The organism is Megalodesulfovibrio paquesii (assembly GCF_054653055.1).
In genome coordinates, this window is sequence record NZ_BAAIGQ010000005.1 from 897199 (window position 1) to 1126366 (window position 229168).

General features: G+C 62.7%; 196 protein-coding genes, 6 tRNA genes, 1 other RNA gene, 2 pseudogenes and 1 riboswitch (2 of these 206 running past the window's edge). Of the genes and pseudogenes, 103 read left to right on the top strand and 102 right to left on the bottom strand.

Annotation, left to right across the window (positions count from 1 at the left end; translation table 11 throughout):
• From rnpB to ACYQ00_RS10785, 31 genes are all read right to left on the bottom strand, one after another.
• Positions 1–314: RNase P RNA component class A (gene rnpB, locus ACYQ00_RS10635), an RNA gene on the bottom strand; it reaches 71 nt to the left of the window's first position.
• Positions 315–356: 42 nt separating this feature from the next.
• Complete coding sequence (locus ACYQ00_RS10640) at positions 357–1133, bottom strand: zinc ribbon domain-containing protein (protein WP_460032098.1); 777 nt, start codon at positions 1131–1133, stop codon at positions 357–359.
• Positions 1134–1161: 28 nt separating this feature from the next.
• Positions 1162–1977, bottom strand: coding sequence for a Nif3-like dinuclear metal center hexameric protein (locus ACYQ00_RS10645; RefSeq protein WP_460032099.1), 816 nt, complete (start codon positions 1975–1977; stop codon positions 1162–1164).
• Between the two features lie 187 nt (positions 1978–2164).
• Positions 2165–2240: transfer RNA gene (locus ACYQ00_RS10650), tRNA-Ile, on the bottom strand.
• Between the two features lie 142 nt (positions 2241–2382).
• On the bottom strand, positions 2383–3321 hold the full coding sequence (locus ACYQ00_RS10655; protein ID WP_460032100.1) for an NAD(P)/FAD-dependent oxidoreductase: 939 nt from the start codon (positions 3319–3321) through the stop codon (positions 2383–2385).
• A 54-nt stretch (positions 3322–3375) separates the two neighbouring features.
• Positions 3376–4125 carry a protein phosphatase CheZ gene (locus tag ACYQ00_RS10660; RefSeq protein ID WP_460032101.1) on the bottom strand — a complete coding sequence of 250 codons (750 nt, stop codon included), beginning with the start codon at positions 4123–4125 and terminating at the stop codon, positions 3376–3378.
• Between the two features lie 14 nt (positions 4126–4139).
• Complete coding sequence (locus tag ACYQ00_RS10665; RefSeq protein ID WP_460032102.1) at positions 4140–4712, bottom strand: PilZ domain-containing protein; 573 nt, start codon at positions 4710–4712, stop codon at positions 4140–4142.
• A gap of 46 nt (positions 4713–4758) precedes the next feature.
• Entirely contained in the window at positions 4759–5202 is a 444-nt protein-coding gene (locus ACYQ00_RS10670; RefSeq protein WP_460032513.1) for an NIL domain-containing protein, read from the bottom strand.
• Between the two features lie 55 nt (positions 5203–5257).
• Positions 5258–6100, bottom strand: coding sequence for a tol-pal system protein YbgF (gene ybgF, locus ACYQ00_RS10675; protein ID WP_460032103.1), 843 nt, complete (start codon positions 6098–6100; stop codon positions 5258–5260).
• Positions 6101–6128: 28 nt separating this feature from the next.
• The gene (locus tag ACYQ00_RS10680; RefSeq protein ID WP_460032104.1) at positions 6129–6428 is read right to left on the bottom strand and encodes a PLDc N-terminal domain-containing protein; all 300 of its coding nucleotides are present in this window, start codon (positions 6426–6428) and stop codon (positions 6129–6131) included.
• Positions 6425–6961, bottom strand: a complete 537-nt coding sequence (gene lspA, locus ACYQ00_RS10685; RefSeq protein WP_460032105.1) for a signal peptidase II — start codon at positions 6959–6961, stop codon at positions 6425–6427. Before lspA ends, ACYQ00_RS10680 begins: the two co-directional genes overlap by 4 nt.
• A gap of 4 nt (positions 6962–6965) precedes the next feature.
• Positions 6966–9773: an isoleucine--tRNA ligase gene (gene ileS / locus ACYQ00_RS10690; protein ID WP_460032106.1), complete on the bottom strand. Its 2808-nt coding sequence runs from the start codon at positions 9771–9773 to the stop codon at positions 6966–6968.
• A 102-nt stretch (positions 9774–9875) separates the two neighbouring features.
• Positions 9876–10403, bottom strand: a complete 528-nt coding sequence (locus ACYQ00_RS10695) for a gamma-glutamylcyclotransferase (protein WP_460032107.1) — start codon at positions 10401–10403, stop codon at positions 9876–9878.
• A 15-nt stretch (positions 10404–10418) separates the two neighbouring features.
• A complete protein-coding gene (locus ACYQ00_RS10700) occupies positions 10419–10667 on the bottom strand; it encodes a HypC/HybG/HupF family hydrogenase formation chaperone (RefSeq protein ID WP_460032108.1) in 249 nt (82 codons plus the stop codon).
• A gap of 27 nt (positions 10668–10694) precedes the next feature.
• Positions 10695–11189, bottom strand: coding sequence for a HyaD/HybD family hydrogenase maturation endopeptidase (locus tag ACYQ00_RS10705; RefSeq protein ID WP_460032109.1), 495 nt, complete (start codon positions 11187–11189; stop codon positions 10695–10697).
• Between the two features lie 72 nt (positions 11190–11261).
• Positions 11262–12917 (bottom strand): nickel-dependent hydrogenase large subunit, encoded by a 1656-nt coding sequence (locus ACYQ00_RS10710; RefSeq protein WP_460032110.1) that lies wholly within the window; start codon positions 12915–12917, stop codon positions 11262–11264.
• A gap of 64 nt (positions 12918–12981) precedes the next feature.
• Entirely contained in the window at positions 12982–13926 is a 945-nt protein-coding gene (locus ACYQ00_RS10715; RefSeq protein ID WP_460032111.1) for a hydrogenase small subunit, read from the bottom strand.
• Positions 13927–14464: 538 nt separating this feature from the next.
• Positions 14465–15517, bottom strand: a complete 1053-nt coding sequence (locus ACYQ00_RS10720) for an IS5 family transposase (RefSeq protein ID WP_460030289.1) — start codon at positions 15515–15517, stop codon at positions 14465–14467.
• 283 nt (positions 15518–15800) lie between these two features.
• Complete coding sequence (gene rho, locus ACYQ00_RS10725) at positions 15801–17048, bottom strand: transcription termination factor Rho (protein WP_460032514.1); 1248 nt, start codon at positions 17046–17048, stop codon at positions 15801–15803.
• A 1134-nt stretch (positions 17049–18182) separates the two neighbouring features.
• A complete protein-coding gene (locus ACYQ00_RS10730) occupies positions 18183–18707 on the bottom strand; it encodes a CarD family transcriptional regulator (protein WP_460032112.1) in 525 nt (174 codons plus the stop codon).
• 175 nt (positions 18708–18882) lie between these two features.
• On the bottom strand, positions 18883–19494 hold the full coding sequence (gene pth / locus ACYQ00_RS10735) for an aminoacyl-tRNA hydrolase (RefSeq protein ID WP_460032113.1): 612 nt from the start codon (positions 19492–19494) through the stop codon (positions 18883–18885).
• 114 nt (positions 19495–19608) lie between these two features.
• On the bottom strand, positions 19609–20196 hold the full coding sequence (locus tag ACYQ00_RS10740) for a 50S ribosomal protein L25 (RefSeq protein WP_460032114.1): 588 nt from the start codon (positions 20194–20196) through the stop codon (positions 19609–19611).
• Positions 20197–20234: 38 nt separating this feature from the next.
• On the bottom strand, positions 20235–21173 hold the full coding sequence (locus tag ACYQ00_RS10745) for a ribose-phosphate diphosphokinase (protein ID WP_460032115.1): 939 nt from the start codon (positions 21171–21173) through the stop codon (positions 20235–20237).
• Between the two features lie 166 nt (positions 21174–21339).
• A tRNA-Gln gene (locus ACYQ00_RS10750) sits at positions 21340–21415 on the bottom strand.
• 3 nt (positions 21416–21418) lie between these two features.
• The gene (gene ispE, locus ACYQ00_RS10755) at positions 21419–22327 is read right to left on the bottom strand and encodes a 4-(cytidine 5'-diphospho)-2-C-methyl-D-erythritol kinase (protein WP_460032116.1); all 909 of its coding nucleotides are present in this window, start codon (positions 22325–22327) and stop codon (positions 21419–21421) included.
• Positions 22324–22896: an ATP-dependent protease subunit HslV gene (gene hslV, locus ACYQ00_RS10760; RefSeq protein WP_460032117.1), complete on the bottom strand. Its 573-nt coding sequence runs from the start codon at positions 22894–22896 to the stop codon at positions 22324–22326. The genes ispE and hslV overlap by 4 nt, the downstream gene beginning before the upstream one ends.
• Complete coding sequence (locus ACYQ00_RS10765) at positions 22893–23483, bottom strand: O-acetyl-ADP-ribose deacetylase (protein ID WP_460032118.1); 591 nt, start codon at positions 23481–23483, stop codon at positions 22893–22895. The genes hslV and ACYQ00_RS10765 overlap by 4 nt, the downstream gene beginning before the upstream one ends.
• A gap of 85 nt (positions 23484–23568) precedes the next feature.
• The gene (locus ACYQ00_RS10770) at positions 23569–25029 is read right to left on the bottom strand and encodes a beta-barrel assembly-enhancing protease (RefSeq protein ID WP_460032119.1); all 1461 of its coding nucleotides are present in this window, start codon (positions 25027–25029) and stop codon (positions 23569–23571) included.
• A 44-nt stretch (positions 25030–25073) separates the two neighbouring features.
• The gene (gene cysS / locus ACYQ00_RS10775) at positions 25074–26531 is read right to left on the bottom strand and encodes a cysteine--tRNA ligase (protein ID WP_460032120.1); all 1458 of its coding nucleotides are present in this window, start codon (positions 26529–26531) and stop codon (positions 25074–25076) included.
• 19 nt (positions 26532–26550) lie between these two features.
• A complete protein-coding gene (locus ACYQ00_RS10780; RefSeq protein WP_460032121.1) occupies positions 26551–27477 on the bottom strand; it encodes an exopolyphosphatase in 927 nt (308 codons plus the stop codon).
• A 150-nt stretch (positions 27478–27627) separates the two neighbouring features.
• Positions 27628–28815 (bottom strand): HD domain-containing protein, encoded by a 1188-nt coding sequence (locus ACYQ00_RS10785; protein ID WP_460032122.1) that lies wholly within the window; start codon positions 28813–28815, stop codon positions 27628–27630.
• Between the two features lie 373 nt (positions 28816–29188).
• Here ACYQ00_RS10785 and ACYQ00_RS10790 point away from each other — a divergent pair, with 373 nt between their 5' ends.
• Positions 29189–29854, top strand: coding sequence for a biotin--[acetyl-CoA-carboxylase] ligase (locus ACYQ00_RS10790; protein WP_460032123.1), 666 nt, complete (start codon positions 29189–29191; stop codon positions 29852–29854).
• Entirely contained in the window at positions 29851–33648 is a 3798-nt protein-coding gene (locus ACYQ00_RS10795) for a pyruvate carboxylase (RefSeq protein ID WP_460032124.1), read from the top strand. The genes ACYQ00_RS10790 and ACYQ00_RS10795 overlap by 4 nt, the downstream gene beginning before the upstream one ends.
• Before the next feature lie 126 nt (positions 33649–33774).
• Here ACYQ00_RS10795 and ACYQ00_RS10800 read toward each other — a convergent pair whose 3' ends face one another.
• Positions 33775–35304, bottom strand: a complete 1530-nt coding sequence (locus tag ACYQ00_RS10800; RefSeq protein ID WP_460032125.1) for a GGDEF domain-containing protein — start codon at positions 35302–35304, stop codon at positions 33775–33777.
• A gap of 125 nt (positions 35305–35429) precedes the next feature.
• Between ACYQ00_RS10800 and ACYQ00_RS10805 the strand changes: the two genes are divergently transcribed.
• Positions 35430–37163: a glycosyltransferase family 4 protein gene (locus ACYQ00_RS10805; protein ID WP_460032126.1), complete on the top strand. Its 1734-nt coding sequence runs from the start codon at positions 35430–35432 to the stop codon at positions 37161–37163.
• Here ACYQ00_RS10805 and ACYQ00_RS10810 read toward each other — a convergent pair.
• Positions 37142–38026, bottom strand: a complete 885-nt coding sequence (locus ACYQ00_RS10810) for an esterase/lipase family protein (RefSeq protein ID WP_460032127.1) — start codon at positions 38024–38026, stop codon at positions 37142–37144. The two genes, ACYQ00_RS10805 and ACYQ00_RS10810, sit on opposite strands and share 22 nt — an antisense overlap.
• Positions 38027–38107: 81 nt before the next feature.
• On the opposite strand from ACYQ00_RS10810, the gene ACYQ00_RS10815 reads away from it, so the two are divergent.
• Positions 38108–38617: a nitroreductase family protein gene (locus ACYQ00_RS10815; protein WP_460032128.1), complete on the top strand. Its 510-nt coding sequence runs from the start codon at positions 38108–38110 to the stop codon at positions 38615–38617.
• A gap of 160 nt (positions 38618–38777) precedes the next feature.
• Positions 38778–39083 (top strand): flagellar biosynthesis anti-sigma factor FlgM, encoded by a 306-nt coding sequence (locus ACYQ00_RS10820; RefSeq protein ID WP_460032129.1) that lies wholly within the window; start codon positions 38778–38780, stop codon positions 39081–39083.
• 4 nt (positions 39084–39087) lie between these two features.
• On the opposite strand, the gene ACYQ00_RS10825 is transcribed toward ACYQ00_RS10820, so the two are convergent.
• Positions 39088–40026, bottom strand: coding sequence for a lytic transglycosylase domain-containing protein (locus ACYQ00_RS10825; protein ID WP_460032130.1), 939 nt, complete (start codon positions 40024–40026; stop codon positions 39088–39090).
• 192 nt (positions 40027–40218) lie between these two features.
• Between ACYQ00_RS10825 and ACYQ00_RS10830 the strand changes: the two genes are divergently transcribed.
• The 5 genes from ACYQ00_RS10830 (at position 40219) to ACYQ00_RS10850 (ending at position 52403) form a co-directional block, all read left to right on the top strand.
• A complete protein-coding gene (locus ACYQ00_RS10830; RefSeq protein ID WP_460032131.1) occupies positions 40219–45774 on the top strand; it encodes an alpha-2-macroglobulin family protein in 5556 nt (1851 codons plus the stop codon).
• Positions 45734–48139, top strand: a complete 2406-nt coding sequence (pbpC, locus tag ACYQ00_RS10835) for a penicillin-binding protein 1C (protein ID WP_460032132.1) — start codon at positions 45734–45736, stop codon at positions 48137–48139. Before ACYQ00_RS10830 ends, pbpC begins: the two co-directional genes overlap by 41 nt.
• A 163-nt stretch (positions 48140–48302) precedes the next feature.
• The gene (locus ACYQ00_RS10840; protein WP_460032133.1) at positions 48303–49811 is read left to right on the top strand and encodes a catalase; all 1509 of its coding nucleotides are present in this window, start codon (positions 48303–48305) and stop codon (positions 49809–49811) included.
• Between the two features lie 128 nt (positions 49812–49939).
• Entirely contained in the window at positions 49940–50482 is a 543-nt protein-coding gene (locus tag ACYQ00_RS10845; protein WP_460032134.1) for a ferritin-like domain-containing protein, read from the top strand.
• Between the two features lie 262 nt (positions 50483–50744).
• Positions 50745–52403 (top strand): sensor histidine kinase, encoded by a 1659-nt coding sequence (locus ACYQ00_RS10850; RefSeq protein ID WP_460032135.1) that lies wholly within the window; start codon positions 50745–50747, stop codon positions 52401–52403.
• Between the two features lie 128 nt (positions 52404–52531).
• Here the strand turns inward: ACYQ00_RS10850 and ACYQ00_RS10855 are convergent, their stop codons facing one another.
• From ACYQ00_RS10855 to ACYQ00_RS10875, 5 genes and pseudogenes are all read right to left on the bottom strand, one after another.
• Positions 52532–54259, bottom strand: a complete 1728-nt coding sequence (locus ACYQ00_RS10855; protein WP_460032136.1) for a GspE/PulE family protein — start codon at positions 54257–54259, stop codon at positions 52532–52534.
• A gap of 60 nt (positions 54260–54319) precedes the next feature.
• A pseudogene (locus ACYQ00_RS10860) lies at positions 54320–54832 on the bottom strand (response regulator transcription factor); the annotation flags it as partial.
• Positions 54815–55315 (bottom strand): annotated as a pseudogene (locus ACYQ00_RS10865) (tetratricopeptide repeat protein); the annotation flags it as partial. The pseudogenes ACYQ00_RS10860 and ACYQ00_RS10865, both read right to left, overlap by 18 nt.
• A gap of 38 nt (positions 55316–55353) precedes the next feature.
• Positions 55354–56220 (bottom strand): GAF domain-containing protein, encoded by an 867-nt coding sequence (locus ACYQ00_RS10870; RefSeq protein WP_460032137.1) that lies wholly within the window; start codon positions 56218–56220, stop codon positions 55354–55356.
• Positions 56221–56228: 8 nt separating this feature from the next.
• Positions 56229–58316 (bottom strand): ATP-binding protein, encoded by a 2088-nt coding sequence (locus tag ACYQ00_RS10875; RefSeq protein WP_460032138.1) that lies wholly within the window; start codon positions 58314–58316, stop codon positions 56229–56231.
• A 252-nt stretch (positions 58317–58568) separates the two neighbouring features.
• Between ACYQ00_RS10875 and argF the strand changes: the two genes are divergently transcribed.
• The 5 genes from argF to ACYQ00_RS10900 all read left to right on the top strand — a co-directional run bounded on the left by argF (position 58569) and on the right by ACYQ00_RS10900 (position 65286).
• Positions 58569–59474 carry an ornithine carbamoyltransferase gene (gene argF, locus ACYQ00_RS10880; RefSeq protein ID WP_460032139.1) on the top strand — a complete coding sequence of 302 codons (906 nt, stop codon included), beginning with the start codon at positions 58569–58571 and terminating at the stop codon, positions 59472–59474.
• 12 nt (positions 59475–59486) lie between these two features.
• On the top strand, positions 59487–60698 hold the full coding sequence (locus tag ACYQ00_RS10885; RefSeq protein ID WP_460032140.1) for an argininosuccinate synthase: 1212 nt from the start codon (positions 59487–59489) through the stop codon (positions 60696–60698).
• An 11-nt stretch (positions 60699–60709) separates the two neighbouring features.
• A complete protein-coding gene (gene argH / locus ACYQ00_RS10890) occupies positions 60710–62122 on the top strand; it encodes an argininosuccinate lyase (protein ID WP_460032515.1) in 1413 nt (470 codons plus the stop codon).
• A 329-nt stretch (positions 62123–62451) separates the two neighbouring features.
• Entirely contained in the window at positions 62452–63957 is a 1506-nt protein-coding gene (locus ACYQ00_RS10895) for an OmpA family protein (protein ID WP_460032141.1), read from the top strand.
• A gap of 75 nt (positions 63958–64032) precedes the next feature.
• On the top strand, positions 64033–65286 hold the full coding sequence (locus ACYQ00_RS10900; RefSeq protein WP_460032142.1) for a glycosyltransferase: 1254 nt from the start codon (positions 64033–64035) through the stop codon (positions 65284–65286).
• Here the strand turns inward: ACYQ00_RS10900 and ACYQ00_RS10905 are convergent.
• Both ACYQ00_RS10905 and ACYQ00_RS10910 read right to left on the bottom strand, forming a co-directional pair.
• On the bottom strand, positions 65264–65917 hold the full coding sequence (locus ACYQ00_RS10905; RefSeq protein WP_460032143.1) for an LOG family protein: 654 nt from the start codon (positions 65915–65917) through the stop codon (positions 65264–65266). The two genes, ACYQ00_RS10900 and ACYQ00_RS10905, sit on opposite strands and share 23 nt — an antisense overlap.
• Before the next feature lie 121 nt (positions 65918–66038).
• Complete coding sequence (locus ACYQ00_RS10910; protein ID WP_460032144.1) at positions 66039–66152, bottom strand: desulfoferrodoxin FeS4 iron-binding domain-containing protein; 114 nt, start codon at positions 66150–66152, stop codon at positions 66039–66041.
• 163 nt (positions 66153–66315) lie between these two features.
• On the opposite strand from ACYQ00_RS10910, the gene ACYQ00_RS10915 reads away from it, so the two are divergent.
• The 4 genes from ACYQ00_RS10915 (at position 66316) to ACYQ00_RS10930 (ending at position 69358) form a co-directional block, all read left to right on the top strand.
• A complete protein-coding gene (locus tag ACYQ00_RS10915) occupies positions 66316–66612 on the top strand; it encodes a hypothetical protein (protein WP_460032145.1) in 297 nt (98 codons plus the stop codon).
• 297 nt (positions 66613–66909) lie between these two features.
• Positions 66910–68616, top strand: coding sequence for an acetolactate synthase large subunit (ilvB, locus tag ACYQ00_RS10920; RefSeq protein WP_460032146.1), 1707 nt, complete (start codon positions 66910–66912; stop codon positions 68614–68616).
• Positions 68606–68947 (top strand): ACT domain-containing protein, encoded by a 342-nt coding sequence (locus ACYQ00_RS10925; RefSeq protein ID WP_460032147.1) that lies wholly within the window; start codon positions 68606–68608, stop codon positions 68945–68947. The genes ilvB and ACYQ00_RS10925 overlap by 11 nt, the downstream gene beginning before the upstream one ends.
• Positions 68948–69073: 126 nt before the next feature.
• Positions 69074–69358 carry an amphi-Trp domain-containing protein gene (locus tag ACYQ00_RS10930; protein WP_460032148.1) on the top strand — a complete coding sequence of 95 codons (285 nt, stop codon included), beginning with the start codon at positions 69074–69076 and terminating at the stop codon, positions 69356–69358.
• Positions 69359–69462: 104 nt separating this feature from the next.
• Here ACYQ00_RS10930 and ACYQ00_RS10935 read toward each other — a convergent pair whose 3' ends face one another.
• On the bottom strand, positions 69463–70089 hold the full coding sequence (locus ACYQ00_RS10935; RefSeq protein WP_460032149.1) for a flavin reductase family protein: 627 nt from the start codon (positions 70087–70089) through the stop codon (positions 69463–69465).
• A 165-nt stretch (positions 70090–70254) separates the two neighbouring features.
• Here ACYQ00_RS10935 and ACYQ00_RS10940 point away from each other — a divergent pair, with 165 nt between their 5' ends.
• The 5 genes from ACYQ00_RS10940 to miaA all read left to right on the top strand — a co-directional run bounded on the left by ACYQ00_RS10940 (position 70255) and on the right by miaA (position 74272).
• On the top strand, positions 70255–70461 hold the full coding sequence (locus ACYQ00_RS10940) for a hypothetical protein (protein ID WP_460032150.1): 207 nt from the start codon (positions 70255–70257) through the stop codon (positions 70459–70461).
• A gap of 151 nt (positions 70462–70612) precedes the next feature.
• On the top strand, positions 70613–72235 hold the full coding sequence (locus ACYQ00_RS10945) for an MBL fold metallo-hydrolase RNA specificity domain-containing protein (RefSeq protein ID WP_460032151.1): 1623 nt from the start codon (positions 70613–70615) through the stop codon (positions 72233–72235).
• Positions 72236–72238: 3 nt separating this feature from the next.
• Positions 72239–72868 (top strand): 16S rRNA (guanine(966)-N(2))-methyltransferase RsmD, encoded by a 630-nt coding sequence (gene rsmD / locus ACYQ00_RS10950; RefSeq protein ID WP_460032152.1) that lies wholly within the window; start codon positions 72239–72241, stop codon positions 72866–72868.
• Positions 72781–73326: a pantetheine-phosphate adenylyltransferase gene (gene coaD / locus ACYQ00_RS10955; protein ID WP_460032153.1), complete on the top strand. Its 546-nt coding sequence runs from the start codon at positions 72781–72783 to the stop codon at positions 73324–73326. The genes rsmD and coaD overlap by 88 nt, the downstream gene beginning before the upstream one ends.
• A 7-nt stretch (positions 73327–73333) precedes the next feature.
• Entirely contained in the window at positions 73334–74272 is a 939-nt protein-coding gene (miaA, locus tag ACYQ00_RS10960; protein WP_460032516.1) for a tRNA (adenosine(37)-N6)-dimethylallyltransferase MiaA, read from the top strand.
• An 82-nt stretch (positions 74273–74354) separates the two neighbouring features.
• Here miaA and ACYQ00_RS10965 read toward each other — a convergent pair whose 3' ends face one another.
• The 6 genes from ACYQ00_RS10965 to ACYQ00_RS10990 are packed head-to-tail and all read right to left on the bottom strand — an operon-like array spanning position 74355 to position 79483.
• A complete protein-coding gene (locus ACYQ00_RS10965) occupies positions 74355–74726 on the bottom strand; it encodes a 4Fe-4S binding protein (RefSeq protein ID WP_460032154.1) in 372 nt (123 codons plus the stop codon).
• Positions 74727–74736: 10 nt separating this feature from the next.
• Positions 74737–75813, bottom strand: a complete 1077-nt coding sequence (locus ACYQ00_RS10970; RefSeq protein WP_460032155.1) for a hydrogenase large subunit — start codon at positions 75811–75813, stop codon at positions 74737–74739.
• A gap of 26 nt (positions 75814–75839) precedes the next feature.
• The gene (locus ACYQ00_RS10975) at positions 75840–76217 is read right to left on the bottom strand and encodes an NADH-quinone oxidoreductase subunit C (protein ID WP_460032156.1); all 378 of its coding nucleotides are present in this window, start codon (positions 76215–76217) and stop codon (positions 75840–75842) included.
• A gap of 10 nt (positions 76218–76227) precedes the next feature.
• A complete protein-coding gene (locus ACYQ00_RS10980) occupies positions 76228–76671 on the bottom strand; it encodes an NADH-quinone oxidoreductase subunit B family protein (protein WP_460032157.1) in 444 nt (147 codons plus the stop codon).
• 11 nt (positions 76672–76682) lie between these two features.
• Positions 76683–77537, bottom strand: a complete 855-nt coding sequence (locus tag ACYQ00_RS10985; protein ID WP_460032158.1) for a respiratory chain complex I subunit 1 family protein — start codon at positions 77535–77537, stop codon at positions 76683–76685.
• A gap of 2 nt (positions 77538–77539) precedes the next feature.
• Positions 77540–79483: an NADH-quinone oxidoreductase subunit 5 family protein gene (locus tag ACYQ00_RS10990; protein ID WP_460032159.1), complete on the bottom strand. Its 1944-nt coding sequence runs from the start codon at positions 79481–79483 to the stop codon at positions 77540–77542.
• A gap of 404 nt (positions 79484–79887) precedes the next feature.
• Between ACYQ00_RS10990 and ACYQ00_RS10995 the strand changes: the two genes are divergently transcribed.
• The 13 genes from ACYQ00_RS10995 (at position 79888) to ACYQ00_RS11055 (ending at position 91291) form a co-directional block, all read left to right on the top strand.
• A complete protein-coding gene (locus ACYQ00_RS10995) occupies positions 79888–80784 on the top strand; it encodes an alpha/beta fold hydrolase (RefSeq protein ID WP_460032160.1) in 897 nt (298 codons plus the stop codon).
• 148 nt (positions 80785–80932) lie between these two features.
• Positions 80933–81991: a glycerophosphodiester phosphodiesterase gene (locus tag ACYQ00_RS11000; RefSeq protein ID WP_460032161.1), complete on the top strand. Its 1059-nt coding sequence runs from the start codon at positions 80933–80935 to the stop codon at positions 81989–81991.
• 219 nt (positions 81992–82210) lie between these two features.
• On the top strand, positions 82211–83278 hold the full coding sequence (gene corA, locus ACYQ00_RS11005) for a magnesium/cobalt transporter CorA (RefSeq protein WP_460032162.1): 1068 nt from the start codon (positions 82211–82213) through the stop codon (positions 83276–83278).
• Between the two features lie 20 nt (positions 83279–83298).
• Positions 83299–83715 carry an alternative ribosome rescue aminoacyl-tRNA hydrolase ArfB gene (arfB, locus tag ACYQ00_RS11010; RefSeq protein WP_460032163.1) on the top strand — a complete coding sequence of 139 codons (417 nt, stop codon included), beginning with the start codon at positions 83299–83301 and terminating at the stop codon, positions 83713–83715.
• 29 nt (positions 83716–83744) lie between these two features.
• Entirely contained in the window at positions 83745–84536 is a 792-nt protein-coding gene (locus ACYQ00_RS11015) for a sterol desaturase family protein (RefSeq protein WP_460032164.1), read from the top strand.
• Between the two features lie 130 nt (positions 84537–84666).
• On the top strand, positions 84667–85299 hold the full coding sequence (locus ACYQ00_RS11020; protein ID WP_460032165.1) for a hypothetical protein: 633 nt from the start codon (positions 84667–84669) through the stop codon (positions 85297–85299).
• A gap of 141 nt (positions 85300–85440) precedes the next feature.
• Positions 85441–85611: a hypothetical protein gene (locus tag ACYQ00_RS11025; RefSeq protein WP_460032166.1), complete on the top strand. Its 171-nt coding sequence runs from the start codon at positions 85441–85443 to the stop codon at positions 85609–85611.
• On the top strand, positions 85608–86621 hold the full coding sequence (locus ACYQ00_RS11030; RefSeq protein WP_460032167.1) for a substrate-binding domain-containing protein: 1014 nt from the start codon (positions 85608–85610) through the stop codon (positions 86619–86621). The genes ACYQ00_RS11025 and ACYQ00_RS11030 overlap by 4 nt, the downstream gene beginning before the upstream one ends.
• Positions 86622–86694: 73 nt before the next feature.
• Positions 86695–87711 (top strand): ABC transporter substrate-binding protein, encoded by a 1017-nt coding sequence (locus ACYQ00_RS11035; protein WP_460032168.1) that lies wholly within the window; start codon positions 86695–86697, stop codon positions 87709–87711.
• A gap of 8 nt (positions 87712–87719) precedes the next feature.
• Entirely contained in the window at positions 87720–88589 is an 870-nt protein-coding gene (locus ACYQ00_RS11040; RefSeq protein ID WP_460032169.1) for an ABC transporter permease, read from the top strand.
• Positions 88586–89383 carry an ABC transporter permease gene (locus tag ACYQ00_RS11045; protein ID WP_460032170.1) on the top strand — a complete coding sequence of 266 codons (798 nt, stop codon included), beginning with the start codon at positions 88586–88588 and terminating at the stop codon, positions 89381–89383. The genes ACYQ00_RS11040 and ACYQ00_RS11045 overlap by 4 nt, the downstream gene beginning before the upstream one ends.
• On the top strand, positions 89370–90449 hold the full coding sequence (locus ACYQ00_RS11050; protein ID WP_460032171.1) for an ABC transporter ATP-binding protein: 1080 nt from the start codon (positions 89370–89372) through the stop codon (positions 90447–90449). Before ACYQ00_RS11045 ends, ACYQ00_RS11050 begins: the two co-directional genes overlap by 14 nt.
• Entirely contained in the window at positions 90446–91291 is an 846-nt protein-coding gene (locus ACYQ00_RS11055; protein WP_460032172.1) for a phosphodiesterase, read from the top strand. Before ACYQ00_RS11050 ends, ACYQ00_RS11055 begins: the two co-directional genes overlap by 4 nt.
• Here ACYQ00_RS11055 and ACYQ00_RS11060 read toward each other — a convergent pair.
• The 3 genes from ACYQ00_RS11060 to ACYQ00_RS11070 all read right to left on the bottom strand — a co-directional run bounded on the left by ACYQ00_RS11060 (position 91278) and on the right by ACYQ00_RS11070 (position 95325).
• On the bottom strand, positions 91278–91460 hold the full coding sequence (locus tag ACYQ00_RS11060) for a hypothetical protein (protein WP_460032173.1): 183 nt from the start codon (positions 91458–91460) through the stop codon (positions 91278–91280). The two genes, ACYQ00_RS11055 and ACYQ00_RS11060, sit on opposite strands and share 14 nt — an antisense overlap.
• Positions 91461–91550: 90 nt before the next feature.
• Positions 91551–92594 (bottom strand): sirohydrochlorin cobaltochelatase, encoded by a 1044-nt coding sequence (locus tag ACYQ00_RS11065; protein WP_460032174.1) that lies wholly within the window; start codon positions 92592–92594, stop codon positions 91551–91553.
• Positions 92595–92709: 115 nt separating this feature from the next.
• Positions 92710–92909: riboswitch (cobalamin riboswitch) on the bottom strand.
• A gap of 238 nt (positions 92910–93147) precedes the next feature.
• Entirely contained in the window at positions 93148–95325 is a 2178-nt protein-coding gene (locus ACYQ00_RS11070) for a heavy metal translocating P-type ATPase (protein ID WP_460032175.1), read from the bottom strand.
• A gap of 475 nt (positions 95326–95800) precedes the next feature.
• Here ACYQ00_RS11070 and ACYQ00_RS11075 point away from each other — a divergent pair, with 475 nt between their 5' ends.
• The 4 genes from ACYQ00_RS11075 to ACYQ00_RS11090 all read left to right on the top strand — a co-directional run bounded on the left by ACYQ00_RS11075 (position 95801) and on the right by ACYQ00_RS11090 (position 99462).
• On the top strand, positions 95801–96493 hold the full coding sequence (locus ACYQ00_RS11075) for a hypothetical protein (protein WP_460032176.1): 693 nt from the start codon (positions 95801–95803) through the stop codon (positions 96491–96493).
• Between the two features lie 28 nt (positions 96494–96521).
• Positions 96522–97256: a hypothetical protein gene (locus tag ACYQ00_RS11080; RefSeq protein ID WP_460032177.1), complete on the top strand. Its 735-nt coding sequence runs from the start codon at positions 96522–96524 to the stop codon at positions 97254–97256.
• A gap of 9 nt (positions 97257–97265) precedes the next feature.
• Positions 97266–98294 carry a hypothetical protein gene (locus tag ACYQ00_RS11085; protein WP_460032178.1) on the top strand — a complete coding sequence of 343 codons (1029 nt, stop codon included), beginning with the start codon at positions 97266–97268 and terminating at the stop codon, positions 98292–98294.
• A gap of 82 nt (positions 98295–98376) precedes the next feature.
• Entirely contained in the window at positions 98377–99462 is a 1086-nt protein-coding gene (locus ACYQ00_RS11090; protein WP_460032179.1) for a hypothetical protein, read from the top strand.
• Positions 99463–100018: 556 nt separating this feature from the next.
• On the opposite strand, the gene ACYQ00_RS11095 is transcribed toward ACYQ00_RS11090, so the two are convergent.
• Positions 100019–101086, bottom strand: a complete 1068-nt coding sequence (locus tag ACYQ00_RS11095; RefSeq protein ID WP_460032180.1) for an AAA family ATPase — start codon at positions 101084–101086, stop codon at positions 100019–100021.
• 1642 nt (positions 101087–102728) lie between these two features.
• Here ACYQ00_RS11095 and ACYQ00_RS11100 point away from each other — a divergent pair.
• Positions 102729–103274, top strand: a complete 546-nt coding sequence (locus ACYQ00_RS11100) for a recombinase family protein (RefSeq protein ID WP_460032517.1) — start codon at positions 102729–102731, stop codon at positions 103272–103274.
• Between the two features lie 4 nt (positions 103275–103278).
• Positions 103279–103431, top strand: coding sequence for a hypothetical protein (locus ACYQ00_RS11105; RefSeq protein ID WP_460032181.1), 153 nt, complete (start codon positions 103279–103281; stop codon positions 103429–103431).
• A gap of 1043 nt (positions 103432–104474) precedes the next feature.
• Here the strand turns inward: ACYQ00_RS11105 and ACYQ00_RS11110 are convergent.
• From ACYQ00_RS11110 to ACYQ00_RS11125, 4 genes are all read right to left on the bottom strand, one after another.
• The gene (locus ACYQ00_RS11110; protein ID WP_460032182.1) at positions 104475–106250 is read right to left on the bottom strand and encodes a tyrosine-type recombinase/integrase; all 1776 of its coding nucleotides are present in this window, start codon (positions 106248–106250) and stop codon (positions 104475–104477) included.
• Positions 106251–106363: 113 nt separating this feature from the next.
• Positions 106364–106457 (bottom strand) — tRNA-Ser (locus tag ACYQ00_RS11115).
• Positions 106458–106501: 44 nt separating this feature from the next.
• A complete protein-coding gene (gene tadA / locus ACYQ00_RS11120) occupies positions 106502–107065 on the bottom strand; it encodes a tRNA adenosine(34) deaminase TadA (RefSeq protein WP_460032183.1) in 564 nt (187 codons plus the stop codon).
• Positions 107062–107883 (bottom strand): phosphoribosylformylglycinamidine synthase subunit PurQ, encoded by an 822-nt coding sequence (locus ACYQ00_RS11125; protein ID WP_460032184.1) that lies wholly within the window; start codon positions 107881–107883, stop codon positions 107062–107064. Before ACYQ00_RS11125 ends, tadA begins: the two co-directional genes overlap by 4 nt.
• 318 nt (positions 107884–108201) lie before the next feature.
• Here ACYQ00_RS11125 and pyrG point away from each other — a divergent pair, with 318 nt between their 5' ends.
• From pyrG to ACYQ00_RS11180, 11 genes are all read left to right on the top strand, one after another.
• Positions 108202–109860: a CTP synthase gene (pyrG, locus tag ACYQ00_RS11130; RefSeq protein ID WP_460032518.1), complete on the top strand. Its 1659-nt coding sequence runs from the start codon at positions 108202–108204 to the stop codon at positions 109858–109860.
• A gap of 44 nt (positions 109861–109904) precedes the next feature.
• Positions 109905–110444 carry a KdsC family phosphatase gene (locus ACYQ00_RS11135; protein WP_460032519.1) on the top strand — a complete coding sequence of 180 codons (540 nt, stop codon included), beginning with the start codon at positions 109905–109907 and terminating at the stop codon, positions 110442–110444.
• Positions 110445–110651: 207 nt separating this feature from the next.
• Complete coding sequence (rpoN, locus tag ACYQ00_RS11140; protein WP_460032185.1) at positions 110652–112082, top strand: RNA polymerase factor sigma-54; 1431 nt, start codon at positions 110652–110654, stop codon at positions 112080–112082.
• A gap of 58 nt (positions 112083–112140) precedes the next feature.
• Positions 112141–112701, top strand: coding sequence for a ribosome hibernation-promoting factor, HPF/YfiA family (gene hpf / locus ACYQ00_RS11145; RefSeq protein ID WP_460032186.1), 561 nt, complete (start codon positions 112141–112143; stop codon positions 112699–112701).
• Positions 112702–112719: 18 nt separating this feature from the next.
• Positions 112720–113169, top strand: coding sequence for a PTS sugar transporter subunit IIA (locus ACYQ00_RS11150; RefSeq protein WP_460032187.1), 450 nt, complete (start codon positions 112720–112722; stop codon positions 113167–113169).
• Positions 113166–114128 (top strand): RNase adapter RapZ, encoded by a 963-nt coding sequence (gene rapZ, locus ACYQ00_RS11155; RefSeq protein WP_460032520.1) that lies wholly within the window; start codon positions 113166–113168, stop codon positions 114126–114128. The genes ACYQ00_RS11150 and rapZ overlap by 4 nt, the downstream gene beginning before the upstream one ends.
• Positions 114129–114211: 83 nt before the next feature.
• Positions 114212–114661, top strand: a complete 450-nt coding sequence (locus ACYQ00_RS11160) for a PTS sugar transporter subunit IIA (protein ID WP_460032188.1) — start codon at positions 114212–114214, stop codon at positions 114659–114661.
• A gap of 11 nt (positions 114662–114672) precedes the next feature.
• Positions 114673–115143: a PTS sugar transporter subunit IIB gene (locus ACYQ00_RS11165; RefSeq protein ID WP_460032189.1), complete on the top strand. Its 471-nt coding sequence runs from the start codon at positions 114673–114675 to the stop codon at positions 115141–115143.
• Between the two features lie 138 nt (positions 115144–115281).
• Positions 115282–116001 (top strand): PTS sugar transporter subunit IIC, encoded by a 720-nt coding sequence (locus tag ACYQ00_RS11170; RefSeq protein ID WP_487247453.1) that lies wholly within the window; start codon positions 115282–115284, stop codon positions 115999–116001.
• Positions 116002–116095: 94 nt separating this feature from the next.
• Positions 116096–117013: a manganese-dependent inorganic pyrophosphatase gene (locus ACYQ00_RS11175; protein ID WP_460032190.1), complete on the top strand. Its 918-nt coding sequence runs from the start codon at positions 116096–116098 to the stop codon at positions 117011–117013.
• A gap of 169 nt (positions 117014–117182) precedes the next feature.
• Entirely contained in the window at positions 117183–117509 is a 327-nt protein-coding gene (locus ACYQ00_RS11180; protein WP_460032191.1) for a YnfA family protein, read from the top strand.
• Positions 117510–117666: 157 nt separating this feature from the next.
• On the opposite strand, the gene dapA is transcribed toward ACYQ00_RS11180, so the two are convergent.
• The 15 genes from dapA to ACYQ00_RS11255 form a co-directional block, all read right to left on the bottom strand.
• Positions 117667–118545: a 4-hydroxy-tetrahydrodipicolinate synthase gene (gene dapA / locus ACYQ00_RS11185; protein ID WP_460032192.1), complete on the bottom strand. Its 879-nt coding sequence runs from the start codon at positions 118543–118545 to the stop codon at positions 117667–117669.
• A gap of 96 nt (positions 118546–118641) precedes the next feature.
• The gene (gene dapF / locus ACYQ00_RS11190) at positions 118642–119508 is read right to left on the bottom strand and encodes a diaminopimelate epimerase (RefSeq protein WP_460032193.1); all 867 of its coding nucleotides are present in this window, start codon (positions 119506–119508) and stop codon (positions 118642–118644) included.
• A gap of 23 nt (positions 119509–119531) precedes the next feature.
• On the bottom strand, positions 119532–120470 hold the full coding sequence (locus ACYQ00_RS11195; protein WP_460032194.1) for a UshA-like (seleno)protein family 2: 939 nt from the start codon (positions 120468–120470) through the stop codon (positions 119532–119534).
• A gap of 14 nt (positions 120471–120484) precedes the next feature.
• The gene (locus ACYQ00_RS11200) at positions 120485–120760 is read right to left on the bottom strand and encodes an HU family DNA-binding protein (protein ID WP_460032195.1); all 276 of its coding nucleotides are present in this window, start codon (positions 120758–120760) and stop codon (positions 120485–120487) included.
• A gap of 102 nt (positions 120761–120862) precedes the next feature.
• Positions 120863–121726, bottom strand: a complete 864-nt coding sequence (locus tag ACYQ00_RS11205) for a MinD/ParA family protein (protein ID WP_460032196.1) — start codon at positions 121724–121726, stop codon at positions 120863–120865.
• Entirely contained in the window at positions 121723–122661 is a 939-nt protein-coding gene (locus tag ACYQ00_RS11210; protein ID WP_460032197.1) for a GGDEF domain-containing protein, read from the bottom strand. The genes ACYQ00_RS11205 and ACYQ00_RS11210 overlap by 4 nt, the downstream gene beginning before the upstream one ends.
• A protein-coding gene (prfB, locus tag ACYQ00_RS11215) for a peptide chain release factor 2 (protein ID WP_460032198.1) occupies positions 122642–123758 on the bottom strand; the annotation gives its coding sequence in 2 pieces (ribosomal slippage) (positions 122642–123682 and positions 123684–123758; 1116 coding nt in all). The genes ACYQ00_RS11210 and prfB overlap by 20 nt, the downstream gene beginning before the upstream one ends.
• A 52-nt stretch (positions 123759–123810) precedes the next feature.
• On the bottom strand, positions 123811–125370 hold the full coding sequence (gene lnt / locus ACYQ00_RS11220; RefSeq protein ID WP_460032199.1) for an apolipoprotein N-acyltransferase: 1560 nt from the start codon (positions 125368–125370) through the stop codon (positions 123811–123813).
• Between the two features lie 47 nt (positions 125371–125417).
• On the bottom strand, positions 125418–126320 hold the full coding sequence (locus ACYQ00_RS11225) for a hemolysin family protein (protein ID WP_460032200.1): 903 nt from the start codon (positions 126318–126320) through the stop codon (positions 125418–125420).
• Between the two features lie 243 nt (positions 126321–126563).
• Positions 126564–127628 carry a PilZ domain-containing protein gene (locus ACYQ00_RS11230; protein ID WP_460032201.1) on the bottom strand — a complete coding sequence of 355 codons (1065 nt, stop codon included), beginning with the start codon at positions 127626–127628 and terminating at the stop codon, positions 126564–126566.
• Positions 127629–127756: 128 nt separating this feature from the next.
• Positions 127757–129661: a tRNA uridine-5-carboxymethylaminomethyl(34) synthesis enzyme MnmG gene (gene mnmG, locus ACYQ00_RS11235; RefSeq protein ID WP_460032202.1), complete on the bottom strand. Its 1905-nt coding sequence runs from the start codon at positions 129659–129661 to the stop codon at positions 127757–127759.
• 22 nt (positions 129662–129683) lie between these two features.
• Entirely contained in the window at positions 129684–130913 is a 1230-nt protein-coding gene (locus tag ACYQ00_RS11240; protein ID WP_460032522.1) for a M20 family metallo-hydrolase, read from the bottom strand.
• A 68-nt stretch (positions 130914–130981) separates the two neighbouring features.
• Positions 130982–131263 carry a PxxKW family cysteine-rich protein gene (locus ACYQ00_RS11245; protein WP_460032203.1) on the bottom strand — a complete coding sequence of 94 codons (282 nt, stop codon included), beginning with the start codon at positions 131261–131263 and terminating at the stop codon, positions 130982–130984.
• Between the two features lie 65 nt (positions 131264–131328).
• On the bottom strand, positions 131329–132690 hold the full coding sequence (locus ACYQ00_RS11250; protein ID WP_460032204.1) for an amidohydrolase: 1362 nt from the start codon (positions 132688–132690) through the stop codon (positions 131329–131331).
• On the bottom strand, positions 132687–134036 hold the full coding sequence (locus tag ACYQ00_RS11255; RefSeq protein ID WP_460032205.1) for an amidohydrolase family protein: 1350 nt from the start codon (positions 134034–134036) through the stop codon (positions 132687–132689). Before ACYQ00_RS11255 ends, ACYQ00_RS11250 begins: the two co-directional genes overlap by 4 nt.
• Positions 134037–134222: 186 nt before the next feature.
• Between ACYQ00_RS11255 and ACYQ00_RS11260 the strand changes: the two genes are divergently transcribed.
• Complete coding sequence (locus ACYQ00_RS11260; RefSeq protein ID WP_460032523.1) at positions 134223–134741, top strand: adenine phosphoribosyltransferase; 519 nt, start codon at positions 134223–134225, stop codon at positions 134739–134741.
• 93 nt (positions 134742–134834) lie between these two features.
• Here ACYQ00_RS11260 and ACYQ00_RS11265 read toward each other — a convergent pair whose 3' ends face one another.
• The gene (locus ACYQ00_RS11265) at positions 134835–135110 is read right to left on the bottom strand and encodes a hypothetical protein (protein ID WP_460032206.1); all 276 of its coding nucleotides are present in this window, start codon (positions 135108–135110) and stop codon (positions 134835–134837) included.
• A 237-nt stretch (positions 135111–135347) separates the two neighbouring features.
• On the opposite strand from ACYQ00_RS11265, the gene mtnP reads away from it, so the two are divergent.
• The 9 genes from mtnP to secF all read left to right on the top strand — a co-directional run bounded on the left by mtnP (position 135348) and on the right by secF (position 145975).
• Positions 135348–136094, top strand: a complete 747-nt coding sequence (gene mtnP, locus ACYQ00_RS11270; RefSeq protein WP_460032207.1) for an S-methyl-5'-thioadenosine phosphorylase — start codon at positions 135348–135350, stop codon at positions 136092–136094.
• A gap of 149 nt (positions 136095–136243) precedes the next feature.
• Positions 136244–138274, top strand: coding sequence for a methyl-accepting chemotaxis protein (locus tag ACYQ00_RS11275; protein ID WP_460032208.1), 2031 nt, complete (start codon positions 136244–136246; stop codon positions 138272–138274).
• Positions 138275–138933: 659 nt separating this feature from the next.
• Positions 138934–140457, top strand: a complete 1524-nt coding sequence (locus tag ACYQ00_RS11280) for a glutamate synthase-related protein (protein WP_460032209.1) — start codon at positions 138934–138936, stop codon at positions 140455–140457.
• A 9-nt stretch (positions 140458–140466) separates the two neighbouring features.
• Positions 140467–140910 carry a 4Fe-4S dicluster domain-containing protein gene (locus ACYQ00_RS11285; RefSeq protein ID WP_460032210.1) on the top strand — a complete coding sequence of 148 codons (444 nt, stop codon included), beginning with the start codon at positions 140467–140469 and terminating at the stop codon, positions 140908–140910.
• A gap of 21 nt (positions 140911–140931) precedes the next feature.
• A complete protein-coding gene (locus ACYQ00_RS11290; protein WP_460032211.1) occupies positions 140932–142026 on the top strand; it encodes a class II glutamine amidotransferase in 1095 nt (364 codons plus the stop codon).
• Positions 142026–142793 (top strand): GltB/FmdC/FwdC-like GXGXG domain-containing protein, encoded by a 768-nt coding sequence (locus tag ACYQ00_RS11295; RefSeq protein ID WP_460032212.1) that lies wholly within the window; start codon positions 142026–142028, stop codon positions 142791–142793. Before ACYQ00_RS11290 ends, ACYQ00_RS11295 begins: the two co-directional genes overlap by 1 nt.
• Before the next feature lie 42 nt (positions 142794–142835).
• The gene (gene yajC / locus ACYQ00_RS11300) at positions 142836–143204 is read left to right on the top strand and encodes a preprotein translocase subunit YajC (protein WP_460032213.1); all 369 of its coding nucleotides are present in this window, start codon (positions 142836–142838) and stop codon (positions 143202–143204) included.
• Positions 143205–143303: 99 nt separating this feature from the next.
• Complete coding sequence (gene secD, locus ACYQ00_RS11305) at positions 143304–144902, top strand: protein translocase subunit SecD (protein ID WP_460032214.1); 1599 nt, start codon at positions 143304–143306, stop codon at positions 144900–144902.
• A gap of 11 nt (positions 144903–144913) precedes the next feature.
• Positions 144914–145975 carry a protein translocase subunit SecF gene (gene secF, locus ACYQ00_RS11310; RefSeq protein WP_460032215.1) on the top strand — a complete coding sequence of 354 codons (1062 nt, stop codon included), beginning with the start codon at positions 144914–144916 and terminating at the stop codon, positions 145973–145975.
• Positions 145976–146173: 198 nt separating this feature from the next.
• On the opposite strand, the gene ACYQ00_RS11315 is transcribed toward secF, so the two are convergent.
• A complete protein-coding gene (locus ACYQ00_RS11315) occupies positions 146174–149797 on the bottom strand; it encodes a PEP/pyruvate-binding domain-containing protein (protein WP_460032216.1) in 3624 nt (1207 codons plus the stop codon).
• Positions 149798–150016: 219 nt separating this feature from the next.
• A complete protein-coding gene (gene mgtE, locus ACYQ00_RS11320) occupies positions 150017–151384 on the bottom strand; it encodes a magnesium transporter (RefSeq protein WP_460032217.1) in 1368 nt (455 codons plus the stop codon).
• Positions 151385–151549: 165 nt separating this feature from the next.
• On the opposite strand from mgtE, the gene nadC reads away from it, so the two are divergent.
• Both nadC and ACYQ00_RS11330 read left to right on the top strand, forming a co-directional pair.
• Complete coding sequence (gene nadC, locus ACYQ00_RS11325) at positions 151550–152422, top strand: carboxylating nicotinate-nucleotide diphosphorylase (protein ID WP_460032218.1); 873 nt, start codon at positions 151550–151552, stop codon at positions 152420–152422.
• Between the two features lie 21 nt (positions 152423–152443).
• Positions 152444–153487: a quinolinate synthase gene (locus ACYQ00_RS11330; RefSeq protein WP_460032219.1), complete on the top strand. Its 1044-nt coding sequence runs from the start codon at positions 152444–152446 to the stop codon at positions 153485–153487.
• An 81-nt stretch (positions 153488–153568) separates the two neighbouring features.
• Here the strand turns inward: ACYQ00_RS11330 and ACYQ00_RS11335 are convergent, their stop codons facing one another.
• Positions 153569–154567 carry a rod shape-determining protein gene (locus ACYQ00_RS11335; RefSeq protein ID WP_460032220.1) on the bottom strand — a complete coding sequence of 333 codons (999 nt, stop codon included), beginning with the start codon at positions 154565–154567 and terminating at the stop codon, positions 153569–153571.
• A complete protein-coding gene (locus ACYQ00_RS11340; protein ID WP_460032221.1) occupies positions 154558–155205 on the bottom strand; it encodes a hypothetical protein in 648 nt (215 codons plus the stop codon). Before ACYQ00_RS11340 ends, ACYQ00_RS11335 begins: the two co-directional genes overlap by 10 nt.
• Before the next feature lie 204 nt (positions 155206–155409).
• Here ACYQ00_RS11340 and ACYQ00_RS11345 point away from each other — a divergent pair, with 204 nt between their 5' ends.
• The 3 genes from ACYQ00_RS11345 to ACYQ00_RS11355 all read left to right on the top strand — a co-directional run bounded on the left by ACYQ00_RS11345 (position 155410) and on the right by ACYQ00_RS11355 (position 159005).
• Positions 155410–157050 (top strand): glutamate synthase-related protein, encoded by a 1641-nt coding sequence (locus ACYQ00_RS11345; protein ID WP_460032222.1) that lies wholly within the window; start codon positions 155410–155412, stop codon positions 157048–157050.
• Between the two features lie 123 nt (positions 157051–157173).
• Complete coding sequence (locus ACYQ00_RS11350; RefSeq protein ID WP_460032223.1) at positions 157174–158307, top strand: sensor histidine kinase; 1134 nt, start codon at positions 157174–157176, stop codon at positions 158305–158307.
• Positions 158304–159005, top strand: a complete 702-nt coding sequence (locus ACYQ00_RS11355) for a response regulator (protein WP_460032224.1) — start codon at positions 158304–158306, stop codon at positions 159003–159005. Before ACYQ00_RS11350 ends, ACYQ00_RS11355 begins: the two co-directional genes overlap by 4 nt.
• Positions 159006–159037: 32 nt before the next feature.
• Here ACYQ00_RS11355 and ACYQ00_RS11360 read toward each other — a convergent pair whose 3' ends face one another.
• Entirely contained in the window at positions 159038–160687 is a 1650-nt protein-coding gene (locus ACYQ00_RS11360) for a methyl-accepting chemotaxis protein (RefSeq protein WP_460032225.1), read from the bottom strand.
• Positions 160688–161088: 401 nt separating this feature from the next.
• Here ACYQ00_RS11360 and ACYQ00_RS11365 point away from each other — a divergent pair, with 401 nt between their 5' ends.
• Positions 161089–162057: a hypothetical protein gene (locus ACYQ00_RS11365; RefSeq protein ID WP_460032226.1), complete on the top strand. Its 969-nt coding sequence runs from the start codon at positions 161089–161091 to the stop codon at positions 162055–162057.
• On the opposite strand, the gene ACYQ00_RS11370 is transcribed toward ACYQ00_RS11365, so the two are convergent.
• Together ACYQ00_RS11370 and ACYQ00_RS11375 are read right to left on the bottom strand one after the other, a co-directional pair.
• A complete protein-coding gene (locus ACYQ00_RS11370; protein ID WP_460032227.1) occupies positions 162014–163228 on the bottom strand; it encodes a bifunctional nucleoside/nucleotide kinase/histidine phosphatase family protein in 1215 nt (404 codons plus the stop codon). The genes ACYQ00_RS11365 and ACYQ00_RS11370 overlap by 44 nt on opposite strands.
• Positions 163229–163247: 19 nt before the next feature.
• Positions 163248–165062, bottom strand: coding sequence for a protein-disulfide reductase DsbD family protein (locus tag ACYQ00_RS11375; RefSeq protein WP_460032228.1), 1815 nt, complete (start codon positions 165060–165062; stop codon positions 163248–163250).
• A gap of 243 nt (positions 165063–165305) precedes the next feature.
• Between ACYQ00_RS11375 and ACYQ00_RS11380 the strand changes: the two genes are divergently transcribed.
• Positions 165306–165381: transfer RNA gene (locus ACYQ00_RS11380), tRNA-Lys, on the top strand.
• Positions 165382–165564: 183 nt separating this feature from the next.
• Positions 165565–165640 (top strand) — tRNA-Lys (locus ACYQ00_RS11385).
• Positions 165641–165762: 122 nt separating this feature from the next.
• Here ACYQ00_RS11385 and ACYQ00_RS11390 read toward each other — a convergent pair.
• Together ACYQ00_RS11390 and ACYQ00_RS11395 are read right to left on the bottom strand one after the other, a co-directional pair.
• Complete coding sequence (locus ACYQ00_RS11390; protein ID WP_460032229.1) at positions 165763–167982, bottom strand: sensor histidine kinase; 2220 nt, start codon at positions 167980–167982, stop codon at positions 165763–165765.
• On the bottom strand, positions 167979–168998 hold the full coding sequence (locus tag ACYQ00_RS11395) for an ABC transporter substrate-binding protein (RefSeq protein WP_460032230.1): 1020 nt from the start codon (positions 168996–168998) through the stop codon (positions 167979–167981). The genes ACYQ00_RS11390 and ACYQ00_RS11395 overlap by 4 nt, the downstream gene beginning before the upstream one ends.
• A gap of 281 nt (positions 168999–169279) precedes the next feature.
• On the opposite strand from ACYQ00_RS11395, the gene ACYQ00_RS11400 reads away from it, so the two are divergent.
• Positions 169280–169948: a D-glycero-alpha-D-manno-heptose-1,7-bisphosphate 7-phosphatase gene (locus tag ACYQ00_RS11400; protein WP_460032231.1), complete on the top strand. Its 669-nt coding sequence runs from the start codon at positions 169280–169282 to the stop codon at positions 169946–169948.
• A 7-nt stretch (positions 169949–169955) separates the two neighbouring features.
• On the opposite strand, the gene yedF is transcribed toward ACYQ00_RS11400, so the two are convergent.
• The 8 genes from yedF to ACYQ00_RS11440 all read right to left on the bottom strand — a co-directional run bounded on the left by yedF (position 169956) and on the right by ACYQ00_RS11440 (position 175441).
• On the bottom strand, positions 169956–170642 hold the full coding sequence (gene yedF / locus ACYQ00_RS11405) for a sulfurtransferase-like selenium metabolism protein YedF (RefSeq protein ID WP_460032232.1): 687 nt from the start codon (positions 170640–170642) through the stop codon (positions 169956–169958).
• Positions 170643–170848: 206 nt separating this feature from the next.
• Complete coding sequence (locus ACYQ00_RS11410) at positions 170849–171349, bottom strand: GNAT family N-acetyltransferase (protein WP_460032233.1); 501 nt, start codon at positions 171347–171349, stop codon at positions 170849–170851.
• Positions 171346–171906 (bottom strand): RNA methyltransferase, encoded by a 561-nt coding sequence (locus ACYQ00_RS11415; protein ID WP_460032234.1) that lies wholly within the window; start codon positions 171904–171906, stop codon positions 171346–171348. Before ACYQ00_RS11415 ends, ACYQ00_RS11410 begins: the two co-directional genes overlap by 4 nt.
• A gap of 3 nt (positions 171907–171909) precedes the next feature.
• Positions 171910–172566: a fructose-6-phosphate aldolase gene (fsa, locus tag ACYQ00_RS11420; protein ID WP_460032235.1), complete on the bottom strand. Its 657-nt coding sequence runs from the start codon at positions 172564–172566 to the stop codon at positions 171910–171912.
• A gap of 231 nt (positions 172567–172797) precedes the next feature.
• On the bottom strand, positions 172798–173109 hold the full coding sequence (locus ACYQ00_RS11425; protein ID WP_460032236.1) for a transcriptional regulator: 312 nt from the start codon (positions 173107–173109) through the stop codon (positions 172798–172800).
• Between the two features lie 35 nt (positions 173110–173144).
• Complete coding sequence (gene folK, locus ACYQ00_RS11430; protein WP_460032237.1) at positions 173145–173672, bottom strand: 2-amino-4-hydroxy-6-hydroxymethyldihydropteridine diphosphokinase; 528 nt, start codon at positions 173670–173672, stop codon at positions 173145–173147.
• 7 nt (positions 173673–173679) lie between these two features.
• Positions 173680–174852, bottom strand: a complete 1173-nt coding sequence (locus tag ACYQ00_RS11435) for an LL-diaminopimelate aminotransferase (RefSeq protein ID WP_460032238.1) — start codon at positions 174850–174852, stop codon at positions 173680–173682.
• A 160-nt stretch (positions 174853–175012) separates the two neighbouring features.
• The gene (locus ACYQ00_RS11440) at positions 175013–175441 is read right to left on the bottom strand and encodes a hypothetical protein (RefSeq protein ID WP_460032239.1); all 429 of its coding nucleotides are present in this window, start codon (positions 175439–175441) and stop codon (positions 175013–175015) included.
• Positions 175442–175621: 180 nt separating this feature from the next.
• Here ACYQ00_RS11440 and xerD point away from each other — a divergent pair, with 180 nt between their 5' ends.
• Together xerD and ACYQ00_RS11450 are read left to right on the top strand one after the other, a co-directional pair.
• Entirely contained in the window at positions 175622–176548 is a 927-nt protein-coding gene (gene xerD / locus ACYQ00_RS11445; RefSeq protein WP_460032240.1) for a site-specific tyrosine recombinase XerD, read from the top strand.
• Positions 176545–179307: a CBS domain-containing protein gene (locus tag ACYQ00_RS11450; RefSeq protein ID WP_460032241.1), complete on the top strand. Its 2763-nt coding sequence runs from the start codon at positions 176545–176547 to the stop codon at positions 179305–179307. The genes xerD and ACYQ00_RS11450 overlap by 4 nt, the downstream gene beginning before the upstream one ends.
• 147 nt (positions 179308–179454) lie before the next feature.
• On the opposite strand, the gene ACYQ00_RS11455 is transcribed toward ACYQ00_RS11450, so the two are convergent.
• Positions 179455–180228 carry a TSUP family transporter gene (locus ACYQ00_RS11455; RefSeq protein WP_460032242.1) on the bottom strand — a complete coding sequence of 258 codons (774 nt, stop codon included), beginning with the start codon at positions 180226–180228 and terminating at the stop codon, positions 179455–179457.
• A 215-nt stretch (positions 180229–180443) separates the two neighbouring features.
• On the opposite strand from ACYQ00_RS11455, the gene ACYQ00_RS11460 reads away from it, so the two are divergent.
• The 5 genes from ACYQ00_RS11460 to mutS all read left to right on the top strand — a co-directional run bounded on the left by ACYQ00_RS11460 (position 180444) and on the right by mutS (position 185949).
• Positions 180444–181019, top strand: a complete 576-nt coding sequence (locus tag ACYQ00_RS11460) for a TIGR00725 family protein (RefSeq protein ID WP_460032243.1) — start codon at positions 180444–180446, stop codon at positions 181017–181019.
• A gap of 20 nt (positions 181020–181039) precedes the next feature.
• A complete protein-coding gene (locus ACYQ00_RS11465; protein WP_460032524.1) occupies positions 181040–181576 on the top strand; it encodes an HIT family protein in 537 nt (178 codons plus the stop codon).
• A complete protein-coding gene (locus tag ACYQ00_RS11470) occupies positions 181549–181896 on the top strand; it encodes a lipopolysaccharide assembly protein LapA domain-containing protein (RefSeq protein WP_460032244.1) in 348 nt (115 codons plus the stop codon). Before ACYQ00_RS11465 ends, ACYQ00_RS11470 begins: the two co-directional genes overlap by 28 nt.
• 15 nt (positions 181897–181911) lie before the next feature.
• On the top strand, positions 181912–183168 hold the full coding sequence (locus tag ACYQ00_RS11475) for a tetratricopeptide repeat protein (protein ID WP_460032245.1): 1257 nt from the start codon (positions 181912–181914) through the stop codon (positions 183166–183168).
• Positions 183169–183291: 123 nt separating this feature from the next.
• Complete coding sequence (gene mutS / locus ACYQ00_RS11480) at positions 183292–185949, top strand: DNA mismatch repair protein MutS (RefSeq protein ID WP_460032246.1); 2658 nt, start codon at positions 183292–183294, stop codon at positions 185947–185949.
• Positions 185950–186075: 126 nt separating this feature from the next.
• On the opposite strand, the gene ACYQ00_RS11485 is transcribed toward mutS, so the two are convergent.
• From ACYQ00_RS11485 to ACYQ00_RS11500, 4 genes are all read right to left on the bottom strand, one after another.
• On the bottom strand, positions 186076–186870 hold the full coding sequence (locus ACYQ00_RS11485; protein ID WP_460032247.1) for a DedA family protein: 795 nt from the start codon (positions 186868–186870) through the stop codon (positions 186076–186078).
• Positions 186871–186963: 93 nt separating this feature from the next.
• The gene (locus ACYQ00_RS11490; protein ID WP_460032248.1) at positions 186964–187977 is read right to left on the bottom strand and encodes a glycosyltransferase family protein; all 1014 of its coding nucleotides are present in this window, start codon (positions 187975–187977) and stop codon (positions 186964–186966) included.
• Positions 187974–188537, bottom strand: coding sequence for a CatB-related O-acetyltransferase (locus ACYQ00_RS11495; protein ID WP_460032249.1), 564 nt, complete (start codon positions 188535–188537; stop codon positions 187974–187976). The genes ACYQ00_RS11490 and ACYQ00_RS11495 overlap by 4 nt, the downstream gene beginning before the upstream one ends.
• Positions 188538–188675: 138 nt before the next feature.
• Positions 188676–189452, bottom strand: coding sequence for a methyltransferase domain-containing protein (locus tag ACYQ00_RS11500; protein ID WP_460032250.1), 777 nt, complete (start codon positions 189450–189452; stop codon positions 188676–188678).
• A 126-nt stretch (positions 189453–189578) separates the two neighbouring features.
• On the opposite strand from ACYQ00_RS11500, the gene ACYQ00_RS11505 reads away from it, so the two are divergent.
• From ACYQ00_RS11505 to ACYQ00_RS11565, 13 genes are all read left to right on the top strand, one after another.
• Entirely contained in the window at positions 189579–190784 is a 1206-nt protein-coding gene (locus ACYQ00_RS11505; RefSeq protein WP_460032251.1) for a glycosyltransferase family protein, read from the top strand.
• 77 nt (positions 190785–190861) lie between these two features.
• The gene (locus tag ACYQ00_RS11510) at positions 190862–192202 is read left to right on the top strand and encodes a glycosyltransferase (RefSeq protein ID WP_460032525.1); all 1341 of its coding nucleotides are present in this window, start codon (positions 190862–190864) and stop codon (positions 192200–192202) included.
• A 22-nt stretch (positions 192203–192224) separates the two neighbouring features.
• Positions 192225–193358, top strand: coding sequence for a glycosyltransferase family 4 protein (locus ACYQ00_RS11515; RefSeq protein ID WP_460032252.1), 1134 nt, complete (start codon positions 192225–192227; stop codon positions 193356–193358).
• Positions 193355–193975 (top strand): histidine phosphatase family protein, encoded by a 621-nt coding sequence (locus ACYQ00_RS11520; RefSeq protein ID WP_460032253.1) that lies wholly within the window; start codon positions 193355–193357, stop codon positions 193973–193975. Before ACYQ00_RS11515 ends, ACYQ00_RS11520 begins: the two co-directional genes overlap by 4 nt.
• On the top strand, positions 193972–195264 hold the full coding sequence (locus tag ACYQ00_RS11525; protein WP_460032254.1) for a glycosyltransferase family protein: 1293 nt from the start codon (positions 193972–193974) through the stop codon (positions 195262–195264). Before ACYQ00_RS11520 ends, ACYQ00_RS11525 begins: the two co-directional genes overlap by 4 nt.
• Positions 195264–196103, top strand: coding sequence for a polysaccharide deacetylase family protein (locus tag ACYQ00_RS11530; RefSeq protein ID WP_460032255.1), 840 nt, complete (start codon positions 195264–195266; stop codon positions 196101–196103). Before ACYQ00_RS11525 ends, ACYQ00_RS11530 begins: the two co-directional genes overlap by 1 nt.
• 101 nt (positions 196104–196204) lie before the next feature.
• Positions 196205–196882 carry an ABC transporter permease gene (locus ACYQ00_RS11535; RefSeq protein ID WP_460032256.1) on the top strand — a complete coding sequence of 226 codons (678 nt, stop codon included), beginning with the start codon at positions 196205–196207 and terminating at the stop codon, positions 196880–196882.
• An 11-nt stretch (positions 196883–196893) separates the two neighbouring features.
• A complete protein-coding gene (locus ACYQ00_RS11540; RefSeq protein ID WP_460032257.1) occupies positions 196894–197754 on the top strand; it encodes an ABC transporter ATP-binding protein in 861 nt (286 codons plus the stop codon).
• 11 nt (positions 197755–197765) lie between these two features.
• Complete coding sequence (locus ACYQ00_RS11545) at positions 197766–202832, top strand: FtsX-like permease family protein (RefSeq protein WP_460032258.1); 5067 nt, start codon at positions 197766–197768, stop codon at positions 202830–202832.
• Positions 202829–204868, top strand: coding sequence for a DUF6785 family protein (locus ACYQ00_RS11550; protein ID WP_460032259.1), 2040 nt, complete (start codon positions 202829–202831; stop codon positions 204866–204868). Before ACYQ00_RS11545 ends, ACYQ00_RS11550 begins: the two co-directional genes overlap by 4 nt.
• Before the next feature lie 24 nt (positions 204869–204892).
• Positions 204893–206848: an OPT family oligopeptide transporter gene (locus ACYQ00_RS11555; RefSeq protein WP_460032260.1), complete on the top strand. Its 1956-nt coding sequence runs from the start codon at positions 204893–204895 to the stop codon at positions 206846–206848.
• A gap of 90 nt (positions 206849–206938) precedes the next feature.
• Positions 206939–207415: an ATP-binding protein gene (locus ACYQ00_RS11560; RefSeq protein WP_460032261.1), complete on the top strand. Its 477-nt coding sequence runs from the start codon at positions 206939–206941 to the stop codon at positions 207413–207415.
• On the top strand, positions 207387–207728 hold the full coding sequence (locus ACYQ00_RS11565) for an STAS domain-containing protein (RefSeq protein ID WP_460032262.1): 342 nt from the start codon (positions 207387–207389) through the stop codon (positions 207726–207728). Before ACYQ00_RS11560 ends, ACYQ00_RS11565 begins: the two co-directional genes overlap by 29 nt.
• Before the next feature lie 70 nt (positions 207729–207798).
• Here ACYQ00_RS11565 and ACYQ00_RS11570 read toward each other — a convergent pair whose 3' ends face one another.
• Positions 207799–208389 (bottom strand): DUF1847 domain-containing protein, encoded by a 591-nt coding sequence (locus ACYQ00_RS11570; RefSeq protein WP_460032263.1) that lies wholly within the window; start codon positions 208387–208389, stop codon positions 207799–207801.
• Between the two features lie 170 nt (positions 208390–208559).
• Between ACYQ00_RS11570 and ACYQ00_RS11575 the strand changes: the two genes are divergently transcribed.
• Positions 208560–209315, top strand: a complete 756-nt coding sequence (locus tag ACYQ00_RS11575; RefSeq protein WP_460032264.1) for a pseudouridine synthase — start codon at positions 208560–208562, stop codon at positions 209313–209315.
• Positions 209316–209423: 108 nt separating this feature from the next.
• Here the strand turns inward: ACYQ00_RS11575 and lolA are convergent, their stop codons facing one another.
• The 4 genes from lolA to ACYQ00_RS11595 all read right to left on the bottom strand — a co-directional run bounded on the left by lolA (position 209424) and on the right by ACYQ00_RS11595 (position 214205).
• Complete coding sequence (gene lolA, locus ACYQ00_RS11580) at positions 209424–210098, bottom strand: outer membrane lipoprotein periplasmic chaperone LolA (RefSeq protein ID WP_460032265.1); 675 nt, start codon at positions 210096–210098, stop codon at positions 209424–209426.
• 68 nt (positions 210099–210166) lie between these two features.
• On the bottom strand, positions 210167–213040 hold the full coding sequence (locus ACYQ00_RS11585) for a DNA translocase FtsK (RefSeq protein WP_460032266.1): 2874 nt from the start codon (positions 213038–213040) through the stop codon (positions 210167–210169).
• A 101-nt stretch (positions 213041–213141) separates the two neighbouring features.
• Entirely contained in the window at positions 213142–213699 is a 558-nt protein-coding gene (gene efp / locus ACYQ00_RS11590) for an elongation factor P (RefSeq protein WP_460032267.1), read from the bottom strand.
• Between the two features lie 32 nt (positions 213700–213731).
• Positions 213732–214205, bottom strand: a complete 474-nt coding sequence (locus tag ACYQ00_RS11595; protein ID WP_460032526.1) for a type II 3-dehydroquinate dehydratase — start codon at positions 214203–214205, stop codon at positions 213732–213734.
• Positions 214206–214257: 52 nt separating this feature from the next.
• On the opposite strand from ACYQ00_RS11595, the gene yihA reads away from it, so the two are divergent.
• Entirely contained in the window at positions 214258–214935 is a 678-nt protein-coding gene (yihA, locus tag ACYQ00_RS11600) for a ribosome biogenesis GTP-binding protein YihA/YsxC (protein ID WP_460032268.1), read from the top strand.
• Here yihA and ACYQ00_RS11605 read toward each other — a convergent pair.
• The gene (locus ACYQ00_RS11605; protein ID WP_460032269.1) at positions 214923–215192 is read right to left on the bottom strand and encodes a hypothetical protein; all 270 of its coding nucleotides are present in this window, start codon (positions 215190–215192) and stop codon (positions 214923–214925) included. The genes yihA and ACYQ00_RS11605 overlap by 13 nt on opposite strands.
• A gap of 221 nt (positions 215193–215413) precedes the next feature.
• Here ACYQ00_RS11605 and ACYQ00_RS11610 point away from each other — a divergent pair, with 221 nt between their 5' ends.
• The 7 genes from ACYQ00_RS11610 (at position 215414) to ACYQ00_RS11640 (ending at position 224610) form a co-directional block, all read left to right on the top strand.
• Positions 215414–216211, top strand: a complete 798-nt coding sequence (locus ACYQ00_RS11610) for an undecaprenyl-diphosphate phosphatase (RefSeq protein WP_460032270.1) — start codon at positions 215414–215416, stop codon at positions 216209–216211.
• Positions 216212–216314: 103 nt separating this feature from the next.
• Positions 216315–216391, top strand: a tRNA-Met gene (locus ACYQ00_RS11615).
• Between the two features lie 307 nt (positions 216392–216698).
• A complete protein-coding gene (locus ACYQ00_RS11620; RefSeq protein ID WP_460032271.1) occupies positions 216699–219785 on the top strand; it encodes a chemotaxis protein CheB in 3087 nt (1028 codons plus the stop codon).
• Entirely contained in the window at positions 219782–220183 is a 402-nt protein-coding gene (locus tag ACYQ00_RS11625; protein ID WP_460032272.1) for a response regulator, read from the top strand. The genes ACYQ00_RS11620 and ACYQ00_RS11625 overlap by 4 nt, the downstream gene beginning before the upstream one ends.
• A gap of 33 nt (positions 220184–220216) precedes the next feature.
• A complete protein-coding gene (locus ACYQ00_RS11630; RefSeq protein ID WP_460032273.1) occupies positions 220217–221362 on the top strand; it encodes a sensor histidine kinase in 1146 nt (381 codons plus the stop codon).
• Between the two features lie 42 nt (positions 221363–221404).
• Positions 221405–222856 (top strand): PAS domain-containing sensor histidine kinase, encoded by a 1452-nt coding sequence (locus ACYQ00_RS11635; protein WP_460032274.1) that lies wholly within the window; start codon positions 221405–221407, stop codon positions 222854–222856.
• Positions 222857–222876: 20 nt separating this feature from the next.
• Positions 222877–224610, top strand: a complete 1734-nt coding sequence (locus ACYQ00_RS11640) for a sensor histidine kinase (protein ID WP_460032275.1) — start codon at positions 222877–222879, stop codon at positions 224608–224610.
• Between the two features lie 37 nt (positions 224611–224647).
• Here ACYQ00_RS11640 and ACYQ00_RS11645 read toward each other — a convergent pair whose 3' ends face one another.
• Together ACYQ00_RS11645 and ACYQ00_RS11650 are read right to left on the bottom strand one after the other, a co-directional pair.
• The gene (locus ACYQ00_RS11645; RefSeq protein WP_460032276.1) at positions 224648–225376 is read right to left on the bottom strand and encodes a sulfite exporter TauE/SafE family protein; all 729 of its coding nucleotides are present in this window, start codon (positions 225374–225376) and stop codon (positions 224648–224650) included.
• Between the two features lie 60 nt (positions 225377–225436).
• The gene (locus ACYQ00_RS11650; protein WP_460032277.1) at positions 225437–228514 is read right to left on the bottom strand and encodes a PAS domain S-box protein; all 3078 of its coding nucleotides are present in this window, start codon (positions 228512–228514) and stop codon (positions 225437–225439) included.
• 591 nt (positions 228515–229105) lie between these two features.
• Between ACYQ00_RS11650 and ACYQ00_RS11655 the strand changes: the two genes are divergently transcribed.
• Positions 229106–229168, top strand: partial view of an omptin family outer membrane protease gene (locus ACYQ00_RS11655; RefSeq protein ID WP_460032278.1) — the 5' portion only. It continues 819 nt past the right edge of the window; the window shows 63 of its 882 coding nt (coding positions 1–63); its start codon is at positions 229106–229108; its stop codon lies off the right edge, out of view.

Consider the following 229168-nt stretch of genomic DNA (forward strand, 5'->3'; position numbering starts at 1 on the left):
CTCTAGGGCGCGCCTCACGACGCGTCTCAAGCAACCTACCCGGGGACTTCGGCCGGGCCAGCCTCAAGCGTCCCCCTATTTGGTCTTGCTCCGGACGGGGTATGCCGAGCACGCCGCGTCGCCGCGGCGTCTGGTGGGCTCTTACCCCACCGTTTCACCCTTACCCGCACGCGGCGGGCGGTTTGCTTTCTGTGGCGCTGTCCAGGGATCGCTCCCTCTGGGGGTTACCCAGCGTCCTGCCCTGCGGAGCCCGGACTTTCCTCCCCGGCAATGGGTCCGAGAACCCTTGCCGCGGCGACGACCCGTCCGACTCCCCAAGTATCAACATAATGTCGTCGTGGTGGCCCGCAACAGGGCTACACGTCGCGGCCTTCTTCCTCGGCAGCCGCGGCTGCGGCGGCTTCCTCTTCGGTCTGGAAGTGTTCGCACCAGTAGATGAGCCGCTGGCAGTTGGGGCAGGAAAGAATCTGAGTGCCCTTCTGCAACTCAATGAAGCTCTGGGGGGGGATCATGATATGGCAGCCCGAGCAGACCCCGGCAGCCACGGGCACGATAACCGGCGCGGAAAGCCGGGAGCGGATGAACTCATAGCGGGAAAGCACGGGCGGCGGCACGCTCTGGCCGGCTTGCTTGCGGTCCCGGGCCAGCTGGCCCAGCCGGAGCTGAGCGTCTTCGGTGCGGGCGTTCAGGCTGGCGGATTTTTCCTCCAGCTGGGCTTCGAATTTCTGGAGCTCTTCGTTGATGGCCGCCTCGGCGGTGCGCTGGCGGATCAGCTCTTCTTCCAGGGTGGCGCGCTCTTCCTCGCGCATGCGATTCTGCTTTTCCATGTTGTCCATCTCGCGCATCATGGCGTGGTATTCCTTGGTGTTGGATGCCATCATGAGCTTGTTCTTGGACTTTTTGATCTTCAGCGAATCGTCGGTAATCTCCACATCCAGCCGTTTGGCCTGCTCCAGCAGATACTGCATCTTCTCTTCGATCTGGCCCTTGGCGGCTTGCAACTTGGCGAATTCCTCGCGCAGCGCCTCCACCTCCAGAGGGGCTGCTTCCATGCCCTTTTTGATGGCGATGATTTCGGAATCCACCCGCTGCAGGGCGACAAGTTGTTCAATCTGTTTGAGATACAGGCTCATGGAGGGCTCTCCTTCACGTGGCGCGTCTTTAGGAAACGGCGCTGGGGCCGGGGTGAACAGTATGGAAAGGGTCTTGGCCAGGGAAAAACCGGACGGCCAACCCGGCTGCCGGCGGTACATGTTCCGCCAGCAGCAAGGCAAAGCGGCGCATCATTTCTTCTTCAATGGAAAAATGGCCTACATCCACCAGGCATCCGGCAGCCGAGGCGGCCGTGTCCAGGGCAGTGTGGTATTTCACGTCGCCGGTGATGAACACCTGTGCCCCACGGGCAAAGGCCAGATCGGCCAGCGAAGCGCCGGAACCACCGCAATACCCCACCCGGGTCACGGTTTCGGGTTCCGGGCCACACCTGCGGATGCAGGTCCGGGGAAGCAGGGCAGCCAGGCGGCCGAGGAATTCGGCCCAGGGCAGCGGCTGGGGCAGCTGGCCCAGGCAGCCAATGCCGGCACTGCCATCGGCCAGGGTGGGCTCTAGAATGGCCAGCTCGCGCAGGTCCAGTTCGCGGGCCAGCCAGCCGGCCGGGCCCTCGGGCCGGGCGTCCAGGCTGGTGTGGGCGGCATAGCACCAGCAATCCGCCTGCAGCAGGCTGCGGATAATGGAGAAATAAGCATCCGGGACGTTCAGAAAGCGGGGCTTGAGGGCCAGGGGATGATGGGCCAGGATGGCCTCGGCGCCCCAGGCCAGGGCGGTCTGCACCTGGGCCGGGGTGGCATCCAGCATCACCGCCAGACGGGAAACAGTGGTGCGGGGCGAGGTGACCTGCACGCCGCTGGTGTCCCAGGAGCAGGCCCCGGCCAGGGGGGCCACCGCCTCGATGCAGGCAATGAGATCAGCAACCAGCATGGCGTTCTCCTTCAGCGCAGCCCGGGGCGGAAAATGATGAGGGCGCTCCCGACACACGTGTGCCCGAAGCGCCCTTGCGCTCTGCTGCACCACCCCCGTGGCCTGCGGCCCGTGCGGTCCGCGTGGTCTTCCGGGGGGCGCAAACTGATTGGGAGAGGAACATGTTTGTATGCAACGCCTGTCCTGCTGGTGGGCCTACCAGGATTCGAACCTGGGACCAGCCGGTTATGAGCCGGCAGCTCTGCCAACTGAGCTATAGGCCCATCACCCGTTGTCTGTCATCCAATCCACCCCGCCGCGTTGAAGCATCGCAGCGGCGGGAGCCTGCCGAACTGTACTGCAACGTAGTAAAATACCCCAAGGCAGAGTGGTTGTCAAATCGCAAATGCGCTGCGGGCTGAGGCTTCAGGCGCCGCGTTTGGGGAGCAGGTGCGGGGTGTTGGCCTTGATATAGTCGATGGCGCTTTTGCCGGCCACGGCCCCTTCGCCCACAGACACGCTGATCTGCAAAAAGCCGCCCGTGCAGTCTCCCGCGGCGAACACGCCAGGGATATTGGTCTGGTACCTGGCATCCACTTCCACGAAGTTGTTCTGCACCGTCACGCCCAGGGCCCGGGCAAAGTCCAGGGAGGAGGCCTCGCCCATGGCCACGAAGAGCCCGTCCGCATCCAGGGTCTGGCCGTCGGCAAAGACCAGGCGGGAGAGGGCGTTGTCGCCCTCCAGGCGTTCGACTTTCTGTTCCAGCACCGTGATGCCGGCGGCGTTGAGCCGGTCCTGGAAATCCGGGGTGATGGCCAGGGGCTTGCCCTGGGTGATGATGCGCACGTCCGGCGTGTAGGTCAGCAGTTCCAGGGCCTGGTTGGCGGCGAAGATGCCCTCGCCCAGCACGGCCACGGGGCGGTTTTTGTAAAAGAAGCCATCGCAGCTGACGCACCAGGAGACGCCCTTGCCTTCGTAGTCGCCCAGGTTGCTGATGCCGGGCCGCATGCGGGAGACTCCCGTGGCCAGGATCACGGCGCAGCAGGTGCGGGTGGTGACGTTGGAGACCACCTCGAAGCAGCCTTCGGGCATGCTGTGGATTGCCAGGACTTTTTCGCAGGACATGACCGTCCCGAAGCGTTTGGCCTGTTCGATGCCGCGTTCGATGAGGGCCTGGCCAGAGATGGTTTCGGGGAAGCCGAAGTAATTGTCGATGTCATAGTCCCCGGCAATCTTGGGCTGGCAGCCGAGGACGATGGTCGGAATGGAGGCGCGGCTGGTATAGATGGCTGCGGAAAGTCCGGCCGGCCCTGCGCCGACGATGATCAGTGGCAGGTGCGGAACGGAATTGGCTTGGCTTTCCATGAAAACACCTCGTACGGGGCGACGGCTGGCACAGCTGCGTGCCGCGGCCCGGAGTTACAGGCCGAGTTGCTTGAGCAGATCGTCCACGCCGCTCTGGCTGGAGTCCATTTGCGGTCCCTTGAGCTGGCTGGCCTTGGCCTTGGATTCCTGCACAATGGTTTCCAGGTCCTTGGAAGGTGCTTCTTCCCTGGCCTTGATGGACATGCCCGTGGAGACGTACAGATCAAAGGTGGTGGATTCGATACGTTTGAGGGCCGAGATGATCCGCTTGATGCGCTGGCCGGTCAGGTCCTGGAAGGAGAGCGAGGTCATAATCTTGATCAGATTCTCGCCAAGCTCGTTGTTGATGTCAATGAGCTTCATGATGTCTTCGTTGGCCTTGCGGGTCTTGCGCAGCTTGGCCAGCATGTTCTTGGCCTCTTCCTGCAGGGTCATGTGTTTTTCCACCACGTCCATGATCTCTTCAGTGGCTTGTTCGGTGGTCTGCAGGATGTCGTCCAGCTGGCGGGAGGCTTCCATGAAGAGCTGCTCGGCCTGCTGGACGGGCTCGCCCTCCACGTGGCTTTCCGGCCGGGTGGCCCGGGAGATTTCCTGATAGATTTCCTGCAGGCCGCTGCGCATGTCCCGAGAGATGCGGCGATAGAATTCGCTTTCCACCAGGGACTGGGAGAGGCTGCGGGTCAGCTCCTGCTCCAGGGCTTCGGTCAGATTTTTTGTCAGCCCCTCCACCACCTGGCGGGTCAGGGAGTCCATGGCGCTTTGGAGCATGTCTTGTTGGGAGAGCGGATCAGCGGGGGTCATCATGCGCTCCTGCAGGTTCAGCGGTCGCGCGAGCGCTCGCGCAGCCGCTTGCGTTCTTCGTGGAACACAAATTGAACAATGGCCTCCAGGGCAGATTCCTGGATGCGGACAAATTCAATGGAATACACCTTGCCGTCTTCTGCCGCGTGCGGAGGGGCCGGTTCCTCGCGTACCACCCGGGCCACGGCGCCGGCCATTCGCACCGGGGCATGCTGCAGGAGGATGGCCACTTCCAGCAGTGTCCCAGAAGCCAGGGGCTGCGTGGATTGGGCCTGCACGCCGCTGCCGGAGAGCTCCAGGACCCGCAAGGTCCCGGAAAAGCTGCGCGCCAGCTTGTCGTGTAACAGAAAGCCCAGCAATGCGTCCAGCTTGGCATCCAGATGCAGCAGAAAGCCGGCCAGTCCTTCCGGCAGGCGGGCTTTTTCCAGGGCCTCCTGGGCCGGGATTTCCGGCCCCGCCAGGGCCCACTCTTCCTGGAGCCGCAGGGGAGAGTCTTCATGCTCCAGCGGACGGCACCAGGCGGTCATTTGCACCGGGGTGCGGGCGAACTCGCGGCGGTCCTGCTGGCTGGCGTCCGCATGAGGGGGCATGCGGGGCTCTGGTCGGGGTTCCATAGGCGTCCTGTTGGTTTGCTGTTCAGCGCAGCTGTTCCACATCCACCTCTGCGTGCATGGCCCGCACGGGACAGATACGGGTGCACATGCCGCAGGCGGTGCAGCGTTCAAGGTCGAACACCACGCGGCGGGTCAGCAGATCCAGGGTCAGGCTTTCGTTGGGGCAGATGGCCGTGCACATGCCGCAGTGGACGCAGGAATCGTCATCCCGGGAGATGGTTTCCGCGGCCGGAGTGATGCGCACCCCCTGTTCCTTCAGGTAGGCCATGGCCTCCTTGAAGTTGTCTTCGGGCCCGCAGAGCTCCAGGGTCATGTGCCCTTCCTTGCGTGGAGTGATCTGCGCCTGCAGGATGCTGAAGGAGATATCGAACTTTTTGGAAATGACGCACACCACAGGATTGCCCGACACCTCCGGAGGGAAGGTGAGGATGACGATCTTGCGGATGCCTTTCAAACAATCTGCCATCATAGTGGTGGTCCCGAACCGCCTGCCTGAGGCAGGCGGGGGTCTGGTGGGTTCTTTAGTTGGGGCTCTTCAAGTATTCCATGGCCCGCTTGGCTTCCGGGGTGTTGGGATACTTGTGGATGACGTGCTGCAGCTGCACCTGGCCGGCCTTGAGCTTGCCGATCTGAATAAAGGCAATGCCCTGCTTCAGGTAGGCCGAGGCCGCCTTGGCGCTGTCCGGGTATTTGCCAATGATTTCCTGATAGGCCAGAATGGCCTTGGGGTATTCCTTGAGCTGAAAGTAGGCCTCACCCTGCCAGAAGATGGCATTGGAGGTCAGTTCATGGTTGGGGTGCGTGTTGGCGAACTGTTCCCACATGGCCTGGGCGGCCTGGTAGTTGCGGGCATTGAACTGGGCGCGGGCCTCGTTGTACATGCTCTGCGCCGCATCGGCACCGGGAGCCGGGGCCGGTTCATCGCCTTCGGTCACCACCTGGTTGCGCGGCGGCACCGCGCCGGGCATGCCCGGCACAGGCGACATGCCCGACGCGGGCTGCATGCCGGGCGCCGTTGGCGGAACGCCGAGTTCCTGGGCCTGGGAAGGCGTGAGCAGGGGGGCTGTGGCGTTGGGCGGCGGAGCGTATGCCGGCAGCGTATCCAGCGGCGGGGCCTTGAAACGGCGGTCAAAGTCGTCCATTTTGCCGCGCAGGCTGTTCACGTCCGCGCGCAACACATCCAGCTCAGCGCTCAGGTTGGCCTGATTGGGGCGGATTTCCTCAATGTTATTCATACGCTGCTCAAGGGCGGCCACGCGCGCATTGAGGGCGTCGATTTCCTTGCCGGTGCAGGAAGCCAGGCTCAGACCAGCGAGGGCCAGAGCCGTCATGGTGGTCATGGTGCGACGCTTCGAATGGGACATGAGAAGTCACTCCATGGAGATGGATGAGTTAGTCGGGGGTGGGCGAACTGCCCGCGCTGCCGCCGGCGTCTCCGGGGGCGCCCGGCGTACAGGATTTCTTGCAGCCGCGCCAAGCCCCGATGAACCAGTATGGCAGGCCGCCGAGAAACGGCAGCAACAAGCCGATGCCGAGCCAGATGAGCTTTTCCAGCGGGGTGCTGAATCGCCTCTGGTACGCGTGCCAGATCGCCAGAAAATTCGCAAGCAGCGGAAGCGTCAGGACGGTGGCATAGAACAGTCGTTTTTCAGGCGGCAGAGTGGAAAACCATTCCAGCAGGGGAATGTTCATGCAGCATCCTTGGGGTTTCTGCCAGGCTTGGCAGGGTCGGGATTCGTGAAGCCCACCAGCAGGACCAGGCTTACCGCGCCGACGCTGATGGCGCTGTCGGCCACGTTGAAGGCCGGCCAGTGCCAGTTGTTGTAATAGACGTCCAGAAAATCCACCACCGCACCCAGGCGCAGGCGGTCCAGCAGGTTGCCCGCCGTGCCGCCCAGAATGAGGGCCAGCCCCAGGCGCACACGCAGGCCACCACCGGGGAACAACCCCTTTTCCCGCCAGATGCCAAAGCCAAGCAGGGCCAGGGCGGCCAGGGAGATGCAGGCGAACAGCACCGTGCCCCAGCCGCCTTCCGCATCATTCAAAAAGCCGAAGGCCGCGCCCTTGTTCAGGTAGTGGACCAGATCAAACCAGCCGGGGATGACCGGGATGCGGTCCGTCCACAACGCGAGCGTGCTGGAAATCCACCACTTGCTGAGCTGGTCCGCCACGAGCACGGCCATCGCCAGCAGAAAGCACAGCCGACGTTCCTGGACAATGGTCACGCGGTTAGGCTCCCTGGGGCGGGTTGTCAGCCACCACGCGGGCGCAGCGGGGGCACAGCTCGTTGGATGCCGACACTTCCGGCGTCACAATCCAGCAGCGCTCGCACTTGCCACCCGCGGCCGGCCCCACGGTGAGCTTCATGCCGCCCAGTTCCGTGGCCAGGGCTTCTGCCGGGGCCTGCTCCAGGGCAAGCACTTCCACGCGGGAGAGGATGCACAGCTCCCGCAGATCCGCGGAGGTTTCCCTGAGCGAGGTCTGCAGGTCTTCGTCAATGTAGATGACGGCCTGCCCCGAGAGAGAGTGCCCCACCTCGCCGGACTTGCGCAGGGGTTCCATGGCTGCCACGATGGCCGCACGCATGGCCAGCACCTGGCCCCAGCGTTCCCGCAGGGCCTCGTCCATGCCCGGCGCTTCCCGCTCCACGCCCAGGCAGAGCACGGAGGGCAGATCGGGCTTGAGGGCCGCGGGCAAATGGCCAAAGACCTCCTCGGCCGTAAAGGAGAGGATGGGGGCCATGTTCTGCAGCATGAGCATGAGCACGCGCCAGAGCACGGTCTGACAGGAGCGCCGCTCGCGGCTGGCCTTGCCTTCGACGTAGAGCCGGTCCTTGGCGATGTCCAGATACAGGGCCGAAAGGTCGGTCACGCAGTAGTTGTACAGGGCGTGGTAGACCTTGTGGAATTCATAGCGATCATAGGCTGCCTGGATTTCGGCGTGCAGGCGCAGGGCCTGATCCAGGGCGAAGCGGTCGTAGGGCAGCAGGTCGTCGTAGGCCAGGGCGTCTTCAGGCGTAAAGTCGAAGAGGTTGCCCAGCAGGAACCGGCAGGTATTGCGGATGCGGCGGTAGCCATCCACCACGCCGCTCAGGATGGCGTCGGAAATGCGGACATCTTCCGTATAATCCACGGAAGCGACCCACAGACGCAGGATTTCCGCGCCGAACTTGTCGATGATTTCCTGGGGCGCCACCACGTTGCCGATGCTTTTGCTCATCTTACGGCCTTCGCCATCCACCACGTACCCGTGGGTGAGCACGGCCTTGTAGGGCGGCGCACCCTCGTTGCCCACGGCGATGAGCAGGGAGGAGTGGAACCAGCCGCGGTGCTGGTCCGAGCCCTCCAGGTACAGATCCGCGGGCAGGCTGAGCTCCGGCCGTTCCTTGAGCACGGCGGCGAAACTGGAGCCCGAGTCGAACCAGACATCCAGGATGTCGGTTTCCTTTTTCCACTGCCCGCCGCAGCTGCAGGTGGCCTTGTGGGCCGGGATGATCTCCTCCAGGGGCGCTTCGAACCAGTCGTCGCAGCCGCGGGGGTGTTTGGCAAAGCGCTCGACCATCTTGTAGACCCAGTCCGCCTCGAACCAGGCCTCGTCACAGGCCGTGCAGCGCAGGGCCACAATGGGCACGCCCCACATGCGCTGGCGGGAGATGCACCAGTCCGGCCGGTTTTCGATCATGTTGAAGATGCGGTCCTCGCCCCAGGCGGGAATCCATTGCACGTCCTCGCGAATGGCCTTGAGGGCCTTCTCGCGCAGGGCATTGGCGGCCATGGAGACAAACCACTGGGTGGTGGCCCGGAAGATGACCGGCTCCTTGCAGCGCCAGCAGTGCGGGTAGCTGTGGGCAATTTTTTCGGAACCAAGCAGTCGGCCGTTCGCGGTCAGGATTTCGATGACCTTGGGATTGGCCTGAAAAACGGTCAGGCCGGCCATCTGGTCCACGGAATCCATGAAGCGCCCGGCATCGTCCAGGGGGGAGAGGATCTCCAGGCCGTACTTGAGGCCGGTTTCGTAGTCCTCGCGGCCGTGGCCCGGAGCGGTGTGCACGCAGCCGGTGCCGGCGTCCAGGGTCACGTAGTCGGCCAGAACGATGGGCGAGGGCCGGTCAAAGAAGGGATGCCGGGCAATCAGGCCTTCCAGGGAGGCCCCGGGAGTCTTGGCCAGGATCTTCCATTCCTTCCAGCCGAATTTGTCGGCCAGGCCGGGGACGAAATATTCCGCCAGGACAAACTGCCTGCCGTCGGCTTCCACCAGGGCGTATTCATGGTCCGGATGCAGGGCCACGGCCATGTTGTCCGGCAGGGTCCAGGGGGTGGTGGTCCAGATGACCACGTGGGCCCGGGCGGTGTCGGCCTGGGGGAAGATGGCGGCCAGTCTGGCGTCCGGCAGGGGAAAGGCCACGTAAATGGAGGGGGAGGTGTGGTCCTTGTATTCCACCTCGGCCTCGGCCAGGGCCGTCTGGCAGCTGCAGCACCAGTGCACGGGCTTTTTGCTGCGGAACACGGAATTCTTTTCCATGAACCGGCCCAGCTCGCGGGCCGTGGCGGCCTCATAGGCCGGGTCCATGGTCTGGTAGGGGTGGTCCCAGTCGCCAAGCACGCCCAGGCGCTTGAATTCCTTGCGCTGGGTGTTCAGCCATTTGGTGGCGTAATCCCGGCAGCGCTTGCGCACGGCCACGGGCGGCAGCTGGGCAAACTTCTCGCCAAGCTCCTGGGCCACCTTGTGTTCGATGGGCAGGCCGTGGCAGTCCCATCCGGGAACGTAACGGGCGGCAAATCCCTGCATGTTGCGGGACTTGACGATAATATCCTTCAGTATTTTATTCAGGGCCGTGCCCAGGTGAATATTGCCGTTGGCATAGGGGGGGCCGTCATGCAGGATGAAGGCGCCGCGGTCGGCATTGGTCTCCACCATGGTCTTGGCGATGGCTTCCTTTTCCCAGAAAGCGAGGGTTTGCGGCTCGCGCTGGGTGAGGTTGGCCTTCATGGGGAAGGAGGTCTGGGGCAGGTGGAGCGTCTTCTTGTAGTCGCTCATGGAACAGTGCGTCCTTTGCTTGGAGGGCGATCGGCAGGAACAGCCGTTGAACAGGGATTGATTGATCAGACGGGCGCGGAAGTCAAGTCCGCACGGCGCAAATTAGCCGCCGCCGGTCTGGCAGCCGTGATCCTGCTGGAACCTGGGAGAGTGGGGCGAGGCATACAACCATGCGGCGGAGACGGTTTTTCCGGTGATCACCGGAGCCAGCACACGGCAGTAGCAGCTTTTGTCATCAGGCAAAAAATCTTCGAATTCGTCGAATACGCGCAGGCGGGATTCAGGGTCCTTGAATTCCAGAACCTCCCCCAGCACAAATCGCCAGGGAGGCTCCAGGGCAGGAAACGAGGCGGCCTGTACCGGCTCGTACCGCCAGGGGAGCGCCAGATCCCGCAGGATATCCTCGCTGCCGATGGCCAGCACGTCTTCTGGCGGGATGAACAGGGTGGGGTAGCCCTCAGGCCGATCAACCACCCGGCCGCGGACCGCCGCCGGCTGCAGACTGCAGCAGCCCTGGCAGTACTGCTCAAACCCGTAGCAGCCGCGCTTGAGCGTGCCATAGACGAAGAGCCGCAGGGGCGCTGGGTCTGGCGGGGTGCGCGAGGGAATGAGCAGGGTGGAAAAGCGCATGCAGGACAGCTCCTGCTAGAAGTTCACCTCGCCACCATTCATGACTGCGGCCATGTCCCGCATGACCTGCAAGGATTCTTCGGCTTCCTTGACGTCCATCTTGCGCAGGGCAAAGCCCGCGTGGACAACCAAGTAGTCGCCGGTTTCCACCTGGCCGTCAAGCAGCAGGAGCGAGGCTTTGACAAAGGTATCGCTATCACCCACGCGGCAGGAGGCCACGCCGTTTTCAATGGTTTCGATACGGGCAGGAATGGCGAGGCACATGCGGATGCTCCTTGTTGGGACCGGGGGCTACGCTTTGGGCGTGTACTGGCCGCCCTGGACGACGAGTTCCTTGAGGGCCACCCCGGCCATGAGGGGCAGGCGCTCCTGGGCCAGGGGGGAGAGCTCGGGGTGCATGGTTTCGTAATCAAAGGGTTCCATGCCGATAACCAGGGCTTCGGGGCAGTGGCCGGTCAGTTTGCAGAGGATGAGCGTATCGACCAGATCCGTCTGGTGCATGGAATTCTTGAAGGCGAGGCTCTTGCGCAGGTCGTCGCCGGTCAGGCGGTAGATGGCGCCGGGTTCGTCGCCGCCAAGCACCGCGTCCAGGACGATGAGCACGTCGCTCTCCATGATCGGGCCCATCAGGCGCGTGCCGAGGGTGCCGCCATCCATGAGGGTGACGTTTTCGGAAAAGTCGTAGTGCGCCTCAAGGTGCTCCACCAGGCGCACACCCAGGCCTTCGTCGGTGTACAGGATGTTGCCGACGCCCAGAAGCAGGATGCGGGGAGAGTCGTTGGACATGCAGACCTTGATAAGACATCAGGAGCCCGGCGGGAAGACCGGGCTCCTGAGTTTTTGTGTGATGCCCCTGAATTACAGGACGCGGAACTTGTGCACCTGGTTGGACTCCGGATCGATCACATGCACGCCGCAGGCGATGCAGGGGTCGTAGGAGTGCACGGTGCGCAGGATTTCCACGGGGCGCTTGGGGTCGGCAATGGGCGTGCCGATGAGGGCCTGCTCCACGGCGGAGAGCTTGCCTTCGGCGCAACGGGGGCCGAGGTTCCAGGTGGAGGGCACCACGAGCTGGAAGTTCTCGATCTTGCCGCCCTTCTGGACGATCCAGTGGGAGAGCATGCCGCGGGGGGCGTTGACGAAGCCCACGCCCTGGGACTCGCTGGGGTACTGCCAGTCGGTGTACAGGTCGTCCTTGCCAGCCTTGACGTTGGCTTCCAGGGCGTCCACCCACTTTTCCACTTCCTGAGCGGCGGTGAGGCACTGGATGCCGCGGGCGGCGGTGCGGCCCAGGGTGGAGAACAGGGCTTCGGGGCCCACACCCAGGGTCTTGAGCACCAGATCCACAGCCTTGACCGTGGGTTCGTGCTTCTTGGCATAGGCCACCAGCACGGAGGCCAACGGGCCCACTTCGAAGGCTTCGCCCTTGTAGCGGGGGGCCTTCATCCAGGAGTAGCGATCTTCGCCGTGGAATTCCGTCCACTTGGGCTTGGTGACGCCCTTGTACGGGTGGTGCGCTTCCGCGCCTTCGTACCAGGAGTGCTTGACGTGTTCGGCGATGAGGTCGGGGTTGAAGTCATCCACCTTGCTGAGGTCGTTGCCCCAGATCACACCCTGCGGGGTGTAGCGCGAGTTCAGATCGTACTCGTCGGTGGGGAATTCGCCGCAAGTGAGGAAGTTGGACGTTTTGCCGATGCCGCCCCAGTTCTTGTAGAAGCCGGCCACGGCGAGCAGGTCGGTGATGTACACCTGTTCGATGAACTCGCGGACTTCCTTGTACAGCTTGCGGAACTCGGCGATGCGCTCGGGCTTGAGCGAATCGTAGTTGGTGCAACCACCGGCCACGGTGAACTGCGTGTGGGGGTTCTTGGCGCCAAAGATGGCCATGGCCCGGGCCGCCTTGACCTGCACCCGCAGGGCTTCCAGGTAGTGCGCCGTGGCAATCAGATCCACTTCGGGCGGCAGCACGTAGGCCGGATGGCCGCCAAGGAAGTAGGCGTTGGTGAAGATGCCCAGCTGGCCGCTTTCCACCAGGGCCTTGACCTTGTCCTGCACAGCCTTGAGGCTTTCCGTGGTGGTCTTGCGGGGGGAGAGATCACTGGCCAGACGGGCAGCCTTGGCCGGATCGGCATTCAGGGCGTTGGCAACGTTCACCCAGTCCAGCGCATGCAGGTGGTAGAAATGCACGAGGTGGTCATGCATGTACTGCGCGCCCATGACGATGTTGCGCATGAGCGAGGCGTTGGCAGGGATTTTCACGCCCACGGCGTTGTCCACCGCGCGGGTGGAGGCCAGGGCATGCACATAGGTGCACACGCCGCAGGCGCGCTGGGTGAAGTGCTGGGCGTCACGGGGGTCACGGCCCTTGAGGATCATTTCCAGCCCGCGGAACAGCGTGGACATGCTCCAGGCATTCTTGACTTTGCCGCCTTCCACTTCCACTTCAATGCGAAGATGGCCTTCGATCCGGGTAATGGGATCGACGACGATCTTGTTGCCTTGGATTTCAGACATCGGGTCTTCTCCTGTGCGAAACGAAGTTCCTGGCTAATGCTCGATGAGCTTGGCCGTCTGCCGACTAGGCGCTGTAGAACGGCGAGTACAGATCCCAGAAGTTGGGCTCGCTGCAGGCAATGCAGGGGTGCCCGGCCTGGACCGGCCAGCTGACCTGGTTGAAGAGCTGCTTGGGGCAGTTGTTGTACGTATCAGGACCCTTGCAGCCCAGCTCATAGAGGCAGAAACCCTTCTTGGCTTCAGGGGAGCCGAAGGAAGGCGCGAATTCACCGGCTTCGAAATGCTTGAGACGAGGGCAGTTGTCGTGCACGGTTTCACCAAAGAACATCACCGGCCGGCCCTGCTTGTCCAGCTCGGGCATGCCCTTGGTCAGCAGATGCACCACGGTGCCCACAAAGTTCATGGGGTTCGGCGGGCAGCCGGAAATGTTGATGGCTTTCACGCCCAGCTTGCCCAGGGCTTCGTTCACGCCCACGGTGCCCGTGGGGTTCGGCTTGGCCGCCTGCACGCCGCCGTAGGTGGCGCAGGTGCCAATGGCGATGACAGCCTTGGCCTTGGGGGCCACTTCCGCGCAGATGTCGTACATGTTGCGGCCGGCCACCTTGCCCCAGTAGCCGCCGTCGCCCATGGGAATGCCACCTTCGATAACGCAGACGAATTCGCCCTTGATGGCTTCGTGCAGCGCTTCTTCCACGGCATGGCCAGCGCCGGCCATGAGCGTTTCGTGGTAATCCATGGAGATGACGTCGAGAATCAGTTCGTCGATGTACGGATCGACGGTCCGCAGCACGGACTCGCTGCACCCGGTGCATTCAGCATTGTGCAGGTACACGACGCTGGGGCGCTTTTTGGCAGTCAGCGCCTCGGCAACCTTGGGGGCAAAGGCAGGACCCATGCCCATGGCGACGGCCACGGCCGTGCAGAACTTCATGAAGTCGCGGCGCGATACGCCCCGGCGCTCCAGCCGTTCCTCGACCTGGTCCTTGCCACGACCAATATAACACTTCATTTACGTACCCTCCGTCCTCTCTAGTTCTAAGGTCCGTTCGGACACACACACCCGCTGGTTAAGGTCAGTCAGGGCCTGCCTGCGCGGAGCGGAACATGCGACAGCAAAGACCGGAGTTCCGTACTCAGATGAAGACGCCGCGCATCGTCATTGGGGCACAGCCCAGCTGCATGAAGCGCAAGAAGAATGTTGAAAATGCATGTTCTCGTAACATGTTAGATTCTTCCTCTACGCCCTGCAATTTGCTGTGTCAATGTTTTTCAGCCAAAGCCCGGCTACTCTGCTTGTGAATGTCAGAACAAGAACCTTGCTGTATACAACAACTGAAAAAGTACATTGCAAGTGTTACCAATTCAAAAAGTGTGACACCAGTGCAGCAGTTCACCATGCCTTCGAGACCTCTGCACAACACCACCCGAACGACTCTTCGCCGAGGAAATGGCCCTCTCGGCCTCTGATTTTGGTCTAATCTGTCATCGTTTTCATCATTTTTCCCTCATTTTCATCATTCCTTCCAAATTTTGGACGCACCAGCCCCTCAAGTGCCCATCAACCGCACGGCTTTCTTCAAATTGAAGGCCATTCCCACCAGATACAGCTCGGCGCAGACCTTTTTCAGGCCCAGATAGCGCGCCCGGGCCAGGCCGTAGCCGCGTTTCCAGGTCCCGAACACCCGCTCCACGCCGCAGCGCACGCTGCTGATGAGCCGGTTGCGCAATCGTTCATAGGCCGTGAGCGGCGCGTGGCGGGTGGCCTTGTCCATGGTGGCGTCCTTGAGGCCGCGGGCCAGCAGCGCGTCGCGGTTGGCGCCGCTGGAATACCCCTTGTCGCCATAGACATAGGTCCCTGGAATAACATGGATTTCATCGAGCAGCGTTTCGAACTCGCGCATGTCTGACCGGTTGGCCGAGGTGGCGTGGCCGCCGAGGAAGAAGCCGTCGCGAGCATCGGTGGCGGCGTGGATTTTGTAGCCGTAATGACAGCGACGCCCCTTCTTGAGCCAGGCCGCGTCGGCATCGTCTGAAAAGCTGACCTTGACCGAACAGTCTGATTTCGCAGGGGATGCAGGTTGCTGTTCGGCCTCCTCCGCGCGATCCTCGGGCAGGATGTCGATGATTTTGCGCGGGCGGCGGGCAGATTCGACCACCGAGGCGTCGACCACGGTCCCCTCACGCACGAGCAGGCCCTTGGCTTCGAGCTGCTCGTTGAGGCGATCCAGAAGCTTATCGAGAATATTCAACTTGATCAGGCCGTTGCGAAATCGGCAGATGGTGGTTTCGTCGGGGACGTCACCCTCGAAGGACAGACCAACGAAGCGGATGAAGGAGAGGCGGTCGTAGAGGGCCTGCTCGGTGGCCGGGTCGCTGAGATTGTACCACCGTTGCAGGAGCAGAATCTTGAACATGGCCAGGGCCGGGTAGGCGGGGTTGCCCACGGCGTCGGCCTTGCGGGTAAGTTTCTTGTTCAAAAACGAACGGATAGGCCGCCAGTCGATGAGGGCGTCAATGTCGTCCAGGAAGGTGCGCTTGGTCTTGCGCCGGGCCATGAAGTAATCGCCAAGCAACGGGGCCTTGGGGCTGCGCTCTGCCATGTTATCCTCCTTGGGGTGAAGGAAGAATAGCAGATATCATGCTGGATTTGAAGAGAAAATATGCGGTGGCCGTGCAGAGGTCTCGCCTTCATTTTGCTCTTCATATCCTCATTTGCAACATTCGGATAGTCCTTTGAGGAGAATTCAGAGAGGGGCTGAGAGAACAGAAAGGGCAATGCGGCAAGGCACGCAGACGCAGGTTGATCCGGGCGAACTGACAGGACAAAAAAAGGAGCCTCCTTGCGGGGGCTCCTTTGGGTACTCGCGGCAGGCAGGCTGCAGTCTAGCGGTTCATCACATCCAAAAACTCGCGGTTGGTCTTGGTGCCGCGCATCTTGGAGAGCAGAAACTCCATGGAATCCATGGAATTCATGGGGGCAAGCACCTTGCGCAGGATCCAGACCCGGTTCAGCACCTCGTCGGGGAGCAGGAGTTCTTCCTTGCGGGTGCCGGAACGGTTGATGTCGATGGCCGGGAAAATACGCTTTTCGGCAATGTGGCGATCCAGATAGATTTCCATGTTGCCGGTGCCTTTGAATTCCTCGAAAATCACTTCATCCATTCGGGATCCCGTATCGATGAGTGCTGTGGCGATGATGGTCAGGCTGCCGCCTTCCTCAATGTTACGGGCGGCGCCAAAAAAGCGTTTGGGCCGCTGCAGGGCGTTGGCGTCCAGGCCGCCGGAGAGGACGCGGCCGGAGGAGGGGGTGACGGCGTTGTAAGCCCGGCCCAGGCGGGTGATGGAGTCCAGCAGGACCACCACGTCGCGCTTGCGTTCGGTGAGCCGCTTGGCCTTCTCCATGATCATCTCGGCCACCTGGACGTGGCGGGTGGGGGGCTCATCAAAGGTGGAGGAAACCACCTCGGCGCGCACATTGCGCTCCATGTCCGTCACTTCCTCGGGACGTTCGTCGATGAGCAGGACGATGAGGTAGACGTCGGGATGATTGGCGTTGATGGAGTTGGCGATGGACTGCAGCAGCATGGTCTTGCCGGTGCGGGGCGGGGCGACGATGAGCCCGCGCTGCCCGCAGCCAATGGGCGAGAGGAGATCCACGACCCGGCCGGAGTAGTTGCTCTCCGAGGTTTCCATGATGTAGCGGCGGTCGGGATAAATGGGGGTCAGGTTGTCAAACAGGACGATATTTTTAGCTTTTTCAGGCGCTTCCAGGCAGATTTCGCTTACTCGCAAGAGGGCGAAGTAGCGCTCGCCTTCCTTGGGGGGGCGAATCTGGCCGGAGACGATATCTCCCTTGCGGAGGGAGAAGCGGCGAATCTGCGAAGGGGAGACGTAGATATCGTCCGGGCCCGGCATGTAGCTGTACATGGGGGACCGCAGGAAGCCGAAACCGTCGGGGAGAATTTCCAGCACGCCGTCGCCGTAAATGGCGCCGTTCTGGGAGGCGCAGCTCTGGAGCAGGGCGAAGATAAGCTCCTGTTTGCGCATGGAGCTTGGGTTTTCGATATTGAACTGCTCGGCGAGGAGCATGAGGTCGGTCATGCTCTTGAGCTTGAGCTCGGAGAGGTGCAGGACGTTGTCGCTGTTGTTGTTCTGCTGCTGCTGGTGCTGGGCGCTGCGGTTGCGCTTGCGGCCGTGGCTTTTTCCCGGATGCCCTGCCGGGGTCTGGCCCGGCGCCTGATTGCCAGGCGAGGCGTTCTGGGCGTTGCCCTTGTCGTTGTTTCGCTCGTTGCCCTGGCCCTTCTCGTTGAATGGCGGTTTCTCGGCGTGTGGCGTCTTTTCCGCCTGCTGCGGCTTTTCGGGGGGGAGATTTTTTTCGGCAGGCCGGGGCTTTTCGGCTGGGTGCGCAGCCTCGGCGCGAGCGGCCTTTTCTGCAGACTGCCTTCTTTCTGCGGCCTTGGGTTTTTCCGCAGGAGCGGGGGCCGGCTGTGCCGGAGCGCCATCTCCCGAGGCGGCAACCGGTGCGGAGTCCGGCGCAGGCTGCACAGGAGCAGCTTGCGCGGCGAGGGGAGCGACGGATTGATCGGCGGATTGGGGAGCGGCGGCGGAAGAAGGGGTCTGCTGCATGTGAAAATTCTCACAAAAAGGTGCTGGGGGATGCTTCAAGAGAACAAGGCAGGCCTGAGCACAAGCAAGAGGCTATAGGGCACACTTGCATTAAATGTATGACGGAAGTGGTGCGCAAAGTGGTTGAGTCGAATCATGCAACGCGGAACTGCAACTCCGAGGAAAGATGCGGAGCACTGCCATTTCGGCGTATGAAACACACTTTTCGGGCAAAGTCATGATGCTGTACAGGATGATTCGCAACAGCGCAAGAGGCAAAGGTACACACAACATTCCGAGCCCAATGGGAATGCTGCCTCTCGAATCGCTCTGAAGTTGTTATGTGGTATGTCGCAAAAAAATGTCAGGCGCCGGCCCGGGCAGATTGCTGTGCGGCGTTACGCCAAACAGTCGCGGCAGACGCACGGCACGGGGCCGGGGCGGCCTAACACCGCTCACGGCTCTGGGCTACATGATATCAATGAAAAACCTGTCGGCATGACGCGAAGAAGCACGGAAGCAACAGGCGAGAAGCAGGCGAAAGGAGGCAACGCGATTCATAGGATGGTCGCCATTCCAAAAAACCATCGTCACATTACCCCGTATCCGGGCAGCTTGCAAGAAAAATATGGAAAACTGTCCGCTGGTTGGTTCGAAAGCCTATTTGTCGCCCGGTTTTTCCGCCTGAGGCTTGAGCACATCCTGGAACAAATCCTCAATATGCAGCCGCAGTTCTTCCTGATCTCTTCCCAGGGCGTAGGAAAGCTCCATGGTCAAAAGCCCCATGGCTTGTTCCAGGAGGCGGCGTTCACCAAAGGAAAGTTCTTTGTCCCGTCCAATGAGCAGCAGTTCCTTGAGCACGTATGCCACATCGGCCAGATTGCCACTCTTGAGCTTTTCCGAGTACTCACGATAGCGGCGGTTCCAGTTCTGCCCGGAATAGCCGGTGAACGTGGAGCGGTCTTTCAGGGATTCCAGTATGGCCGCGCCTTCATCGCCAGAGCACAAGGGGCGCAGGCCGACTGTTCCAGCGTTGCGCACGGGCACCATCAGCGTGATGTTGTTGGACAGGATGCGCACGATGTAAAACTCGGCTGCGGCGCCGCCGATTTCCTTGGTCTCAATGCGGTCCACCCTCCCCACACCTTGGGCAGGATAGACCACCAGTTCTTCCACTGCAAACACGTGCACCTCGTGCGAGCCTAGAGCCACTCGTTCGACACGTCGCCACACGGGACGTCACCGGCCGAACGAGAAAAAAAGCATATCGTAAAACTCGGACACCGTCCATGCTCGTCTCGTCACACGAGCTGGCTGCCAAGGGGGCAACGGTTGCAACGACTAATAAAAATCTTGTAAATCAGTCTGTTGCAGGACGATACTTGTTCAGCTGTTCCTGGGCTGCGCGACGGTCGCCCAGAAGAAACTGGCAGACCCCCGCGGCGGCCTCTGCAATGAGCGCCTCCAGAATGGGGCGTTCCTGCGGGGCGAAGCCAGTCAATACATACTCGCGCATTTCCCCGGGGGCCGGCCTTCCCACGCCCAGCCGCAGCCGGTGGAATTCCTGGCTGCCCAAGTGGCTGATAATGGAGCGGATGCCGTTGTGCCCGGCAGGGCCTCCGCCAAGCTTGAGCTTCATCCGGCCAAGGGGAAGGTCAAGCTCATCATGCAGCACCAGGACATCCTCGGGGGCAATCCGGTAATACCGCGCGATCTGGCCCACAGCCTCGCCAGAAAGATTCATGTAAGCCAGAGGCTTGACCGCAAGCCAGCGCTGGTCTGCCCCGCTAAGCTGCCACAGCTGGTGTTTGCCGGCCTTGTCCTGCAGCAGGCGCACCTGCCAGTCGCGGTCAGCCTCCAGCCGGCGCAAGACCTCGTCCAACACGAGGAAGCCGAAATTGTGCCGTGTCCCTTCGTATTGCCGGCCCGGATTGCCCAGACCGGCCACGAGGCCGGCAAACACATCTGCCATGAATACTGACTCCGCCGCGCGCAGCAGGAAATGCCGCGGGCCCAAAACAGTGAGAAACCCCGGCCCGAGACGGTCGCCTCAGGCCGGGGTCCGCATACTGGAAACAAGGCGAGGCTAGTCTTTGCCGCCGGGGCCGGGAGCCGCCTTGCGGGTGGCCACCACGCTCAGGAGCGCGTAATTCTGCTTGTATACGGCCATCACGTTTTCGGGCAGCACCACATCCTTGACGGTGAAGGCATCGCCCACCTGCATTTTGCTCACATCCAGATCCACCACGGCCGGGATGTCGCCGGGCAGGCAGGTCACGGTGATGGTGTCGTGGAAGGTTTCCATCATGCCGCCGAGCTTGAGGCCGGGAGCCTCGCCCACCTGACGCACGGGCACGTTCAGGGTCACCTTCTTGGCGTAGTCCACACCGTAGAGGTCCAGATGGACGACCTGGCGCTTGAAGGGGTGCTTCTGGACTTTCCAGACCAGGGTGGGGCGGCCTTCTTCGCCGTCAACCACCAGGGAAAAGAGCTTGCTGGTGCCGATCTGGCGGTAGGCCTTTTCAAAGGCCAGGGCGTCGATGGTCAGGGCGAGGTTGTCGCCAGACGCGGTGTAGTACACGGCGGGAATCTGGCCAGCCACGCGCAGACGACGGTTGGGGCCCTTGCCGCTGGAGTCGCGCCGGGTGGCGGCGAGAGAGATTTGCTCAGCCATGGTCAATGTGCTCCTTAACACATGCAGCGGCGGCGCGTTCAGACGAACAGGACGCTCACCGAGGATTCGGTATGAATATTATGGATGGCCTTGGCCAGGAGACCGGCTACGGACATCACCTCAATTTTGGGGCAGGCTTCTTTCTTTTCGCCAAGAGGGATGGTGTTGGTCACCAGGATCTTGGAAAACTTGGATTGCTGGAGCCGCTCGATGGCCGGGCCGGAGAGCACGGGGTGGGTGGCGCAGGCGATGACCTCCTCGGCACCGGCAGCCAGGAGCACGTCGGCCGCGGCCACAATGGTGCCGGCGGTGTCGATCATGTCATCCAGAACCACGGCACGTTTGCCTTTCACGTCGCCAATGACGTGCATGGCCTTGGCCTTGTTGGGCTCATCGCGGCGCTTGTCGATGATGGCCAGACCGGCGCCCAGGCGCTTGGCGTACGCGCGGGCGCGCTCGGTGCCGCCAGCGTCGGGGGAGACACAGACGATGTCGCCCTCAAGGCCGCGCATGTATTCAAGAAAGACCGGCAGGGCATAGAGGTTGTCCACAGGCAGGTCAAAGAAGCCCTGGATCTGCCCGGCGTGCAGGTCGATGGTGATCAGCCGATGCATCCCGGCCGCGGTCAGGAAGTCGGCCACCAGCTTGGCGCTGATGGGCGCGCGGGGAACGACCTTGCGATCCTGCCGGGCGTAGCCGTAGTAGGGAACCACGGCGGTGACGCGGCCGGCACTGGCGCGTTTGAGCGCGTCCAGGATCAGGCACAGCTGCATCAGATGGAAATTGACCGGGGCACATGTGGGCTGGACGACAAAGACGTCATTCCCGCGCACGTTGTCCTTGATCTCCACGCGGATTTCGCCGTCGCTGAAGGTCTCGGTCACGGCCGGGGTCAGCCGGCAGCCAAGGTGATCGCAAATTGCATACGCCAGTTCGGGGTTGGCGGTGCCGGTGACTATCTGCAGATCTCGACTCATGACGTTCACGCTAGCGCCGGCCCGGCTGGACCGACGGCCGCTGTGCGCAGTGACTGCGCGGCCTAATGGAAGCACCCGCGGGGGGACACTCCCGCCCGTAAGGCGCAACGAGCCGGGGACAGCAGCTCTTCGCACGTCTGGAGCATGCTGTTCCCGGACAAAAAATTGGCAGGGGCGGAAGGATTCGAACCCTCGAATGACGGGACCAAAACCCGTTGCCTTGCCAGCTTGGCGACACCCCTGCATCACATGTGGCTTGTAAACACCCTGCCCGGACCAATCCAGGCCACCGCTTCCGCCTGCCGGGCAAACGTCGCAGCATGGGCAGCGTCCCGGAACAGGGCGAACACGCCGGAGCCGCTGCCGGTGAGCATGGCCCCTGCAGCGCCAGCCTTGTAGGCCAGTTCCTTCAGGGTCGTCAACCGCGGCTCCAGAGGGAGCACCACATCTTCAAAACTATTAAAGAGCACCACAGCGTCGGTGAAAATGACGTCTTTACCCACCGGGAGCCTGCCTGTCAAGGCATTATTGCATCCGGCTGGTGATTTCCAGTGCCTGGCGTCCCAGGCGGCATAGGCCTTGGGGGTGGAAATGGCGATTTCCGGGCAGCAGAGCACCAGGCTGAAGCCGGCCAACGTCAGCTGCACCGGAGACAGCCGCTCGCCGATGCCCAGGGCCAGACAGGGGCCATCCTGCAGAAAGAACGGCACATCCGCGCCAAGTGTTGTGGCGATGCGGGCCAGTGTGGCGGCGGGGAGGGCCTTGTCCCCGGCCAGGGCGTTCATGGCCCGGAGCATGGCCGCGGCGTCGGCACTGCCGCCGCCAAGGCCCGCGCCCATGGGCACGCGCTTGTCCAGGTGCACAGCCAGATCCAGCTGCAGCTCCGCTGCCAGGGTGAAGGCGGCGTAGGCCCGGGCCACCAGATTCTCCGGGCCGGCGAGAGCCGGATCCGAGCAGCTGAACCGCAACCCCGCGCCGGCCTCGGCCGGCTCCACCCGCAGCGTGTCCGTGGGGGCGGCCAGGGGCCAGAAAACCGTGGACAGCTCGTGATACCCGTCTTCGCGGCGGCAGCGGATCTCCAGGAAGAGATTGATCTTGCAGCCGGGATGCAGAACCATGGCGCTGCCGGAGAGAGGGGGTGTGGCGGGCGTCATTTGGATGGCGGCGTGACGGACAGGGTTTCCAGCACAATGGAGTCATTGGTAAAAACGCAAAGCTCCGAGGCAATGCGCATGGACTCCAGGGCGACCTTGTCGCAGGGCAGGTGGGCGTGACGATTGAGGGCCCGCGCCGCAGCCAGGGCGTATGGCGCGCCGGAGCCGATGGCGGCAATGCCGTCGTCGGGCTCAATGACGTCGCCCGTGCCGGAGAGCATGAGGATGGAGGAGGCGTCCGCCACCAGGAGCATGGCTTCCAGGCGGCGCAGGAATTTGTCCTTGCGCCAGTCCTTGGCCAGTTCCACACTGGCCCGGACGAGCTGCCCGGAGTACTCCTCCAGCTTGGCCTCAAAGCGTTCAAAGAGGGTGAAGGCATCCGCCGTGGCGCCGGCAAAGCCGGCCAGGACGCGATCCTTGTACATTCGGCGGACCTTGCGCGCGGTGTGTTTGATGGCGATGCTCTGGCCCAGGGTCACTTGCCCGTCGCCAGCCATGGCCACGCCGGTGGAATCCTTGACTGCGATGACGGTGGTGCCGCGAAGGAAGGGGAAGGTGGATTCTGTCATGACAAGGGCGCTCCAAAAAGGGTGTTGGCCGCCTTGGCCCAGGTCCTGAAGGCGGATTCCGAATACAGCCACATGGCCGCCTCGTCCACAATACCCGGCGCAGCCTTGGCAAGCCCTTCGGCCAGGGCCGAGAGCGCCACGGTGGCAGCCTTGCTGAGGGGATAGCCATACACGCCGCAGCTCACGGCCGGAAAGGCCACGGTCCTCGCGCCATGTTCCCGGGCCAGACGGAGACTTTCCAGGTAACATGAACGCAGGGCCCGGGCCTCGCCCTGGTTGCCGCCGCGCCAGATGGGCCCCACGGTGTGGATGATCCATTTGGCCCTGAGCTGGAACCCGGGAGTGATGACGGCCTCGCCAGCCTGCAGCTCCCCGCGGGTCCGGATGATTTCCCGGCAGGCCTGCTGCAGGGCCTCGTGCCCGGCGGCCCGGTGGATGGCACCGTCCACCCCGCCTCCGCCGCGCAGGCCGGCATTGGCCGCGTTGACCACAGCGTCCACGGGCGCGGTGGTGATGTCACCACAGACCAGCCGCAGATGGCAGGGGGTACGCCCGGCAGCGTCGGGGAGGTGCCAACACAGGGTCATCAAGCGGACTCCTTCACCCTGCCCGGTGCGGGGAGGGCGGTGTCGGGGAAAAACACGGCGGCAGCACCGCGGGGTGCATCCAGGCTCAGAACAGCGAAGGCCTGAGCAGTTCCCTGCGTTCCTTTTGTTTTTGCTTGAATTTCTCGAATTCCTGCTTCTGTGCCGGAGTTTTGGCCAGTTCCTCGGCCTTTTTGGCGTAGAAGTCGGTCTTGCGCTCGTCATGTTGGTAGAAAAAGGCCCAGGTCAGGTGCATATGGGCCTCGAAGTACCGGCCGGACTGGCCCAGGGCGCGTCCGTAGGCTTCGTGGACCTCTGGGTCCTCGGGGAGCTGGCGGAGGATGCGTTGAAAGGAGTCCATGGCCTGGTCGATGCGGCCGGTATCGCCCATGATGCGGCCCAGGTAGAAGTGGGCCATGAGGTCGTCCCGGTTCTTGGCCAGGGCCCGCTGCATCAGAGAGGTACTGGCCTGGAAGTCGCCCTGATGGAACTTGAGGCGGCCGTACTCCCGCAGCATCAACGGATCTTCACCGCCACAGCGCAGGGCCTCCTGAAAGGTGGCGTCAGCGTCGTTGAAGCGGTTGGTCCGGGTGAGGACAATGGCCCGGCCCAGGGTGTCCAGACAGGGGGACTTGGAGTCCGGCTTCTGGAAGTAGGTCATGGCCACCTTGGGATCCGTGTACCGCGCCCGCACCAGGGTCTGGATGCGGCGGAAGCGGGTGTTGTCGTCCTTGCGGTCGCGCACGGCCTTGGGCAGGCGCTGGATGTTCTGGGACACGTAGCCGATGCGGTCAGAAAGCCCGGGGTGGGAGGAGAGGTAGGTCGGGATGGTGCCACCTGTGCTGCCCAGCCACTGATTTTTCTGCAAGGTTTCGAACGCCTTGTGCAGACCTTCGGGCGCGTAGCCGGCATTGATCAGGTAGTTGAGCCCCACTTCGTCCGCTTCCTGCTCGTTGTCGCGGCTGTAGGCGAGCATGGCGGTCTGCTGCAGGGCGCTGGTACCGACCAGCATGCCGTAGCCCTCCTTGCCGCCCAGGAACGCCCCGGCCAGCATGCCCAGCAGGGCCAGCAGGGAGGTGGCGCCGGCGGCCTCGATGCGTTTGGCGATGTGCCGCTGGGAAACATGGGCCAGTTCGTGGCCCAGAACGCCGGCCACCTCGGACTCATTCTCCATGTTCAGGAGCAGGCCGGAATACACAAAGATGTAGCCAGCCGGAGCGGCAAAGGCGTTCAGGGCGTTGCTGTTGATGACGCCGGGGGTGATGACGAAGGGCTGCGGGGGCATGGCGGCCTTGAGGCGGTCGATCATGTCCTTGACATAATCCGTGACCTCAGGGTCCTCGATCAACGGCATGCGCGAGCGCACCAGGACGTTGAACTTGTCCCCCAGCTCTTTTTCATCCTTGATGCCGAATTCGCCCAGGCCCAGAAAGGCCCGGGCCGGCGGCGCCCAGGCCGGACAAAGGACCTGGGCGCTCACGAGCACGGCCAGCAGGCTGGCCAGAAGCAGTGTGCGCAACAGCTGCGACAGGATGGATACAACCTTCATGACAGCCTCTATTCAGGAGCCTGCAGCCTGACGGGAGGGCTTCCTCAGCGCACGTCCCAGGCCGGGCCCTGCGGGGTATCCCGCACGTCCACGCCCATGGTGGTCAGCTCTTCGCGCACGGCGTCGGCTGCGGCAAAGTCCTTGGCTTTTTTGGCTTCCTGCCGTTTGACCAGCAGGGCGTCCACCCTGGCCGGATCGATGCCCGCACGGCGAACCCGCACGTCGCGCATGGCGTTCAGAAACCCGGCAGAGGGCTGCAGGAACACGCCCAGGATGTCACCCCAGGCGGCCAGGGCGTCCAGGGCCTCCTCAAAAAAGGCCTTGCCCTGTTCGCTCTTGCGCAGGGCCTTGTCCTCCAGGACGCGATTGGCCAGGCGGACAAGGCCAAAGACGTGCCCCAGGGCCGCAGCGGTGTTCAGGTCGTCGGCCATGGATTCGTCAAAGAGGGCCTTGATATCCGCAAATTCGCGCAGCACGTCGTCGGGCAGGGGCGTCTTGTTCCACTTCTGGTTGCCCAGGGCCTCTTCCATGGCCTGCCTTGCCGTGTAGATGCGGACGAGGTTCTTTTCCGCCTCCTCCATGGCCTGGGTGGTGAAGTCGATGGGGCTGCGGTACTGTTTGGTGATCAGGAAAAAGCGCAGCGTCTCGGGCAGATACTGGGCAATGATGTCCCGGATTGTCTTGAAGTTGCCCAGGGATTTGGACATCTTTTCCGAGTCGATCTGCACGAAGCCGTTGTGCATCCAGAAGCGGGCCAGGGCCGCGCCATGGGAGGCGCCGGTCTGGGCCATTTCGTTTTCGTGATGCGGGAAGATCAGATCCTGCCCGCCGCCGTGGATGTCCAGGGGCAGGGTGAAGTACTTCTCGCTCATGGCCGAGCACTCGGTGTGCCAGCCGGGCCGGCCAGGGCCCCAGGGGCTTTCCCAGGAGGGTTCGCCGGGCTTGGCGGCCTTCCAGAGGGCAAAGTCCAGGGGGTCTTCCTTTTCCTCACCCGGAGCCACACGCGCGCCGGCCTCCAGCTCTTCGATGTTGCGGCCGGAGAGCTCGCCATAAGCCTGATAGGCGCGGACGCGGAAGTACACGTCGCCCGAGGGGGTGGCATAGGCCGCGCCCTTGGCAATCAGATCCTCACAAAGCTGGATCATCTCGCCGATGTGTTCCGTGGCCTTGGGCTCCAGGGTGGCCCGGCGGACGTTCAGGGCGTCCATATCCTCGTAGAAGGCCTGGATGTAGCGTTCGGCCAGGGCTTTGGGGTCTTCGCCGAGTTCGTTGGCGCGGTTGATGATCTTGTCGTCCACGTCGGTGAAATTGCGGGCAAAGACCACGTCCAGCCCCTGGGCCGCCAGGTAGCGCACCAGGACGTCGAAGACCACGGCCGAGCGGGCGTGGCCCACGTGGCAAAGGTCATAAGCCGTGATGCCGCAGACATAGAGCCGGACCTTGCCGGGTTCGGCGGGGACGAAGGACTCCTTGCTGCGGGTGAGGGTGTTGTACAGGCGCATGCGATGTTCTTGTGTTCCTTTAAGAGGTTGGGCAGATATCCTGCAGGGCGGCCACCAGATGGGCGCGCACGGCGTCGGCCTGATCGTTGGGAACCTGGCAGGTGCCCACGGCCTTGTGGCCGCCGCCGCCGTACTTCAGCATCAGGCTGCCCACGTCCTTGTCGCAGGTACGATTGAGGATGGAATAGCCCACGGTGAAGACGGTGTTCTGCTGCTTGAGGCCCCAGATGATCTGGATGGAGACATTGGCCGTGGGGAAGAGGCTGTACAGCATGAACCGGTTGCCCACGTAAATCTCTTCCTGATTGCGCAGGTCCAGCACCAGGACGTTGCCTTCCTGCACGGCATGGTCCAGGAGCATCTGCTTGAATTTTTCCGACTGTTCAAGGTAGCGGTCCACGCGCTCCCTGACGTCCGGGTCCTGGAGGATGGCTTCCACGGGCATGGTCCGGCACATCTCGATGAGCTTTTCCATGAGCGCGTAGTTGGAAATGTGATAGTCGCGGTAGCGGCCAAGCCCGGTGCGCGGATCCATGAGAAAGCCCAGGAGCACCCAGCCGGTGGGGTGCAGGATGTCTTCCCTGGTCAGCTGGCCGGAGTCCACGCGGTCCACCTGCACGAGCATCTCGTCCAGGGCCGGGGAGAAGGTCTTGTGGCCGCCATAGTATTCCCAGATGACCCGCGCGCAGCTGGGCAGGGGCTCGGAGCGGCCGACAAAGCTGGTGCCGCTTTCCAGCCGTTCATGCTCGCTGGTGTGATGATCGAACCACATGCCGGCATCGGGATGGTAGGGGACGTTGGCCAGGATGTCGTCCTTGGTGATGTCCACCTTGCCGTCCTGAACATCCTTGGGATGCACGAACTTCCAGCTGTCCATGACGCCGGCTTCCTTGAGCAGCACGGCGCAGATGAGGCCATCGAAATCGGACCGGGTCAGCAGCCGCATGGGGCTCCTCCACAACTACGGTTCTGGCAGGGTTCTGACAGGGCAGGGCGCGGGCTTTCCAAAAGCAGCACCCGGCACGGGGTATCTCGAAATCGGTATGGTAGAGGTTTTTGCAGTGAATGTGAACCGCCTTTTTCGGTTATTCCTGCATCAATCCTCGCAGTCGGCACGGGCGCATCTGTCGCGTTTGCAGAGTGCCTGGCAACGCATCTCCCGCAGCAGCCGGCCGGATTCCGGGCCCTTGTTGCGCAGGTTGTCCGGCAGCCGCACGGCCTGCATGCGGCGCATATCCTCGCGGATGTGGTCCATGGCCTCGGCATAGCTCTCACCCAGGCCCACCTGGGAGCGGTCGGCCTGCGCCAGCAGCAGCATGGGCTCCAGCAGCCGGGTGGGCTGCAGGGCGGCCAGCAGGTCCACTCGCGTGCCCGGCCGCAGCTGGGCGTAGCCGCCAAGCTTCATGTGATGCAGGGAGGCGACCTCGGCGGCCTTGATGTGCCGGTTGGAAAGCCGCAGCCGTTCCGCCAGGGCCCGAGCCAGGGGCAGGCCATGCAGCTCGTGTCCATGGTGCCGCGGCAGACGCAGTTCCGGGGAGACGCATTTGCCCAGGTCATGACACATGGCCAGCCACACGGCCATGCCATCCCCGCCGGCGCGGTGCACGGCGTTCATGACGTTGATGGTATGCTGGAGCACGCTGTTGGCACCGTGATAGGCCGCCGGGCCGGCGGGGATGGTGGCGGCGCGGTCCAGGGGGGAGAACCAGGGAGCAAGGCAGCCGCCCAGGTCCAGCACTTCCAGAAAGCGGCCCGGGGTGGCCGGCGGCGGGGCGGCCAGGGCCTTTTGCACTTCCACGCCCACGCGCTCGGCATCCAGTGTGTCCAGCAGCCCCAGGGCGGCAACCTCGCGCATGGCTGCCACCGTGGCGGCGTGGATGCGGAAGTCCGGCAGCTGCACGGCAAAACGGGCCGCACGGAACACACGCAGGGGGTCATCGCGAAAGGCCGAGGGGCTGGCCGGGCGCAACCAGCGGTGGCGCAGGTCGTGCAGGGCCAGGGGATGCATGCGCAACTGGCCGGCCGTCTGGCCGTGCACGGCCAGGGCGATGGCGTTGATGGTCAGATCGCGGTCGGCCAGATCGGCATCAATATCCGGTCCGCGCCCCGGCGCATATTCCCGTCCATGGTGTAGGTAAATTGGAAACGTCTTGCCCACGGGCCGTGCCTCAGGCAACAAGGCCAGGAGATCGGCCGGCTCACCGAACCAGACGAAATCGCGGTCGCGCTCCGGCAATCCCAGGAGCATGTCACGCAGGGCCCCGCCCACCAGATAGATTTGCACGGTATTGTCAACTGCGGAAAAAGGATGGAGAGTCCAGATGCAGCTTTGCCACGGCTCGCACAGAGGCGCAAGACCCAGCCTGTGGTGCTGGATGGCCGGAGCGCCGGAACTGGCCGAGCCCCTTTCTCCGGCATTGGCCAGGGGTAAAAGTCAAGAAACACAGTCTGTTGGCTGGAGCCGCTGGGCCGGGGAGCTGGAGGCCTTGGGCCCCTGGGCCCAGGCGCCGAGCCCCTGGGATCCTCAATCTCCTGAACTGGTTGCGCCAGGGGACAAATGCCTGCCCCCGGTGCTGCTGGTCGGCCCGTGTTCCTCGGCATTTGATGTGGCCTGGAGACTGTTTCCACACTGGGAGCAGTGCCCGGAGTTCGCCACCGTGCTGGCCGTCACACAGTGGGCCGGCCGGGGGCAGGTGCGCAGGCCCTGGAGTTCGCCCCCGGAAAATCTGCATGCCGTGATCCGCTGGCCGGCCGAAGGCGTGCTGGCCGGCCAGCTGGCCTTCCTGGGAGCCGGGCTGGCCATTGCGGAAACGCTGGGCAGAATGAACGTCGATGTAAAAATCAAATGGCCGAACGATATTCTGTTGAATGGCCGGAAGGTGGCCGGATTGTTGGTTGAGGAGCGAGGCGGATCCATGGTTGTGGGCCTGGGGATAAATCTGGCCTGGGCGCCATCGCCGAAGGATCTTCGCGAAGGCCACGCTGTGGAGGCTGTGTCGCTTGGATGGAAATCCGGCCCGATTTCCTTCTGGACTACCTGTTTGCCGCACTATCTCGAGATATGCAACACCCTGAAACTACTGGAGCCGATCGAACTGTGTCAGATGGCGGAACGCCGGCTGGCCTGGCGGGGGGAGGCGGTGTCCCTGGTGGATGCCCAGACTGTGGACGGGCGCGTTTTTGACAAGTTGGTTGCAATTGTTGTAGGCTTGGGGGTTGACGGCAGCCTCCAGGGGCTTGTGGACGGTCGTCTTGAATCATTCAGCGCTGCTGCCGTTCGCCCTCTTTCCACTTCTACATTCCGGTTGGATCGCTCATCATGATTGACAACGAACAGCAGAACGACGGTCTCACGCTTCGCTCGGCCCACTGCGCGAGCAAAAGCTTCGAGGACGTCCTGGAAGAGGTCCGCGGCAAGCCAATCCTCGTGGCCAACCGCGGCATTCCCGCCCGGCGCATCCTGCGTTCCATCAAGGAACGGTTCAATGCCATCCCGGTGCTCACCGCTACGGACATCGACAAAACCGCCCCGGTGACCGCCGGCGCGCGCGAGCTGGTCCTCCTGGGCGAGGATCCGCGGGCGTATCTGGATATCGATCTGATTATCCGCAAGGCCAAGGCCCGCGGCATTATCGGTATCCACCCCGGCTGGGGCTTTGCCTCCGAGGATGACAGCTTCCCGGCCAAATGCGAGGAAGCCGGCATCACCTTCATCGGCTCCTGCGCCGATTCCATGCGCCGCCTGGGCAACAAGGTCGAGGCGCGCCGCATTGCCAAATCCCTCAATATCCCTGTGGTCCCCGGCTCCGAAGGGGCGGTGGACATTCCCGAAGCGCGGCGCATCGCCCTTGAGATCGGCTTCCCGGTCATGCTCAAGGCCGAGGGCGGCGGCGGCGGGCGCGGCATCTCCAAGGTCACCAATATGGAGGAACTGGAGAACGCCTTTGAGAAAGCCTCGGCCATGGCCAAAGCCTCCTTTGGCAACCCGCGGCTCTTTGTGGAAAAATATATGGATAACGTCCGCCACATTGAAATTCAGGTGGTTGCGGACAAATATGGAAATGTCTTTGCCTTTGACGAACGTGACTGCTCCGTGCAGCGCAATCATCAAAAACTCATTGAAATCACGCCTTCTCCCTGGTCCGGCATGACGCCGGAATTGCGCTGGTCCCTCAAGGAATACGCCCGCCGCCTCGTGCGCGCCGTGGACTATTACTCCCTGGCCACGGTCGAGTTCCTCGTTGGCCAGGATGGCCAGGCCTATCTCATCGAAGTCAACACCCGTCTGCAGGTCGAACACGGCATCACCGAATGCCGCTATGGCGTGGATCTGGTGGAAGAGCAGCTGGCCATTGCCTTTGGCGCCCGGCTGCGCTTTACCCCGGAAAACACCATCCCCCTGCAGCACGCCATGCAGGTGCGCATCAACTGCGAAGATCCCAAAAACGGCTTCAACCCCAGCAGCGGGACCATCAGCCGGTACATCTCCACCGGCGGCCCCGGCATCCGGCTGGATTCCTGCATCGCCGCGGGCTATGAGTTTCCCGCGCAGTACGACTCCGCCGGCAGCCTGCTCATCGCCTACGGCAAGAGCTGGGAAAAGGTCATCGCCATCATGGATCGCGCCCTTGGCGAGTACGTGGTGGGCGGCATCAAGACCACCATTCCCTTCTACCGGCAGATCCTCAAGAATCACGACTTCCGCACCGCGGATCTGGACACGAACTTCATCGCCCGCCACCCCGAGCTGATGGAGTACACGGACCTGGAGTCCGAATCCACCCGCCTGTCCCGTCTGGCCGCGGAAATCTCGGCCAAGGGCTGGAACACCCACGTGCAGCTGGGCAAGTACCGTACCCGGGAAACCCCGCGCATGAGCGCCTTTGAGCCGGTGCTGCCGAGCATCGATCAGAAGGCCTACAAGCCGGCCTATCCCCGCCGCGATGGTCAGGCCCTGGTGGATATGGTGCGCGACTCGGGCTACATCCACTTTGCCGACACCACCGCCCGCGACATCACCCAGTCCAACTCCGGCAACCGCTTCCGCCTGGCTGAGGACGCCCTCATGGGCCCCTACCTGGACAACTGCGGTTTCTTTGCCCTGGAAAACGGCGGTGGCGCGCACTTCCACGTGGCCATGCTGGCGAACATGACCTACCCGTTCACCGAGGCTGCAGCCTGGAACGGGTTTGCCCCCAAAACCAACAAGATGATCCTCATCCGGTCCACCAACGTCCTGGGCTACAAGCCCCAGCCCAGGAACCTGATGCGCCGCACCGGGGAGATGATCTGCGAGCATTACGACGTCATCCGCTGTTTTGATTTCCTGAACCACATCGAAAACATGCGGCCGTTTGCCGAGGTGGCGCTGAACAACAAGGAAGTGGTCTTCGAGCCTGCCCTCTCTCTCTCCTGGGCGCCGGGTTTTGACGTGCCGCACTACCTGGCCGTGACGGAAGAGATCCTGCGCGTGTGCGCCGCCGTGGCCGGCACAGGCAAGGAGGCCATCTCCAAGCGCATCATCCTGGGGCTGAAGGACATGGCCGGCGTCTGCCCGCCCCGGTTCATGACCGAGCTGATCACCGCCCTGCGCAAGACCTGGCCGCATCTGGTGCTGCACTCCCACCGGCACTTTACCGACGGGCTCTTTGTGCCGGCCATGGGCGCCGCTGCCCAGGCCGGGGCGCACATCGTGGACACGGCCATCGGCTCCTCCGTGCGCTGGTACGGCCAGGGCGATGTGCAGTCCACCGCGGCCTACATCGAGGAAGAACTGGGCCTGCCGATCAAACTGAACAAGGAAATGATCCGCACCACCAACTTCGTCCTCAAGCAGATCATGCCCTACTATGATCGCTACACCGCGCCGTACTTCCAGGGCGTGGATCACGATGTGGTGGAGCACGGCATGCCCGGCGGGGCCATCTCTTCCTCCCAGGAAGGGGCCATGAAGCAGGGCTACATCAAGCTGGTGCCGTACATGCTCAAGTTCCTGGCCGGCACGCGGCGCATCGTGCGCTACCACGACGTGACGCCCGGCTCGCAGATTACCTGGAATACCGCCTTCCAGGCCGTGACCCAGGCCTTCAAGCGCGGTGGGGAGAGCGAGGTGCAGTACCTGCTGGAAGTGCTGGACACCGTGGTCAAGGATCCGCAGCTGACCAGCAACCCCGAGTTCCGCCGCACGGCCTGCATGCTGTATCAGGATTCCAACGATGCCTTCCGCAACCTGCTCCTTGGGCAGTATGGCAAACTGCCCCTGGGCTTCCCGCCGGACTGGGTCTATGAATCCGCCTTTGGGCCGGACTACAAAAGGGCCCTGGAGACCCGCACCGAGGCCTCGCCCCTGGACTGCCTGTGCGACGTGAACATGTCTGCCGAGGAAGCCAAACTGGCCGAGCTGCTCCGCCGCACACCCACGGAAGAAGAGGTGGTCATGTACCTGAACCACCCCGGCGACGCCCTCAAGACCATCGAGTTCCAGTCCCAGTACGGCGACCCGAACCTGCTGCCCCTGCATGTGTGGTTCGAAGGTCTGGAGCCCGGGGAAGACATGCACTTCCGCGATTCCAACGGCATGCCCCACAACATGCACCTGATGAGCATTGCGCGCCCCGGCCCCGAGGGCAAGAGCGTGGTGCGCTATGTGCTGGATTCCGAAGTGCTGTCCCACGAGGTGCAGGTGGTGGAGCCCACCAAGGGCGGCGCCACCCGCGTGCCCATGGCCGATCCGCGCAATGAGTACCATGTGGGTGCGCCGTCCAACGGCGACCTCTGGGTCATGTACGTCTCCCCTGGCGATATGGTCCAGAAGGGCGAGGAGCTTTTCAACATCTCCATCATGAAGCAGGAAAAGGCCGTGCTCTCCCCGGTGGATGGCCGGGTCAAGCGCGTGCTCAAGTCCGCCCAGTATTCCGATGACAAGAAGATGATTCCGGTCAAGGAAGGGGAGCTTCTCGTGGAGCTGGAGCCCGCGCCTCACGTCTGCGCCGCCTGCAACAAGGCCGCGCCCATCGACGAATGCGCCTTCTGCCCGCACTGCGGCAAGCCCATGTGCTGCACCCTGGGCCCCGATGAGCTGGGCAATCGTCTGGAGGGTGATCCGGATCCGGCATAACTTGCCGTACCAGTCCACCCGCCCGGTGCCAGATGCTGGCCCGGGCGGAAAAAATTGCCGGCCCGGCGTATCCAGTGAGGAGACGCCGGGCCGGCTTGTTGTGATGTGGTGCGGCGCTGTCGGGTGTTACTGGATCATGGCCTGGGCGTGGCCGTCGATGGCCGAAGGACTCCAGCGGACCTGGTTGCGGCCGTTGCGTTTGGCGTCGTACAGGGCCTGATCGGCCTCGCGCAGCAGCTCCTCGGGGTGCGCGTTGCCCTCGGCCTGGCCGGCAGCGTAAGTCCCGATGCCCATGCTGGCGGTAATGCGGAACTTCTGGCCCTGATGGTTGAAGGTCATGGCCATGATCCGCTTGCGCAGCCGTTCCGCCAGCACCCAGGCCTGGGCGCCATCGGTCTGGGGCAGGAGGATGGCGAATTCCTCCCCGCCAAACCGGGCCGGATAGTCCGTGGAACGAACCACTTCCTTGAGCAGGGAGCCCAACTCGGCCAGCACGAGGTCGCCGGCCTGGTGCCCGAAGGAATCATTGATCTTCTTGAAATGATCCACATCCAGCATGAGGAGCGAAAGGGCATGCCCGTAGCGTTCGTGGCGGGTCAGTTCCTCGCGCAGGCGCAGGTCAAAGTGCTTGCGGTTGTGGATCATGGTCAGCCCGTCGTATTCGGCTTCGTTGCGGGCCTGGTCAAAGAGCAGGGCGTTGCGCAGGGCCAGGGACAGGTGACTGGCGGCGGTGTGCAGCAGTTCCACCTGATCGCGCCCCAGATTCAGCGCGCTGGCAGAGTGCAGGGCCAGACAGCCGAACTGCGTGCCCGCTGCAGAGGCCGGCAGCATCACCACCTGCCCGGTGGAAGGCGCGGGCGGGGGGATGGCGCGTTCGTAATCGCAGCTGGCCAGGGGCACGATGCGATAGCTGCGCACGGGCAGCCCGGTGGTACGGGTGGCGCTTTCCAGCAGCAGTTGCAGCCAAGCGTGTTGGGATTCCGAAGCACGGTCGGTTGTCAAAAAACAGACGGCATTCAGGCCGGCCGGGGTTCCCGGATTGGCGTCCCCCGGGCTGGCAGTCCGCTCCATGGTCCAGAACACGCCCTGGAGCAGGTCTGCCGGCAGCAGGCGCTTCAGATCCTGCCGGGCCCCCTCAAGCACGGCCACCGGTTCCAGACTCTGGGACGCGCGGGAAATGAACTGGTTGATGAAGGAAAGCTGCTCGTTCTTGCGGGCCAGCAGTTCGCGCTCCAGGTAGATTTCCTGCGTCATCTTGTAGATGTCGGAATACAGATGGGCAATCTCCTCGGCGCGGTCCAGGGATTCGCGGATCTGCTCGGCCTTGAGCGGCAGGCGCATGGTGGAAAAGCTGCTGCGGGCCAGAAGCTCCTCCACGCGGGAGAGCGAAACGTCATCCTGGAATAACAGAACCTTGGGCGAGCTTTCCAGCCGCTTGAAAAACTGATGCTCCTGGTGGGTCATGCGTTGCCAGGTCTCCCAGGCGATCCAGATCAGGCAGGGATTGTCCTGCGAGTAGACCGCCGGGGTGGGGATTTCCTCATGGGAAAACTGCCGCAGGGAGTATTGCTCTCCGGCGACGGCTTCGATAGTGGCGCAGACAGTCGGATCGATGCCAACGGCCCACATGCGTTCGGTGGTTTCCAGACGGGTCATGGCCCTCTCCTTGGCGATGGGCAAAAATGGTGCTTCGCCGAAGAAATGCAAAAATCAGTCCATGTCCATCTCTACTGATTTCAGGGGCTTGACAGTCCTGGCCAGACACGCCACACTGACAACCCATGAGCCAGCCGCGCATTTTTTTGACGCTTGATCCCTTTTTCGAGGGGGGAGGCGTCATGGGCCGCATCGCCGCCAACGCCGGCCTGCTGCGCGCTCTGCTTGTGGCAAAAGCCTTTGAGGGCTTTCACTTTTTTTTGCCGGATGAAAAGCAGATCCGCATTCTGACGGAGTTCCTGCAGCAGGAAGGCCTTGGGGACGGGATTACGGCCGGCAGGATCCGCCTCTTCACCCGTCAGGAGCTGCCACGGCAGCTGGCCACCCAGCCGTACCATTGCGCGCATCTCTCGGACTGTCTGACCAGCATGCCGGCCCTGGCCCGGCTGCGCGCCCTGCATGCCGCGCAGGCGTTCCCGGTCACCGGGGCCACGCATACCCTGAGCTACAGCCGTTTTGCCCCGCTGTTTCTGGCCCATCTCTGGCCCGGAGCCTCCGGGCGCGAGGCCATTGTGGCCACCTCCCGCGCGGCCCTGGCCATGCTTGCGGAAACCTTCGCCTGGTTGCGGCAAGGCTATGGCCTGCAGGAAGTCAGTCATCCCGGGCCGCGGCTGGCGCAGATTCCCCTTGGAGTCCCTCCCGACCTGTTCCCCGAGCCGGCCCCCGACCGCAAGGCCGAGGCCCGCGCGCGGCTGGGGCTGCCGCAGGATCGCTGGACCATGCTGTGCTTCGGCCGGCTCTCCCCGGCGCACAAATATGACGTGACCCCGCTCCTGCGGGCCTTGCAGCGCTGCCTGGCCCCTGGCCCGGATCTGCCGGCCGTACCCGCCGAAAGGCTCACGCTTGTGCTTGCCGGCTGGACCGACACCAAGGACCCCGGCCCGGCCGACACCTGGGCGGCCCTGGCCCGTAACCTCGGCCTGCACGTCACACTGCTCAAACGACCCCAGCCCGCGCAAAAGCAGGATTGCTTCCTGGCGGCGGACTGTTTCATCTCCCCGTCGGACAGTGTGCAGGAGACCTTCGGCATCACCATCCTGGAGGCCGGTCTGGCTGGCTTGCCCGTGGTGGCTTCGGACTTTGACGGCTATCGCGATCTGGTGGTGCACGGGGAAACGGGATTGCTGATCCCGACCATCGGCGCGCCCGAGTCGCCCGGGCTGGAAGCCCTGGGCCAACTGCTCATGGATGAGGTGCTGCATCTGCATCTGGCGCAGCAGACGGTGGTGGATGTTCCGGCCCTGGCCGAGGCGTTGCGGCAGCTGTATCATGCCCCCGACCGCGCCGCGGCCATGGGCCAGGCCGGTCGGCGTCGCGTGCTGGAACAGTACGGCTGGCCCGCCGTGGTGGCGCAACACTGCGCCCTGTGGGAGGACATGTGGAACGCGCCGGAGCCAGTCACCAGGGCCGCCGGGGTTGACAAGTCCGCCAGACACGTGCCGCATCCCCTGCATTTCCCTTATGCCCGGCTCTTTGCCGCGCATCCTTCAGACACGCTCTCGCCCCAGACCCGCCTGCGCCGGACCCGCCTGGGCGAAGCCATCTATCGCGGCCAGGACCATCCGCAGCGCTACCTGCTCATAGAGCCCATGTTGCCGGCCGAAGCGGTGCAGCGGCTCATCGTGCTCACCCGCAGCCCCCGGCCGGTGGGCGAATTGCTCAGACGGCTGGTGGATGAAGGCGGCCACGACGAGGAAACCGCCCGCTTCTGCCTGCACTGGGCGCTCAAGCAGGATATTCTGGAACGGGTGGTGGAAACGAGGGACGGCTCCGCACCTCAAGACCTGACGCAGGCCTGACGCAAAAAGGCAGCCACGCGCTTGGCCGTGGGGCGGTGGTAGAGCATCTCCACATGCGAAAGCGGCGCGCCGGCCTCCTGGATCCAGCCCGGCGCGGCAATGTCGCTGGCATGGGCAGGCAGGACGAAGTTGTCCAGCGGGGTGGTCAGGGCCAGGACCGGGCAGGCTGGCGGACCAGCCAGGGCCTCGCGGCGTTCCAGCTCCTGCACCAGTTCTCCTTCATACAGCAGGGACCGGGCCAGCCCGCCAATGCCCAGGGCTGCCAACCGGCTGCCGCGGTGCGGCGAGCCCAGCGTCACGGCGGCGGCCACCTTGCTCCTTCCATTTCGCAGGCTGCGCGGACTGGAGAGATAACCCCGGACCAGCAGGCCCCCCAGGCTGTGCCCCACCAGCAGCACGGGCGCCTCAGGGCTGGCGGCCTGCAGACGATCCACGGCATCGGCCAACTTATCCAGTATCTTGAAATAATTGGTGCCGAACGACCAGTACCCGAATGAGGCGCTGCATCCGAAGCCTTCGCCGGCCAGCCAGTGTCGGAAAAAAAGCCAGGCGCCGGGATTGTGGTACAGGCCATGGACATACAGGACGGTGGGCTGGCCGGGGTCGGACGAATCGCCGGAACATTGCCGGGCACAGGGCAGATAGCCCAGGGGGTAGAGCGTGAAGGCCAGCAGCTGGGCCTTGAGGCTGGAACGCACCAGCCGGGCCAGGGCGCGGCCCAGGGGGAGGCGCCATTCCTCGCGCAGTCTGGCGGCGTGGCCGGTGTTCACGGCCTCATACAGCCAGAACAGGAGCGTCAGCCCGGTCATCACCAGCATGTACAGGCCCAGCAGGCAGACCAGGATGGCGATGACAGTGCTCATGCAACAGGATATACCCAGGCTGAACAAGGCGTGTCAACACGATACCTGGTTGACAACAGATCATCAGCAAGGAGGGATCCCATGGACTGCCTGACAGCCATCCACGCCCGGCGCAGCATCCGGGATTTTTCGGACGAACCTGTGACCGAGACGCAGCTGGAAACCCTGCTCCGGGCGGCCATGGCCGCGCCTTCTGCCGGCAATGCCCAGCCCTGGGCCTTTGTGGTGGTCCGCGATGCGGCCCGACGCCAGGCTGTGGCCGAGGTGCATCCTTATGCCAAAATGGCGCCCAAGGCTCCCCTGGGCATTCTGGTGTGCGGAGACACAAGCCGGGAGAAATACCCTGGCTTCTGGCCGCAGGATTGCGCGGCGGCGGTGCAGAACCTGCTGCTGGCCGTCACGGCCCTGGGCTTGGGGGCAGTCTGGACCGGGGTGTACCCTGTGGCGGAACGTGAGGCGGATTTTCGAAAATTGTTCAATTTGCCTAGTCATTTGACGCCGTTTTGCTACATCCCGGTCGGGCATCCCAGGGAACACAAGGCACCGGCAGACCGCTTTGACGAATCCAAAGTTCATCTTGAGAGTTTGTAAAATTTAGTCAACGCGTGGTGGGGGTTGTTTGAGCAAAGCGCAGTGAGGTCACAGGCTTGTGCAACCGAACCCTAATAATCGTTCGCCTTGCGGTCGATATGTGGAGCAATGCGGTAACAGGCTTCACACGATGTGGGGCCTATTCGTCAGGGTGCGGCACATGGATGTGAAAAAGCTCATCTCCGGCGGGGAAGTCTCTCGTGAAGAGACGGCCTCGCCCGGCAAGCGCGACAGCAAGGTGCGCCGGGAGCAACGCGGAAGCAAAGATCGCGTCTCCCTGAGTGCCCGGCATTTGTCGCCCGAAGAAGCCGCCGAGCTGGCTGCATCCCAGGCTGCGGAACAGACCGCCAGGGCCAAAAAAGTGCAGCAACTTCGGGAAGCCGTACGCAGTGGTGCCTACAGCCCGGACATCCGGGAAGTGGCCCGCAACCTGCTCTTCAGCGATTTCAAACCCCTCGAAGACTGATTCCTTACGACCGGCCTGACCTGCCCGCCCTGGCGCCCAAGGCCTCGGGCTTTCGGGGCGTTGCCAGTGGTGGCAGATCCTTGAGATGCGCCATGCGGGCCAGGATGCGGGTGACGTAATCCCGCGTTTCCTGGAAGGGTGGGATGCCACCGTATTTTTCCACATTCTGCGGCCCGGCGTTGTAGGCGGCCAGGGCCAGGGCCGTCTCCTTGAAGGCGTTGAGCATCCAGCGCAGGTAGGTCGCGCCAGCCCGAATATTGGCGTCGGCGTCAAAGGGGCTGGCCAGGCCCAGGAGCTTCTGGGTATCCGGCATGATCTGCATGATGCCCTCCGCGCCTTTTGGCGAGACAGCCGAGGCCGAGAATCCACTTTCCTGTTCGATGACGCAATATACCAGCAGCGGATCCAACCGGTTGGCGGTGGCGTGGCGGGCGATGGCCGCGAGCAGGGTTTTGGAGGCCTGCGGGTGCGGGTAGGGGCGGGTGGCGGCCCATCGGGCCAGCTGCTCCGGGCTCCAGCCACTGGCGTCTTCAAACGGGCCGGCGGCGGGCGGCGGGGGCAGGTTGGTGAAGCCGGTCAGGGGGCCTTGCGGGGCGACGATGGCCTCGTTTTCCCGCAGCCGGCGGACAAGCTCTTCATGAGAGGGGCGATCCGCCGCTTTGGGGGAGGCAGGCGGCGCCTCCGCTCCGGTAGTCATTTTCCCGCCGCGGCGGGGCGGCGGCTTGTCGATGCTCCCTTCATACAGCGGCTTGTAGCGCTCGTCCTTTTTGGTTTTGGAAAGATGCAGCATGCCGAGGGGATCTTCATAGCCGTACACGGTATAGGCGTGGGCCGGCCCGATCCATCCCGGCATGAGCGAGACAACGCCCCCCAGGGCCAGCAGCAAAGCCGCCAGACCCGGATGGATTGTAAAATGAAGGGAAAATCGGAGAGTGCGGAGCATGCCGTCACTGTAAGGGAGAATGCAGACGAGTCAAGCCGGGACGGGCATTGACGAAGGAGGATGGAGGTCTCTTCATCTGCGCGAAGAGTCGGTGTAGTTATTTTTACGGATTGTTTTTATCCACTGCTCCGTGTATGGAAAAAAGCTAGAAATACTATCACTCCGCTGCACCGATTTTAAAGGAGCGCGTCCATGGGCCGGTTTCGCCACATCGAGGGCTTGCAAGATTTGACCAGTTTCCCTGCGCGTCTCATCCGCACGATGTGGCAGGCGGCAGGCTTCATGGCGCTGCTGGCCTGTCTGGCCGTGGCAGCGCCGGCGCAGGAGGCCATGGCGGCGGAAGGCGGCAAGGCCGACGCCGGGGTGCGCATTGCGGCCATGACCATGGACGGACAGGAGCGCAGCTTTGTGCTCATCGCCTTCGACCAGCCCGTGGCCCAGGGGCGGGTAGGTAAGATTACAGGCGGCGCGCCGGCGGTGCTGGACCCGCGCATCGACGGCAACTGGTCCTGGATCAGCCCGTTTGTGCTGCGGTTTGACGCCACCACCCCCCTCAAACAGTACGCTCGCTACAAAATCACCTTCAATCAGGCCCGCCTGCTGCCCAAGGGCAAGCAGCTCGCCGATGGCGATGTGGCCTACCTGAAGACCGGGACCTTCACGGTCCGGCGCATGGACATTAACCAGGAAGCGGACTTCAAAGACCCCACCAAGGTCATGCTGCGCGGGACCCTGGAACTCTCGGTCAGCGTGGAGCCCAAGGAACTGCTCAAGGCCCTGAGCCTCAAGGACGGCACCGGCAAGAGCTATGACGTGGCCCTGCAGACCACCTGGCGCTCCAGTTACATGAACTTCACCGCAGGCCCCTTCCCGAAAACCGCGGCCGGCGTCACCTACGCCTTCACCCTGGGCAAAGGGCTCAAACAGGCGGATGGGGATCTTGAACTGGAATCCCCGGTTGTCCGCAATGTGCTCGTGCAGCTGAATCCCAAACTGACCATCCGGGATGCCCAGGCCGAAAGCCGGCCCGGACAGGGGGTGGTGACCATTGCCTTCTCTTCCCCGATGGATCAGGCCGCCGTGCGCGAGGCCCTGCGCATTGAGCCCAATGTGGCCCATTCCGTGGTCGTGAATGGGAACGAGGTGCTCCTGAACGGCAAATTCGCCCCTGGCGAAAGCTATACCATCACCCTGGCCAAGGGCCTCAAGGCCCTGGATGGCGCCAGGCTCCAGGCCATGGAAACCGTCGAGGCCGACATGCCGGACCTCGAACCTGCCCTGGGCTTTTCCGGCAAAGGAATTTTCCTCTCCAAAGCTGGGTACAAGACCCTGGCCCTGACCTCGGTGAACACCGAATCCGCCACCCTCAAGGTGGATCGCGTGTACCGCAACAACCTCTTCCTGCTGCTGAATCAGTATTCCGACGGTACCCTGCTGGAAGACGAAAACTACGGTGGCGAAGTCTACGATTACCTGGGCGACCGGCTCCTGACCAAGGACCTGGAGTTGCCCATGGAGATGAACAAAGAGGCCGTGACCCCCCTGGCCCTGGAGACTCTTCTGCCAGCCGGGGAAAAGGGCCTCTTCCGCGTGTCGGCCGGACTGCCAGAACAGTACAGCGCCGCCCAGCGCTGGGTCCTGCTGACGGATATCGGTCTGGTGGCCAAGCTGGGGGTGGACGAGCTGGTGGTCAGCGCGGCGTCTGTCCAGAATCTGGAGGCCCTCGCCGGCGTTAAGCTGACGCTGCTCAGCTATCAGAATCAGGTCCTGGCCACGGGGGAAACAAACGATCAGGGCCTCTGGGAAGTGGCGCTGGACAAAAATACCCTCGAAAAGCAGCGCCCCTACCTGATATTGGCCGAAAAGGATGATGATTTCTCCTTTCTGCTCTTCGACCAGTTCCGCATCGACCAGACCGGCCAGGATGTGGGCGGCTTGCGTGTGGCCCAGGCCGGCTACACCGCCTACCTGTATGGCGAGCGCGACCTCTACCGCCCTGGCGAGACGGCCCATGGCGTGGTCCTGCTGCGCGATGCCGGGCTGGCCATCCCGGCGCCCATGCCCGTGAAGCTCATCTTCAAGGATCCCCGCGGCCAGGAGCTGGCCAGCCAGGTGGTCAAAAGCAACGAGCAGGGCGTGGCCACCTTTGATCTGGACATCCCGCCCTTTGCCCTCACTGGACGGTATCTGGCGGAATGCCAGGTGGCGGACAAGGTGATCGGCGAATATCGCTATCAGGTGGAGGAATTCCTGCCTGACCGCATCAAGGTCGATATCCAGGCCCCGGAGGACGAACCCAAGGCCGGCCAGCCTCTGCGCTTCACTGTGGACAGCCGCTTCTTCTTTGGCCCCCCCGCTTCGGGGCTGCCCATGGAGGCCGTGGTCCGGCTCAAGCCTGCCTCCTTTTCCAGCAAGGTCTTCCCCGGCTATCTCTTTGCCAATCCGGATCTGAAATTCGCGGACCAGGAGATCTTTGACAAGGAAGCCACCCTGGACGACGAAGGCCGCATTGCCATGGAAACGGTCATTCCCGATGGCGTCCGGCCGCCCGCGGCCCTGCAGGCCGAAATAACCGCCCGGGTGCGCGAGCGTGGCGGGCGCGGCGTGGCGGCCCGCATCGTCCGCACCGTGCATGCCTATCCGAGGTATGTGGGCGTGAAGCAGCTGGGCCGCACCGGCGTGACCCCCGGCGAGCCCATGACCTTTGACTATGTGCTGGTCACGCCGGACGGCCAGCTCACCAGCGCCCCGGCCTCCCTCAAGGCCGTGATCTGGAAGGACCAGTGGCAGACCGTGCTGCGCAAGACCCCTTCGGGCAGCTTCCGCTACGAATCCGAGCGCCAGAGCGTGGCGTTGGAGGAAATGACCCTGGCCGCCGCAGGCCAGGGCAACTTCACCTGGACCCCGCCGTCCTTTGGCAGCTACCGGGTGGAAATCAAGGACGAGCAGGGCGGGGCCGCCACCCAGGCCAGCTTCTACGCCGGCGGCTGGGGCTATTCGCCCTGGGCCGTGGAGAATCCGGCCTCCCTGGAGCTGGTGCCGGACAAGGCCGAGTACAAGCCAGGCGAGACAGCCACCATCCAGGTTCGCGCCCCCTTCTCGGGCCGGCTGCTCGTCACCGTGGAAAAGGACCGCGTGTTTGATCTGCAGCTCCATGCCATGGCCGGCAACACGGCCACGGTAACCTTCCCGGTTACGGAAGCCTATTCGCCCAACGTGTATGTGAGCGCCATCGTCGTTCGCAAGGCCGGGGATATTGAGCCCGGCATGGTTGGCCGGGCTGCGGGCTGGATTCCCCTGAACGTGGACCGCGAGGCCAACAAGCCGGCCGTGACGGTGACCGTACCCGCGGAAATGCGGCCCGAAGGGGCGCTGACCATTGAGGCCAGGACGGATCCCGGCGCAGTGGTGACCCTGGCGGCCGTGGACGAGGGCATTCTGCAGCTGATCAACCAGAAAACGCCCAATCCCTTTGCCCACTTCTACGCCAAACGCGCCCTGGAGCTGGAATCCTACGACACCTTTGCCATGCTTCTGCCTGAGGTGAACCCGGCGGAAGGCCGCTCCCCGGCTGGTGGTGACGACGGGCGCATCGGCCAGTTTGTCCGCGCGGAGTCCCTGCGCCGGGTCAAGCCCGTGCGCTTCTGGTCCGGACTCCTGACGGCCGATCAGCAAGGCAAGGTCAGCTGGACCATCGACGTGCCGGACTTCAACGGCGCCCTGCGGGTCATGGCCGTGGTTTCCAATGGCAAGCGCTTCGGCGCGGCCCAGGAGGAGGTCAAGGTCCGCGCGCCGGTCATCGTTTCGGCCACCTTCCCGCGCTTCCTGAGTTTTGGGGAAGAAATCAACATCCCGGTCTCCGTGCGCAATGATCTTGGCCAGGAGGCGTCCTTCCAGGTCGGGCTGGACGTGACCGGCCCGGCGGCGGCCAAGGGCGGCAACCAGACCGTCACCGTGCCCCAGGGTCGGGAATCCCTGGTGTACTTCACCCTGACCACCGGGGAGGCCGAGGGCATTGTTGGCGCCACGGCCATGGCCGAAGCCCAAAACGGCACTGAAACGGTGGCGGGCAAGGATGCGGTGGAGTTCATGGTCCGCGCGCCCCTGCCAGCCAGGACCATCGCCCAGGCAGGCACGCTGGAAGGCGGCTCTCTTCAGCTGGCCATCCCCGAAAGCGCCGGGTTCATCAACGGCACCGTGGCCCGCGAGGTGCATGTCAGCCGCTTCCCGCTCCTGCGTTATTCGGGCAGTTTGAAGGAATTGTTGCACTATCCGTACGGCTGCATGGAGCAGACCGTCTCTCAGGCCTTCCCGCTCCTGTACTTTGGGGATATGGCCGCCGCGCTGGAGCCCGAGCTGTTCAAGGGCCGCACGGCCCAGGCCATGGTCCAGAGCGCCATCCGCCGGGTGCAGACCATGCAGACCCCGGAAGGCGGCTTTGCCATGTGGCCCGGCAGCCGTGAGACCTGGCCCTGGGCCACGGTGCAGGGCACGCACTTCCTGGTGGAAGCCAAGACCGCCGGCTTCAAGGTCGGCGAGGCCATGCTCAACAAGGCCCTGGACGCCCTGGCCGAAATGCTGCATGAGCATGAGGACACCTCCCCCGCCGGACTGAAAACCCTGGCCTATGCCGCCTTTGTGCTGGCCAAGGCCGGCAAGACCGATCGCGGTTCCATGGACTACCTGCAGGAAGAAGAGGGCGAGCGTCTGGGCCCCGATGCCGCGGCGCTTCTCGGTGCGGCCTTTGCCCTGGCCGGCAATGCCAATGCCCTGGAACATCTCCTTGAAAACAAATGGGAAGTGCCGGATGTCCGGCGCAGCACCGGCGGGGCGCTGGATTCCCCCATCGGCAACCTGGCCATGCGGGTGCTGGTGCTGAACGAGGCCCTGCCCGGTGACCGTCGCGTGGCCGAGCTGGCCCGCCACCTCATCCGCTTCATGGATAACTCCCGCTACCGCACCACCCAGGAGAACAGCTTCGCCTTCCTGGCCCTGGGCAGCTACTTCCGTACCCAGCAGGCCAAGGGGCCTTTCACTGGCGCGGTGTATCTGGGGGATGAGAAGATTGCCTCCTTCAGCGACACCCAGCCCCTGGACCTGACCGGCGATCAGGCCATTCGAGATGACCGTCCCCTGACCCTGCGGCTGGATGCGGCGGACAACGCGACCGGAAACGTCTTCTACACGGTCTTCACCCGCGGGCTGCCCACGGCGGCCTCCCACAAACCCATGGCGGAAGGCCTGGAGATTGCCCGCGAGTTCCTGACCCGGGACGGCAAGCCTGCGAACATGCAGGCCCTCAAGCAGGGAGAACTGCTGGTGATGCGGACCAAGGTCCGCTCCAGCGTGGGACCGGTGGACAACGTGGCCGTCTCCACACTCCTGCCAGCCGGGCTGGAGGTGGAGAATCCCCGCCTGGAAACCACGGACCGCCTGCCCTGGGTGTCCAATGCCACCATGCCCGGCCATCAGGATATCCGGGATGATCGCGTCGTCAGTTTCGTGAACCTGCCTTCCAAAAATCAGGTCACCTTTTACTCCCTGTTGCGGGCCGTCACGCCCGGCACCTTCCTCATCCCGCCGGCCCAGGCCGAGGCCATGTACGACCCGGGCCTGATCGCCTCGGGCCCGCTTGCCTCCGCAGTGGTGGGAGTGGACCAGGGCGATGGCAAGACTGTGAAGAAGAAAAAGGCGGAAGAGGCGCCACATGATGAAACGGCACATGCGGTGGCTGCCATGGTTCAGTAGCGCCCGGAGTACCGGTGGCGCATGGCGGCTGCGGCACTGGCTGGGGGCAGGGCTCCTGGCCATTGCCCTGCCGGCGGCGCTGTTCCTGGCTCTGGACCTCCTGTTCCCCTTCCCCTGGGACGCCCTGCATCCCCAGCCGGCCGTGACGGTGATGGACCGTCACGGCCGGCCGTTGCGCGTGTTCCTGCCTCCCGACGGCCGCCGGCGGCAGCCTGTGTCCCTGGCCGAGGTATCGTCCACCTTTCGGGAAGTGCTGGTCACTTCTGAGGATCGGCATTTTTATCGCCATCCCGGCGTGAATCCTCTGGCCATCCTGCGTGCGGCCATCATGAACCTGCGTGCCGGCCGCGTCATTTCCGGCGGCTCCACCATCACCATGCAGCTGGCCCGGCTCTGTGAACCACGGGAGCGGACCTTCGGCGCCAAGGTCATCGAAGCCTTCCGCGCTCTGCAGCTGGAGCTTCGGCTTTCCAAGGACGAAATTCTCGAAGACTACATTAACATGACCCCTTACGGCGGCAACGTCGTGGGCGTGGCCGCGGCGGCGGAAAGCTATTTTGGCAAGGATCAGCAATACTTGTCCCTGGGTGAGGCCGCGCTGCTCACGGTGCTGCCTCGTGCACCGCAGGGGTATGACCCGGTCAGGAATCCCCGCGCCGCCCGCCGGGCCCGGGACAGGCTGCTGGCCGTGCTGGAACGCCGCGGACTGATCAGCCCGGACCAACGCAGTCAGGCCACTGCGCAGCAGCTGCCGGAATCCATCACCTCCCTGCCACGTCTGGCGCCGCACCTGACCGAGCTGGCCCGCAGCCTGGCCTCCCAGCGCCTGGACGCGGACGACCCCGGCCGGGTGGTGGTCCGCACCACCATCGACCGCTCCCTGCAGACTGCCGTGGAAGGCCGCCTGCGGGACAACGCCGAGTGGATCCGCCGCCAGCACCTGGAAAACGCGGCCGTGGTGGTCATCGAAAATGAAACACGCACCGTGCGCGCCATGGCCGGTTCCATCGAATACCTGGATTTTGAGCATCACGGCTTCATCAACGGCTGTCTCATCTCGCGGTCGCCCGGCTCGGCACTCAAGCCCTTCCTGTACGCCCTGGCCATGGACATGGGGCTGATAGTCCCGAAGTCGTATTTGCTGGATATTCCGACGGATATATCCGGCTACTCAGTCAAGAATTACGATGGGACTTTCCAGGGGCTGGTTACTGTGGAGGACGCCCTGGCCCAGTCCCGCAACGTGCCGGCCGTGCGGCTTCTGGCCCAGGTGGCCCCGCCGATGTTCCTGGATCTGCTTAGACAGGCCGGCATCTCCACATTGAGCAAGAACCCGTATGAATATGGCCTGCCCCTGGCCCTGGGGGCCTGCGAGGTGACCCTGCTGGATCTGACCAACGCCTACGCCACCCTGGGTGCGCTGGGGAGCTACCGGACGCCGGCGCTGCTGGCGGCGGACGAGGCCCAGCGGCCGCCGGCGGAGCAGATCCTCTCGCGGGAAGCCAGCTGGCTGACCCTGGACATGCTCACCCGCGTGGAGCGCACCGACCTGCCGCGCAGCTGGCAACAGGCCAAGGACGCCGCGGCCGTGGCCTGGAAGACCGGCACCAGTTTCGGGCATCGTGATGCCTGGGCCGTGGGCGTGACGGCCGGGCATACCGTTGGCGTCTGGGTGGGAAATCTGGATGGCCGGGCGGAAATGGGCATCTCCGGCGCCACGCACGCCGGTCCCTTGCTGTTCGATATCATCCGTGTGGTGGAAGGGGCCGGCAGTTCCCTGGCCCGGCCGCCGGATCTGGCTATCAGCCCGGTCACCGTCTGCGCCGGGGATCGCCTGCTTCCGGGCGCCATCTGCCCCGAGCGGATGGAGGTGCTGGGCATTGAGGGCCGGACGCACCTGCCACGCAGCGAGCTGTACCGGCGGATTTTTGTGCACCCGGACACGGGCGAGCGCGTGGAGGGCGATTGTCTGCTGCGTTTGCCGCACCAGTCGCGTCTGGTGAAGTCCTATTCCCTGGAGTTCGCCACCTGGCTGCGGACGCAGGGGGTGAGTGTCGATCCCATGCCGCCCATGCATCCGGACTGCACCACGGCAGATAGCGGCGACGGCCCGCAGGTTGTCTCCCCCGATCCGCGAACCCCATACCGCCTGCGCCGCGATGCGCCGGCGGAATTCCAGCGCATCGCCCTCAAGGCCTTCACCGAATCCGGGGTTCGCGAACTGTTCTGGTACCAGGACGGCGTGCTCAAAGGGTCCGGCGCTCCAGACTCGCGGCTGTTTCTCCCCCTGGAGCAGGGGCGCCACACCCTGGTGGTGGTGGATGACCGAGGCCGCAGCACGCAGTTGGAATATCGCGTGGAATAACGGTGTGTTAGTTTTTTTATTCTACAGGGAGACTTTTTTCTTGCAATGGAGAATGGTTTTCCATAAAGAATTAAAACTATCACGTGATTCTAGTCCAGGGCCCCGTCACCATCACCATCCAGCACCCTGCCCGGTGTATCCGCTGCAGTAACAGGAGCATGCCATGGCGAACGAGAAGAAGACCCTGACCACGGCCTTTGGCCAGCCTGTCGGCGATGATCTGAACAGCATGACCGCCGGCTCCCGTGGCCCCGTCCTCATGCAGGACGTGCATCTATTGGAAAAACTTGGTCATTTTGACCGCGAACGCATTCCCGAACGGGTGGTGCACGCCAAGGGCGCCGGCGCATACGGCTACTTTGAGTGCACTGCGGATGTTTCCAAATACACCAAGGCCAAATTTCTGACCAAGGGTAAAAAGACCGATGTCTTTGCCCGCTTTTCCACTGTGGGCGGGGAGAAGGGATCGGCCGATGCCGAGCGCGATCCTCGCGGGTTTGCCGTGAAGTTTTACACGGAAGAAGGCAACTACGACATGGTGGGCAACAACACCCCCGTGTTCTTCATCCGCGATCCGCTCAAGTTCCCGGACTTCATCCACACCCAGAAGCGCAACCCCGTGACCAACCTCAAGGATCCGGACATGTTCTGGGACTTCCTCTCCCTGACGCCGGAGTCCATTCATCAGGTCACGGTCCTGTTCTCGGACCGCGGCACCCCGGCCACGTACCGGAACATGAACGGCTACTCCAGTCACACGTATCTCTGGTACAACGCCCAGGGTGAGAAGTACTGGGTGCAGTACCATTTCAAGACCGACCAGGGCATCAAAAACCTGACCCGGCAGGAGGCCGCCGCGCTGCGCAGCTCGGACCCGGACCACGCCACCCGCGACCTGTATGACGCCATCGCACGCGGCGAATACCCCTCCTGGACCCTGGAAATGCAGATCATGGGCTATGAGGAAGGCCTGAAATACCGCTACGATATCATGGACATCACCAAGGTCTGGCCCCATGCCGATGTGCCACCCATCGTGGTCGGCAAGCTGGTCCTCAACCGTAACCCGCAGAACTACTTTGCCGAAGTGGAGCAGGCCGCCTTCAACCCCAGCAACTTCGTCCCCGGCATTGCCCCCTCCCCGGACAAGATGCTCCAGGGCCGGCTCTTTTCCTACCATGATACCCACATTCACCGCCTGGGCACAAACTATCACCTCATTCCCGTCAACTCGCCCAAGCACCGCCCCGAAGCCAGCAACCAGCGCGACGGCGCCATGCGCACGGACAACGGCGGCGGCAGCGGCCCCAACTACTGGCCCAACAGCTTTGGCGGCCCGGATCCGGATCCGGAGGCCATGCAACCCTCCTTCCCGGTGGAAGGGCTGGCGGCCTCGCAGCCGTATCCGCACCCCAACGACGATTTTGAACAGGCCGGCGTGCTGTATTCCAAGGTCATGACCGACGAGGACCGCGAACACCTGGTGGGCAACATCGTGGAGCACCTTGGCGGGGCCCAGCGGCGCATCCAGCTTCGCCAGTGCGCCATTTTCTACAAGGCGCATCCCGAATACGGCACCCGCGTGGCCCAGGGGCTGGGCCTGCCGGTGGAGGAAGTGGCGCGCCTGGCCGCCATGCCCAAGGAAGAACGGGCCAAATCAACCGCCGCATGATGTCTGGCACACGGCTTGACGTGCGGCACAAAGCGATTACAGTACGTTGCATATGACCATTCTCCGGACAGGCGCGGAAAGCAGTCTGCGCCTGTCTGGAATACCCTGGAACATACTGGAGGAGAAACATGGATACTGCTTTGAGCAAGGAACAGCGTCGGGAGAAAGTCATCGAAGTTCTGAACAAGGCCCGCAGCATGGAGTTGCATGCCATTACCCAATACATGAACCAGCATTACGCCCTGGATTCCATGGACTACGGTGAGCTGGCCCGCGACATGAAGCTCATCGCCATCGATGAAATGCGCCATGCCGAGCAGTTTGCCGAGCGCATCAAGGAACTGGGCGGCGAGCCGACCACCGAACTGGCCGACGTGGTCACCAAGGGCCAGGATGTCCGCGTGATTTTCCCCTTCGATGCCGGCCTGGAAGACAACACCATCGACGTGTACAACCAGTTCCTGGAAACCAGCCGGGCCATGGGCGACAACATCACCGTGAAGCTGTTCGAAGCCATCATTGACGAAGAACAGACCCACTTCAACCATTTTGATAATGTCGGCAACCACATCGCCAATCTGGGCGACGTGTACCTCTCCAAGATTGCCGGCACCTCCGCCTCCACCGGCGCCTCCACCAAGGGCTTTGTGCTCCAGGGCCAGGCAGGATAGCGCACCTGCTGCGGCCGCGCCTTCTGGAGGAAGTGCGGGAGAAGCGAACAAGAGCGGCCGCTGCGGCCGCTCTTATTTTGAGCGGAGCAATCCTGGGCCTCCCAGAATAATCCCGGAGGATTGCGTGCATGTTGGGAGAACAAGTTGAGCCCGCATCGGCATTGCCACTTGGAAAAATTGGTAAGGTATTGTATTACGAAAAGAGTTGTCACGAATACAGACAGTGCAAGTATGCGCAAGGGCAGAGTAGGGATATATCTGTATGTCTAAGCCGGACATTAATCGTTTCTTACACGACAAATTCCTCCGCGTTTCCGTATTGCCGGCCCTGGTGCTGGTCCTGATCTGGGTGGCGCATGACCTTACCTCGGATCATTCCCTGGTAGATCTGTCCAGTGCGCACGGGCTGTTTCTGGTCCTGCTGGCACTTTGCCTCTCACTGGCTGTTCCATATGTGCTGATGCGTTCCGCATTGGCTCGTGTGAAAAGCGATGTGGCCGGACTCTCCCGCCTGTTTGGAAGCCAGCTGGACGAGGCCGGGGCCGAGACCGCCCGCCAGCGCATGCACTGCCAGGATACCGCCGATATTGCCGCCAGCGCGATACGGATGCACCGCGAGAGCCGGCAGGCCACCCAGGCCCTGCAGCAAAGCGAGGAGCGCTTCCGTCTGGCCATGGAAGCCAGCCAGGACGGCTTGTGGGACTGGAATGTCGCCAGTGGCGAGGTCTACTTCAGTCCCGGGTATGCTGCCATGCTCGGCTTCAGCCCCGAAGAGGCGGCCAGTGCGGATCTCTGGCCCGGCAGGGTGCATCCGGACGACAAGGACGCCGTGCTGGCCGTGAATATGGACTGCATTGAAAACAGGGTGGATCATTTCAAGGTGCAGTTCCGCATGCTGACAAAAGAAGGTGAGTGGCGCTGGGTGATGGGCCGCGGCCGCGCCGTGACCCGGGATGCCGCAGGCCGCGCCACCCGCATGATCGGCACGCATTCTGACATTACGGATCGCAAGCGCGCGGAAGAAGCCTGCTCCTATGCCCGCGAGGAGCTGGAGGCCCTGGTGATTGACCGCACCCGGGAGCTGGCGCGGAAAGCCCTGGAGCTGGAACGGGCCAACCAGGAGCTGCGCGCCATGGATGAGCTCAAGTCCGGCCTCATGAGTGTGGTGTCCCACGAGCTGCGCACCCCCCTGACCTCCATATACGGCTTCGTCAGGCTCATCCGGCGAGATTTCTCAACCCGCTTCGACTCCTGCTGCCAGGGTGATCTGGAATTGCTCAAGCGTTGCAACAGGATTCGCGGCAACCTGGACATTATTGAAACCGAAGGACGCAGGCTGGGGAGAATCATCAATGATTTTCTGGATCTGTCCAAGATAGAATCCGGTCGGATTGCCTGGAACGACGGGCCGGTGGATGTCTCCTCGCTGCTGCATCGCGCAGCACGGCTGGTGCAACCAGCGTTTGAATCCAGACAGACAGTTCGCTTGCAGGTGGAGGCCTTGGCCCAGCAGCTCACGCTCTGTGTGGATGAGGACCGGCTGGTGCAGGTGCTTGTCAATCTGCTGGACAACGCCTGCAAATACACAGACCGCGGTGAGGTTCGCCTTGCCGCGCGCCAGGATGATGCCATGGTGGTCCTGACTGTGGCCGATACCGGCTGCGGCATTGCAAACGCAGAGCTGGAGCAGATTTTTGAAAAGTTCTACCAAAGCCCCCTGCATGCTTCGGGTGGCGAGGTGACCAGGGGCACCGGCCTGGGGCTGGCCATCTGCCGCCAGATTGTGGAGCATTACCAGGGCCGGATCTGGGCGGAGTCGGAGCCCGATCTGGGAACCGTCTTTCACGTGGCGCTGCCCCTCCATGCCTCGGCGTGCATGACGGCTGCGCAGCTGCCGGAAGCGACGGTTTCCTCTGGTTAAGCTAAAGGCTCAAGCGAAGCCCGCCATGATGCGGTGTGGCGCGAATGGCCCCGGAATTCCAGAAGTGCGGACCGTGCACGCCTGTCGCCGTCTTGCGTCTGCAGGAAGGCAAGGGGTGCGGCGCAGCGCTAATAGGCCACGCCCACGAACTCCTCGAAGCTGGTCAGCCCGGTCAGCACTTTTTCCGCAGCGTCCATCTTGAGGGTGCGCAGGGTGCCGGCAGCCACGCAGGCTTCCTTGATCTCGTAACTGGAGGCCTTGCGCAGGATGTGGTCCTGCACCAGGGAGTCCACCTGCAGCACCTCATACACGCCAAGCCGGCCGCGGAAGCCGGCGTTATCGCATTTCCAGCACCCCGCGCCCTTGAAGAAGTGCAGCACGTCGCCATTGGTGAGGGCGCAGAGGTGGCGGGCCTGCTCGGGCGGGGCCACAAAGGGCTCCAGGCAGTCCGGGCAGAGCCGCCGCACCAGCCGCTGGGCCACCACAGCCTGCAGGCAGGAACTGACGAGAAAGGGGTCGATGCCCATCTCGAACAGCCGGGTCAGCGCGCCGGGAGCGTCGTTGGTGTGCAGGGTGGAGATGACCTTGTGGCCGGTCATGGAGCTTTTGATGGCGATTTCCGCAGTCTCGTTGTCCCGGATTTCGCCGACCATGATCACGTCCGGATCCTGGCGCAGGATGGAGCGCAGGCCCGAGGCGAAGGTCATGCCGGCCTTGGTGTTCAGCTGAATCTGGGTGATGTCCTCCACCCGGGATTCCACGGGATCTTCCAGGGTGATGATGTTGATGCCCGGCCGCTTGATGCGCCGCAGCACGGCATAGAGCAGGGTGGTCTTGCCGCTGCCCGTGGGGCCGGTGGCCAGAATGATGCCGTGGGGTTTGAGGATGGCGTCTTCCAGGGCCTCGCGGGCCACGTCGGCCATGCCCAGGTCATCCAGTTCCAGGCCGCCCTGGTGTTGTTCGTGCAGGCGCATGACGATTTTTTCGCCGTAGATCGTCGGGATGGTCGAGGTGCGCACGCCGATTTCACGGCCCTGCACGGTGAAGGTGAAGCGACCGTCCTGCGGAATACGGCTGACGGAGATGTCCAGACTGGAAAGGAGCTTGAGCCGGGAGACCAGGGGCAGGAAAAACTTGGATTTGGGCGCGGGCACGTCCACCAGCTGGCCGTCGATGCGCAGCTTGAGGACGATGCGGTCCTGCTCCTTGGAAAGGTGAATGTCCGAGGCCTTCTTGGTGTGGGCCTGGACGAGGATGGCGTTGACCATCTTCACCACCGGCGCATCCTCGGCCATGGAGGTCAGGGAGTCGGCAGAAAAGGCGGCCATGGCGTCGTGGGCATCGCCGGTGCGGGAGGCCTCGCCTTCCACATCCAGATCTTCAATGTCGAACTGCATGGCGCTGGGCTGGGCCAGCTCGGCACCGTATTGCAGGCGGGCCAGGGCGGCCAGCTCGCGTTCGGTACAGATGGCCGGCTCCACATCCAGGCCGGTGGCGCGGACCACCTCATCCACGGCGTGCAGGTCTGTGGGGTCGCGCATGGCCACCCAGAGTATGCCCCCGCGGCGCTCCAGGGGGACGAGTCCGTGTCGGGTGGCCAGCTCCACCGGCACCCGGGCAGCCGCGGCCCGATCCGGCCGGAAGGAGGCTTCTGCATACCGGGTCACGCGCAGTTGCCGGGCCAGCACGTCCACGAGCTGCCCTTCCTTGACCAGTCCTTTTTGCAGCAAGAGCTGGCCGAGCTTGAGCTTGGAGCGTTCCTGCTCGACCAGGGCGCGGTCCAGGGTGGCTTTATCGAGACAGCCGGAGGCCAGGAGCAGTTCGCCCACGCGCTGGCGTTTACGAGAAGTATTCATACGGCAGAGTCCTTGAAAAACTCAGACAGAGGCCGGCAGGCCCAGGAACCGCCGGGCAATGGCCAGCACTTCCATGGGGCTGAAGGGTTTGGTCATGTACAAATCCGCCCCCACGGCCTCGCCCTTGATCTTGTCCACTTCCTGCCCCTTGGCCGAGAGCATGACGATGTGCATGCCGCGCAGATCCCGTTCCGCACGAATGCGTTCGCAGACCTGATAGCCATTCATGCGGGGCATCATCACATCCAGAAACACCAGCGAGGGCCGCTCGCGGCGGATGGTTTCCAGCCCTTCCTGCCCATCCCTGGCAAAGTAGATGCGCACCTCGTCCTCTTCCAGCACCTCCAGGGCTTCTTCCATGAGCATGCGGATGTGCGGCTCGTCATCCACCACCACCAGGGCAAAGGCGAGATCCGGAGGCGTTTCCTGCTCGGCGGCCAGTTCCTCGGCCGTGAGGGCAAAATCGTCGGGTTCAAGGACCACCTCATCCACAGCGTCGAGCATGTCCTGGTCACCCAGGGCGCTCCAGGGTTCGCCGGTGATGCGCTGGTACAGGGCCTCGGCGCGTTCCATGCATCTGCCCTGAAACAGCAGGGCCTCCACCAGGGAGGAGGCCTCGTGCTCCCGGCCCAGGTGGAGCAGGGCTTCGGCGTGGCCCAGGTCGCATTCCGGATCTTCGGGGGCAACCCTGCCGGCCTGTTCGAACAGTGCCACGGCGCGCTCCCAGCGCCGGGCGCGGGATGCCGCCTGGGCGGCCAGGAGAAACAGGTTCGGCGCGGCCGGGTAGATAGTCCGGATGGAGTCGAACAGCCGGACAGCCGGGTCCAGGCGGTCCAGGCGGATGTAATGCGCCGCGGCCTTGATGAGAAAGGCCACGGTCTGGGGCACGTCGCCCTGGGCGTAATGGCACATGGCCACGCCCCGGCAGGCGTCCGGATACAGCCCCTGGCGGGCGATGGCATCCTGAAACATGACGATGGCCGCATCATACTGGCGGGCCTTGAGCCGGGCCTTGCCAGCCAGAAACGACCGCGCGGCGTCCGCCCGGACGAGCATCTGGCCCGGCTGCCGGGGCGTCGTGGTGGCGGGGGCGCTCACGCGTCCTCCCCGGGATCATTGGTCCCGTCGGAGAGTGCCTGTTCCAGCGCCTGGGCCACGGCCAGCAGCCCCTGTCTGGACTGCTCCTGCCGGCGGCGCAGGCGGCGGTTTTCCATGACGGCGGCCACCTGAAAGCTCAGGGTGGACAGCAGGGACAGCTGCTCCGTGGTGTAGAGTCGCGGCGTGCACGACCCCACATGCACCAGGCCGAACACCTCGCCGGCGCACCGCAGGGGGACGCAGAGCATGGAGCTGAGGGCCGTGGCCCCGCCCGCGCGGGAATCCGTGGCCAGCTCGTTAATGATTTCCGCCCGGCCCGACTGACGCACCGCCGCATGGATGCCGGCCACCTCCCGGCAGACCGTCTCCAGAAAAGCGGTGTCCGGCAGGGGATGCAGCAGGCGGGGGGATTCACCGGTCCAGCAGAGGAGCACCCCGACATGGTCGCAGGGAATGGCGCCGCGAATGGCGCGGACCAGCTCCGCCGCGGCATCCTCCCCCTGCAGGGAGGCGGCGCGGGCGGCCATGTCGTACAGCAGGGTCAGTTCGTTGTACCGGCACAGGGTGTCGTGGGCCAGGGTACGCTTTTCCAGGTCCAGCATGCCCAGGGTGGCCACCAGCCGGCCGAGAATGGGCGCGTTCTCGTCCCCTTGTTCGTGCAGGACGTAGCCGGCAACATCGCCATCCACTTCAATGGGCTGGCGTTCCGTCAGGGGAGCGGCGCCTGGAGCGGGCGCCATCAGCACCGGCTTGCCCTGCGCATCCTGAATGCACAGGGGCAGGCCCAGCCGGGTGGCCAGGTCTTCCAGCAGGGACGCCACCCGGCGTTGCCCGAGCAGGCGTTTGAGTTTGATCTTGCTCATGCCATTGCTCATGCCGGCATCCCGTTGACTGCGGGCGAACGTGCAGCCCCACCCCCTTCAGGGGCCTTGTTGGACTCCCCGATGAGGATGAAATAGATGCCCTCCAGCTTCTTGCCAAAACGCAGGGTCCGCACCAGGTCGTGCCGCCGGGCAAAGAGGGCGTTGACGATGACAATGACCGGCCGTTCCTCCACTGCCAGACGGACACAGGCCTCCAGATCCATGGCTTCCAGCACCGTGCACCCCTGGCCGGAGAGCACCTGGGTGAAAGCCTGGACCTTGGCCGGACTTTCGTCCACCACCATGACTTTCTTGTTGGACGGCCGGGCGGCCACCAGTTCCGAGACTTCCTGCAAAAACACCTTTTGCATCACAGGCTTGGTGAAGTATCGGTCCACGCCGATCTTGTAGCCTTCCTCCATGTTGCCTTCCACGGAATGGATGACGATGGGGATGTGGGCCAGGGCGGGATCCTTTTTCATGGTCGCCGCCACGTCCAGACCGGTCATGTGCGGCATCTGCACATCCAGGATGGTCAGGGCCGGCCGCTTGGTGCGCAGCACCTCCAGGGCCTGCAGCCCGTCCGCCGCCTCGATGACCTGGTAGTCGTTCTCCTCCAGCAGCTGGCGCAAGTACTCGCGGATGCTTTCGTCATCGTCCACCACCAGAATCAGCCGGTCCTCACTTTGCTGGGCGCTGCCATCGGCCGCGCCCTGGCGGATGTGATCGTGAATGCGCTTGAGGACGTGATCCAGGTTGTATTTCTTGATTTTCGGCTTGTCCCGGCCTTCCAGGGGCAGGGTGAAGGAGAAGGTGGAACCTTTGCCTTGTTCGGATTCCACCCAGATGGTCCCGCCGTGGTGCTCCACAATCTGTTTGCAGATGGTCAGGCCCAGGCCGGTGCCGGTGGGCTTGTCGGTCAGGGTATCGCCCACTTGCTTGAACTTTTCGAAGACCTTGTCCCGGTCCTCGGGGCTGATGCCCATACCCGTATCCTGCACGTCCACACGGATCTGCCCCCGATCCATGGCGGCGCGCAGGCGGACGTGGCCGGCGTCGGTGAACTTCACGGCGTTGGAGAGCAGGTTGATGACCACCTGCACCAGCCGGTCCGGATCGCCGAGGATCTCCGGCAGATCGCGGCTCACTTCCAGACGCAGCTCCAGGTGCTTTCTGTTGAAGAGCGCCATGGTGGCATCCGCGGCCTGCTGGCAGATGTCCGGCACAATCACAGGCTGGCTCTTCCACTCGATCTTGCCGGCCTCCATCTTGGCAATGTCCAGCACGTCATTAATCAACGCGGTCAGCCGCTTGGATTCCTTGTGGATGATGGCCACGTTGCGGCTGACGGTGTTGATGGCCCGCTGGGCCTTCTTGTCTTCGGCATCGATCTTGGGAAAGATGATCTCCTCCAGCTTGAGCTGGACCATCTCCGCAAAGCCGAGCACGCTGGTCAGCGGGGTACGCAGCTCATGCGAGACGGTGGAGAGGAAGTCCGTCTTCATCTTGTCCACTTCCTGCAGCCGGTCGTAAGCCCTGGCCAGCTGCTGGTGCATGTATTCCGTGTCTTTTTTGGACTTGAGCAGAGCCTTTTCGGCCTTTTGCCGGTCGTCCACTTCCTTTTTGAGCTGATTGGTCATCTGCATCAGCTCCATGGTCCGCTTGTTCTGCATGGCGGCCAGGGTGAGCAGCATTTCCTGCACCGAAACGATGCCCGTGAGCAGTTCGCCCTCGGTGACGATGATGTGGTCGTAAATCTTGATCTTGTCCCGGCTCATGGCCATGCCGGCCACCATTTCCACAGGGCGCTCGCCGTCGATGATCAACGGCTCGGGATCCATGACATAGGAAACGGGTTTTTTATGGTATAAGGCCACGCCGTATTGCTGGGACAAGGCGCGGTCCAGATGCAGGCTCATCACCAGCCCCACGGGCCGGCGGTCCGTGGCCACCACCAGGCAGCTGATGGGCTCGTCATCCAGGCGGGCTTTCACATCGCGGATGGGCAGGTCGGGTGGCACCACTGTGGCCGGCTCGACCAGTTCGCGGATGGGAATGGAGGTCTTGCTTTTGGCTCCGGGACGGGTCTCTTGCATGAACATGGCTCCCAAAATGCGAGATGACGCGGGCGCGCAGCGCCTCACAGCCGCAACCTATACGAAGCCTTGGTGAACATCCTGTGACAAACCCCAAGTCCAGACCACAGAGCACGGGATTTTCCAGCAGCCCGAATCACACGGTCTGCCGGCAAATCTGCAGGGCAGAGGGCTCGCGCCTCTTTACAGCACCGAGTCTTTGTTTGTAATGAATATCTTTTCACCACCGCAGAACCTTGAGGCAGGACGAGCATGACCAAGCACTACCTCTCCATGCTGGACATGGATCCTGAAACCGCCATGGCCGTGCTTGATCGCGCCCTGGAAATGAAACGCACCAGATTCCGCGGCACCAGCATGCAGGGCATGGTCGCGGCGCTGCTGTTCGAAAAGGCCTCCACCCGCACCAGGCTTTCCTTTGAGGTGGCCGTGCGCCAGCTGGGCGGGCAGGGGCTCTTTCTCACGTCCAAGGATACCCAGCTCGGCCGCGATGAGCCCATCAAGGACTTTGCCCGCGTGGTTTCCCGCTATGTGGACTGCCTGATTGTGCGCACCTATTCCCAGCAGGTGCTTGACGAACTGGTGGCCTTTGCCTCCATTCCCGTGGTCAACGCCCTCTCGGACCAGTTCCACCCCTGCCAGACCCTCACCGACATCCTGACCATCTATGAACGCCGTCAGGATCTGCAGAACCTGGTCATCTCCTGGGTGGGCGACGGCAACAACATGGCCAACTCCTGGCTCAACGCCGCGGCGCTCTTTCCCTTCACCCTCAAGATGGCCACTCCGCGCGGTTTCGAGCCCTCGGCCGATGTCCTGGCCCGGGCCCAGAGCCTGGGGGCCAAGGTGGAAGTGGGGCACGATCCCGTGGCGGCCGTCCAGGGGGCGCACTTCATCAATACCGACGTCTGGGTCTCCATGGGCCAGAACGACCCCGACGGCTCCAAGCGCGCGGCCTTCGAGCCGTTCCAGGTCAACGAGGCGCTGATGGCCCACGCCGCGTCCGGGGCCATGTTCATGCACTGCCTGCCCGCCCATCGCGGCGAGGAAGTGACCGAGAACATTTTTGAAAGCAAGAGTTCCATTGTCTGGGATCAGGCCGAAAACCGGCTGCACACCCAAAAAGCCATCCTTGAGTGGATCTTCACTCAAGCGTAGGACGCTTCCGCCATGTCTACCATCAAGAAAGTCGTGCTCGCCTACTCTGGCGGGCTGGATACGTCCATCATCCTCAAATGGCTCACCATCCAGTACAACTGCGAGGTCGTTACCTGTACCGCGGACCTGGGGCAGGAGGAAGAGCTGGACGGTCTGGAGGCCAAGGCCCTCTCCACCGGCGCCTCCAAGGCCTATGTGGATGATCTGCAAGAAGAATTTGCCCGCGATTTCGTCTTCCCCATGCTGCGTTCCGGCGCGGTGTACGAAGGCCGCTACCTCCTGGGCACCTCCATTGCCCGGCCCTGCATCGCCAAGCGGCTGGTGGAAATCGCCCAGGCCGAAGGCGCCCAGGCCATTGCCCACGGCGCCACCGGCAAGGGCAACGACCAGGTCCGCTTTGAGCTGACGGCCATGGCCCTCGCGCCACAGCTGCAGGTCATCGCCCCCTGGCGCGAGTGGACCATGCAGTCGCGCACGGAGCTGCTCGCCTTTGCCCAGGAGCACGGCATCCCCATGGGCGCCAGCAAGGCCTCCCTCTATTCCATCGACCGCAACCTCCTGCACTGCTCCTTTGAGGGCGGCGAGCTGGAGGACCCCTGGAACGAGCCCGGCCCGCTCTCCCATTGCACCACCACCCCCATCGAACAGACCCCCGATGCGCCGGAAGTGGTGGAAATCGACTTCGAAAAGGGCGATGCCGTGGCCCTGAACGGCGTGCGCCTGACCCCGGCCGCCCTGATGAAGCAGCTGAACACCATCGCCGGAAAGCACGGCGTAGGCCGCATCAACATGGTGGAAAACCGCTTTGTGGGCATGAAGAGCCGCGGCGTGTACGAAACTCCCGCCGGCACCGTGCTGCATCTGGCCCGCCGAGATCTGGAAGGCCTGACCATGGACCGCGAGGTGATGCACCTGCGCGACTCCCTGGTCCAGCGCTACGCCGAATGCGTGTACTACGGCTTCTGGTACGCCCCCGAGCGTGAGGCGCTGCAGGCCCTGATGGACAAGGCCGCGGAAACCGTCACCGGCACCGTGCGGCTCTCCCTCTTCAAGGGCCATGTGCAGGCGTTGGGCCGCAAGTCCCCGTTCTCCTTGTACGATGCCAATCTGGCCACCTTTGAGAAGGATACGGTCTATAATCAGGCCGACGCCACCGGCTTCATCCGTCTGCAGGGCCTGCGCCTGAAGGCCTGGAAAAAGCAACGCGAGGCAGGCAGCAAGTGAGCGACCCCATGATGCGCGGACAGGCGAGCGGACAGGGGAGCGGCCAGGCAGGCAAGCTGTGGGGCGGCCGCTTTGAGGGTGAAAGCCTGAAGACCGTGGAAGCCTTCACGGAATCCGTCTCCTTTGATCAGGCCCTGGCCTTTCACGACATCCGCGGCTCCCAGGCCCATGCCCGCATGCTGGCCAAACAGGGCGTGATTTCCGCCGAAGACGCCGAGAAGATCGTGGCCGGTCTGGCCCAGATTCGCGGCGAGATCGAACGCGGCGAGTTCGTCTGGCGCGTGGAGCGTGAAGATGTTCACATGAATATCGAAGCCCGCCTGACCGAACTGGTGGGCGATGCCGGCAAGCGTCTGCACACCGGCCGCTCCCGCAACGATCAGGTGGCCCTGGATTTCCGGCTCTTTGTGGACGAGCGGCTGGCGGACTGGAGCCGAGGGCTCAAGGCCGTCATCCGGGCCTTTCTGCATCAGGCCCGGCAGCATGTGGAAACACTGGTTCCCGGCTGCACGCACTTCCAGCCGGCCCAGCCCGTGACCCTGGCCCAGCACCTCCTGGCCTATGCCTGGATGTTCTCCCGGGATCTGGAGCGCGTGGCCGACTGCCGCAAGCGTGTGCAGATCTCCCCCCTGGGCGCCGGAGCCCTGGCCGGGACCACCTACCCCCTGGACCCCCTGGCCGTGGCTAAGGACCTGGGCTGGGAACGGGCCTTTGCCAACTCCATGGACGCCGTTTCGGACCGGGATTTCGTGCTGGAGGCGCTGTTCACCGGCAGCGTGATCATGGCGCATCTCTCCCGGCTTTCGGAGGAAATCATCCTCTGGGCCGCGCCGCAGTTCGGCTTTGTGGCCCTGCCGGACGCCTACGCCACAGGCTCGTCCATCATGCCGCAGAAGAAAAACCCCGACGTGGCCGAACTGACCCGCGGCAAAACCGGCCGCGTCTACGGCGACCTGATGAGCCTGCTGACCACGGTCAAGGGCCTGCCCATGACCTACAACCGGGATCTGCAGGAAGACAAGGAACCCTTTATCGATTGTGACCGCACCGTGACCATGAGCCTGACCATGGCCGCCGGCATGGTCACGGCCCTGGAGTACAAGCCAGGCCCCATGACCGCGGCGTTGAAGAAGGGTTTTCTCAACGCCACAGAGCTGGCCGACTATCTCGTGACCAAGGGCCTGCCCTTCCGCGACGCCCACGAAGTGACGGGCAAGCTGGTCAGGATGGCCGAAGTGCGCGGCGTGGGCCTGGAAGATCTGCCCCTGGCCGAGATGCAGCTGCAGTCCGACCTGATCGAGGAAGACGTCTATCCCGTGCTGGACTGCCGCGCTGCCGTGGAGCGCCGCAAGATTCCCGGCGGCCCCGGCCGGGCCAGCGTGCTGGGCCAGATACAGGCCCTGGCCGCGTTGGCCGAGGAGTAGGGTAGGGAATACACATCACAAAATGCGCATCGTGAGAGGAAGGGACTTCGGTCCCTTCCTTTTTTTGAGCCCTTCTCCAGGCGCCTGCAAGACCATCCTGCTCCCGGCATTCAGAGCATTGCGGATTCAACCCCTTAGAAAATGTCTTGAATGATGATATACATTTTCTAGCAACTCCCTGTAAATCTTGCGAAAAATTTATCTTCGCGATATATCATATTCCCATAGGATTCTGTCCGGATGTCGCGCCGCCGGGCAGAGGTTGGCCGGATTCGGGATACGGCGTCGGGATACGGCCGGCCCATGGGGGAGCGCGTGGGGAGTGAGGGATGATTGCTATTCGCAGGGCTCGTCTGATGGCCATTCTCTGGCAGCTCGCACTGCTGGCGATGTGCCTGTTGGGCGTGGGGTTGCGCCTTGGCGATGCCGCCACGCTCGCTGGTACTGCCGGCGCCGCATCTGTGGGTGCTGCCGTGCGGTTTGAGACAATCTGGGACTTCGCCAACCCCAAACAGGCCGCCGCCGTGGCCCAAACCCTGCGCGACGTGCGCACGGTGCTCGAAAAGTCCCCATCATCCCGTCTGGAAATCATCGGCCACACCTGGGATCGCGGCGGAGAGATGCTCAACCGGCGCATTTCCCTGCGGCAGGCCGAGGATCTCAAGGCCCTGCTGGTCAAAGAGTATGGCCTCGACGCCGCGCGCATCGCCACCCGCGGCATGGGCGCAGAGGAACCATTGCCCGGCAGAAAGGGCCGCGATGCCGCCAATCGCCGGCTTGAACTGGTGGTGCAGGATCGACCGTCCTCTCCAGGGGCAGCGGGTGTATCGGTTCCCGCTTCTGCCAGGGCAGCCGCGCCCTTGTATCCCATGCAGGCCATGCCGCCGCCCGGCAACGCCACAGCACGCCAGACCCTTTATTTTGCCAACGGCCGCGACGCCATCCACCCGGATTCCCTGGAAGCCCTCAAGCAGACGGCCATGCTGCTCCTGGCCTGGCCCCAGTCCAGGGCCCGGCTGGTGGGCCATGCGGACAACCGCGGCGACGCGGCCCGCAACCTGATCCTCTCGCAAGCCCGGGCCGAAACCGTGCGCCAGGCCCTGCATGCCGCCTTTGGCATCGGCCTGGAGCGCATGTGCGTGGAAGGGGCAGGGGAAGCTGATCCCATTGCGGATAACGAAACCGCCGATGGCCGGGCCCGCAACCGCCGGGTGGAAGTGCTGCTGGAGGGCGTGGGCGCATCGGCCGGGATGACCGCGCTGCACGACCCGATTGGCGCTGCCACACCGGCTGCGGCCACGAATCAGACTGCCCCGACAGCTCCGACTGGCGCGCTTGTCCCGCCGGCGCCCAAGCTCTTTGTGGTGGATGGCGAAGTCATGGCCGCAGGTCCGGCGGCGGAAAAATATGTTATTGAAATCAGCCTCAAGCAGTGTGCGCTGTGGCTGTATGAGCGCACTCCCGAGGGCGGGCGCACCCTGGTCAGGGAATACAAGGTTGCCACGGCCAAGGATGGCATGGACCATCCCGAAGGCCTGGGCTATGTGACCAAAATCGATAAGAATCCCTGGTGGTATCCCACGCCGGACATGAAACGTCGCGCCGCAGCCAAGGGCCAGACCCTGGCCCCCGTGGCCCCGGGCAGAAAAGCCAATCCCATGGGATCCGTAAAGATCCACCTCTCCCACGGCCCCACCTACCGCATCCATGGCACCAACCGCCCGGACCAGATCGGCCGCCGCGTCTCCCTGGGCTGCATCCGCATGCGCAATCAGGATGCCCTGGAGCTGGCCAATCTCATCGACGTGGGCGCTGTAGTCAATGTTGCGTTTTAACCGTTGAGGCAAAGCCGCTTTTCCCGAGTGGGTCTACGGGTTCCCCTGCGGCATGCTTCCTGCTAGCAATTCGGGATGATGACGCATTTTCCTGGTGTTCTGCATCATAGCTTCGTGGAGCGGCGCGGCGGCGCGGCGCGGGTGGCCGACCTGCTGGCCCAGGCCATGGCCGCGGCGGGCATGCCCACGGCGCGTTCCTTTGAAGCCGTGCAAACCCAGGCCGGACAGGACTGGCTGGACGCCCGGCAGGGCGACTGGTTCCGGGCCATCGAAGCCGCCCTGGCCGCTGGCTGGGCTGTGCATCTCCACAGCAGCGGCAACATCCTTGGCCTGTTGGAACGGCTTGCGCCTCTGGTTCACTCCGCAACGCCCTCACCGCTATTGCTGACCTATCATGACATGCGTCTGGCCACGGGCGGCTGTGTGTTTCCCACGGATTGCCCCAAATTTGCCGAGGGCTGCCCGGATCCCTGCCCTCGCGGCCTGCAGGATACCGCAGCCCGACGCCGGCGGGCCGCGGAACTGTTGCTGGCCCTGCGCCCCCTGGGCATCTGCCCCTCGCAATGGGGCTGCCAGCTGTTGCGCGGGGCCATTCCCGGACTGAAGGTGCATCTGGTGCCCAACGGCATCCCCTGGCCGGCGCACTTCCCCGGCCCGCAGGACAAGCGCGCGGCCAAGGCCGCCGTGGGAGTGGCCGGGAGCGCACGGCTGGTGGTGTTCGTGGCCCATGGAGGTGAGGGGGCGGGCGTGAAGGCCGGGGAGGTCTGGCTGCCGCTCTGGGAACGCATCAAGCGGGCCGTGCCCCAGGCCGTGGGATACTTCATCGGCGGCAAGACCCATTGCCGGGAGGGCGATCTGGTCCGCTGGCCATATCTGGAGCCGGAGCGCCTGGCCGGGATGTTCACCGCGGCGGATTGCCTGGCCTATCCGTCCTGGGCGGACAATCATCCCCTGACCCTGCTGGAGGCCATGGCGCATGGCTGTCCCGTGGCGGCCTGGGGGGCGGGGGGCATCGACGAGATTGTGACCCCCGGCACCGGTGGCCATCCTGAAGACCACACCGGCGGCTGTACTGGCGGCCACGCTGACGGCCGTACCGGGTGCCACGCTGACGGCCGTACCGGGTGCCACGCTGACGGCCGTACCGGCCTGTTGCGGGCAACGGGCGATCTGGCCGGCCTGGGCGAGGACGTCATCACGCTCCTCACGCAGCCGAATCAGGGCCGGGTCATGGCCGCGGCCGCATACCGGGCCGGTGCGGCACGCTTTGCGCAATCCCTGATGGCCCGGCGGGTGTTGCGGCTGATTACAGAATCACGTGCCGCTTGATGTACTGCACCACCTGCTCGGGCGTGTCCATCACGGTGAATATGTCCAGCTCCTCCGCATTGACGAAGCCCCGGCTGCACATGGTTTCGCGGATCCAGTCCAGGAGCCCGTTCCAGAAGGAGCTTTGGTACAGAATGATGGGGAAGGGCTTGATGCGCTTGGTCTGGGAGAGCACGGCGGCCTCGAAGAGTTCGTCCAGGGTGCCGATGCCACCGGGCATGACGACGTAGGCCATGGCGTATTTGACGAACATGATCTTGCGCACGAAAAAGTAGTTGAAGCTGCAGCGGACGTTCTGGAAGGGGTTGGGGGCCTGTTCCAGGGGCAGTTCGATATTCAGGCCCACGCTCACGCCGCCGGCCTCGGCCGCGCCGCGGTTGCCAGCCTCCATGATGCCTGGCCCGCCGCCGGTGATCACGGCATAGCCCGCCTCGGCCAGTTTGCGGGAGAGGGTGCGGGTTTCCTCATACATGGCGTCGCCTTCCTGCACCCGGGCCGAGCCGAAGATGGACACGGCCGCGCCCAGCTCGCTCATGGTATCGAAGCCGTCCACTATTTCGGCCATGATTTTGAAGAGCCGCCAGGACTCATGCATGGACATGTTGTCGATGAGGTATTGGCTCTTCCGCATGCAGGGGCTCCTGTCTGGTGTGAGGTGAAACAAAGACAGGGGGGAAACAATTCCCCCCTGTGGTCACAAGGCGTCTGGCATGGTCCGGACGCAGGCCGGCCGGAACCGCCGAATGGTTTTACTATTGCTTGACCATGTCTTCGCCGCAGCAGACGAGGGTGCCGCCGCCGGCTTCCACAACTTTCACGACCTGGCCGCACAGTTCACACTTGTACACTTCACCTTCATTGGCCATGTTGCTCCTCCTTAGGGCTTGAGCGGGCAGGGCGCCCGCCACGGGCTGAGCGGGCAGGCTGCCCGCCGGGGATTGCGAGTGGTCTGCACCCGCTATACACTGGTTTTTTGATCTCGTGCAAGGGGCATGAGAAAAGACGTTTTTGCATGGAGCCATCTTACACATGAATCAGGAACCCGGCCCGCGGGCCTTTCTGCTGCTGTGCGACGCCTGCTGCGACCGCGCCGGCGTGCTCAAGGAATGTCTCAAGACCGGCGGCTGTACCTGCGATATCTGCGGCTGGAGCTGCAGCTGTGTGCTGGGCGGCCGACAGTTCGTCAATCACATCCCCGTGGGCTGCATCCCCCCCGAAGGCTGGGACTGGCTGCAGCGCAAGAACGAAGCCAGCCTGATGCCGCTGGATTGGGAGGCCCTCTTCACCGGCCTGCAGCCGCGGCCGGCTCCCTCCGGCAATGATTGAAAAAATCAGGTTGACATTTGCTCCTTTTTGGAGGACCAATACCCCATGCTTCGCCACGAACCCGCCATGAACCTTTCCGCCGCCCTAGCCGGCTGCAATTGCGTCGTCGTAGTACGCAAGGTTCTGGTGCGCGCCGTGGCGGTGGCGTTGTAAGGCTCTTTTGTAAGGAAAGGCTCACACGTCATAAACACCCCGCCGGCGCGCGACGCCGGCGGGGTGATTTCATGTGCAGCCCCTCCGGCAGACGCAGGCAAACAGGACATCGTCAATGCACGACCATGTCAGGAGGTTAGCGTCATGCCTGAGATGATGGGCGCACAAATCATCGTGGAACTTCTGGCCCGCCAGGGCGTGGAACTGGTCACCGGCATTCCCGGCGGCGCCAATCTGCCCCTGTACGACGCCCTGGCTGCAGACTGGCACACGCGCGGCCGTATCCGGCACGTCCTGGCCCGGCACGAGCAGGGCGCAGGCTTCATTGCCCAGGGCATGGCCCGCGTCAGCGGCCGGCCCGGGGTGGCCCTGGCCACCTCCGGCCCCGGAGCCATGAACCTGCTCACGGCCGTGGCCGACGCCAAGCTGGACTCCATCCCCCTGGTCTGCATCACCGGCCAGGTGCCTCGCGGCTGCATCGGCGCCGACGCGTTTCAGGAAGTGGACACCTACGGCCTCTCCATTCCCATCACCAAGCACAATTATCTTGTCCGCAGCGTGGAAGAGCTGTTCCGGGTCATCCCGGAAGCTTTCCGCATTGCAGCCTCCGGCCGGCCCGGCCCGGTGCTGATCGACGTGCCCAAGGACGTCCAGACTGCGGTCTGCTCCTTTGACGCCTGGCCCGAGCCCGGACAGCCCGAGCCCCCCCGGCAGCCGGATCCCGAGACCCTGCGTCGCGCCGCGGCCTGCATCAACGCTGCCCGGCGCCCGGTGCTGTACCTGGGCGGGGGCGTGGTGGCCGCCGGAGCCGGCGAGGCCGCCCGCGCCCTGGCCGAGCGGGCCGGCATCCCCGCAGCCATGACCCTCCTGGGCCTGGGCGCGCTGCCCAGCCGCCATCCTCTGGCTTTGGGCCTCCTGGGCATGCACGCCGCGCGTTCCACAAACCTGCTTCTGGAAGAGGCCGACCTGCTCATTGCCCTGGGCGCCCGCTTTGACGACCGGGCCACGGGCAAGCTGGCGGCCTTCTGCCCCGACGCTGCCCTGGTGCATGTGGATATCGACCCTGCAGAGTTGCACAAGCTCCGGCGGGCGCATGTGGGGCTGGCCGCGGATGTCCGGCTGACGCTGGAGGCGCTGCTGCCACTCGTCGAGCCCCGCGTCCGACGCGAATGGCGGGACCGCGTGGAGGCCTGCAAGGCCGAGCATGGCCTGCGCCTGCCCGGCGAAGATGACATCCGCCGTCCATATGGCCTCATCCGCGCCGTGGCCGAACTGGCCGGCCCGGACGCCGTGGTGGTGACTGACGTGGGCAAGCATCAGATGTGGACGGCCCAGGCCCATCCGTATCTGGCCCCGCGGCAGTGGCTGACCTCCGGCGGCCTGGGAACCATGGGCTTTGGCCTGCCCTCGGCCATCGGCGCGGCGCTGGCGGCGCCGGATCGACGCGTGGTCTGCTTTTCCGGGGACGGCAGCCTGCAGATGAACATCCAGGAGCTGGCCACGGCGGCGGAGCAGCAGCTGCACATCACCGTGGTGGTGCTGGACAACACCTCCCTGGGTCTGGTGCGCCAGCAGCAGCAGCTGTTCTATACCCGGCCCGGCTTTGCGTCCGAATACAGCCTGCAGGTGGATTTCCCGGCCCTGGCCCGGGCCATGGGTGTGCGGGCCTGGGATCTGGCCGGTTCGGACGATCCGCGCACGGATCTGGCCCGTGCCCTGACCTGCCAGGGCCCTTCCCTGGTGCGCATGCCCATCAGCCGCGAGGAAAACGTCTTCCCCATGGTGCCTCCGGGAGCAGCCAACAGCGAAATGTTGTGTGAAATCAAAGAGGAGGCCCCCCATGCCTGTTGACGCCTGCACCGCCGAAACTCAAGATGCGGCTGCCATGATCGTCCTGGAACTCCGGGTGAACAACCATCCCGGTGTCATGTCCCACGTGTGCGGACTCTTTGCCCGGCGGGCCTTCAACCTGGAGGGCATCCTGGTCCTGCCCCTGGCCATGCAGATTGCCGGGAGCGGGGGGGAAAGCCGGATGTGGCTCATGGTCCGCGATGACGAGCAGCTGCCGCAGGTGGAGAAGCAGCTGGCCAAGCTGCACGATGTCCTGGCCCTGGATCGGCGGGGAACCGAAGTCTTTGACCGACTACAACAGCAGTTCGAGGCCGCCTTGGAGGACGTGTGACAGTCAGGCTGGCAATGTGACGATCCGGTGGCGATGGCTGGTTTTTCTTGACCTTGCCAGCCCCCTGGGACACCTTGACCCATTGTGTCGAACCTCATTCACCTCAGCCCCCGGGGAGGCGCATCCATGGGCAAGAACAATAAAGTGAAGATTGACGGGGCGATGGAGCTTGGCCAGGTCATCACCTATCTTGAAGACGTGGTCAAAGGCCTCAAGGCAGGCGCGGTGCATGTGCAGCTGGGCCAGGATTCCGTGCTGCTGCACCCCTCGAGCATCCTGTCGTTCGAAATGGAAGTGTCCCAGAAAAAGGACAAGGAAAAGTTCTCGTTTGAAATGAGCTGGAAGACGGAAGATCGCATATCCGAAGATGTCCGCATCTCTCCCAGCGCGCCCGTGGTGGAGATTTCCTAGGCTGCCCGCCAGGGTCCCATCTCCCTGGAGAGTGCCTTGTTGAGGCTGACTCGTTGGGGGCTGCCGCATTGGCTGCGGCAGCCCCTGGCAGGTGTTGTTGCCGGTCAGTCTTTCTTCACATGCTTTTCAGGCGTGTGCAGTGTGTCTGGGTCGAATTTTTCCGGCAGATGCACCTTGCCCACGTTGAAGGCGCGTCCCAGAGCCGGGCCCATGCCGTGATACGTCCGCACCTCAGGCATGAAGGCCAGAGGTCTGAGCTGTTCCACGACGGGATGGTTTTTCTCGTCGAGGATGCGCGGGTCGGCCTTGATGTCCAGCACCTCACCCACAAACATGGTGTGCAGACCCAGCTCATGCACATGCACCACCTTGCATTCCAGCACCAGGGGATATTCCTGGAGGATGGGCGCATCCACCAGTTCCGAACGCGCCGTGGTCAGGCCCAGGGCCTCGAACTTGTCGGTGTCGCGGCCTGAAATCATGCCCATGTAGTCCGACTGGGTCATGTGGGTCTCGTCGGTCACGTGCATGGTGTAGGCCTTGCGGGCCATGAGATTGCCATAGGTGTACGTGGCCTTGCGCAAGGACACCGTCACGCAGGGGGGCTTGGAGCAGCAGATGCCGGCCCAGGCTGCGGCCATGGCGTTGGGGCGGCCCTGCTCATCGTAGGAGCCGATCATGACCAGCGGGGTGGGGAAGAGCATGGGTTTGGGCCCGAGCGATATTTTCATACCATCTCCTTAATTATTCGTCATTCTCTTGGCGAATGTCGTGAACTGTTGACGATTTGCTTGCATGATTTTACATTCCGCCTGAGGACTCCCAAAATCGGACCATGAGAGTGTGCACCCGTTGCAACGGGCTTGTCCAGCGCATGGTGAGGGGGGAGGTGGAACATGAACTGCTTGTATAGAAAAGATTTTTGCAGTGTGGATGAGTTGGATGCCTTTGTCATGTGTTTCAAGCTCATCCGGGGCATCGAGTTCCGCTGGAACCGTCTGGAGCGCACCGCCTGGCTGTGGTGCGACAGACGACTCTATGAAGAGCTGCAACATCACTGCCCGGCAGCGCCGTATCCCCCTTGCGAAGCCATGCCTGTCTGAACGCCTGGCGGCGCACGGGTAGTGCCTTTCGTTGAACTCGCCAGATATTCCATGTATTCCTGATCAGACAGTACAGGGCGAATCTCGTCTCCTCATCATGCGCCCGGCGTGAGGGCGCATGGTGATTCACTGCGCAACACACAGGATATTCATGAAAATTCAATTCCTTGGCGGCGCCAAGACGGTCACCGGCTCCTGCCACATGATGGAAGCCGCGGGCAAGCGCTTCTGCGTGGACTGCGGCATGCACCAGGGCAGCCGAGACATTGAAGAACGCAACCAGAATACTGCGGTCTACAAACCGGCGGAGATCGACTTCATCTGCATGACCCACGCTCACATTGACCATTCCGGCCTCCTTCCACGCATGGTCAAGGACGGCTTCAAGGGCGTTATCTACGCCACGGCCCCCACCCGGGATCTGCTGGCCATCATGCTTGAAGATAGCGCCCATATTCAGGAAATGGAAGCGGAGTGGAAATCCAAAAAGCGCTTCCGCAAAGGCAAGCGCGACGTTGCCCCCCTGTACACCATTCAGGATGCCCACAACACCATGCCGCGTTTTCAGGTGGTGGAGTACAACACTCCCTTTGAGCCCGCCCCTGGCATCACCGTGACGTACAAGGAGGCCGGGCACATCCTCGGCTCTGCCTTTCTGGAGTTCGACATCAGCGAGCCCGGCGAAAACGGCACTCCCAGCGCGTACCGTCTCATCTTTTCCGGCGACCTCGGCCGGCCCAACGCGCTGTTTCTGCGCGATCCGGAAGAAGCCACTCCGGCAGACTTCCTCTTTGTGGAATCCACCTACGGCGACCGCAACCACAAGGACGAAGCCACCAGCCGCGACGAGCTGGCCGAAGCCATCGCCTACAGCTACAAGCACGGCGAAAAGGTGATCATCCCGGCCTTTGCCGTGGAGCGGACCCAGGAGGTGATCTACTCGCTCTTCCTCCTGCGCGAGGAAGGCCGGCTCCCGGCGGACATGCCCGTCTATGTGGATAGCCCCCTGGCCATCAAAGCCACGGAAATTTTCCGCAAACATCCTGAATATTTTGATGCGGAGACCCACGCCCTGCTCAGGCAAGGCAAGGATCCCCTCTCCCTGCCCAACCTGCGCTTTACCCAGACGCGTGAGGAATCCCAGGCCATCAACGCCCTGAAAAAGCCGGCCGTGGTCATCTCGGCCAGTGGCATGTGCAATGCCGGGCGCATCAAGCACCATCTGCGGCACAACCTCTGGAAGCCCGGCGCTTCCATCGTCTTTGTGGGCTTTCAGGCCAAGGGCACCCCCGGCCGCAAGCTCGTGGATGGTGTCAAAACCCTGCGCATGCTTGGGGACGAAGTCTCGGTCCAGGCCAGAATCTTCACCATCGGCGGCTTTTCCGCCCATGCCGGCCAAAGCCAGATCCTGGCCTGGCTCTCCGGCTTTGCCCGGCCGGGCATGAAGGTGTATCTGGTGCACGGCGAAAACTCGGCCCAGAAGATCCTCGCCGGTCTCATCAAGGAACAATTCAAGCTGGATGTGCACATTCCGGGCTACCTGGAAGAATGCGTGCTCAAGCCCGGCAAGCCCCCCCTGGAAATCGCCCACCCCCAGCTGGCCGAACCGCGCATCGACTGGCCCTGGCTCATGCAGGACGCCGAAGCCAAGATGGCCGAACTGCAGCGGCGCATGGATCAGCTCCAGGCCAAGCCATGGGTGGACCAAACAGAGTTGCGAGATCGGCTGGTGGACATCACCGCAGAGCTTGCATCTCTCATCGCGGAGATGTAAGGAATGCGGGTTGTTTCTGGAATCTATCGCGGTCGGGCCATCCGAACGGTGGAAGCCGAGGGGATGCGCCCGGCCACGCAGAAGGTGCGCGAGGCCCTGTTCTCCGCACTGGAAGCCCGCGGCATGGACTGGGACGGCGCGCGGGTGCTGGATTTGTTTGCCGGATCAGGCAGCCTGGGGCTGGAAGCCTTAAGCCGCGGCGCGGCCGAAGCCGTGTTCGTGGAGCTGCACAAGCCGGCGGCCCGGAGCATTCTGCTCACCTGCAAGGATTTTTCCCTGCCGGCGGGCAGGGCTCAGATATTGACGCAGGACGTGCTCGCCTTCCTGGCCCAGAAAGGAATGCACAAGGGTTTTGACGTATGCTTCATCGATCCGCCATACCACAAGAACATGCTCCCCGCGGCCCTGGAGGCTGTGGCCGGGCAGGGCTGGGTGCAGCCGCAGGGCTTCATCGTGGCCGAGGTGGAAACGCGCATCGAGCTGCCGCACCCGCCCCAGCTGGCGCTGGAATTTGACCGCGCCTACGGGCAGACCAGGATTCTCATATGGACACCTCGCACGCACAGCACCACGGCCACGACGCCTCCCCCGCCAGACGCGTCGCCATCTACCCCGGCACCTTCGACCCCCTGACCTTCGGCCACGTCAGCCTCGTCAAGCGCGCCCTGGACGTGTTTGACCACATCATCGTCGCCCCGGCAGCCTCCACGCCCAAGACTCCCATGTTCACCCTGGATGAACGGGTGGAAATTGTCCGCGAGGTGTTTCATGACAACCCGCGCGTGGAGGTGACCGGGTTCCATGGCCTGCTGGTGGAGTTCGCCCGCCGCTGCGGAGCCTGCGCCATCCTGCGCGGCCTGCGCGCCGTCTCGGATTTCGAATACGAATTCCAGATGGCCCTGATGAACCGGCGCCTGGAAAAACACATCCAGACCGTGTTTCTCATGACCGATTATCGCTGGCTGTTCATCAGCTCCACCATCGTCAAGGAAGCAGCCAAGGCCGGTGCGGACGTGCGCAGCATGGTGCCGGACCCGGCCTGGTTCCGTCTGCAGGAGCGGCTGGGGCACCCGGTGTCTCGCGCTGAATGATTCCATGATGACGGCACCGTCCATTCCGCTGCTCTGTCTCGTCGGTCCCACGGGAGTGGGCAAGACGGCCGCCTCCCTGCATCTGGCCCGGACGTTCAACGGGGTGGTGATCAACCTGGACTCCCGGCAGGTCTATGCCGAGTTCCCGGTCATCACCGCCCAGCCTTCGCCAGAGGAACAGGCGGTCTGCCCGCACTTTCTGTACGGTTTTTTGCCGGCCGAGGAACGGATATCCGCCGGCCGCTTTGCCGAAATGGCCGGCGAGATCGCCAGGGAGCAATGGGCTGAAGGGCGGCTGCCGCTGGTGGTGGGGGGCACGGGGCTCTATCTGCGGGCCCTGCTTCAGGGCCTGGCCAATATCCCGCCCATTCCGCTCGACATTCAGCAACAGATTCAGGACGCCTTGCAGGATCAGGGACCGGAGGTGCTGCACGCCCGCCTGGCCCTGGTGGACCCGGTGACCGCGGCGCGACTGGCCCCGCGGGACCGCCAGCGCATTGCCCGGGCCCTGGAAGTGTATGCTGCCACAGGCAAAACCCTGACCTGGTGGCATGAACAGCAGGCCCGCGAAGCTGCAACCAGCCCTTTTCGCAGCCTGGTCCTGCACCTGGACCAACCCAACGACCTGTTGCACCCCCGGCTCAGACAGCGCATCGAGCTCATGCTCGAAGCCGGCGCCGAAGACGAGATTGCCCGGGCCTGGGCCCGCCTGGCCGAGGAGACGGCCCCGGGCTTTACCGGCATTGGCTGTGCCGAACTGCTGGCCCTGCACCTGGGGCGGCTCTCCCGCTGGGCGGCCCTGGATCTCTGGGAACGCAACACCCGCGCCTATGTCAAACGCCAGCGCACCTGGTTTCGCAAGGACGCCGGCCGGGTGGATCTTGCTCCGGATGAACTGGAAAGAATGACCGACCTGACGGACAGCTTCCTGCAGCAGGCGCGGTAGCACCAAGCCTCGCAAACGCACAACGGGGAGGCCAGTCTGCAACCAGCCTCCCCGTTGGGGATTCAGCACATTCGGGAGCGGGCTACTCGGCCGCTTCCTTTTTCTTCTTCTTGGGCGGGGTGCCCTGCATTTCGATCATCTGCCGCTCGCCGGCCACGGGGCGCCAGGTGCCCTTGTGGTGCAGGCAATGGGTGGGGCAGACTTCCTCGCAGGTGCCGCAGTAGACGCAGGCGAAGGGATCGCACTTCCAGATCCCCTTTTCCTTGTCCACGCTGATGCACTGGGAGGGGCACTTGCGGGCGCAGGTGCCACAGAAGATGTACTTGTCGATATCGCAGTACAGTTCACCGCGCTGGTCGGGGAAGGGCTCACGCACCACAAACGGGTAGGGGCGCGTGGATTTCTTGTTGAGCAGGTTCTTGACGACGGTGGGAACCATGGGCGCAAGTCTCATCGGGCGCTCCTTAACGTTCGGTGCAGCTGATGCAGGGGTCGATGGACAGCACAACCACAGGCACGTCAGCCAGTTCAATGCCCGGCAGCATGACCACCAGCGGCGGAATGTTGGCGAACGTGGGAGTGCGGATGCGGCAGCGGTCCAGGAAGTTGGTGCCATTGCCCTTGAGGTAGTAAAGCACCTCGCCACGGGGCTGCTCCACCCGGGTGATGACTTCGCCCTCGGGCTTGCCCTTCACCTTGGTGGTGATTTCACCTTCGGGCAGCCGGGCCAGGGCCTGCCGCACCAGATCGATGGACTGCAGGGTTTCGTCATAGCGCACCGCGCAGCGGGACCAGCTGTCGCCATCAGGATAGGCGATGGGCTGGAAGTCCACGCGGTCAAAGGCGCCGTACTTCAGCTGCCGGGCATCCTGAGCCACGCCGCTGCCGCGCAGGGTCGGGCCCACGGCGCCCAGCTCCAGGGCCTGGGCCCCGCTGAGCACGCCAATGCCCTTGGTGCGCTTCTTGACGGTGTAGTCGTCCAGAATGGTGGCCCGCAGGGAGCGAATCTGCTCTTCCACAACCTTGAGTTCGGATTCAATCCAACGAATCTGCTCGGGGGAGAGGTCGCGCCGCACGCCGCCCACTTCGTTCACGGAAACGATGACCCGGTTGCCGGTGGTGGCTTCGTTGATGTCCATCACCTTTTCGCGAATCTTCCAGAACTGGTAGAACAGCGCCTCAAAGCCAAAGGCGTCGGCAAAGAGGCCGAGCCAGAGCAGGTGGGAATGCACGCGGTGCAGTTCGCTCCAGGCCAGGCGGAGGAACTTGGCGCGGTCCGGCACTTCCACGCCCATCATCTCCTCGATGCCCTGGCAGTAGCACATGGCGTGAATCTTGGAGCAGATGCCGCAGACGCGTTCCACAATCTGGACCATCTGGTTGTAATCACGGATATCGCAGAGCTTTTCCAGGCCGCGATGGACATAGCCGAGCGCGGGCAGGGCGTCGACGACGATTTCGTCCTCGACGGTGAGCTTCAAATGGATCGGTTCGGGCAGCACGGGATGCTGCGGGCCGAAAGGCAGAATAGTCTGAGCCATGATGCGTCCTTCCTTTCGACTGATGGTTACTCGGCCGCAGCAGTCTTGCGCACCACGCCGAACTTGCAAAAGGGCGTGGTGGCGACTTCGTCGTCGAGGTACAGATGGTTGGCGAAGTTCAGGGCCAGGCCGTCAAAGCACAGGCCAAACTGGTCCTGAATCTCGTTTTCCACAAGGAACGCGGCCAGGTACACGTCGGAAACGGAAGGCACGGGCTCTTTTTTGGGCACGGTGAGCCGCAGGTGTTCCATCGTGTTGTCTTTATCGAAGTGATAGAGGAGGTCGAACTCGTTTTCGTTCAGGTCCACGCAGGTGGCCGTCACGAAGCGCCAGCTGGCGTTCTTGTACAGCAGGACCTCGGCCTTCAGGGTCTCTTTGGTGATTTGCTTTGCGGAAATGGGCATGGCTCAATCCTTAGGCGAGGGATTTTTCGGCAAATTTCTGCAAGCCGAGCACCACGCCGTCGATAATGGCTTCGGGCTTGGGCGGGCAGCCGGGGACGTAGGCGTCCACGGGGATGACCTTGTCGATGCCGCCAACAACGTTCGGGGCCTCGCGGAACACACCGCCGGAGAGGCCGCAAGCGCCGATGGCGATGACGACCTTGGGATGGGGCATTTGTTCGTAGAGGTTGGCCAGAACCTTTTTGTTGCGGTGGTTCACCGTGCCGCTGACGATGAGAATGTCCGCGTGCTTGGGGTTGCCCACGTTGACGATGCCGAAACGCTCCACGTCGTAGATGGGAGTGAGGCAGGCCAGGGTTTCGATGTCGCAGCCGTTGCAGGAGCCGCAGTCAAAGTGCATCAGCCAGGGGGATTTGATCCGTGAGGATTTGATGAAGTCGAGTATGGCTTGCATGGTGCGCCTCATTACATGGTCAGGCTGAGCAGGTTGATGAGAGTGAGAGTCAGACCGACAGCCCAGGCGGAGGTGACCATCCAGCGCCACGTCATGCGCGAGGAAACATTATCCACCACGATTTCCGCCAGATACGTCAGACCGATCAGAACCAGCATGCCCACGATGTTGGTGGACCAGAACAGCCCGACCACGCCCAGAATGAGGACGACTTCATAGAAGTGGGCGATCTCCAGAATGGCCAGGTACGGCCCGGAGAACTCCGTATACACCCCGCGCACGATTTCCTGGTGCGCATGCGCGCTGGCGGAAATGTCGAAGGGGGACTTGCGCAGCTTGATGGTCAGGGCGTAGCCCAGCACCAGGAAGAGCAGGGGGAGCTTGAGCAGCAGGGGATCCTCAAGGGCATAGATGCCATCGATCTTGAAGGTGCCCGTGTGCACATAGATGCCGGCCAGCACCAGCACCAGCAGGGGCTCATAGGTCAGCACCTGGATGAGCTCGCGCTGGGCGCCAATCTGACTGTACGGCGAAGGCACGCTCATGGCCCCGATGACCAGAAACACCGCGCCCACGGCCTGCACGAAGAAGATCAGCAGCAGGTCCGACTGGGCAAAGAAGAGCACCACACTGGTGGCCGCGGCCACCACATACACATAGGCGCAGAAGGCCTGCCAGCTGTTGTTGAGGAGCTTTTCCTTCCCCAGCAGCTTGGCGACATCGTAGAAGGGCTGCAGAATGGGAGGGCCGAGACGGGACTGAAAGCGCGCCGTGAGGCGGCGATCCAGGCCGGTGATCAGGCCGCCAAGCACGGGCGCCACAAAGACGCCGACAATGAGAGCAAGCAGCAGTCCGAGGATGCTCATGATTACAGTCCTCCCACCACAAGCAGCAGCGCCAGCAGCGTTGCCGCAATATTCATCCAGCCGGTCACCCGTTCTTCAGGGATCAGCTTGGTGAGATAGTAGTTCGCGTTGGCCACCTTGACGGGCTGGTTCACCGGCCCCACGAAGCAGTCGGGGGTGTGCGCCGTGCGGCTCTGCGCCCCGCCGAGGTAGATGGACGCTTCACGCGCGCCGCGGGCGTTCTTGAGCACCTTCAGGCCCAGGAACATGCCCACGATGAGGATGATGAACAGCGGCACCACAGGGAAAACCCCCGAATCCGCACTCAGCAAGCCCCTGGCCGTCTGGTACGGCATGTCGAACATGGCCTTGGGGTTCACGGCATTGACCATCTCCAGCATGGGCAGCACCAGGCCGTGGTAAATCCAGGGCGCCGTCAGGGAGAGCAGTACCGCGCCGCTGCAAAGCAGCACGAGGGGGTACCTGGTCAGCAGAGGCTGGCTTTCCGGGGTCACCTTGGCTTCCAGCGGGTGGCTCATCAGCAGGCCGGCCCAGCGTGCCCAGTACAGCAGGGTGATGGCGCTGCCCATGGCCAGCATGATGATGACCGGCACGTTGGCCGCGGCGGATTCGATGGCCATCCACTTGCCCATGAGCATGCCGAAGGGCGGCAGAATCATGGTCAGGACGCCAATCACAGCCAGGCTGGCCGTCACGGGCATGCGCATGAACAGGCCATGCATGTCTTCGATATCCCGACTCTCAATGCGCTGCTCGATGGTGCCCACGCTGAGGAAGAGCAGGGCCTTGGAGACGGCGTGGAAGATGATCAGGAACAGCGCCGCCGCCATGGCCGCCGGCGTGTTGATGCCGGCGCAGGCGATGATCAGCCCCAGGTTGCTTACCGTGGAATAAGCCAGGACGCGCTTGGCGTTGGACTGGCTCACCGCCAGGATGGCCGTGGCCAGGAAGGTGAACGCGCCAAAGAGGGCCACGTAGGTGGAGAGCGTGGTGCCCACAAAGCCGGGCGCCAGACGCAGCACCAGATACACGCCGGCCTTGACCATGGTGGAGCTGTGGAGCAGGGCGGAGGTGGGGGTGGGAGCCACCATGGCGCCCAAGAGCCAGCTCTGGAACGGGGCCTGCGCACTCTTGACGAAGGCCGCCACGCACACCAGGGCCATGGGCAGCATGGCGTAGGAGGCGTTGGGGGAGAGCTTGAGGATTTCCTGAATATTCAGGGTGCCGAGCATGCCCTCGAAGAACATCGCACCCAGCAGCAGGGCAAGCCCGCCCATGCTGCCCAGGTACAGGGCCTTGAGGCTGTTCTTCACGGCCAACTCGTTGCCGTCGTGCCCGATGAGCATGAAGGAGCAGAAGGTGGTCACTTCAAAGAAGAAGTAGAGCACCAGCAGGTCGTTGGTCAGCACCAGGGCGTTCATGGTGCCCAGGAGCAGCACCATCCAGGCAAAGAAGCGCGGCTGGCGGGAAACCTGCAGATGCAGATGGTGCTCATGATTGTCCATGTACGGGATGGCATGGATGCAGATGAGCGAGCCCACGATGCTGATGATCAGCACCAGGGTCAGGGACAGCGGATCGGCGAAAAAGGTCATGCCGACCGTATGGTGGTCCATGAGAAACGCTTCAAGAATGAACAGACCAAGCAGCTGGACCCCGGCGAGAATCTTGACGCCAAGGTGCTTGTGCTTCCAACCGTAGTACAGCACCGCGCCGAGCAGGACAAAGTCCGCCAGCTGGATGAGTCCGGGCAGTGGCAGCCCGAAGAGGGAGGTAAAAGTGGTTTCAAGAGGAACAAGGCCAATCAGGGTTAAAGAGGACCCGACCAACAGCGCACCCGTCACAATGATAATGGCGGAGCGCACCTGCTTCACCGGAACGACCATACACAAGATGGCCGCCAGGAACGGCAGGACGATCAATAGAAAGAACAACGTTGAATGCATACCGGCCCCTTTTGCGGACAAGCGTAAGGTTGGTTGCACACAAAATAACCACGGCAGACATCACCGCGGCAGCCTCGCCAACACCCCTGTTATGTGGCGGCAAAGTTACCGTTCTTCGGGCTGGTGTCAATTGTTTTTCCACAAGCCGCGCAGCTATTTTGATACCATTGTGACTGCTTAAGACAGATTGATTAATCAATCATTACCCGGCAATTGGCGCTGTAACCTTGTGAGAAAAAGAACAAATTCAATCCACAGATTTTGAACGTTTTCCACAGGCCTCGGCGCAAGGATCTGCTGGCTTGGCTTGCTGTGGAAAACTCGGCAGCCCGCGCGGCCATGCATGTGCCCCCCCTGCTTGACAGTTTCTGCGCCCGAAGGCATCCCCGCCCAGGAGGTTCACCATGCCAACCCGCGCAGTGACTACAAAATTCTATAAACTGATATTGCTTTCACTTTTCGCACTCGTTGCCCCCCTGGCAGGCGGGGGCTGGGCCGCCCAGGCCCCATTCGCGAGTGGCCCGGTCACCTATGCCGAAGCCGGCCAGGGAGGCGCATCCGGCGTGCCCGTTGTGCTGGTCCATGGCTGGGCCTGCTCCTCGGAGTTCTTCAAAGAGCAGCTGGGGCCGCTGGCCGCCGCGCACCGGGTGCTGGCCATTGACCTGCCCGGCCACGGGGGCAGCGCCTCCAGCGGGCCGTTCACCCAGGAATCCCTGGCTCAGGCCGTGCTGGCTGTGATGGACCATGCCGGCCTGGACCGCGCCGTGCTGGTGGGGCACAGCATGGGCGCAGCGGTGATTCGCCGCGTGGCCCTGCTGCAGCCGCAGCGGGTGGCCGGGCTGGTGCTGCTGGATGGAGCCATCCTCTTTCCGCCGGACGACGCCGCGGAGAGCGCCCGCTGGAAGGCTGAGATGGAAGGCTTTGCCGCCCAGTTTCAAGGTCCGGAGGCTGACGCGGTGACCAGATCCTTCGTCAATTCCATGCAGGGCCAGACCACGCCGCAGCCGCTCAAGGACTGGATTCTGCAAAAGATGCTGGCCACCCCGGCCCCGGTGCGCTACGCCTCCATGGCCGGCTTTGTCTCCGGCAGCCTGGAGCCCTTGCCGGCGGTGCAGGCACCCACCCTGGCCGTGTATGCCCAGTCGGCCAACACCGCATCCAACCTGGAAACCCTGCTCAAGGGAGATTTTCCGAACCTGGAGTATCACCTGTTGGTGGGGCCGGGGCATTTTCTCATGCTGGAAGATCCGGCCCGGGTGAATGACCTGCTCCTGCGCTGGCTGGCTGCCAATATTCGCTGACACATTCGCCACATCGCTGTCGTGTTGCGGATTGCAACGCCGCACAACCGTCATCGCGGCTTCATGCGGCGGCATGCTGCGCAGGATACAGAGGGAAATGGTCCGGCCATCCGGCCGCCATTTCCCTTTTTTCATGTGGAGTGCAACGATGCTGAAGATTCGTGCAGTGCTGGCGGCGTCGCTGGTTGTGGTCATGGTGCTGGGCATGCATGCCCTTGCCGTGGCTGACTTCAAAAAACCCATTGTTTTCGGCCATCGCGGTGCGTGCGGCTACCGGCCGGAGCACACCCTGGCTTCCTATGAGCTGGCCATCGACCTGGGCGCGGACTTCATCGAGCCCGATCTCGTCTCCACCAAGGACGGCCGCCTCGTCTGCCGCCACGAAAACGAGATCGGCGGCACCACCGACGTGGCCGAGAAGTTCCCGGACCGCAAAAAAACCAAGTCCATCGATGGGCTCAAACCCGTGGATGGCTGGTACACCGAGGACTTCACCCTCGAAGAACTCAAAACCCTGCGCTGCAAGGAACGGCTGGACTTCCGCGACCAGTCCTACAACGGCAAGTTCGATATCCCCACCCTGGAAGAGGTCATCGAGCTGGTCAGGCGCAAGGAAAAGGAAACCGGCCGCGTCATCGGCATCATTCCCGAAACCAAGCACCCTTCCTACCACAAGTCCCTGGGCCTGAACTTCGAAAAGCAGCTCGTGGAAATCCTCCACAAGCACGGCTACGATCAGGCCGACTCCCCCTGCGTCATCCAGTCCTTCGAGGTCGCCAACCTCAAGGAACTGCGCGGCATGACCAAGCTGCCCTTGGTCTTCCTCTATGACGAGGCCGATATTTCCCCTTATGACTTCGTCCTCGCCGGCGACAAGCGTACCTACGGCGACCTGCTCAAGCCCGAAGCCCTCAAGGAACTCGCCGGCTTCGTGCAGTGGGTCAGCCCCTGGAAGCGCCTTTTTGTCACCGAAAAGGAAGATGGCAGCCTGAACCCGCCCACGTCCTTCATTGAAGACGCCCACAAGGCCGGCCTGCTCGTGGCCACCTACACCATGCGCAACGAGCCCCGCTATCTGGCCAAGGACTACAATGGCGACCCTGAGGCCGAATACCTGCAGTACTACAAGCTCGGCGTTGACGGCGTCTTTTCCGACTTCCCGGACACCGCCCTCAAGGCCCGCACGAAGTTTTTGGGCGGCAACTAGGCAGATTGCTTTGTTGAATAGATCCCACGGGGGAACACCTTTCTCAAGAAAGAGGTTCCCCCGAACCCCCTTTCCAATGGCTTTTCATTGGGGCTTTTGCTGCGCCTCAACTTGCAGTACAGTTCCCCTAGCAGGTGGGGACGTGGGGGAGCTCCGTTCCCCCGCATCCCCTGTCTTTTGCCCCTTTTCCCCTGTTCCCCTTTTGCATTGTGGTGACCCATGTTCGAGTACCTCAGGCAGCATCGCAGCAAGGCCGGCAAGCTGCCCGGCACGGTGGAGTACGTGGGTGAGAAGCCCGAGAGCCGGGTCCGGATCACAGCGTTCAAATACTCTGATACCGAGGTTGCCATGACCGAGCCCGAAAGCCTGGAAGCCTGCGCCACCCTGCGGGAGCCGGGCAAGGTGGTCTGGCTGAACATGGACGGTGTGCACTGCACCGGCTTCATTGAGGAAGCCGGCCGGATTTTTCACCTCCACCCGCTGATTCTGGAAGACATTGCCCACACCGAGCAGCGCCCCAAGATGGAAGACATGGGCGACTATCTCTTTGTGGTGGTCAAAACCCTGCGATTTGATGAGGCAGAGGCCCGCGTCATCGACGAGCAGGTCAGCTTTGTGCTGGGCGACGGCTATCTGCTCTCCTTCCAGGAAGAGGCCCAGGGCGACGTTTTCGGGGACATCCGCGCCCGCATCCAGACCGGCAAGGGCAAGCTGCGCAAGCTGAGCGCGGATTATCTGCTGTATTCCCTGCTCGACGCCGTGGTGGACAATTACTTTGTGGTCCTGGAAAAAGTGGGCGATGCCATTGAGGACATGGAAGAAGCCCTGCTGGAGGCCGCGGGCAACACCCAACTGGAAGAACTGCATGCCCTCAGACGCGAGGCGCTCTTTTTGCGCAAATACGTCTGGCCCCTGCGCGAGATTGTGGCCCGCCTGGAGCGCCAGGAGTCAGACCTCATTCAGGATGGCGCCAAGATCTACCTGCGCGACCTGTACGACCACGTCATCCAGGCCATGGACACCATCGAAACCTTTCGTGACGTGCTCTCCGGCATGGCCGACCTGCACCTCTCCAAGATCAGCCTCAAGCTCAACGAGATCATGAAGGTTCTGACAGTCATTTCCACCTTTTTCATTCCTCTGACCTTCATTGCCGGCGTGTATGGCATGAATTTCCGCTACATGCCGGAGCTGGAATGGCGCTGGGGCTACTATGCCGTCCTTGGGGCCATGGTGGTCATCGTCGCCGTGATGTGGATCTTTTTCAAGAAACGCAACTTGCTGTAGGAGACCACCAGGAGGGCGATGTGCTTGAGGTCGGATACGGTGTGGTCATTGCCGAGGATGAACTGCAGTTCAGCGCCGCGAGGGCTTCCGGGCCCGGCGGCCAGCATGTGAACACCACAGATTCCAAGGTGCTGCTTCGGTTCAACATTGCCGAATCCGCCAGCCTCTCACCCGCCCGCAAGGCCGTGCTGCTGGACAAGCTGGCCCGACGCCTGGATGCCGAGGGCGCAGTGCTGGTCACAGCCCAGGAATCCCGCAGCCAGCACGCCAACAAGGAGCTGGCCCGCACCAAACTTGCTGCGTTGCTGCGCCAGGCGCTCACCCCCCGGGCTCCGCGCCGGGCCACCCGGCCGACGCTCGCGTCCAAGGAGCGCCGCCTGACCGCCAAGAAAATCGCCTCCACCCGCAAAAAAAACCGGGGCAGGGTGGAGGAATAGCCCTGGCCGCAGATGGCCCGGAGGGTGGGATGCTTTCGGAACCGCTGATCCGTCTTGGCTCGTTTGCGCTGGCAGCCCTGGCCTTTGGCCTGCTGGAGCACCGTTTCCCCCGTCGTCCCACGGTGCCCGGACGCCAGCGGCGCTGGGTGGGCAACCTTGGTGTGGTGGCCGTTTCCACCGTGCTGGTGCGGCTGCTGGTGCCCCTGCTGCCCGTGGCCCTGGCCGCTGCGCTGCGCGGCCGGGGGTGGGGGCTTTTGCCGTGGCTGGGGCTGCCGGAGGCTGCCGCTGCGGCGGACCTTCTCCTGGGCTTTTTCCTGCTTGATCTGGCCATTTACGCGCAACACGTCGCCTTTCATCGCTGGCGGCCCCTGTGGCGACTGCACCGCATGCATCATGCGGATACATTCATCGACTTTTCCACCGGCGTGCGCTTCCATCCCCTGGAGATCCTGCTCTCCGTGTTCTGGAAACTCGCCCTGGTGGCCGTGCTCGGCCCCTCGCCAGCGTCCGTGCTGCTCTTTGAAGTGCTGCTGAATGTGCTGGCCATGTTCAACCACGCCAATCTGGCCTTGCCCCAGTCCGTGGACCGCTGGCTGCGGTACGTGCTGGTGACTCCGGATATGCATCGGGTCCACCATTCCACTGATGGGCGCGAAATGAACCACAACTACGGCTTCAACGCCCCCTGGTGGGACCGCCTCTTCCGTACCTACAAGCCGGCTCCTGACCAGGGGCACCTGGGCATGCGCATTGGCCTCAACATTTTCCGCGATGCCCGGTACCAGAGCCTGCCCCATCTGCTGTGGCTGCCCTTCCGCTGAAATACTGAGGGACGGGCCACGAGCGCACAGATTTCCCGCCTTTTTTGACGCCATCCCTCAACTTTTGGATGGCACAAGCCGATACGCATGAGCATGGTGATTGCGCCACGCACAAACTGCCGAGGTGCCCATGCAAATCGACGCCAGCATTCAATCGGCCCTGTTCAAGATTGCCGGAACTCCCGGCAACCAGACAACTGAAGACCAGCTTGCCGGGAAGACTGCGACAGCGGTGGCCTTGGCTGCGCCTGCCGAAAGCACGAACATGCTGGCCGGCAACTTTGTCCAGCACAATGCCGAGCCCTCCCGGTACATTCTTGGCAAGATGGTTGGCTTTCAGGTGCGGCAGGAGTTCGGCGCCAAGCTCCAGGGCCTCGTAGCCAGCGCCCAGATTGCCGCGGATGCCGCGGATAGTTACGCCGAGCGCTCCCTGATCGGACAAAAGGCGGCCAATGCCATCAAGACCATGCTTGAAGGGGAAGTGAGCGAATCGGAAGCCGAGCGCATGACCAAGGAACGCGAGGAGGCGACGGAAAAGGCGGAAGCCCGGCAGGCGAATCCTGACACCACCCAGCCTGCACCCGCCGCATCCGCCATTCCGGATGCCGCGCAGGGCGAGCCCGAGCGCGCCGGAGAGGCTGCGGTATCCTTGCCGGCGGAGAGTGAGCCTGCCACAATGATCGCAACAACCGCAACAACCGCAGCAACCGCAGCAACCGCAGCAACAGTCCAGGAAGTCGCTTCCGTCGACCTCTACGTGTGACCCTCCCCAACAGAGCAGCGCTCCCGCCGCTCGTGTCCATGCCAGCGGGAGTTGGATGTCGCAGGAATGTCATACGCCTGACATCCAATGGCCATGGCCTGCGTCTATTGATGTAAACGTTTACATCAACAAGGACGCAGCATGCATTCCAGACTCCAGACCACCCGGCGCGGCTCCGCGCCATCTCCCGACGCCAGGCGCGATTGCAGCTTGCCCGCTGCCGCGCCGGTTTCTGCCCTGGCCCTGGTGAGGGCAGACGCGGAGCATGCCCGGCCGTCTGGCTGGTCCGTCATGGGAGTCTGCGCCGCATGAGCGTCACCATCCGGCATGTGGCCGACAAGGCCCGGGTCAGCGTGGCCACGGTGTCGCGGGTGTTCAACTCGCCTGAACAAGTCCGGCCCGAGACCAGGGAAAAGGTCCTCGCTGCAGCGCAGGCCCTGCAGTTTCTGCCCAACGACCTTGGCCGCCAGCTCCGCGGCGGGGAAACGCGGCTCATCGGCCTCCTGCTGCCCACCTTGCTCAACCCGGTCTTTGCCGAATGCGCCCAGGGGATTGAGGAACAGGCCGCCAGGGCCGGCTTCCGCATCCTCATGACCACCTGCAACTACGACCCCACCCTGGAGCTGGCCGCGGTGGAGACGTTTTTGCGGCAGCGGGTGGCAGGCATGATCCTCACTGTGGCCGACGCCGCCGCCAGTCCGGCGGTGGAGCTGCTGGAGTCTCACGGAGCGCCATATGTGCTGGCGTTCAATGAAACGCCGCTGCGGCCTTCGGCTTCGGTGGACAACGAAAAGGCCGCCTGCGAGGCCGTCTCGTTGCTGCTGGCCGCGGGACACCGGCATGTGGCCATGCTCAGTGGTGACTTGCAGGCCTCGGACCGGGCCATCCAGCGCCATCAGGGCTATTGCCGGGCCATGCGTCAATGCGGCCTGGAACCGCTGCCCTTGCTGGAAATCGACTTTGACAGCGAGGGCCTGCCTCCGGACTTCGTCCCGTCGCTCAAAACCGGCTCGCGACCGGTGAGTGCCGTGTTCTGCGGCAACGACCGTCTGGCCATGCTGTTCATCCAGAGCGTGCGGGCTGCGGGTCTGCGCACACCACAGGATTTTTCAGTCATCGGTTTTGACGGGCTGCCCGTGGGCGAGCTGTTTGAGCCGGCCCTGGCCTCGGTGGTCCAGCCCACACGGGAACTGGGGGCCGTCTGTTGGCGATTGTTGGAACAGCGCATGGCCGGGGAGCGCCCGGCCTCTGTGGTGCTGCCGCATGCAATCCGCCGGGGCGGGACCGTCCTGCCTGTATCGCCGGATAACATAGTTGTATAATTGAAAATTTCCTGAATTTCTCAAACGGCCACGCCTCCCGCGTGCCACCACCATTGCAGAAGAGGAACGATCCATGAGAACTGCGTTGCACTGCATGCTGCTGACCGCGGCCCTGCTGCTGGGCGGCTTCGGGTCCGGGAACGCCTGGGCCGAAGACACCGCCATCTGCTACAACTGCCCCCCTGAATGGGCGGACTGGGGAACCCAGCTCCAGGCCATCAAGGAGCACACCGGCGTGGCCATTCCGCCGGACAACAAGAACTCCGGCCAGTCCCTTTCCCAGCTGGTGGCCGAAAAGGCCGCGCCTGTGGCGGACATCACCTACGTGGGGGTGACCTTTGGCATTCAGGCCAAGGCCGCCGGCGTGGTGCAGCCGTACAAGCCGGCCTTCTGGGACGAGATTCCCGAAGGACTGAAGGATAAGGACGGCTACTGGTTCACCATCCACTCCGGAACCTTGGGGTTCATGGTCAATGTGGACGCCCTGCAGGGCAAGCCGGTGCCCACCTCCTGGGCCGACCTGCTCAAGCCCGAGTACAAGGGGCTGGTGGGGTATCTTGATCCGGCCTCGGCCTTTGTGGGTTATGTGGGCGCCGTGGCCGTGAACCAGGCCATGGGCGGCACCCTGGAAAACTTTGCGCCGGCCCTGGAATACTTCAAGACCCTGGCCAAAAACGAACCCATCGTGCCCAAACAGACCTCCTACGCCCGCGTGCTCTCCGGCGAAATCCCCATCCTGCTGGATTACGACTTCAACGCCTACCGCGCCAAGCACAAGGACAAGGCCAATGTGACCTTTGTCATCCCGGCCGAGGGCACGGTGGTGGTGCCCTATGTCATGAGTCTGGTGGCTGGCGCGCCCCATGCGGAGCAGGGCAAGAAGGCCCTGGACTTCATCATGTCCGACAAGGGTCAGGCCATCTGGGCTGATGCCTTCCTGCGTCCGGTGCGGGCCAAGGCCATTTCTGCCAAGGCGCAGGCCGTGTTCCTGCCCGAAAGCGAATACGCCCGCGCCAGGACCGTGGATTACAGCCGCATGGCCGAGGTGCAGAAGGCCTTTTCCGAAGCCTACCTGAACCAGGTTCACTAGGAAGCGCCGTGGCGGCTTCCTCCCCTTCCCGCAACATCCGTTCTGCCGACCGCGCACGCCTGCTGGCGTGCGCGGCACCGGCAGGGGTCGTGTTCCTGGCCTTCTGGCTGCTGCCCATGGCCCGGCTGGCGCTGCTGCCTGCCTCCAAGGGGTGGGAGACGTATTTCATCGTGCTCACCTCGCCGCGGTACCTCACCAGTCTGAGCCAGACGGTGTTGCTGTCCCTGGTGGTCACGGTCATCTCCCTGGCAGTGTCGGCGGCTGTGGGCCTGTATCTCGGCCATGCCGGGAGTGTGTCCCAAAGTCCGCGCCGCGCATGGCACCGGGCGCTCCTGGCCGTGCTGACGCTGCCGCTCTCATTTCCGGGTGTGGTGATTGGTTTTTTCATCATCCTGCTCGGCGGCCGGCAGGGGCTGCTGGTGCTGCTCGGCCAGGCGCTTACCGGTCAGGGGCGGGCCTTTGCCTACGGGTTGGGCGGGCTGGTCATGGCGTATGTGTATTTTTCCCTGCCTCGGTGCATTGCCGCCTACACCGCGGCCGTGGAAGGCCTGGACCACAGCCTGGAGGAAGCGGCCCGCTCCCTGGGCGCCGGGTTCTATCCGGTGCTGCGGGATGTCTGGCTGCCGGCGCTCTGGCCCACCACCGTGGCCAGCGGGGCCATCGTCTTTGCCACTTCCATGGGCGCCTTTGGCACGGCCTTCACCCTTTCCACCCGTTTCGAGGTGCTGCCGGTGACCATTTATGACGAGTTCACCAACTATGCCAGCTTTGCCCTGGCGGCGTCCCTGTCCCTCAGCCTGGGGCTGGTCACCTGGGGCGCGCTGATGCTGGCCCGGCTGTGCAGCGGCCGCAACACGCACGTGGCGGGGATGCCATGAAACCTTACGGCGCAAGCAAGGGGCTGTCGCTGCTCACCGTGGGTGTGTGCCTGTTCACCCTGGCGCCCATGGCGCTTTCGGTGTGCACTGGTGTGTTGGAGAACGCCTCTCAGGGGCTCCGGGCGGGCTTCACCCTGCGCTGGGTGGAGCAGGTGGGGACGACGTATGGATCCACCATCATCGCCTCCCTCGGACTGGCCGTGGCCTGCGTGGGGTGTTGCCTGGTGCTGGGGCTGCCCCTGGCCTATGTGCTGGCCAGGCATCCAGGCCGGTGGACCCAGGTGCTGGAAGAATGCCTGACCCTGCCCGTGGCGGTGCCGGGTCTGGCCACGGCCCTGGCCCTGATTTTGGCCTACGGGCACATCCAGGGCCTGCGTCAGAGTTATGCCTTCATCCTGGCCGGGCATGTGGTGTTTACCTTGCCCTTTCTGGTGCGCACAGTCAGTGCGGCCTTTGCCTCCGAGCACCTGCGCAGTCTGGAAGAAGCCGCCCGCACCCTGGGCGCGGGTTTTCCGCAGCGCTTTCTGGGCGTGCTGGCTCCCTGCGCCTTGCCCTCCATCCTGGCCGGATGTTTAATGGTCTTTACCCTGTCTGTGGGCGAGTTCAACCTGACCTGGATGCTGCATACGCCGTACACCCGCACCCTGCCTGTGGGGCTGGCGGATTCGTATGCCTCCATGCGGCTGGAGGTGGGTTCGGCCTATACGTTGATGTTTTTCATCGTGGTGTTGCCGGTGTTGTGGGCCATGCAGGCCATTTCGGCAGCCATTGAGAGGACCTATGCAAACAGTTGATCCCATCCGGGTGGAGGTGATCCGGTGCGCCAAGCGCTATGGCGACACCCAGGCCCTGCACCCCTGCGAGCTGACCCTGGAACCCGGGGAAATCGTGGCCCTGCTGGGGCCTTCCGGCTGCGGCAAGACGACCCTGCTGCGTCTGGTGGCCGGCCTGTGTGCCCCGGATCCTGGTGGCACGGTGCGCTATGGCGGGGAGGATGTGACTGCCTTGCCCGTGGAATCGCGCGGGGTGGGCATGGTCTTCCAGCATTACGCCCTGTTCCCGCACATGACCGTGCAGGCGAACATCGGCTATGGCCTGAAGCTGCGTCGCACCTCCCCGGAAAAGCTGGCCCGGCGGGTAGGGGAGCTGGTGGAACTGATGCATCTGAACGGGCTGGAAGGGCGACGGCCGGCAGAGCTTTCCGGCGGGCAGAAGCAGCGTGTGGCCCTGGCGCGGGCCCTGGCCATCCAGCCAAGGGTGCTGCTGCTTGACGAACCCCTGACGGCCCTGGACGCCAAGCTCAAGGAATCGCTCCGCGACGAACTGGCCGTGCTGCTGCGGCGGCTGGGCATCACCACCTTGCACGTGACCCACGATCAGCAGGAGGCCATGGTCATTGCCGATCGGCTGGCCGTGATGCACCAGGGCCGCATTGTGCAGACCGGCAGTGCGGAGGCGCTGTACGAACAACCGGCCCACCCGTTCGTGGCCCAGTTTCTGGGCCGGGTGAACCGCCTGGAACGCAGCGCCGAGGATCTGGCGCAGGGGGTGATCCGTCTGGGTGGGGTACGGGTTGCCTGTCCGCCCCAGCTGGCCGGTCAGCAGGCCGTGCTACTGCGGCCCGAGGACGTGGCCGTGGGGGACGTGGCCGTGGGGGAACGGCATCCGGATCTGCCCGACGAACCCCTGGCCACGGTGGTCCAGCGCGCCTATCTGGGCGAACGCATCCAGCTGCGGCTTTCCACCCAGGAAGGGCATGAGATGCTCTGTTATGCGAACAAGCCCTGTCCCTTTCATCCGGGAGCCACGGTGACTGTGCGCTTCCCGCAACACCGCCTCTTGCCGGCAACCGAGTCATGAACGAACTCTTTCTCATCGCCCACATTTCCGATCTGCACATCAAGCTGCCGGGCCGCCTGGCATACGGGCGCGTGGACATTGCCGCCGGCCTCGTCCAATGCCTGGAGACACTGGCCCGCCTGCCCCAGCAACCCGATGCCGTGCTGCTTACCGGCGACCTGACGGATTTCGGCCGGCCCGAGGAGTATGACCACTTGCTGGAACTGCTTACGGCCACGCCCCTGCCCATGTACCCCGTGCCGGGAAATCATGACCAGCGCGCGGCCCTGGCTGCGGCATTTGCACGCCACGGCCGCCCCCTGCCGGTATCCCCAGAATCGGAATTCCTGCAGTACAGCTGCGACATCGGCCCCCTGCGCCTGCTGGCCCTGGATACCCTCATCCCTGGCGCGGCAGCGGGTGGCCTCTGCCCGGCCCGGCTGGCCTGGCTGGCCAGGGAACTGGCCAGAACCCCGCGCCGGCCCACGGTGCTGGCCATGCACCACCCGCCCATGCACACCTTTATCGGCCACATGGACGACATCGGCTTCGTGGAAGGGCTCGACGGGCTGCGCACATTGCTCATCGCCCACCCGCAGGTGGAGCTGGTGGCCTGCGGGCATCTGCACCGGTTGATTGCCGGACAGTGCGGCGGGCGCAGGGTACTGACGGCGCCGGCGCCCGCACATCAGGTGGCCCTGGATCTCCGCCCCGATGCGCCCTCGCAGTTCATGCTGGAACCCCCGGGTTTTCTGCTTCACGCCTGGTCATGCAGGAATGGCCTGGTGAGCCACCAGGTCTTCAGCGGTCAGCATGAGGGGCCGTATCCTTTTTTTGACGAACACGGCCTCATTGACGACTGAATCGGGCCTGGCTCGGGCCTGGCGCGTCGAGCAGGAGGGTCCGGGGGCGCATGGAAAGCGCGGCGGCCAGGGAAATGTCCAGGTCATTCAGTGCAGGATTCTGACTGCCAGGATACTTACTGTACCGTGCCTGTTCCAGGGCCAGCAGGATCGGGCAGGGCAGGGTCATGGGATGCTCCATGTCGGCAATGCGCGGTCCCTGCTGTTGCAAGGCCCGCAGGCCGCGCCGCCGATGAGCACGGGCGCGGCCAGGGCGCCATCAGAAATGTGCATGATGCTCTCCATGATGATGGCCACAACTCGCGGCCGGATGCTCCTGCTGCAGCGAGGTGAAGGCATGACGGAGATGTTCCATCCATAGCGCCCGGAATGGCGCGTGCTCCAGCGTTCCGGTGGGTCGGGTCAGGACCTCGATGCCCGCGGCCTGGAGCATCGTTTTCCAGGACCGGGAAGACTGGCCCAGGATGTCCACCTGCACGTGATGTCCCGGCACGCTCATGAACGGCACCAGCCAGCAGCGGGCCGCGCCGGCCGCCTGCAGCCGGTCAAGAACAGCCGCGATGCCCAGTCGCTCCCCAGGCCGGCCCATCAGCGCGCCAAGAAAGGCAAGCGGGTCGTCCTGGCGGATGCAGGCCTCAAAATCCAGATAACGCTGCTGCCCGTGATGGTAGGTGCCATGGCCCACGAGCACCACGGCCTCTTCCTGCCGGCGCTCGGGAGGAATGTATCCTGCCAGGGCCTGCCGGGCGCGGGCGAGGTCTTCCTCGCTGGTCAGGAGGGGGCTTCCGATGACAACCTGCTGAAATCCCTTGCGTGGATGCTGGTAGGCCAGGGCCTGGTCACGGGTCCAATGGTATTCCACTCCAGGCACGGTGTGCAGGGATTGCACCACCAGATGGGTCACCCCGTCATCGTGCAGCCGGGAGAGGGCCACGGCCACGGAATCCTGCGATTGGCCTCGCGCGGCCAGCTTTCGCCGCACCTTGTGGGCCGTGTACGCCCAGGCCACAGGAACGCCGGGGAACTGCTCCCTGACCTCGGCCTCCATGGCTGCGTAGCCCTGGCCCGCATCGGCAAGGGCTACCCCGAAGGCGGCCAGGAGAATGCCCGGCCGGGCAGGCCGGGGCCGGCCAGGGGCGTGGTGGTGCTCATGATCATGCGCGTGATCATGAGTCTCATGATGCACACCATCCTCATCCGCATGTGCATGATCGTGCCGGCAAAGCCGGTCCTGCCCGCTTCCGTTCCCGTGATCATGGTGATGGCAGCAGTGCAGAAAAGGGTCGAGAACAGGGCTGGGCATGAAAAATACTCCTCACTCGATTCCGGATTGGACAACACCAGTATCCGCCGGATTTCGAGGAGGAGCGACACACGCAGGCAAGCGCCGACATCCCCGTGCCGGCAAAGACCCGTTGCCTGGGGTGACACGTCTGGCAGGTATTCTGGCTCCCCCGGACTCCGCCCCGCCTTCCCATCCGTGTCGGACAGTGGCGCGCATGGGGCATTGTGCTTCCCTGCGTTGCAGGGCCGGGGCTACAGCGGCGGGTCCGCTCCGGATTCACACCGGATTCCCTCTTGTGCTCCTTGGCGGAACACCAGACGCGCTGTTCGTATCGCGCAGGATGCCACGTCGTCAAGATGCATGCCACACAGCAGGCAGGGGCGCTGCATCCACCCGACAATGGCGCAGCCGGTGGCGGTTGCTCCATGCCATCGAACAGCTGCCGAAAAGCTGCCGGTCAATGGTGGTAAAGGTATCACAGCGCGGCCATTGCCTGTTCCCCGGGCTGTTGCAGCGCCGGTGACTTGGTGGCCCCCCTTCGCCAGACTGGGACTCGTTGAGGTGACCAGCGTCAACGCGTGGCGAGTGCGCGCGGTGTGTCGTCAGAGGAAGTGCAGCGTCCCGACATGTGGGATCCGCCGGCCCGGGCCATGGCGTAGCCCATCAGGGAGAAGGTGTTGGCATTGTGCAGTACGGTCGCAGCCAGAGGCGAAAGCACGCCGGCGGCGGCCAGGGCCAGCAGGCTGGTGTTGACGGCCACGCCTTGCCACAGGCAATGCTGCAGGATTCGATGCTGCCGCAACGCGATGTACCGGCCCGCGCAGAGGGCGCGCAGATCCTCTTGCAGGATGATCGCCTGGGCCGAGGCCTGAGCCAGATCCCCGCCATGCGGCATGCAGATGCCCAGGTCCGCGCTGGCCAGGGCTGGCGCGTCGTTCACGCCATCCCCGACTACGGCCACGCAGTGGCCTTTCCTTTTCAACTGCCCGACGATGCGGGCCTTGTCTTCTGGTTTGAGCTCCCAGTGAATGGCGTCCAGTTCCGGCAGCTGATCCAGGAGCTGTGCGGCGGTCCGGCGATGGTCACCGGTAAGGACCACCAGTTTTTGGACGCCGAGCTGTCGCAGTCCCTGCAATGCGGTCCTGGCCTCGGGCCGCACCTGTTCCTGCAGGCCGAGAACGCCTTGAATGACGGTGCCCTGGACCACATACAGGGCCATCTTGCCCTGGGCTCGCAACGCAGCGGCCAGCTGCTCCGCATGCGCGTTGCCCGACCAGATTGTTTCCGGAAACTGATCCAGAAACCGCCGGCTGCCGATCAGGGCGCGGACGCCATCCACCACGCCGCAGACGCCATGGGAAACATGGTATTCAACCTCGCCGATCGGATCGAGGAGCAGGCCTGCCCGGTGGGCTTCGGCCAGAACCCCGCGGGCCACGGGATGCCCGTAATGTTGCTCCAGGCGCGCAGCCAGAGTCAGGACAGCCTCGGGCGACCAGTTCTGCAGGGGGAGGATGTCCGTGACGCGCAGCTCCCGCGTGGTCAGCGTGCCGGTTTTGTCAAAGACTACCGCATCCACCCGGGCCAGGGCATCCAGCGCCCGGCCGCCCTTGAGCAGCAGCCCGGCCTTGGCTGCAGCGCACAGGCTGCTGCGCACGGCCAGACGCGAAGGGAATTTGACGGAGCAGACGAAGTCGATTGAGGCCACTGAAGCCGTGCAGGCCATATCCCTGGTAAAGGCAAACGCTCCCGCGCCGAGGGCCACTGTGGCCGGGGCGAGGCGGTCGGCCGCGATTTCGCCTTTGATCTCGGGCAAGGCTTTGGTTTGGAGGGTGTTTTCCAAAAACCGATTGATCCGGGCCATGGCAGTGTGTTGGCCAACCTTTTCCGCCCGGATGCGAAGACGGCCATGCTCCACCACTGCGCCGGAGATGGCCCGGTCGCCGGGCCCCAGGTCCACAGGCATGGACTCCCCGGTGATCATGCTGTGATTGACCAGCGCCGCGCCGGTGAGCACCTCGCCATCCACCGCTACGAGCTCGCCCGGTCCGCACACCACCACTTCGCCCACCGCCACCGCCTCGCAGGGGCATTCCACTTCCACACCATCGCGCTCCACCCACACCGTGCGCCGTTGCAAGCGCATCAGGCAGTGCAACAGGGCATTGGATCGCCGATCGTTGCGCTGCCTGATGTAATCCCCCAACACGCGCATGAAGGCAATGGCGCACACAGCCGGATAATTGCGCACCGCCAGGCAGAGCCCCACGCTCACCGCATCAAGGGAGGAGGCCGTGAACCCCCGGGAGAAAAGGTTGTTCAGACCAGAGATGATAACCGGCAGCCCCGTCAGCACGGCCAGGCCGGTCAGCGCCACAAAGGCCACTGGCGGCAAGGCCAGGCTCACAACAACCGCGGCAAGGTGCAGGCCAATCTCCACAGCGCCAATCTCCCGAAGCCTGGGGACGCCCGGCACAAAGGCTTCCGCAGGTGTTGCGGCCAGGGCGGCCATGATGCTGGCCTTGCGACCCGGCAGGCCGTCATGCTCTACCACCACCGAACCGGCATGCGTATTGACCCGTGCGCAGACCACGCCAGGCAGCGAAGCCAGGTGTGCTTCGAGAAAATCGGTGTTCAGCCTGGGGTGGCGCAAAAAATGTCCCTTCAATCGAAGGCGTTGCGGCAGTGCATGGACGACCCGAAGCTGGCGGATCGGAACATAGTACCGGGGGCTGGCGTGCTGGAGCATGGGAGGTCCGAGTGGCAAAAAAGAGGAGGGGGGGGCATCGCCGGGCAGCCCGCCGCGAGCATGCGTGGTTGCCTTTTGATGAAATTGAGAGTAATTATTGTTTTCAAATAAAACCTATCCCCTCCCGTGGGGGATGTCAATCCCGTCATGGCAGGAGAGCACCCAGCCGTGCCGAAACAGCAGCCCCCTGTTTGCATTCGATCGCAAGCAGGGGCTGCTTCTGTCTGATCTGTGTACCGATGCTGTCAGGCAGGATCAGCACTCCGCAAGCTGCAGACTGCAAGTGCGCAGGTGGGGAAACTCTGGCCGGCAAACGAATTTTTCTCCCCTCCACAGGCGTTTGATAGCGGAAGAACCGCCTGTTTTTTGTTGCCGGGTTGCAATCATCTATTGTAGATAGCTGAAACGCTCGGAATATGGTGTGCGGAAATACGTCCCGGCGCGTTCTTCCCCTTTATTTCGCGAGGTTGACTGGATGAAGCGTTTCCCTGTGCAATTCGTGATGAGTGTGGTGGCCATTGGGCTTTTCGCCGTCTCCATTGCGCATGCGCAAGACCCGGTGGCTGATGTCCAGGCCCGCGCCGGCGCCTTGGCCACATGGCGGGAGCAATGCAATGATCCGAATCCGGATTTGCGGCTGGCATACATTGAGGCCGCCATTGCCAGCGGCGATGTGTCCATCCAGCGCATTTGCATTCGCCAGGCCCTGGAAAGCGACAACGCCGACATCCGCAATCTCGGCCTGCGGGCCGCGCTGGCTTCCACTTCGCAGATTACATTCTCCACGGAGATGCCAAAGGGACTGGCTGCGGCGTATAAGGCCGCGGGGGATGATGAAGGAAAAATCAGAAATGTCGAAGACCGAACTGACGACAGGATATATAAACATATTCGAACTGGCATGGCCTTTGTTATCCAAAAGGCATCTATCGAAAAAGGGCAGTCAGAGTGGTTTCCCTTGGTAGCAAATGCAAATTCGGATAGCAGGTTTACCGGCAAGGCGATTGTTACTGGTTCATCGATTCATTGGGTCGGCAGTATTTTGATTGGCGGGGGGCAATCAAGGAAATGCGTTTTAGATGTTTCAGCAAAATCCGGAGCGAAACTCAGCGGGACTTTAAATTGCGAAAATTCAGATCCTTTCTCCATTTCTGCAGAATTGTTATAATAAACTCTGCAACGAGAGGTGTGTGACAATGCCAAGCCCTCATCTCCTCTCCCGACTGCTCGTTGCAGTGCTGGCTTTCTGCATGGTGGCTGCATCCGGCAACTCTGCAACGGCCCAGCCTGTTGCAGAAATCGTAGCCGATCCTGGCAGCTTCAAGGAAAATTTTGACAGTGCCGTGCCAGTGTCCGGGAGTGTCATTGTGGGAGTGCGGTTGGGGGAGGCGGAGGGCAATGTCGCGGTGCAAGACACGCAGCTCGTGCTTCCCACGGCAACGGATGTCTGCGTCCGGGTGGTCACCCGCGACGGGCGTTACTCCGCCAACAACGTGTACAGGCTCCCCGCCCCGGTGGCCGGCGCCAACCGGGTCCGGCTTTCCCCGGTCACCCTGCATTATGCCCAGGCGCTTTCGGATTACAAGAAAGACGACCTTGCCATCTGCGCCTTTGCGGCCCACAACGGTTCCTGCGCACCTGCCCAGGTGGCCTATCTCCCGCATCTGGCAGATCCCCGGCAGCCGGGGCAGCATCTGAACATCCTGATCAACTCGGGCGCCCGCTACAGTGCCGTGCTGGTGCGAAAAAAGCAGCAGCAGGTACGCTGCCAGGCCATTTCCCAGGGCTCAAAGATTGCGTACGATCAGAAATGTCAAATCCCGCTGGAGTATCTCTCGGAAGGCCCAAACGAACTTACGCTGACCATGGATGACGGTTTTGACGAGGAAGCGGTGCGTTTTCAGGTCATGCTGCCCCGCAATACGCAATAGGAATGCGCCATGATATTCCCGTGGCTCCGCAATCGCGCCAACGCGATGCAGCTGTGCTGGAAGAATAGGACATGCATTGATCTTGTAGGTGCGCGACAGCTTCTGTGGAGTGGCGTTTTTGCCGTTGCAGTTGTCATCGCTATTAACTTTATTCCTTCCAACAAACCGTATGTGGTGATCGACGCAACATCCGAAATGCTGACCTACCGCGTTCGTCGGCCAGGCATTGCAGCCTTCCCCCTGGTGGACGCACGGCTGCGAGGGGAATTTGCCACCTGCGCCTGGCCGACCATGCCGCTACCCGCCGAAACGGTGACCGGAAGTGTGGAACCAGCTGCCGGCAGCGTAGTCAGATATCGTTTCACGCCGGATCGCATTGCCATTGATGTGGATGGCGGCAACCGCACGGCAGGGACAATCACACTCGTCAACGGGACCTCATATCAACTGCCGAGCCGAATAGCGGCAGTGCTGGCCACGCAAGGCAAGGCGCTCCGCCCACTGCCCGTTGCCGGACCGGCAGAGATTGGCCGGGAGTTCGGCTCCGGCACGTCCGCGGGCGGGCTGGCCGGCAAGGGAAGCGATTTTATGTATGGAGGAAGTATCAAGGTATATGGCTTTGCCCTATTTCCTCCCTTCAGCGGCGCCTTGTACTCTTCTGGTGCGGATTTTGCCCTGCCTGCGGGAGGACGGCTAACCTCTGGAGATGATTTCAACCCGCTGTCGCCCCAGTCCACCGCGGCACCGTGGTTTGGTATCGCCGAGCCGGTCGAGAAAGGCTTTAGGATTTCAGCCACCACTGTTTCCTCTGATGTACGCATGTATCGTCCCGGCGCAACAGGAGAAGTGGAAACCTTTGCCCTGAGTTTGCTGACGCGCATCTTTTATGATCCGAGTCTGGCTGTTGTCACATTGTTTTTAAGCACGTTTGCATTTCTCATCCAACCGTTGAAAACATTGCTTGAAGTGAAAAAAACAGTCCAGGACCAACAGAATACGTCCCTCAACCATGACGCGATGCAGAATGATGCGGAATAACCACTCCAACATCCGGTTCCCCTCCTCCTCGGTGCATGCTGTACTGGCGGGTTTGTTGTGCGCAGTGCTGCTGTGTTGCTGTGTGCCCACCATTGCCCAGGCGGAAAGCGTTCTGATCCGCACCAGGGCAGGTGGGGAGGGGCAGGGTTGGCTTTTTGGGGCGCATGCCGGGGAAAAATGCTGGATTGCAGTCCCCGCGCATGTGGTCATGTCGCCCGAAACAGGCGCCCTGGAGCCGTTTTATTTCTTTGATAACAGTGGCAAAACGGGCGAAAGCGCCATGCCCTTTTCGGCTGCGCCAGAAGCGCAACAGACAACTGCCGACCGGGAAGCTCAGGACCTGGCGTTTGCCAGAGTGCGGCTCGGCAGAAATGACGGCGCCTGCCATTCGCGCCTCGGGCTTCCCGGCTATGCGTATCAAGGGATTCTTGGGAAACGTGAGGGTTTTGCCGTCGCCAGCATGCTCAGGACCAGTGCCGGTACATTTGGTGTCACCTTGGAGCGAAAGTCCATCGACAGTCACGGCGGCGCTGTTATCGAATTTGCAGTGGAAAAAACCGATGCGGAAAAGTTCCTTCGCAAAGGTCTCAGTGGTGCAACCGTGAGCGCAACAGATGGCGGAAAGATACAGCCAGTGGCCATGGTTCTGAAAATCCAGGAAGACCAGACAACCTTGCGCGCCCTGCGCTATGACTACATTAAAACACGGTTTGATACCATAAAATTGCCAGAGGAACCGGAATACCGCAACAGTGCAGACGACGGCACCCTTGCGTTTACCATGATGCAGGCAAGTTACCTGCCCCTTTCCGGCGACAAGGGAGTAAGCAGCCTGAAGGAAGAATCCGGTTGCTGGAAAGCTGCTGCCCTTGGCGGGCAACGGACAGTGGAGCTTATTATCGGGGTGAGCGGTTCCATTTCCAAAGTGGAGACGCTCGAAGTGCTGCAGTCTGAAGCCTGCAGCGGCACTCCGGTCAAACTCTGGATAGATCAGCGTTCTTCTTCTGCTGGCTCATGGGCATATGTCACGGAAGGAGTCAGCACACCCAGCACCAGCCCCCCAGGCGCCAGCACGCCAATCCGCATCAACCTTTCGGGCCCCAGGGAATTGCGCCTCCGGTTCGACGCCTCCCGACCTGTCGCCATCTCCAGCCTGCGCCTGCGGTAATGGGCCCGGCACCGCAGGCCCGAACCGCCAAAGCCATGAAGCCTCGCATGCCACAAAAATGGATACTGAAAGTGGACACCCGCGCTTCTGGAAGGCTTGGGGCATAGAGAAGGCAACAAAAAACCCGTCGTTTGACGGGCTTAGTAGTTCCTGGCGGAGAGGGTGGGATTCCTTAAGTCTCCCCCTCAAAAACTACTATAACCCTCTAAAACCAAAAACCTTTCAGTAAGTAGCAAATGCCCGGTGGACATGATGAATGCCCTCAGAATATGGCGCTGCATGGTGTCTGTCAATTCGAATCCCGTCTAAGGATTCGAACCCGTGGCGCATGCATAGCCCTGCATAAACCCGGTTTTCGTGCCTTCCTAACTCACTGGAATTTTTATACTATGCATTATGCATCCCTATAAGAGAAAGACATAATGCATAGCATAAATTCCTGTTCCGGAGTAGCAAAGCTACAAGAGTAGCGAGAGCATACAGGGACTCTCTAGCTATCTTTACTGTAGTATCTCGCTATATTATAGCTCATTTCTCTGCCCATACCCAGTGTTTTTTACAAGTCTTCATCCACTTCCCCAGGCTCTTCACTCTCCCCATTGCGGAGGCTTCTAGCTTCGTCCAAACACTCTTTCCATGCAGCTTCCGTAATAAGTTTAGCCTGAATCGCTGCTCGTTTCTTTCTGCTTACTGTAGCTTGATCCCATCCTAAAGCCTTACCTACTTCCGTTTGATTGATGTATTGAAGCGTTCTAACTGCAGCAACTAACTTCTGTAGTTCATAGTTTTCAGGAAGACCGTGTTCCCATTTAGGTTCATTATTAAACACATCTTTTGTCAATCTCACCTCCAAAGGACGAGTCCTTTCATCTCTCTCCTGCCTGTACTTCTCCCATTCAAGGATGAAGGACAGTCCTTTATCATCCAATAAGTTGTTTCCTGCTTCCCCTAACTTCAAGATTACTTCAAACGTCGTCCCAAGTTTTGAAGAGCCTCTAAAACTCGTTTTATTCTTTCCCGTATGATGCACCAATATACAAGCAATTCCTGCCTGTTTGAACTTCATTAATAGTTTAAGAATGTCATTAAACGCCGAAGCGGCATTTTCATCTTCAATGCTTGCCAATGTAGACAGATTATCCAAGACAACCAAGTCATACGGTTTCCCTTTTAGCTCCCCTTGTTGTGGTCCTTTCCTTGTCATTTCAAACAGTGTTCCTTGTCCTTTCTCTTCTGCCAAGTCGGGAAAGCCTGTCTTTGCATCCTGTTTATTCCTGGCGAGGGTATCTAAGTTTTGCTCCGCTTTTTGAAGATCAATCCCTTCAATTGTCTTAACGAGCATCCTAGCTCGTTTCTGTATGTCTGCAATGTGCATCTCCCCATCAACATACAAAACACTTCTAGGCTTAGGTGCATCCCATCCCAGGAATTTTCCTTGTCCAGCTATTGCAAGGCATAAACTAAAAGTGAACATGGACTTACCTAGACCAGTAGGCGCATAAATCAATGCACTCTCCCCATCTTGAAGCCAAGGGCATATCAAGTGCTCTCGTACTGGCAAGTCCATGTCTAACAGTTCCCCAAGGGAACAGACAGTCAATTCCTTTTGTTCTTCTCCCTTCATCAAGTCTTCCAATCTCCCTTTGATAAATTGTTATCCCCGCCCTTAAACAATCAATCCCCTTACGGCTGTTCCCCCCGTCCGGGGTACGGAAGGGGGGCAGGGGGGCAGGTGCGCCTTAATCACTTACAACGTCCCAATAGAGTTCCCATGCCCCCCAAAAACATTTATCTCCTCCCCATTCTACTCCACAGGCTCTCTCACTCTCTGTAATGCCTTTATTTCTTGTTCTAACCCTCCTGTGCGCCTCTCCACTGCATCTGTATAAACCTCAATAGCCCTCCGTACGAACGTCGTATAAGACACCTTACGTCTCGTTTTAGACAAGAAACACTCTTGCAGCCTTTCCAGCCGTTGGCGTGCCAGTCCATCTAGTTGAAAGCCAATCGTGCTTCCTCCACTGCTTCTTAGATGAAGAATGCTCACACGTCTTCCATTCTTCCAGAATGGTTTGATAGTATCATCCTTTTCCATATCTTCATTCCTTCATACTTTTGATTTCATTTAGTGTACTTCTATCAGCGAAAGTGACATAAAGAACTGTCCACTACAAATAAACTTGCATCGATTCTCAGCCGTTCTCAAGCGCAACTCCATTCATGGGCTCTGCTTCATGTTTTTTCTTTCCTTCGCTCCTAGAGCCCTTTCTGTGCGAAATAAGACCCGCCAAGCGAAGAAGTTCTATGTACTCTTTCACTGTGAGCTTTCTTTTCCTTGGTGGCGTCTTCCCTAGTCTATGCAGCCACAACTGACAATCTTCCTCCTGACAGGTTTGAGGGTCAGCGTCTGGATCACACAGAAGACAGTGCTCCTTGATTAATTCCTTCCCTCTCTGTGTACTGCAATCAGGGACTTTACCAGACCTCGCTTCATGGAGCAGACAGGGTAGTGTGCTTGTCCTAGTCGCCTGACAGTCTTTGACCGCTTGTTCCTCGCCTCCCTGACAAGCCAGACAATAAGCATGGATTGCCTTGATAGGGTGCGTCTCCCTTTTGTATGGCCTCTCTTCATTCTCCTGCATCGTCTTAAGTTCCTCCTGTAGATTGTTAGTTGAGTGGTTATCCTGCACAATGCCATGCCTGCCATCAGTCTTAAATTGTTTGAGTCTCCCGATTGCATCCTTTTCCCTGTCCCCATCCCTCAATACCTTCTATTTCGCACAGAAACAGCCCTAGAATCGATTTTATACTGCAAGACGGCTTCTAGTCCATCTTTCCTTCTAAAATCGATTCTAGGGGCATTTATGGGCGAAGTTCTCTTTGACGTCTTCCCCTGCGTAGCATGGTCATAAGGGCTTGCTGTAGCTCTATCAGCGAAAACAGCAAAAAAGGGAGAGGATAGGCTACCGCTCCAGTCTCCAAGGTTTCCCCTGGAGAACTTAAGGAAAAGGGGCAGGGCGGAAGGGAAGGGATTGGTAGCCTATCGACAGGGAGAAAAAAGGAGGGCGGACAAGAAAACCAGGTTATATGAAAAGCAAGGTTTTGAAGTAGACATTAGGGTAAAGTCTATTGTCCAGTGGACAAGGCGTCTGGAAGCCCTTGACGTTTGGACGTGTTTCAGGCAGCTTCTGACAAGTCTAAAGCTCTAATATCCACTAGAGGAGGTCTGTCATTCTATGTCCCACGGAGAAGCACCCCACGTCGTCATGGCTTATTGTCGCGTATCCACCCTGGATCAACACACTGAGATTCAGGAGGAAGCCTTACGGAAAGCCTACCCTCAAGCCCTCATCTTCACAGAGAAGGCGTCTGCCACGTCTCTTGACGGAAGACCTGTCTTAGAAACGGTCTTGTCTTCTCTTCAGCCAGGGAGCAAAGTAGTGGTCTGGAAGCTGGACAGACTAGCTAGAAACCTTGCGGATTTGTTGGCAATAGTCCAAAGAATCACGTCTCAAGGTGCTTCACTTGAAGTCTTGGATCAACGTATTGATACGGCCACTGCCGCAGGGAAAGCCTTCCTTCAAATGCTAGGCGTTTTTGCAGAGTTCGAGAACAATCTAAGACGTGAACGCCAGCTTGCCGGGATAGCCAAGGCCAAAGCCCAAGGGAAATACAAGGGAAGGACTGTCCAATACAATGAAGCACTTGTTCGGCAGTATCTCCAGGAAGGGAAGTCTCATCGTGAGATAGCTTCTCGCCTTGGTTGTTCTACGAAGACTGTGCAACGTGTCGCCAAGAAAGAGAAGGAGTAACCCCATGGCCAAACGTCCCTCTCCTAAGACTAGGCCTGTCTCTTCCTATGTTGGTTGGGAAAAGAAACAACAAGAGGCACGTTATAGAAGTGAGTCAGAGTTCAGATGGATGGTAGCTGTCATCTTTATCGTGGTCATTTTCAAGTTGTTTTTCTAAGAACGCCACGCCTTATTCCTTTGCCAAGCTGACTCACCCTTTTAACTCCAAGGAAACCAGTTCCCTCCTACCTGTCTCCTGTTCCAAGGGGGCATAGGGGGAACTGATGGGGCAGGCTAAGATGCGTCACCCTCTCAAAAATCTGCAATAAAAATCCCCGCATCTTTGCCCCACCACCTGCAAGCTGGTACATGCCGTGTGTAGTGTTTCTTGTAGGGCTGAAACAAGGAGGTCACAATCCCAGGGACTTCACGCTGGAGAGGTCAGCTTAGGGACTGGTCTAGATGGGGGAGAAACACGGTGCGTTTTCTCTATAGGTCAGCAGTTCCGGGAACAAAAGTAACTCCTTGGTTTCTTTGGACATTTAACCCTAATTGATAACGTAATCGTATAATTTTAAGGCATTTCCTAATAAGATACTGTCAAGCTATTTTTTCAACAATACTAAACATCTTTGTTTTTCAGCTAGTTAATGGTCGTTTTTCCCCTGTCCGACTCTGCTTTGTCATCCTACCTTCTTTGCCGTCTTTCCCCCACTAATTGAGAATCAGCCCTCCCAGGAGAAGAGAAGGGAGGAACGCTTGCACCTGCCTTCCTCCCTTCCCAGTCTCCACAACATGCTTACAAGTCTTCGTCCTTCGGAAGAGCCGTAAGGCGGCAGGTTCCTTCCTGGATGTTCCTTGCCTCCTCATGCATAGGGAGTGCTTTGATTTCATCCAGGAAGGACACAAGGCGCCTCTTGATGTCTTCTGCAAATTGTCTCGTTCCAGCTTGCACGTAGCATTCCCTCACCGTCTGTCCATCCCGTGACAGATCAAAATAAATAGAATTGTCATCGGAAAAAAAGTCCATCATGAGTTGCATATGCTTCACTGTGTCCTGCCTATGGTGGAAGGTGATAGGTGACTGTCTCCCTCCACATGAGAGAGACGGGGGAACTGTACCATGAATCAGCCCACAGTCAAGCATAATATTAAAAAATCACGTAACGTCTAACTAGTACGTTGAGCGTTGAGGGTAGTAGACGTCTCATTACATCGCTGCTACGGTTGTTTCAGTAGTTCATTGTTCCATTTACTATCCACTAAGGCAGTAAGGTCTAGTCCTTTGTAGTGAAGCCTCTCAATGGCTTCCTTAAGCTGCAGTGGCTCTAGTCCTTTTAGGTATCTTCCTGCGGTCTGCCCTAGTTGTGCGTGGCCTGTAAGTAGATCAATCGTATTGAGTTCCACCCCGGCCCTAGCTAGTTTTGTGGTGAAGGTATGCCGGAAGGAGTGAAAAACCTTCTGTTTTGAAGCAATTCCTGCCTTATGTTCTTTGTACCGTCCAAACCACTTCCCTGTACTGTCGGCGTAATCTCCATCCCTAGGAGTTAAGAGGGGGAATAAGTGTGTGTGCCCTTGCTCTTTCAGTAAGGAAAATCTCTTAGGTAGGAAGAGCTTTTCTATTAAAACGTGGTGCAGTGGGATGATACGTCTTGAAGATTCAGTCTTGAGAGACTGTCCTTCCCCGGAACCTGTTACTTTGAAGCAGAGAATGCCTTCAATGTCTTCTAAGTCATCAACTCTTAGTTGGCATATCTCATTGATTCGCATTCCAGTAAATGCCGCAATAAGAGGCGTCCAGAATCTATTTGTATGGTAAGTTCCTTTCCGTGGTTCAACTCCATCGAGGTAGTTCCCCCCCTCAAAGATTGCTGCTACATCAGTATCAGAGAACATTTCCCTTTCGCTGCTAGCTGCCGCCCTTCTTTTTGGTAGCTTGAAGCTCGCTGTTGGATTGCTTGAAATGTCCTGATTGTCATACAGCCATTTGAACAACTGTTTGACTATGGTAGCTTGATCATCAAAGGTACTGGTGGAGATGGTTGCGCCTTTGTTCTTCTCTATTGCTTCATGCAAAGGAAGGTGTTTTAGCTCTTTAGACTTAGAATAATTCTTCGGGAGTCTTCTTAACTTTTCCCAGAATCCATCAATATCAGCTCTTGAAATGTCTTCAATTGGTTTATCCCCCACAATGGAAAGCAATGTCTTGAAGACAGAAGTATATTTTCTCGTTGTAGCAGGCGCACTAGAATGTTGTGTGCTTACCATGTATCTTGATACAGCTTGAGAGAGAAGCGGAGAGGAAGACAGTGGTTTGTCTTGTTGCTCATCCCTCGCAGAAGAAGAGGCACTAGGCTGCATTCTGTCTCTATCAGGGTACGCCATAAGAACCCTATGGATAGCCAAAGACTCTTCCCTGTAGTCTCCAACCTCCCTCGCTTCCATAATCTCCGTCATAGGTATGAACAACTTAAGAACTTCTCTTGCAAGGTACCTTTGAATGCTTCTTTCTGTGTCTGGATTCAATCCGTTTTCTGTCATGATTCTATTAGCAACATGCTCAACGCCTCTATAATCAGAACGTGCAAGATTCTCTCTGTATTCACTACTAAAGAGAGAATGGATTTCTAGTGCGTCGTCAATGGCGTCTGGTGGGGCAGGCTTTCTCTCCCTCCTGTCTTCCTCATCCCGTTCCAAAGTCTCCAGAAAGAAATTCCTAAGCATTTTATTCAGTGCGAACCTATCCATTCCCGTTGCCCCATTACACAGGTATTTTGCTTCAAAGCGTTGAAACACTTGAAACAGTCTTTGCGCCTTCTGTTTTGCCTCCCTGAGATACGGTGTCTGTAAGCTGTATCGCAACTCTTTTTTCCCTAGGAGTTGCCCGCTTTGGCTTGGGAGTCTCAAGCGGAAGTAATACCCCCCGCCACGGGTGAAGACGTGGGAGGCATAGGGGAACGAACGTGACGTAGATGAGGGGGAAGACAGACCAACCATGAAGCCTCCACATGCCGCAAATGGACACTGGAAATGGACACTCGCGCTCCTGGAAGGCTTGGGGCATAGAGAAGGCAACAAAAAACCCGTCGTTTGACGGGCTTAGTAGTTCCTGGCGGAGAGGGTGGGATTCGAACCCACGTGGAGGTGATTAGCCCCCAACTCGATTTCGAGTCGAGCCCGTTACGGCCACTTCGGTACCTCTCCGCATACTCCAGCTGTGAAGCAGAATTGTTTACAGCATTCCCGCATCATTCGCAAGGGGGAGGATGAGGCAAAGTGGTGGGCGGGGTGCGGCGGCGGGTGCGGAAGAAGGACGAGAGCAGGGCGCCGCAGTCTTCGGCCAGCACGCCGCCCAAAGTCCAGAAGCGATGGTTGAAGAAGGGCAGGGCCGCGCCCGGCAGGTTGGAGACCAGCGCCCCGGCCTTGGCGTCCAGCGCGCCGAAGACCACCCCGGCTACCCGCGCATGCACCAGCGCGCCCAGGCACATCACGCACGGCTCCAGGGTGCAGACCAGCACACTGCCCGGCAGCCGGTAGTTGCCAGCCGCCAGGGCCGCGGCGCGCAGGGTCAGGATTTCCGCGTGGGCTGTGGGGTCGGCTGTGGCCACGGGCGCGTTGTGGCCACGCGCCAGCACCGCGCCCGCCGCGTCCAGCAGCACCGCGCCCACAGGCGCTTCCTCGTGGGCCGCCGCCTGCCGGGCCTGGTCCAGGGCCAGTTGCATCACGGCTTCCCAGTCCGGCCACGGCGCGGGTGGGGCGACAGGCGGTACAGGCAAGAGGGGCGCGGGCAGCGTCAGAGGGCGGCCGATCATTGCCCTTTCAGTGAGGCCACGCCGCGGGCCAGCAGCTCCACGCCCAGGGTGCCTACGGGACCGCGTGTCCAGTGGGGATGATTGGTGACGTCGTTGAAGGCTTCAGGGTGGGGCATCAGGCCCAGGATACGGCCGGAGGGGTCGCACAGGCCGGCAATGCCCAGGGGCGAGCCGTTGGGGTTGTGCGGATAGGCTTCGGTGGGCTCGTTTGTGGCCGGGTCAATATACTGCAGGGCCACGAGCTGGTTGTCCAGAATTTTCTGGAAAATGGCCTCATCCGCCGGCACCAGCTTGCCTTCGCCGTGACGCACGGGCATGTCCAGGAGGTCCAGACCTTTGGTAAAGACGCAGGGCGAGGCCGGATTGGCCCGCATGCGCACCCAGCGGTCTTCGAACCGGGCGGAATCGTTGGGGGCAAGGCTGACCTGGCGCTCGAAATACAGGCCGTCCAGGGCCGGGAGCAGACCAAGCTTCACCAGGAGTTGGAAGCCGTTGCAGATGCCCAGGACCAGCCCGCCAGCATCGAGGAAGTTTTTCAGGTCGTCCAGCAGGGAGCGGCCGGAGACGGTGCGTTCGTGCCGCCAGCGCAGGGCCGCGGCCTGGCCGGCGCCCAGATCGTCCCCGTCGAGGAATCCGCCGGGGAAGAGCAGAAAATTATAGTCCGTGATGCGGATGCGATCCGCCACCAGATCGGGAAAAAAAACAATATCCGCAATATCCGCGCCTGCCTGCAGGGCGGCGTGGGCGCATTCGCGCTCGCAGTTGGAGCCGTAGCCGGTGACGACAAGCGCCTTGACGGACGTGGGAGAGTGGGACATGGCGTTTTGCTTCCTTGTATCCTGTCGAAACTATGCGAAATATTCGATGCGCCGGGGCTGCTTGGGGCAAGAGGGGGCACGTGGGGACTTGACGAAAGGGGGGTCTTCCGCAAAGAATATCCTCCCGAGCGCCGTGCCACCCGCCGCCGTTGTGCACAGTCTTGGCCGGGATTTCAAGCGCCAGTTTCGCTCCCGCGTGCAGCGCCTTCCAGCATGAGCCCAGAGGCGCAGGCTGTTTCGCGGCATGTCCAACCTATTTTGACCAAACCGGAGACTTCCGCGATGAAGAACAGCGGATACTATCGTGGCGGCAAGCCATTGAAGACCAAATTTATTTTTGTCACCGGCGGTGTGCTGTCCTCCCTGGGCAAGGGCCTGGCCGCCGCGTCCCTGGGCTCGCTGCTCATCGCCCGCGGGCTCAAGGTGACCATCCAGAAGCTGGACCCGTACATCAACGTGGACCCCGGCACCATGAATCCTTTTCAGCATGGTGAAGTCTACGTGACTGATGACGGCGCCGAAACCGACCTGGATCTGGGCCACTACGAGCGTTTTCTGAATACGCCCATGACCCAGAAGAACAACTACACCTCCGGTTCCATCTACCACAGCGTCATCACCAAGGAGCGCCGCGGGGACTACCTGGGCGGCACCGTGCAGGTGATTCCGCACATTACCGACGAGATCAAGCAGTCCATCCTGAACCTGGCTTCGGATGATATGGACGTGGTCATTGTGGAGATTGGCGGCACCGTGGGCGACATCGAAGGCCTGCCTTTCCTGGAAGCCATCCGCCAGCTGCGCGGGGACCTGGGCAAGGAGGCCGTGCTGTACATCCACCTGACCCTGGTGCCGTACATCAAGGCAGCGGGCGAGCTGAAAACCAAGCCCACCCAGCACAGCGTCAAGGAACTGCGCTCCATCGGCATCATGCCGGACATCATCATCTGCCGCTGCGAGCAGGACATCCCTCACGAGCTCAAGGCCAAGATCGCCCTGTTCTGCAACGTGGATGCTGATGCCGTGTTCTCCGCTGTGGACGTGAAGAGCATCTATGAGCTGCCTCTCAAACTGTATGAGGAAGGGCTGGACCAGAAGGTGGCCATCCTGCTCAAACTGCCGGCAAAGAACCCGGACCTCTCAGCCTGGAAGCAGGTGGTGCAGAAGCTGGGGCATCCCATTGGCGCGGTTTCCATCGGCATTGTGGGCAAGTATGTGGATTTGAAGGAAGCCTACAAAAGCCTGCATGAAGCGCTCATCCACGGTGGCATTGCCAACGACGTGGCCGTGAATCTGGTGTATGTGAATTCCGAGGAAGTGACCGACAAAACCGTGGGCAGCATTCTGGCCGGGCTGGACGGCATCCTCGTGCCCGGCGGCTTTGGTAACCGCGGCATCACCGGGAAGATCCGGGCCATCCAATACGCTCGCGAAAACAAGATTCCCTTCTTTGGCATCTGCCTGGGCATGCAATGCGCGGTGATTGAATTCGCCCGCAACGTGCTCAAGCTGGACGCCGATTCCCAGGAATTCAACCCCCTGACCCAGCACCCGGTCATCTATCTGATGAAGGAATGGTACGATTACCGGACGCAGAAGGTGGAAACCCGGGGCAAGGATACGGACCTGGGCGGGACCATGCGCCTGGGGGCTTATCCCTGTGTGGTTTCCCCGGACACCAAGGCCCACGAGGCGTACAAAAAGGACGAAATCCAGGAACGCCACCGCCACCGCTACGAATTCAATCAAACTTACAAGGACATGTGCGAGGAGATGGGGCTGGTGTTCTCCGGCCTGTCCCCGGACAAGCAGCTGGTGGAAATTGTGGAGTTGCCTGACCACCCCTGGTTCCTGGGCTGCCAGTTCCACCCGGAATTCCAGTCCGGCCCCATGCGCCCGCATCCGTTGTTCCGCGAATTCATCAAGGCTGCCAAGGTGTTACAGGGGAGTATCGCCACGAGGAGCAACCAGGCGTGAGGCCGCCCCGCCGCCCGTTGCCCGCAGGCCGGGGCAATCCTGCCATCCGCCGCGCCCGGGCGTTGGGCGCGGCGCGTCATGTGCGCTTGCTGGTACTGGACGTGGACGGCGTGCTGACCGATGGCCGGCTTCTGTACAAGGAAGCCGGCCCGGCGGACAAGCTCTTCCATGCCCAGGATGGCCTGGGCATCAAGGCTGCCCAGGCCCAGGGGCTCCATGTGGCGGTCATCAGCGGGCTGGATTCTCCTGTGGTGGCCCGCCGCATGAAGGAACTCGGGGTGGAGGATTACCAACCCGGCCACCGCCACAAGGTGGGCGCCCTGCAGCTGATGCTGGACAAGCATGGCCTGGGCTGGCCCCAGGCGGCGTTTCTTGGGGATGACTGGGTGGATCTGGCGGTCATGGAGAAAGTGGGCTTGCCCATGACCGTGCCCAACTCCCAGGCGGAATGCCGGCGCCTGGCCCTCTGGACCAGCCGGCTCCCTGGCGGACACGCCGCCACGCGGGAAGCCATCCGGTTCATTCTTCAGGCCCAGGGCAAACTCAGCGCAGCGGTAAACTCTTTTCTGCATCCCCAAGTCTGAATAGAGACCAACCAGCGCAAATTCAACGGGAAAAATATTAAACTTCCGCTTGACACCGCTGGAATCAACATTGCATGCCGCCACGTCTTGCAAGGGGCGTGCTTCTGTGGCACTACTCAAACCCGTCCAGGATGTTAGCCTGCGAAACACAGCTGCATTTTCTTGTCAATCTTGTTAATTTTTTAGCGAACGGAGCACTACGGACACATGGCCCTGGAACTCAGACAGTCCCTCAAGCTGAGCCAGCAGTTGGTGATGACTCCCCAGCTGCAGCAGGCCATTAAACTGTTGCAGCTCTCCCGGATCGAGCTGCTAGAGACGGTCCAGCAGGAATTGCTGGAAAACCCCTTCCTGGAAGAGTCCCTTCAGGAAACCGCCCCCGAACCCTCCTTTCAGGATGCCAGTCCCGCCGGCCAGGAGCGCGACGCCGTGACTGAGCGCGACATGCTCAAAAGTGCGGACTGGGAGGATTACATCGGGGATTTTGCCTCCACCACGCGGCAGATGAACCAGCGCGAGGTGGAAATCCCCGAAGACGGCCTCTCCTTTGAGGCCCGGCTCACCTCCAGCCACAGCCTGGAAGGGCACCTGGAGTGGCAGCTGCGGCTTTCCGGTGCCACCCCGCGTGAGCTGGAAATCGCCGACGCCATCATCGGCAATCTCGGTTCCTCGGGCTATCTGCAGGCCTCGGCTGAAGAGCTGGCCGCCATGACCAGCGGCACGGTGGATGAGGTGGAGGCCGTGCTGCACAAGGTCCAGCGGCTGGACCCCGTGGGTGTGGCCGCCCGTACGCCGCAGGAATGCCTGCTCCTGCAGCTGGAGCTCTACAAGATGGATACCGACCCCATCCTGGTGGAGCTGGTCCGCGAGCATCTGGAAGATCTGGAAAAGAAACGCTACAAGCCGCTGGCGCGCAAATTTAAGATTTCCCTTGAGGAGCTGCGTGAGTACCTGGAGGTGATCCAGGGTCTGGATCCCATGCCCGGCGCCAGTTTCGGTTCGGGAGAACCCAGTTACGTCAGCCCGGACGTGTTTGTGTACAAACTGGGCGACGAATGGGTGGTGCTCCTGAACGAGGACGGCCTGCCCCGGCTGGAACTCTCCAGCGCCTATGGCGACCTGCCCTCCCGCGGCAGTGATAAGGAGCGGGATTATCTGCAGGAAAAGATGCGTTCGGCCCAGTGGCTCATGAAGAGCCTCTACCAACGCCAGCGCACGCTTTTCAAGGTGGCGGAAAGCGTGGTCAAACACCAGCGCGAGTTCTTCGAGCATGGAGTGACGCAGCTCAAGCCGTTGATTCTCAAGGACATCGCCGAAGATATCGGCATGCACGAATCCACGGTCTCCCGCATCACCACCAGCAAATACATGGCCACCCCCCACGGCACCTTTGAGTTGAAATTCTTCTTCAACAGCGCCCTGGAGCTGGATGACGGCACCCAGGTGGGCTCGGAAAGCGTTAAAGCGCTTATCAAAAAGCACATCGACGCCGAGGACCCCAAGTCCCCGCTTTCTGACGAGCGCATTGCAGAAATTCTCAAAGACACGTTGCATGTCAACATCGCTCGCCGTACAGTGGCCAAATACCGTATGGCCCTGGACATTCCCTCCTCCTCCAAGCGACGGGAAATGTTCTGATCCACAAACCCCGCCCGACGCATTACGCGGCGCGGCGGCGCACCTCACGGGAGCGCCTATGCAGATTACCTTTACCTTCAAGAATTTCGAACCGTCCGAGCACCTGAAGCAATACGCCCAGCGCCGATTCGAAAAACTCACCAAATTTCTGGAACGCACCGACGCCTCCGCGGAGCTGCAAGTGGCCATGAGCGTGGAAAAGCAGCGCCACATGGCCGAAGTGAAGCTTGTGGGCGACGGCCTGCACCTCTCGGCCTCCGAATCCAGCGAGGACATGTACCAGACCGTGGACCTCGTGCTGGACAAACTGGATGCCCAGATGCGCAAGCACCGGGAAAAGGGCAAGGACAAGCGCAAGGGTGGCGATGTGGCCCTCGATGGCCGCACCGTGCGCACGGAAGTCTTCCAGCTCACGCCCACGCCCTCTGGCGGCCGGGAGCGCAGCATCGTCGATTCCGATCATTTCCAGCCCAAACCCATGAACGTGGAAGAAGCTGCCGAGCAGCTCGAAACCTCCCAGGAACAGTTCCTGGTGTTCCTGGATGCTGAAACCAGCCGCGTCAATGTCCTGTACCGCCGCAAAAATGGCGACTACGGCCTCATCGACCCCGGCATGTAGGGAGTTTGGTCAAGCGGTATGAAACTGGAGGAATTCCTCGACCCGCGGCTGGTGCTGCCCGACCTGCACGCCACGGCCAAGCCGGCTGTGCTGCAGGAGCTCATCGCCCCCGTGGCGGAGACCATGCCCGGCTTTGATGCCAAAAAAGCCCTGCAGGTGCTTTTGGAACGCGAATACCTGGGCACCACCGGCATCGGAGACGGCATTGCCATCCCTCACGGCAAGCTGGCGGACCTGGACAAGATTGTCCTTGTGGTCGGTCGCAGCAAGGAAGGCGTGGACTTCGAGGCCCTGGACCTCAAGCGCTGCTCCATCTTCTTTCTGGTGCTGGCGCCGGAACAGGTGGCAGGCATGCATTTGCGCATCCTGGCCCACATCTCCCGGCTGCTGAAAGACGATGCCTTCCGGCGTGATTTTCTGAGCGCGCCGGACAAGGAGAGCCTGTGGAAACTGCTGGCGAGAACTTGAGCGCAGAGGCGTCCTCAGCCGCGCCGGGCTTGTTCCCGGCCACCTCCGCCTTTCCGGTGATGGTGGTCTGCGGACTGTCCGGCGCTGGAAAATCCACGGCCCTGGGCGTGTTTGAAGACCTGCGCTTCTTCACCGTGGACGGTATCCCGCCCAGTCTGGCTCCCAAGCTGGTGCAGCTCTTTGCCGGCGAATCCCGCCGCAAGTTCCAGGGGCTGGCCCTGGGGGTGGATGTGCGCACGGCCGACGACGCCGCCTCCGCCTGGAAACTCGTCCTCCAAGAAATCAAGGACCTGGGGGCCACCCCCCAGGTCCTCTTTCTTGAGGCACGCACTCCGGTGCTCATGCGCCGCTATGCCGCCACCCGCCGCCCGCACCCCATGGTCCAGCTGGTCCAGATGGGTCAGCCGCAGGAGGGCGAAGGCAGCTGCAGTGTGGGGCTTGAAGAAGCCATTGCACTCGAAAAACAGGCCTTGCTGCCCCTGCGCAATCTGGCCGATCTGGTGGTGGACACCACCGACCATTCCGTGCACGATCTGCGGCGTGTCATCAAGGACAAATGGGGCGCCCTGGGGCAAACGGGCAAGGGCCTCTCCATCCACCTGATCACCTTTGGCTTCAAATACGGCCCCCCCCTGGAGGCCGACCTGGTCTTTGACCTGCGCTTCCTTCCGAACCCGTATTTTGTGGAGGCCTTGCGTCCGCTGACAGGGCAGGATCCCGCCATTGTGGACTATGTGCTCGGCAAGGATCCTGGAAAGACCTTCCTGAACAAGCTCAAGGAATTTCTCCTCTACCTCATGCCCCTGTACGACGGCGAGGGGCGGTATCGCGTCACCGTGGCCATTGGGTGCACTGGCGGCAGGCACCGTTCCGTGGCCGTTACGGAAGCGATTTTCGCAACGTTCAAGGCCGCCGGCTATCCGGTATCCATGGAACACCGGCACATGGCCCTGGGCTAGCTGCGCCCGCCACGCTGCCAGGGCGTGGCCCAGGCCCGGCCGATACCCCCCAGGCAAGGCCGACAAATCAAGGACGGGGAGGCATGGCACACGATTCCCAATCCCAGCCCCGCACAGGCGTGGTGGTGGTGACCCACGCAGACTATGGCGCGCACTTGCTGCACGCAGCGGAATTCATCCTCGGCCCCCAAACCGGCTGCGCCGCTCTGTGCGTGGATAACACCCAAAGCGTTGACGCCATCGTGGACCGGCTTAAAGACGCCGTGATTCGTTGCGACGAAGGGCAGGGTGTCCTGCTGCTGACGGACATGTTCGGCGGCACTCCCACCAACCTTAGCCTCTCGCTCCTGGGGCAGGAACCGCCCATCTGCGAGCTGGAGGTGGTGACCGGCGTCAACCTGCCTATGCTGCTCAAAGCCCTTGGCGCACGCCATCTGGCCCCGGCGGCCCTGGCTGTTGAGGTCAAGAAGGCAGGCGGGCAGGGTATCGTCGTGGCAGGCGAACTCTTGCGCGCCCGAGTCAAAGGGAGTTAAGGGAGTCGGCCATGTTCTGGGTGCGCGTCGACAACCGCCTGGTTCACGGCCAGGTTATCGAAACGTGGCTGCCCCACACCGATTGCGAGGTGCTGGTGGTCTGCAACGACGCCGTGGCCGGCGACGTGCTGCAGCAGGAAATCATGACCCTGGCCATCCCCCACAGTATCGAGACCCTGTTCGTCACTGTGGCGGATCTGCCTGCAGCCATGACCCGCCTGGCGCGAAATTATGAGATGACCAACACCCTGGTCTTGTTCAACGGCTGCAGCGACGCGCGAACCGCCATGGAACACGGCTTTCGTTGCAAGGTGGTCAACATCGGCAATCTGCATTATGCTCCGGGCAAGCGCCAGCTGTTGGCTCACGTGGCTGTGTCGGAGGATGAATCCCACTGTCTGGCCTGGCTGGAACAACACGGGGTGGAGCTGGATTTCCGTTGCCTGCCCACCGAACCCGTCACCATCAAACCCATCTGGTGAGGGCCTGACCATGCAAGTGATGCCCATGTCGCCCATGACCGTCGCCTCCCTCGCCCATCATTCGCTGCCCCTGGCCGCCCTGGGCACGAGTTTTTTTTTGCCCTGACCGGGCTGGGCCGCTTCACCATCAATCTGGGCATTCTTGAGCGGCCCCTGTGTATTGCCTTCCTCTGGGGGCTGCTGTTCGGCGACATGCCGGCCGCCCTGGGGGTGGGCCTTTTTTTTGAGCTCTTCTGGCTGGATGCCATTCCCGCGGGCACGCACATTCCGCCCAACAGCGCCTTTTCCGCCACGCTGTGCCTGGGCCTGATGTCCTATTTTTCCATGACCACTCCTTCCGAGCTGCCTCTGGCCCTGGCTGTCTCCCTCCCGGCTGCAAGGATGGGGGCCCGGCTGGAAGCCTGGCGCCGTACCGCGCTCAACGCCGATTACGATCGCATGCTCCGCTGGGCCATGACCGAAGGCGGCGCAATGGGCGGACCGGAACACCCGGCAGGAGAACATGGAGCGTCTTCCGCCGCGCTTGATGTCGCCTCACCGGGGGCAGTGATCTGGCGGGCAGTCAGCAAACTGGTGCTCTTGAACCTGTTTGTGTGTTTTGGCACATTCCTCCTCATTGCACTGCTCCTGAGACAGCTGGAACTCCCGCAGCTGTTCAAGGAGATGCAACTTACCGTAACCTGGGGACATTGTTGGCTTGCGGCCGCACTGGGGGGGGCACTCTCCCTGCGGAACAAACGCGCCTATGCCGTCTTGTTCGCCTTTGTGGCTGCTTTTACGCTCTGGAGGCTCTTCCAGTGCGGAGAAGGCGGTTGTCAGTCGCTCTGGTTTGTGATAATTGGAACGAACTCCTTGTGAGTAAATCTGCACCCCTTTGAAATCACTGGACGTTTGGGCAAGTCTTCCTGGCCCGCGTCGCATGCATCGCCAACAACCTGTGAGGAGGAGAGACATGTCTGTTCTCGTGTTTGGCCACAAGAGCCCGGATACCGACACCGTCGTCAGCGCCATTGCCGTGGCGGATCTCAAGAGCAAGCTGGGTGTGGCCGCCAAGCCCGTCGCCCTGGGCAAGCTGAATCCTGAAACCGAATTCGTGCTCGGCAAGTTCGGCATCGCGGCTCCCGAAGTGGTGGAATCCGTGGCTGGCCAGAAGGTTATCGTGGTTGACACCACCGACCTGACCCAGCTCCCCGACGACATCGCCAAGGCCGAAGTGCTGGGCGTGGTGGACCACCACAAGCTCGGCAGCCTGACCACCCCCGCCCCCCTGGAAATGTGGGTCTGGCCCGTGGGCTGCACCGGCACCATCGTCAAGGCCATGTACGACTTCTTCAAGGTCGAAGTGCCGGCCAACATCGCTGGCGCCCTGCTGTGCGCCATCCTGTCCGACACGGTGATCTTCAAGTCCCCCACCTGCACCGACGCGGACAAGAAGGCTTGTGAAGAACTGGCCAAGATCTGCGGCGTGTCCGACCTGCAGGGCCTGGGCATGGAAATGTTCAAGGTCAAGTCCGCCGTGGACGGCGTTCCCGCCCGCGACCTGGTCTTCCGCGACTACAAAGACTTTGACATGAGCGGCAAGAAGGTTGGCATCGGCCAGCTGGAAGTGGTGGACCTGGCCATCCTGGACGCCCATCGCGCCGGCCTGGCTGAAGAAATCATCAAGATCAAGGCCGAAAAGGGCAACCACAGCGTCTTCCTGCTCCTCACGGACATCATCAAGGAAGGCTCCATGATGCTCATCGCCACTGACGACGCTGCCGTGGTCGAAAAGGCCTTCGGCACCAAGGCCGACAAGGAACTGTGGCTCCCCGGCGTGCTCTCCCGCAAGAAGGACGTGGTGCCTCCCTTCGAGAAGGCCTTCGCCTAGCCCGAAGTCCGCACTGTGCGTTCTGCCTTCGCTCACAGCGAGGGGTGATAGCGATCTGCCCCGCCCGGTCCTCTCCCGGGCGGGGCTTTGCATTTCCTGCCCAAAGGCCAGGACCGCTCCCTGGACAATACCGCACTCCTCCGGCACAAGGATGCAGGAGGTTTCCCCAATGCGGACGTTGCTGACGTATCTTTTGGCTGCCGCTGGCGAAATTGGCGGGTGCTTCGCCTTCTGGGCCTGGCTGCGGCTGGGTAAATCCCCATTCTGGATCGTTCCAGGCCTGCTGAGTCTGAGCGCTTTTGCCTGGCTGCTGACGCGCATCGACGCCGACTTTGCCGGTCGGGCGTATGCGGCCTATGGCGGCATCTATATTTTAAGTTCCCTTGTATGGATGTGGGCCGTGGAAGGCTCGCGGCCGGACCGCTGGGATGCCGTGGGCGCCGCGGTGTGCCTTGCCGGCGCAGCCATCATTCTGTTTGGTCCGCGGGGTGGGTGAGTGCGCCATTCCTGAAGTACAGCGCGCTCCTGCCCTCATGCAACGCATTCGGGCCATGCGGCAACGTCAGGACGTTGCCGCATGGCCCGAATGGAGGGGGGTGCGGGGGAACTCAGTTCCCCCGCCCTTCATTATTTCTTCCTGCTCTTCCTGTTTCCTACACCAACCCGGCCGTCTTGAGCACTGCGTCCAGCTCGCGCTCGTGCTCGGGGGTCAGGGGGACCATGGGCAGGCGGACTTCGAAGTGAATCTTGCCCATCTTGGCCAGGGCTGTCTTGACCGGCACGGGATTGGTCTCGATGAACATGGCTCTGTTCAGGGGATTGAGGAAATAGTGCAGCTTGCGGGCTTCGCCAAAGTCGCAGCTCTGGAAGGCCGTGCACATGCGGGCCATCTGCGAGGGGCAGATGTTGGACACCACGCTGATCACGCCCACACCGCCCACGGCCAGCAGCGGCAGCACGGTGAAGTCGTCCCCGGACAGGAGAATGAGCTCCGGGCCGCAGAATTCCATCACCTCGCTGACCTGCTTGAGATCGCCAGTGGCTTCCTTGACCCCCTTGACCTCAGGCACCTCGCGGAAGAGCCGGGCCAGGGTTTTGGGCAGCAGATTCACGCTGGTACGACCGGGCACGTTGTACACGATAAAGGGCATGGACACTTCGGCGGCAATGGCCTTGAAGTGCGCCACAAGCCCTTCCTGCGTGGGTTTGTTGTAGTAGGGCGTGATGAGCAGGGCGGCGTCGGCGCCGGTTTCCTTGGCGTGGCGGGTCAGCTCAATGGCTTCCTGGGTGTTGTTGGAACCGGCTCCGGCAATCACCGGAACCCGGCCCTTCACCTGATCCACGCAAATGGAAATGACTTTACGGTGCTCTTCGTGAGAAAGAGTGGCCGACTCACCGGTGGTGCCGCAGGGAACGAGGCCGTTGATGCCCTGTTCGATCTGCCATTCGATGAGGCGACGGTACGCCTCTTCGTCCACCTGGCCGTTCCTGAAGGGAGTGACAAGAGCCGTGATGGCGCCGCGAATCTGCATGGTCATGCCTCCTGCCGCCGGGAACTACAGACGGTATCGAGATAAAGAATGAAATCAATCCGTAACACCGGGGCCTGAGGGATTGCAAGATATTATTTAGAAGGGCAATCCCAGGGCGCGGGCATCCAGCGTACCGGCATACACATACACCGCGGCGCCACCGAGGAAGAGCTGCTCGCCGCCACTGGTGCTCACCGTGGTGATGGTCAGGACTTCCTTGCCAGTGGTGCTGACGTTGACTTCGGGGTCGGCAAAGCCCAGTTGCTGCGCCACCAGCGCGCTGGCCGCCGCTCCCGTGCCGCAGGCATAGGTCTCGTCTTCCACGCCGCGTTCATACGTCCGCAGCAGGATATTTTTTTTGTCCACTATCTGGATGAAGTTCGCGTTCGTGCCCTTGGGGGCAAAGCGTTCGTGATACCGCAGCGCCCGGCCCAGAGTTCTGACGTCCAGGGCCCACACATCATCCACAATGACCACCGCATGAGGCACGCCCGTGTTGACGTGATTGACGGTATAGGTCGCCCCGTCAAGTTGCAGGGGCTCGCCCAGCCAGAGGTCTTGCGGCGGAGGCAACTGGACCCTGACCCGTGCGCCGCCGGGCGTTTCCTCCAACACCTGGGCCAGGATGGGGCCGGCGTCGGACTGGAAGCGATGCGCCGGACCCGCCAGATCCAGCCGCACGGCCAGACTGGCGGCACAGCGCGAGGCATTGCCGCACATCTCCGCGCGCGAGCCATCGGCATTGAAGAAGTGCCAACGGTAGTCGCACCCCGGGTCCGGTGCGGGAGATTCCAGAAAGATGAGCCCGTCCGCTCCGACACTGAACGCCCGTTTGCACAGGGCCATGGCCCAGGCAGCCATGTGCTCCTGAGGCAGGCGGAGGGTGCGATTATCAATGAAGATGAAATCGTTGCCGCAGCCATGCAGCTTGTGGAACTCAACGCGGCGCAGGGCGTCAGACATAACGGGTCCTTTTCACGTGCGGATCAAGAGGCCGGGATAAGTGGTTGGGGGTGAAACAGGGCCTTGATGGCAGGATCATCGGCCACGGGCTCTTCCAGCACAGGCGCGGTGGCCAGAATGTTGTCGCCAAGCTTCCAGCGCTCGCCTGCCTTGGGCCAGGCCAGGAGCTGCAACACGGTGACCGTGCGCCCCTTGATGTTGGAACGGGCCCAGAGGGTCTGGCCGTTGTTGGCGATGAGATCCGGCCCGGGAGTGCCCGCCCCGGCGCCTAGCAGAATATCCAGTCCGGGCACGCCATTGGAGAGCAGGGTGAACTCCTGCTGCCGCCCCCAGTGGCTCATGCCAATGACAAGGTCGTTCCTGGTCTTCTGGGCGGCAATTTCACGACGCACGGCCTCCTGCATCTGCTCCGAAGGCACATCCTGATGGTCAATGAGCGGAAAATGCACCAGGGCGACATGCTTGCCCTGCACGGTGTACTGCTCCGTGAGGGGTGACAGGGTCGAGAGCTCGCGAAACAAAGGCGGCAGCTCGATCGTCTGCCCCGGGGCTGCATTCTGGCGGAGCCAGTCCGCCTCCTGCGGGGTGACGAAGACGCGGTTGTAGCCCATGAGGGCATAGGCCTTGAAGAAGGCCGGAATATACTGTTCCTTGGGGCGCACTTCCACATCGCGCTTGTCAAAGAACTCCTGGGCTCCCCCCAGGGCCAGAACGGGAGCCCCGGCCGGGAGCGCCTGCCGAATCTGCTGCATGATGGTGGCCCGCCGGGCCAACCCGCCAACCATTTTGCCGCCTCAGGTGGGGCAGGGATCGAAATAGCCTTTGGTGTCGGCGGTGAAGAAAATGGTCAGCACCGGGGCCTGGGCAGCCTCGACCGAAGCTGCCCGGCCGCCGGCAAACACAAGCGAAAGGAGCGCCAGGCAAGCCAGCAGGCCTGCCGCACACAGGGGACGTCTACGCATGAGGATACCGGCTCTTACTTGTTAAGATATTCCTTGAGCTCCTTGCCGGCCCGGAAGAACGGCAGGGTCTTGGGATCCACGGTCACCATCTCGCCGGTCTTGGGGTTGCGCCCGGTGTAGCCGCCGTAGGTTTTGATCTTGAAGCTGCCAAAGCCTCGGATTTCCACACGAGAGCCCTCGGTCAAGGAGTCCTTGATGGAGTCGATGAAGGTGCCGACCACCACGGTGGCTTCTTCAAGAGGAATGTTGTTTTCTTCAGAGACTTTGCGGATCAGCTCGCTCTTGTTCATCTCATGGCTCCATGGCGGTGTGCCGCGTCCCCCCGAACGCAGGGTTTGTGACGATAAAACACTTTCACTATGGAACAAATATACCCTATCGTCAAGGAATTCCTATTCGTTTTCCGAGACGACAACCGGCGGGGCTTCCGGGGCCGGCGGTTTGAGGGTTTGCAACGGCCGCAGGGCGTCCTCCTGGGCCAGTTCGGGCAGGCGCGCTTCGCGGAGTTTGGCCAGTTTGACGGCAATGGCCATCATGTCGCGCGCAGAGTCCGATTTTGGCGAGAGCTTCATGAGCGGTGTCTGTCGGCGCACGGCGTCCGGCACATGTTTGTCGTGGGAAATGCCGCCAAGGAAGTTCACCTGGAACCCCAGAAACCGTTCGCAGGTGGCGTTCAGCCGGTTGAAGGCCTCCCGCTCCTCGTTTGGTGTTTCGGCCATGTTCACCACCACATGGAACTCCCGCACCCCGTGCTGCGTGGCCAGGACCTTGATCAGGGCGTAACTGTCCGTCAGGGAGGTCGGCTCCGGGGTGACCACCACCACGCGCACATGGCTCATGGCGGCAAAGGACAACACCGTGGGCGAGATGCCTGCCCCCATGTCCATGAAGGCGAAATCATATTGCGAGAACAACGGCCGCAGGCGCTCGAAGAGCTGTTCACGGGAATCGTCGTCCAGCTCCAGCAGCTCGGGAACGCCAGAAGCGGCGGGCAGCAGGTCGAAGCCGCCCTTGGCCAGGGGCATGACGATTTCCTGCAGGGGCATGTCTTCGTCCACCAGATCCTGGATGGTCTTTTCCGGGGCAATGCCCAGCAGCACGTCCAGGTTCGCCAGACCGATGTCGCAATCCATGAGCAGCAGGCGATGGCCGGCCTTGAACAGGCAATAGGACAGGTTCAGGGCAATGTTGGTCTTGCCCACGCCGCCTTTGCCCGAAAGGATGGCCACGGAGAGTGTTTTATTGGGCTGCGTCATGCATCCTCCGAGAGTGAAAAACCGTCGTCATCGTCTTCATCGAACAGGCAGCCGCCACCGATATTGGAGAGCAGGAACTGCTTTTCGCTGGACTGCACCAGGGTGGAGCGGGCCAGGGATTCCTCATCCGCCGCCAGCGCTGCCTCCACGCGGGCCTTGCCATTGGCCTTGGCCTGATAGAGCGCCTGATCCGCCAGGGAAACAAAATCCGCGGGCCGCAACCGGCTGGTGCCCCGGGTGATGGCCAGCCCGGCGGAAAAGGTGCACCGGAACGGTGGCAGTGGTTGCCCCTGGGGGCCGCAGGACATCACCTGGCTGGAAAACATCTCCAGCAACCGCTCCACCACGGCCTTGGCGCGGCGCAGACCGGCGCCGGGCAGGATGAGGGAGAATTCCTCCCCGCCCGTGCGGGCGGCCACGTCGTAGCCGCGTTTGCCCAGGGTGAGCACCCGGGCCAGGGACATGAGGACCTCGTCCCCGCAAGGGTGGCCGTAGGTATCATTAACCCGCTTGAAGTTATCCACATCAAGCACCGCCAGGGCCAGCCGGGAGTGCTGGCGCTGGGCGCGGTTGAGTTCCTGGCCGAGCAGCCGGTCGAAAGCCCGGCGGTTGCACAGCCCGGTGAGCGGGTCGTGCTCCGTTTGCCAGGAGAGTTCATCAAGCCTGGATTGCAGATGGACCAGAAACGGCATGGGATCACCCTCCAGGGGCAGGGCAATCCAGTCCTTGAGTTCCGCCAGTTCCGGACGGGCCAGCAGGAGCTCCCAGTCTTCCAGGGTCAGCGAGGGCGCCAGCCGGGCAATCACAAGCCCGCCCTGGGGTGTCTGCTCCGGCGATTCCGGTGCGCCATACTCGCGCAGGAGCCGGGCCAGCAGCCGCAGCTCCCCGGCGAGGGACGCATGGGGCACCGTGCCGTCAGGCGACTGCGCGTTCATGTGTCCACAGGAGGTAGTCACGCAGCATGGGGTCGATCCGTCCATCAAGTACAGCCTCCACATCCCCAATTTCGCAGTTGGTGCGATGGTCCTTGACCAGGCGATACGGCTGCAAGGTGTAGGTGCGGATCTGGCTGCCAAAGCCGATGGCGTCCTTGCTGGCGTATTCGCTGCGCTTTTCCTCTTCCCGGCGCTTGAGTTCGCGCTCGTAGAGCCGGGCCTTGAGCACCTTGATGGCCGCTTCCTTGTTCCGCAGCTGGGATTTTTCGTTCTGGCACTGCACGATCATCCCGGTGGGCAGGTGCGTCACCCGCACGGCGGAGCTGGTGGTGTTCACGCTCTGGCCGCCCGGACCGGAGGAGCGGAAGACATCAATGCGCAGTTCTTCTTCCTTGATATCAATGACGATTTCATCGTTGACATTGGGATAGACAGACACGGAGGCAAAGGAGGTGTGCCTGCGGCCGGAGCTGTCGAAGGGCGAGATGCGGATCAGTCGATGGATGCCGGTTTCGCCCTTGAGCAGGCCATAGGCGTTGGGGCCCTTGATTTCCAGGGTCACGCTTTTGAGGCCGGCTTCTTCACCTTCCTGATAGTCCAGCATGTCCGCGCCCATGTCGTGGCGTTCGGCCCAGCGGCGGTACATGCGCAGGAGCATTTCCGCCCAGTCCTGGGCTTCGGTGCCGCCGGCCCCGGAGTGGATTTCCAGGATGACGTCGCACTTGTCCACAGGGTTGGAGAGCAGCAGATCCATCTCCACCTCCTGCAGCAGGTTGGCCAGCACCTCCAGCTGGCCGGCCAGCTGTTCCAGCACGTCCTGGGATTCCTCGGCTGCAGCGAACTCAAGCCACTGCTCAAGCTCGGCCTGGGCGGCCTGCAGGGCTTCCCAGCGGGCGACCTGTTCCCCTTTCTGCCGCTTTTCCTGCAGCAGCGGGGTCATGCGTTCGGGGTTGCTCCAGGATTCGGGTTTGGAGAGCTCGTCTTCAATGGCCTGCAGACGGTTTTTGGCTGCCTCCAGGTCAAAGACGCCTCCAGAGCGTGTCATACTGGATCTGCAACGGCGACGCCTGAATCTTCAAATCGGACAATTGCAACATGGCGGATTCGATGGTGGTGGAAGGTGAAAAAGGAAGAGACGCCCCGAACAAATCAGCTGTATCGGGTGCCCTTGGAGGGGGTTCTGCTGGGGGCAATGCGCGACCACAGGTAGCACACCATACCCAATGCAGCCATGATCGGCAAGATGCGAGCAAACCAAGCATGATAGCGGGTGCGGGAGGTCATGAGATCGGCTTCCGCCGCAAACACCACCGTCTCGAACAGGCGGGTTGGCTCGCGAACCACGCCCGTGGGTTTGATCACGGCGCTGATGCCCGTATTGGTGGCTCGCACCACCGTGCGCCGCTGCTCCACAGCCCGCAGCACTGCCAGATGCAGGTGCTGGGTGGGCGCTGCGGTTTTGCCGAACCAGGCGTCGTTGGAGATGTTCACCAACACGTTGGCGCCCTGATCCACCCGGCGTTGCGCCAGCTCGGGGAAGATAGTCTCATAACAGATGAGGACGCCCATGGCCAGCTGGTTCAGCTGCAGTGGGCCGACCTGTTGCCCGCGGGTGAAATCCCCTGGCCCCTCTACCAGTTTTTTCAGGAAGGAAAGTTCCTTGCCAAAAGGAATGTACTCCCCGAAGGGCACAAGGTGTTCCTTTTCATAGTAGGAGCGGATTTCTCCATCCTGCCCGACCAGATACGCCCGATTGAAAAAGCGGTATTGCGTGGATTCCGGATCGCGGTCGTACCCCGGGGCGCCAAGGAGCAGGGCAACGCCCAGGTCCGAGGCCACGGAACGGACCTGCCGGGAGGCATCCCCAGGCTCCTGAAAATAGAAGGGCATGGCGGTTTCCGGCCAGAGCAGGACGGCTGGCGCAGCCGGCTTGGTCTGGTTGGCCAGGGCACGGGAGAGCGCGACGTAGCGGTCTATGGTTTCCTGCTGATACGCCTCATTCCATTTGACACTCTGGTCCACATTGCCCTGGACCACGCCCAGCAGTGCGGTCCCGTCGCTGACCTGCGGCTCCTGCAGCACGATCACGCCGTGCAGAAACAGCCCGGCCAGCACCAGAAACGAGAGGAAGGCTCCGGGCAGGGAGGGGGCGCCCGTGGTCTGCTTGACCCAACGGCCATGCGCCCAGGCCGCCGCCGCCATGGCCAGCACCCCGGCAAGGCCCCAGCTGCCCACGGACGACAAGCCCTGAATGAGCAGCGGCCACGGTGCAAACGCCGCCGGCAGCACCAGCCAGGGAAACCCCGTCAGCGCGTAGCCTTTGGCTGCTTCCAAAAGCCCCCAGACCGCGCCGGCAAACACCGAGGCTGGCAGCAGCGGCAGCCGGCGGGACACATGCTGGCAGGCCAGACAGAACACCCCGCCGAAAAACCCAAGGGTCATGCCCAGCAAGACGGCGCAAGGCGCGGCCAGCACCCAGGGGACATAGGCAAAATCATGCACGGGCACGGCCACCCAGTACAAAGACGCTGAAGCTGCCAGACCGCTCGCCAGACAGCCACGGCGGAAGGCCTGCCATGGTGTCTCTGCGCTGAGCGCCAGCAGGTACAGCCCTCCTGGCACGAACAGGGCCAGGGCGGGAAGTTGCCCAACAGGATTGGCAAAGCCGAAGAAGCTGCCAAAGATGATCAGCAGGGTGAGGAAAATCATGGTTTCAGGACAACGGGCCTTGGGTGACAGGATGCCGGTTGCACGGGCTATTCGTTGCTTGGCCGCACTGCATCTGACGTGGCCTGGGGAATAAGCGTGGCGGATTCATAGCGGCCACCGGCGCCGTCATCAAGGGTCATCACAGTGAAGCGCAGTTGTTTGGCGTCGGCCTCTTTCACCTCAAAGCGCCAGCCTTGCACGCGAAACACTTCCCCCTGCCGGGGCACACGGCCGGCAAGCTCGCTCAGATAGCCGCCAACGGTTTCCACCTGTTCCGATTCCAGCTCCAGCCCGGTTTCCTGGGCCAGATCCTCCAGCATGGTCCGCCCGGAAACGAGATACCGGCCTTCGCCAAGGCGCTGCACCTCTTCGGGGCGGGGGGCATCATACTCGTCTTCAATCTCGCCCACAATCTCTTCCAGCAGGTCTTCCAGGGTCACCAGGCCGGAGGTGCCGCCGTACTCGTCCAGGGCAATGGCCAGGTGCACCTTGCGGGAGCGGAATTCCTGAATGAGTTCCTTGACGTTTTTGGTTTCAGGCACAAAGAACGGCTCGCGCATGAACTCCTGCAAGGATGGGGGCTCGGCTTCGCACAGCCCCTCGGCTTCATCGGAAAGCACCTTGAGCAAATCCTTGGCGTACAGAATGCCCATGATGTTGTCCCGGTTTTCCTTGTAGATGGGGATACGGGAGTGTCCGGAGGCGACGATTTTCTGCATGACTTCGTGAAGCGTGTCATCCACTTCGGCGCACACGATGTCCGTGCGCGGGATCATGATATCGAAGACCTGCTTGCGGCCCAGACGCAACACGTTGAGCAGCATGACCATTTCGTCGGCTTTCAGTTCGCCCTCCTGGGCGGCCTCCTCAATGCGTCTTTCGATGCTGTGCCCGTTCTTTGCCCCGAACAAGCGGCTCAGAAAGGGCCAAAGCCCACTCTCCTCGTCCAACTTCAAGCTCCTGGTATGGGTGAGACTGGCCGCAAGCGCACGACTGATGCACGAACACCGAATGCCCGGCAGGGGGCTGCCCCTGTGGCATGCCGGTGCGTGCGCGGCCTGGAAGATAACAATGCCTGCGACATGTGTTGCAAACAAGCGCCTAAGGGTACATGCGTTGACGCCGCGTGTGCTCACATCCACTCATAGAGACAGAATGCCCGCAAGGCAACACCTTGCGGGCAAAAAACCCTCTTACAGCTCCAATCCCTTGTCCCGATAGAGCTCCAGGTGCCGGCGCATGACCCATTTGGCCAGTGGTTCCACGCCACTGTCTCCCACGGTCTGCCATTCCAGCTCGTAGGGGTCTTCCTCGCGCACGGGGCGGCCGGAACCGATGCACTGCAGGCCGATTTCAAGGTCCCGGGTATTGAAATCCTCGTGGAGGTTCTGAATCCGGCAGCGCAGCCAAAAACGCTTTTTGCGTTCCGTATCAGGATCGTAGAGATCCAGCAGGATGAGAACGCGCCCGCCGATATTTGGCGAAAGTTGCATGGCCCGGACGGCATCATGCCGGATGGACAACCGCAACCCCGAGCCGGAAATGTTGGACACCAACACCGGATTTTGCGTTTTGTCCGGAGTAAAGACCAGGGGAGGCCGGCCCCAGCTCTTGACGTTCGAGGGCGGCGACATCCCGGAATCCCAGCTGTCCAGCCAGAGCGCCAGACCAAGGAAGTAATGCTGGGGCGGGTCGATGCGCAGGAAGGAGCGTTTCTGCTCCAGCCGCAGGGTGCTTGGGGCGACCAGATCCAGGCGCATGATGGCGTTGCCCATGCTGCTTACCCCAAGCACCGTGGTCTCGAAGGTATAGAACAGGGTCTGCCCCTTGGTCGTGTTCAGGCGGAAAAAACACTCCACCCGCCGGCCCATCCATTCCGGCTTGATCACCACATACGTCGGCGGCTCCACAACAAGCGTATCACCAATGAGATCCACCAGCGTGCAGGCCATGGATTTGCGCAGGGAGTCTGCCGGCAGAAATTTCAGGTCCAGCCGGCTGCGGTCCCGGATGGCCGTGTCGATCAGTTCACGGATTTCCTCCACATTGGCGATGACGCCCACCGGAGGGCGCTTGCCGCGGATCCGCCTCAGAATCAGGTTCACCAGCGTCACAAGCACGGCCAGGGCCACCACGACCGTAAGCACCCCCATCAAAAAGGGGATGACAAGCAGAAACCGGTCCAGACTCGTATAGAACGAGTCCTTCACGGTTTCCAGAAAGCTATGGTCGAAGCTGGCGGCAAGGGGCCTGAGCATGCAATTTCCAGTCTGGCTACAGTCTGCGCCCGGGCGGACAGCATGTCGCCGTCGCGGCCAAGGCAGGCAAAAGTTGCCTCGATCTTGCCTTGTTACGGAAATCCATGCAAGTGGAATGCCTGCCAAACTCAGCGGTCGGGGGGCATTCTGTCCAGTTTTTTCAGATGGATTTCGAGACAGGCAATGGCCGCAGGAGTCACGCCTGATATCCGCGCCGCCTGCCCCAGGGTCCGTGGCCGGACGGTGGAGAGCTTTTCCGTCACCTCGCGGGAAAGGCCTGGAATGCCATGGTATTCCAGATCATCCGGCAGGGGGGTGTGTTCCATGCTCCGGGACTGGGATGCCAGCTGGGCCTGGCGTTTAAGATAGCCTTCGTACTTGCAGACGGTTTCGGCCTCCAGCACGGCGTCGGGCCTGAGGCGCTGGCATTCGGCGATGCGCGGCCAGAGTGGGGCGCAGGCGGCCAGGGTCAGCGCCGGCTGGCGGACCAGCTCGGCCAGGCTCACCGCCTTGGCCGGCACATGCGCGCCCATGGCCTGCAACACCTCGCGCGTGGCCGCATCCGGCCGGACCTGCACCGCGGCCAGCCCGTCCAGCAGCTCCTGCACCATGCCTGATTTTTCCGAGAACGCAGCCCAGCGTTCGTCATCCACCAGCCCCAGTTCCCGGCCGAGTGGGGTGAGCCGGGCATCGGCATTGGCCTCGCGCAGCAGCAGGCGGTGCTCGGCCCGGGAGGTGAACATGCGGTAGGGCTCGGTGGTGCCCTGGGTGGTCAGGTCGTCCACCAGCACGGCCATGTAGGCCTGGTCCCGGCCGAGGATGCATGGCGCCCTGCCGGTGAGGGCGCAGAAGATGTTCAGGGCCGCCCACAGGCCCTGGGCGGCGGCTTCCTCGTAGCCGGAGGTGCCGTTGAGCTGCCCGGCGGTCCACAGGCCGGGCGCGGCCTTGAGTTCCAGGGTGGGCGCGCACTGGGTGGGAAAAACGAAATCATATTCAATGGCATAGCCCGGCCGCATGATCACCGCATGCTCCAGCCCCGGCACCGTGGCCAGAAGCTTCTGCTGGATATCCAGGGGCAGGCTGGTGGGGATGCCGTTGGGGTAGACTTCCGGGGATTCCAGGCCCTCGGGCTCCACGAAAATCTGGTGGCGGTCCTTGTCCGGGAAGCGGGCGACCTTGTCCTCAATGGAGGGACAGTAGCGTGCGCCGCGTCCCTGGATGACGCCAGTGAACATGGGTGAACGTGCGAACCCCTCGCGGATGGCCGCATGGGTGTCGGCGTTGGTCCAGGTCATGTGGCAGGGGACCTGGGGCAGCGGCACGCCACGGGACATGAAGCTGAAAGGCTGGGGTGGATCATCGCCCGGTTGGGGTTCCATCTTGCTGAAATCGCAGGAATCCTTGAGTAGGCGCGGGGTGGTGCCGGTTTTGAGCCGGCCCAGCTCCAGGCCCAGGGCGCGCAGACTGGCCGACAGGCCCGCAGCAGGCGCATCACCCAGGCGGCCGCCGGGGAAATTGGTCAGGCCGACGTGGATGGTCCCCTGCAGAAACGTCCCGGTGGTCAGCAGCACGGCCCTGGAGGCGAGGGTCCGGCCGCAGGAGGTGCGCAGACCGGCGCAGCGGCCAGCGTCCATGAGGATGGCCTCGGCCATATCCTGGATGACGAACAGGTTCGGCTGGTTGAAAATGGAGCGTTTGACCACGCGCATGTAGGCGTCGCGGTCAATCTGGGCTCTGGTGGCGCGCACGGCCGGGCCCTTGCTGGTATTCAGGATGCGAAACTGAATGCCAGCGGCATCGGCCCAGTGGCCCATCATGCCGCCCAGGGCATCGATTTCCTTGACCATATGCCCCTTGGCCAGGCCGCCGATGGCCGGGTTGCAGGAAAGATGGCCAATGCGGTCGATATTGCTGGTCAGCAGCAGGGTGGTCAGACCCAGACGGGCCGTGGCCATGGCCGCTTCGCAGCCGGCATGGCCCGCGCCGACGACAATGACGTCGAACTGGTCGGGAAACATGGCAGGGCCGGGCATGGGGAAGCCTCCCCGGCGGGGATCAGGCGGTGTGGGTCAGGACGTGCGCCATGACCTTGGCGTCCCCCAGCTGGGTGGAGATCAGGGACGATTCATTGGGCTGATGCGCGTTGTGCACGCAGGTGGCCCAGACGGCACAAGAGTAGCCCAGCCGGCGCAGGAACGCGGCCACCGTGCCGCCGCCAATGCCCATGGGCCGGGCGTCAATGCCATAGACAGCGCGGATGCCGGCCGTCAGGCGGGAGACGATCTCGCTGTCCACGCTGGTGGCCGGAGCGGCGTCTGCACGCTGGACAATGCTGATTTCGATCCGCACATCCCGCGTTTGTTCCACCACATCGGCCATGGCCCGGATGCTGGCCAGGATCTCGTCCAGGGGGTAGCTCGGCAGCACCCGGCAGTCCACATAGAAGACATCATAGCCCGGCACGGTGTTCACGTTGGGAACGTTCTCCTCCTTGCGCGTGGGCTCAAAGGTGGAGTGCGCCGGGTCGAACAGGGCGTCCTCATCCGGGAACAGTTTGTAGAGCTCGCCCAGCCGGAGGATCAGGTCCGCGCTGGCCACCAGGGTGTTGCGGCCCTGGCTGGGGGTGGAGGCGTGACACTGCCTGCCAGTGACGGCAATCTTGAGCCACAGGATGGACTTTTCGGCCACTTCCAGCATGGAGGAATCTGCGCAGCCAAAGTCCGGGGTGAGGAACAGATCATCGGGATGGAAGAGATCGGGGCGGGCCTTGAGCACATAATCGAGCCCAAAGAGGCTGCCGGTCTCCTCATCCGCCACCAGGATGACGCCATAGTTCACCGGCGGTGTCATCTTGGCGTCCAGCAGGGCCTTGGCCAGCATGAGAGAGGAGACGATGCCCTGGTGGTTGTCTTCCACACCACGGCCGGTCATCACGTCGCCATCAACATGCAGGGTGAAGGGATCGGTCTTCCAGAGGGAACGATCACCCGCGGGCACCACGTCGGTGTGGGAGATGACCCAGAACGTCTTGTCCGTACGCTGCCCGGGAATGACAGCCACCAGATTGGGCCGCACGCCGGACGCCACGCGGGAATCCGGCGCGTCCACCCGCTCCACTGCGGCAAAGCCGAGGGACTTCAGATAGTCCGTCAGGAAAAGCGCCTTCTCCAGCTCGCCCTGGCCGCCATTGTCCGGACCAAGAGCCGGAATGGCGACCAGTGACTGCTGCAGGGACACCACGGCGGGACCGCTCGCGTCCAGTCTGGACGTCAACACCTCAAGCATGGACATGGCATCCCCTGTGTGCATTCCCGAAATGGCGGAGAGAAACGACCCGGCGAACCCAACAGGCGTTAGCGGCCGCGGGCAGCGCGCTTGGAGGCCTTGAGGGGGTTGATCTTGACCTTGCCGCTCTTGTCCACGGTGGCCTTGACGTGCGTGGCAAAGTTGCACGCGCCCAGGCGCCACTTGGAGGCCGGCAGGGAGTAGCTGGTGCAGATGCTCACACCCTCGACGTCCTTGGAACGCTCGCAGCCTTCGCATTTGTCGATGATGGGCTCCATGAGCACGCCGTTCAGGAACACGCCTTCTTCAGTCTTCACGGCGTTGGACAGGGCGGTGGTGGCAGCAGCCATGGGATATCTCCTTGGAGAGCTTGATTCGCGGAAAAAAGTTCACATGCGGAATGTTCGGGCAAATGTCAAGCAGAAATGTCATGCAGCCGGGCGCGGGCCCAGGCCAGCGCCTCGCGGACGGCTTCCAGCAAAGCCGGATAATCCACGGTGGGAAAGTCGCCGCGCTCGTACACCACGGTGCCGTCCACCATGGTCAGCTCCACGCCCGCCCCCTGGCTGGCATACACCAGATGCGAGAGGGCGTTCGTACAGGGGGCGTGCCGGGGCAGATCCAGGGAAACAGCCGTCAGGTCCGCAGGGCCGCCAGGGGTCAGGCGTCCCAGCTCCTGCCAGCCCAGGGCCCGCGCACCATGCACCGTGGCCATGTCCAGCGCGGTCTGGGCGGGCAGGGCGGTGGCGTCTCCCTGGCGCAGCTTGGCCAGCAGGGCGGCCATGCCCATTTCGGCAAACATATTCAGGGAATTGGAGCTGGCCGCACTGTCCGTGCCCAGAGCCACGCGCACCCCGGCCTCCAGCGCCGGCGCAATGGGCGCAAGGCCCGAGGCCAGCTTGGCGTTGGAGCGGGGGCAGTGCACCAGGGAGGCCCCGGTGCGGGCCAGGATCTGCAATTCCGCGTCATTCAGGCAGACCCCATGCACCAGAATGGTCCGCGGGGACAGGCAGCCCAGGGATTCCAGCACGGCCACGGGGCGCATGCCATACTGGGAGGCGCTTTGCGTCAGTTCCGCTTCGTCCTCGGTGCAGTGGATGCACCAGGGCAGGTCATACGCCTCGGCCAGCTGCCAGGAGCGGCGCAAAATGGTGTCTGAGGTGGTGTACACCGTGTGCGGCGCCACGGCAAAGCGGATGCGCGGGTGGCCGGCGTAGTCGGCCAGCAGGTTGGCGACGCGGGCGTACGCTTCTTCAGGGGTCTGGTAGCTGCGGGTGGGGAAATTGAGAATCCCCTCGGCCAGCACGGCCTTGAGCCCGAAGTGCTCCACCGCCTCGGCCGTGACCTCCTGGAAGATGTACATATCCTGAAAGCAGGTGGTGCCCAGCGAGGCCATTTCGCAGCAGGCCAGCATGGAGCCCAGGTGGACCAGCTCGCGGGTGAGCCCGGCTTCCAGGGGCCAGATGCGGCGGGTGAGCCATTCCATGAGCGGCATGTCGTCGCCCAGTCCTCGAAACAGCGTCATGGGCGAATGGGTATGCGCGTTGACCAGACCGGGCAGGACCACGGCATGACGCATGTCCAGCCGCCGACGGCATGGCAGCTCCGCCACTTCCGCCCAGGGCAGGATATGCTGGACCACGCCACCGTGAATCACCAGGGCATGGTCGGCAAGCACGTGGCGGCGGTCGTCCTGTGTCAGCAGGATGCCGGCCTCCACCACCATGTCGCAGGGGGTGGCCTGGCTGAAGGCGTTCAGTTGGATAGAAGCGCTCATGCTGTCGCGCCTCCGGAACGCGCATCATTCAAAAAACGGCTCGCACGCATCTCGCGGCGCAGGGCGTCCAGGTCGAACCGGGTATGCCGGCCATCCTGGTACAACACCTCGCCCGCCACCATGGTCAGCACCACCTCTCCTCCATGCATGGAATACACGGCGTGGGCCACAGGATCGGCCATGGGCTGCAGGTGTGGACGAGACCCGTCGATGACGGCCACATCCGCCGGCCCGTCCACCTCCAGCCGCCCCAGCTCGGGCCAGTGCAGGGCTTCGGCGGCCTGGCGGGTGGCCATGTCCAGCACGGTCTGGGCGGGCAGCAGATCGGCCTGATGGCGCAGCCCTTTGTGCAGCAGCGCGCAGGCGTGCATTTCGGCAAACATATTCAGCTGGTTGTTGCTGGCCGGCCCATCCGTGCCCAGGCCCACCGGCACGCCGGCAGCCAGAAGCTCCGGCACGGGGGAGGCCCCCGAGGCCAGCTTCATGTTGCTGCGCGGATTGTGAATCACCGCCGCGCCACGCTTGCCCAGCAGGGCGATTTCCTGAGGAGTCAGATCCACGCAGTGCACGGCAATGGTCCGGGGACCAAGCAGGCTGAGGGATTCCAGATGCTCCAGGGGACGGCGGCCGTGTTTTGCCAGGCTTTGCTGTGTTTCTTCTGTGGATTCAGCAACATGAATGGCCAGCGGACAGTTCCACATCTCGCACAGGGCACCGGCGTGGGAGAGCATGGAACCTGTAGTGGTGTACACGCTGTGCGGAGCCACGCAAATCCGGCGGCGGTCATCCCCCTGCAGGGTTTCGCGCAGGGTGTGGGCGCGTTCCAGGGCTACCTTGACCGTGGGCGAAGCCGGGGTGGGAAACCCAAAGAGCGCCTCGCCCAACAGGGCGCGCAGACCGGCGGTTTCCACGGCGCGGGCCACGGCGTCGGCCCAGAAATGCATGTCCGCAAAGCAGGTGATGCCTGCGGCCAGCATTTCGGCACAGGAGAGCAGGGCTCCCAGCTCCACGGTGCGCGGGGTATGGCGCTGCTCGGCCGGAAAGATATGCCGCTGCAGCCAGTCCATGAGGGGCAGATCGTCGGCCATGCCGCGAAACCAGCTCATGGGCGCGTGGCAGTGGCCGTTGATGAAACCGGGGAAAATAACACCCTGGGGGTAGTGGATCCGGCGCTCGGGCACAAAGGCCTGCTCCAGTTCCTGGCGCGGCCCCAGAGTCACAATGCGTCCGGCCTGCACAGCCAGACCTGCGTCCTGCAGCACGGCCCGGGACTCGTTTTGGGTAACGAGCTGGCCGGCGCTCAGCAGCAGATCGCAGGGGCGGGGGGAAGAATGGGGATGATGCATGCACTCCTCAAGGAACAGGTGCTGAACGGCTGCCTCTCTACGCCACCCGCCGCATTTTGACAAGCCGACCCGATTTCAGTAAAGAAACTGCGCGACTCCGACAGGCTGCTGCAGCAGGTGTTTCTGCCACTCGCCCCGGGTGTGTCGCGGAACTCGCTCCCACAATCCTCAGATGGAGACGGCATGATGAACCTTCGCGAATACATCCGCGACATCCCGGACTTTCCCAAGCAGGGCATCCTCTTTTTTGACATCACGCCCCTGATGGCCGATCCGGCGGCCTTCCGCCATACCATTAATACCATGGCCGAACGCTTCAAAGACTCCGGCGCCACCAAAATCCTGGCGGCCGAAGCGCGCGGATTCATCTTTGGCGCGCCCCTGGCGTACGCCATGGGCATTGGCTTTGTGCCCGTGCGAAAGCCCGGCAAGCTGCCCTACAAAACCCGCAGCGTGACCTACGATCTGGAATACGGCACCGATACCCTCTCCATGCACGAGGATGCCGTGACCCCGGGCGAAAAGGTCCTGCTCATCGACGATCTGCTGGCCACGGGCGGCACGGCCGAAGGTCTGGTGCAGCTGGCCCGGGAAGCCCGGGCAGAGGTGGTGGGCATGGGCTTTCTGGTGGAATTGTCCTTCCTGGATGGCCCTGGCAAGATGCAGTCCATCGGCATCAGCTATGATGCGCTGCTGAGCCTGTAGCCTCCTCGCTCGCTGCTGTCATAAAAAAACAACGCCCGTTCGCCACTGTGCGGCCGGGCGTTGCGCTTTTTTTTGTGCGCCGGCAGCCGGGAGTCAGTGCATGGAGGAAGCAAGGATGGCGATGAGAAAAAGTGGCACCAGCAAGGCTTCCAGAAACAGGCACAGCTGGTGCGCCCCCACCACATCCGGCGCCCGCTCGGCCGCGCGGGCCGTCACCCGCAGGGGAATATCTCGCCAGTAGCGCACTTCGACATACTGCAACTGATGAAACGAAGCCCCCGCCCGCTGGTACAGGTAGATCCGAACAAAAAAATCCAGACAGGCCACGCAGGCAGTGTACGCAAAATATGCGTCAAAAATCGTGATCATACCCGGGCCTCCCCGAGCCCCTCGCCTCATCGGCTGAATGCCGGTATCAGCGCGGCCAGGCAGGGTCAAGTCTTCATTTTCATGCCCGGGATGCCGCAATATACATTTTTGGCAGATCAATACCAATCCCGGCAAAATCATTCCGCTTTGGAAGCCCTCAACCCTTGACGGCGCCGCAAGGCTTGGGCAGGCTCTGCAACCACAACAATCAACCTGTATTTCATCAGGGGCGTGACCATGCCAGTCATCGGCATCATTGGCGGCAGCGGCCTGGATAATCCGGATATTCTGGAGCATCCTCAAGACCTCTTTGTCTCAACTCCATACGGCTCCCCGACATCGCCAGTCAGAAAGGGAACCATCGCCGGCAAGCAGGTCTATCTTGTAGCCCGGCATGGCCGGGAACACATCACGCCGCCCACGTTTGTGAACTTCCGGGCCAAAATCCATGCCCTGAAGGAGCTTGGCTGCACAGCCATCCTGGCCACCACGGCCGTAGGCTCCCTGCGCCAGGAAATTGGCCGGGGGGACCTGGTGGTGCTGGACCAGTTTATCGACTTCACCCGCCACCGGCCGGTCACGTTTCATGAGAAATTCGAGCCGCATAGTCCAGTACATACTCCCATGGCCGAACCGTTTGACCATGCACTGCGAAGTCGGCTTGTCGCCTCTTGTGAAAAATTCAACTATCCCCATCATCCCAAAGGTACTGTCGTTACCATCGAAGGCCCCAGGTTTTCTACCCGTGCAGAATCAAACATGTTCCGCCTTTGGGGGGCGGATGTGATCAACATGAGCACCGCGCCGGAGTGCATCCTGGCGGCAGAGGCGGGAATCCCCTATGCCGCCGTGGCCATGAGCACGGATTATGACTGCTGGAAGACAGACGAACCTCCGGTGACCTGGGATGAAATTCTCCATACTTTCAAGGAAAATGTTGAAAAAGTGACGGGAGTGCTGGTGGATATGATTGCAGGCTTGTGACAACATGGGTATAAGAATTCCGAAGAGATGATCGCAGTGGCGGCTTTGTTCTTTTTGTCACAAGAACCCTGGGAATCGCTACACTTAGGGTGAATATCCCAGTATGTTAGGTTCGGCACATGCTGACCCGGCATAGCGAAGGAGGCACAATGCGTCTGACTCTGCTGCAGAAACTTGCAGGGCTCGTGGTGGTTGTCGTCGTCGTGCTGGCCTTGTCTATCGGTATCGCCTCTATCCGGATCATGACAGGCCAACTGGAACACGACTATGCCACCGACGTGGAACGAAAGTCGAAGTTTGGCGCGTTTTACCTGCAGAGCATCCAGGATAAATGTGTCAATATCGCCGTGTCCCTGGCTGCCGACACCCAGCTCATCAAGGCTGTTCAGGCCAATGACGCGGCTGTGACCAAGACCATGGTTGTCCGGACCATGAAGGCCATGGACATGCACGTGCTCGTCGTCACTGACGCCACAGGCAAGGTCATTGCCCGAGGGCACTCCGACCGCAGCGGTGACAGTATCGCCAGTCAGACCATTGTTTCCAATGCGCTGAGCGGGCGTACCTCCTCGGGCTTTGAAAGCGGCAGCGCCTCGGGCTATTCCATGCGCGCTGGCGCTCCCATCCTGCAGGATGGCAAGGTTATCGGCGTGGTGACTTGCGGCTTCGAGGTGGCTGGCAACGAGAAGCTGGTGGACAATATCAAGGATCTGTTCCTCTCCGAAGCCACCGTCTTTGCGGGCGATACCCGCGTGACCACCACCATCATTCGTGATGGAAAACGAGCCGTGGGCACCAGGATGGACAATCCGGACGTGCTCAAAACCGTGCTGGAACGGCGCGAACCGTTCAAAGCCAACAATACGATTCTCGGGCAGGATTACGCCACGGTGTACCTGCCGCTTCTTGATGCAGGCGGCAAGCCCAGCGGCATGTTCTTCCTCGGCGTGCCACGCAAGAACATCGCCGCCGCGCAGGCCAATCTCCGCAACGACCTGATTCTGGTCACCGCCCTGGCCGGGGTGGTGGTCCTGGCCTTGGGCGTGTACTTTGCCTACACCATCCGGACGCCCATCCTCAAAGCCACCCGCTATGCCGAGGCCGTGGCCGAAGGCAACCTTGACCTGACCCTCGACGTGCAAAGCAAGGACGAGACCGGGATTCTGGCCAACTCCCTGCGCACCATGGTGGCCTCGCTCAAGGAGCGCATTCAGGAGGCCAACACCATGCACGCCGAGGCGGCCAAGGAGGCCGAACGCGCCCGCAAGGCCATGCAGGAAGCCGATGAGGCCAACCAGCGCGCTGCCCTGGCCGCCCGTGAAGGTGTGCTGGATGCCGCGCGGCGCATTGAGGGTGTGGTGCGCTCGGTGAGCGCAGCCGCTGACGAGATGGCTGCCATGGTGGAGCAGATTGCCCGCGGCACGGCCGTGCAAAAGGATCGCATCCAGGAAACCGCCACGGCCATGGAAGAGATGAACGCCACCGTGGTGGAAGTGGCCCGCAACGCCTCCGACTCTTCCCGTCTGGCCCAGCAGGCCACGGATGCCGCCCGAGAAGGACAAAATGTGGTGGCCGACTCCAGCAAGGCCATCCTCGGGGTGGACGAGGCCGCCAAGGGTGTCGGCGAGCAGCTGGCCTCCCTGGGCAAGCTGGCCAACGGTATCGGGCAGATCATCACCGTCATCCAGGACATTGCCGACCAGACCAACCTGCTGGCGCTGAACGCGGCCATCGAAGCGGCCCGGGCAGGCGATGCCGGCCGGGGCTTTGCCGTGGTGGCTGACGAAGTGCGCAAGCTTGCTGAAAAAACCATGACCGCCACACGGGAGGTTTCCGGCAGCATTACCGCCATTCAGGAGGCTACACGCAAGGCTCTGAGCGCCATGGACCAAGCCTCCGGCCGAGTGCAGGCTGCGGCCGGGTTGGCCAGCCAGTCTGGGGAGGTGCTGCAACAGATTGTGGTGCAGGTGACGGAAAGCTCGGGGCAGGCCCAGGCCATCGCCGCGGCAGCCCAGCAGCAGGGAGCCGCCAGCGAGGAGATCCGGCGGGCCATTGAGGAAGTGAATGAGATCTCCGATGAATCCGCCAAGGCCATGGACAGGGCAGCGGACAGCGTTCGCAAACTGGCCGCCCAGGCCCGGGATCTCGATACCATTGTGGAAGGCATGAAATCGGCCTGATCCCGTAACCGGCTGCCCCTTGCCGGAGACGCATTCCATGAAAAGCCAGCGAGGTGACTCGCTGGCTTTTTTACGGCCGTTGCATGCATTGTGTTGTTGTCCCAGCCTGGCCCAGCCCAAGGCCGGCCGGGGCTGCCTTCTTCCGCAAGGCGCTCAAGACGAATCGGAGCACAGGGGAGGCTGGTGCAAAATGCCCCGGGACCCCCTTGCATCGGCAGGGCCAGTGCCTACGTTAAGTCACCCCGGGAACGCTCTCCCGGAAAATGCAGGATGCGGGGAGAAAAACGTATGGGATTTTGTCCTGTGCTTTTCAAGTGTTAGCATATAATCCCGGGATGTTTTCCCAGGCTGTTGGGGAAATAGCTTGGAATGGATGAGGGTTACGGGATGCGTCAAATTTCTGGAATCACGGACCTCTTCGGGGTCAATCCGACACAACGTGTTGACAATTTTGTCATGACTATTTTGTCAACCATGCGAAATAATTGATTTTTTCTGTTAACATTTTTGTTCATTTTAAGATGTGTGTTGACAGAGAAAATTCTTTGAGAGTAAGACGTTTACCCCACGCAAGAAACCGGGCCGCAGCAAGCATCCGGGAGCACTGCGCCTTCGGAAGCTCTGCGTGCGATGAAACACGCATTTCGAGGAGGGCGGCCTTGCTGTTCAAGCCCATCAGCCAAACGTTCCATGACTTCCTTGTCGAACGTGACAAGGAAAAGTGCATCAACTGCGAAGTCTGCGTCCGGCAGTGCCCGTATGACGTGTATTACTGGGACGATGCGCGCCAGCAGGTGATGCACGATTCCAGCAAATGCATCGGCTGCCACCGCTGCGAGGCCCTGTGCCCCACGGCGTGCATCACCATTCGCAGGAATCCTGCCGAGTTCCGGCCCAACAGTCTGTGGACGGGCACGTACATCAAAAACCTGTTCAAGCAGGCGGATACGGGCGGCGTGCTGCTCTCCGGCTGCGGCTGCCCGCAGGACAAGCCCATTTACTGGGACAAGCTCCAGCTGGACGCCAGCCAGGTGACCAATCCCTCCATCGACCCCCTGCGCGAGCCCATGGAGACGCGGACCTTCCTTGGCTCCAAGCCAGACGTGCTGGCCTTTGACGAGACCCCCCAGGGGCCCTGTCTCAAAGGTAAGATCGGGCCGCAGCTGACTCTGGAGTTCCCCATCATGTTCGGGGCCATGAGCTTCGGGGCCATCAACTTCAACCTACACAAGGCCATGGCCCTGGCCGCCACGGAAACCGGGACCTACTACAACACCGGCGAAGGCGGCCTGCACCAGACGCTGTACAAATACGGCAAGAATACCATCGTCCAGGTGGCTTCCGGCCGCTTCGGGGTCCATCGCGACTACCTGAACGCCGGCGCGGCCATCGAAATCAAGGTGGGGCAGGGCGCCAAGCCGGGCATCGGCGGCCACCTGCCGGGCGAAAAGATTGACGAGGAAGTCTCCAAGACGCGCATGGTGCCCCTGGGCTCGGACGCCATCTCCCCGGCCCCGCATCATGACATCTATTCCATTGAAGACCTCCTCCAGCTCATCTACGCCCTCAAGGAAGCCACGGAGTACACCAAGCCCGTATCCGTGAAGATCGCCGCAGTGCACAACGCCGCGGCCATTGCCGCCGGCATCGTGCGCGCGGGGGCGGATATCGTGGTCATCGACGGTTTCCGCGGCGGCACCGGCGCAGCGCCGACCATGATTCGCGACAACGTCGGCCTGCCCATCGAACTCGCCCTGGCCGCGGTGGACCGCCGCCTGCGCGACGATGGCATCCGCAACCAGGCCTCTCTGGTGGTATCCGGCGGCATCCGCTGCTCCGCAGACGTGGTCAAGGCTATCGCCCTGGGCGCGGACGCGGTGTACATCGGCTCCGCAGCCCTCATTGCCGTGGGCTGCACCATGTGTGGCCGCTGTTACACGGGCAAGTGCCCCTGGGGCATCGCCACCAACGAAGCCCGGCTCAAGAAGCGCCAGAATCCCGAAGTTGCCGCCAAACGCCTGGCCAATCTCATCAAGGCCTGGGGGCACGAAATCCAGGAAATGCTGGGCGGTATGGGGCTCAACTCCATTGAAAGCCTGCGCGGCAACACGGACAAGCTTCGCGGCGTCGGCCTCAACCAGGTCGAGCTGGACACCCTGGGCGTCAAGGCCGCTGGCCAGTAAGGAGCGCAGATGAAACGCATCTATCCGCAAAAGGACTATTGCATCGGCTGCCGCATCTGCGAACTGGCCTGCATCACCGCGCATTCCAAGTCCAAGGATCTGATCATCGCCATGCGCGAGGAGCGGTCCCAGGGCCTGGCTTCCTGCAAGGAAGTGTATGAACGCGGCTCGGCCTGCGTGGCGCTTTCCTGCCGGCACTGCGAAAACCCCATGTGCGTGGCGGCGTGCATCTCCGGCGCGCTGATCAAGGACCCCGTCACGGGCAATACCGTGTACAATGCGGACAAATGCGTGGGCTGCTGGTCCTGCCTGATGGCCTGTCCTTTCGGGGCCATCCATCGCAACATGCAGGCCGGCAAGATCGTCAAATGCGACATGTGCCAGGACCGCGGCGCCCCCGCGTGCGTGGACGCCTGTCCCAACAAGGCCCTGCTCTTCGAAGACCGCGGCTAATCACGGAGACCGGTACTCATCATGAAAGCGCCTGAACGTTATTGGGACTTTAACAAGGACATCTCCGGCTGCGGCGTCTTCGGCGTGCTGGACAGAAAGCGCGGCCTCATTTCCGGGGACATGCCCATCAAAGCCATGTGCACCATGCACGACCGCGGCAACGGCCAGGGCGGCGGCTTTGCAGTCTATGGCATCTATCCGGAATTCAAAGACTGCTACGCCTTTCACCTGCTGTGCGAAAACCAGGACGGCCTGAACAATGCCGAGGCGGTCATCAAAACCTACTTCGACATCAAGGAAAGCCATCCTGTGCCCACGCGCCGGGTCCTGTCCATCAAGAATCCCCCCATTGTCTGGCGGTTCTTCCTGACCCCCAAGGAAGACCGGCCCGACTGGAAGGACGCCACTGAGGCGGATTACATCGTCAACGTGGTCATGCACATCAACCGGAAAGTGGACGATGCCTTCGTCATGTCCAGCGGCAAGGACATGGGCGCCTTCAAGGGCGTGGGCTTCCCGGAAGACATTGCAGACTTCTTCCGCCTGGACGAATACAAAGGCTATATCTGGACCGGCCACAACCGGTTCCCCACCAACTCCCAGGCCTGGTGGGGCGGGGCGCATCCCTTCACCCTGCTGGACTGGGCCATCGTCCACAACGGCGAAATCTCCTCGTACGGCATCAACCGCCGCTACCTGGCCCAGCATGGCTACCAGTGCACCCTGCACACGGACACGGAAGTGGTGGCCTACCTGCTGGACCTGCTGGGACGCAAGCACAACCTGAGCCTGCGCATGATCAGCCACATCTTCGCCCCGCCGTTCTGGGACGAGATCGACCGCATGCCCACGGAGCAGCAGGAGACCTTCCGCGCCCTGCGCATGGTGTATGGCCCGGCCATGCTCAACGGCCCCTTCGCCATCCTTGTCACCAACAACACCACCATGATGGGCCTGAACGACCGCGTGAAGCTCCGCCCCCTGCTGGTGGCGGAACATGGCGACAGGATCTTCATGTCGTCCGAAGAAAGCTCCATTCGGGAAGTGCAGCGCGACCTGGATCGCATCTGGGCGCCCAAGGCCGGTGAACCTGTGATTGCGGAGGTGGAGGCGTAATGGCTGCCGACCAGCGATACGTCATCGACGCCGAAGGCGTCTACTACAAGCAGCTGAACGAGCAGATCCGCGCTGCCGTGCGCGCCGGACACAAGTCCATCGAACTGCTCAATGTCCGCGGCCAGCGGTACATCGCCAACTCCCTGGAAGGCGAAGATATTGACATTCTTGTCCACGGCGTGCCCGGGCAGGACATGGCCGCCTTCATGCGCGGCCCCCGCCTCACCGTGGAAGGCAACGCCCAGGACGGCGTGGGCAACACCATGGATGCCGGCGAAATCGTCATCAATGGCATGGTGGGCGACGTGCTGGGCTACGCCATGCGCGGCGGCCGCGTCTTCGTCAAGGGCGATGCCGGCTACCGCTGCGGCATTCACATGAAAGCGTACATGGACAAATTCCCCGTGCTGGTCATCGGCGGCAAGGCCGGGGATTTCCTGGGCGAATACATGGCCGGCGGGGCCATCATCCTGCTGGGCATGTTCTCGGACAAGCCTGCGGAGGTGCCCATCACCGGTCGTTCCCTGGGCACGGGCATGCACGGCGGCGTGATTTACATTCGTGGCAATGTGCCCGACTACCAGCTGGGCAAGGGGCTGGCCGCCAAGGAACTGGATGCGGACGAGCGCGCTTTCCTCGAAATGCAGATTCGTGACTACGCCACCGCTTTGGGGCTTGACGCCGAGGCCATTCTTGACGCACCCTTCCAGCGTGTGAAGCCCTACACCCATCGTCCCTACGGGAACATGTACGTGGGGACCAACTAAACCGGCCGTTTCGGTCGGAACATCTGCAAGCAGGAGCCATCCATGTTCTTTTGGGAAAGCGTGGCCTATGCCATGGGAGCAGCGCCGCAAGGCGACGGAGCGGCCGGCGGCAACCCCATCACCGCCTTTGCCCCGCTCATCATCATGTTCGTTATCTTCTATTTTCTGCTTATCCGTCCCCAGCAGAAAAAGGCCAAGCAGCACAAGGAGCTCTTGTCCAATATCAAGAAGGGCGACCATGTGCTCACCAGCGGCGGCATCTACGGCCGGGTGACCACCTCTGCCGAAGACGTATTAACGGTGGAAATCTCCAGCGGTGTTGAGATCAAGATCAACCGGAACTTCATCTCCACCGTGGTCAACCCGGACAAGTCTCCCAAAAAGAAAGAAAAGGGCGACGAAGAAAAGTAATATCCTCGCGCCCGGCAAACGGTTGCGTTTGCCGGGCGCTTCCGTATCGTTTTCCCCGTCGCCCGGTCTTGTGCGGGCGTTTCAGGAAGGTTTATCACCATGATGCAAAGCCTACGCTGGCGCGTAGGCATCGCCGTGTTTGTGGCGGTGCTTGGCGCCATCTATCTGCTTCCCACCTTTTCGGGCGTGCGCCAGTCTGCCTTGCACGCTGTACTGCCGGACAGCGCCATCAACCTCGGGCTGGACCTACAGGGCGGCATGCACCTGACCCTTGGCGTGGACATGGACACGGCCATCGAGAACAACCTTTCCCGCCGCGGCCGCGACCTGCGTGATGAAGCGCGCGAGCAGGGCATCATCCTCCTGCGGCCCACGGCCACCAAGGCCCAGACCCTGGAGTTTGTCCTCACCAAGGCCGAACAAAAGGATGCCCTGGACAAGCTCATCCGGGAGCATTACTCCGCCTACGAAATTCAGGAAAGCACCGCCCTGCCCGAAGGGCGCGTCAAGTACCTGCTGCGCATGACGCCCAAGTACCGGCACGACCTGGAAGCCCTGACCCTGGATCAGGCGGTCAAGACCATCCGCAACCGCATCGACCAGTTCGGTGTGGCCGAGCCGGATATCCGGCCCCAGCGTGATGAAAACCGCATCATCATCCAGCTCCCCGGCTTGAAAGAACGCGAACGGGCCATCGAAATCCTTGGCAAAACCGCGCACCTGGAATTCAAGCTCGTCCGCGATGACGTGGATCCCGAAAAAGCCCGCCTCGGCCTCGTTCCCGGGGTGGAGGCTGCCTCCCTGCGGCGCAAGCTGGCCGACGGGTCCGAGCATGACACGCCCATCGCCCTGGAAAAGGATGTGGTGCTGACCGGGGAATATGTGGAAGAAGCCAGCACCGGCTTTGACCAGATGAACCACCCCTCGGTGCTCATGCAGTTCGACCCCGCCGGCGCGCGCCTGTTTGAAAAGGTGACCTCCGAAAACGTCAACCGCCGTCTGGCCATTGTCCTGGATGGCGTTGTCTATTCCGCGCCCAACATCAATGAGCGCATCCCCGGCGGCCGGGCCTCCATCACCGGTTCCTTCACCGTGGAGGAAGCCCGCGACCTGGCCATTGTGCTGCGCGCCGGTGCCTTGCCCGCGCCCGTGCACATCCTGGAAGAGCGCAGCGTGGGCCCCTCCCTGGGGCAGGAAAGCATCGACAAGGGCATCACCTCGGCCCTGCTCGGTGGGGCTGTGGTCTGCATCTTCATGGCCATCTATTACGGCCTGGCCGGGATGGTGGCCAACATGTGCCTGTTCTTCAACGTCTATCTCATCCTGGGGGGCATGGCGGCCTTTGGAGCCACGCTGACCCTGCCGGGCATTGCCGGGATCATCCTGACCCTGGGCATGGCCGTGGACGCCAACGTGCTCATTTTTGAGCGCATTCGCGAGGAACTGCGCCGCGGCCTCACTCCCAGGGCGGCCATGCATGAAGGCTACTCCCGGGCCACGCTGACCATCGTGGACGCCAACCTGACCACGGTCATCGCCGCCGTCATTCTCTATCAGTTCGGCACCGGCCCCATCCGTGGCTTTGCCGTGACCTTGACGCTTGGCATCATGGCCTCCATGTTCACGGCGGTCTTTGTCTCCAGAATCTTCATGGATTTCTGGATTGCTCATCGCCCAGACGCCTGCAAGCGCATTTAAGGAACCGACTCATGGGACTGCGATTCATAAAAGACGAGCCTAACATCGATTTTGTCGGCATCCGGCGCATCTGCCTGGCCGCATCCGTGCTCATCATCCTGGTGGGGCTGGTCTCCCTGGTGCTCAAGGGTGGCCCCCGCTATGGCATCGACTTTGCCGGCGGCCTCATGGTGCAGGCCAAGTTCGAGCAGGCGCCCGATGTGGAGGCCATCAAAAAAGCGCTGGAATCACTCGGCCTGCCCGGCCTGGTGGTGCAGAGCTTCGGCCAGGAACAGGACCACGAAGTGCTGATCCGAAGCGGCCAGATTGATCGGACCACGGACGCCGTCAAGGCCGAGATCGACACCGCCCTGGCCAGCCTGAATAATCCGCACGACGTGCAGCGCGTGGAAATGGTGGGCCCCAAGGTGGGGGCAGACCTGCGCAACAAGGCCCTGGAGGCCATGTTCTACGCCGTGTTGCTCATTTCCATGTACATCTCCGGCCGTTTCGAGCACCGCTGGTGGGCTGCCGGCGCCATGGCTGGCGGTTTGATGATCACCGTGTACCTCTTCAACCTCGTCGGGATTCCCACGGGCGGCATTACCTTGCTGCTCATTGGGGTAACCATCGCCCTGTGTTTCTACCTGCGGCTGAATTACGCCCTGGGCGCAGTGGTGGCCCTGGTGCATGACGTGCTCATCACCGTGGGCATCTTCTCCTTGCTGGACAAGGAGTTCGACCTGACCACCATTGCCGCGCTCCTGACCATCATCGGCTACTCCCTGAACGACACCATCATCGTCTTTGACCGTATCCGCGAAAACCTGGCGGACACCAAATCCCGTAAGAGCCTTGCGGAAATCATCAACCACTCCATCAACCAGACGCTTTCCCGGACCATTCTGACCTCCGGGACCACGCTGCTGGTGGTGGCGGCCCTGTTCCTCTTTGGTGGCGGGGTGATTCACGACTTCGCCCTGGCCCTGCTTATCGGCATCGGCGTGGGCACGTATTCCTCCATCTTCATTGCTGCGGCCATTCTGCTGGCCTTCAAGCCCAAGGTGCAGCAAGAGTCCGCCGCTCCCGCATAGCGGCTGCGAGCCTTACCCCCCCTTGAACCAGACGGGCCGGCATGCCACGCGCATGCCGGCCCGTTGTTATTGGAGAGTCTTGCCGCCGCCTGGGGAACGACCGCAAAAGCGATTGGGCGCCGCACTGAATCTGCCGGCACATAAACAAAGCGCCTCCCGGAGGAGGCGCTTTGTGCGTTCACGGTGCGGAAGCGTCTGTTACCACTGCTTCTTGCGTTGTTCGGCCAGGGCGGCAGCCTGCTCGTCAAAGGAGGCAAAGCCCGCGTGGTGCAGGGCATCCATAACGGTGCTGTTCCAGTTCCAGTTGGCGTAGATGACGGCCTTGTGGAAGGTGGCACGGAAGCTTTCCATTTCCTGACGGTAGAAGCTTTCCTTGGCCGAGTCCAGGTTGTCGCGCAGCTGTTCATGCAGGCGGGCCAGCTCGCCTTCGTACCATTCCATGAAGTCCGCCGCGGTGGTGTACTTCTTGAGGATGTGCTCGTAATTGTGGTGCCTGATGGCTTTCTTGAGCCGCTCCAGGAACTGGTGGCAGAGCCAATCGCCCAGTTTGTCCGTGGTCAGGTTTTCCCTTTCCACCTCGGCGATGTCATGCTTGGTCTGGGCGTAGGTATCCGGCACGACAGAGGCGGATACGATGCCGGCAATGCTGACCAGACCGCGCAGGATGAGCGAATTCGACACGCCCTGCCCGCAGAAGCCGACCTTCTTGCCCATTTTCTGGCCGGTGAAGATTGTCACCAGGATGGCCCAGACCACGGCGGGGTCTTCCTCGTCGTAGATGTGGCGCAGGCGGGCGTTGTCCCGGTCCGTGGCCAGCACCATCTGGGTCATGTCGTTGGAGCCGATGGAGAAGCCGTCGAACTCCTCGATGAACTGCTTGGCCAGAATGGCGTTGGAGGGGATTTCGCTCATCATGTGCAGCTTGAGGCCGTCCTTGCCGCTCTTCAGGTGGTGGACCTGTTCGAGGTAGCGCTTCATGGCGCGGGCCTCTTCCAGGGTGCGGACAAAGGGCAGCATCAGCTGCAGATTAATGCCGCCGAAGATGCCGCGGGCGAGCTTGAAGGCTTCCAGTTCCCAGTCGTGAATATTGCGGGAAACGCCGCGGTAGCCCAGCATGGGGTTGTCTTCGAACTCCTCGAAGAGAATGCCGCCGATGAGGTTGCGGTATTCGTTCGATTTGAAGTCCGTGGTGCGGTAGATGATGGCCCGGCCGGAGAAGGCCATGGCAAAGAGAGCCAAGCCCTGGGCCAGGGTCTGCACATAGTGCTCGCGGCCGGTGCGGTAGCCCCGGGCCTTGAGAATTTCGCGGATGCGGCCAGGAACGCCGGTGAGATTTTCCATGGCGCCCAGCAGGCCAACCTTGAGGGCCACATCCCGGCGCATGTTCTCAATCTTTTCCAGCATGCCCTTGATGGCAGGATCATCCTTGACTCTTGCGGCCTGGGCCTTGACGGCAGCCTCGTACTCCTGGCGCATCTTGCGGGAGTCGGGGTCCTTGCCGGTCAGCGCGCTGATTTTGTCCTTGTAGCCCATGATCACGGCCACGTGCTCTTCCAGATCCGTGCTGGTCTTGAGGACGTCAATGCGCTGGGAGGCCAGGTTCACGTACTCGTCGAGCTTCTTGTCCATCTCGCGAATCTGGCGATGGATGGACAGGACTTCCTCGGTGGAGCGGGTGGATTCGCGCTCGGTCAGGGCGTCCAGTTCCTTGGCAATGCCCGTGACCGCGCCCACGTACTGGCGCAGCTTCATGTCCACGGAGACAACGCCGGCGGCCATCTGATCACGAATGATCTTGGTCAGTTCGCTGTCCAGCTGTTCCAGATGGCGCTCCACGGCCTGTTCCAGGACGCCGTTGTCGTAGGCTTCCAGGGCCAGAGGGTGGATGGCGATGTTGCCGAGCATGAATTCGGCGCGCAGCAGGCCGACTTCGAAATCCGGCGATTCGCGCAGCCGGGAGAGGAACATGGCCTGGCCCACGTCGGCCAGGATCAGACCAACCTTGGTCTTGGTGGCCGGGAAGGAGGAGACATCGATTTCGCCGCCGACTTCCACCAGGGGCAGGAGGCCGCGATAGGCCGTGCCCGTGGAGCCGTCCACGGTGATTTCCTGACCTTCCAGGCTCTTGAGCATTTCCAGGCGGCCGATGCCAATGACGGCCGGAATGCCCAGCTCGCGGGAGGTGATGGCTGCGTGGGAGGTATCGCCGCCCACATCGGCCAGAATGGCCGCCGCGATGCGCATGCCGGGGACCATGTCCGGATCGGTGCGTTCCGCAGCCAGGATATCGCCCTTGTTGATCTTGTTCAACTCAAGGGCGCTGCGCAGGAACTTCACTGTGCCCTGGCCGGCTCCGCGGGAGGCACCGTTGCCTTCGAGGACGATTTCGGCGCTCTGGCGGGCCTTGGGCTCGACTTCCAGGCGGCGCATGTAAATGGTGTGCGGGTGGTGCTCGAATTCCTCGTTCCACCGGGTTTCCGGCCGGGCCTGGACAAACCAGAGGCGGTCTGCGGCGTCGAAGCAGAATTCGGTGTCCATGATCATGCCGCCGTAAGCCTTGCTGACGGCGCGCACGCCCTTGGCCACCTCCTCGGCCTGGGCCAGGGAGAGGGACCAGCGGTAGATTTCATGCTCGGGGACATCGACAATTTTGGTGCCGCCCAGCACATCGTAAACAATTTTCTTGTCCTTGGCGCCCATGAACCGGATGACCACCTCGGAGCCGTCCTCGCGCTTGAAGACGTAGAACTTGTCCGGAGTGACCATGCCGCCGACCACGGCTTCACCGAGGCCGTAGCTGGCATCGATGGAGACGAGATCCTTGCGGATGGTGCCGCGGCAGCCGGTGGCCGTGTCCGCGCTGAAGGCGGTGCCGGAAATCACCGGGTTGATCATGCGCATGATGCAGACCGAGAGGGAGGTATTCTCAATGGACCATTCGATCTTGGCCTTGGTGGCGATTTCATCGTCGCCCGTGGCTTCGGCCTTGATCAGGGCATCGAGAATGGCCTCGCGGCGATACGTCATGGAGCGCAGGTTGTAGGCGGAGGCGCAGTCCCACTGGTAGGCTTCCACGCACTGGGTTTCGCCGACGATGTTCAGGTAGGTGTCCTGCAGGCCGGCAAAGGCCTTTTTGCGGCTGTCTTCCCCGGCGGCAGAGGAACGCACGGCAACGGGCTCGTCCTCGATGCCGGCTTCCTTGCAGATGTCGTTGTAGGCGTCTCGGACGGCTCGTTCGAGATCCGCAGGCATGTTCACGGAGAGGATGCCCACCTGCACAAGCACGGAGCGCTTGCGGAGCTGGTCGATGCCTTCGGGAGAAGTGGCGAAGCCTTCCACGACGTTATTGATGAATGTGCGCAGCTTGAGCTGATTGGCGCCTGGGTGGGCCAGGGTATCGCCCTTTACTTCCTTGGCCAGGCGACGCACAAAATGTTTGAGGAATTCCGGATCCTTGTTTACTTCCGCATCGTTCCAGTCAGTGCGGTTGTATTCGCGGTCCACCAGCTGGCGCACCAGGGTGGCGTTCACCTTGGTTTCGTCCAGCAGGCGGTGGAAGGCGATGGAGGAGATGGCCCGGAACTGCGGAGCGCGGATGCCCTGCACCTGGCTGATGATGGCGGTGTTGTAGTTTTTGCCGCCGACCAAGAGCTCGGCTTCTTCGCCGATGGCGACGATGTCCGCCCCGGTAAGGACCAGCTTTTCCTTCAGCTTGGCGATGTCCGGCGCTCCCGTCTGCTCCTGCCCCGGGCTCGCGGTCTCGGTTCCCTGTTCGGCAGCAGTGTGAGGGGCCTTCTGTGCTTCGGCCTTCGCTTTCGCCATCGTCACGCCTCCTTGGGGGCTCTGTCTGCTCAAGAAGCTGATTGTGGTGTGCGGCAGGGTGGCTTCGGGATGTGGAACCCCGACGCGCCTGCTGGCTGGTGATTCAGAATAAATAGCCGGCGCAGCCGTCACGCAGCGCCGGGGCATCTGAATTTATAGCCTGCGCTGGAGCGTTCGTCAATGTCACGATTTCGAGACAACCCTGCGGCGCAATACGGCTCATAACAGAAACGCCGTGGCCAATCCAAGAAAAATCAGAAAGCCGCCGGTATCTGTGCAGGCGGTGAGAAAGATGCTGGAGGCCTGGGCCGGGTCGCGGCCAAGGCGGCGCAGCACCAGCGGGATGGATGCGCCCACCGTGGCCCCAAGGGTCATGTTCATCAACAGTGCGCAACCCATGACCACGCCCAGGACCATGTTTTTGGTCACCAGTGTCACGGCTGCGGAAACCAGGATGCCGATGGCCAGGCCGTTGAGCAATCCTATGCGCAGCTCGCGCCGGATGGCAAAGTTGGATTTCTTTTCATCCATGGCTTCCAGCACCAGCTGCCGGATGACCACCGCCAGGGACTGCTGCCCCGTATTGCCGCCCTGGTTGCAGACAATGCCCATCAGCACGGCCAGAATGGCCATCTTTTCGATGGAATGCTCAAAAAAACCCACCACCACGGCAGCCATGAGGGAGGTGAACATGTTCACGCACAGCCAGGGCAGCCGTTTGTATACGGAGTGCAGCCAGGGGGTGTCCACGGTTTCGTCCACACCGGCGCCCACCATCCCCAGCATGTCCTCACTGGCTTCTTCGTGAATGATGTCGATAACATCATCGTGCGTGACCACGCCCAGGAATTTGCCGGCATCATCCACCACAGGCAGGGCCAGGAAGTTGTAGTGCGAAAGGCTGCGGGCCACTTCCTCCTTGTCCGTGCGTGCATTCACGGTAATGAGCGACCTGTCTCCAATGAGCTCGCGCAGGAGCACGCCAGGCTTGGCCACCAGCAGTTCGCGCAGGGAGACCACGCCCTTGAGTCGTTCATCTTCATCTACAATATAGGCATAGTAGGGGATTTCCTTATCCTCGATATCCCGGCGCAGGAGCGCGATGGCCTGGTCTGCCGTGAGGGCATGATCCAGCACCACGTTCTCCGTGTTCATGACCCCGCCGGCGGTGTCGGGGTCGTAGCGCATCAGGTGGGCAATCTCGGCGGCATCGGCCTTGTGCATGCGCTTGAGCAGGGACTCGCGCACGCCGCGGGAGAGCTCGTCCAGCACGTCGGCCGCATCATCATAGGACATTTCGGAGAGAATCTGCGCCGCCTGACCTGGCTCCAGGGTGGCCACCAGCTCGGCCCGGCTGTTGGTATCCATCTCGGAGATGGCTTCGGCCGCGTCCTCCGGGTCCAGCTGGCCCACGGTCTCCACCTGTTCTTCCAGGGGCATGGCCTCCAGATGGTCGGCGGCATCAGCAGGATGAACGTTTTCCAGGGAATCCTGATGCTCGTGCGGTTCGCCGGGCTGGCCAATCTGACTGGTCATGTCCAGCTGGGCGTCCTTCATCTCACGGGAAGCTTGATCGTGTTCGCTCATGACACACCTCGTTGCTGGAAACTCCACGGTCGGCCACCTTGACGAAACCCGAGGCGACGGCCTAACTACATGCGCCTGTCCGCAAGCGCGCCCCCTTCTAACAACACCTTGTGGCGAGCACAATGCTTCTCTATGGCATTCTCTCGACCGCACCCGAGGCCGCCTATGCTCCCCACCCTGGACGCCGTGTTTCCCGATCCCGTGCAGCAGGCCCAGATCCGCCATATGATTGAGGCCGCCTTTGCCGAAGATGGCCCGGACCTGACTTCGCGCGGGATTTTTTCTGCTGCAGAAACCCTCACTGCCACCTTGCGTTCCAAGGATACCTGCCGTCTGGCCGGCCTGCCCCTGACGCCGCTGGTGCTGGAACTGGCCGGGGGGGGTGTGGAGGCGGAGTATTTTGTGGAGGAGGGCGCGGATTTGACGCCCGGGGTCACCGTGGCGGTGCTGCGTGGCAGCGCCTGGACCATCCTGGCCGCCGAACGCGTGCTGCTGAACTGTCTGTGCCATGCCAGCGGCGTGGCCACCCTGACCAGAACGTATGTGGCCAGACTCGCCGGCAGCAGGACCCGCCTGCTGGACACCCGCAAGACCCTGCCCGGCCTGCGGGCCCTGGAAAAATACGCCGTGCGCGTGGGCGGGGCGCTGAACCACCGCATGGACCTGCACTCCATGCTCATGGCCAAGGACAATCACATCGACCGCGCCGGGTCCATCACTGCTGCGGTCACGGCCCTGCGCCGCGCCTACAATCCCTGCCCGCCCATGGTGGTGGAGTGCCGCACTGTGGATGACGTGCGCGAGGCCGTGGGCCTGGCCGTGGACCGCTGCCTGCTGGACAACATGGATGTGGAAACCCTGCGCCAGGCCCTGGCCTGCATTCCGCCCACGGTGGAGAGCGAGGTCAGCGGCGGCGTGTCCCTGGAGACCCTGGCGGATATCGCCCGCCTGGGACCGGATTTTGTCAGTGTTGGCCGGCTCACGCATTCCGCGCCCGTGGCCGATCTCAGCCTGTACATCGCACCAGCCGATCGCTAATCGATCACAAAGGACGCCATCATGACGCCCACTGAACGCATCCTCGACATCAAGACCCGCCTGGGCCAGGACCTGCTCATCCTGGCCCATCATTATCAGGAAGACGCCGTGGTCCGGCATGCGGATCAGACCGGGGACTCCCTGGAACTGGCCCGGGCCATTCCGGGCACCTCGGCCAGGTACGTGGTGTTCTGCGGTGTGGCCTTCATGGCCGAATCCGCCGCACTGCTGGCCCCGGCCGGGGTGGAGGTCTTCAACCCCGTGCCCGAAGCCGCCTGCGTCATGGCCGAGATGTCCCCGGCGACCTATGTGGAAGCCGTGCTCGCCCGGCTGCAGCATCCGGATAGCCCGGTCATCCCCCTGGCCTACGTGAACACCTCCGTGGCCACCAAGGCCGCGGTGGGCCGTTTTGGCGGGGCGGTCTGCACCTCGGCCAATGCCGCCACCATGCTGCAGTGGGCCCTGGACAAGGCCGGCCCGCAGGGCAGGGTGCTCTTCCTCCCGGACCAGCACCTGGGGCACAACACGGCCAACAAGCTGGGGATTCCGGCAGACAAACGCCTGAAGCTGGACATCCGGGACCGCGGCGCGCGTATCGACTTTGCCGCGGCCAGAAACGCCAGACTGCTGCTGTGGCCGGGCAACTGTCCCGTGCATGCCGTCCGCTTCAAAGTCTCGCAGATCGAGGCCATCCGCCGCAGTCAGCCCGAGGCCAGAATCGCCGTGCATCCCGAGTGCGCGGCTGAGGTGGTCAATGCCGTGGACGCCGCGGGCTCGACCTCGTTCCTCATCAAATATGCCGCCGAGGCCCCGGCCGGCAGCACGGTCTACATTGGCACGGAATGCAATCTGGTGGATCGCCTGACCAGACGCCACGCCGGCGAAAAGCACATCCTGCCCCTGGCCCGCTCCGGCTGCAGCAACATGGCCAAGACCACCGAAGCCCGCCTGGCCGACGCACTGGAAGCCATGCTGACTGGCGGGATCGCAGCCACCACGGTCTACGAGGGTGACATGGATCCTGCCAGACTGAGCCTGACCCGCATGCTGGAAGCCTGCGCGTAACAACCTGCAACGGCAGCTTTTTTACGACTGAAACAGAAGCCTGCGAGCGGGAATGCCTGAATGAAAGGCGTTCCCGCTTGCTTATGTGTGCAGCAGGCCCAGGCCACGGGCCACGGTGGTCATGGGGTCGGCGTCTATGCGCACGGGCAGGCGCAGGGTGCGTTGCAGAAAGGCAGCCAGGCCGCGCTGCAGGGCCACCCCGCCGCAAAGCACGATGCCCCGGCCAAGGAGATCCCCGGCCAGTTCCGGCGGGCAGCGCTCCAGCACGCTGCGGGCCATGTCCGCCACGGCGTCGGCATATCGCTGCAGGGTGGGCCGCAGCATGGAGGCCTGGATCTCCAGCGCACAAGGCAGGCCGCGCCGGGTGTCCACGCCCTTGAGCTGTCCTGTCCGCGCATCCTCCAGCGAGTCCAGGGACCCGAGTTCCCGCCGCAGTTCCTCGCAGGCGTCCAGGCCTGCGTGCAGATGGCGCGTGGATCGGAATTGCTGCTGCAGGGCTGCGTCCAGGTCGTCGCCTCCCATGCGCATGGTCCGGCTGACCACCATGGCCCCCATGGAGATGATGGCTGCCTCGCAGCAGCCGCTGCCCAGATCCAGCACCATGCTTGCCTCCGGCTCATGCACCGGAAGTCCGGCCCCCAGGGCGGCTGCCAGGGGCGACGGCATGCTATACAGCCGGGTGTAGCCCAGCTCCCTGACCAGACGCAGCAGGGCCTGGCGCTCCACGTCCGACGCTTCCAGGGCGATGGCGATGGCCATGCGCGCGCCGCGCCGCCGGCCCTGCAACGGGCCGTGCAGCAAGGCCTTGAGCAAAAGTTCGGCAATAGCCAAATCCGCCACCACGCCGCCCTGGATGGGACGCACCAGCCGGATGCCTTTGTGGGTCCGGCCCAGATAGTGCCAGGCCTGGTCGCCCACGGCCAACACCCGGCCGCCATCCGAGGCCTGCAGCGCCAGGATGCTGGATTCCTGAACCATTCGACCTGCTGCGCGTTCCCACAGGACCACCTGACGGGTGCCGAAATCCAGTGTCAGATCCGGAGCCCCTCCTCGCGGCGGCAAGCCGGGCATCAAAAACATGAGGCAGGCGCCGCCCGGCGCAGTTCGGGAAAACGTTTGCCATGCATGAGGCGCAAGCCGCCCCGGATGCCGGCGGCAAGCCCTTCGCCGCAGCCGGCGCGCGCCAGTTCCTGCCAGAGCAGGGCCACGAGTTGCAAGGCGTCCTCCCCCAGGTGTTTTACGCAGGCGAAATCCAGCACAAACCGCCGGCAGCGTCCGGGCGCGACCTCTGGCCCGTGGAGCCCTTCCAGCAGGGCATCTCCCAGGTTGAGCGCCGCCGGTCCGCGCATCTCGCCCTCCAGGCGGACATGCAGGCTTCCCGGCTGCATCCGGGCCAGCAGGATGTTGCCTTCCTTCAGATCAAGATACGCCACGTTCCAGCGCCGGCGCGGGGAGTGGACCTCCAGGCGGATCCGCCCCGAATCCAGCCGGGTCGCGGGGGCCTGCTGCAGACGGTCCGCCCCCTCGGCATTCAGGCGGAGCAGGGCGGCCAGACGGCGGGTCAGCGCGCCCGGCAGCGCACCCGGCAAAACACCCGGCAAAACACCCGGCAGGCTGGCGTGCGGGCTCCGGGCCGTTGCCCCCGGAGTGGCATTGGCATGGCCCACGCGAAGGCGATGCCCTGACTGGGACGCGTGCTGGCGTATGGGGTGAGGCATGGATTGGTACATGTCTGCCAGCAATACACCCTCACGCAGGCGCTGGTGAATAGGCGCGCCGCCCCATCTTCCCGGGATGATTTCCCGGAATATCCTGGGACACAATCCCGTCCATTTCCGGCATCTCCCTATCGACCGCATCGGCATCCCTAAGTAATACATGGTCATTTTAAACAACCCACCAGCCCACACCGAGCAAGGACTATGCAGATGCGGCCCAGACAAAACGACGTTATCGGCACCGCCAACCGCGGTACGGCCTGCGAATCCGGACTGTGCACCCTCTGCCGGGCAGACTGTGCCGGCAAGTGCGAAACCTGGCTCTCCAGCCTGCGCGGCCGGGCCATGCTCTATCCCAGGGACTTCGGCCTGATCACCGCCGGCAGCGACAACACCGAGCACGTTGGCGTTTCCTACAACTCCCTGCGCATCCGCGGCTCGCTGTTTGGCGCGCGCGGGCTGCCGGCGGGTGTGTCGGCCAATGCGGACCACTGCCTCTTCACCAACGTCAGCCTGGAGACCCGCTTCGGCCAGGGTGGCGGGCTTTCGGCCCGCCTGCCCATCATGACCGGGGCCCTGGGCTCGACCATCATAGCTGCCCGCTACTGGGATTCCTTTGCCGTGGGATGCGCCCTGGTGGGCGTGCCCATCGTGGTAGGGGAAAACGTTGTCGGCATCGACCGCGACGCCCGCCTGGAAAACGGCCGTATCGCCGAAGCGCCGGAACTGGACCGCCGCATCGCCATTTACCGCCGCTACATGGACGGCCACGGGGCCATCATCGTCCAGCTCAATGTGGAAGACGCCCGCAACGGCGTGGCCCAGTACATTGTGGACACCCACGGCGACGGCGTCATGATCGAGCTCAAATGGGGCCAGGGCGCCAAGAGCATTGGCGGGGAAATCAAGGTCTCCAGCCTGGCCTATGCCCGGTTCCTCAAGGAGCGCGGCTACCTCGTCGATCCGGACCCGGAACTGCCCGAGGTCCAGCAGGCCTTTGCCGATGGCGCCATCACCTGCTTTGCCCGGCACAGCCGCCTGGGCTTTACCGAGCAGGACGGCTGGGAGGCTGTGCGGGCCGAGTTCCTGGAGGCCGTGGCCTCCCTGCGCCGCTGCGGCTTTTCCCGCATCTCCCTCAAGACCGGCTGCTATGGCCTGGAAGCCCTGGCCATGGCCATCCGTCTGGCTGCGGAAGCGAAGCTCGACCTCCTGACCATCGACGGTGCCGGCGGCGGCACGGGCATGAGCCCCTGGAACATGATGGAAACCTGGGGCGTGCCCTCCCTGCCCCTGCACGCCAAGGCCGCGGAATACGCTGCCCTGCTGGCCGCCAATGGCCTGCCCCCGGCAGACATGGCCTTTGCCGGCGGCTTTGCCCGGGAAGACCATCTCTTCAAGGCCCTGGCCCTGGGCGCGCCCTTCACCAAGCTGGTGTGCATGGGCCGGGCGATGATGATCCCCGGCTTCCTGGGCGCGAACATCGAAGGGGTGCTCCGGCCGGAGCGCAAGGCCGCGGTGCACGGCAACTGGGAGCAGCTGCCCAGGACCGTCCAGAGCCTGGGCGAGACGCCGGAAAAACTCTTTGCCTGTTATCATGAGGTCCAGGCCAGGATCGGGGCCAAGGCCATGCAGGAGATTCCCTTGGGCGCGGTGGCCATGTGGTGCCTGGCGGACAAGCTCGGCGCTGGCCTGCAGCAGCTCATGGCCGGGGCGCGCAAGTTCCGGCTGGATACCATCAGCCGCGAGGATCTCTTCTCCGCCAACGAGGAAACCGCCAAGACCACCGGCATTCCCATGTACACCGAAGCCGGCGACGAGCTGGCCCGTCGCGTCCTGCTGGGCTGACCCATGCCGGCAGTGGCGGTTTGGACGCCAGCCTGATACCATGGATACCATGCCCTGCGGCGGGGTGCCGTGCCTCAATGGCACCCCGCCTGCAGCGGCCTTGCCCTTGCACCAGACCAAGCCATGAATCCGGAACACGCGATGCCCGCCGCTTTATCTCCATCTCCTGTCTCCAGCCCCGTGGAACTTGCCCTGCGTGAACGGGTCAAGGAGCTGGAATGCCTGTATGCCGTCTCCCGGCTGGCCCAGCGCCCGGAGCTGCCCCTCAATGCCCTGGGATGGGAAGTGGCGGGGCTGCTGTGCCGGGCCTGGCGATATCCCGAACTGGCCGTGGCGCGGGTGGAGCTGGAGGGGCAGGGGGTGGCCAGTCCCGGCTTTGTACGCACCGCCTGGCGGCAGACGCGGGAGATCCTGGCGCACGGGACACCTGCCGGCCGGCTCGAACTCTGCTACCTGCGTTGGCCTTCAGATCAGGCCGCCGAGGATGAGGCGCCGTTTCTGGAAGAGGAAGACCGCCTGCTCCAGGCCGTGGCCGAGCAGTTGGGCCGCATGCTGGAATCCCGCCGGGCCGAGGCCCGGCTGCAGGCCCTCTCCCGCGAGCTGATCCGCGCCCAGGAGGCCGAGCGGCAACGCATTGCCCGGGAACTGCATGACGACGTGGCCCAGACCCTGTCCATGCTCAAGATCGGGCTGGAATCCCTGCCGGATCGTCAGACCGGGCAGGCCGAATTGCTGCCGCTGGCAGCCGCGGCCGGACAGGCCATCGAAGCCGTGCGGGGCATAGCCTACGACCTGATGCCGCCGGGGCTGGCCCAGCTGGGGCTGGTGAGCACGATCTTCAAACTGTGCGAGGACGTCTCGGCCCGGTGCAATCTGCCTGTGACCTTCCGGGCCGAGGGGATGGATGCGGTTCCCCTGGATTTCGAGCATCAGATCAACCTCTACCGCATCGTTCAGGAAGCCTTGTCCAATGTCCGCCAGCATGCCGGGGCAGGGCGGGTGGAGGTCAAGCTGGTGGCGGCGCACCCTTCGCTTTTTTTGCGGGTGGAGGACGACGGCCGGGGGTTCGATCCGCACCTCCCGCCCCTGGATGGCCGGCACATGGGCCTCTGGAGCATGGACGAACGGGCCCGGCTGCTGGGCGGCACCCTGCAGTTGCGCAGCACACCCGGCAGGGGGACCAAGGTGATTGTGGAACTGCCACTGACGAACGCGCCGGGCCTGAAGCCTGGCTGGAATGGACGGAGGACCGCATGACGTGCCGACGCGTCCTGCTTGTGGATGATCATCCCCTGTTTCGGGAGGGACTGCGCTCGCTGGTGCGCAAGACCGGCCGGTTCGAGGTGGTGGCCGAGGCCGGCAGCTGCGCCGAGGCGCTGCACCTGCTGCAGCACTCGGTTTCCACCATGCCGTCGGAGAATATCGCGCCGCCCCTGGTGGACATCGCCATTGTGGACATTTCCCTGCCCGACGGCAGTGGCATCGAACTGCTCAAGGAGCTGCAGCGCCTGCGCCCTGACCTGCGGGTGGTGGTGGTCAGCATGCACTGCAAGATAGAATTTGTGTCCGAGAGCTTCCGGGCCGGCGCCGGGGCCTATGTGCTCAAGGAGTCCAGCGCCGAAAGTCTGGCCCAGGCTTTGGACGCCGTCTGTCGAAACGAGCAGTACCTGGACAGCGCCGTCTCTCCCAAGGTCTTGCAAAAGCTGATGGAGTTCTCGAATCGTCGGGAGATGATCTCTGACTCGCCCTACGCCCGGCTCACCCGGCGCGAGCAGCAGATCTTCCGCCTTCTGGCCGAAGGGGTCCACCCCTCGGACATTGCCGCCCAGCTGTTCATTTCCCGCAAGACTGTGGACAACCATCGGGCCAACATCATGGGTAAGCTGGGCCTGACCACCACCATCGAACTGGTGCGCTATGCCGCCCGGCTGGGCGTGGTGGACCTGGAATCCTGATCCACCCGCCACAGACCGGGGCGTGCTCTTGCCTACACCGTCACCCGGATATCCGCAGCCAGCACGCCGGCCACGATCTCGCCGCGCCAGATGGGTGTGGAGATGGTGATGCAGGGCGAGTTGGTGGCCGAGGAGACGTACACTGGCGAAATGTATGTATCCTGCAATTTGAGCGGGCCGGCAAACCAGGGGCGGTTGCTCCAGTTGCGGCCTCGTGCGGCAGGATCGTTCAGATGGGTCAGCCCGGTGCCGCCCACGTTTGCCGTGATCTGCACCCCTTTGGCGTCCGTGGCATACAGCAGCTCAAAATAGCGCGAGGCAGCCGCGGCCTGCCGCATGGCTCCTTCCATCTGGGACGGCTCCAGCCGCTGCATGCCGGCGGCCATCTTTTCCAGCTGGGCCTGGACCTCGCCCTTGCCAATGAGCTGGAGCACGCCGTTGCAGGTGACGAGTTCCTCAGCCTGACGGCTCAGGTCGGCGATGGTCTTGCTGGCGGCGAGCATGCCTTCGGTGGTGCGGGTGGAAATCTCGTGGATGCGGGACACGGCCTGGCTGATGTCCGCGCTGGCGCCGGCCTGTTGCTCAATGACCGTGGCCAGTTCCTGGACCTGATCCGCAGCGTTCTGGGCCAGGGAGACGATATCCGTAAGCGCGGTGCGAGATTCCGCGGCCCGATCCGCCGCGGCGTCCACGGCCCTGGAGGCTGCGTCCACATGGTTCAGGCTGGTGCGCGCGCCCTGCTGGATGCCCTGAATGGCTTCGCCCACCTCGCGGGTGGCCTGCATGGTTTTTTCGGCCAGCTTGCGGACCTCGTCGGCCACCACGGCAAAGCCGCGGCCGGCGTCCCCGGCCCGGGCCGCTTCGATGGCCGCGTTCAGGGCCAGCAGGTTGGTCTGGTCGGCAATGTCGGAAATGGTGGTCATCACCGCGCCAATGCTCTCGGCCTGCTGGCCGAGCTGGGCCATGTTGGTGGCCAGGGCTTCCGCCTCCTCGCGCACGGAGGTGATGGCGTCCACGGACTGATCCACCACCCCGGCCCCCCGGGTCGCCTGGGTCCTGGCTGCGGCAGCGCTTTCCGCAGCCTGCCGGGCCCGGGACGCTGCATGATCAAACGCCGTGGTCATGACGGCCACCGCTTCGGCCGTGCGATCCACTTCCACCTGCTGGCCGGCAGCGCCGTCGCCCACGTCTGCAGCCACGCCCTTCAGCTCCCTGGCCATGGAGGAAATGGACTCGGCCACCTGTTCCAGGGTTTCGCCGGCAGCCAGCATGCCCGTGCGGCGGGTTTCGTCCTTGACGATCAACCGCTGGGCCTGTCTGCGGGCGGTATCGGCACTGGCGGCATGCTCGGTGGCTTCGTGCGTCAGGGCATCAGCCTTGTCCAGGGCATCGTGCAGGGCTTCCACCATGGTGCACAGGGCGGTCCGCAGCTGGGCCAGCCGGCCAAGATAGAAGTCTCCGGCCACACAGGCCGGGCGTTCTCCCTTGGCCACGGAGTTGGCGTATTCCGCCAGCTCCTGCAACGGCGAAATAACCCGCCGACGCAGCAGCCAATTCAGCCCCACGCCGGCAAGCGCCGCCACAGCCAGCCCGGCAAGGCCGGCGGCAAAGAGCGCATCGCCCAGCGCCGCGCGAACATCCGCCCCGCTGACATCGACCCCCCACCAGACGGTTGCCAGCATCACACCGCCAATCAGCAATAGACCCAGCCCATACGCGCAAACGACCAAAAACCTGATTGTCATGTTCATCCTGGTATTCCCGGGGAATAATGTGGGAGTTTCCCGGATTGCCCCATCCCCGTACTGCTTTCGTACACAAATGATCTTCGGTCAATTACGGAATGTCCCTCTCCCACCCCAGATACAAAATTGTGAAATTTTAGCGTTGTCTTTTCAATATGTTTGCCATCTGGATCAATTTTGTGCATTTTTACACCATGCTCGCAACTGGCGCGCCTTCCTCAGGCTGGCTCAGTTCCGGCAACTCGTTGAAAGACTTGCAATAAGCCTGCATCCGTGCAAATGATCCCCCCATGGACAAACTCATAGTTTGTGACTGGGCTGTACGGGAGGGGGGGGCTATGACTGCGATACGCGCACTGGCGTTGCTGGCGATGGCCCTGTGGCTGGGCACGCTGGGCACGCAGGGGGCGCTGGCGAAACCTGTGCGCTGGTGCGTACAGGACATCCCTCCATTTTTCATCCAGACTGGCCTGTTCCGACGGCAAGGGGTGCTGGATCATCTGCTGGCCGACCTGGCCGCCCGCGACCCGGCCCTCTTCGGCGCCACGCAGGACTCGCCCATTGCCCGCTGCATGGAAGAAATGCGCCACAGCGAGGGGCTGTGCCATTTGTCCCTGGTCAAAACACCGGAGCGTGAGCAGTTTGCCATATTCAGCGAGCCCATGCTTCGTTTTCTCCCGCCCAGGGTCCTGATCGCCTGCAATCAGGTGAAGCTCTATGCCGCATTCCTGACCCAGGACGGCTTTGATCTGGAGGCCTTCCTGCGCGCCCCGGGCGAGCTCAAGCTGGTCATCATCCGTGGCCGACGGTATGGCGAGGTGGTGGATGACCTGCTTGCGAAGCACGCGGAAAGCCCAGGCCTGTATGTGGTGCCCACGGCCACGTCGCCCTTTGCCATGCTCATGGCCGGTCGGGTCGGAGCAGCCATCGGGCATCCCGTGGAAGCCGGCTATTATACCCAGATTATGCAGGAGAACGGAGAAACGTCCGACCGGCCCCGCCGCATGAAGAGTTTTCCCATTGTGCGGTACTCTCAGAACCGCGAGGGCCAGCCGGTGCACGAAACCCCCATCGGCAATCTCTCCTATGTGGCCTGCTCCAAAACGCCTACTGGAGAAGCCGTTATCGGACGCGTGAACGAGCTGTTGCAAGATGGCAACCTGACGCTGCGCATGGCCACGGAATATGCGCGCTGGCTGGATCGTAACGGCCAGCGGGACTTCTGGGCCGTGCAAGGCGCTGCGCTGCGCGCCATGGCGCCGCTCAATACGCCAGCAGCTCCACCACCTTCCGCTCCTGCACACTGACGATGTGGTAGAACTTCTCCTGCGGGATGTTGATGTACGGCACATCCTGCAGCCGACGGAACAAAAACTGGGCCAGTATGGCCCGGTTGGCCGCCTGATGCCCCACAATGCAGATGTTTTGGGACACCCCGGAGAGCCAGAGCGCCTTTTTCAACCCCCGGCCCACGCGCGCCTGCAAGAGGGCATAGCTCTCGCCTCCAGGGTAGGTGTACTGGTACTTGTCCGCGCTGCGGGCGGCGAATTCCTGGGGCAGGGTGCGGCGCATCTCGTCGTAGGTCATGCCTTCGCAGATCCCGGCGTCAATCTCGTCGAACTCCTTGATCACCACATGCCGGGCCTCGGGCTTGCGCTCCAGGAGCGGCCGGGCCATCTGGATGGTGCGCTCCTTGGAGCTGGTGAATACAAAGCCCAGGGGCAGATCCTTGAACCGCTCGGCCATGGCCCGGGCCTGGGCGTGGCCGCATTCGTTGAGCAGGGGGTTGCCGCCAATGCGCTGCTCGGCATTCCAGACGGTTTCGCCATGCCGGACCAGATACAGCCCCTTGACCCAGTCAGCCACCAGCAGGTCGCGAATCTGAAAGTAATGCGGAATGCGGTCCAGAATATGTTCCTTGAGGACGCGGTTGTTCAGCGTGTCCAGGACCAGATGATTCCGCTCGTCGTTCAGGGGCGTGTACAGCTTGCGGTAGTAGGTGATGCGGTCCTCGAAGCTCTGGCGGGCCTCCGCGTAGGAGAGGTGCGCGAACTCCGGCAGCCGGGTCTTGCGGTCGATGGAGTAGGCGTAGAGTTCGGGATCGTTGTTGACGGTTTCGATGTACAGAATGGGATGCTCGTGCAGGTGGGACTCAATCTTGGCCCGCCGGCCGCGGCTGACGTTGGTGGCGTCCAGCACGGCGATTTCCCCGCCCTCCAGCAACCAGTTCTTGGCCTCATAAATGTTGATGAGGGCGATTTCATCGCGCAGGGCCGAGTACTGGCGGTTGTCCGGATTGTAGAACTCCGCAAAGGAAGTGTTGCGGGGAAAAAGGCGGCGGCGCACGTCGCCATTGTTGAAGATGCGGATGGCCCGGCCATCGCCGGCCAGCGTCTCCTGAAGCTTGCGGGCCAGCACGGACTTGCCCGTGGCTGGCAGGCCCATGAGGACGATATACAGCTTTTCGGGGCCGCTCATGCCGGTCCTGCCTTGCGCCTCAGCGCGCCTGGCCGAGGGTTTCGTCAAGCACTTCCGTCAGTTGGCTTGGGGTGAACAAATCGCGCAGCACCACCGGCCGCATGGCGGCTTCACCCGGAGGGAACACGGCCACCACGGGGATGGATTGGCTGCCCAGGGCCTTGAGCAGGGCCATGCGGTGCGCATCCTCGCGGGTCATGTCCACCCGGATGAGGATCAGGTCGTGCTGCTCCAGCAGTGCACGCATCACGCTGTCCCGCAGGGTGGTTCGTTCCAGCACCTTGCAGTTGGGGCACCAGTCGGCCGTGAAATCCACCAGCATGGCCTGTTGGCCCAGCAACGACTGGAACCGGGCAGGGTCGAAGGGTTCCCAGAGCCGGTTCTGGGCCACCGGCTGCAACGCCCAGACCAGCGCCCCGGCCACCAGCAGCACAGCCGCACTGCGGATGCTCCAGCGCCGCCCTGCAGACTGGGAAAGCGACGTCCACTGCCCCCACATCCAGGCTCCCAGCCCGGCCACCCACAGGCTGATCAGGGCCGGCAGAAGCAGGGATTCCGGCAGGATCTGCACCAGATAGATGGTGGTGGCCATGAGCAGAAAGCCCGCGCCACGCTCCAGGTGCAGGGTCCAGGCCCCGGGCTTGGGCAGCCGACGCACCAGGCTGGGCCAGCGGGCCATGAGCAGGTAGGGCAAGCTCATGCCCAGGCCAATGGCCAGGAATACCGGAAGGATGATGGTTGGAGAGCGGCTCAGGGTCCAGGCCAGCACCCCGCCCAGCAGGGGCCCGCTGCAGGGAGTGGCCAGCAGCGTGGCCAGGAGCCCGGTGCTGAAGGCCTGCAGCCGGGGATTGTTGGTGGCCGTGGCCCCTTTGAGATCGATCATGGGCAGATCAAAGACCCCGAAGAGGGACAGGCCCAGGAGAAACAGCACCACGGCCAGGCCCAGCACCAGGGCCGGCTTTTGGAACAGTTCGCCCCAGGCCAGGCCGGCCGCGCCAAAAATTGCTCCCAGCACCATAAAATAACAGAAAATACCAACTGCAAACCAGATGGAGTGCTCCCGGAACCGGGATTCCTGATGGGCCCTGTCTTCATGACTGGAAACCGTCAGCAGGGCCGAGCACTTGAGGCTGACCACCGGCAGAACGCAGGGCATGGCGTTCAGCAGCAGACCGGCCAGAAAGGCCAGGAGCAGCGCCTCGCCCAGGCCCTGCACCTCCAGCCCCGGGAGAAAGTAGGTGGGCGTAAAGGCATAGAGCCCCGCATCGGGCGCCTCGTCTGCCTCCTGCCCGTGCTCTTCGTCCATCCCCTGTAGGGGATCGACCGCGTCGTCTTCGGCGGCTCGAAGGGTTTCCGCCTGGGCGGCGGCATAGGCCGCGGCCAGGGGTTCGGCCGCAAGCGAGGCCAGGTTCTCGGGCCGGGTGTCCCAGCGGTGCTGCACCGCCTCGCGCACCGGCGTGCAGCTGGTGCTGGAGCAGAAGAGCATCCGCAGTTCGCCGCGAATCTCCAGGGGAAAGTTCGCGGGGCCCAGCTCCAGAAACACCGGGGTCGGCTCGTGATACACCTGGACCATCACGGTTGGGTCAAACGCATCTGGCTTGGCCTCGCCAGGGGGATACTGCACGGCCGCAACAACCGGAGGCTCCACCTCCGCAACTGGAACAAAGGTGGTGGGCTGGCCCATGAGGCCGGGGGTGTGGCTGTATGTATACAACCCTTCGCCAGGGATGATCCACAATACGGCCACGAGGCTGCCATCCTCCTTGGCAGCCAGCTGCCATTCCAGGGAATGGGGCAGGGCATCTTCAGGGGATTGCGCCTGAGCGTGTGCCATTCCGGGCGTCCCGGGAAATCCGGGGGAGCCAGAAATCCCGGGGGCCAGCCCGCACAGGAGCAAGGCCACCATAACCAGAAGAGGCTTGAACAACCTGGAGGCATAACCGCCTGGGGACACACAACAGGAAACCGGGGTACGAATGGGTGCGATCATGCATCCCGTCTGCCCGAAAAAAAAGTTGGGCACAAGGATTGACTTCCAGGGAACCATTGGCTAAAAGCACCTTCTCACAAGCGACGTGGGCCATTAGCTCAATTGGCAGAGCAGTGGACTCTTAATCCATTGGTTCAAGGTTCGACTCCTTGATGGCCCACCACGAGACATGCCAGGGCAAGACAAGCGTCTTGCCCTTTTATATTTGGATGACAAGACACGCGTCTTGCCAGGTGCAATGCAGCCGAGCCCAGGACAGGGCGCAGCAGCGCATGTTGAAAAAAATTTCCCAAGTTGATTGACAAGCAGCGCCAGCCTGGGTAAAAGCGCTCTCTCACGACGACGTGGGCCATTAGCTCAATTGGCAGAGCAGTGGACTCTTAATCCATTGGTTCAAGGTTCGACTCCTTGATGGCCCACCACAAGAACGCACAAGGCGAGACGTAAGTCTTGCCTTTTTGCATTTGTAGCCTCGCACGATGAAAGGGCCGTGCTGGCGCATTGCGTCTCGGCCCTGCTGCCATTGCAGCGGGTTTTCCACGCGTTACTCGGGCGGCTTGTTCCGGCTTTTTCTCGGCAGCTCCACCACAAAGGTGCTGCCCACTCCGGGTGAGGACTCCACGCGAAGACTGCCGCCGTAATGCTCCACAATCTGCTTGCAGATGGCCAAGCCCAGCCCTGCGCCAGCGGGGTTGTCGGCCTCGATTGTGCCGCCCCCTGAGCCGGCCTGATAAAAGCGGTCAAAGATGCGGGAGTGCTCCTCCTCGGGGATGCCGGCGCCGGTGTCCGCCACGCCCAGCATGACCACTTCTTCCGCATCCAGGACAAACAGACGCACCTCGCCGCGAGTGGTGAACTTGAGGGCGTTGGACAGCAGGTTGATCATCACCTGCATGAGCCGGTCCGGATCCACCGTCACCGGTTCCAGCTGGTTGGGCAAATCCAGCCGCAGGGTCACCTCGGGCTTGTCCGCATAGGCGGCCGCCAGGGTTCTGGCGGCCTCCCTGGCCAGGGCAGTCAGATCCACCGGGGTGTCCTTCCATTGGTAGTGTCCGGAGTCGAGACGGGAGAAGTCGAGCAAATCCGTGATCAGCCGGGTCAGGCGCTCGCTTTCCAGGACAATGATATCCAGGTTGGACATGATTGTTTTGGCGCTTTTGGCCTGGGCGGGGTCTTCCGAAGCCTGCTCGCTGAAACGGCGGGAGAATTCCCGTTGGATGAGCTTGGCGAATCCCAGGATGGAGGTGAGCGGGGTGCGCAGGTCATGCGACACGGTGCTCAAAAAGGCGCTCTTGAGTTCGTCCAGTTCCAGCAGACGGCGATTGGCCTCAGTCAGCTCCAGGGTTCTGCGCTGCACCAGGCTCTCCAGCTCGTCCTTGGACTGCTGCAGGACCTGGCGGGCGGCGAGCAGGTCGGTCACGTCCTCCATGGCCGCCACCACGCCCTGGGCCTGCCCGGCCACGGCCAGCGGCGCGGCGCTCAGGGAAAGCGCCCGGCGCTGTCCCGATGCCGGCATCCACCAGGCCGTCCAGCTCTGCTGTTTGTCCGTTGCTTCCAGGGCGCGGCGCACGGGCAGGGCCTCCTGGGGCAGGGGGCGCCCGGCTTCATCCTGCAGTTCCATGGCCCAGGCCGGGACAAAGGGCCCCGCGACATCCAGTTCCAGAATTTCCATGGCCCGCCGGTTCAGGTAGGAGCAGCGCCCGTCCAGGTCGAACGTGGCGATGCCCAGCGGACTGGTTTCAATGAGAGCTCGGTATCGCTCTTCCGAGGCCCGCAGACTGCCCAGGGCATGATTGAGCGCCGCCAGGGCCAGCCCGGCCAGGGCCAGGATGCACAACGCGATGACCCCATTGACCGTTGCCAGCCGCGCAGCAGGCTGCAGAATCTCCCGGGTATCAGCCACCACGGCCACCAGCCAGCCTGTTTGCTCGTTGATGCTGGCCACCGCCATGCGCTGCAGGTTTCCCGCACCAGGCAATCTGGTGTCGAACTGCACCACATTGCCCTGCTGCGCGGCAGCCTGCAGGGCTTCCAGATGCGACACCAGGGAGAACTGGCCCGGGTCTGCCCAGCTGGGGCCGATGTTCAGGCCGGTATTCAGATCCACGGCCACGGCGCCGCCGCTTCTTCCCAGCCGCACGGCATCCAGAATGCGCCGGGCAAACCGCTTGGTATCAAGCACCAGATACATCACACCCGGCGCCGCGGCGTCTTGCTCCCGGTTCGGAACCCCCACGGAAATGATGGTGACAGGAAATGGAGAGTAGCGGCCGATCTGATAGGAAACCACAACCTGCTCGCCATGGAGCGAGCGCTGAAAAAAGTCCCGGTCCGCAATGTTGATGGCGCCAATAATGGATGGATCGGAGGAGGCCAGAATATCCCCCTGGGCGTCCGCCAGCAGGAGTCTGGCGATGTCCCGGCCTTGAATGCGTTCCAGCATTCGCGTGCACGCCGCCTTGCGGGCTGAGCGGCCCAGATACGTATCGGCCAGGGCCAGGGAGAAAATTTCCTCGTTGCTCCACTGGGCCAGATTCCGGCGCAGCTCTGTCACCTGACTGTTCAACTCCAGATTCAGAAATCGCAGGGCCTGCACGGCGTGGCCCATGGCCAGATCCTCGGCCGCACGGCGAGTCTGGAGGTAAGAAATAATGGTGATGAGGGTGAAACCGGCCAGAATAATCGTCAGGACCGGGGCCAGCCTGCCCCGGCCGGTTGACAGAGGGCGTCCCGAGGACCGCGACCGGCCCATTGAAGCGCTCATCGAAGCACCACGCCGGCAGCTTCGATAATTTCATACGGGATGTGCAGCTGCAGCCGTTCGGCAGTCCTAAGATTCAGCATCACCACGCCTTGCTTGTTGATTTGGGGGGGGAGCTGCCCGGCAGGCACTCCGGCAAGCACCTCTTGAACCATGGTCCCGGCCAGAAAGCCCTGTTCCTGGCCTGATTCCAAAATGCCGCAAAGCAGGCCATGCTCCATGGCAATGTCCGAAAAGCCGATGGTTGGCAGGGTGTTGACGCTATTTGTCCAGGCCATGACCTCTTCCGGAGCCATCACGGCGCCGTGCTCATCCTGCAGCGCATTGTACAGCCCCAGCGCCAGCGCGTCAGCGTGGGTTTGGTAGTAGAGAATCCGCTCCTTCCAGGCCTGGAAGGTACGGACGGATTCCAGGCCGGCAAGCTCCAGGGCAAAGGGGCCACCTTCACGAGCCTCACGCTGCAAGTCATCTATGACAAAGCCGCCAGCGTCCGACTGCTCCACCAGAAAGGCCACAGTCTTCGTTCCAGGGATCAGTTGCTGGAGCAGGGCAAAGCCTTCCCGCACATGCCAGCGCTCCTGTACACCGGACATGTTGGCGGCAGGCAGGCCGTACCGGGCCAGTGGGGCGTTGATGCCGCAAAAAATCACCTGTGGCCGGAGTTGGTCTTTGAATGCGGGCAGCGCCACCCGCGCCAGGGCAGCGTCATCCACGGCCACAAGCACGTCAGGGTCAAAGGACCGAATCTGTTCCAGCGCCTCCTGGCCCGCCCTCTGCTGGCTTTCCACATCAGGCGTCCGTTTGGCATCCAGGTACCAGATGCGCCATTCCACTGGCGATTCCTTCAACGCCTCCTGCAGTCCCTGATTGATGGCCCGGCTCCAGATATAATCCGAACTGTAGCTCTGCAAGACAAACACCCGGCGCACCTCGCCGGTGTTCGCCAGGGTGGCGGTCGCCAGCCTGGCAGGCTGCACCACAAGGAGCAGCATGACCATCAGTACCAAGGTCTGCGCCATTTCCCCTCCGCATTCAGGTGTATTTGGTCGAAAGAAGAGGTTCGTCAACCTATACAACAATCACAAAAAAAGTCCAACACGGCAACCAACTCGCCGCGTTGGACCTTGGCATCAATCTCATGATCCGGATTCGTCGTGCGCCCGGGAAAGAAGGCCTACCAAGGAAGAGGCGCAGTCAGGACGGTACAATTCAGTCTCGGTCAATCGTTGTCCTGTCTTGCCCTTTCATGCGCCGGGAGTTACCACAGGCATCTCATCCAGCTTACCCAGGTGCCAAGTCCATGCCTCCAGCAGTATTTCTCGATCGTGATGGTGTACTTATTGTTGACAAGCACTACCTCCACGCGCCTGATGAGGTGGAACTGTTGCCCGGCGTGGCGGCCGGCCTGCGTTTGCTCAGGGATGCTGGCTACGAGCTGATTGTGGTCTCAAACCAATCCGGGGTGGGCCGGGGCTACTTCCGTTGCGAGGACGTGGACGCCGTGCATCGCCGGCTCCGGGAACTCCTGGCGGCGGAGGGCGTGCGGCTGGAGCATTTTTACTATTGCCCGCATGCGCCGGCAGCAGCCGGGGAGCAGGGGTGCGACTGCCGCAAGCCCGCGCCAGGGCTGATCCATCAGGCCATGCGGGAGCTCGGCCCCAGACTGAACCAAGGACCGGGCCATACGCCGGGCCAAAGCAGGGGGCACAGCAGGGAACTGACCCTTGAAGGGGCCTGCATGATCGGGGACAAGCGCTCGGACGTGGCCCTGGGGCAGGCCGTGGGTATCCGAACCGTTCTGCTGACCACCGGCCACGGCGCCCGCGAGCTGCAACGGCCGGGAGCCGAGCCGGACCATGTTGCCCCGGATCTGGAAGCCGCAGCGCGTTGGCTGCTGGAGCAGACACCGCAGCCGGAGAACGCCGCTGCGTGTGATGGCGCGGCATGCTCCGGCAACAGCACGTCATAACAGAGAATTATGGTCGGATGATCCTGGTGGCCAGCTGCATGCTGGTGACCACATCCAGCATGTTCGTGGTCTGGCCCACGGCCTTTTTGTCCATTATTCCGAAGAATTCCAGGCATGTTCCGCAAACGAGAATGCTGACGCCATCGCGCTCCAGGGCCTGGAGCACCTCCAGGACCTGGCTGTCCTGCGGCGTTTCCGGGGCCGCGAGATGCACGCCGCCGTTGACCAGCACAATCCGCCAGAGATCCTTGCCCAGCTCGGGCAGGGTTTTGATGAAATTGACCATCAATTTCGCACCCAGCGCATCATCTCCCTGGCCCATGGTCGCCGCCGGGATGAAGACCAGAATCTGTGGCCTGGCCAGACTGGCCAGGCTGGCGATTTCCGCCTCAGTCATGATGGCGCAGGGCTCGCAGGATGCGGCTTCGGGCGAAGGCGCTGTGGCATCCTTGGGAGGGGCGTTTAGGCTCGCCTCCAGCTTCCAATCCGCGCCCAGGGCCACGGGCTGCACGCTGTAGCCGCGGCTCTGCAGAAAGCGGGTGACGTTTTCCCTGGCCGCGTCATTGTCCACCAGCACATCCAGCCGCGCCGGAGCGTGCGCTTCCACCAGGCGTTTGCTTTGCAGCACAGGCTGCGGGCAAGCCAGACCGCGGCAATCCAGGTCCACAGGCATCAGATGATCCGATTGGGTCATGGGAAGAATCCTCCAGTGGACCGACAGTGCCGCGCCGCAGGGGAGCGTGTCAAATCGACAGAGGCCTAAGATTCAATCTCAATCAATCAGCAGCATTGATCCTGATTCTTGACGGGCTGATATTCCTGGATGTTTCAAAGTTAACATAATTTACATTATGTGATTATTGTGGCACTCAGAAATCCCGGCAAGAGCACGCCAGCCTCTCAGCCGAGTTCCTTGACCATCCAGGTACACAGGACGTGGCCGCCGCAATCGCAACTGGCGGCGCCGCTCCAGACCGTACGATCCGGCGTCACCCCTTGGCGTTCATAAAATCCCCGTGCATTGGCCGAGGCCCGCAGCCGGAGCCGAACCAGACCGCGCCGGCGGGCTTCGGCCTCCATGGCCTGGAACAGCCGGTGGCCCAGACCAGAGCCCTGGGCTGCCGGGTCCACATAGAGCATTTTCAGTTCATCGCCGGTCAGGCTGGCAAAGCCAAGCACTCTGCCGGGCCGGCCGGGGTCTTCGCACACCAGCGTATGGGCCTCACCTTCGAGCAATTCGCCGAGGGCCTCCGGCGTGAACAAGGCCGCCCAGGCCGCGCGCTGGCACGGCGTGTACCATGTGTCCGGAATGGCCTCCACAGCCCGCCGCAGCATGGCCAGGATGTTGTCCAGATCGTCCCGCCGTGCGGGCCTGAATGGTTCCGGGGTGTCTGGAATCATCGTGCACTCCCGGCGCGGGCCTGCCGGCACATCTCAAAAATGCTGATGGCCGCGGCCGAGCCGACATTCATGGAGTTGCCCATGCCCAGGCTGGGCAACTCCAGTATGACATCTGCCAGGGCCAGCACACGCGGATCCACGCCCCGGCGCTCATTGCCCAGCACCAGCACCGCCGGCATGGGCAGCACCGCCTCATACGGCGACACGCTCTGTTCGGCCAGCTCCAGGCAATAGACTGCGTATCCCTTTTCCTTGTACTGCCGGACCACGGGCAGCGGATCTTCCGCCAGCTCCCAGGGAACCCAGCGTTCCACACCCTTGGTGCTGCGGCGCATCTTGGGCGAGCCCGGCAAGGCCGTCTCTCCGCACAGCCAGACCTTTTCCAGCATGAACGCGTCGGCCAGGCGCAGCACGTTGCCTGCGCTGGAGGCATGCCGCAGACTGTCGCACACCAGGGCTAAAGGCGTTCGCGGCTGGCTCCAGAAGTCATGACGCGAGGCCTTGCCCGTGCGCAGCTGACGCGTGGGCGTGGGAATGGGCATGGTATCCAGCTCCACGAATCACTGCTCCATCTTGACCTTGAGTTCGTCCCAATCTTTGAGGAACGTCTCCAGGCCCTTGTCCGTGAGCGGGTGTTTGGCCAGCTGTTCGATGACGGCAAAGGGCAACGTGGCCACATCCGCACCGGTCAGCGCCGCCTCCACCACGTGCATGGGATGGCGGATGGAGGCCACCAGAACCTTGGTGGCAATGTCGTAATTATCAAAGATGGTGACGATCTGCCGGATGCAGTCCATGCCCTCCTGGCCCAGGGCGTCCAGCCGGCCGATGAAGGGCGACACATACGTTGCCCCGGCCTTGGCTGCCAGCAGGGCCTGCATGGGCGTGAACACCAGGGTCACGTTGGTGGGGATGTCCATGGCCTGCAGCTCGCGGACAGCGGCCAGGCCATCGAGAATCATGGGGATCTTGATGACCACATTGGGGCCGAACTTGATCAGCTCGCGGGCCTCGGCCAGCATGTCCTTGGTGGTCGTGCCCACCACTTCCAGGCTCACGGGGCCGTCCACTTCCTTGCAGATGGCCTGCATCTGCTTGCGCCAGTCCTTGCCCTCGCGCAGCAGCAGGGTCGGATTGGTGGTGACGCCGTCAATGAGTCCGTAAGTCTTGCACTTCCTGATTTCCTCAAGGCTGGCCGTATCCAGAAAGAATTCCATGGCGCACTCCCGGTGTGGCGTGAGAGGAAGGAGAAGCACGGCTCTCCCCGCCCCCCTTCCAAAGACTTTAGTTTTGGATAGTTGAAGCCTATGCAATTCCGAGGCAGAAGGCCAATTGTTTTTGCGCCCGTTTTCGCGTGCCGCGCGGCACGCGAAAACGGGCGCAAAAAATCATCACCAACCGGAGGGGGCTTGGGGGAACTCAGTTCCCCAAAAAAACTGTCTCTCCCGCTATTCCGCCTCTTCCTTCTTGGCCTCGGCCTGCTTCACGGGCTCGGGCGTCACTTCCTTGGCTTCCAGGCGGCGGAGGAACTTGTCGCGGCAGTCGTAACTGCAAAAACGATGCACGGTTTCGCCCTGGCGGACGCGGATATCGGTGTCCACGTCAACGTAGGTGCCGCAGACGGGGTCCTTGACCATCTCCCCTGCGGCCACGCGTTCCTTGATGTCCTGCTTTTTCTGTTTGGTGCTCTGCCGTTTGTCCCCGGCGAACATCTTGTAGAGGAAGAAGCCGGCGAGGGCGAGGATGATGAAACGCCACATGGTGCAACTCCTGGGGGTTCACGATTCAGGGGACGTCATTGCCGGATGCGGTCGCCTTCCAGCGTGTAGGCAAGCCCGTCCAGGGCCTGACGCAGGGAGCCACCGTCCGGGAACACGAGATCCGGGGCAATCTCGGCCAGGGGAACCAATACAAACGCCCGCTGCCTCAGGCGCGGGTGCGGTACAAGGCACGCCGGATCATCGCAAACGGCATCGCCAACGAGCAGCAAATCCACATCCAACGCCCGTGGGCTCAAGGGCGGCAGTCCGGGACGGCGGTCCCGGCCCAGGTCCACTTCCAGCTGCAATAAAACTTCAAGTAGTGGTTGAGGTTCTATTGCGGATGGGATGTCCAACCGCGCCACCTGATTGGCATACCAGGGTTGGGAGGCCGGATCCGGCACGCCAAAAGGCTCCGTCCAGTACACCCTGGAAAACGCTCCCCCCTGGACCATGGGCAAGGCCAGCAGACGGGCCCGCGCCGCCGCCAGCTGGGCCAGGGGCTCCCCGGCCGGTCCGGCCAGATTGGAGCCCAGGCCCAGGTATGCGGCAACACTCGGCATGCGCGGCTTACAGCTTGCTGCTGATGCGGGCCACGGCTTCCTTCAGGCGCTCGCTGTCCACGGTAAGGGAGATGCGGAAGTAGCCTTCTCCCGGCGCGCCAAAGCCGTTGCCCGGGGTGAGCACCACGCCGGTTTCCTGAATGATCTTGGTGACGAACTCTGCCGAAGACGCAAACCCGGCCGGCGTTTTGGACCAGATGTAGAACGAGGCTTCGGGGTTGCGGCACTGCACGCCGGCGGCGCGCAGGGCGCTGACCACCACATCGCGCCGTTCCTTGTACACGGCCCGGAACTGCTCGGCAAAGGGTTCGCCCTGCTGCAGGGCGGCGATGCCGGCTTCCTGCACGGCCTGGAAGGCCCCGGAATCCATGTTCTCCTTGACCTTGCCCAGCCCGGCCACCAGCGTGGCGTTGCCCACGGCCATGCCGATGCGCCAGCCGGTCATGTTGTAGGTCTTGGACAGGGAATGAAACTCAATGGCCACATCCTTGCCGCCAGGGAATTCCAGGATGGACCGCGGCTTGTTGGCCGGGTCAAAGTAAATTTCGGTGTACGCCGCATCGTGGACCACGATGACATCGAATTCCTTGGCAATGGCGATGAGCTTTTCATAAAACGCATCGGGCGCCGTGGCCGCGGTGGGATTGTTTGGGTAGTTGACGTAGATCATCTTGGCGCGCCGCCATTCGTCGGAGGTCACGCTGTCGAGGTCGGGCAGGTAATTGTTCTCGTCGGTCAGGGGCAGATACTTGACCACCCCGCCCAGGAATTCCGTGGTCACGGTGTACACGGGATAGTTGGGCGTGCAGACAATGGCCAGATCCCCAGGGTTGGTAAAGGCCAGCGGGAAATGGGCAATGCCTTCCTTGGAGCCAATGAGGGTGATGACCTCGGACTTGGGATCAAGCTCCACGCCAAACCGCGTCTTGTACCAGTCGGCCACGGCCTGGCGGAAGGCCAGCATGCCCACGTAGGACGGGTACTGATGGTTCACCGGATTGCGGGCGCCTTTGTTCAGGGCCTCGATGATGAACTCCGGGGTGGGCATGTCGGGGTCGCCAATACCCAGGCTGATAATGTCAACGCCCCGGGATTTCACCTCTTCCTTGACCTTGTCGATCTGGGCGAAGAGGTACGGCGGCAGGGCTTTGATGCGGTCGGCAAGCTGAAAGGAAGGCATGCGCGCTGGACTCCTGAGAGGTGTTGCAGAACGGTGACGGAAAACTGCGATGTACTGGCGCGGGCAGGGGTTGTCAATCCATGCCCCCCTGCCCGCTTTGTCCAGCCCCCCCCGATCCCCCAAAAGCTCTCAGGGAGCCCGTCGTGCAGCCAGCCCCGGCCTATTGCTTCACCCGCGTGAATCTGGAGAGCCCGGCCCGGGGGTTGGTGCCTCCAGGCTGCAGGATGTACAGGGTGAACGCGTCGGGTCCGTCCATTTTGCCAATGCGGATGCCCTCGGTGTGGCCTACCAGATAGAAGGTCTGGCCATCATTCTCGATCACCCCGGAGAAGGTGTCCTGGCCGACATCCTTGTGCTTCCATCCCACATGGCCGTGCAGCACCTGCCCTTCCTGCCGCTCCACCACCAGCTGGGACGAGAGGGGTTCGCCTTTGCCGGCATGCTTCAGAAATCCTTTGTTCTTGAAGTGCATCTCGTGCCCCCCTTCCCAGGTACCGGCAAGATTGGGGATCTTGGCAGCCTCCTGGGCCGCGGCAGTGGAGATGAGCAGAAAACACAGCGCCACGGTTCCGATAATCGTCTTGAGCATGAGTCCCCCTGTGCGGTTGATGAAAGGCATGGTCGGAAATGGAATCCACACTACGCTTCCTGCGGTGAAGGGACAAGGAATCATTTTGTTTTGGGGGGAGGCACGTGCTTCAGGAGGATCTTTTTGTCCGGGGCATCCTTGTCCTTGCATCCCGGCAGCCCTCCCGGTAAGGCTGCAGGCATGTCGTCCGTTGCCGCCGCCGCAAGCATCTCTCTTGATCCGCTCATGGATCGTCACCTGGAACACCTCCTCGTGGTCCGAGGTCTGGCCGAGAACACCATCGCCAGCTATGCCCACGACGGCCGGGATTTTCAGGCCTTTCTCCTGGCCACGGGCAAGCGCGTGGAAACCGTGGAGGAAGTGGATTTGCTGCTCTACCTGGCCCACTGCCGCGGCCGGCAGCTAGAGGACAAGACCGTGGCCCGCCGATGCGCCTATTTACGCAGTTTGTATGGATATCTGGCCGAAGAACACCTGGTGCCGGCCAACCCGGCCGCCTTGCTGGAGCAGCCAGCCGTGCCCCGCCGGCTGCCGGATGTGCTGGATCCCGGGGAGATGGCCGCCCTGCTCAACCAGCCCGCCGCCGATACCCCCCTGGGCGCACGGGACCGGGCCATGCTGGAACTGCTTTACGCCGCCGGCCTGCGCGTTTCCGAACTGGTGGGGCTGACGCTGCTGGAATACGACGCCCAGACAGGGTACCTGACCGTGTTTGGCAAGGGTTCCAAGGAACGCATCGTCCCCGTGCACCACCTGGCCCAGCAGGTTCTGGACAACTACCTGCGTGACTGGCGGCCCCGTTTTTCCCCAAGGACGCAGCATCTGTTTCTAAACCGCTCGGGCACAGGGCTCTCGCGCGTGGCCATCTGGAAACTCGTGCAAAAGCACGCCGTAGCCGCGGGCCTGGGCAAGAAGGTCTCGCCCCACACCTTCCGCCACAGCTTTGCCACGCATCTGCTGGAAGGCGGGGCCGATCTGCGCAGCGTGCAGCTGCTCCTGGGCCATGCGGACATCACGGCCACGGAGATTTACACCCATGTGCAGACCGGCCGCCTGGCCGAACTGCACCGCACCCATCACCCCCGCTCCAGGCTTGCTTCCGCATGACTCAGTCCAAACAACATGCCGCCTCCAAACTGGAGGCCCCGCTGGTCGTCACCGGTCACACCAATGCCGACTTCGACGCCCTGGCTGCCATGGTTGCGGCCAGCAAGCTCCACCCCGGCGCGGTGCTCGTGTTCCCCGGCAGCCAGGAACGCACCCTGCGCAATTTCTTCATCCAGAGTGCGGTCTATCTGTTCAATTTCAAGAACCCCAAGGACATTGACCCCGCCACGGTCAAGAAGCTGGTGCTGGTGGACTCCCGCCAGCGCAGCCGCTTCCCCCACGTCAAAGCCGTGCTGGACCGCTTTGACGCCGGCGAGGATGTGGAAATCAATGTCTACGACCACCACCCCGACGCCATGGATCCGGGTGAGGATATTCCCTTTTCCACCGGCCACGTGGAGGCCCTGGGAGCAACCACGACCATCATCTGCCGCATCCTGCGGGAGCGCGGCATTGCCGTGGAGCCGGACGAGGCCACCCTGCTGGGCCTGGGCATTTACGAAGACACGGGCTCCTTCACTTTCCTGTCCACCACCCCTGAAGATCTGGAAATCGCAGCCTGGCTCAAACGCCAGGGCATGGACCTTTCCGTGGTTGGCGAGCTGCTGCAGCGCGAGCTGACCGTGGAGCAGGTCAAGGTCCTGGGCACGCTCCTGGAAAGCGCCGTCACCCATGAAATCAATGGCGTGCCCGTGGTCATGGCCGAGGTCAGCCTCGAAAGCTACCTGGGCGACTTCGCCATCCTGGCCCACAAGCTCCTGGATATGGAGAACATCCGCGTCCTCTTTGCCCTGGGCCGCATGCAGGACCGCGTCCATGTGGTGGCCCGCAGCCGCACGCCGGATGTGGATGTGGGCCTCATCTGCAGCTCCCTTGGCGGCGGCGGCCATGCCTACGCTGCCTCAGCCACGGTCAAGGACAAGACCATAGTTCAAGTAAAGGATGAACTTTTCGCGCTGCTCTTCTCGCACATCAATCCGCACATCCTGGCCATGCACATCATGTCCAAGCCGGCCGTCGTGATTGAGGCCACCCAGCCCATCAACGATGCCGTGGACATCATGACCCGCTACGGCTTCAAGGCCCTGCCCGTGGCCGCGCCGGGAAGCCTGGTGTGCGAAGGGGTGCTGGATCATTCCACGGCGGACAAGGCCCAGTCCCACGGCCTGGGGCACATTGCCGTCTCGGAATACATGCAGCGCGACTGCGCCGTGGTCACCCCGCATGCGGACCTGTACCCGGTGATGGAAATCATCGTCGGCCAGCGCCAACGGCTGGCGCCCGTGGTGGAGGACGGCGAGATGGTCGGCGTCATCACCCGCACGGACCTGATCAATACCCTCATTGAAGAGCCGGCGCGTATCCCGGAAATGCTGCTCCCGGAAAAGACGCGCGAGCGCAATGTCTCCGCCCTGTTTCACGAGCAGCTTCCCAAGGCTGTGCTGGCCCTGCTGGAAGACGCCGGCCACCTGGGTGCGGAGCTGGGCGTGCCCGTGTACGCCGTGGGTGGCTTTGTGCGCGACCTGCTCCTCAAGACGCCGAACCTGGATATCGATCTGGTGGTGGAAGGCGACGGCCCGGCCTTTGCCCGCGCCTTTGCCAGACGCCACGGGGGCCGCGTGCGCGAGCACAGCAAGTTCAAAACCGCCGTGGTCATCCTGCCGGACTTTGTGACGACCGAAGGCGAACCTCCCCGTGAACTCAAGGTGGATGTGGCCACAGCCCGCCTGGAATACTACGAATACCCGGCCGCCCTGCCCACGGTGGAGCTCTCCTCCATCAAAATGGATCTCTACCGGCGCGACTTCACCATCAATGCCCTGGCCGTGGAGCTGACGCCGGCAGCCTTCGGCAAGCTGGTGGACTTTTTCGGCAGCCAGCGGGACATCAAGGACCGCGTCATTCGCGTCCTGCATTCCCTGAGTTTTGTGGAAGACCCCACCCGCATGCTCCGGGCCGTGCGCTTCTCCCAGCGCTATGGCTTCCGCATCGGCAAACAGACCCTGCGGCTGATCAAAAACGCCCTGCAGCTGAATTTGCTGGACCGCCTGAGCGGACACCGGATCTTCAACGAGCTGAAAATCATCCTCAATGAAGATGAATTCCTGCATGACCTTGAAATGATGCAGGAGCTTGGCCTGCTCAAGGCCATACACCCCAAGCTGGAGATGACGCCACACCGCCGGGCACTCCTGGAAGAGCTGGACAAAATCCTCTCCTGGTACGGCCTGTTGTACCAAAGCCCGGCCCCGCGCCGCTGGCTGCTCTGCCTCCTGGGCATGGCCGCCGCATGGAAGGAAGAAGAGCTTCAGGCCCTGACCACTCGTCTGGGCCTCTCCAAAAAAGACGAACGCGAGCTGGTGACCCTGCGGCGCTGCGTGCACAAGGCCGTGGAGCAACTCAAGCGCTGGTGCGCCGGAGACAAAAGCCTCTCCGAGCTGTATGGCATCATGCACCAGACGCCCCTGGAAGGCGCCCTGCTGCTCATGGCCCGCTTTGATGACGACTGCATCAAGAAGCACCTGTCCCTGTATCTGACCACCCTGCGCAGCGTGCAACCGTTGATTTCCGGGGAGCACCTCAAGGACATGGGCCTGCCTCCCGGTCCGATCTACACCCGCATTCTGGACGAGATCCGCGCCGCCAAACTCGATGGCCGCGCCCCCACCCTGGCTACGGAACTGGCCCTGGCCGAAGCCCTGGTCCGCAAGCACTGGGATGCCACAGGCCGGAACACCCAGTCCGGGCAGAGTTCCTGACCCCTGCAGCTGGTGCCCGTAGCTTAGCAAGCCAGCACTGGCGCGGCTTCCCAAGCGGTGAAGGTCGTGATTCGCCGGCAATTGCCAGATGGACCACACCCGTGTTTCACAGCTTGGGAAGCCAGTATTGGCGCGGCTTCCTATCCTCTACAGCACCCCGATGATCATCCCTCCGGCCAGCAGCAGGAGCATTGCCCCCACCACCCACCGCACGGTCTGGATGGTCATCTTCTTGAGCAGCCTTCCGCCCACGAAGGCCCCGAAAAAGGCCGACAGCGTGGCCGCCGCAAGCAACCCGGCGTGGCCAGCCGCCAGATCCGAGCCGGCAATCCCGGCATAGACAACCAGACGCGACAGATCCACCACGCAGGCCAGCACCACCCCCGTGGCGATGAAGGCCTCCTTGGACAGCCCCGCCCCAAGCAAGAACGCACTGCGGAAGGCTCCCTGGTTTCCGGAGAGGCCGCCGAAGAACCCGCTCAGGAGCCCGCCAAGCGGCAGCCAGGAGGCCGGATGCGGCGTGGGCTTGGGGCCCGGCCTGAGCTCACGCCAGGCAAAAAAGGCAATCAACGCCCCCACCAGCAGTTTTACCGGCGTCACGGCCATCTCCCGGCCAAGCAGGGAATAGGTCCACCAGGGAGCCAGATCCGCCAGCTGCATCAGGAGCCAGGCGCCGGCCAGGCTGGCCAGCAGGGCGGGAATCCCGAAGCGCAGGCACACCCGCGCATCCGCGGCCTTGCCAAAGAGCGCCAGCTTGAAGAGGTTGTTGGCAAAATGCACCATCGCCGTGAGGGCCACCGCCGTCTCCACCGGGAAAAACAAGGCCATGACCGGCATGAGCACGGTGCCGAGCCCGAAGCCGGAAAAAAGCGTCACCCCTGATGCCGCCATGCTGACAAGACAAATGAGCACCAACTCCATGGCAGAGCCACCTCGATGTTGAATGTGAGTTTTTGGACAAGCCACTTTGCCAGATTACTGTGACAGCACTGCGCCAGCCAGAGAAAGAGAAAAATAGCGCCGATTGCCGAAAATGACCGGAACTGTTGCTGCCAGGAGCCTGCAAACGCCTTGCACTCCAATCAATCCATGTGTAAGGGAGTCTCATTTCCAGACGATGGCAAGGAGCGCCATGCATGCCCGGGAATGTGGGGACAGATCCAGTGCCGCACGCAACCGAACTTCCGGGCGAGCACCCCGCCCCGCAGGCTGCATTCTGCACGCATGTCCCCCGCGTGAGTGTTATTGGGGCGGGAGCGTGCGATGAAGCGGTCCAGGCCGCGGCCTTTGCCCTGGGGCAGGGGCTGGCCCGGCTGGGAGTGCTGGTGGTCACAGGCGGACTCGGCGGCGTCATGGCTGCAGTGTGCGCCGGAGCAAAAGCCTGCGGCGGGAGCACCCTGGGGATTGTGCCCGGCATCTGTCCTAAAGAGGCCAATAAATATGTGGATATAGCTATTGCCACCGGGCTTTCCCATATGCGTAATGCCCTGGTGGTCATGAATGGCGACCTTGTGGTGGCGGTGGAAGGCGGCTGGGGCACACTTTCGGAATTTGCCTTTGCCAGAAAAATGGGTAAGGTGGTTGTGGCCATGGGGAAATGGAGCACGTTGCCAGAAGCGCTCGCTGCACACAGTCCGGACCACGCGGTGGAACTGGTGCGCGAACAACTGGCCCTGCTGCTCCCTGACTGGGCGCCGCCGCATGCCTGGTGACGACGAAGGAAGGTGGATGGATGGATGTCTTATGGGCGCCCTGGCGTCTGGACTACATCCTGGGTCCAAAGCCTGACGCATGCGTGTTTTGTCTGCCGGCGCACAGGAACGAGGATCGGGAGCGGCTGGTGCTGCTGCGCGGGCGGCATGCATTTGTCATCATGAATAAATTTCCCTACAACAATGGCCATATCATGGTGACGCCGTATCGCCATGTGATGCGGTTGCAAGACTGCACCCGCGACGAGTGCAACGAGATGATGCAGCTGTTGCAAGGCTGCACAGATATTCTCCAACAGCACTTCAATCCTCAGGGCGTCAACATCGGCCTCAATCTGGGCGAAGCCGCCGGGGCTGGCATCCGCGAGCATCTGCATTTCCATCTCGTGCCCCGCTGGAACGGCGACTCCTCCTTCATGGCGGTCTTTTCGGAGACCCGGGTCATCCCCGAGCATCTCCTCGCGACATACGACAGGCTGACGCCCAATTTCCATCGTCTGGAAAAGGACCTTTTAGAGGAGGACCCCACATGCGGTTCATTCAGATTTTCTTCCTGATCATCCTGATTTTCTTCTTGATGATCATTTACGCCCAGAACATCCAGACCTTGCAGCAGACCATCGCCCTGGGCTATGATCTGCACTGGCACGCCTGGACCACCCCGCCGCTGAAGCTGTATTTCTTCCTGCTCTTCTTCTTTGTGCTGGGTGCCTTCAGCGTGTTCTTCCTGCTGGTGTTCGAAACCCTGCGCTTCAAGGCTCAGGCCAGCCGCTACAAGAAGCAGGCTGCCAAGCTGGAAGCCGAGGTGAACTCCCTGCGCACCTTGCCTTCGGACGACACCGGCATGGGCGTTTCGAGCGAAGAACAGTCCTCCTAACCCTGGAGCATGCCCATGCGCTGGCGGTGGTGGCGATTTCCCGCAGCAGCTCTGCCGGGCAGGTCCACAAGACCGGCCATCGCCACGCCGCGGCAATGGGAAGACCTTACTGGCGCAGCCGAAGATCCGTCTTCGGCTGCGTCGGCTGGTTTGCAGCCTGTCTTCTCCCTGCCCTGTGTTGTTCCGGACGATTTGCAGGCCGTGCAGGATGAACTCGTCCGCCTGCTCACCCTTGACCCTGCCGCCATTGAATCCAGTCTGGCCCTCGCGGCCATGCACCGGGCCCAAGGGGATCCACAACGCGCCCTGACCATGCGCCTGCGGCTGGCTCATCGCCCCGGCCTGGACAAAGGCCAGCGCGGTCGCCTGCAGTATGAGATGGGACGCGATCTGCTCCGGATGCAGGAAGTGGCCAAGGCCCAGGAGGCCTTTGAGGCCGCGCAACGCATTCTGCCACGAAACGAAGCCGTGCGGCTGGCCCTGGCCGACTGCGCCCTGCGCCAAAGCCGGTTCAAAGACGCCGCCAAATTGTTTGCGGACGTGAACCGCAAGGAATTCCAGGCCCATGCCCTGGCCCGGTATGCCCAGCAGCTGCTGCTGGCCGGGGAGTGTTCCCATGCCCGCCGGCATGCCTCACGCGCGGCCGCGCTGGCCCCGGCCTGTCCGGAAGGCTGGCTGGTGCTGGTGCGGGAGGCCGCCTGCAGCCGGAACTGGAACCGCCTGGACAGGCAGCTGCGCAAAGGCCTGGCTGTTGTCCCGCCGCGGCTGTGGTTCGTACTGCTGGAAGCCCTGCTCAACCCTGAGGCCTCCTGGCATGACGCCATGCCCGCCCAGCTGCCGCGGCCCTGCTGCCTGGGATCGGCCAGCGTGTCTGACCGCGTCCACCCCGCAGACAACCCCTTGCGCATCCTGGCCACCGTGGTGCAGGAGGCCATTGCCGCCTGTGCGCCGGTTCGAACCCCGGATGCCGCCGCCTGCCATCTCGTTGCCTGCCTGTGTCGGGCCGGCAACGTGCTGGATGCCTCCCGCCGCTGGCTGGAACAGGCCCTGACGCTGGAGCCTGCCTTCTGGCGCGCCCGCATGGATCTGGCCCGGCTGGATCTGCCCCGCCAGGAGGCCGAGCAGCCCTTCAGCGAATCCCTCCAGGCGCTCTTCGGCCTGCTCCAGGCCCGCCCCCGCTTTGCCTGCAGCGCCTGTGGCCACATGGCCGACACCCTCTTTTTCCACTGTCCGCGTTGCCAGAGCTGGCGGCGCATCGCCTATCGCATGTAAGGCCGCCGCCTGCATCACGACTGAATGCTGCTCATGACACGACCTTCTTCGCAACGTCCTGGCTCCGGCTCCGCGACCGTTCCCCAAACATCGCCCCAAAAGTCGCCCCAAAAACTCACCCCCATGTTCGAGCAGTACCTCTCCATCAAGGAGCAGTACCCGGACGCGCTGTTGTTCTACCGCATGGGGGACTTCTACGAGCTCTTTTTCGAGGACGCCGAAACCGCAGCCCGCGAGCTGTCCATCACCCTGACCAGCCGCAACCCCAATGAGGCCTCGCGCATCCCCATGGCCGGCGTGCCCCACCACAGCGCCAGGGACTACCTGGCCCGGCTGCTGGAAAAGGGCTACAAGGTCGCCATTTGTGACCAGATCGAAGATCCCCGTCAGGCCAAGGGACTGGTCAAACGCGCCGTTACCCGCGTGCTCACCCCGGCCACGGTGCTGGACGATGAATCCCTGGACGCCAAGGAGCAAACCTTCCTGGCCGCCCTGTTCTGGAACGACCGGACGGACACCGGCGCCCTGGCCTGGGCCGAGTTCTCCACTGGCGAATGGTCTGGCTTTGAATCCAGAAAGGAACAGGAGCTTTGGCAGTGGGTGCACAAACTCGCCCCGCGGGAGCTGCTGGTCCAGGATGGCCAGGGCAGCCAAAGTGGGCAAGCCCCGCACAGGGAGATGAAAGCCTTTCTTGACGAAGGCATCACCCTGGCCCCCGTGCCGGCCAAGGCCTACTTTGACCACGCCAGCGCAACCCAGCGTCTGTTCCGGGCGCAAAACGTTACCGACCTGGCCGTGCTGGATCTGGCCGACAAGCCCGAACTGACCCGTTGCCTGGGCGCCATCCTGACCTACCTGGAGCACACCCAGCTCCAGGAAGCCACGCACCTGGCCCCCTTCGCGCCCCTGGACCACTCCCGGCACCTGCTGGTGGATGAGGTCACGGAACGCAATCTGGAACTCTTCGTCCGCCTGGACGGCAAGAAGGGCCCCGGCAGCCTCTGGCAGGCCATCGACCGGACCATCACCCCCATGGGCGGCCGGCTCCTGCGCCAGCGCATGCGCCAGCCCTGGCGGGAGATGGGCCCCATTCAGGAAACCCAGGCCATGGTCGCTTTTTTCCACGATCAGGACGGCCTCCGGCTGGAGACTGCCCAGGCCCTCAAGGCCGTGGGCGATCTGGAGCGGCTCTCCACCCGTGTCTGCCTGGGCCGGGCCATGCCGCGGGACATGGCCGGCCTGCGCCAGAGCCTGTCCGGCCTGCCGCATCTGCGCGGCCTGCTCGCCGCGGCTGAACCGCCGCCGGCCCTGGCCAGACTCCTTGACCGCTGGGATGACCTGGGCGACTGCTTCGACCTCCTCCAGCGCAGCCTGACCGATTCCCCGCCCCCAACCATCACCGATGGCGGTCTCATCCGGCCGGACTATTCCCCCGAACTGGCCGAGCTGGCCGAACTGGCCGATCATGGCGAGGAAAAGCTCAAGCAGTTGTTGAACTCTGAGCAGGCCGCGCACAATCTCCCCCGGCTCAAGATGGGCTACAACCGCGTCTTTGGTCACTATTTTGAGCTCCCGGCCGCGGCCAGCAAACAGGCCCCGGCCCACTGGGAACGCCGCCAGACCCTGGCCAACTGCGAGCGCTTCGTCACTGCCGAACTGAAGGCCCTGGAACAGAAGCTCCTCTCGGCCACAGAACAGCGCAACGCCCTGGAGCACCAGATCTTTCTGGAGATTCGGGACCGCATTGCCGAAGCCCGGCCGCGCCTCTTATTCATGGCCGACGCCCTGGCCGGCATTGATTACTGGCAGGCCCTGGCCGAGACCGCCCGCCGTTGGGACTGGACCCGCCCCAGCCTGCACGAAGGCCCGGCCATCCGCATCGTGGCTGGCCGGCATCCGGTCGTTGAGGCTGTGCAGGGGGCATCGTCCTTCATCCCCAATGATCTGGACCTGGACGACGACCGCCGTATCCTGCTCATCACCGGGCCGAACATGGCCGGCAAATCCACGGTGCTGCGGCAGACGGCCCTCATCGTCCTGCTGGCCCAGATGGGCGGCTTCGTGCCGGCCAGGGAAGCCCGCATCGGGCTGGTGGACCGCGTCTTCTCCCGCGTCGGCGCGTCGGACAACCTGGCCCAGGGCCGCTCCACCTTCATGGTGGAAATGACTGAAACAGCCCGCATCCTGCGCCAGGCCACCAAGCGCAGTCTGGTCATCCTGGATGAGATCGGCCGCGGCACGGCCACCTTTGATGGCCTGGCCCTGGCCTGGGCCGTGGTGGAGGATCTGGCCCGCCGTCAGGGCGGTCTGCGGACTCTCTTCGCCACCCACTACCACGAGCTGACCTCCCTGGAAGGCCGCATCCCCGGCGTGCGCAACTGCAACATTGCGGTCAAGGAATATGGCGGGGAGATCATCTTCCTGCGTCGGCTGGTGCCCGGCCCGGCGGACAAGAGCTACGGCGTCGAGGTGGCCCGGCTGGCCGGGGTGCCGCCACGGGTGGTGCACCGGGCGCGCGAACTGTTGCAGGTTCTGGAAAAACAGGGTGGCGAGGGTCGGGCCCGGTTTGCCGAACAGATGGCCTGCCCGACCATGTTGCCGGGCATGACGCCGCCGTCCCTGCCCCAGCAGCAAACGCCTCCTCCCGTCTCACCTGAGGCGCTGGAGCTGCGGAAGGCCTTGCAGGGGCTTGATGTGGAACACCTCACGCCCGTGCAGGCCCTGACCCTGCTGCACGACTGGAAACAGCGCTGGGGCAGGAAATCACCGCGCCGTACCTGAAAAGGAAACGCCCCGCTGCGTGCGGGGCAGGAAACAACACCTGCAACACGTTTCGGCCCCGGCAGCCTTGGAGATTCGGGGGCTTTCGTGCTGCTGTGCTTTGTTATGGCAGCCTAGGCGGACGGCCTAGGCAGGGCGACTGGATCCCGAATCCGATCCCTTTTCGGCCACTCCGGCTACCTCGACAGGCGTGACAGGCGTGACAGGTGTGACTGGCCCGGACGAAGGGCCGGGGGGGCAGTCGTGCAAGGAAGGCGGCGCGGCTTCCTCAGCGATGTCGTGAGGAACATGCGTCGCTGCCATGAGGTTCCCTTCTTCCCCGGTGCGTTCCGCTGTTGCAGGAGCCTGCTGTTTTTTGCGCAATCGGCGCCACAGGTACACCCCACCTGCCACCACAGCCAGCCCCAGCAATGCCCATTGCTCATAGTGCTTGATTTTCACCAGCAGCACTTCCAGGGCCTGCCCGAAATAATACCCCCCGGCCGCCACGGCCACGGCCCAGACGCTGGCGCCAATGAGGTTGCAGATCATGTACAGCCGAACGGGGATGGAGCCCATCATCCCGACCACAAAGGGCGTGACCGCCCGCAGGCCGTAGAGAAAGCGAAAGCCCAGCAGCAGCGGGTACTTGTGTTTGTGAATCAGCCTGTCCACCTTGCGGGCCTTGCTGCGCAGGGACTGCCTGCGCCGCAGGAGCAACTTGCCCCGGTAGCGACCCAGGAAAAAGAAAAAAGTGTCCCCGCTGACACTGCCGGCAAAGGCGGCCAGCATCACATGCTCCAGAGGGAAGTAGCCCTGATGGGCCAGAAACCCGCCCACGATGAGCACGGTTTCCCCTTCCAGAAAAGTCCCGATCAGGACGACGAGCGCCCCGTAATTCTGCAACAAATATTCAAATGTTTCGAATGACATGCTCGTCATTACCCCTCAGTCTCCAGCGCACGTCGGCACCATTGCCTGCGTTGCCAGCACAGTCCCCTCGTTGGGCCATCAAGCAGGTTGGAATGCGAAGCGTCAGATGCCCGGAGGCCAGAACGCCGGTTCCCGCAGGCCCTCCCACCAGGGGAGACGCCGGAAGAGCCGGCGGCGGCGGGCATAGCTTCGGTCTTGCAGCAAGGCCTTTTCGATGAGGAACTGCCGGAGAATCCGCCCGGCTGTGGCGGCCAGGGGATGCGCCGCGGCCGTGGCGCGGCCCTGGGCGGCGATGGCGGCGCGCTCCCTGGGATGTTCCAGATAGTGGGCAACCATTTCAGGCAATTGCTGCGAAAAGGCGACGGAAAAGTCCCGTCCGGCGATAAAGGGGCGGGAATCGGCCATGGGTTCCGAAAGCAAAAAGGCGCCCATGGACAGGGCCTCCCAGACTCGCGGCGCCTCGAAGGCGGCGCCGTGATCGTAATGCAGATTCAGGACAATGGCCGCCGAGGCCATGGCCCGGCGTTTTTTTTCTCCCCACAGGCCGCAGTGCTGGGGAAACAGGCGGAACCGGCGCCCCAGCCTTGTCAGCAGCTGCTCCCGCCGGCCATCCACACCATCGGGCGCACCGACGAAGACAAGATCATACGCCGGTTCGCCCGGCGCAGCAATCTCCCTGGGCAGGGCTCCATGATCAAGGTGAAAGATCCTGGAATACCGACGGCTCAGCATGGCAGCCGTGACCGGGCTCCAGTCGAAGAGAAAGTCATAGGCGGCCCGGTCCCGTAAAAAGACGCGAAAACGGTCCTTGCCGAAGGTCATGTTGCCGGCCTCTGCCGTGGGCAGCTGCTCGGTGTGGATGCCGCCAAGGATCACATTTTCGGATATGATCTTGCGGGGATGTGCAAAAGAGTGAATCCCCAGCACCAGTACGCCATCCGCCTGTGCCACGTCTTGCAGTCGTTCCACACCGTGGGCGGCGGCGCCGAGGGCCTGCAGCTCCCGGACCAGGGCGTCGCGGTAAGGCACAAAGTATTTTTTGGCCGCCACCACGTGCAGGGCCAGGGGCCGTTCCTGCCCTGGCGTCAGTATAGCGGGTGTCTGTTCCGGCCTCATGGGCGCAGTGCCCTGGCCGCATCCAGCAGGGCGGCCACATCGCCGGACACGAGAAAGGGCGAGATGCCCCGGATGACCTCGATGTCCCAGTCCCACCAGGCCAGTTCCAGCAGCGCGGCTATCTCGTGCTCGGCAAAACGGCGGCGGATCTCCCGCGCCGGGTTGCCGGCCACGATGGCATATGGGCGGACATCCCTGGTGACCATGCTGCCTGCGCCAATGACCGCGCCGGAGCCGATGGTCACTCCGGCCAGGAGCGTGGCGCCGTGGCCAATCCAGACATCATGGCCGATGCACAGATCGCCCAGGGCGGCGGGATGGCCGTGGATGCCGGCCAGTTCGTCCCAGTCTTCATGCAGCACGGTAAAGGGATAGGTGCTCACCCAGTCCACCCGGTGGCCCACCATGAGCGCCGTGACCTCCGCGGCAATGGAGCAGAACCGGCCGATGATCACCCGCCCCAGGGAACCTTCCACCTGGAGCTTGCCATAGGTGTGCTCGCCGATATCAAAGCGCGGCCCCTTGAGGAGGTCGCGGGTCCAGGGTGGGATTTTGCTCATGATTGGCCTGGCCAGACAGCAGACTGAGGCTGCCTGTCTGGGTCTCGGGTTTTCTGGTGGTCCATTCCTCACCAAACGCGGGGAGAGGGAGAATCCTTCCTGCCTCGAAGGATCACCCCTCTCTCGCGTTCTTGTACCTCAGCTCTTGCGCAGGCGGAAGAGCTGCTTCTGGGTGGAGGATTCCAGGGGCTCGGTAAAGGCCGGGTCCAGAAGCTCCAGGGTCCAGCCCTGGAGCAGGCCGCGTCGGGTCAGGAGTTCCAGGTAGTGGAACAGGCCGTCCTCGATGCGGGCGTCGGGGTAGACGGCCTGGAGGTCCTCGGCGGGCACTTTCAGGTGTTCCCTGAGTTTGTACACCGGCCGGAACACCAGCAGAATGGCCTCGTCCACCATCTGTTGCACGCCCTGGAGCAGGCCAGGGCCGCGGCCCTCGCGCACACAGGTGTCGCCCATTACGTCGATGAGCACGGCCACATCAAAGCGGCCGTACTGCTCGGTGAACTCCGGGGCCAGGAAGTTGGCGGAATGAAACGAGACATTCTCCGGACCAAACCGGGCCTGGAAAAATGATCCGACCTCAATGGCTCGCGGAGAACGGTCAAAGGCCAGCACTTCCCGCGCCCCCATGATGATGGAGGCCAGGAAGGAATAATAGCCAATGTTGGATCCCAGGTCTGCAATGCGGCGGTTCTTCAGCTCCGCCCGCAAAAAACTGGGCGTGACGCGGTCTCCGGTGCCGTCATGGCGATGGTGGCGGCAAAGCTGCTCCACCTCTTCCGGCGTGCGCCAGATGGCTTCCGGATCCTCGATGTCACAAAGCGCATCAAGACGGTTGCGGAACTCCTGTTCGGAAAGAGCGCGCACGGCCTTGGAGTCCGGAAAGTCGTGGCGCCAGGAAGACGGATGCAATGTGGACATATCCACCCCGTTCGTCATATGGTGATCGCCGGCGGCTTGCGCGGCCGACTCAGGTGTTATACCCATTGCTGCGGTTGTTTCAAGCCGCCGCAGAACCTCCAGCCGATCGTGAGCCTGCCGTTTCCCATGCCCCCCATTTCCGTCCCCCCCACGTACAATATTCTGATGTACTCCCATGACACGTATGGCCTGGGACACATCCGGCGTACCCTGGCCATCGCTTCCCAGCTGGTGGGGGAAGGTGTGAACATCCTCATCCTCACGGGCTCGCCCATTGTGGGCCGGTTTAACGTGCCCGAGGGGATCGACTTTGTGCGCATTCCAGGGATGATCAAAAAATCCAACACGGTATACCTGCCGCACTCCATCAAGGTCAATGCCAGGCACGCCCTGCACATCCGGCGCAACATCATCACCGCCACGGCCCGGGCCTTTGACCCCTCCCTGTTCATCGTGGACAAGGTGCCCCTGGGACTCAAGCGGGAGGTGGCGCCCACGCTGAACTGGTTCCGCAAAACCCGCCCGCAGACCAAGGTCATCCTTGGCCTGCGCGATATTCTGGACGACGCCGAATCCACCCGCCAGGAATGGGAGGAACGCGGCGACCTGGAGGCCATGGACAAGCTGTATTCCGAAATCTGGGTCTACGGCATGCAGGAGTTGTACGACCCCATCAAGGAATACGGCATTCCGGAATCCATTAGCAAAAAAATGCGCTTTACCGGGTACATCCCGCGGTTTTCCTTCAAGAAGGCCGCCACCTGCCCGCCCCAGAACCTGAGCCGGAACAACTCCGACAAGCTCCGTGTGCTGGTGACCATCGGCGGCGGCGGGGATGGGTTTCCCGTGCTGGATACCTATCTGCGCATGGTGGAGCAAACCCCGGATCTGCCCTTCCGCAGTTCCATCGTCTGCGGCCCCTTCCTGCAGCCGGAGCTGCGCGACGAACTGGCCATGCGCGCCAAGGCCGTGGGGGTGTACTTTACCAACTTCGTCAAAAAAATGGAAAAACAGCTGCTGCAGGCCGATCTGGTGGTGGGCATGGGCGGGTACAACACCATTTGCGAAATCCTCTCGCAACGCAAACCCTGCCTGATCATCCCCCGCGACAATCCACGCCGCGAGCAGCTCATCCGCGCACAAATTTTCAAGGAGCACGGTTTGGCCGACTACCTGCCCTGGGGCGAGCTGACCCCGGACGCCCTGCGCAACAAGATTGTTTCCCTGTCCGCCAACCTTGCCCCGTATCACGAGGCCATGGCCCGTTTTCCCATGACCGGGCTGGAAGTCATGCGGCAGCGGCTGCAGGCCTTCCGGGAAGGTGCGGCATGAGCGCGCCCGGCACCAAGGGCGCGCCCGGCACACCGCAGCCGGTCCGCAAGCCCCGGTCTTCCAAAACCCCTCCGACAATGCAGGCCCCGCGTCTGGCCCTTGTACTCAAGGGCTATCCGCGGATTTCGGAAACCTTCATCATCAACGAAATCCGCCTGTTGGAACAGATGGGTTTTCGGCTGGCCATCATTTCCATGCGCCCCCCCCGGGAGCTGATCCGCCATGCCGTCGTGGATGAGATCAAGGCCCCGGTCTATTATCTGCCGGAGCATTTCTTCCGCAATCTGCATATTTTTCTGTACCATGCAGCATGCTTCGCCCTGCGCCGCCCGCAGAAGTGGTGTGCGGCCTTCGCTTACATGCTGTCGCGCATCCCCGGCTCCACCAGCAAGATTGCCTGCGTCAAACACCTGTTCCAGGCTGCGGTGCTGGCCCAGACCTTTCTGAAGACCGAGCGCATCGCCCATGTGCACGCCCACTTTGCCCACTCGCCCACTTCCGTGGCCCAGTATGTGAGCATGCTCACCGGCCTGCCCTTCAGTTTCACGGCCCACGCCAAGGACATTTACACCCAGAAGCCGGACCGCCTGCGCGACAAGCTGGAACGCGCCGCCTTTGTGGTCACCTGTACCCGGCACAACAAGTCCGCCCTGGAGGTCGTTGCTCCCCAGGTCAAGGTGCACTGCGTCTACCACGGCATCGAGCTGTCCCGCTTTACCGCGCCGCCCAGGCCTGCCACCATCGAGCCACCCTATCAGATCCTCACTGTGGCCCGTTTTGTGGAAAAAAAAGGCCTGCTCACCGTGCTGCAGGCTCTTTCCCGCATGAAGAGCCAGGGGCTCGCCTTCCACTATACCCTCGTGGGCGATGGCCCCCAAAAGGCCGAGCTGGTGCGCGAAATTGCCCGCCTGGGGCTGGAGGATGTGGTGGAGATGCCCGGCACCCTGGCCCACGATGCGGTGGTGCAGCTGTATCAGCAGGCCCACTGTTTTGTGCTGGGATGCAAGATTGCCAGGGACGGCGACCGCGATGGCATTCCCAACGTCATTGCCGAAGCCATGGCCATGGGCGTGCCCGTGGCAGCCACGCGGGTTTCCGGCATTCCGGAACTGGCCCTGCATGACGAGACCGCCCTGCTTTGCGACAGCAACAACCCCGCCGCCCTGGCCGAGAGCATGACCCGCCTGCTCACGGATGCGGAGCTGCGCGGCCGGCTCATCCCTGCTGCCCGGCAGCGGGTGCGCCGGGTGTTCGACAATCTGGTCTGCATCCACGAGCTGTCCGGCATTTACGCCAAGGCGGGCAATGTCCGGAACAAGCCAGAGGTGGCCGCATCCAAGCCGGCGTCCTCCCGGTCCGCATCTGCCCAGGCACCCCAGTCCTCCCCCAGAAAGCCGGCCAACGCATCATCGGCCTGAGTCCTGCCAGAGTTCGTGTTCCATGCGCCTGGCATTCGTCACGCCCATGCGTCCCCTGACGCACCCCAGGCTCTCTGGGGATGTGACCATTGCTCAGGATTTGTTTCATTTTTTCCAGGAGCGCGGGCACCAGCCCATCCCCGCAGGGCAGATTTCCACAGACCGGATCTGGGAGCAGCCCTGGCGCTGGCCCCGGCTGGCCCATGAGGCCCGCCGGCTGCGCGCCCTGCTGCCCACGGTGGATCTGCTCTTTACCTACCACGCCTACTACCGCGCCCCGGATCTGCTGGGCGCGCTGGCTGCCCGCAGGCGGACCCCGCGTATCCCTTACGTGGTGTTCGCGCCGGCCTATGCCACCAAGCGCCGCCGCCACTGGCGTTCCCGTCCCGGGTTCGAGTTGAACAAGCGCGCCCTCCGGCAGGCGGATCTGCTCGTCACCAACAAGCGACCCGAGCTTGAGAACCTGCGCCGTCTGGTCCCGGAAGAGCGGCTCCTGTACATCGCGCCGGGCATCCGTACCGAACGCTTTGCCCCGGACCCCGACGCCCGCGCCCGCCTGCGGGCGGTCTGGCAGGCCGGCGACGATCCCGTGCTGGCCGCCGTGGCCATGCTGCGCGAGGATGTGAAAGCCCAGAGTCTGGAATGGACCATCCGCACTGCCGGCCGGCTGCTGCGCCAGGGGCAGCCCCTGCGCCTGGCCGTGGCCGGGGATGGCCCGGCCCGGCCGCGTCTGGAGCAGCTGGCCGCCCGGGAACTGCCCGGTCGGGCGCACTTTGTGGGCCGCATGGAACGATTCCAGCTTCAGGAATTCTATTCCGCAGCCGATCTCTTCGTGTTTCCCGGCATTCGCGAAGGGTTGGGCATGGTCTATCTGGAGGCCCAGTGCTGCGGACTGCCCTGCGTGGCCTGGGACGATGACGGCGCGCCCGAGGTGATCCGTCACAACGTCTCCGGCCTGATCACCCCTGCTTACGATGGCGAGGCCTTTGCCGCAGCCACGGCGACTCTTTTGCGGGATCCGTCCCTGCGTCTGGCCATGGGCCGGGCCGCGCGCGAATACGTGCTTGCCAATCACGACGTGACGCGCAACTATGGGCAGATGGAAGCCCGCATTCTTGAATTGCTTGCCGCCCGGCGGCAGGAGGTCCGGCCATGATTTTCGGCATGCTTCGCCACGGCGAAACCGTCTGGAATGTGGACAAGCGCATCCAGGGGCAGACCGAGCATCCGCTTTCCGACCTGGGCCGGGAGGAGGCCCGCAGCTGGGGTCGCGCCCTGGCCGGCCAGGGCTGGCGGCGCATTCTGGTCAGTGATCTTGGCCGGGCCATGGAAACCGCTGCGCTCATCAACGAATCCCTGCACCTGCCCGTGGTTTCCGACGCCCGCCTGCGGGAACAGGACTGGGGCCAGTGGGTGGGCAAGACGGTCAAGGAATTGTGCGATGCCAGCCTGCCCGCGGTACAGGAACAGGAGAACCGGGGCTGGGAGTTCCGCCCCCCGGGCGGCGAAAGCCGTACCGAGGTGCTGGCCCGGGTGCTGGCCGCCCTGGGCGACCATGCCCTGGGCGACAACGGCTCGCCCTGTCTGGTGGTGGCGCACAAGGGCGTGCTCAAATGCCTAGCCTACCACTGCCTGGGCTGGACCTTTCTGCCCCATGAGCCCGACCCCCTCAAGCCGCACCGGCTGCACCGCTTCTCCTGGGTGGCGGACGAGACCGGTGGCCGGCTGCTTATCCTCAACCTCAACGAACGCCTGGAGCCTGCCTCGGCATGAGCGTCCTGTTTTATACCCAACACGTGCTGGGCATGGGCCACCTCTTCCGCAGTCTGGCCGTGGCCCGGGCCCTGGCCCCGGAGCCGGTGCATCTGGTGACCGGCGGCGCGGAGGCCCCGGCCACCCTGCCGGACAATGTCCGCCATCTGCCCCTGCCTCCCCTGATGATGGACGCGGAGTTCTCCTGCCTGCGTTTGGGTGAGAGTGATGCCCCAGACCATTTCCCGGACGCCGCCTCCCGGCGGGAGGCCCTGGTGGCCGCACGGTTTCTGGAACGCACGGCCCTGCTGCAGCACGCCTTTGCGGAAATCGGCCCGGATCTGGTCCTGGTGGAATTGTATCCCTTTGGCCGCAAACGCTTTGGCCAGGAAATCCAGCCCCTTCTGGAACAGGCCCGCGCCGCCGGCGTACCCGTGGTCTGCAGCCTCAGGGATATTCTGGTGGAAAAAAAGGATCAGGACGCCTACGAACGCCGCGTCCTGGACGCGCTGCACGCCCGCTTCGACGCCCTGTTAATCCATAGCGATCCTGATCTCTTCCCCCTGTCCGCCACCTTTTCCCGGGCCGGGGACATTGCCATCCCTGTGGCCTATAGCGGCTATGTGGCGCCGGAGCCCGTGCCGGCACCACAGGCCAGTGCCCTGCGGCGCGCACTCGGCCTGGCGCCGGGCGAGTCGCTGGTGGCGGCCAGTATTGGCGGCGGGGCCGTGGGCGACCATTTGCTGCAGGCTGTGCTGGAGGCCTCGCACATCTTGCAGACCACCCGCCCCCATCGGCTCCTGGCGCATGCCGGGCCATTCATGGACGAACCCCGCTACCGGGAGCTCGAACGCCTGACCAAGGGCGCGCCGTGGATCACCCTCTCCCGATTCACCAATGATTTCCAAACCCTCCTGGCTGCGGCGGACTGCTCCGTGAGTCTGGCTGGCTACAACACGGTCATGGGGCTGCTGGCCCAGGGCACGCCGGGGCTGGTGCTGCCCTTTGACCAGAACCGGGAGCAGCGCCTGCGGGCCACTGCGCTGGCCGAACGGGGGCTCCTGACCATCCTGGAACCGTCAGACCTCGCTCCCCCCACCCTGGCCGGCCGGATGGAGGCGGTGCTGCACACCGGGCGCGGCGCGGGTCATGGGGACGATGACGGCAGGCAGGAGCGTCCTGCACTCAATCTGGACGGCACACACGGCTCGGCTCGCATCCTGCGGGCATGGCGCGCCGCGCAGTGGTCCGAATCATCGAAATCCGCTTCCTTGCGGCAGACAGCTGGTCGAAACGTTGGGAGGTCATAATGCCCGTGCGCACCGCCCCCTGCGCCCTGTGGCGCACCGTTCCCGCCGATGCCCTGCGTCAGGCCCGGCTGGCGCTGGATCGTGGTCTGGAACATTTGCACACTCCCCACTGCCAGGTTTTTTTCCGGGCCGACGACTGCGGCGTGCCCGGCAAGATCTGGCAATCATTTGTGGAAATCTTCCTGTTCCGCCGCACGCCCCTGGCGCCGGCGCTGGTCCCGGCCTGGCTTTCCGCCGCACGCTGGCGGGCGCTGAAGGAACAGACGGCGCCCGCTCCGGAGTTGTTCGCCTGGCATCAGCACGGCCGGCAGCACGCGAACTACGAACTCACGGGCAAGAAAATGGAGTTCGGTCCTTCGCGGTCCAGGGAGGAAAAACTGCGCGACCTCGTCGCCGGGCGGACCCGCCTGCGGGATCTGCTGGGCGACTCGCTCCTGCCGGTCTTCACACCGCCCTGGAACCGGGTGGATGGCGACACGCTTGAATTGCTGGTGGAGCTGGAATACGCCGCCATTTCCCGCTCCCCGGGCGCACGTCCACTGGCGCCGGAAGGGTTGCCCGACGTGTGCATCAATGTGGACTTGCACACCCGCAAGGAGCCCACGTCCGAGTCGGCCTGGCAGGCCCTGCTGGGTGAGCTGGAACAGGGTGCCGCCGCGGGGCGGCTGGGCATCATGTGCCACCACCAGCGGATGAATCAGGCGGCCCTGGACTGGCTGACCGGCTTTCTTTGCCTGCTGGCCGGGCATTCCCGGCTGGAGCCGGTGGCCCTGGCGTCCCGGCTGGCGGCTTCAGGAACGCCCGAATGCGGACATCCTGCGCTTGTCATAGTCGCCTGACCTCGGCTATGGTGCGGAAAGGACGGAATCTTCTCCCTGCATTGCGGTCCTGCCGGGCCGTGCCGCGCGCCTGCGAGAGGGTGCGCCACCAAGGATAGCTCATGCCCCACGCCAACGGACGCCGTCACGTGCACCGTCTCATCGTGCTGCCCTGGAAGGCCTCGGTGGAAATTGCCTGGCGCAATCTGAAAGTGCGGTTTTTGCGCAATGTGATCACCGTGGTCAGTCTGGTGCTGGCGGTGGCGTTTCTGAGCTTTACCATGGTCAATGTGGATTTGGCCCGCGGCTATCTCTCGGCCGGGGGCGAACAGGCCATGGCCCAGCTGCAGCGTGCTGGCTATGATGTGGACACCGCCACCGGAACCGTGGGGTCCAGCGCCAAGGAACGCTGGATTGCCGTGCTTTCCCTGCTGGTCTGCGCCGTGGGCATCGTCAATGCCCAGCTCATGGCCGTGACCGAGCGCTTCCGGGAAATCGGGATCATGAAGTGCCTGGGCGCGCTGGATTCCATGGTCCTGCGGCTCTTTTTGCTGGAGGCGACCATGCAGGGGCTGGCCGGGGCCACCGTGGGCTGCCTGGCCGGGGCGTTCTTTGCCATCCTCCTGAATCTGCTTCGCTTTGGATTTTCGGCGCTACTCGGTCTGGCGCCTGTGGCGCTGTTCGGCTCCCTGGGGCTGGCCCTGCTGGCCGGGGTGGGCCTGTGCTTCATTGGTGTGAGTTACCCGGCCTATGTGGCCGCCCGCATGCAACCCGTGGTGGCCATGAAGGCCGAACTGTAAGGATGCTGTCCATGCAGCAGGCAGAAGACATCCAGACCGCCAGCACGCCGGTGGAAACGGCCGCGCCGGAAAAGGGGCCTCCCGCGAATGGGCGGCCAAACGGCTCCGGCCGCACCATCGTGCGCGTGATTGGCGTTAAAAAGGAATTCCAGCTCGGCAAACACCGGGTGCAGGCGCTCAAAGGGGTGGACCTGGAGATCATGGCCGGGGAATACCTGTCCATCATGGGGCCGTCCGGTTCGGGCAAGTCCACGTTATTCAATATGATCGGCGGGCTGGACAAGCCGAGCGAGGGCAAGGTCTTTATCGACGAGGTGGACGTCTCCCAGCTGGACGCCTACGAACTTGCCTGGCTGCGCAACAGAAAAATCGGCTATATTTTCCAGACGTTCAACCTCATCCCGGTGATGACGGCCCTGGAAAACGTCACCCTGCCCATGACCTTTGCCGGCGTGCACGCCGACGAGGCCGCGCGCAAGGGCATCGAGCTGCTCAAGCTGGTGGGCCTGGGCGAGCGTTTTCAGCACAAGCCCCTGGAGCTTTCCGGCGGCCAGCAGCAGCGTGTGGCCATTGCCCGCAGTCTGGCCAACGATCCGGCCATCGTCCTGGCCGACGAACCCACGGGCAACCTGGACCTGACCACGGGGGAAGAGATCATCGAGCTGCTCAAAACCCTGTCCGTGGAGCGCGGGGTGACCATCATCTCCGCCACCCACGACCATAAAATGCTCAACGTTTCCGAAAGAGTGGTCTTCATCCGCGACGGGCGTGTGGACCGCATCCAGGCCCGCGAGGAAATGTCCATCGTCATCGGCGCGGTGGGCATGTCCGAAGACAGGCGTCCCTTTGATGGCGCATGTCCTATCGACTGAGGGAGCGACCTGTGACGCGGCATAGTGCAACCTTCCTCCTCTGTCTGAGCCTGTTGCTGACGCTGACCCTTGGCAGCTGGCTGCCAGCCATGGCCCAGCCTGCGGACGTGGACCCGAAACTTGCGGAACGGGTGGCCCAGCGCATTCGCGACTTTGCCAAATCCGGCGACCGCAGCCTGGGTTCCAAAGGCCTGCAGGACGCCGCCGGCTACATAGACGCCTATTTTCATGGTCTCTTCGCCAGCTGGGCCAAGCCTGACGGTGCAGCCTCCGACAGCGAGGCCGAAGACGACGCTCCCGGCCTGCGCATCGGCCGCATGCGCTTCAACCTGCCCATCCCGGACGTCGCGCCCGGCAAGCAATGCTGGCTGGCCCGTACGGATACCGGCAAGGGGCTGGCCGTGCATCCCCTGCAGATGAATGCCCTCGCTCCCGGCACCATCCCGGCCCCCGGCGCCGTGGGGCCGGCCATTTACGTGGGCAAAGGGCAACTGGCGGATTTCAATGGCCTGCAGGTGCGCGGCAGCATCGTCTTCATGGATCTGGATTCGGCCAAACACTGGACCAACGCCGCCACCCTCGGCGCGCAGGCGGTGATCTATGTGGACGACCCCGCCGCCACCGGCGCACCGCGCTGGCTGTTCGAAGACAAGCTGGAGCTGACCCCGGTGGATTTCCCGCGGTTCTGGATGCCCCGGGCCGAGATGGAAGCCTGGCTGGGCGCGCCCCTGCCCCCGCGTCCCGCCCCGCTCGCAGCCGGCCTCGAAGTCCAGCTCGTGGCCCCGACGCAGTGGCGGCAGGTCCAGACGGACAACATCTATGCCTTCCTCCCCGGCAGTGACCCGGCCCTGGCAAATGAGCTGTTGGTTTTCGAAGCCTTTTACGACTCCACCGCCTATGTCCCCGGCAAATCCCCCGGTGCGGACGAAGCCTCCTCCCTGGTGGCACTGCTGGAGCTGGCCGCGAAATTCGCCCAGGAGCCGCCCCAACGCAGCGTGCTCCTGCTGGCCAGCTCCGGCCATGCCCAGGCCCAGGCCGGGTTGCGCGAGTTGTACGGCGCACTGGAAATGCCCGGCCGGGAGTTGCGCCAGCAGCGTCGGGACCTGACCCAGCTCATCAACAAAACCGAAGCCGCGCGGGACGCGCTCTATGCCCTGAGCGCCCCGGCCGGCGCCGAACCGTTCCCGCCCGGTGATCCTCGCGAAGCCCTGGCCCTGGAGGCCATCCAGTCCGTGGTCAAGACGGAGGTGGACCAGCTTTCCACCCGGCTCATGCGCCTGCGGCTGGAAGCTGGCGACGAATCCCCCGAGCCGACGAACTACCTGGATCAGGACTCCCGCAGCGAGGAGATCCGCCGTCTGGCCGATGAACGCATGGGCTATCGCCGTCTTTTGTATCTGCAGCGGCTCGATCAGGCCTCTGTCCAGGACCTGCGCCGGCTCAAGGCCATGCTCCCCCTGGCCCAGACCGAGACCGCCCTGCGCGAGCGCGATCTGAAAGCCCGCCAGAAAGCCATGCGCGCCAGCGAAGCCATCAAGAAACTGCTGCAGGATAAAACCCTCAAGGCCCACATTTCCCTGCATCTTTCCAGCAAGGGCGATGGCCTTGGCGCCTTTGACCGCGGCTTTCTGTACGACATCCGCGAGGACGTGAACCGCTCCCGATATTACTCTGATATCGACGACCTGTTGCGTACCCTGGACCAGCAGATCACGCAGGAGGGCACCCCCTCCCTGCTGCGGGATACCCTGCGCCCGAGCCGCCTGCGGACCTGGGAAAGCTGGCTGCCAGACCAGCCCGATCTGGGCGGGGAGATACCGGCCCTGGCCGGCCGCATCGGCCTGACCCTGGCCACGGTGCACGACGCCCGGCACTGCTGGGGCACGCCTTACGACCTGCCGGAACGCGTGGATGTGGCCTTCCTGGCCCGGCAGATTGACTACGTGACCCGTCTGGCCGGCAAGCTGGCCCAGGCCCCCATGGACTGGGACATCGGCGATCCTCCCAACGGTTTTGCCTTCCTCTCCGGCCGGGCCAACCTCCTGCGCCAGGGCGAGGTTTTTCCAGACCGTCCGGCCCAGGGCAGCATCGTCTGCAGTTTCCAGGGCATGAGCCGTTTTTATGCCTCCGTTGACTCCCTGGGGCACTTTTCCATCCCTGGTCTGGCCGATTCCAAACGCACCCAGCACAAGGCCGTCCTGGAAGTCTTTCACTTCGACCCAGACTCCGGCCGGGTCCTGTGGACCGTGGACAAGGCCGCCACGGGGCTGAATAATTACCGGGTCAAAATCGCCCGCCGGGCCATGGAAACCACCCTGACCCTGTTTACCTGCAGCCAGATCGACTTTTTCGATACCCTGGAGCCGCGATCCTTCCGGTTCATGACCATCCCCTCGCTGTTTGACGGCCGCACCGAAACCCTGCCCATGCGCTACTGGTACAGCCGGCTGGACACCCGTTCCTCCACGGCCAACGCGGTGTTCCTGGAGCCGGGCACGCCCCTCAAGCTGACCCTCTCCGACACGGTGCTGGGTCGCAAGATGCTGCTGCTGAACGCCACGGCCGACCATCCCACCGGCCTGGGCTTCATTGCCGGGGAAACGCCGCGCATCGACGCCGCCCCCTGGCGGGCCGCGCGGGACATGTGGACGCTGCTTGAACCACGCGTGCAGAATCTGGAAGAGCGCGGCATCGTCAACGACCGGCTGCGCGAGCTGATGGACGCCGGCAAACTTGCCCTGGCCGAGGCCGGGCAGGCGCTCAAGGATCTGCAGTACGACCGGTTCTTCGAATCCGCCCGCACGTCCTGGGCCCTGGCCTCGCGCGTGTACAACGACGTGGAAAAAACCACCCGGGACGTGCTCATCGGCGTGCTGTTTTACATTGCCCTCTTTGCGCCCTTTGCCTACTGCTTTGAACGTCTGGTGTTCGGTTTCACCCATATCCATCAGCGCATCCTGGGCTTTTTGGGGGCTCTGGTCGGAACCATCGCCATCATTTACGTGGTCCATCCGGCCTTTGAACTGACCTACTCGCCGCTGGTGGTCATCCTGGCCTTTTTCATCCTCGGATTGTCCCTGCTGGTGGCGGGGATCATTTTCTTTCGTTTTGAACGCGAGATGGCCGACCTGCAGCGTCAGGCCCGGCATTTGAAATCCACCGAAATGAGCGCGGCCTCGGCCTTCAGCGCCGCCTTCATCCTTGGTGTGAGCAATCTGCGCCGCCGCCCCGTGCGCACGGCCCTGACCTGCACCACACTGATCATCCTGACCTTCACCATCATGAACTTCACGGCCGTGAAAAGCGTGCGGCAGCACACGGCCAGCCGCTTTGGGGACGAAACCTCCTATCAGGGCATCCTGCTCAAGCATTTCGGCTGGCAGGACCTGCCTCAGGAGGCCTGGGACGCCGTGCGCGAGACCCTCGCCCCCCTGGGCCAGACCACGCCGCGGGCCTGGTTCGTTACACAGGACCGTGGCCGTCCGCCCCTGGTGCCCGTGCATCGCGGCATTCTGGAGGCCGACGCCAAGGGTGCCGTGGGCCTCTCATACCTGGAACCGGCCGTGACCGGGCTGGATGGCAGGATCCTTCTGGCCGGCCGCTGGCTGCGCGAAGGCGAGCGCGACACCGTGCTGCTGCCGGCCCGCATGGCCGAGTTGCTGGGCATTCTGCCGGAACACCTGGAAAAGACCGGCGAGGCCGAGGTCAAGATTTGGGGCATGGATTTCCGCGTGGTCGGCCTGTTTTCCCCGGACCGGCTGCGTGAGGCAGTGGACCTGGATGGCGAGCCCCTGACCCCGGTCTTCTACCCGCGCGAGACGGTCTACGAACTCTCGGACCAGGAGTCCGAAGCCCTGGAAGGCGGCCCTGGCGGCATGCAGATGCAGTCGCGCTATGAGCATGTGGATACGGAGCAGGTGGTTATCCTGCCCTATGCGGTGCTCATGTCCATGAGCAAGGGCGGTGGCGGCCTGGGCGGCGGTGGCCGGCTCAAGAGTCTGGCCTTTGCACCCGGCCCGCAGGCCCCGTCCCTGCGCGAACTGGCTGCGGAACTGGCGGACCGCTTCAACATGATGCTCTTTTACGCCGAGGACGGTGCCGCCGACGGCGCCAAGGCCCAACCCGGAAGCTATCTGTATTACGCCGGCGAGGCCCTCTCCTACAGCGGTGCACCCAATATTTTGATTCCGCTGATTATTTCAGCCTGCATCGTGCTCAACACCATGATCGGCAGTGTGTTTGAGCGCAAGCGGGAAATTGCGGTGTACACCTCCGTGGGGCTGGCGCCGTCCCATGTGGCCTTCCTGTTTGTGGCCGAGGCCCTGGCCTTTGCCGTGCTCTCGGTGGTGGCCGGGTACATCCTGGCCCAGGGGGCTGCGGCGCTCCTGGCCGGCACGCCCCTGTGGGCCGGCATGACGGCCAATTACTCCTCCCTGGCGGGGGTGGCGGCCATGGTGCTGGTGATTCTGGTGGTGCTGGTCTCGGTGCTGTACCCCTCGCGCATGGCCGCGAACATTGCCATTCCGGACGTCAACCGTTCCTGGACCATGCCCCGCACCGAAGGGGAAATGCTCATGCTCACGCTGCCGTTCCTGGTCAAGGTGCAGGAAATGGGCACGGCTGGGGGTTTTCTTGTGGACTGGTTCCAGGCCCATGAGGATGTGAGCCACGGGCAGTTTGCCTCGGGCGAGATGCGGTACGAGTTCCTGCAGGGCAAGGATGTGCCGGCCTTTGTGTCCGAGGAAACCTTCCGGGAGGATGTCTGCTTCAGCCTGGAGATGCGCATCTGGCTGGCGCCCTTCGATTTTGGGGTGCGGCAGCGGGCCACGCTGGTCTTTTGCCCTTCGGAGCAGTATCCAGGGTTTCGGGAGATCAAGGTCCGCCTGCTGCGCGAGGCCGGGGAGCACGGCGTATGGCTCAACCTGAACAAGGGCTTCATCAACAGCCTGCGCAAGCAGCTCCTGGTCTGGCGCTCCCTGGAGGACGACGCCCGCCGGAGCTTTGAGCAGGATCTCAAACAGTGTCTGATCGAACGCAGCCCGGACGGCTGGCAGCCGCAGGAGTGTTTCCGCGCGTGAATCCTTCCTCCACCCCGTCGCCCTCTGCTTCCCGCGGTCTGCGCTGGCCCGCCCTGGGCCTGGGTCTGGCCCTGGGGCTGGGCCTGTGCGCCGTCACCCCCTGGCACAACGCCTACCTGCAAGGCACCTCGCTGGCGGGCGGGCATTTTCCGCTGGCACCGTTCTTCATCAGTTTTGTGCTGGTGCTGCTCACAGCCGGGGCCTCCAGACTGTTCAGGATCCCACCGCTCATCAGCGGGGCCGAACATGTGGCCATCTGGGCGTTGATGACCGTGGTGTCCGGCTTTGGCTGGACCGGTCTGGCCCGGACCTTCCTGGTGAACATCACCACCCCCGTGTATTTTGCCAGCGCCGGCAACCGCTGGGACGAGGCCCTGCGGCCGCTGCTGCCCGAGGCCTGGCTGGTGACCGACCCGGCCAGCGTCAAGCTCATGTACAACGGGCTCGAAGGTGGAAGGGGCCTGTCATACCTGGAGATTCTCTCCCAAATCCCCTGGGCTGCCTGGATCACGCCCCTGTGCACCTGGGCCGTGTTTCTGCTGCTGGCCTTCTGGGTCATGCTTTGCCTGACGAGCATCCTGGGCAAGCAGTGGGTGGTGAACGAGCGCGTGAACTTCCCCCTCATGCGCGCGCCGCAGCTCCTTGACGAGCAACTGGACGCCGGCACCATCAACCGCCTGCTGACCAACCGGCACCTGCTCCTGGGCCTGTGCATCCCGGTGCTGCTGCACACCTGGAACGGCCTCTCCTCGCGCTATCCTTCCATCCCGGTCATCCCCACGGTGATCATGATGGGCGACTATTTTCCAAAATACGGGCTCCTGGCCGGATTTCACAAGCTCAAGCTCTCCATTTACCCGGCCTTTATCGGCTTTGCCTTTTTGACCACCCAACAGATTTCCCTGAGCTTCTGGACGTTTTTTCTGCTGACCGGGCTGCTGGGCGGGCTGTTGGCCACCATGGGCCTGCAACCGCCGCCAGCCGCGTTGGGGTTGACCTTTGGCCCTTCCATCGCCAGTGCGGAGGAGGCCCAGACCATCGGGGCTTATCTGACCTTCTTCTGCTTCATTCTCTGGCTGGCCCGGCGACACCTGCGGCTCTCTGTGCACTGCGCCCTGCGCGGGCGGGCGGCGGCCTTTGGGGAATTCTGCTCGGAATCCCTGGAAATTCGGGACAACGTGGCCTGGATGCATCCGGGCGTGGCCGTCTGGGGCGCCACCTTGGGCCTGGCATTCCTGACCGGCTGGGCCGTGTGGCATGGCCTGCCCCTGCTGCCCACGCTCATGTTCCTGCTCACGGGGTTCATGATGCTGCTGGTGATGAGCCGGCTGGTATGCCAGGGCGGCGTGCCGTATTATGCCTTTGCCGCCGCGCCCATGGACGGGTTGCTGGGGCTCTTCGGCACCTCTTTCTTTGGCCCGGCAGGCATTCTGGGGCTGGCTGTGATGCAGAAGGTGCTCTTTCTGGACGTCCGCGAATCCCTCATGCCCTCGCTGTTCCACGCGGCCAAGGCCGGGGAGGACGTCCGCGGCCGTAGCCGGCTCTTTGCCGCCCTGTGTCTGGCTCTGCCCCTGGGCATAGTCGTGGCCATCGGCGCCATGCTGGTGCTGACACACAAATACGGCATGCGCGACCTCTCCGTGGACTGGGCCCAGCGGACTACCATCTCCATGTACGAAACCGCCCAGCAGCTGGCCGAAGTCGGGCAGACGGCCCGGCCCTGGGTGCTGACCTATGCCGGTGTGGGCGCCGCGGTGATGTTCCTGCTGGTGCTCTGCTACTACAAGCTGCCCTGGTGGCCCATCCATCCGCTGGGGTATCTGGCTGCCTATGGCACGGGCATGACGCACCTGTGGTTCTGCTTTCTGGCCGGCTGGATGTGCAACCACCTGACCCTGCGTTACGGCGGCGCGACGCTCTTCCGCCAGGCGCGCAATGTGTTTCTGGGCATGATCATCGGCGACTTCCTCATGGGCGGGGCCTGGGCGATCGTGGGCCTGTTCACGGACATCCGCTACCACGTCTTCCCCCTCTAGCAGCGCGCACACGGGACGCACCGCATGTACGACGACAAGGAACTGCAAGAATATCGGGACCTCCTCCCCGCGCCCACGCGGTTTGAGGAAGGCTTCGACTGGAAGACCATCGTCGGCGCCGTGTTCATCGGCTTCCTGATGATGCCCGGCTCCATGTACCTGCAGCTGGTCATCGGCTCGGGCATTGGTCCTGCAGCGCGGTGGGTCACCATCATCCTCTTTGCCGAGGTGGCCAAACGCTCCTACACCGAACTCAAGCAGCAGGAAATCTTCCTGCTTTATTACATGGCCGGCGCGGCCCTGGCCTCGCCCTTCTCCGGCCTGCTCTGGAACCAGTACCTTGTCCAGTCCGACGCTGCCAAGATGCTCGGGCTGGTGGAGTACATTCCCACCTGGGTCACCCCCCCGCCCGGCTCCTCCTCCCTGCTGGAGCGGACCTTCTTTCACCGCGACTGGCTCATGCCCATCCTGCTGCTCATCGGCTCGCAGCTGATCCAGCGCATCGACCACTTTGGCCTGGGCTACGCGCTCTACCGCCTGACCAGTGATGTGGAGAAACTGCCCTTCCCCATGGCTCCCGTGGGTGCGCTGGGCACCATGGCCCTGGCTGAAAGCACCGAAGACCGCAAGACCGGCTGGAAATGGCGCGTCTTTTCCGTGGGCGGGGTCATCGGCCTGGCGTTTGGCGGGCTCTATGTGCTTTTTCCGGCGCTCACGGGCCTGTTTTTCACCGAACCCGTGCATCTGATCCCCATCCCCTGGATCGAACTGACGCAATACACCGAGGACGCCCTGCCCGCCGTGGCCATGGGCCTGCAGCTGGACATGGGGCTCTTCTTCGTGGGCATGGTCCTGCCGTTCTGGGCGGTGATTGGCGGGCTCATCGGGCTCATCATCACCATCGTGGCCAACCCCGTCCTGCATGCCTATGGCATCCTGCACCGCTGGCACCCGGGCATGGCCACGGTGGAGACCGTGTTTGCCAACAACTTCGACTTTTACATGAGCTTTGGCATCGGCCTTGGGCTGGCCATTGCCTTGATCGGCTTCTGGCACGTGTTCAAGAGCCTGCGCCGCCGCGGGCATGGGCTGGATTTTTCCCTGCTCCTCAAAAAAAACGTGGAGCGCGGGGATATTGGCATCTGGACTTCCCTGGGCATCTACGTTGCCTCCACCCTGGCCTATGTGGCGGCCTGCGCCTGGCTGGTGCCGGAATTTCCCTGGGTGTTCTTTCTGGCCTACGGCTTTGTGTACACGCCGATCATCTCCTATGTTTCCGCGCGGATGGAAGGTGTGGCCGGGCAGTTCGTCAGCCTGCCCATGGTCCGGGAAGCCAGCTTTATCGCCGGGGCGCGCTATTTCGGCTACAGTGGCATCGACATCTGGTACGCGCCCATCCCCTTCCATAATTACGGGGAAGCAACTGTCGGCTTTAGACAAATCGAACTCACGGGCACCTCCCTGCGCGGCATCATCAAGGCCGAAATCGTGGTCTTCCCGGTGGTGATGATCGCCTCGCTCGTGTTCTCGCAGTTCCTGTGGCAGCTTGCGCCGATCCCCTCGGCGAGTTATCCATATGCCCAGGAGATGTGGCACCTGCAGGCCCTGAACGGCTTTTTGCTCCAGACTTCCACCCTTGAGGGTGACTCGCTCTTTTTCGAGGCCCTGCGAGGTGAATATCTGGGCTCCGGGCTGGTCTTCGGCGTGGCCACGTATGCGCTGCTGCAGGTTTTCGGCCTGCCGGTACTCCTGATATACGGCGTGGTTCGCGGCCTGGGCCAGAGCACGCCGCACGGCATGATCCTGGAAGTGCTGGGCGCGCTGTTCGGAAGGTTTTTGTTCGAGAAAAAGTACGGCGCCAACTGGCGGCAGTACGCGCCGGTGCTCCTGGCCGGTTTTTCCTGCGGCATGGGGCTCATGGGGATGTTCGCCATGGGCTGTTCGCTGATTCTCAAGTCCTTGGGGCGCCTGGCGTATTGATCGCCGCCCTGCAGGTGGCAGGTATTCCGTCATGGGTGGTTTTCGGCGCCCGCGGCCGCACCAGTCGCGCGCCATTTCGTGGAGGTTCCCGTGCACGCCAAAGAACTGGCCGTCGAATGCGCCAAGGGGCGCTGCCTGTTCTCCCGCCATGCGCAGGTGGTGGAGGAGTTCGGCCAGCGTTGCGACCTGCCGCCGCGCAGCCTGTACCACCTTTCCCTGGTGCTTGACGAACTGCTGACCAATATTGCCGCCTACGGCTACCTGGATCAGGACAGGCACCACGTCTGCATTACCCTGGGCCAGGAAGGCGACCAGATTGTCCTGACCGTGGAAGACGACGCCCTGCCGTTCAACATCCTGGAGGCCCCTCTGCCGGACACCTCCCTGCCCCCCGAAGCCAGGGCCAAGCCCGTGGGCGGGCTGGGAATTCTGCTGGTGCGACGGCTCATGGACAACATCAGCTATGAGCGCCGCCACAACAAAAATGTGCTGACTTTGCGCAAGCGCATCCATCATTGTCAGAAGGGAGAGAAGACCCATGAGTGTGACAACGCGCCAGCTCGGTGACGCGGCCATCCTCACCGTGACCGGCCGCCTGGACACCGAAGACACCCAGGGGTTGGAACAATACGTGCTGAAGGCCCTGGAAGAAGGCAAGACCAAGGTGATCTTTGACTTTGCCGAACTGGACTACATCAACAGTTCCGGCCTGCGCGTGCTGGTGATGGCCTACCAACGCCTCAAAAAGTCCGAGGGGCTGGTGGCCGTGTGCGGGTTGAAGGACTATATTCTGGAAGTGTTTGAAATCTCAGGCTACGACAAGCTCTTCACCCTCTGCGGGGACGCCAGCGAGCTGCTGCAGGAAGCACCCTCAGCCTGAGTGGCCTTGCATGCGTGCGGGAGCAATGGGGAAACCCCGCGGCTCCCGCACGCGTTCCTCGCCTGTGCCGTCAGATTTCTCCATCCAGCCGGCGGCGGTAATAATTGCTGTACAAGGCGGCCACGGGGTTGTGGCCGAGCACGCGGTCCTTGACCACCAGTGTGGTGGCCGGGGCCTTGCTGTGCATGGTAAAGAGCGCATCATGCCCCACGCACAACCCCAGGACGACGTTGAGCTGGGTGCCATCGCGATTGAAGATTTCGGCCTGCCCCACCGGGTTGCAGATGGCCTCCACCTCGCGCTCAGGGCCGTAGAGCTTCTTCACGCCCAGGATATCCTTGTCGATGCCGCACACCTTGCAGCAGGCCGAGCTGACCTTGAAGCCCTTCTGGGTGGCAATTTCCGCAAACCGTCTGGCCTCGTTGGCAAAGCCCACGCAAAAGGCCACGCCAAGGAGCGAGAATTCCATACGCCGGGCGAATTCCAGCGTCTCTTCCACCCGGCACATCTTCATGTAAAAATCTGACTCAATGCTGGAAGACACCTGCAGGAGTTTGAGCAGCTCGGGGTGTTCCTCGTAATACTCCCGTATCTCTTCACGAATGGGATGGCAGACCTTGCCGGCATAGCACTTCTTTTCGTCGCACGTGGCGCATTTCATCGCATCGCTCCCATGAGTCCCCATCCGGGATACGTCGGGATGGGGTGAACTCCCTGGCCTTGGGATCTGCGTACGCCATTTCTCCCCAAAAATCACCCCTCCTGATAAGGGTGAATTGTCCCCGCGCACATGTTCTTGACACCACCGTCACGCCCCGGCAGGATGTTCTTATGGAAGCATTGCGACTGAACAAAGCCCTGGCCCGGGCCGGCGTGGCCTCACGCCGCGGGGCGGATGAGCTCATCTTTGGCGGCCAGGTGCGTGTGAATGGCGAGGTTGTCGACTCACCCGGCCTGCAGGTCACTGCCAGGGACCACATCGAGGTCCAGGGACGGCCCATCCGTGTCCCGGTCGACCCCTCCGCCGGCCACACCACCATTGCCCTGCACAAGCCCGTGGAAGTGGTCTCCACCGCCAAGGACCCCCAGGGCCGGCGCACGGTGCTCGACCTGCTGCCAGCTGACCTGCGCGCCAATACCCGGCTCTACCCCATCGGGCGGCTTGATTATTTTTCCGAAGGCCTGATCCTGCTCACCGACGATGGCGATCTGGCCAACCACCTCATGCACCCGCGCCATCACGTGCCCAAGCGCTACGAAGTGCTGCTCCGGGGCGACGTGCCCAGCGAGGCCCTCAAGGCCATGCGCGAGGGCATGACCCTGCCGCCCACACCGCGCGAGCCCCAGCCCGTCCGCCTGCAGCCCGTGCCAACGCGCATCCTGGGCATCAAGGACGGCAAGACCCTCCTGGAGCTCGTCCTGCACCAGGGCGTGAACCGCCAGATCCGCCGCATGTGCGAGGCCCTGGACCTGACCATCCTGCGCCTGACCCGCGTCTCCATCGGCTCCCTGCCCCTGGGCGAACTGCCCAAAGGCAGCTGGCGGCGCCTGACGGCAGCCGAAGTGGAAGGCTTGCGGGGAGAATGAGGCTGGGAGAAAACACAAACGGGGGCGCTGCTTCATTCGCAACGCCCCCGTGAAATGGGTACGGGGGGAACCCTTTCTCCAGAAAGGCTTCCCCCCGATGGTCTTTTTCTACAGTCCGGACTCCGTATTATCGAACACTTCCACGCCGGTGGGGGGGGTGAAGGTGAAGAGGCCCTCGTCCAGGGGCGGGTTGAGGGAGATGTCGGTAAAGGCCACGGCGTTTTCGTTGCCATAGAAGTCAATCATGCTGATGCGCTGGATCAGGCCGGTGGTTGGGTCGGCCCAGACAGAGGCCTGGACCAGACCGGGTTCGGGCTCGCGGGGGGTGAGGTCCAGGCGGGTCAGCCCGTCTTCGCGGCCGGCGTTGGTGACTTCAAAGTCCTTGTCCAGGCGGGTGTTGCCGGCCAGGAAGTGGAGCATGGTCTTGGAGTCCAGCACTTCGGACGCTTTGTACTTGTAGGCGGTTTTTTCGGATTCGAAGTAGTCCCAGACCACGTCCTTGGTGGCCACGAGGAGCTCGCGCTCGGGCTCCAGGGTTTCCCAGCGGATCAGGCCGGGCTTTTTCATGGCCACGCGCCCGGTGCGGCGTTCGGTCTCCCGGCTGGCGGAGTTGGTCAGCACCTGGGTGAAGTGCGCCCGGAAGGTGGTCATCTTTTCATATTGTTTCTGGATGGCGTCCAGCAGGGCGTTGGTTTCCGGCGAGCTGGCCGCGCTTTGCATGGAAAAACCCATGGTCAGGACGAGGCCGGCAACGAGCACGCAGGCGATGAGCAGTTTTTGCATGGTCTTCCTCGATGGACGGGTGTCCGTGGTGAGGCATCCTGTTGTCGAGAGGGTTATGGGGATGGTTTCTATCCCTTGAGCACCGGTCGCGGCTTGGCGCCGTCCGCCGGGCCCACGATGCCGTCCATTTCCATCTGTTCCACGTAGCGGGCCGCGCGGTTGAAGCCGATGCGGAACCGCCGCTGGATGAGGGAGATGGACGCCTTGCCCTGACTGAGGACAAATTCCTTGGCTTCCTGATACTTGGGATCCGTGTCCAGATCTCCTGGGCCGCCGGAGAGGCCGTCTTCCTCACCGCCGTTTTCGCCCCATTCGCTGAAGTCCAGCTGGTAGCTGGGCGGTTGCTGGCGTTTCCAGAACTCCACCACGCGGCTGACGTCGTCATCGCTGACAAAACAGCCGTGCAGGCGCTTCACCTTGCCGCCGGATGGCTTGTACAGCATGTCGCCCTTGCCCAGCAAGCGTTCTGCGCCCACGGCATCGAGAATGGTGCGCGAATCGTGCTTGGAGGTGACCTGGAAGGAGATGCGGCAGGGGAAGTTGGCCTTGATCAGGCCGGTGACCACGTCCACACTGGGCCGCTGGGTGGCCAGAATCATGTGGATGCCTGCGGCGCGGGCCAGCTGGGCCAGCCGGACGACGCTGGTTTCCACTTCCTTGGCTGCGGTGAGCATGAGGTCGGCCAGCTCGTCGATGACCAGCAGCAGGTAGGGCATGTGGTCCAGGTCGGCCCAATCGTCCGGGGCGGTGCCATCGGCACGGCGGGCGGCGAGTTTTTCGTTGTAGCCCTGGATATTGCGCGCGCCCACGCGGGCCATGGCCTGATAGCGCTGGTCCATCTCGTGCACGGCCCAGTCCAGGGCGTTCTTGGCCAGGGCCATTTCCGTGACCACGGGATGCACCAGGTGGGGCAGGTCGGCGTAGACGGCCAGTTCGATGCGCTTGGGGTCGATGAGCAGCATGCGCACCTGATCCGGCCGGGCCTTGTAGAGGATGGAGAGCAGGATGGAGTTCAGGCAGACACTCTTGCCCGCACCCGTGGCCCCGGCCACGAGCAGATGGGGCATCTTGGCCAGATCGGCCACGGCGGATGCGCCGGCAATATCCTTGCCCAGGGCGAGGGTCAGCAGGGAATCGGCCTGGGCAAAGGTCTCGCTTTCCAGAATTTCGCGGAAAAAGACCGTTTCCCGGACCTTGCTCGGAATCTCCACGCCAACCATGTCCTTGCCGGGGATGGGAGCCTCAATGCGCACGGCCATGGCTTTGAGGGCCAGGGCCAGGTCATCTGAAAGATTGGCGATTCGGCTGATCTTGATGCCCGGGGCCGGCTTGTACTCGAACATGGTCACCACGGGACCGGGGGTGACGTGGTGCACGTCGCCCTGGACATTGAAGTCCGCCAGACAGGTGGTCAGGCGCGTGGCCTGATCGGCCAGTTCATCGGGGTCCACCACATGGGCCTGGGCCGGCACCGGGGCCAGGAGCTGCATGGGCGGCAGGGAGGAGCGGGCGAGCACGGTCTCGTGCACCGGCGCCACCTCGGCCTGCCGGGTCTGCGGGCCGGCCAGTTCCTCTTCCAGGGTCAGGTCGCGGTCATACACGGCCACTTCTTCCATGGAATAGGTGTCTGCCATGTCCTCTGCGGCATCCACTTGCGCCTGCGGCTGGACGGCAGGGGCGGGAGCGGCAGCCTGGGGAGCAGCCTGGGGCTGAGGAGCCGGCGCGACGGGCACCTGCATGACTGGAGGCGGCACGGGCCGGGTGATCTGGACGGGCTGGACGGGGCGAACAGGTTGGACGGGTTGGGCAGGTTGCAGGGGCTGGACAGGTCGGACAGGTTGGGTGGGCACGGTGACAGCCTGCATCGTCACGGCCGCCGCATCTGGCCGGTCACTGTCCAGATCCTCGATTTCCTCTTGCCGCGCGCCTGCGTGCTGCTCGTTTTCCCCAAGAACTTGGCGGAACTTCTCCTTGATGCTGGAGAAATTCGCCGGGAGCATGGCCAGGGATTCGCGGTCCGGGATGGGATCGGCAAAGGTCTCGTCCTCTTCGCAAATCATGTCCATGATATTGCGCGAAGGCTCGTTGCCGGCATCTGGCTGGTACACCGGTGTGGCCTGCAGGACAGGATCGGCCTCCAGCAGAAAGTCTTCTGCCGATACAGCCGCGATATCAAAGGGCGCATCCGACAGGGACTGCGCAACGGCGAATCCCGGCGGTGGAGGTGGCGGAGGCGGTGGCAGCGTGGGGTACGGCATGGCGTCCACTCCCGGGCCCGATTCCGGGCCAGCCCAAGAATCCTGTACCGGCCCCAGGCTAGGGAGCGTCTCGAACAAAAACTCCTGACGTTCGGCCGAACCCGCGCCCTCTTCCATCCGGCGCCGGCGCTCCTCGCGGCGCAGCATGCGCTCCAGGTGCTTTTCCCACTGGTCCTGCCCCCAGCTGTGCAGTCTGGGGATCATGTGCCAGAAGCTTTCACCGGCCAGGAGCTGCAAAGAGGCCAGAAAGACCAGCGTCCAGAGGATGCTCGCGCCCACGGGGGTCAGCAGCAGCTCGCTCCAGCGCATGAACAGCCGGCCAAACACACCGCCGCCGGTCATGTCGCCCAGGCCCATGTGCCGCAGGCCCCAGTCCCCCCCGCCGCCAACGGCCATTACCGTGGAGGCAAGGAGGCCAAGCCCCAGCCAGCGCCACCAGGGCATGGCCAGCTGGTGCAGGAACTGCCTGAGCCCGACAATGAGCAGGATCACGGGTAGAAAAAACGAGCCCGCGCCAAACAGGTCATGCAGGGCGCCGGCAAGGTAGGACCCCAGCTTGCCGGCGCCGTTCTGGATGACATGATCGTCCGCCACGGCCTGATTGAAGGTCGGATCCTGGGCGCTGTAAGTGCTCACAGCCAGAAGCAGCACGCAGGCCAGGAGCAGCCAGACCAGTCCCAGCACTTCTCGCCGAAGTGCTTTGGAACTCCTGAATGAGGACGATGAGACGGACATGGACAACCGGTTCAACTGAGTCAGCGGCATGAACGCACGATCTCAGACGGTTATTCGCGGCCCAGGTAGCCGCCGGAGCGGGTGTCCACCTTGATGCGGTCGCCCTGGTTCACAAACAGCGGCACCTGCACCTGCAGGCCGGTCTCCAGGGTGGCGGGCTTGGTGGTGTTGCTCACGGTATCGCCCTTCACGCCCGGTTCGGTCTCCACTACCTGCAGGACCACGGAGGCCGGCATGTCGATGTCGATGGGCTGGCCCTTGTACATCAGGACCTTCACTTCCTGGCCTTCCTTGAGGTAGCCGCCCTTGCCGCCGGTCTGCTCGTCGGTGACGTGGGACTGTTCGTAGTCCGTCAGGTCCATGAAGGCGAAGCCGTCGCCATCTTTGTAGAGAAACTGCAGGGTGCGGGTTTCGGTATCGGCCTTGCCCACTTTTTCGCCGGAGCGGAAGGTGTTGTCCACCACGCGGCCGTTGAGCAGGTTGCGCAGCTTGGTGCGGACCATGGCCCCGCCCTTGCCGGGCTTGAAGTGTTCGAACTCGATGATTTCAAAAGGAATATTATCGATTTCGATCTTGAGGCCGCGCTTGAAGTCCGTGGTCGAATACATGAACTCTCCTCGTGGAGCCTGTCCTGAACGGGTCAGGCGGAAGGGTGATGAAGGTGCTGGTAGAGGGCCTGGAGGGCGAGGGCATAGCTCAAGAGGCCGAAGCCTGCAATCACTCCGATGACCTTTGTGCCGATGAAACTCTGATGCCGGATGGGTTCCGGCCGGGCCCAGATGTTGGAAAGATGCACCTCCACCGTGGGCAGCTTGATCCATGCCAGGCAATCTGCCAGAGCCAGACTGGTGTGCGTGTAGGCCCCGGCATTCAGGGCCACGCCGTGCACGCCGGTTTTCCAGGCCTTTTCCAGGCGGTTGATCAGGGCCCCTTCGCAGTTGGACTGATAGAATTGCAGGGCGATGTTGTCAAAGGCCGGGCCCATCACCTGCCGGGCCAGCTCCGGGAGATCTTCCATGGACTGATGGCCGTAGATCTCCGGCTGGCGCTTGCCGAGGTGCCCGAGATTGGGACCGTTCATGACCAGAAAGGTATACTGCGCTGCGTTGGGCATTGTCACCGTCGCCATGATGTCGTAGTTCGTGGGGATGAACGCAAATTCCACCTTGCCATCGTCTGCATCGTCCAAGCCGGCCCCCATTCTGCCGCAACTGGAACTGGCGGCCACGGTGTACACCCTGGGCCAGCTCACCAATGCGGAAATCGACTGGGAGCTGCCGCAGGTGGCCCTGGCGGGCCGCTCCAACGTGGGCAAATCCTCCTGCCTGAACAGCCTGGGCAATCGTAAAAATCTGGCCCGCACCTCAGCCACGCCGGGCAAGACCCAGAGCGTGAACTTTTTCCGCGTCCGCTTTCCCGGCGAGGGGACAGGCTTTCATCTGGTAGACCTGCCGGGGTACGGCTACGCCCGCCGCTCCAAAACCGAGCGGGACAAGTGGGCCGCGCTCATGGAAGCCTACCTGAGCGGCGCGCGCCGGCCCCGCACATTGGTCATCCTGGTGGATGGCCGCCATCCGCCCCAGAAGCTGGATGTGGAGCTGGTGGACTTTTGCCGCGGCTCCGGCCTGCCCTGGCTGCTGGTCTGCACCAAGGCGGACAAATGCTCTCAAAAGGACCGCAACGCCCGCATCGCCGAGTGGCGGGAGGTGGCCCCGGATTTGATCCTGGAGGATCGCAACGGGCCGCTCTTCTTCTCCAGCGTCACCAAACAAGGGCGCGACGCCCTGTGGCGCAAACTGCGGCTGGCGGCCGGACTGCCTGAGACGGTGGCTCAATCCGCCTGAGGCTCCCCTCCTCCGCTGTTCATCTGCGCATCCGGCTGCGCAGCCGGGGGGCGTTTCAAAAAAAAGCCCATCAGAAACTCGCTGTCCAGCGGGCTCAGGTTGAAGCGCACGCAGGCGTCTTCCACCAGGGCCCGCAGGGCCGGGCCGTGTGCCGCGCCTGCGCTCCCTTCTCCCGCACCTTCCGAGCCTTCCATCGCTTCCGAAACATGGGCAATGGCCCGACGCAGCAGTTCGCTTTGAGGAAGCAACGTGGCCATGGGGTGCCGCCTGGAGGTGTTGGGGTGCGATCCTTCTGCAAAAACTCTCGATAAAATCTACACGATTTTGCCCTCCCTGGCAACCGTTCCCGGCCTTGCCCCTGTGAAACGGGATGGTTGTTCATGGCGGCGGATGTGTTGTCAGACGCTGCCTGCTGCGCTAGGAGGGGGCGTCCTGACGTATTCACCCCATCGCAGCCAGTGCGCAAGGAACAGCTCTCATGGAAACGGCACTCACCGCCCTGATTCTGGGCATTGTGGAAGGGCTGACGGAGTTTTTGCCCGTCTCTTCCACCGGGCATCTCATCCTGGCCGGCAATCTGCTGGGCTACACCGGCCCCCGGGCGGATACCTTTGAAGTCATCATTCAACTCGGCGCCATCCTGGCCGTGGTGGTCATTTACCGGGAGCGCTTCTGGGGACTGCTCGTCCCGCAGGCGGGGCAGGCCTTTGGCGGCATCCGCGGAATGTGGCTGCTGTTCCTGACCTGTCTGCCAGCAGTCATTGTGGGTCTGCTGGCCCACGGAGCCATCAAGGAGCACCTCTTTGGCCCCAAAACCGTGGCCATGGCCCTGGGCGTGGGCGCTCTGGCCATTTTGTGGGTGGAATCCCGGCAGCGGCGCTCCCGGTATCGCACCCTGGACGACCTGACGCCCATGCTGGCCCTGGGCGTGGGGCTGTTTCAGTGTCTGGCGTTGTGGCCGGGGTTTTCCCGCGCCGCCGCAACCATCATGGGTGGCATGATTCTGGGCGCCGACCGCAAGACCGCGGCGCAATATTCCTTCATCGCTGCCGTGCCCATCATGTTCGCGGCCACGGGGTATGATCTTTATAAAAGCTGGTCCATCCTGGATGCGAGCTGGTTTCAGTTCCTGGCCATCGGCTTTGTTGTCAGCTTTGTGTCGGCCTGGCTGGCTGTGAAGGGATTTATCACCCTGCTGGGTGCCATCACCCTGCGGCCCTTTGCCTGGTACCGCCTGGCCCTGGCGCCGATTGTGCTGCTGTTCTGGCCTTCGTGAAAAAAATGTGGAGCAGGACACAAATTGTGCTTGCCAAGCCCCTGTGTTCTGCGTAAAGAGACGTGCTTCGCGGGGCGCATCAGTTTTCGGCGCTTCGGGTGATGGCGAGGTAGCTCAGGTGGTCAGAGCATGCGGCTCATATCCGCAGTGTCGGGGGTTCAAGTCCCTCCCTCGCTACCAGAAAGAACAAGGACGTCGGCAACGGCGTCCTTTTTTTTGTGCGAGTTCAGATAAGGAACAGATAAAGACCAGTCTTGTGTGGGCGGCAGGCTGCACCCTGTCTGCGTCAGACGCGAGCGTACCGGGGCCTTTCCGGGAATCATGAAAAACCCTCACGCTATTAATTTGCCATTTCTATCAAATTGCGGCATCGCATTGGCAGATCGGTAAAAACTGCTGACCCGTCATGCCGTCTCGAGACTGCGGCCGGGTTTCACACGACAACGGCGCCGCCATTTCCGGCGGTTATTCCCGATGGGTGAACACCATGCATCGAGACGACGAGCAGCCCCAGGCATCCCAACCCTCCCCGCCTACCGCCGAAAGTGACGAGGGGGGGCAATCCCAGATCCCCCCTGCCCCTGAGACCATCCCCGCCCTGATCCCTCTGGCCGGGGGCAAAGAGCCGGCGGCAGCCCTGCCGGCCGAGGATTCCCGTCTTGGCGGGCTCAAATACATTGTCGGCATTGGGGCCAGTGCCGGCGGGCTGGAGGCGCTGCAGAGCTTTTTCGCCAGCATGCCCATCGATACGGGGCTGGCATTCATCGTCGTGCAGCACCTGTCCCCGGACTACAAGAGCCTGATGGTGGAACTGCTTTCCAAATACACGGACATGGCCGTGCTGCGGGTGGAAGGCGATGGCATGCCCATTGAGCCGAACACCGTGTATTTGATCCCTCCCAAGAAGAACATGGTGGTTGTGGGCGGCAAACTGTATTTGTCCGAGCAGCCCGAACGCCATGCCTTGAACCTGCCCATCGATGTCTTTTTGCGCTCGCTGGCTGAAGACCAGAAAGACCGGGCCATTGCCGTGATTCTGTCTGGTACTGGCAGCGATGGCACCCGCGGCGTGCGGGCCGTGAAGGAGGAAGGAGGCACGATATTCGTGCAGGACGAAGGCTCCGCAAAGTTCAATGGCATGCCCAAAAGCGCCATCAACACGGGCCTGGCCGACTACATCCTGCCTCCCGAAGAGATGCCCGCCGCGCTGGTGAACTTCATCCGGCATCCCTTTGTCTCCAGGCCGCCGCATGTGCGCGAGGAAACCCTGGAGTACGACCCCGAAGACCACTTTGGCAGGCTTTTTCAGCTGCTGCAGAAAAAAACCAAGGTGGACTTCACCCATTACAAGCCCACCACGGTCATCCGCCGCATCGAACGCCGCATGGGCATTGTCCAGGTACACAGCCTGGATGATTACGTTGCCTATACCGTTAAAAATCCTAATGAGATCAATGCGCTTTTCAAGGATTTGCTCATCGGCGTCACCAAATTCTTTCGAGACGCGGATGCCTGGGCCGTCCTGCGCACACAGGTGCTGCCCAAACTGTTTCAGGACGCCCAGGAAGAAGGCCGGGATTCCGTGCGCGTCTGGGTGGCAGGGTGCTCCACGGGGGAAGAAGCGTACACCGCAGCCATGCTGCTGCAGGATTGCAAGGAAGAGCTTGGTTCCACCTTGGAAATCAAGGTGTTTGCCACGGATATCGATCGCAGCGCCCTGGAGATTGCCGGCCTGGGCAACTATCCGGAAAGCATTGTTGCCGATATTGATGTCACCTTTTTGAGCAGGTATTTTGAAAAACGCCCCAACGGGTATCAGGTCAAACGTAACATCCGGGAACTGGTTGTTTTTGCCTTGCAGAATCTGGTGAAAGATCCTCCTTTTACCAAAGTAAACCTCATTTGCTGCCGCAATCTTCTCATTTACCTGCAGCCTGTGGTGCAAAAGCGGGTCCTCTCCATCTTCAACTATTCCCTGCACCCAAAGGGCGCCATGTTCCTGGGCATCAGCGAAACAGTGGGCGACATGGAAGATGCATTCCGGGCCCTGGACAGTCGCAACCGGCTGTACCTGCACACTGGCAAGGGCGTGCTCCCCCTCAAGGGCCCTCTGGCCATGATTTCGGCTCCCGAGTATTCCGCACGCCTGGCGCGCCCGGCCCAGGTCGAGGTGTGGCCACACAAGCGTGTGGAAATGCAGGAGAAATACTACCACGAAATCATCAACCGCCTCGTTTCGACCCTGTTGGTCGTCAACGAAGAGCGCGAGCTGGTGCAGACATTTGGCAATCCCAAGGCTTTTTTGAATTTTCCAGTGGGCAACGTCCACCTGGACCTGCTGAGCATGCTCCCCAGGGAGCTTTCCCTGGCGGTGTCTTCTGCCCTGCACAACGTGCGCAAGGACAAAAAACCTTGCGATTATACTGGAGTGCGCGTCAAGGAGAATGGCGATGTGCGTCTGGTGGACATCAAGGTGGACTGGCTGCCGGTGAACAAAACCGGCGGCAAGTATTTCCTTGTCCAACTGGCGGAAACGACGAAACCTGCCGCTGAAATACACGCCATCCCTCTCACTTCGGATGAAAGCGAGGCTCTGTTTGCCCAGCGCATCCAGGACCTCGAGCAAGAGGTGCAGTTCACCAGGGAAAATCTGCAGGCCACCATCGAGGAATTGCAAACCTCCAACGAGGAACTGCAGGCCTCCAACGAGGAACTGCTGGCGGCAAACGAGGAATTGCAGTCAACAAACGAGGAATTGCAATCCGTCAATGAAGAGCTGAACACGGTCAATGCCGAATACCAGGCCAAGAACATCGAGCTGACCAAGGTCAACCTCGATTTGAAGAACCTGATGGAAAGCACGGAGCTGGCCACGCTCTTTTTGGACAAGAACCTGCGCATCCGGCGGTTCACCCCTTCCATGGCCCGCACGGTCAGCATTCTGCCCCAGGATGTGGGCCGGCCCATTTCCGACCTGGCCATTCCCGTCATCAACCAGCATCTGGCTGCCTCCCACCGGGTGCTGGCCACGGGCGAAGTGGCGGAGCGGCAGGTTCAGACGGAAGACAAGCATTTTCTTCTGCGGATGCTGCCGTTTATCAACGAACGCAATGAGATTGACGGCGTGGTGATGACCCTGGTGGATGTAAGCTCCCAGAAGGAAGTGGAGCGGACACTGCAGCGCCATATCAATTTGATTGAAACCATTCTCGAATCCAGCCCTGCCGCCCAGCTGATGGTTGATGCCGATGGCAACATCACGTATGCCAACAAGGGCGCGGAAGAAATTCTGCATTTGCCCAAGCAGGCACTCATGCGATCCAGCATGCAGTCCGGCCGCCTTAAACTGACAGATCTTGACGGCAGGCCGCTGATGCAGGACTACGGCCCGGTGGCCAGCATTGTGGAAACCGCAGCCCCCCTGCGCAAGTTTGTGGTTCGGCAACTGATTGATGGCGTGGAGTATTTCATCAACATCAGCGGCAACCCGATTCTGGACGAAAACGGGCAGGTCAAAGGGGCGGTCCTCAAACTGCTGGAAATCGGCAGCCATACCGAGAAGTCTCCCTCATGAATGCGCACCCCTCGACCCAGGCCGCCGGCCCTGCGGTCCTGATTGTGGATGATGACGAAGCCACTCAGGATGTCCTGGCCCGGTTGCTTTCCCGCAAGGGGTATACACCCCTGACGGCTTCCGATGGCCCCCAGTGTCGGGCCGTGTTGGCGCAGGCGCAACCGGATCTCATTCTGCTGGATCTGTTTCTGCCTGGAGAAGACGGCTTCTCCCTGCTCCGGGAGCTCAGGCAATCGCCCTCCACACGCGATGTGCCGGTGATCATTCACACCCTCATGGACCGCTGCGATTACAAGGAAAAGGCCCTGGCCCTGGGTGCTACCGTGTATTTGCCCAAGCCGCTGGACCTCCGCGAGGTGCTGGACCAGGTTGCCAGACTGGTTCCGCCGGCAGCCTGATCTGCGCCTGCCCTCCCCCGCGCCGGAAACGCCATGAGTGACTTTGACGCCGTGTACAGGGAGCTGATGCAGCACCGCGGAGTGTGCATGGCCATGCTGGATGAGACCGGCGGCCTGCTGCACGTCAATCCTCCTTTGTGCGCCCTGCTGGGGAGGTCGCAAGCCGCCCTGCAGGCGCTGCGACTCGTGGATCTGCTGCACCCCGAAGAGGTCCAGACCCAAGGACCGCGCATTGCGGCCCTGCTGGCCGGCAGTCAGGAGCACGTATCGGATGAAATGTGCCTGCTGCACGCCGAACAGCGCGAGGTCTGGTGCATTGTGGCCATAAGCCGCCTGACGCCCGCCTCTCTGCCCGGCCCGCAGGAGACTGACCCAGGCATCCCCCGGGCCTTCGTTTCCATTCAGGATATCACCCCCCTGCCCCTGGCTGTGGAACAGCTCAAGCGCACCGTGGCGGAGCTGGAGTGTCGCAACCAGGAGCTGGAAGAACTCACGTACGTCATCTCCCATCACCTCCGGGAACCCCTGCGGGGCATCTTCAATTACCTGAGCATCTTACAAGATGAGCATCGTCAGTCTTTCCAGGGGGATGGGCTGGCGATTCTGGATAAACTCCTGAGGCTTTCCCGGCGGGTGGACGCCCAGCTCCAAAGTCTGCTTTCCCTTTCCCGCGCAGGGCTTTCGGCCCTGATGGCAGAGCGAACGGACATGCGCCAGCTGGCCGTGGAGGCGGTGGAGAATCTGGCCGCCCTGATGGAGGCGCGCCATGCCCGGGTGCACATTCCCGACTCCCTCCCGGAAGCTGTCTGCGACCGCATGGCCGTGGCCGAATTGTGGCAGATTCTCATCGGCAATGCCCTGCGATACTCTGACCATCCAGCCGGTTGCGTGGAGATTGGGTCTCTGGACGGCCCTGCCCGGGTGTATTATGTCAGGGATGATGGCATTGGCATCCCCGAACAGGATCAGGACACCATCTTCATGCTCTTCAAAAGGTTGCATGCTCACGGACGCTACGGCGAAGGCAGCGGCGCGGGATTGTCCATTGCCCGGAAAATCGTCTCCCGCCATGGCGGACGGCTTTGGGTGGACTCAATTCCCGGTCAGGGAAGTACCTTTTATTTCACGCTTTCCGGGGGGGAAGATGCGCACCACGGCTCCAACGAGCATAGCGGATAAGGTTGCTGCAGCACAGGTGGGGATTCCTCCAGGGAGGGACGCATGAGCCATCCGCCGGAAAACACCCCCCACCGCTTTTTCTCGCTGCGCAAACGTGCGGAAGACGCCCTGGCCAGAATGGCCTTGCGACCTCAGCTGGACCCAGCCGAGATGGGAGATGTGCGCGAACTCATGCACGAACTCTCCATCTACCAGGTTGAGCTGGAGATGCAGAACGATGAGCTGCGCCACGCCCAGCAGGCGCTTGAGCAGTCCCACCGCCTGTCCGACGCCCTGCTCTCCACCTCGCCCATTGGCATGCTCCTGGTCAACGCGGAGGCCCTCGTGCTGCGGTCCAATCTCGCCGCAGCCCGCATGCTGGGGTTGGACAAGGTGCACCTGGAGGGGCAACGCTTCAGCATGTTTGTGGATCCGGACTCACTGTACGAGTTTCAGGGCACTCTGGCCCAGAGCCTGGATTCCCAGGCCAAACCGCAGTCCTGTGAAATCATTCTGCGCCGGATTGGCGGCATACGCTTTCACGCCCGCTTCGACTGTTCCCCCCTGCGTCTGGAGGATCAGCAGCAGCAGCAAATTGTCTGCACCTTTCAGGACATTTCCGATTCAGTGTCCGTGCGCGAATCCTTGCGTCAGGAAAACCGCTTCCTGGATATCCAGCTCCAGCAACGGGCCTGCGAGCTTGAGGCGCGCAACAGACAGCTTGAGGAGCTGCTCCGGCAGTACGAGACGGCCAAGGCCCAGGCCCAGTCTGCCCAACGGGCCAAGACCGCGTTCTTGCACAACATGAGCCATGAGTTGCGTACCCCGCTGCATGGGTTGATGTCGCTGTCGGAACTGCTGATGGGCACGCTGCACGCCCCGCAGGAGCGGGAGCTGGTGGCCCTGGCCAAGAGCGGCGTGATCGGCCTGGTGGAGTTGTTTCAGGATCTGCTGGATCTGGCCGCCATGGAAGCCGATGCCCTGCAGGTGCGCCTCACCCCGACGCCGCCACAGCAAATTTTTGATGCCGTGCTCCGGAGCATGGCCCCGGTGGCCGCCACCAAAGGGGTGGAGCTGCACGACATGCCCTGCCCGCTCCACGCTGCACCAGCCAGTTGCGCAGGCGTGATGACGGATCCGGTCCGGCTCAAGCAGGTGTTGCTTGCCCTGCTCAGCAACGCCATCAAGTTCAGTTCCGCAGCCGGAGGGCCGGTGGTCCTGCGGTGCGAACTCGAAGATAAGCAATGGTGCTATGTTATTGAAGATCATGGCCCCGGCCTGCCGCCCGAATGTCTGCAGGAAGCTCTTGAACCCTTTGTGCAGGGCCAAGAGAGCATGCGCCTGACCCGCACCCACGCCGGCCTCGGCACCGGGCTGCCCCTCGCCCGGCGCCTCACGGGCTTGCTGGGGGGAACGCTTCTGCTGGAAAACAAATCGAACGGCGGCGTTCGCGCCACGGTGTGTTTGCCTGCGGCCCCACTTTCCGCATGCGGGCAGGACCACAGCGAGCAATAACCAAGGGACGAGATAACTATATGTCTGCAGCGAATCATCTGATCAATCCTCTTCCACTGACACGCGACAGACATGAATTGCTGCGAAAACTCGCCCATGAACTGTTGCGCACCAGTCTGAAGAATCACGTCAATATCGACACCATGTCTGTGGAGGAACTGGTGCATGAACTTTCCGTGCACCAGGTGGAGCTGGAGCTGCAGAACCAGGAGCTGCATGAAGCGCGGCTCGCCATGGAGGAGTCAAAGCACTTTCTGCACGATCTCTTCGCCCTCGCTCCCGTGGCCTATCTGGTGCTGGAAGAAGGGGCGGTCATCCGGGAGGCGAACAATCTTGCCTGTGACTGCTTCTCCCTGCCCAAAAACGTGCTCATCGGCCAGCGGCTGAGCCAGTTCGTCCGTCCCGAGTGTTTGTACGAGTTCCGGGAACTGTTCGATACCCCCTGGGACCAGCGCATCCCCGTGCGGCGGGACGTGACCTTCAGGTCCCACAATGGCCGCGAATTCCTGGGACGGCTCGAAGTGCGCCGCAGGACCGTGCTCCGCGATGCCGCCCTCGCCGCGCCCCAGTGGTTGTGCGCCATACAGGATGTGACCGAAGACAAACGTACCCGGGAGGCCCTGTTGCAGGCCAAGCAGACCCTGGCTCTGGCCGTGGAAGAGCGCACCAACGAGCTGGAGCGCGCGTTGGGTGAGCTGCACAAGGAAATCGAACACCGCAAGACAGCCTACCGGGACATGGCCCGGAGCAAGGCCCATTACGAGGCGCTGTTTCATAATAACGCCGTGGGGATTGCCCTGGTTTCCGAATCCGGGATCCTCCTGGATCTCAACCATACCATGGGCAGGCTGCTTGGTTGCGACCCCTCCCTGCTGCACGGCAAGCCCCTGCTTCCGGTGCTGGGATGCCCTGCCCTGACGCTGCAGATGCTGCTGCAGGAATCGCCATTGTCGATTGAGCTGGACCGTGATCCGTCCGCCGCCGGGGTCAAGTCAGTGGCGCTCTCCTGCCGTCGCATCGACCCCTGCCGCAAGGACGCCGGCGTGGTGCTGGTGCTGCACGACATTTCCGAACAAAAGGGGCTTGAGCGGCTCAAGCAGGAGGTGGAGCGGATTCTGTTTCATGATTTGCGCGGCCCCATCGCCTCCATTCACAGCTTCAGTTCGTTGTTGGCGACGGCTCCAGACATTGCCCCGGTCGATCTGCATGAAATCTGGTGCACCATCAGCAGCACCTCCAAGCGTGCGCTGGATCTGATCAACAGCTCCACGGACCTGTATCACATCGAGCGGGGCGATTTCCGCTTTGCGCCCCAGCCAACGGCACTGCTGCCGATCATTGAGGCCTTGCGGGAAGAGTTGCGCAGCATGTTTCCGAGCAAGCGTGTGGAGGTGGTCGAAAAACACGGGCTCCCCGCTCCCGGCCCCCGGTTGTCCTGCATGCCGCACCTGTTTTCCACCATGCTGTTCAACCTGATGCAGAACGCCCTGGAGGCCTCTCCGCCTCAGGGGGTGGTACGGGTGCAGGTGGTGCAGAGTTCGTCGGGAATAGTCATTGCCATCCACAATGCCGGCGCCGTCCCCCGGGAGATACGCGACCGTTTTTTTGAAAAATATGTGACCTTTGGAAAAAACGGCGGCACCGGGCTGGGCACGTACTCCGCCCGCCGCATTGCCGAGGCGCACGGCGGCAGCATCGATATGACCACCTCGGAAACGGATGGCACCACGGTGTGGCTGCGGTTTCCCGGGTAACGGCTGGCCTGCGCGCAGCGGGCGCAGCGCTGACGCCTCAGCCCCGGAGTCCCTTGACCAGGAGCATCACTCCCAGGATCAGCAACAAATAGACGATGATGCGGCGGTACACGGTTTCGCTGATGCGGCCGTAGCAGCGCATCCCGCCCCACAACCCCAGGGCCAGACCGGGGAAGGCTGCCGCATAGCCGGAGAGCACGGCCGGAGTGATCATCCCCGTGGCCAGGTGCATGCAGGTCACGCCAATTGTGGTGATCAGGAAAAAGCCGATCATGGTCGCCTTGATCCGGTCCTTGGTCCAAGGCTGCATGGCTGTGTAGATGATGATGGGCGGGCCGGAGGCCGTGATGGCCCCTCCCAGGCAGCCGCCCAGAAATCCAGCTACATACGCCCACACCGTCCGGGTATCGCGCTGAATGAGCCGGCCCGAGAGGGCATACCCGCAATAGGCCAGCAGCACCACGCCAAGGAGAATCTGCAGGGTTTCTGCAGAAACGGCCCTGAGCACCAGCACCCCGGCAGGAATGCCAGGGGCCGCGCCAACGAGCATGGGCACCAGGGAATTGCCGCGCATGTGTTTGAAGAGCTGGGCACCCAGCACGATATTGATGGTCAGCGCCAGCAGATTCACCAGGACGATGACGATCTTGATGTCCAGCAGCAGGGTCATGAGCGGCAGGGCAATCAGCACCACCCCCACTCCGGCCAGCCCCTGCGTGAATGATCCAAACCCGGCAATGGCGCTCAGCAGAATGGCTTCGTACATTTCTGCCGGCTTACTGCAAGAAGCCGCCGGGGGCAACCGCCTTTCTTCGGCACCACGTTTTCAGCCCGTCTTGCCGGGGGCATCTCCTCGCAGACCAGCGGCTTGCCGTTGCCGGGACTGCACCTGCTCTACCACCTGCGTCAGTTCTTCAAGCGTGACGGGTTTGGAGATGTAGCCATCCATGCCCGCTCCCAGGAACAGATCCCGATCCCCGGCCATGGCATAGGCGGTCATGGCGATCATGGGGATCCCTCGCTGGCGCTCGCCGGCATGCCCCTGGCGGATGGCCCGCGCAGCCTCCACCCCGTCAAGCTCGGGCATCTGCACGTCCATGAGCACCAGATCAAACCCGCCGTCTCGCAAGGCCGCCAGAGCCAGTCGTCCGTTTTCAACCACCGTGGCCGTGGCCCCGGCAAGGGAGAGCATGCGCACCGCCACCATGGCGCTGACGCGGTCATCCTCGGCCACCAGCACACGCAACCCGGCCAGGCTGTTTCCGGGCCTGCTCAGCGGGGCTGGCTCTTTCTCCAGCCCGTTCACCAGGGCCTCCGAGGGGCGGGCGAAGGTAATGCAAAAGAGCACGCTGGTGCCAACGCCAACCTCGCTGTCCACGGCAATGCTCCCGCCCATGAGTTCCACCAGCCGCTTGCAAATGGCCAGTCCCAGGCCCGCGCCCTGATGGCGACGCGTAAATCCCTTGACTGCTTGAGAAAATGGATTGAATAATTTCCCCAGGTTCTGATCCGAAATGCCGATGCCGGTATCCGATACAATGAAAAGCGCCCGGCACTCGTCAGGGGTTCTTGGAGGAAGGGGATAGGCCTCCACGGTGACGCTGCCTGCGGAGGTGAACTTCAGGGCATTGCCCACCAGATTGTTGAGCACCTGTTGCAGGCGGATGGCATCGCCAAGCAGGTCAATGTCCAACGCAGGGTCAAGCTGCATGGAGAAGGCGATTCCGGCTTCCCGGGCCGTTGCCAGAAACAGATCCCGCACCTGTTCAAAGACCTCGGAGAGGCGCAGGGGCTCGGAGATGATGGGCATCTTGCCGGCTTCGATACGCGAAAGATCCAGAATATCCGCCAGCAGCCGCGTCAGACGCCGGCAGGAGTGCAGCGCTGTTTCAACGTATTCCGCCTGTTCCACCGGCAGGCTGCCAACGGACAACAGCTGCAGCATGCCCATCACCCCGTTCAACGGGGTGCGGATTTCGTGGCTCATGTTGGCCAGAAACTCCGACTTGGTCCGGTTGGCGGACTCGGCCGCCTCCTTGGCCTGCGCCAGGAGTTCCCGCGTTTCGTGTTCTTCGGTAACATCCCTGAAAATGGACATGTTCATGGGCTGGCCGCCCTGCCGCAGTCTGCGGCCGGTGGAGTCCACCCAGCGGACTTCGCCATTTTTCCGCACAATTCTGAAGGTATGCCGCACAGCGTCGCAATCACCGGCCAGACGCTGTCGCAGGCTTTCACGGACGGTTTCGCGGTCTGCGGGATGCACCAGCTGCCACATGTGCTCTTCGTCCAGCGCGTACACCTCTTCCGCAGAATAGCCCAGCAGTCTGGTATAGGCGGGGTTGACCCATACGATGCGCGGCGGCAGTCCGGCCTGTACGGAGATGGCGTCCAAAGAATGTTCAAAGAGGGTCCGGTAGCGTTCTTCGCTTTCCTGAAGACGTTGCTCGGCCTTCTTGCGCTCTGTGATGTCCCGCACCACGGCAAAGACCAGCTGTTCCCCGAAAATAACGCTGCTTGCCGCGCTGACTTCCACGGGGAAGATGCTGCCATCCTGGCGACGGAACCAGGACTCGAACACCGTGCGCGTCTGTTCCGCAATCAAATGCCCCTTGTTCTCCTCGCCATCTGCGCCATGCACTTCGAACTCATGCACACAGCGGCCGACCACTTCTCCCGGGGCCAGGCCAAGCATTTCCCCCACGCGCTGGTTTGCCTCCAGCACCTGCTGCCGGCTGTTGAGAATGACAATGCCGTCGCCGCTCAGGTTCATGAGCGCCTCGCGCCGGAGCACCTCCAGGTCCCTGGCTTCCTTGGCCTTGATCAGTTCGGCGCGGTCCCATTCCAGGGCCTGGGCCATCTGGTCCACCGCATGCGACAATTGCCCCAAGGAGCCTCCAGAACCGGACATCTCGCTGCGGGCGGACAAATCCCCGGCGCCCAGGCGTTGGGTTACCCCGACCAACCGAGCCACCCGGTCCCGGATGCCGTATTTACCAACCACCATGGCCAGCAGGGAGGAGCAGAGCAGCGACAAAGCCAGCCAGCCCAGGTAGCGCCGGGTCACCACATCGGCCTGTTCAAGCACCGCTGCCTCGGGCACGCCTACAAAGATGTTCAGGTACGGTTGGCCATTTTCCATGGCCACACGGCGGACGGCATACACGCGGCGCACCCCATCCCGGCTCGTTTCGGTAAACAACCCCTGGCGATGAATCATCGTGACCTGAGCCCAGACGTGAGGCGGGATGGGAGCCCCGATGATCGCGGTTTCCTGGTGGGGATACCGGTACAGCCGGCGACCATTCCTGTCGACCAGCCCGACAAAGGAATCCTTGGGGAACATTGCCTGATCAAACACTGTTGCGGCATCTTCCAGCCGCAAGGTGGCGATGAGGACGCCGCAGATGTTTCCCAGGGTGTCATGCACCGGATAGGCAAAGGGCAGGATCTGTACCCCGCTGACCTTGCCCACGGCATACTCGCCGACGGCAAAGGAGTCCTTGGCGACAGCTTCCTGGAATTCTTTGCGTTCCTTCAAATTCTGTCTGGTGAAAGGAAGCGCGGAGGCCAGGGCCTCGCCTGTGGCATCCAGCAAGGCAAAATTCACATAGCCGGGATTAGTGGTCAGCGCGTTGCGAAACAAGGCCGTACAGGCTTGGGCGTCCAGCGCGCGCACTGCAGGGTCATCGGACAAGGCAGCCAGAATGGTCCGGATTCGACGCGCCTCTGCCTCTTGCTGGTGCGCATAATATTCGGCCAGCCGCAGCGTGGCGCTGCCCGCATGCAGCAACTCATGCCCCCGGCGTTCCCAGCCGGAACCCAGCACCACCCCCAGCAACGGTATCACCCCTGCCAGCACCACCAAGGCCAAGTTCATTCGTACCGAACCGGGCAGCCTGATCATGCGGGCCCTCCTCTCATACAGCACCTCGTCGCGCACGGCGCACTGCAAGGGCCGCAGCGGCGTTCAGATGGGCTGCAACGCGGCTTCCTGAGGTGGGACAGGGAATGGGAACAGGACGCCGCATTTGGCGCCTGGCAGCATGCGATGCGCATTCCCCCCCTCCTCCATTCAGTTGACGTAAGCCACGCCACAGACAACCCTGGCCCGGGGCCCGGCTCCCGGGGCAGGCGCTGCGAAGGAACACCCCACACGATTTCTTAAGCATATTCTCCCCCCGCCGTGTTTCGCAACTTCTTTTTCCTCTGGAATGCTGGTGAACCCCTGAATGTTTGAAACAAGTCCCCTGGGGGCTTGCCAGGACCCCATGGGCATGGCACAAATTTCTCCACATGCTGGCACGACGTTACATACCAAAGAGAGCCCATGCCCATGCCCTGCACGCCCCGTATTCCCATGCCGCCAGTTCAGTTTCCGCCCCCGAGGCCCCCTCTCCGAAGACTTTCTGGAATGGCCTGTGTTCTGGCCCTGTGCTGCAGCCTGTTTATGGCAGTGCCTTTGGCGTACGCTGCAGAGGGCGCTGTAGCAGGGGACGTGCCCAAGATTGAGGTGGAACTCAAAACCAAGATCATGTTCGACAGCTGGACCTCCTATGAG

What these genes read in the sequence shown, in the direction of transcription:
- rsmD (WP_460032152.1), top strand. Translation starts at nt 72,239, where the DNA reads ATGCGGGTTGTTTCTGGAATCTATCGCGGTCGGGCCATCCGAACGGTG.
- ACYQ00_RS10810 (WP_460032127.1), bottom strand. Translation starts at nt 38,026, where the DNA reads ATGAGCACTGTCATCGCCATCCTGGTCTGCCTGCTGGGCCTGTACATG.
- ACYQ00_RS11160 (WP_460032188.1), top strand. Translation starts at nt 114,212, where the DNA reads ATGGCACACGATTCCCAATCCCAGCCCCGCACAGGCGTGGTGGTGGTG.
- ACYQ00_RS10990 (WP_460032159.1), bottom strand. Translation starts at nt 79,483, where the DNA reads ATGCATTCAACGTTGTTCTTTCTATTGATCGTCCTGCCGTTCCTGGCG.
- ACYQ00_RS11485 (WP_460032247.1), bottom strand. Translation starts at nt 186,870, where the DNA reads ATGACGAGCATGTCATTCGAAACATTTGAATATTTGTTGCAGAATTAC.
- hpf (WP_460032186.1), top strand. Translation starts at nt 112,141, where the DNA reads ATGCAGATTACCTTTACCTTCAAGAATTTCGAACCGTCCGAGCACCTG.
- ACYQ00_RS11285 (WP_460032210.1), top strand. Translation starts at nt 140,467, where the DNA reads ATGAAACGCATCTATCCGCAAAAGGACTATTGCATCGGCTGCCGCATC.
- ACYQ00_RS11465 (WP_460032524.1), top strand. Translation starts at nt 181,040, where the DNA reads ATGGATGTCTTATGGGCGCCCTGGCGTCTGGACTACATCCTGGGTCCA.
- ispE (WP_460032116.1), bottom strand. Translation starts at nt 22,327, where the DNA reads ATGACGCCCGCCACACCCCCTCTCTCCGGCAGCGCCATGGTTCTGCAT.
- ACYQ00_RS11570 (WP_460032263.1), bottom strand. Translation starts at nt 208,389, where the DNA reads ATGAAATGCGCCACGTGCGACGAAAAGAAGTGCTATGCCGGCAAGGTC.
- ACYQ00_RS11450 (WP_460032241.1), top strand. Translation starts at nt 176,545, where the DNA reads ATGACTCAGTCCAAACAACATGCCGCCTCCAAACTGGAGGCCCCGCTG.
- ACYQ00_RS11625 (WP_460032272.1), top strand. Translation starts at nt 219,782, where the DNA reads ATGAATGCGCACCCCTCGACCCAGGCCGCCGGCCCTGCGGTCCTGATT.
- ACYQ00_RS11440 (WP_460032239.1), bottom strand. Translation starts at nt 175,441, where the DNA reads ATGCTCAAGACGATTATCGGAACCGTGGCGCTGTGTTTTCTGCTCATC.
- ACYQ00_RS10665 (WP_460032102.1), bottom strand. Translation starts at nt 4,712, where the DNA reads ATGCCCCCTCATGCGGACGCCAGCCAGCAGGACCGCCGCGAGTTCGCC.
- ACYQ00_RS11230 (WP_460032201.1), bottom strand. Translation starts at nt 127,628, where the DNA reads ATGCTCAGGCCCCTTGCCGCCAGCTTCGACCATAGCTTTCTGGAAACC.
- hslV (WP_460032117.1), bottom strand. Translation starts at nt 22,896, where the DNA reads ATGACAGAATCCACCTTCCCCTTCCTTCGCGGCACCACCGTCATCGCA.
- ACYQ00_RS11605 (WP_460032269.1), bottom strand. Translation starts at nt 215,192, where the DNA reads ATGGCCACGTTGCTTCCTCAAAGCGAACTGCTGCGTCGGGCCATTGCC.
- ACYQ00_RS10910 (WP_460032144.1), bottom strand. Translation starts at nt 66,152, where the DNA reads ATGGCCAATGAAGGTGAAGTGTACAAGTGTGAACTGTGCGGCCAGGTC.
- tadA (WP_460032183.1), bottom strand. Translation starts at nt 107,065, where the DNA reads ATGATCGGCCGCCCTCTGACGCTGCCCGCGCCCCTCTTGCCTGTACCG.
- ACYQ00_RS10715 (WP_460032111.1), bottom strand. Translation starts at nt 13,926, where the DNA reads ATGAAGTGTTATATTGGTCGTGGCAAGGACCAGGTCGAGGAACGGCTG.
- ACYQ00_RS11535 (WP_460032256.1), top strand. Translation starts at nt 196,205, where the DNA reads ATGCCCCACGCCAACGGACGCCGTCACGTGCACCGTCTCATCGTGCTG.
- ACYQ00_RS11315 (WP_460032216.1), bottom strand. Translation starts at nt 149,797, where the DNA reads ATGGCGAAAGCGAAGGCCGAAGCACAGAAGGCCCCTCACACTGCTGCC.
- ACYQ00_RS11400 (WP_460032231.1), top strand. Translation starts at nt 169,280, where the DNA reads ATGCCTCCAGCAGTATTTCTCGATCGTGATGGTGTACTTATTGTTGAC.
- ACYQ00_RS11175 (WP_460032190.1), top strand. Translation starts at nt 116,096, where the DNA reads ATGTCTGTTCTCGTGTTTGGCCACAAGAGCCCGGATACCGACACCGTC.
- ACYQ00_RS10710 (WP_460032110.1), bottom strand. Translation starts at nt 12,917, where the DNA reads ATGTCTGAAATCCAAGGCAACAAGATCGTCGTCGATCCCATTACCCGG.
- dapF (WP_460032193.1), bottom strand. Translation starts at nt 119,508, where the DNA reads ATGTCTGACGCCCTGCGCCGCGTTGAGTTCCACAAGCTGCATGGCTGC.
- corA (WP_460032162.1), top strand. Translation starts at nt 82,211, where the DNA reads ATGTTCGAGTACCTCAGGCAGCATCGCAGCAAGGCCGGCAAGCTGCCC.
- ACYQ00_RS11645 (WP_460032276.1), bottom strand. Translation starts at nt 225,376, where the DNA reads ATGTACGAAGCCATTCTGCTGAGCGCCATTGCCGGGTTTGGATCATTC.
- ACYQ00_RS10660 (WP_460032101.1), bottom strand. Translation starts at nt 4,125, where the DNA reads ATGATGACCCCCGCTGATCCGCTCTCCCAACAAGACATGCTCCAAAGC.
- ybgF (WP_460032103.1), bottom strand. Translation starts at nt 6,100, where the DNA reads ATGTCCCATTCGAAGCGTCGCACCATGACCACCATGACGGCTCTGGCC.
- ACYQ00_RS11210 (WP_460032197.1), bottom strand. Translation starts at nt 122,661, where the DNA reads ATGAACGCGCAGTCGCCTGACGGCACGGTGCCCCATGCGTCCCTCGCC.
- ACYQ00_RS11630 (WP_460032273.1), top strand. Translation starts at nt 220,217, where the DNA reads ATGAGTGACTTTGACGCCGTGTACAGGGAGCTGATGCAGCACCGCGGA.
- ACYQ00_RS11180 (WP_460032191.1), top strand. Translation starts at nt 117,183, where the DNA reads ATGCGGACGTTGCTGACGTATCTTTTGGCTGCCGCTGGCGAAATTGGC.
- ACYQ00_RS11165 (WP_460032189.1), top strand. Translation starts at nt 114,673, where the DNA reads ATGTTCTGGGTGCGCGTCGACAACCGCCTGGTTCACGGCCAGGTTATC.
- ACYQ00_RS11635 (WP_460032274.1), top strand. Translation starts at nt 221,405, where the DNA reads ATGAGCCATCCGCCGGAAAACACCCCCCACCGCTTTTTCTCGCTGCGC.
- ACYQ00_RS11510 (WP_460032525.1), top strand. Translation starts at nt 190,862, where the DNA reads ATGCAGGCCCCGCGTCTGGCCCTTGTACTCAAGGGCTATCCGCGGATT.
- ACYQ00_RS11020 (WP_460032165.1), top strand. Translation starts at nt 84,667, where the DNA reads ATGCAAATCGACGCCAGCATTCAATCGGCCCTGTTCAAGATTGCCGGA.
- ACYQ00_RS10930 (WP_460032148.1), top strand. Translation starts at nt 69,074, where the DNA reads ATGGGCAAGAACAATAAAGTGAAGATTGACGGGGCGATGGAGCTTGGC.
- ACYQ00_RS11650 (WP_460032277.1), bottom strand. Translation starts at nt 228,514, where the DNA reads ATGATCAGGCTGCCCGGTTCGGTACGAATGAACTTGGCCTTGGTGGTG.
- ACYQ00_RS11505 (WP_460032251.1), top strand. Translation starts at nt 189,579, where the DNA reads ATGCCCCCCATTTCCGTCCCCCCCACGTACAATATTCTGATGTACTCC.
- ACYQ00_RS11240 (WP_460032522.1), bottom strand. Translation starts at nt 130,913, where the DNA reads ATGCTTGAGGTGTTGACGTCCAGACTGGACGCGAGCGGTCCCGCCGTG.
- ACYQ00_RS11395 (WP_460032230.1), bottom strand. Translation starts at nt 168,998, where the DNA reads ATGGCGCAGACCTTGGTACTGATGGTCATGCTGCTCCTTGTGGTGCAG.
- ACYQ00_RS10995 (WP_460032160.1), top strand. Translation starts at nt 79,888, where the DNA reads ATGCCAACCCGCGCAGTGACTACAAAATTCTATAAACTGATATTGCTT.
- ACYQ00_RS10915 (WP_460032145.1), top strand. Translation starts at nt 66,316, where the DNA reads ATGAATCAGGAACCCGGCCCGCGGGCCTTTCTGCTGCTGTGCGACGCC.
- ACYQ00_RS11360 (WP_460032225.1), bottom strand. Translation starts at nt 160,687, where the DNA reads ATGCTGGCAACCGTCTGGTGGGGGGTCGATGTCAGCGGGGCGGATGTT.
- ACYQ00_RS10765 (WP_460032118.1), bottom strand. Translation starts at nt 23,483, where the DNA reads ATGACCCTGTGTTGGCACCTCCCCGACGCTGCCGGGCGTACCCCCTGC.
- ACYQ00_RS11105 (WP_460032181.1), top strand. Translation starts at nt 103,279, where the DNA reads ATGGCCAAACGTCCCTCTCCTAAGACTAGGCCTGTCTCTTCCTATGTT.
- ACYQ00_RS10965 (WP_460032154.1), bottom strand. Translation starts at nt 74,726, where the DNA reads ATGAGACTTGCGCCCATGGTTCCCACCGTCGTCAAGAACCTGCTCAAC.
- ACYQ00_RS10800 (WP_460032125.1), bottom strand. Translation starts at nt 35,304, where the DNA reads ATGACCCGTCTGGAAACCACCGAACGCATGTGGGCCGTTGGCATCGAT.
- ACYQ00_RS10820 (WP_460032129.1), top strand. Translation starts at nt 38,778, where the DNA reads ATGGATGTGAAAAAGCTCATCTCCGGCGGGGAAGTCTCTCGTGAAGAG.
- ACYQ00_RS10855 (WP_460032136.1), bottom strand. Translation starts at nt 54,259, where the DNA reads ATGAATACTTCTCGTAAACGCCAGCGCGTGGGCGAACTGCTCCTGGCC.
- ACYQ00_RS11575 (WP_460032264.1), top strand. Translation starts at nt 208,560, where the DNA reads ATGGAAGCATTGCGACTGAACAAAGCCCTGGCCCGGGCCGGCGTGGCC.
- ACYQ00_RS11095 (WP_460032180.1), bottom strand. Translation starts at nt 101,086, where the DNA reads ATGAAGGGAGAAGAACAAAAGGAATTGACTGTCTGTTCCCTTGGGGAA.
- fsa (WP_460032235.1), bottom strand. Translation starts at nt 172,566, where the DNA reads ATGGAATTCTTTCTGGATACGGCCAGCCTTGAGGAAATCAGGAAGTGC.
- ACYQ00_RS11455 (WP_460032242.1), bottom strand. Translation starts at nt 180,228, where the DNA reads ATGGAGTTGGTGCTCATTTGTCTTGTCAGCATGGCGGCATCAGGGGTG.
- ACYQ00_RS11520 (WP_460032253.1), top strand. Translation starts at nt 193,355, where the DNA reads ATGATTTTCGGCATGCTTCGCCACGGCGAAACCGTCTGGAATGTGGAC.
- ACYQ00_RS11610 (WP_460032270.1), top strand. Translation starts at nt 215,414, where the DNA reads ATGGAAACGGCACTCACCGCCCTGATTCTGGGCATTGTGGAAGGGCTG.
- ACYQ00_RS10700 (WP_460032108.1), bottom strand. Translation starts at nt 10,667, where the DNA reads ATGTGCCTCGCCATTCCTGCCCGTATCGAAACCATTGAAAACGGCGTG.
- ACYQ00_RS11025 (WP_460032166.1), top strand. Translation starts at nt 85,441, where the DNA reads ATGCATTCCAGACTCCAGACCACCCGGCGCGGCTCCGCGCCATCTCCC.
- ACYQ00_RS11355 (WP_460032224.1), top strand. Translation starts at nt 158,304, where the DNA reads ATGACGTGCCGACGCGTCCTGCTTGTGGATGATCATCCCCTGTTTCGG.
- ACYQ00_RS10740 (WP_460032114.1), bottom strand. Translation starts at nt 20,196, where the DNA reads ATGGCTGAGCAAATCTCTCTCGCCGCCACCCGGCGCGACTCCAGCGGC.
- cysS (WP_460032120.1), bottom strand. Translation starts at nt 26,531, where the DNA reads ATGCGCCTGTACAACACCCTCACCCGCAGCAAGGAGTCCTTCGTCCCC.
- ACYQ00_RS10875 (WP_460032138.1), bottom strand. Translation starts at nt 58,316, where the DNA reads ATGCAAGAGACCCGTCCCGGAGCCAAAAGCAAGACCTCCATTCCCATC.
- ACYQ00_RS11365 (WP_460032226.1), top strand. Translation starts at nt 161,089, where the DNA reads ATGACTGCGATACGCGCACTGGCGTTGCTGGCGATGGCCCTGTGGCTG.
- ACYQ00_RS11460 (WP_460032243.1), top strand. Translation starts at nt 180,444, where the DNA reads ATGCCCGGGAATGTGGGGACAGATCCAGTGCCGCACGCAACCGAACTT.
- ACYQ00_RS11000 (WP_460032161.1), top strand. Translation starts at nt 80,933, where the DNA reads ATGCTGAAGATTCGTGCAGTGCTGGCGGCGTCGCTGGTTGTGGTCATG.
- ACYQ00_RS11055 (WP_460032172.1), top strand. Translation starts at nt 90,446, where the DNA reads ATGAACGAACTCTTTCTCATCGCCCACATTTCCGATCTGCACATCAAG.
- ACYQ00_RS11525 (WP_460032254.1), top strand. Translation starts at nt 193,972, where the DNA reads ATGAGCGTCCTGTTTTATACCCAACACGTGCTGGGCATGGGCCACCTC.
- ACYQ00_RS11275 (WP_460032208.1), top strand. Translation starts at nt 136,244, where the DNA reads ATGCGTCTGACTCTGCTGCAGAAACTTGCAGGGCTCGTGGTGGTTGTC.
- ACYQ00_RS11035 (WP_460032168.1), top strand. Translation starts at nt 86,695, where the DNA reads ATGAGAACTGCGTTGCACTGCATGCTGCTGACCGCGGCCCTGCTGCTG.
- folK (WP_460032237.1), bottom strand. Translation starts at nt 173,672, where the DNA reads ATGCCGAGTGTTGCCGCATACCTGGGCCTGGGCTCCAATCTGGCCGGA.
- ACYQ00_RS11515 (WP_460032252.1), top strand. Translation starts at nt 192,225, where the DNA reads ATGCGCCTGGCATTCGTCACGCCCATGCGTCCCCTGACGCACCCCAGG.
- yedF (WP_460032232.1), bottom strand. Translation starts at nt 170,642, where the DNA reads ATGACCCAATCGGATCATCTGATGCCTGTGGACCTGGATTGCCGCGGT.
- ACYQ00_RS11345 (WP_460032222.1), top strand. Translation starts at nt 155,410, where the DNA reads ATGCAGATGCGGCCCAGACAAAACGACGTTATCGGCACCGCCAACCGC.
- yajC (WP_460032213.1), top strand. Translation starts at nt 142,836, where the DNA reads ATGTTCTTTTGGGAAAGCGTGGCCTATGCCATGGGAGCAGCGCCGCAA.
- ACYQ00_RS10805 (WP_460032126.1), top strand. Translation starts at nt 35,430, where the DNA reads ATGAGCCAGCCGCGCATTTTTTTGACGCTTGATCCCTTTTTCGAGGGG.
- ACYQ00_RS11265 (WP_460032206.1), bottom strand. Translation starts at nt 135,110, where the DNA reads ATGATCACGATTTTTGACGCATATTTTGCGTACACTGCCTGCGTGGCC.
- miaA (WP_460032516.1), top strand. Translation starts at nt 73,334, where the DNA reads ATGACGGCACCGTCCATTCCGCTGCTCTGTCTCGTCGGTCCCACGGGA.
- lolA (WP_460032265.1), bottom strand. Translation starts at nt 210,098, where the DNA reads ATGCAAAAACTGCTCATCGCCTGCGTGCTCGTTGCCGGCCTCGTCCTG.
- ACYQ00_RS10680 (WP_460032104.1), bottom strand. Translation starts at nt 6,428, where the DNA reads ATGAACATTCCCCTGCTGGAATGGTTTTCCACTCTGCCGCCTGAAAAA.
- ACYQ00_RS11470 (WP_460032244.1), top strand. Translation starts at nt 181,549, where the DNA reads ATGCGGTTCATTCAGATTTTCTTCCTGATCATCCTGATTTTCTTCTTG.
- ACYQ00_RS10900 (WP_460032142.1), top strand. Translation starts at nt 64,033, where the DNA reads ATGATGACGCATTTTCCTGGTGTTCTGCATCATAGCTTCGTGGAGCGG.
- ACYQ00_RS10870 (WP_460032137.1), bottom strand. Translation starts at nt 56,220, where the DNA reads ATGAGCAAGATCAAACTCAAACGCCTGCTCGGGCAACGCCGGGTGGCG.
- ACYQ00_RS10850 (WP_460032135.1), top strand. Translation starts at nt 50,745, where the DNA reads ATGTCTAAGCCGGACATTAATCGTTTCTTACACGACAAATTCCTCCGC.
- ACYQ00_RS11085 (WP_460032178.1), top strand. Translation starts at nt 97,266, where the DNA reads ATGATATTCCCGTGGCTCCGCAATCGCGCCAACGCGATGCAGCTGTGC.
- ACYQ00_RS10825 (WP_460032130.1), bottom strand. Translation starts at nt 40,026, where the DNA reads ATGCTCCGCACTCTCCGATTTTCCCTTCATTTTACAATCCATCCGGGT.
- mnmG (WP_460032202.1), bottom strand. Translation starts at nt 129,661, where the DNA reads ATGCCCGGCCCTGCCATGTTTCCCGACCAGTTCGACGTCATTGTCGTC.
- ACYQ00_RS11245 (WP_460032203.1), bottom strand. Translation starts at nt 131,263, where the DNA reads ATGGCTGCTGCCACCACCGCCCTGTCCAACGCCGTGAAGACTGAAGAA.
- ACYQ00_RS11530 (WP_460032255.1), top strand. Translation starts at nt 195,264, where the DNA reads ATGCCCGTGCGCACCGCCCCCTGCGCCCTGTGGCGCACCGTTCCCGCC.
- ACYQ00_RS10670 (WP_460032513.1), bottom strand. Translation starts at nt 5,202, where the DNA reads ATGGCAGATTGTTTGAAAGGCATCCGCAAGATCGTCATCCTCACCTTC.
- ACYQ00_RS11290 (WP_460032211.1), top strand. Translation starts at nt 140,932, where the DNA reads ATGAAAGCGCCTGAACGTTATTGGGACTTTAACAAGGACATCTCCGGC.
- ACYQ00_RS11565 (WP_460032262.1), top strand. Translation starts at nt 207,387, where the DNA reads ATGAGTGTGACAACGCGCCAGCTCGGTGACGCGGCCATCCTCACCGTG.
- ACYQ00_RS10780 (WP_460032121.1), bottom strand. Translation starts at nt 27,477, where the DNA reads ATGCGGCTGCTGACCCGGTCCGATTTCGATGGCCTCATCTGCGCCGTG.
- ACYQ00_RS11045 (WP_460032170.1), top strand. Translation starts at nt 88,586, where the DNA reads ATGAAACCTTACGGCGCAAGCAAGGGGCTGTCGCTGCTCACCGTGGGT.
- ACYQ00_RS10925 (WP_460032147.1), top strand. Translation starts at nt 68,606, where the DNA reads ATGCCTGTTGACGCCTGCACCGCCGAAACTCAAGATGCGGCTGCCATG.
- nadC (WP_460032218.1), top strand. Translation starts at nt 151,550, where the DNA reads ATGCTCCCCACCCTGGACGCCGTGTTTCCCGATCCCGTGCAGCAGGCC.
- ACYQ00_RS11050 (WP_460032171.1), top strand. Translation starts at nt 89,370, where the DNA reads ATGCAAACAGTTGATCCCATCCGGGTGGAGGTGATCCGGTGCGCCAAG.
- ACYQ00_RS10945 (WP_460032151.1), top strand. Translation starts at nt 70,613, where the DNA reads ATGAAAATTCAATTCCTTGGCGGCGCCAAGACGGTCACCGGCTCCTGC.
- ACYQ00_RS10975 (WP_460032156.1), bottom strand. Translation starts at nt 76,217, where the DNA reads ATGCCCATTTCCGCAAAGCAAATCACCAAAGAGACCCTGAAGGCCGAG.
- ACYQ00_RS11295 (WP_460032212.1), top strand. Translation starts at nt 142,026, where the DNA reads ATGGCTGCCGACCAGCGATACGTCATCGACGCCGAAGGCGTCTACTAC.
- mtnP (WP_460032207.1), top strand. Translation starts at nt 135,348, where the DNA reads ATGCCAGTCATCGGCATCATTGGCGGCAGCGGCCTGGATAATCCGGAT.
- ACYQ00_RS11335 (WP_460032220.1), bottom strand. Translation starts at nt 154,567, where the DNA reads ATGTTTTTGATGCCCGGCTTGCCGCCGCGAGGAGGGGCTCCGGATCTG.
- ACYQ00_RS10905 (WP_460032143.1), bottom strand. Translation starts at nt 65,917, where the DNA reads ATGCGGAAGAGCCAATACCTCATCGACAACATGTCCATGCATGAGTCC.
- ACYQ00_RS10815 (WP_460032128.1), top strand. Translation starts at nt 38,108, where the DNA reads ATGGACTGCCTGACAGCCATCCACGCCCGGCGCAGCATCCGGGATTTT.
- ACYQ00_RS11110 (WP_460032182.1), bottom strand. Translation starts at nt 106,250, where the DNA reads ATGGTTGGTCTGTCTTCCCCCTCATCTACGTCACGTTCGTTCCCCTAT.
- secF (WP_460032215.1), top strand. Translation starts at nt 144,914, where the DNA reads ATGGGACTGCGATTCATAAAAGACGAGCCTAACATCGATTTTGTCGGC.
- ACYQ00_RS11075 (WP_460032176.1), top strand. Translation starts at nt 95,801, where the DNA reads ATGAAGCGTTTCCCTGTGCAATTCGTGATGAGTGTGGTGGCCATTGGG.
- ACYQ00_RS11540 (WP_460032257.1), top strand. Translation starts at nt 196,894, where the DNA reads ATGCAGCAGGCAGAAGACATCCAGACCGCCAGCACGCCGGTGGAAACG.
- ACYQ00_RS11435 (WP_460032238.1), bottom strand. Translation starts at nt 174,852, where the DNA reads ATGCCTTCCTTTCAGCTTGCCGACCGCATCAAAGCCCTGCCGCCGTAC.
- ACYQ00_RS10695 (WP_460032107.1), bottom strand. Translation starts at nt 10,403, where the DNA reads ATGCGCTTTTCCACCCTGCTCATTCCCTCGCGCACCCCGCCAGACCCA.
- ACYQ00_RS11125 (WP_460032184.1), bottom strand. Translation starts at nt 107,883, where the DNA reads ATGTCCCACTCTCCCACGTCCGTCAAGGCGCTTGTCGTCACCGGCTAC.
- ACYQ00_RS11100 (WP_460032517.1), top strand. Translation starts at nt 102,729, where the DNA reads ATGGCTTATTGTCGCGTATCCACCCTGGATCAACACACTGAGATTCAG.
- ACYQ00_RS11425 (WP_460032236.1), bottom strand. Translation starts at nt 173,109, where the DNA reads ATGTGGCGTTTCATCATCCTCGCCCTCGCCGGCTTCTTCCTCTACAAG.
- ACYQ00_RS11065 (WP_460032174.1), bottom strand. Translation starts at nt 92,594, where the DNA reads ATGCCCAGCCCTGTTCTCGACCCTTTTCTGCACTGCTGCCATCACCAT.
- mgtE (WP_460032217.1), bottom strand. Translation starts at nt 151,384, where the DNA reads ATGAGCGAACACGATCAAGCTTCCCGTGAGATGAAGGACGCCCAGCTG.
- ACYQ00_RS11490 (WP_460032248.1), bottom strand. Translation starts at nt 187,977, where the DNA reads ATGAGGCCGGAACAGACACCCGCTATACTGACGCCAGGGCAGGAACGG.
- ACYQ00_RS10895 (WP_460032141.1), top strand. Translation starts at nt 62,452, where the DNA reads ATGATTGCTATTCGCAGGGCTCGTCTGATGGCCATTCTCTGGCAGCTC.
- ACYQ00_RS11595 (WP_460032526.1), bottom strand. Translation starts at nt 214,205, where the DNA reads ATGCCCAACGCAGCGCAGTATACCTTTCTGGTCATGAACGGTCCCAAT.
- ACYQ00_RS10770 (WP_460032119.1), bottom strand. Translation starts at nt 25,029, where the DNA reads ATGAAGGTTGTATCCATCCTGTCGCAGCTGTTGCGCACACTGCTTCTG.
- ACYQ00_RS11330 (WP_460032219.1), top strand. Translation starts at nt 152,444, where the DNA reads ATGACGCCCACTGAACGCATCCTCGACATCAAGACCCGCCTGGGCCAG.
- ACYQ00_RS11015 (WP_460032164.1), top strand. Translation starts at nt 83,745, where the DNA reads ATGCTTTCGGAACCGCTGATCCGTCTTGGCTCGTTTGCGCTGGCAGCC.
- dapA (WP_460032192.1), bottom strand. Translation starts at nt 118,545, where the DNA reads ATGCAGATTCGCGGCGCCATCACGGCTCTTGTCACTCCCTTCAGGAAC.
- ACYQ00_RS11200 (WP_460032195.1), bottom strand. Translation starts at nt 120,760, where the DNA reads ATGAACAAGAGCGAGCTGATCCGCAAAGTCTCTGAAGAAAACAACATT.
- ACYQ00_RS11250 (WP_460032204.1), bottom strand. Translation starts at nt 132,690, where the DNA reads ATGAGCGCTTCTATCCAACTGAACGCCTTCAGCCAGGCCACCCCCTGC.
- ileS (WP_460032106.1), bottom strand. Translation starts at nt 9,773, where the DNA reads ATGAGCGACTACAAGAAGACGCTCCACCTGCCCCAGACCTCCTTCCCC.
- pbpC (WP_460032132.1), top strand. Translation starts at nt 45,734, where the DNA reads ATGATGAAACGGCACATGCGGTGGCTGCCATGGTTCAGTAGCGCCCGG.
- ACYQ00_RS10830 (WP_460032131.1), top strand. Translation starts at nt 40,219, where the DNA reads ATGGGCCGGTTTCGCCACATCGAGGGCTTGCAAGATTTGACCAGTTTC.
- coaD (WP_460032153.1), top strand. Translation starts at nt 72,781, where the DNA reads ATGGACACCTCGCACGCACAGCACCACGGCCACGACGCCTCCCCCGCC.
- ACYQ00_RS11555 (WP_460032260.1), top strand. Translation starts at nt 204,893, where the DNA reads ATGTACGACGACAAGGAACTGCAAGAATATCGGGACCTCCTCCCCGCG.
- ACYQ00_RS11495 (WP_460032249.1), bottom strand. Translation starts at nt 188,537, where the DNA reads ATGAGCAAAATCCCACCCTGGACCCGCGACCTCCTCAAGGGGCCGCGC.
- xerD (WP_460032240.1), top strand. Translation starts at nt 175,622, where the DNA reads ATGTCGTCCGTTGCCGCCGCCGCAAGCATCTCTCTTGATCCGCTCATG.
- ACYQ00_RS10885 (WP_460032140.1), top strand. Translation starts at nt 59,487, where the DNA reads ATGTCTACCATCAAGAAAGTCGTGCTCGCCTACTCTGGCGGGCTGGAT.
- ACYQ00_RS10645 (WP_460032099.1), bottom strand. Translation starts at nt 1,977, where the DNA reads ATGCTGGTTGCTGATCTCATTGCCTGCATCGAGGCGGTGGCCCCCCTG.
- ACYQ00_RS11375 (WP_460032228.1), bottom strand. Translation starts at nt 165,062, where the DNA reads ATGGCACACGCTCAGGCGCAATCCCCTGAAGATGCCCTGCCCCATTCC.
- ACYQ00_RS11150 (WP_460032187.1), top strand. Translation starts at nt 112,720, where the DNA reads ATGAAACTGGAGGAATTCCTCGACCCGCGGCTGGTGCTGCCCGACCTG.
- rpoN (WP_460032185.1), top strand. Translation starts at nt 110,652, where the DNA reads ATGGCCCTGGAACTCAGACAGTCCCTCAAGCTGAGCCAGCAGTTGGTG.
- ACYQ00_RS11500 (WP_460032250.1), bottom strand. Translation starts at nt 189,452, where the DNA reads ATGTCCACATTGCATCCGTCTTCCTGGCGCCACGACTTTCCGGACTCC.
- ACYQ00_RS10935 (WP_460032149.1), bottom strand. Translation starts at nt 70,089, where the DNA reads ATGAAAATATCGCTCGGGCCCAAACCCATGCTCTTCCCCACCCCGCTG.
- ACYQ00_RS11620 (WP_460032271.1), top strand. Translation starts at nt 216,699, where the DNA reads ATGCATCGAGACGACGAGCAGCCCCAGGCATCCCAACCCTCCCCGCCT.
- ACYQ00_RS11255 (WP_460032205.1), bottom strand. Translation starts at nt 134,036, where the DNA reads ATGCATCATCCCCATTCTTCCCCCCGCCCCTGCGATCTGCTGCTGAGC.
- ACYQ00_RS10985 (WP_460032158.1), bottom strand. Translation starts at nt 77,537, where the DNA reads ATGAGCATCCTCGGACTGCTGCTTGCTCTCATTGTCGGCGTCTTTGTG.
- ACYQ00_RS10705 (WP_460032109.1), bottom strand. Translation starts at nt 11,189, where the DNA reads ATGTCCAACGACTCTCCCCGCATCCTGCTTCTGGGCGTCGGCAACATC.
- ACYQ00_RS11260 (WP_460032523.1), top strand. Translation starts at nt 134,223, where the DNA reads ATGAACCTTCGCGAATACATCCGCGACATCCCGGACTTTCCCAAGCAG.
- ACYQ00_RS10840 (WP_460032133.1), top strand. Translation starts at nt 48,303, where the DNA reads ATGGCGAACGAGAAGAAGACCCTGACCACGGCCTTTGGCCAGCCTGTC.
- ACYQ00_RS10980 (WP_460032157.1), bottom strand. Translation starts at nt 76,671, where the DNA reads ATGCAAGCCATACTCGACTTCATCAAATCCTCACGGATCAAATCCCCC.
- ACYQ00_RS11340 (WP_460032221.1), bottom strand. Translation starts at nt 155,205, where the DNA reads ATGCCTCACCCCATACGCCAGCACGCGTCCCAGTCAGGGCATCGCCTT.
- argH (WP_460032515.1), top strand. Translation starts at nt 60,710, where the DNA reads ATGCGCGGACAGGCGAGCGGACAGGGGAGCGGCCAGGCAGGCAAGCTG.
- ACYQ00_RS10970 (WP_460032155.1), bottom strand. Translation starts at nt 75,813, where the DNA reads ATGGCTCAGACTATTCTGCCTTTCGGCCCGCAGCATCCCGTGCTGCCC.
- ACYQ00_RS11390 (WP_460032229.1), bottom strand. Translation starts at nt 167,982, where the DNA reads ATGAGCGCTTCAATGGGCCGGTCGCGGTCCTCGGGACGCCCTCTGTCA.
- pth (WP_460032113.1), bottom strand. Translation starts at nt 19,494, where the DNA reads ATGGCAGATGTGTTTGCCGGCCTCGTGGCCGGTCTGGGCAATCCGGGC.
- ACYQ00_RS10845 (WP_460032134.1), top strand. Translation starts at nt 49,940, where the DNA reads ATGGATACTGCTTTGAGCAAGGAACAGCGTCGGGAGAAAGTCATCGAA.
- ACYQ00_RS10745 (WP_460032115.1), bottom strand. Translation starts at nt 21,173, where the DNA reads ATGAGTCGAGATCTGCAGATAGTCACCGGCACCGCCAACCCCGAACTG.
- ACYQ00_RS11070 (WP_460032175.1), bottom strand. Translation starts at nt 95,325, where the DNA reads ATGCTCCAGCACGCCAGCCCCCGGTACTATGTTCCGATCCGCCAGCTT.
- ACYQ00_RS10795 (WP_460032124.1), top strand. Translation starts at nt 29,851, where the DNA reads ATGATTGACAACGAACAGCAGAACGACGGTCTCACGCTTCGCTCGGCC.
- secD (WP_460032214.1), top strand. Translation starts at nt 143,304, where the DNA reads ATGATGCAAAGCCTACGCTGGCGCGTAGGCATCGCCGTGTTTGTGGCG.
- ACYQ00_RS11205 (WP_460032196.1), bottom strand. Translation starts at nt 121,726, where the DNA reads ATGACGCAGCCCAATAAAACACTCTCCGTGGCCATCCTTTCGGGCAAA.
- ACYQ00_RS11080 (WP_460032177.1), top strand. Translation starts at nt 96,522, where the DNA reads ATGCCAAGCCCTCATCTCCTCTCCCGACTGCTCGTTGCAGTGCTGGCT.
- lnt (WP_460032199.1), bottom strand. Translation starts at nt 125,370, where the DNA reads ATGATTTTCCTCACCCTGCTGATCATCTTTGGCAGCTTCTTCGGCTTT.
- ACYQ00_RS10655 (WP_460032100.1), bottom strand. Translation starts at nt 3,321, where the DNA reads ATGGAAAGCCAAGCCAATTCCGTTCCGCACCTGCCACTGATCATCGTC.
- ACYQ00_RS10940 (WP_460032150.1), top strand. Translation starts at nt 70,255, where the DNA reads ATGAACTGCTTGTATAGAAAAGATTTTTGCAGTGTGGATGAGTTGGAT.
- ACYQ00_RS11060 (WP_460032173.1), bottom strand. Translation starts at nt 91,460, where the DNA reads ATGACCCTGCCCTGCCCGATCCTGCTGGCCCTGGAACAGGCACGGTAC.
- ACYQ00_RS10720 (WP_460030289.1), bottom strand. Translation starts at nt 15,517, where the DNA reads ATGGCAGAGCGCAGCCCCAAGGCCCCGTTGCTTGGCGATTACTTCATG.
- mutS (WP_460032246.1), top strand. Translation starts at nt 183,292, where the DNA reads ATGTTCGAGCAGTACCTCTCCATCAAGGAGCAGTACCCGGACGCGCTG.
- ACYQ00_RS11640 (WP_460032275.1), top strand. Translation starts at nt 222,877, where the DNA reads ATGTCTGCAGCGAATCATCTGATCAATCCTCTTCCACTGACACGCGAC.
- ACYQ00_RS10640 (WP_460032098.1), bottom strand. Translation starts at nt 1,133, where the DNA reads ATGAGCCTGTATCTCAAACAGATTGAACAACTTGTCGCCCTGCAGCGG.
- ACYQ00_RS11410 (WP_460032233.1), bottom strand. Translation starts at nt 171,349, where the DNA reads ATGATTCCAGACACCCCGGAACCATTCAGGCCCGCACGGCGGGACGAT.
- argF (WP_460032139.1), top strand. Translation starts at nt 58,569, where the DNA reads ATGACCAAGCACTACCTCTCCATGCTGGACATGGATCCTGAAACCGCC.
- efp (WP_460032267.1), bottom strand. Translation starts at nt 213,699, where the DNA reads ATGTATTCGACCACGGACTTCAAGCGCGGCCTCAAGATCGAAATCGAT.
- ACYQ00_RS11350 (WP_460032223.1), top strand. Translation starts at nt 157,174, where the DNA reads ATGAATCCGGAACACGCGATGCCCGCCGCTTTATCTCCATCTCCTGTC.
- ACYQ00_RS11030 (WP_460032167.1), top strand. Translation starts at nt 85,608, where the DNA reads ATGAGCGTCACCATCCGGCATGTGGCCGACAAGGCCCGGGTCAGCGTG.
- ACYQ00_RS11370 (WP_460032227.1), bottom strand. Translation starts at nt 163,228, where the DNA reads ATGAGCGGCCCCGAAAAGCTGTATATCGTCCTCATGGGCCTGCCAGCC.
- ACYQ00_RS11475 (WP_460032245.1), top strand. Translation starts at nt 181,912, where the DNA reads ATGCGCTGGCGGTGGTGGCGATTTCCCGCAGCAGCTCTGCCGGGCAGG.
- ilvB (WP_460032146.1), top strand. Translation starts at nt 66,910, where the DNA reads ATGCCTGAGATGATGGGCGCACAAATCATCGTGGAACTTCTGGCCCGC.